The sequence below is a fragment of the Rhodococcus sp. NPDC003383 genome (genome assembly GCF_053589115.1).
This window is the reverse complement of record NZ_JBSFRG010000002.1, coordinates 1-230,105: the sequence shown is the minus strand read 5'-3', so window position 1 is coordinate 230,105 and position 230,105 is coordinate 1. Positions and strand designations below refer to the sequence as shown.

General features: G+C 68.6%; 211 protein-coding genes and 2 riboswitches (1 of these 213 running past the window's edge). Of the genes, 89 read left to right on the top strand and 122 right to left on the bottom strand.

What is annotated here, in order from left to right; translation table 11 throughout:
• The 6 genes from ACWDTS_RS02980 to ACWDTS_RS02955 all read right to left on the bottom strand — a co-directional run.
• Positions 1–587: the 5' portion of a Ppx/GppA phosphatase family protein gene (locus tag ACWDTS_RS02980; protein WP_450109689.1), read on the bottom strand. The gene continues 424 nt to the left of window position 1, outside the view; 587 of the gene's 1,011 nt are visible here — the first part of the coding sequence; the start codon lies at positions 585–587; the stop codon falls past the left edge of the window.
• Between the two features lie 52 nt (positions 588–639).
• Positions 640–2,118, bottom strand: a complete 1,479-nt coding sequence (locus tag ACWDTS_RS02975) for an aminotransferase class I/II-fold pyridoxal phosphate-dependent enzyme (protein WP_450109688.1) — start codon at positions 2,116–2,118, stop codon at positions 640–642.
• A 195-nt stretch (positions 2,119–2,313) separates the two neighbouring features.
• The gene (locus tag ACWDTS_RS02970; RefSeq protein ID WP_450117558.1) at positions 2,314–2,631 is read right to left on the bottom strand and encodes a PRC-barrel domain-containing protein; all 318 of its coding nucleotides are present in this window, start codon (positions 2,629–2,631) and stop codon (positions 2,314–2,316) included.
• Positions 2,618–3,022 (bottom strand): hypothetical protein, encoded by a 405-nt coding sequence (locus ACWDTS_RS02965; RefSeq protein ID WP_248673154.1) that lies wholly within the window; start codon positions 3,020–3,022, stop codon positions 2,618–2,620. The genes ACWDTS_RS02970 and ACWDTS_RS02965 overlap by 14 nt, the downstream gene beginning before the upstream one ends.
• Positions 3,019–4,248: an NRAMP family divalent metal transporter gene (locus ACWDTS_RS02960; RefSeq protein ID WP_450117557.1), complete on the bottom strand. Its 1,230-nt coding sequence runs from the start codon at positions 4,246–4,248 to the stop codon at positions 3,019–3,021. The genes ACWDTS_RS02965 and ACWDTS_RS02960 overlap by 4 nt, the downstream gene beginning before the upstream one ends.
• Positions 4,245–4,652 (bottom strand): hypothetical protein, encoded by a 408-nt coding sequence (locus tag ACWDTS_RS02955; RefSeq protein WP_248673153.1) that lies wholly within the window; start codon positions 4,650–4,652, stop codon positions 4,245–4,247. Before ACWDTS_RS02955 ends, ACWDTS_RS02960 begins: the two co-directional genes overlap by 4 nt.
• Before the next feature lie 226 nt (positions 4,653–4,878).
• On the opposite strand from ACWDTS_RS02955, the gene ACWDTS_RS02950 reads away from it, so the two are divergent.
• Positions 4,879–5,574: a PAS and ANTAR domain-containing protein gene (locus ACWDTS_RS02950; RefSeq protein WP_197255125.1), complete on the top strand. Its 696-nt coding sequence runs from the start codon at positions 4,879–4,881 to the stop codon at positions 5,572–5,574.
• 96 nt (positions 5,575–5,670) lie between these two features.
• Here the strand turns inward: ACWDTS_RS02950 and ACWDTS_RS02945 are convergent, their stop codons facing one another.
• Positions 5,671–6,246: a hemerythrin domain-containing protein gene (locus ACWDTS_RS02945; protein WP_248673152.1), complete on the bottom strand. Its 576-nt coding sequence runs from the start codon at positions 6,244–6,246 to the stop codon at positions 5,671–5,673.
• Between the two features lie 293 nt (positions 6,247–6,539).
• Here ACWDTS_RS02945 and ACWDTS_RS02940 point away from each other — a divergent pair, with 293 nt between their 5' ends.
• Genes ACWDTS_RS02940 through ACWDTS_RS02925 form a run of 4 tightly spaced genes read left to right on the top strand, consistent with a single transcriptional unit; the run spans position 6,540 to position 10,466 of the window.
• Positions 6,540–7,529: a glycosyltransferase family 1 protein gene (locus ACWDTS_RS02940; RefSeq protein WP_450117556.1), complete on the top strand. Its 990-nt coding sequence runs from the start codon at positions 6,540–6,542 to the stop codon at positions 7,527–7,529.
• The gene (locus tag ACWDTS_RS02935) at positions 7,526–8,629 is read left to right on the top strand and encodes a glycosyltransferase family 4 protein (protein WP_450117555.1); all 1,104 of its coding nucleotides are present in this window, start codon (positions 7,526–7,528) and stop codon (positions 8,627–8,629) included. The genes ACWDTS_RS02940 and ACWDTS_RS02935 overlap by 4 nt, the downstream gene beginning before the upstream one ends.
• Entirely contained in the window at positions 8,629–9,630 is a 1,002-nt protein-coding gene (locus ACWDTS_RS02930; RefSeq protein WP_450117554.1) for a glycosyltransferase, read from the top strand. Before ACWDTS_RS02935 ends, ACWDTS_RS02930 begins: the two co-directional genes overlap by 1 nt.
• Positions 9,627–10,466: a glycosyltransferase family 2 protein gene (locus ACWDTS_RS02925; RefSeq protein ID WP_450117553.1), complete on the top strand. Its 840-nt coding sequence runs from the start codon at positions 9,627–9,629 to the stop codon at positions 10,464–10,466. The genes ACWDTS_RS02930 and ACWDTS_RS02925 overlap by 4 nt, the downstream gene beginning before the upstream one ends.
• Positions 10,467–10,493: 27 nt before the next feature.
• On the opposite strand, the gene ACWDTS_RS02920 is transcribed toward ACWDTS_RS02925, so the two are convergent.
• Positions 10,494–11,006 carry a hypothetical protein gene (locus tag ACWDTS_RS02920; RefSeq protein WP_450109694.1) on the bottom strand — a complete coding sequence of 171 codons (513 nt, stop codon included), beginning with the start codon at positions 11,004–11,006 and terminating at the stop codon, positions 10,494–10,496.
• A gap of 81 nt (positions 11,007–11,087) precedes the next feature.
• Complete coding sequence (locus ACWDTS_RS02915) at positions 11,088–11,966, bottom strand: alpha/beta fold hydrolase (RefSeq protein WP_197255117.1); 879 nt, start codon at positions 11,964–11,966, stop codon at positions 11,088–11,090.
• 79 nt (positions 11,967–12,045) lie between these two features.
• Between ACWDTS_RS02915 and ACWDTS_RS02910 the strand changes: the two genes are divergently transcribed.
• Positions 12,046–12,525: a MarR family winged helix-turn-helix transcriptional regulator gene (locus tag ACWDTS_RS02910; RefSeq protein WP_450109680.1), complete on the top strand. Its 480-nt coding sequence runs from the start codon at positions 12,046–12,048 to the stop codon at positions 12,523–12,525.
• 20 nt (positions 12,526–12,545) lie between these two features.
• A complete protein-coding gene (locus ACWDTS_RS02905) occupies positions 12,546–12,914 on the top strand; it encodes a DUF2834 domain-containing protein (RefSeq protein WP_450117552.1) in 369 nt (122 codons plus the stop codon).
• Between the two features lie 11 nt (positions 12,915–12,925).
• Here the strand turns inward: ACWDTS_RS02905 and ACWDTS_RS02900 are convergent, their stop codons facing one another.
• Both ACWDTS_RS02900 and ACWDTS_RS02895 read right to left on the bottom strand, forming a co-directional pair.
• Positions 12,926–13,288, bottom strand: coding sequence for an STAS domain-containing protein (locus ACWDTS_RS02900; protein WP_450109678.1), 363 nt, complete (start codon positions 13,286–13,288; stop codon positions 12,926–12,928).
• Between the two features lie 210 nt (positions 13,289–13,498).
• Positions 13,499–14,221, bottom strand: coding sequence for a GAF and ANTAR domain-containing protein (locus ACWDTS_RS02895; protein ID WP_450109677.1), 723 nt, complete (start codon positions 14,219–14,221; stop codon positions 13,499–13,501).
• 127 nt (positions 14,222–14,348) lie between these two features.
• On the opposite strand from ACWDTS_RS02895, the gene ACWDTS_RS02890 reads away from it, so the two are divergent.
• Together ACWDTS_RS02890 and ACWDTS_RS02885 are read left to right on the top strand one after the other, a co-directional pair.
• Positions 14,349–14,777, top strand: a complete 429-nt coding sequence (locus ACWDTS_RS02890; RefSeq protein WP_450117551.1) for an ATP-binding protein — start codon at positions 14,349–14,351, stop codon at positions 14,775–14,777.
• On the top strand, positions 14,774–15,559 hold the full coding sequence (locus tag ACWDTS_RS02885) for a SigB/SigF/SigG family RNA polymerase sigma factor (RefSeq protein WP_308200755.1): 786 nt from the start codon (positions 14,774–14,776) through the stop codon (positions 15,557–15,559). Before ACWDTS_RS02890 ends, ACWDTS_RS02885 begins: the two co-directional genes overlap by 4 nt.
• A gap of 7 nt (positions 15,560–15,566) precedes the next feature.
• Here ACWDTS_RS02885 and ACWDTS_RS02880 read toward each other — a convergent pair whose 3' ends face one another.
• The 4 genes from ACWDTS_RS02880 to aceA all read right to left on the bottom strand — a co-directional run bounded on the left by ACWDTS_RS02880 (position 15,567) and on the right by aceA (position 21,535).
• Positions 15,567–16,607, bottom strand: a complete 1,041-nt coding sequence (locus tag ACWDTS_RS02880) for an NAD(P)-dependent alcohol dehydrogenase (RefSeq protein WP_450117550.1) — start codon at positions 16,605–16,607, stop codon at positions 15,567–15,569.
• An 82-nt stretch (positions 16,608–16,689) separates the two neighbouring features.
• Positions 16,690–18,999, bottom strand: coding sequence for a 5-methyltetrahydropteroyltriglutamate--homocysteine S-methyltransferase (gene metE / locus ACWDTS_RS02875; protein ID WP_450117549.1), 2,310 nt, complete (start codon positions 18,997–18,999; stop codon positions 16,690–16,692).
• Between the two features lie 113 nt (positions 19,000–19,112).
• Entirely contained in the window at positions 19,113–20,009 is an 897-nt protein-coding gene (locus tag ACWDTS_RS02870; protein ID WP_197255106.1) for a 3-hydroxybutyryl-CoA dehydrogenase, read from the bottom strand.
• Between the two features lie 236 nt (positions 20,010–20,245).
• Complete coding sequence (gene aceA / locus ACWDTS_RS02865) at positions 20,246–21,535, bottom strand: isocitrate lyase (protein WP_197255104.1); 1,290 nt, start codon at positions 21,533–21,535, stop codon at positions 20,246–20,248.
• A 515-nt stretch (positions 21,536–22,050) separates the two neighbouring features.
• Between aceA and ACWDTS_RS02860 the strand changes: the two genes are divergently transcribed.
• From ACWDTS_RS02860 to ACWDTS_RS02800, 13 genes are all read left to right on the top strand, one after another.
• Entirely contained in the window at positions 22,051–23,256 is a 1,206-nt protein-coding gene (locus ACWDTS_RS02860; protein WP_248673178.1) for a globin domain-containing protein, read from the top strand.
• 53 nt (positions 23,257–23,309) lie between these two features.
• Positions 23,310–24,722 carry an acetate metabolism transcriptional regulator RamB gene (ramB, locus tag ACWDTS_RS02855; RefSeq protein WP_197255102.1) on the top strand — a complete coding sequence of 471 codons (1,413 nt, stop codon included), beginning with the start codon at positions 23,310–23,312 and terminating at the stop codon, positions 24,720–24,722.
• Between the two features lie 487 nt (positions 24,723–25,209).
• Positions 25,210–26,478, top strand: coding sequence for an urea ABC transporter substrate-binding protein (gene urtA, locus ACWDTS_RS02850; RefSeq protein WP_450117548.1), 1,269 nt, complete (start codon positions 25,210–25,212; stop codon positions 26,476–26,478).
• A 38-nt stretch (positions 26,479–26,516) separates the two neighbouring features.
• A complete protein-coding gene (urtB, locus tag ACWDTS_RS02845) occupies positions 26,517–27,401 on the top strand; it encodes an urea ABC transporter permease subunit UrtB (protein WP_248673139.1) in 885 nt (294 codons plus the stop codon).
• On the top strand, positions 27,401–28,519 hold the full coding sequence (urtC, locus tag ACWDTS_RS02840; RefSeq protein ID WP_450117547.1) for an urea ABC transporter permease subunit UrtC: 1,119 nt from the start codon (positions 27,401–27,403) through the stop codon (positions 28,517–28,519). Before urtB ends, urtC begins: the two co-directional genes overlap by 1 nt.
• Complete coding sequence (urtD, locus tag ACWDTS_RS02835; RefSeq protein WP_450109670.1) at positions 28,516–29,298, top strand: urea ABC transporter ATP-binding protein UrtD; 783 nt, start codon at positions 28,516–28,518, stop codon at positions 29,296–29,298. Before urtC ends, urtD begins: the two co-directional genes overlap by 4 nt.
• On the top strand, positions 29,298–29,990 hold the full coding sequence (gene urtE, locus ACWDTS_RS02830; RefSeq protein ID WP_197255086.1) for an urea ABC transporter ATP-binding subunit UrtE: 693 nt from the start codon (positions 29,298–29,300) through the stop codon (positions 29,988–29,990). The genes urtD and urtE overlap by 1 nt, the downstream gene beginning before the upstream one ends.
• Entirely contained in the window at positions 29,990–30,676 is a 687-nt protein-coding gene (locus ACWDTS_RS02825) for a GntR family transcriptional regulator (protein ID WP_197255085.1), read from the top strand. Before urtE ends, ACWDTS_RS02825 begins: the two co-directional genes overlap by 1 nt.
• A gap of 5 nt (positions 30,677–30,681) precedes the next feature.
• A complete protein-coding gene (locus tag ACWDTS_RS02820) occupies positions 30,682–31,260 on the top strand; it encodes a carboxymuconolactone decarboxylase family protein (RefSeq protein WP_450109669.1) in 579 nt (192 codons plus the stop codon).
• Between the two features lie 127 nt (positions 31,261–31,387).
• Positions 31,388–35,755, top strand: coding sequence for an nSTAND1 domain-containing NTPase (locus ACWDTS_RS02815; protein ID WP_450117546.1), 4,368 nt, complete (start codon positions 31,388–31,390; stop codon positions 35,753–35,755).
• 15 nt (positions 35,756–35,770) lie between these two features.
• On the top strand, positions 35,771–36,706 hold the full coding sequence (locus ACWDTS_RS02810; protein WP_450117545.1) for a hypothetical protein: 936 nt from the start codon (positions 35,771–35,773) through the stop codon (positions 36,704–36,706).
• Positions 36,703–38,304, top strand: coding sequence for a trypsin-like serine peptidase (locus tag ACWDTS_RS02805; protein ID WP_450109666.1), 1,602 nt, complete (start codon positions 36,703–36,705; stop codon positions 38,302–38,304). The genes ACWDTS_RS02810 and ACWDTS_RS02805 overlap by 4 nt, the downstream gene beginning before the upstream one ends.
• The gene (locus tag ACWDTS_RS02800) at positions 38,301–39,008 is read left to right on the top strand and encodes a hypothetical protein (protein ID WP_197255079.1); all 708 of its coding nucleotides are present in this window, start codon (positions 38,301–38,303) and stop codon (positions 39,006–39,008) included. The genes ACWDTS_RS02805 and ACWDTS_RS02800 overlap by 4 nt, the downstream gene beginning before the upstream one ends.
• A gap of 60 nt (positions 39,009–39,068) precedes the next feature.
• Here ACWDTS_RS02800 and ACWDTS_RS02795 read toward each other — a convergent pair whose 3' ends face one another.
• Together ACWDTS_RS02795 and ACWDTS_RS02790 are read right to left on the bottom strand one after the other, a co-directional pair.
• Positions 39,069–39,962 carry a hypothetical protein gene (locus ACWDTS_RS02795; RefSeq protein WP_197255078.1) on the bottom strand — a complete coding sequence of 298 codons (894 nt, stop codon included), beginning with the start codon at positions 39,960–39,962 and terminating at the stop codon, positions 39,069–39,071.
• Positions 39,963–40,132: 170 nt separating this feature from the next.
• On the bottom strand, positions 40,133–40,978 hold the full coding sequence (locus ACWDTS_RS02790; protein WP_450109665.1) for an SDR family oxidoreductase: 846 nt from the start codon (positions 40,976–40,978) through the stop codon (positions 40,133–40,135).
• Positions 40,979–41,066: 88 nt separating this feature from the next.
• On the opposite strand from ACWDTS_RS02790, the gene ACWDTS_RS02785 reads away from it, so the two are divergent.
• Positions 41,067–41,441, top strand: a complete 375-nt coding sequence (locus ACWDTS_RS02785) for a winged helix-turn-helix transcriptional regulator (RefSeq protein ID WP_450117544.1) — start codon at positions 41,067–41,069, stop codon at positions 41,439–41,441.
• A 55-nt stretch (positions 41,442–41,496) separates the two neighbouring features.
• Here the strand turns inward: ACWDTS_RS02785 and ACWDTS_RS02780 are convergent, their stop codons facing one another.
• The gene (locus ACWDTS_RS02780) at positions 41,497–41,853 is read right to left on the bottom strand and encodes a cupin domain-containing protein (protein ID WP_450117543.1); all 357 of its coding nucleotides are present in this window, start codon (positions 41,851–41,853) and stop codon (positions 41,497–41,499) included.
• Between the two features lie 179 nt (positions 41,854–42,032).
• On the opposite strand from ACWDTS_RS02780, the gene ACWDTS_RS02775 reads away from it, so the two are divergent.
• On the top strand, positions 42,033–42,683 hold the full coding sequence (locus ACWDTS_RS02775) for a helix-turn-helix transcriptional regulator (protein ID WP_231611269.1): 651 nt from the start codon (positions 42,033–42,035) through the stop codon (positions 42,681–42,683).
• 119 nt (positions 42,684–42,802) lie between these two features.
• On the opposite strand, the gene lpdA is transcribed toward ACWDTS_RS02775, so the two are convergent.
• The 3 genes from lpdA to ACWDTS_RS02760 all read right to left on the bottom strand — a co-directional run bounded on the left by lpdA (position 42,803) and on the right by ACWDTS_RS02760 (position 46,069).
• A complete protein-coding gene (gene lpdA / locus ACWDTS_RS02770) occupies positions 42,803–44,203 on the bottom strand; it encodes a dihydrolipoyl dehydrogenase (protein WP_197255074.1) in 1,401 nt (466 codons plus the stop codon).
• A gap of 82 nt (positions 44,204–44,285) precedes the next feature.
• Entirely contained in the window at positions 44,286–45,113 is an 828-nt protein-coding gene (locus tag ACWDTS_RS02765) for an ABC transporter permease (protein ID WP_450109664.1), read from the bottom strand.
• Positions 45,110–46,069 carry an ABC transporter ATP-binding protein gene (locus ACWDTS_RS02760; RefSeq protein WP_450109663.1) on the bottom strand — a complete coding sequence of 320 codons (960 nt, stop codon included), beginning with the start codon at positions 46,067–46,069 and terminating at the stop codon, positions 45,110–45,112. The genes ACWDTS_RS02765 and ACWDTS_RS02760 overlap by 4 nt, the downstream gene beginning before the upstream one ends.
• 97 nt (positions 46,070–46,166) lie before the next feature.
• On the opposite strand from ACWDTS_RS02760, the gene ACWDTS_RS02755 reads away from it, so the two are divergent.
• On the top strand, positions 46,167–46,874 hold the full coding sequence (locus ACWDTS_RS02755; protein WP_450117542.1) for a TetR/AcrR family transcriptional regulator: 708 nt from the start codon (positions 46,167–46,169) through the stop codon (positions 46,872–46,874).
• Between the two features lie 63 nt (positions 46,875–46,937).
• Here ACWDTS_RS02755 and ACWDTS_RS02750 read toward each other — a convergent pair whose 3' ends face one another.
• From ACWDTS_RS02750 to ACWDTS_RS02705, 10 genes are all read right to left on the bottom strand, one after another.
• A complete protein-coding gene (locus ACWDTS_RS02750; RefSeq protein WP_450109661.1) occupies positions 46,938–47,789 on the bottom strand; it encodes an SDR family oxidoreductase in 852 nt (283 codons plus the stop codon).
• Between the two features lie 86 nt (positions 47,790–47,875).
• On the bottom strand, positions 47,876–49,411 hold the full coding sequence (locus tag ACWDTS_RS02745; RefSeq protein ID WP_450109692.1) for an acyl-CoA synthetase: 1,536 nt from the start codon (positions 49,409–49,411) through the stop codon (positions 47,876–47,878).
• Between the two features lie 88 nt (positions 49,412–49,499).
• Entirely contained in the window at positions 49,500–50,729 is a 1,230-nt protein-coding gene (locus tag ACWDTS_RS02740; RefSeq protein WP_197255059.1) for a CaiB/BaiF CoA transferase family protein, read from the bottom strand.
• Between the two features lie 51 nt (positions 50,730–50,780).
• The gene (locus tag ACWDTS_RS02735) at positions 50,781–52,448 is read right to left on the bottom strand and encodes a thiolase C-terminal domain-containing protein (protein ID WP_197255057.1); all 1,668 of its coding nucleotides are present in this window, start codon (positions 52,446–52,448) and stop codon (positions 50,781–50,783) included.
• Between the two features lie 38 nt (positions 52,449–52,486).
• Positions 52,487–52,729, bottom strand: a complete 243-nt coding sequence (locus ACWDTS_RS02730) for a hypothetical protein (protein ID WP_197255048.1) — start codon at positions 52,727–52,729, stop codon at positions 52,487–52,489.
• An 82-nt stretch (positions 52,730–52,811) separates the two neighbouring features.
• Positions 52,812–53,990 carry an amidohydrolase family protein gene (locus ACWDTS_RS02725; protein ID WP_450117541.1) on the bottom strand — a complete coding sequence of 393 codons (1,179 nt, stop codon included), beginning with the start codon at positions 53,988–53,990 and terminating at the stop codon, positions 52,812–52,814.
• 55 nt (positions 53,991–54,045) lie between these two features.
• Entirely contained in the window at positions 54,046–55,266 is a 1,221-nt protein-coding gene (locus ACWDTS_RS02720) for a cytochrome P450 (protein ID WP_450117540.1), read from the bottom strand.
• 38 nt (positions 55,267–55,304) lie between these two features.
• Complete coding sequence (locus ACWDTS_RS02715; protein WP_307846449.1) at positions 55,305–56,771, bottom strand: aldehyde dehydrogenase family protein; 1,467 nt, start codon at positions 56,769–56,771, stop codon at positions 55,305–55,307.
• Positions 56,772–56,802: 31 nt separating this feature from the next.
• The gene (locus tag ACWDTS_RS02710; RefSeq protein WP_450117539.1) at positions 56,803–57,663 is read right to left on the bottom strand and encodes a mycofactocin-coupled SDR family oxidoreductase; all 861 of its coding nucleotides are present in this window, start codon (positions 57,661–57,663) and stop codon (positions 56,803–56,805) included.
• 148 nt (positions 57,664–57,811) lie between these two features.
• Positions 57,812–58,000: a ferredoxin gene (locus tag ACWDTS_RS02705; protein WP_197255042.1), complete on the bottom strand. Its 189-nt coding sequence runs from the start codon at positions 57,998–58,000 to the stop codon at positions 57,812–57,814.
• A 287-nt stretch (positions 58,001–58,287) separates the two neighbouring features.
• Between ACWDTS_RS02705 and ACWDTS_RS02700 the strand changes: the two genes are divergently transcribed.
• On the top strand, positions 58,288–58,977 hold the full coding sequence (locus ACWDTS_RS02700) for a TetR/AcrR family transcriptional regulator (RefSeq protein ID WP_197255040.1): 690 nt from the start codon (positions 58,288–58,290) through the stop codon (positions 58,975–58,977).
• A 23-nt stretch (positions 58,978–59,000) separates the two neighbouring features.
• Here ACWDTS_RS02700 and ACWDTS_RS02695 read toward each other — a convergent pair whose 3' ends face one another.
• From ACWDTS_RS02695 to ACWDTS_RS02685, 3 genes are read right to left on the bottom strand one after another with little or no spacing between them, the layout of a single operon-like run.
• Positions 59,001–59,930 carry a DUF7065 domain-containing protein gene (locus ACWDTS_RS02695; protein WP_450117538.1) on the bottom strand — a complete coding sequence of 310 codons (930 nt, stop codon included), beginning with the start codon at positions 59,928–59,930 and terminating at the stop codon, positions 59,001–59,003.
• Positions 59,930–60,934, bottom strand: coding sequence for an NAD(P)H-dependent flavin oxidoreductase (locus ACWDTS_RS02690; RefSeq protein ID WP_450117537.1), 1,005 nt, complete (start codon positions 60,932–60,934; stop codon positions 59,930–59,932). The genes ACWDTS_RS02695 and ACWDTS_RS02690 overlap by 1 nt, the downstream gene beginning before the upstream one ends.
• Positions 60,931–62,586 carry an AMP-binding protein gene (locus ACWDTS_RS02685; RefSeq protein WP_450117536.1) on the bottom strand — a complete coding sequence of 552 codons (1,656 nt, stop codon included), beginning with the start codon at positions 62,584–62,586 and terminating at the stop codon, positions 60,931–60,933. Before ACWDTS_RS02685 ends, ACWDTS_RS02690 begins: the two co-directional genes overlap by 4 nt.
• 241 nt (positions 62,587–62,827) lie before the next feature.
• On the opposite strand from ACWDTS_RS02685, the gene ACWDTS_RS02680 reads away from it, so the two are divergent.
• Positions 62,828–63,883 (top strand): acyl-CoA dehydrogenase family protein, encoded by a 1,056-nt coding sequence (locus tag ACWDTS_RS02680; RefSeq protein ID WP_450117535.1) that lies wholly within the window; start codon positions 62,828–62,830, stop codon positions 63,881–63,883.
• 97 nt (positions 63,884–63,980) lie between these two features.
• Here the strand turns inward: ACWDTS_RS02680 and ACWDTS_RS02675 are convergent, their stop codons facing one another.
• The 8 genes from ACWDTS_RS02675 to ACWDTS_RS02640 form a co-directional block, all read right to left on the bottom strand.
• A complete protein-coding gene (locus tag ACWDTS_RS02675; protein WP_197256026.1) occupies positions 63,981–65,135 on the bottom strand; it encodes a thiolase family protein in 1,155 nt (384 codons plus the stop codon).
• Positions 65,136–65,160: 25 nt separating this feature from the next.
• On the bottom strand, positions 65,161–66,675 hold the full coding sequence (locus ACWDTS_RS02670) for a class I adenylate-forming enzyme family protein (RefSeq protein WP_197255946.1): 1,515 nt from the start codon (positions 66,673–66,675) through the stop codon (positions 65,161–65,163).
• 281 nt (positions 66,676–66,956) lie between these two features.
• Entirely contained in the window at positions 66,957–68,147 is a 1,191-nt protein-coding gene (locus ACWDTS_RS02665) for an acyl-CoA dehydrogenase family protein (protein WP_450117534.1), read from the bottom strand.
• A gap of 1 nt (position 68,148) precedes the next feature.
• Entirely contained in the window at positions 68,149–68,931 is a 783-nt protein-coding gene (locus ACWDTS_RS02660) for an enoyl-CoA hydratase/isomerase family protein (RefSeq protein ID WP_197255950.1), read from the bottom strand.
• 40 nt (positions 68,932–68,971) lie between these two features.
• A complete protein-coding gene (locus ACWDTS_RS02655) occupies positions 68,972–70,381 on the bottom strand; it encodes a phosphotransferase family protein (RefSeq protein ID WP_450117533.1) in 1,410 nt (469 codons plus the stop codon).
• Positions 70,378–71,658, bottom strand: coding sequence for an FAS1-like dehydratase domain-containing protein (locus tag ACWDTS_RS02650; protein ID WP_450117532.1), 1,281 nt, complete (start codon positions 71,656–71,658; stop codon positions 70,378–70,380). The genes ACWDTS_RS02655 and ACWDTS_RS02650 overlap by 4 nt, the downstream gene beginning before the upstream one ends.
• 124 nt (positions 71,659–71,782) lie before the next feature.
• Positions 71,783–73,297 carry a class I adenylate-forming enzyme family protein gene (locus tag ACWDTS_RS02645; RefSeq protein ID WP_450117531.1) on the bottom strand — a complete coding sequence of 505 codons (1,515 nt, stop codon included), beginning with the start codon at positions 73,295–73,297 and terminating at the stop codon, positions 71,783–71,785.
• Between the two features lie 41 nt (positions 73,298–73,338).
• Entirely contained in the window at positions 73,339–73,647 is a 309-nt protein-coding gene (locus ACWDTS_RS02640; protein ID WP_450117530.1) for a hypothetical protein, read from the bottom strand.
• Between the two features lie 220 nt (positions 73,648–73,867).
• On the opposite strand from ACWDTS_RS02640, the gene ACWDTS_RS02635 reads away from it, so the two are divergent.
• From ACWDTS_RS02635 to ACWDTS_RS02625, 3 genes are all read left to right on the top strand, one after another.
• Positions 73,868–74,626, top strand: a complete 759-nt coding sequence (locus tag ACWDTS_RS02635) for an SDR family NAD(P)-dependent oxidoreductase (protein ID WP_450117529.1) — start codon at positions 73,868–73,870, stop codon at positions 74,624–74,626.
• Positions 74,627–74,682: 56 nt separating this feature from the next.
• Complete coding sequence (locus ACWDTS_RS02630) at positions 74,683–76,833, top strand: acyl-CoA dehydrogenase (protein ID WP_450117528.1); 2,151 nt, start codon at positions 74,683–74,685, stop codon at positions 76,831–76,833.
• 121 nt (positions 76,834–76,954) lie between these two features.
• Positions 76,955–77,827, top strand: a complete 873-nt coding sequence (locus ACWDTS_RS02625; protein WP_197255965.1) for an acyl-CoA thioesterase domain-containing protein — start codon at positions 76,955–76,957, stop codon at positions 77,825–77,827.
• 88 nt (positions 77,828–77,915) lie between these two features.
• Here ACWDTS_RS02625 and ACWDTS_RS02620 read toward each other — a convergent pair whose 3' ends face one another.
• From ACWDTS_RS02620 to ACWDTS_RS02610, 3 genes are read right to left on the bottom strand one after another with little or no spacing between them, the layout of a single operon-like run.
• Entirely contained in the window at positions 77,916–80,210 is a 2,295-nt protein-coding gene (locus ACWDTS_RS02620; protein ID WP_450117527.1) for an acyl-CoA dehydrogenase family protein, read from the bottom strand.
• A 43-nt stretch (positions 80,211–80,253) separates the two neighbouring features.
• Complete coding sequence (locus ACWDTS_RS02615) at positions 80,254–81,036, bottom strand: enoyl-CoA hydratase/isomerase family protein (RefSeq protein ID WP_450117526.1); 783 nt, start codon at positions 81,034–81,036, stop codon at positions 80,254–80,256.
• 11 nt (positions 81,037–81,047) lie between these two features.
• A complete protein-coding gene (locus tag ACWDTS_RS02610) occupies positions 81,048–82,034 on the bottom strand; it encodes an NAD(P)H-dependent flavin oxidoreductase (protein WP_450117525.1) in 987 nt (328 codons plus the stop codon).
• Between the two features lie 162 nt (positions 82,035–82,196).
• Between ACWDTS_RS02610 and ACWDTS_RS02605 the strand changes: the two genes are divergently transcribed.
• Positions 82,197–82,994, top strand: coding sequence for a FadR/GntR family transcriptional regulator (locus tag ACWDTS_RS02605; protein WP_450117524.1), 798 nt, complete (start codon positions 82,197–82,199; stop codon positions 82,992–82,994).
• A 53-nt stretch (positions 82,995–83,047) separates the two neighbouring features.
• Positions 83,048–86,347: a BTAD domain-containing putative transcriptional regulator gene (locus tag ACWDTS_RS02600; RefSeq protein WP_450117523.1), complete on the top strand. Its 3,300-nt coding sequence runs from the start codon at positions 83,048–83,050 to the stop codon at positions 86,345–86,347.
• Here ACWDTS_RS02600 and ACWDTS_RS02595 read toward each other — a convergent pair.
• Complete coding sequence (locus ACWDTS_RS02595; RefSeq protein WP_450117522.1) at positions 86,265–86,957, bottom strand: hypothetical protein; 693 nt, start codon at positions 86,955–86,957, stop codon at positions 86,265–86,267. The genes ACWDTS_RS02600 and ACWDTS_RS02595 overlap by 83 nt on opposite strands.
• A 116-nt stretch (positions 86,958–87,073) precedes the next feature.
• Here ACWDTS_RS02595 and ACWDTS_RS02590 point away from each other — a divergent pair, with 116 nt between their 5' ends.
• The gene (locus tag ACWDTS_RS02590; RefSeq protein WP_450117521.1) at positions 87,074–87,742 is read left to right on the top strand and encodes a hemerythrin domain-containing protein; all 669 of its coding nucleotides are present in this window, start codon (positions 87,074–87,076) and stop codon (positions 87,740–87,742) included.
• A gap of 140 nt (positions 87,743–87,882) precedes the next feature.
• Positions 87,883–88,173, top strand: coding sequence for a hypothetical protein (locus ACWDTS_RS02585; protein ID WP_197255980.1), 291 nt, complete (start codon positions 87,883–87,885; stop codon positions 88,171–88,173).
• Positions 88,174–88,218: 45 nt separating this feature from the next.
• Here the strand turns inward: ACWDTS_RS02585 and ACWDTS_RS02580 are convergent, their stop codons facing one another.
• Positions 88,219–89,502 (bottom strand): wax ester/triacylglycerol synthase domain-containing protein, encoded by a 1,284-nt coding sequence (locus ACWDTS_RS02580; RefSeq protein ID WP_450117520.1) that lies wholly within the window; start codon positions 89,500–89,502, stop codon positions 88,219–88,221.
• Positions 89,503–89,538: 36 nt separating this feature from the next.
• Here ACWDTS_RS02580 and ACWDTS_RS02575 point away from each other — a divergent pair, with 36 nt between their 5' ends.
• Positions 89,539–91,578: a prolyl oligopeptidase family serine peptidase gene (locus ACWDTS_RS02575; protein WP_450117519.1), complete on the top strand. Its 2,040-nt coding sequence runs from the start codon at positions 89,539–89,541 to the stop codon at positions 91,576–91,578.
• A gap of 12 nt (positions 91,579–91,590) precedes the next feature.
• Here ACWDTS_RS02575 and ACWDTS_RS02570 read toward each other — a convergent pair whose 3' ends face one another.
• From ACWDTS_RS02570 to ACWDTS_RS02560, 3 genes are all read right to left on the bottom strand, one after another.
• A complete protein-coding gene (locus ACWDTS_RS02570; protein WP_450117518.1) occupies positions 91,591–92,448 on the bottom strand; it encodes an alpha/beta hydrolase family protein in 858 nt (285 codons plus the stop codon).
• A gap of 14 nt (positions 92,449–92,462) precedes the next feature.
• Complete coding sequence (locus ACWDTS_RS02565; RefSeq protein WP_248673038.1) at positions 92,463–93,344, bottom strand: phosphatidylinositol mannoside acyltransferase; 882 nt, start codon at positions 93,342–93,344, stop codon at positions 92,463–92,465.
• A gap of 88 nt (positions 93,345–93,432) precedes the next feature.
• Positions 93,433–94,566, bottom strand: coding sequence for a patatin-like phospholipase family protein (locus ACWDTS_RS02560; protein ID WP_450109368.1), 1,134 nt, complete (start codon positions 94,564–94,566; stop codon positions 93,433–93,435).
• Between the two features lie 195 nt (positions 94,567–94,761).
• Between ACWDTS_RS02560 and ACWDTS_RS02555 the strand changes: the two genes are divergently transcribed.
• Complete coding sequence (locus ACWDTS_RS02555) at positions 94,762–95,088, top strand: hypothetical protein (protein WP_197255991.1); 327 nt, start codon at positions 94,762–94,764, stop codon at positions 95,086–95,088.
• A gap of 36 nt (positions 95,089–95,124) precedes the next feature.
• Here the strand turns inward: ACWDTS_RS02555 and ACWDTS_RS02550 are convergent, their stop codons facing one another.
• Together ACWDTS_RS02550 and ACWDTS_RS02545 are read right to left on the bottom strand one after the other, a co-directional pair.
• Positions 95,125–96,084: an alpha/beta hydrolase gene (locus ACWDTS_RS02550; protein ID WP_450109435.1), complete on the bottom strand. Its 960-nt coding sequence runs from the start codon at positions 96,082–96,084 to the stop codon at positions 95,125–95,127.
• A 346-nt stretch (positions 96,085–96,430) separates the two neighbouring features.
• On the bottom strand, positions 96,431–97,276 hold the full coding sequence (locus ACWDTS_RS02545; protein WP_450109369.1) for a nitroreductase family protein: 846 nt from the start codon (positions 97,274–97,276) through the stop codon (positions 96,431–96,433).
• A 118-nt stretch (positions 97,277–97,394) separates the two neighbouring features.
• Here ACWDTS_RS02545 and ACWDTS_RS02540 point away from each other — a divergent pair, with 118 nt between their 5' ends.
• On the top strand, positions 97,395–97,778 hold the full coding sequence (locus tag ACWDTS_RS02540) for a phage holin family protein (protein WP_197255995.1): 384 nt from the start codon (positions 97,395–97,397) through the stop codon (positions 97,776–97,778).
• Positions 97,779–97,863: 85 nt separating this feature from the next.
• Entirely contained in the window at positions 97,864–98,067 is a 204-nt protein-coding gene (locus ACWDTS_RS02535; RefSeq protein ID WP_450109370.1) for a PspC domain-containing protein, read from the top strand.
• A 12-nt stretch (positions 98,068–98,079) separates the two neighbouring features.
• Here ACWDTS_RS02535 and ACWDTS_RS02530 read toward each other — a convergent pair whose 3' ends face one another.
• Positions 98,080–98,952 carry a LysR family transcriptional regulator gene (locus ACWDTS_RS02530; RefSeq protein WP_450109371.1) on the bottom strand — a complete coding sequence of 291 codons (873 nt, stop codon included), beginning with the start codon at positions 98,950–98,952 and terminating at the stop codon, positions 98,080–98,082.
• A gap of 84 nt (positions 98,953–99,036) precedes the next feature.
• Between ACWDTS_RS02530 and ACWDTS_RS02525 the strand changes: the two genes are divergently transcribed.
• Positions 99,037–100,032, top strand: a complete 996-nt coding sequence (locus ACWDTS_RS02525) for a bile acid:sodium symporter family protein (protein ID WP_450109372.1) — start codon at positions 99,037–99,039, stop codon at positions 100,030–100,032.
• 10 nt (positions 100,033–100,042) lie between these two features.
• Here ACWDTS_RS02525 and ACWDTS_RS02520 read toward each other — a convergent pair whose 3' ends face one another.
• On the bottom strand, positions 100,043–100,756 hold the full coding sequence (locus ACWDTS_RS02520; protein WP_450109436.1) for a MerR family transcriptional regulator: 714 nt from the start codon (positions 100,754–100,756) through the stop codon (positions 100,043–100,045).
• Positions 100,757–100,872: 116 nt separating this feature from the next.
• Between ACWDTS_RS02520 and ACWDTS_RS02515 the strand changes: the two genes are divergently transcribed.
• Entirely contained in the window at positions 100,873–102,090 is a 1,218-nt protein-coding gene (locus ACWDTS_RS02515) for an erythromycin esterase family protein (protein ID WP_450109373.1), read from the top strand.
• Between the two features lie 13 nt (positions 102,091–102,103).
• Here ACWDTS_RS02515 and ACWDTS_RS02510 read toward each other — a convergent pair whose 3' ends face one another.
• The 6 genes from ACWDTS_RS02510 to ACWDTS_RS02485 all read right to left on the bottom strand — a co-directional run bounded on the left by ACWDTS_RS02510 (position 102,104) and on the right by ACWDTS_RS02485 (position 109,885).
• Positions 102,104–103,135, bottom strand: coding sequence for an alpha/beta hydrolase (locus ACWDTS_RS02510; RefSeq protein WP_450109374.1), 1,032 nt, complete (start codon positions 103,133–103,135; stop codon positions 102,104–102,106).
• A 495-nt stretch (positions 103,136–103,630) separates the two neighbouring features.
• Positions 103,631–105,253, bottom strand: coding sequence for a chaperonin GroEL (gene groL / locus ACWDTS_RS02505; RefSeq protein WP_068154808.1), 1,623 nt, complete (start codon positions 105,251–105,253; stop codon positions 103,631–103,633).
• Between the two features lie 290 nt (positions 105,254–105,543).
• Entirely contained in the window at positions 105,544–106,074 is a 531-nt protein-coding gene (locus ACWDTS_RS02500; RefSeq protein WP_450117517.1) for a DUF6764 family protein, read from the bottom strand.
• A gap of 132 nt (positions 106,075–106,206) precedes the next feature.
• Positions 106,207–106,983 (bottom strand): HAD-IIA family hydrolase, encoded by a 777-nt coding sequence (locus tag ACWDTS_RS02495; protein WP_450117516.1) that lies wholly within the window; start codon positions 106,981–106,983, stop codon positions 106,207–106,209.
• A gap of 28 nt (positions 106,984–107,011) precedes the next feature.
• Complete coding sequence (gene htpG / locus ACWDTS_RS02490) at positions 107,012–108,979, bottom strand: molecular chaperone HtpG (RefSeq protein WP_450117515.1); 1,968 nt, start codon at positions 108,977–108,979, stop codon at positions 107,012–107,014.
• A 99-nt stretch (positions 108,980–109,078) separates the two neighbouring features.
• Positions 109,079–109,885, bottom strand: a complete 807-nt coding sequence (locus ACWDTS_RS02485) for an SDR family oxidoreductase (RefSeq protein WP_450117514.1) — start codon at positions 109,883–109,885, stop codon at positions 109,079–109,081.
• Between the two features lie 207 nt (positions 109,886–110,092).
• Here ACWDTS_RS02485 and ACWDTS_RS02480 point away from each other — a divergent pair, with 207 nt between their 5' ends.
• The 4 genes from ACWDTS_RS02480 to ACWDTS_RS02465 all read left to right on the top strand — a co-directional run bounded on the left by ACWDTS_RS02480 (position 110,093) and on the right by ACWDTS_RS02465 (position 115,272).
• Positions 110,093–111,781 (top strand): urocanate hydratase, encoded by a 1,689-nt coding sequence (locus ACWDTS_RS02480; RefSeq protein WP_450117513.1) that lies wholly within the window; start codon positions 110,093–110,095, stop codon positions 111,779–111,781.
• A 3-nt stretch (positions 111,782–111,784) separates the two neighbouring features.
• Positions 111,785–112,966, top strand: a complete 1,182-nt coding sequence (gene hutI / locus ACWDTS_RS02475; protein ID WP_450117512.1) for an imidazolonepropionase — start codon at positions 111,785–111,787, stop codon at positions 112,964–112,966.
• A complete protein-coding gene (gene hutG, locus ACWDTS_RS02470; RefSeq protein ID WP_450109377.1) occupies positions 112,963–113,919 on the top strand; it encodes a formimidoylglutamase in 957 nt (318 codons plus the stop codon). Before hutI ends, hutG begins: the two co-directional genes overlap by 4 nt.
• 111 nt (positions 113,920–114,030) lie before the next feature.
• Positions 114,031–115,272, top strand: a complete 1,242-nt coding sequence (locus ACWDTS_RS02465) for an NAD(P)/FAD-dependent oxidoreductase (protein ID WP_450109378.1) — start codon at positions 114,031–114,033, stop codon at positions 115,270–115,272.
• A 15-nt stretch (positions 115,273–115,287) separates the two neighbouring features.
• Here the strand turns inward: ACWDTS_RS02465 and hutH are convergent, their stop codons facing one another.
• Entirely contained in the window at positions 115,288–116,829 is a 1,542-nt protein-coding gene (hutH, locus tag ACWDTS_RS02460) for a histidine ammonia-lyase (protein ID WP_450117511.1), read from the bottom strand.
• Positions 116,830–116,831: 2 nt separating this feature from the next.
• Entirely contained in the window at positions 116,832–117,437 is a 606-nt protein-coding gene (locus ACWDTS_RS02455; RefSeq protein ID WP_450117510.1) for a PadR family transcriptional regulator, read from the bottom strand.
• 98 nt (positions 117,438–117,535) lie between these two features.
• Here ACWDTS_RS02455 and ACWDTS_RS02450 point away from each other — a divergent pair, with 98 nt between their 5' ends.
• The gene (locus ACWDTS_RS02450) at positions 117,536–118,054 is read left to right on the top strand and encodes a DUF1707 SHOCT-like domain-containing protein (protein WP_450117509.1); all 519 of its coding nucleotides are present in this window, start codon (positions 117,536–117,538) and stop codon (positions 118,052–118,054) included.
• Positions 118,055–118,110: 56 nt separating this feature from the next.
• Complete coding sequence (locus tag ACWDTS_RS02445) at positions 118,111–121,554, top strand: TM0106 family RecB-like putative nuclease (RefSeq protein WP_450117508.1); 3,444 nt, start codon at positions 118,111–118,113, stop codon at positions 121,552–121,554.
• Positions 121,555–121,569: 15 nt separating this feature from the next.
• Here ACWDTS_RS02445 and ACWDTS_RS02440 read toward each other — a convergent pair whose 3' ends face one another.
• From ACWDTS_RS02440 to ACWDTS_RS02430, 3 genes are all read right to left on the bottom strand, one after another.
• Positions 121,570–122,763: a thiolase family protein gene (locus ACWDTS_RS02440; RefSeq protein WP_450109383.1), complete on the bottom strand. Its 1,194-nt coding sequence runs from the start codon at positions 122,761–122,763 to the stop codon at positions 121,570–121,572.
• Positions 122,764–122,801: 38 nt separating this feature from the next.
• Positions 122,802–124,526 (bottom strand): class I adenylate-forming enzyme family protein, encoded by a 1,725-nt coding sequence (locus ACWDTS_RS02435; RefSeq protein WP_450117507.1) that lies wholly within the window; start codon positions 124,524–124,526, stop codon positions 122,802–122,804.
• 61 nt (positions 124,527–124,587) lie between these two features.
• Positions 124,588–126,102, bottom strand: a complete 1,515-nt coding sequence (locus tag ACWDTS_RS02430; RefSeq protein WP_450109385.1) for a carotenoid oxygenase family protein — start codon at positions 126,100–126,102, stop codon at positions 124,588–124,590.
• A gap of 214 nt (positions 126,103–126,316) precedes the next feature.
• Between ACWDTS_RS02430 and ACWDTS_RS02425 the strand changes: the two genes are divergently transcribed.
• From ACWDTS_RS02425 to ACWDTS_RS02410, 4 genes are all read left to right on the top strand, one after another.
• Positions 126,317–127,558, top strand: a complete 1,242-nt coding sequence (locus tag ACWDTS_RS02425) for an acetyl-CoA acetyltransferase (protein WP_450117506.1) — start codon at positions 126,317–126,319, stop codon at positions 127,556–127,558.
• 2 nt (positions 127,559–127,560) lie between these two features.
• Positions 127,561–128,568, top strand: a complete 1,008-nt coding sequence (locus ACWDTS_RS02420) for an NAD(P)H-dependent flavin oxidoreductase (protein WP_450117505.1) — start codon at positions 127,561–127,563, stop codon at positions 128,566–128,568.
• 23 nt (positions 128,569–128,591) lie between these two features.
• The gene (locus tag ACWDTS_RS02415; RefSeq protein WP_450117605.1) at positions 128,592–129,527 is read left to right on the top strand and encodes a winged helix-turn-helix transcriptional regulator; all 936 of its coding nucleotides are present in this window, start codon (positions 128,592–128,594) and stop codon (positions 129,525–129,527) included.
• A gap of 147 nt (positions 129,528–129,674) precedes the next feature.
• Positions 129,675–130,538, top strand: a complete 864-nt coding sequence (locus ACWDTS_RS02410; protein ID WP_450109387.1) for an endonuclease domain-containing protein — start codon at positions 129,675–129,677, stop codon at positions 130,536–130,538.
• Between the two features lie 68 nt (positions 130,539–130,606).
• Here ACWDTS_RS02410 and ACWDTS_RS02405 read toward each other — a convergent pair whose 3' ends face one another.
• The gene (locus ACWDTS_RS02405) at positions 130,607–131,677 is read right to left on the bottom strand and encodes a porin PorA family protein (protein ID WP_450117504.1); all 1,071 of its coding nucleotides are present in this window, start codon (positions 131,675–131,677) and stop codon (positions 130,607–130,609) included.
• 341 nt (positions 131,678–132,018) lie between these two features.
• On the opposite strand from ACWDTS_RS02405, the gene ACWDTS_RS02400 reads away from it, so the two are divergent.
• From ACWDTS_RS02400 to ACWDTS_RS02380, 5 genes are all read left to right on the top strand, one after another.
• Positions 132,019–132,486 carry an SRPBCC family protein gene (locus tag ACWDTS_RS02400; protein ID WP_450109389.1) on the top strand — a complete coding sequence of 156 codons (468 nt, stop codon included), beginning with the start codon at positions 132,019–132,021 and terminating at the stop codon, positions 132,484–132,486.
• Between the two features lie 78 nt (positions 132,487–132,564).
• Positions 132,565–133,278 (top strand): phosphatidylserine decarboxylase, encoded by a 714-nt coding sequence (locus ACWDTS_RS02395; protein ID WP_197252578.1) that lies wholly within the window; start codon positions 132,565–132,567, stop codon positions 133,276–133,278.
• Positions 133,275–134,189, top strand: a complete 915-nt coding sequence (locus ACWDTS_RS02390; RefSeq protein WP_248676606.1) for a CDP-alcohol phosphatidyltransferase family protein — start codon at positions 133,275–133,277, stop codon at positions 134,187–134,189. The genes ACWDTS_RS02395 and ACWDTS_RS02390 overlap by 4 nt, the downstream gene beginning before the upstream one ends.
• Before the next feature lie 20 nt (positions 134,190–134,209).
• Positions 134,210–136,390 (top strand): AAA family ATPase, encoded by a 2,181-nt coding sequence (locus ACWDTS_RS02385; protein ID WP_450117503.1) that lies wholly within the window; start codon positions 134,210–134,212, stop codon positions 136,388–136,390.
• The gene (locus ACWDTS_RS02380; RefSeq protein WP_197250276.1) at positions 136,390–137,571 is read left to right on the top strand and encodes a hypothetical protein; all 1,182 of its coding nucleotides are present in this window, start codon (positions 136,390–136,392) and stop codon (positions 137,569–137,571) included. Before ACWDTS_RS02385 ends, ACWDTS_RS02380 begins: the two co-directional genes overlap by 1 nt.
• A 43-nt stretch (positions 137,572–137,614) precedes the next feature.
• Here ACWDTS_RS02380 and ACWDTS_RS02375 read toward each other — a convergent pair whose 3' ends face one another.
• The gene (locus ACWDTS_RS02375) at positions 137,615–138,034 is read right to left on the bottom strand and encodes an NUDIX hydrolase (RefSeq protein WP_450117502.1); all 420 of its coding nucleotides are present in this window, start codon (positions 138,032–138,034) and stop codon (positions 137,615–137,617) included.
• A 236-nt stretch (positions 138,035–138,270) separates the two neighbouring features.
• Here ACWDTS_RS02375 and ACWDTS_RS02370 point away from each other — a divergent pair, with 236 nt between their 5' ends.
• Genes ACWDTS_RS02370 through mnhG form a run of 6 tightly spaced genes read left to right on the top strand, consistent with a single transcriptional unit; the run spans position 138,271 to position 144,502 of the window.
• Positions 138,271–141,108, top strand: coding sequence for a Na+/H+ antiporter subunit A (locus ACWDTS_RS02370; protein WP_450117501.1), 2,838 nt, complete (start codon positions 138,271–138,273; stop codon positions 141,106–141,108).
• The gene (locus ACWDTS_RS02365; protein WP_450117500.1) at positions 141,105–141,776 is read left to right on the top strand and encodes a Na(+)/H(+) antiporter subunit C; all 672 of its coding nucleotides are present in this window, start codon (positions 141,105–141,107) and stop codon (positions 141,774–141,776) included. Before ACWDTS_RS02370 ends, ACWDTS_RS02365 begins: the two co-directional genes overlap by 4 nt.
• The gene (locus tag ACWDTS_RS02360) at positions 141,773–143,359 is read left to right on the top strand and encodes a Na+/H+ antiporter subunit D (RefSeq protein WP_450117499.1); all 1,587 of its coding nucleotides are present in this window, start codon (positions 141,773–141,775) and stop codon (positions 143,357–143,359) included. The genes ACWDTS_RS02365 and ACWDTS_RS02360 overlap by 4 nt, the downstream gene beginning before the upstream one ends.
• A 2-nt stretch (positions 143,360–143,361) precedes the next feature.
• A complete protein-coding gene (locus ACWDTS_RS02355) occupies positions 143,362–143,910 on the top strand; it encodes a Na+/H+ antiporter subunit E (protein ID WP_450109438.1) in 549 nt (182 codons plus the stop codon).
• Positions 143,907–144,167 carry a monovalent cation/H+ antiporter complex subunit F gene (locus ACWDTS_RS02350; protein ID WP_197250281.1) on the top strand — a complete coding sequence of 87 codons (261 nt, stop codon included), beginning with the start codon at positions 143,907–143,909 and terminating at the stop codon, positions 144,165–144,167. The genes ACWDTS_RS02355 and ACWDTS_RS02350 overlap by 4 nt, the downstream gene beginning before the upstream one ends.
• Complete coding sequence (gene mnhG / locus ACWDTS_RS02345) at positions 144,164–144,502, top strand: monovalent cation/H(+) antiporter subunit G (RefSeq protein ID WP_197250282.1); 339 nt, start codon at positions 144,164–144,166, stop codon at positions 144,500–144,502. Before ACWDTS_RS02350 ends, mnhG begins: the two co-directional genes overlap by 4 nt.
• Here mnhG and ACWDTS_RS02340 read toward each other — a convergent pair.
• The 5 genes from ACWDTS_RS02340 to ACWDTS_RS02320 all read right to left on the bottom strand — a co-directional run bounded on the left by ACWDTS_RS02340 (position 144,433) and on the right by ACWDTS_RS02320 (position 148,710).
• Complete coding sequence (locus ACWDTS_RS02340) at positions 144,433–145,770, bottom strand: DUF5933 domain-containing protein (protein ID WP_450117498.1); 1,338 nt, start codon at positions 145,768–145,770, stop codon at positions 144,433–144,435. The two genes, mnhG and ACWDTS_RS02340, sit on opposite strands and share 70 nt — an antisense overlap.
• Positions 145,771–145,819: 49 nt before the next feature.
• A complete protein-coding gene (locus ACWDTS_RS02335; protein WP_450109398.1) occupies positions 145,820–146,941 on the bottom strand; it encodes a glutamate--cysteine ligase in 1,122 nt (373 codons plus the stop codon).
• A 93-nt stretch (positions 146,942–147,034) separates the two neighbouring features.
• Entirely contained in the window at positions 147,035–147,667 is a 633-nt protein-coding gene (gene sodC, locus ACWDTS_RS02330; RefSeq protein WP_450109399.1) for a superoxide dismutase[Cu-Zn], read from the bottom strand.
• A 59-nt stretch (positions 147,668–147,726) separates the two neighbouring features.
• A complete protein-coding gene (locus ACWDTS_RS02325; protein ID WP_450117497.1) occupies positions 147,727–148,317 on the bottom strand; it encodes a LytR C-terminal domain-containing protein in 591 nt (196 codons plus the stop codon).
• 27 nt (positions 148,318–148,344) lie between these two features.
• A complete protein-coding gene (locus ACWDTS_RS02320; RefSeq protein ID WP_197250286.1) occupies positions 148,345–148,710 on the bottom strand; it encodes a DUF3263 domain-containing protein in 366 nt (121 codons plus the stop codon).
• A gap of 127 nt (positions 148,711–148,837) precedes the next feature.
• Between ACWDTS_RS02320 and ACWDTS_RS02315 the strand changes: the two genes are divergently transcribed.
• From ACWDTS_RS02315 to ACWDTS_RS02305, 3 genes are read left to right on the top strand one after another with little or no spacing between them, the layout of a single operon-like run.
• Positions 148,838–149,434: a peptide deformylase gene (locus ACWDTS_RS02315; protein ID WP_450109400.1), complete on the top strand. Its 597-nt coding sequence runs from the start codon at positions 148,838–148,840 to the stop codon at positions 149,432–149,434.
• A 9-nt stretch (positions 149,435–149,443) separates the two neighbouring features.
• A complete protein-coding gene (locus ACWDTS_RS02310; protein ID WP_450117496.1) occupies positions 149,444–150,460 on the top strand; it encodes an N-acetylglutamate synthase, CG3035 family in 1,017 nt (338 codons plus the stop codon).
• Between the two features lie 9 nt (positions 150,461–150,469).
• Positions 150,470–151,273 carry an exodeoxyribonuclease III gene (locus ACWDTS_RS02305; protein WP_450117495.1) on the top strand — a complete coding sequence of 268 codons (804 nt, stop codon included), beginning with the start codon at positions 150,470–150,472 and terminating at the stop codon, positions 151,271–151,273.
• A gap of 15 nt (positions 151,274–151,288) precedes the next feature.
• On the opposite strand, the gene ACWDTS_RS02300 is transcribed toward ACWDTS_RS02305, so the two are convergent.
• Positions 151,289–151,639, bottom strand: coding sequence for a GNAT family N-acetyltransferase (locus ACWDTS_RS02300; RefSeq protein WP_450109403.1), 351 nt, complete (start codon positions 151,637–151,639; stop codon positions 151,289–151,291).
• 258 nt (positions 151,640–151,897) lie between these two features.
• Here ACWDTS_RS02300 and thiD point away from each other — a divergent pair, with 258 nt between their 5' ends.
• Entirely contained in the window at positions 151,898–152,740 is an 843-nt protein-coding gene (gene thiD / locus ACWDTS_RS02295) for a bifunctional hydroxymethylpyrimidine kinase/phosphomethylpyrimidine kinase (protein ID WP_197250291.1), read from the top strand.
• A gap of 4 nt (positions 152,741–152,744) precedes the next feature.
• Here the strand turns inward: thiD and ACWDTS_RS02290 are convergent, their stop codons facing one another.
• Positions 152,745–154,214, bottom strand: coding sequence for a M28 family metallopeptidase (locus tag ACWDTS_RS02290; RefSeq protein ID WP_450109404.1), 1,470 nt, complete (start codon positions 154,212–154,214; stop codon positions 152,745–152,747).
• Positions 154,215–154,300: 86 nt separating this feature from the next.
• Here ACWDTS_RS02290 and ACWDTS_RS02285 point away from each other — a divergent pair, with 86 nt between their 5' ends.
• Positions 154,301–154,936: a helix-turn-helix domain-containing protein gene (locus tag ACWDTS_RS02285; protein WP_197250293.1), complete on the top strand. Its 636-nt coding sequence runs from the start codon at positions 154,301–154,303 to the stop codon at positions 154,934–154,936.
• Positions 154,933–155,595 carry an enoyl-CoA hydratase-related protein gene (locus tag ACWDTS_RS02280; RefSeq protein WP_450109406.1) on the top strand — a complete coding sequence of 221 codons (663 nt, stop codon included), beginning with the start codon at positions 154,933–154,935 and terminating at the stop codon, positions 155,593–155,595. The genes ACWDTS_RS02285 and ACWDTS_RS02280 overlap by 4 nt, the downstream gene beginning before the upstream one ends.
• Before the next feature lie 54 nt (positions 155,596–155,649).
• Here ACWDTS_RS02280 and ACWDTS_RS02275 read toward each other — a convergent pair whose 3' ends face one another.
• The 5 genes from ACWDTS_RS02275 to thiO all read right to left on the bottom strand — a co-directional run bounded on the left by ACWDTS_RS02275 (position 155,650) and on the right by thiO (position 159,486).
• A complete protein-coding gene (locus ACWDTS_RS02275) occupies positions 155,650–156,426 on the bottom strand; it encodes an ABC transporter permease (protein ID WP_450109407.1) in 777 nt (258 codons plus the stop codon).
• Complete coding sequence (locus ACWDTS_RS02270) at positions 156,426–157,355, bottom strand: ABC transporter ATP-binding protein (RefSeq protein ID WP_450117494.1); 930 nt, start codon at positions 157,353–157,355, stop codon at positions 156,426–156,428. The genes ACWDTS_RS02275 and ACWDTS_RS02270 overlap by 1 nt, the downstream gene beginning before the upstream one ends.
• Before the next feature lie 76 nt (positions 157,356–157,431).
• On the bottom strand, positions 157,432–158,217 hold the full coding sequence (thiG, locus tag ACWDTS_RS02265; RefSeq protein ID WP_307845972.1) for a thiazole synthase: 786 nt from the start codon (positions 158,215–158,217) through the stop codon (positions 157,432–157,434).
• Complete coding sequence (gene thiS / locus ACWDTS_RS02260; protein WP_197250297.1) at positions 158,210–158,425, bottom strand: sulfur carrier protein ThiS; 216 nt, start codon at positions 158,423–158,425, stop codon at positions 158,210–158,212. Before thiS ends, thiG begins: the two co-directional genes overlap by 8 nt.
• A complete protein-coding gene (gene thiO, locus ACWDTS_RS02255) occupies positions 158,425–159,486 on the bottom strand; it encodes a glycine oxidase ThiO (RefSeq protein WP_248672999.1) in 1,062 nt (353 codons plus the stop codon). Before thiO ends, thiS begins: the two co-directional genes overlap by 1 nt.
• Positions 159,484–159,598, bottom strand: a riboswitch (TPP riboswitch). (Overlaps the previous gene by 3 nt.)
• A gap of 26 nt (positions 159,599–159,624) precedes the next feature.
• Here thiO and thiE point away from each other — a divergent pair.
• Complete coding sequence (thiE, locus tag ACWDTS_RS02250; RefSeq protein ID WP_248672998.1) at positions 159,625–160,314, top strand: thiamine phosphate synthase; 690 nt, start codon at positions 159,625–159,627, stop codon at positions 160,312–160,314.
• Between the two features lie 4 nt (positions 160,315–160,318).
• On the opposite strand, the gene ACWDTS_RS02245 is transcribed toward thiE, so the two are convergent.
• Positions 160,319–161,167, bottom strand: a complete 849-nt coding sequence (locus ACWDTS_RS02245; protein ID WP_248672997.1) for an NUDIX hydrolase — start codon at positions 161,165–161,167, stop codon at positions 160,319–160,321.
• 128 nt (positions 161,168–161,295) lie between these two features.
• Between ACWDTS_RS02245 and ACWDTS_RS02240 the strand changes: the two genes are divergently transcribed.
• Genes ACWDTS_RS02240 through ACWDTS_RS02230 form a run of 3 tightly spaced genes read left to right on the top strand, consistent with a single transcriptional unit; the run spans position 161,296 to position 166,000 of the window.
• A complete protein-coding gene (locus ACWDTS_RS02240; protein WP_450117493.1) occupies positions 161,296–162,672 on the top strand; it encodes a hypothetical protein in 1,377 nt (458 codons plus the stop codon).
• 17 nt (positions 162,673–162,689) lie between these two features.
• The gene (locus tag ACWDTS_RS02235; RefSeq protein ID WP_197250352.1) at positions 162,690–163,634 is read left to right on the top strand and encodes a glutamate ABC transporter substrate-binding protein; all 945 of its coding nucleotides are present in this window, start codon (positions 162,690–162,692) and stop codon (positions 163,632–163,634) included.
• 11 nt (positions 163,635–163,645) lie between these two features.
• The gene (locus ACWDTS_RS02230) at positions 163,646–166,000 is read left to right on the top strand and encodes a serine/threonine-protein kinase (RefSeq protein ID WP_197250301.1); all 2,355 of its coding nucleotides are present in this window, start codon (positions 163,646–163,648) and stop codon (positions 165,998–166,000) included.
• A gap of 99 nt (positions 166,001–166,099) precedes the next feature.
• On the opposite strand, the gene ACWDTS_RS02225 is transcribed toward ACWDTS_RS02230, so the two are convergent.
• The 14 genes from ACWDTS_RS02225 to ACWDTS_RS02160 all read right to left on the bottom strand — a co-directional run bounded on the left by ACWDTS_RS02225 (position 166,100) and on the right by ACWDTS_RS02160 (position 181,881).
• Positions 166,100–167,317, bottom strand: coding sequence for an acetate kinase (locus tag ACWDTS_RS02225; protein ID WP_248672996.1), 1,218 nt, complete (start codon positions 167,315–167,317; stop codon positions 166,100–166,102).
• 3 nt (positions 167,318–167,320) lie between these two features.
• Positions 167,321–169,399 carry a phosphate acetyltransferase gene (pta, locus tag ACWDTS_RS02220; protein WP_197250302.1) on the bottom strand — a complete coding sequence of 693 codons (2,079 nt, stop codon included), beginning with the start codon at positions 169,397–169,399 and terminating at the stop codon, positions 167,321–167,323.
• Between the two features lie 68 nt (positions 169,400–169,467).
• Positions 169,468–170,481, bottom strand: coding sequence for a glucose-6-phosphate dehydrogenase (coenzyme-F420) (gene fgd, locus ACWDTS_RS02215; protein WP_197250303.1), 1,014 nt, complete (start codon positions 170,479–170,481; stop codon positions 169,468–169,470).
• A 70-nt stretch (positions 170,482–170,551) separates the two neighbouring features.
• Positions 170,552–171,013 carry an RDD family protein gene (locus ACWDTS_RS02210; RefSeq protein WP_197250304.1) on the bottom strand — a complete coding sequence of 154 codons (462 nt, stop codon included), beginning with the start codon at positions 171,011–171,013 and terminating at the stop codon, positions 170,552–170,554.
• Positions 171,010–171,756 carry a hypothetical protein gene (locus ACWDTS_RS02205; RefSeq protein ID WP_197250305.1) on the bottom strand — a complete coding sequence of 249 codons (747 nt, stop codon included), beginning with the start codon at positions 171,754–171,756 and terminating at the stop codon, positions 171,010–171,012. Before ACWDTS_RS02205 ends, ACWDTS_RS02210 begins: the two co-directional genes overlap by 4 nt.
• A 43-nt stretch (positions 171,757–171,799) precedes the next feature.
• Positions 171,800–172,276 carry a cupin domain-containing protein gene (locus ACWDTS_RS02200; protein WP_248672994.1) on the bottom strand — a complete coding sequence of 159 codons (477 nt, stop codon included), beginning with the start codon at positions 172,274–172,276 and terminating at the stop codon, positions 171,800–171,802.
• A gap of 47 nt (positions 172,277–172,323) precedes the next feature.
• Positions 172,324–173,472 (bottom strand): LLM class flavin-dependent oxidoreductase, encoded by a 1,149-nt coding sequence (locus ACWDTS_RS02195; protein ID WP_450109412.1) that lies wholly within the window; start codon positions 173,470–173,472, stop codon positions 172,324–172,326.
• A 2-nt stretch (positions 173,473–173,474) separates the two neighbouring features.
• Positions 173,475–174,278, bottom strand: coding sequence for a DUF1684 domain-containing protein (locus ACWDTS_RS02190; RefSeq protein ID WP_197250308.1), 804 nt, complete (start codon positions 174,276–174,278; stop codon positions 173,475–173,477).
• Positions 174,275–175,645, bottom strand: a complete 1,371-nt coding sequence (locus tag ACWDTS_RS02185) for an NtaA/DmoA family FMN-dependent monooxygenase (protein WP_450109414.1) — start codon at positions 175,643–175,645, stop codon at positions 174,275–174,277. The genes ACWDTS_RS02190 and ACWDTS_RS02185 overlap by 4 nt, the downstream gene beginning before the upstream one ends.
• Before the next feature lie 13 nt (positions 175,646–175,658).
• Positions 175,659–176,765, bottom strand: a complete 1,107-nt coding sequence (locus tag ACWDTS_RS02180; RefSeq protein ID WP_450117492.1) for an LLM class flavin-dependent oxidoreductase — start codon at positions 176,763–176,765, stop codon at positions 175,659–175,661.
• Positions 176,755–178,350 (bottom strand): dipeptide ABC transporter ATP-binding protein, encoded by a 1,596-nt coding sequence (locus tag ACWDTS_RS02175; protein ID WP_450117491.1) that lies wholly within the window; start codon positions 178,348–178,350, stop codon positions 176,755–176,757. Before ACWDTS_RS02175 ends, ACWDTS_RS02180 begins: the two co-directional genes overlap by 11 nt.
• Positions 178,347–179,243, bottom strand: a complete 897-nt coding sequence (locus ACWDTS_RS02170; protein WP_450117490.1) for an ABC transporter permease — start codon at positions 179,241–179,243, stop codon at positions 178,347–178,349. The genes ACWDTS_RS02175 and ACWDTS_RS02170 overlap by 4 nt, the downstream gene beginning before the upstream one ends.
• A complete protein-coding gene (locus ACWDTS_RS02165) occupies positions 179,236–180,249 on the bottom strand; it encodes an ABC transporter permease (protein WP_450117489.1) in 1,014 nt (337 codons plus the stop codon). The genes ACWDTS_RS02170 and ACWDTS_RS02165 overlap by 8 nt, the downstream gene beginning before the upstream one ends.
• A gap of 3 nt (positions 180,250–180,252) precedes the next feature.
• Entirely contained in the window at positions 180,253–181,881 is a 1,629-nt protein-coding gene (locus tag ACWDTS_RS02160) for an ABC transporter substrate-binding protein (protein ID WP_450117488.1), read from the bottom strand.
• Between the two features lie 146 nt (positions 181,882–182,027).
• Here ACWDTS_RS02160 and ACWDTS_RS02155 point away from each other — a divergent pair, with 146 nt between their 5' ends.
• Positions 182,028–182,237 (top strand): hypothetical protein, encoded by a 210-nt coding sequence (locus ACWDTS_RS02155; RefSeq protein WP_231609818.1) that lies wholly within the window; start codon positions 182,028–182,030, stop codon positions 182,235–182,237.
• A gap of 12 nt (positions 182,238–182,249) precedes the next feature.
• Positions 182,250–182,609: a zinc ribbon domain-containing protein gene (locus tag ACWDTS_RS02150; RefSeq protein ID WP_450117604.1), complete on the top strand. Its 360-nt coding sequence runs from the start codon at positions 182,250–182,252 to the stop codon at positions 182,607–182,609.
• 179 nt (positions 182,610–182,788) lie between these two features.
• Here ACWDTS_RS02150 and ACWDTS_RS02145 read toward each other — a convergent pair whose 3' ends face one another.
• Genes ACWDTS_RS02145 through ACWDTS_RS02120 form a run of 6 tightly spaced genes read right to left on the bottom strand, consistent with a single transcriptional unit; the run spans position 182,789 to position 187,589 of the window.
• Positions 182,789–183,157, bottom strand: a complete 369-nt coding sequence (locus ACWDTS_RS02145; RefSeq protein ID WP_450117487.1) for an STAS/SEC14 domain-containing protein — start codon at positions 183,155–183,157, stop codon at positions 182,789–182,791.
• 40 nt (positions 183,158–183,197) lie between these two features.
• Positions 183,198–183,686: a GNAT family N-acetyltransferase gene (locus tag ACWDTS_RS02140; protein ID WP_197250315.1), complete on the bottom strand. Its 489-nt coding sequence runs from the start codon at positions 183,684–183,686 to the stop codon at positions 183,198–183,200.
• Positions 183,683–184,813 (bottom strand): N-methyl-L-tryptophan oxidase, encoded by a 1,131-nt coding sequence (gene solA / locus ACWDTS_RS02135; RefSeq protein ID WP_450117486.1) that lies wholly within the window; start codon positions 184,811–184,813, stop codon positions 183,683–183,685. Before solA ends, ACWDTS_RS02140 begins: the two co-directional genes overlap by 4 nt.
• Before the next feature lie 18 nt (positions 184,814–184,831).
• The gene (locus tag ACWDTS_RS02130) at positions 184,832–185,803 is read right to left on the bottom strand and encodes an ABC transporter substrate-binding protein (RefSeq protein ID WP_450117485.1); all 972 of its coding nucleotides are present in this window, start codon (positions 185,801–185,803) and stop codon (positions 184,832–184,834) included.
• 35 nt (positions 185,804–185,838) lie between these two features.
• Positions 185,839–186,621 (bottom strand): amino acid ABC transporter ATP-binding protein, encoded by a 783-nt coding sequence (locus ACWDTS_RS02125; protein WP_450117484.1) that lies wholly within the window; start codon positions 186,619–186,621, stop codon positions 185,839–185,841.
• Positions 186,618–187,589: an amino acid ABC transporter permease gene (locus tag ACWDTS_RS02120; RefSeq protein WP_197250319.1), complete on the bottom strand. Its 972-nt coding sequence runs from the start codon at positions 187,587–187,589 to the stop codon at positions 186,618–186,620. The genes ACWDTS_RS02125 and ACWDTS_RS02120 overlap by 4 nt, the downstream gene beginning before the upstream one ends.
• Positions 187,590–187,967: 378 nt before the next feature.
• Between ACWDTS_RS02120 and ACWDTS_RS02115 the strand changes: the two genes are divergently transcribed.
• Positions 187,968–188,741, top strand: a complete 774-nt coding sequence (locus tag ACWDTS_RS02115) for a sulfite exporter TauE/SafE family protein (protein WP_450117483.1) — start codon at positions 187,968–187,970, stop codon at positions 188,739–188,741.
• A 158-nt stretch (positions 188,742–188,899) separates the two neighbouring features.
• Here the strand turns inward: ACWDTS_RS02115 and ACWDTS_RS02110 are convergent, their stop codons facing one another.
• Positions 188,900–189,898 carry an AvrD family protein gene (locus tag ACWDTS_RS02110; protein WP_450117482.1) on the bottom strand — a complete coding sequence of 333 codons (999 nt, stop codon included), beginning with the start codon at positions 189,896–189,898 and terminating at the stop codon, positions 188,900–188,902.
• Between the two features lie 220 nt (positions 189,899–190,118).
• Here ACWDTS_RS02110 and ACWDTS_RS02105 point away from each other — a divergent pair, with 220 nt between their 5' ends.
• Both ACWDTS_RS02105 and ACWDTS_RS02100 read left to right on the top strand, forming a co-directional pair.
• Complete coding sequence (locus ACWDTS_RS02105) at positions 190,119–190,724, top strand: TetR/AcrR family transcriptional regulator (protein WP_450117481.1); 606 nt, start codon at positions 190,119–190,121, stop codon at positions 190,722–190,724.
• 85 nt (positions 190,725–190,809) lie between these two features.
• Positions 190,810–191,568, top strand: coding sequence for an HAD-IIA family hydrolase (locus ACWDTS_RS02100; protein ID WP_450109441.1), 759 nt, complete (start codon positions 190,810–190,812; stop codon positions 191,566–191,568).
• Between the two features lie 99 nt (positions 191,569–191,667).
• Here ACWDTS_RS02100 and ACWDTS_RS02095 read toward each other — a convergent pair whose 3' ends face one another.
• The 7 genes from ACWDTS_RS02095 to ACWDTS_RS02065 form a co-directional block, all read right to left on the bottom strand.
• Positions 191,668–192,441 carry an MspA family porin gene (locus ACWDTS_RS02095; RefSeq protein ID WP_450109428.1) on the bottom strand — a complete coding sequence of 258 codons (774 nt, stop codon included), beginning with the start codon at positions 192,439–192,441 and terminating at the stop codon, positions 191,668–191,670.
• Positions 192,442–192,504: 63 nt separating this feature from the next.
• Positions 192,505–193,269 carry an MspA family porin gene (locus tag ACWDTS_RS02090; RefSeq protein ID WP_450117480.1) on the bottom strand — a complete coding sequence of 255 codons (765 nt, stop codon included), beginning with the start codon at positions 193,267–193,269 and terminating at the stop codon, positions 192,505–192,507.
• Positions 193,270–193,788: 519 nt separating this feature from the next.
• Complete coding sequence (locus tag ACWDTS_RS02085; RefSeq protein ID WP_450117479.1) at positions 193,789–194,019, bottom strand: DUF559 domain-containing protein; 231 nt, start codon at positions 194,017–194,019, stop codon at positions 193,789–193,791.
• A gap of 327 nt (positions 194,020–194,346) precedes the next feature.
• Complete coding sequence (locus tag ACWDTS_RS02080; protein ID WP_450117478.1) at positions 194,347–195,042, bottom strand: hypothetical protein; 696 nt, start codon at positions 195,040–195,042, stop codon at positions 194,347–194,349.
• Between the two features lie 25 nt (positions 195,043–195,067).
• Positions 195,068–197,143, bottom strand: a complete 2,076-nt coding sequence (locus tag ACWDTS_RS02075) for a hypothetical protein (RefSeq protein WP_450117477.1) — start codon at positions 197,141–197,143, stop codon at positions 195,068–195,070.
• A 41-nt stretch (positions 197,144–197,184) separates the two neighbouring features.
• Entirely contained in the window at positions 197,185–197,763 is a 579-nt protein-coding gene (locus ACWDTS_RS02070) for a signal peptidase I (RefSeq protein ID WP_450109432.1), read from the bottom strand.
• Between the two features lie 65 nt (positions 197,764–197,828).
• Positions 197,829–198,191: a hypothetical protein gene (locus ACWDTS_RS02065; RefSeq protein ID WP_450117476.1), complete on the bottom strand. Its 363-nt coding sequence runs from the start codon at positions 198,189–198,191 to the stop codon at positions 197,829–197,831.
• Between ACWDTS_RS02065 and ACWDTS_RS02060 the strand changes: the two genes are divergently transcribed.
• Positions 198,175–198,447 carry a hypothetical protein gene (locus ACWDTS_RS02060; protein WP_450117475.1) on the top strand — a complete coding sequence of 91 codons (273 nt, stop codon included), beginning with the start codon at positions 198,175–198,177 and terminating at the stop codon, positions 198,445–198,447. The two genes, ACWDTS_RS02065 and ACWDTS_RS02060, sit on opposite strands and share 17 nt — an antisense overlap.
• Before the next feature lie 295 nt (positions 198,448–198,742).
• Here ACWDTS_RS02060 and cobU read toward each other — a convergent pair whose 3' ends face one another.
• The 7 genes from cobU to ACWDTS_RS02025 all read right to left on the bottom strand — a co-directional run bounded on the left by cobU (position 198,743) and on the right by ACWDTS_RS02025 (position 205,138).
• Positions 198,743–200,083 (bottom strand): bifunctional adenosylcobinamide kinase/adenosylcobinamide-phosphate guanylyltransferase, encoded by a 1,341-nt coding sequence (cobU, locus tag ACWDTS_RS02055; RefSeq protein ID WP_197250326.1) that lies wholly within the window; start codon positions 200,081–200,083, stop codon positions 198,743–198,745.
• Positions 200,083–200,862 (bottom strand): ABC transporter ATP-binding protein, encoded by a 780-nt coding sequence (locus ACWDTS_RS02050; protein ID WP_450117474.1) that lies wholly within the window; start codon positions 200,860–200,862, stop codon positions 200,083–200,085. Before ACWDTS_RS02050 ends, cobU begins: the two co-directional genes overlap by 1 nt.
• Positions 200,859–201,821: a FecCD family ABC transporter permease gene (locus ACWDTS_RS02045; RefSeq protein WP_231609838.1), complete on the bottom strand. Its 963-nt coding sequence runs from the start codon at positions 201,819–201,821 to the stop codon at positions 200,859–200,861. Before ACWDTS_RS02045 ends, ACWDTS_RS02050 begins: the two co-directional genes overlap by 4 nt.
• Before the next feature lie 62 nt (positions 201,822–201,883).
• Entirely contained in the window at positions 201,884–202,789 is a 906-nt protein-coding gene (locus ACWDTS_RS02040) for an ABC transporter substrate-binding protein (RefSeq protein WP_450117473.1), read from the bottom strand.
• Positions 202,790–202,870: 81 nt separating this feature from the next.
• Positions 202,871–203,005, bottom strand: a riboswitch (cobalamin riboswitch).
• A 21-nt stretch (positions 203,006–203,026) separates the two neighbouring features.
• Entirely contained in the window at positions 203,027–204,250 is a 1,224-nt protein-coding gene (locus ACWDTS_RS02035) for an O-succinylhomoserine sulfhydrylase (RefSeq protein WP_248672984.1), read from the bottom strand.
• Positions 204,247–204,657, bottom strand: coding sequence for a rhodanese-like domain-containing protein (locus ACWDTS_RS02030; protein ID WP_197250330.1), 411 nt, complete (start codon positions 204,655–204,657; stop codon positions 204,247–204,249). Before ACWDTS_RS02030 ends, ACWDTS_RS02035 begins: the two co-directional genes overlap by 4 nt.
• A gap of 49 nt (positions 204,658–204,706) precedes the next feature.
• On the bottom strand, positions 204,707–205,138 hold the full coding sequence (locus tag ACWDTS_RS02025; RefSeq protein WP_450117472.1) for an Rv0361 family membrane protein: 432 nt from the start codon (positions 205,136–205,138) through the stop codon (positions 204,707–204,709).
• Between the two features lie 293 nt (positions 205,139–205,431).
• Here ACWDTS_RS02025 and ACWDTS_RS02020 point away from each other — a divergent pair, with 293 nt between their 5' ends.
• On the top strand, positions 205,432–206,829 hold the full coding sequence (locus ACWDTS_RS02020) for an FAD-dependent oxidoreductase (protein ID WP_450117471.1): 1,398 nt from the start codon (positions 205,432–205,434) through the stop codon (positions 206,827–206,829).
• Between the two features lie 134 nt (positions 206,830–206,963).
• Here ACWDTS_RS02020 and ACWDTS_RS02015 read toward each other — a convergent pair whose 3' ends face one another.
• Positions 206,964–207,449 carry a DUF456 domain-containing protein gene (locus ACWDTS_RS02015; protein ID WP_450117470.1) on the bottom strand — a complete coding sequence of 162 codons (486 nt, stop codon included), beginning with the start codon at positions 207,447–207,449 and terminating at the stop codon, positions 206,964–206,966.
• Positions 207,446–208,651 (bottom strand): formate-dependent phosphoribosylglycinamide formyltransferase, encoded by a 1,206-nt coding sequence (gene purT / locus ACWDTS_RS02010; protein ID WP_450117469.1) that lies wholly within the window; start codon positions 208,649–208,651, stop codon positions 207,446–207,448. The genes ACWDTS_RS02015 and purT overlap by 4 nt, the downstream gene beginning before the upstream one ends.
• Before the next feature lie 44 nt (positions 208,652–208,695).
• Here purT and ACWDTS_RS02005 point away from each other — a divergent pair, with 44 nt between their 5' ends.
• Positions 208,696–211,485 carry a vitamin B12-dependent ribonucleotide reductase gene (locus ACWDTS_RS02005; protein ID WP_450117468.1) on the top strand — a complete coding sequence of 930 codons (2,790 nt, stop codon included), beginning with the start codon at positions 208,696–208,698 and terminating at the stop codon, positions 211,483–211,485.
• 38 nt (positions 211,486–211,523) lie between these two features.
• Positions 211,524–211,955 carry a hypothetical protein gene (locus ACWDTS_RS02000; protein ID WP_248672979.1) on the top strand — a complete coding sequence of 144 codons (432 nt, stop codon included), beginning with the start codon at positions 211,524–211,526 and terminating at the stop codon, positions 211,953–211,955.
• A gap of 19 nt (positions 211,956–211,974) precedes the next feature.
• Here the strand turns inward: ACWDTS_RS02000 and ACWDTS_RS01995 are convergent, their stop codons facing one another.
• On the bottom strand, positions 211,975–212,355 hold the full coding sequence (locus tag ACWDTS_RS01995; RefSeq protein WP_248672978.1) for a VOC family protein: 381 nt from the start codon (positions 212,353–212,355) through the stop codon (positions 211,975–211,977).
• A gap of 90 nt (positions 212,356–212,445) precedes the next feature.
• Here ACWDTS_RS01995 and ACWDTS_RS01990 point away from each other — a divergent pair, with 90 nt between their 5' ends.
• Positions 212,446–212,826 (top strand): nuclear transport factor 2 family protein, encoded by a 381-nt coding sequence (locus ACWDTS_RS01990; RefSeq protein ID WP_248672977.1) that lies wholly within the window; start codon positions 212,446–212,448, stop codon positions 212,824–212,826.
• 76 nt (positions 212,827–212,902) lie between these two features.
• Entirely contained in the window at positions 212,903–214,000 is a 1,098-nt protein-coding gene (locus tag ACWDTS_RS01985) for a CaiB/BaiF CoA transferase family protein (protein WP_197252952.1), read from the top strand.
• A 4-nt stretch (positions 214,001–214,004) separates the two neighbouring features.
• Here ACWDTS_RS01985 and ACWDTS_RS01980 read toward each other — a convergent pair whose 3' ends face one another.
• Together ACWDTS_RS01980 and yczR are read right to left on the bottom strand one after the other, a co-directional pair.
• A complete protein-coding gene (locus tag ACWDTS_RS01980) occupies positions 214,005–217,481 on the bottom strand; it encodes a serine/threonine-protein kinase (protein WP_197252951.1) in 3,477 nt (1,158 codons plus the stop codon).
• Between the two features lie 112 nt (positions 217,482–217,593).
• Positions 217,594–219,066: a MocR-like transcription factor YczR gene (gene yczR, locus ACWDTS_RS01975; RefSeq protein ID WP_248672975.1), complete on the bottom strand. Its 1,473-nt coding sequence runs from the start codon at positions 219,064–219,066 to the stop codon at positions 217,594–217,596.
• Between the two features lie 103 nt (positions 219,067–219,169).
• Here yczR and ACWDTS_RS01970 point away from each other — a divergent pair, with 103 nt between their 5' ends.
• Positions 219,170–219,706 (top strand): methylated-DNA--[protein]-cysteine S-methyltransferase, encoded by a 537-nt coding sequence (locus ACWDTS_RS01970; protein ID WP_231610829.1) that lies wholly within the window; start codon positions 219,170–219,172, stop codon positions 219,704–219,706.
• Between the two features lie 18 nt (positions 219,707–219,724).
• On the opposite strand, the gene ACWDTS_RS01965 is transcribed toward ACWDTS_RS01970, so the two are convergent.
• Positions 219,725–222,331: a LuxR C-terminal-related transcriptional regulator gene (locus ACWDTS_RS01965; protein WP_450117467.1), complete on the bottom strand. Its 2,607-nt coding sequence runs from the start codon at positions 222,329–222,331 to the stop codon at positions 219,725–219,727.
• Between the two features lie 75 nt (positions 222,332–222,406).
• Positions 222,407–223,696, bottom strand: coding sequence for an adenylosuccinate synthase (locus ACWDTS_RS01960; RefSeq protein WP_197252947.1), 1,290 nt, complete (start codon positions 223,694–223,696; stop codon positions 222,407–222,409).
• Positions 223,697–223,923: 227 nt separating this feature from the next.
• On the opposite strand from ACWDTS_RS01960, the gene ACWDTS_RS01955 reads away from it, so the two are divergent.
• From ACWDTS_RS01955 to ACWDTS_RS01930, 6 genes are all read left to right on the top strand, one after another.
• On the top strand, positions 223,924–224,574 hold the full coding sequence (locus tag ACWDTS_RS01955; RefSeq protein ID WP_197252957.1) for a hypothetical protein: 651 nt from the start codon (positions 223,924–223,926) through the stop codon (positions 224,572–224,574).
• Between the two features lie 201 nt (positions 224,575–224,775).
• Positions 224,776–225,525, top strand: a complete 750-nt coding sequence (locus ACWDTS_RS01950) for a thioesterase family protein (RefSeq protein ID WP_450111481.1) — start codon at positions 224,776–224,778, stop codon at positions 225,523–225,525.
• 154 nt (positions 225,526–225,679) lie between these two features.
• Positions 225,680–226,144: a pyridoxamine 5'-phosphate oxidase family protein gene (locus ACWDTS_RS01945; RefSeq protein WP_197254923.1), complete on the top strand. Its 465-nt coding sequence runs from the start codon at positions 225,680–225,682 to the stop codon at positions 226,142–226,144.
• Between the two features lie 137 nt (positions 226,145–226,281).
• Positions 226,282–227,337 carry an iron ABC transporter substrate-binding protein gene (locus tag ACWDTS_RS01940; protein ID WP_197254922.1) on the top strand — a complete coding sequence of 352 codons (1,056 nt, stop codon included), beginning with the start codon at positions 226,282–226,284 and terminating at the stop codon, positions 227,335–227,337.
• 10 nt (positions 227,338–227,347) lie between these two features.
• Positions 227,348–228,916, top strand: a complete 1,569-nt coding sequence (locus ACWDTS_RS01935; RefSeq protein WP_450111482.1) for an ABC transporter permease — start codon at positions 227,348–227,350, stop codon at positions 228,914–228,916.
• Positions 228,913–229,983 carry an ABC transporter ATP-binding protein gene (locus ACWDTS_RS01930; protein WP_197254920.1) on the top strand — a complete coding sequence of 357 codons (1,071 nt, stop codon included), beginning with the start codon at positions 228,913–228,915 and terminating at the stop codon, positions 229,981–229,983. The genes ACWDTS_RS01935 and ACWDTS_RS01930 overlap by 4 nt, the downstream gene beginning before the upstream one ends.
• The last annotated feature ends 122 nt before the right edge of the window (positions 229,984–230,105 follow it).

Sequence of the window (230,105 nt, the reverse complement as noted above, 5' to 3'; positions counted from 1 at the left end):
CGGTCCGATGCGTCGCCGAGGGTGTCCCGCACGTCTCGGCGCAGCCTCTTGAGTTCCTTCGCGGTGGGTGGGTCGCTCTCGAGATAGCGGCGTGTCAACCGGTTCGCACCGAGCGGCAGCGACAGCGCGATGTCCGGCTCGGTGTTGCGCCCGAGGGCCAGTTCCGTCGAGCCGCCGCCGATGTCGAGGACCAGCAGCCGGCCCGCGGACCAGCCGTACCACGCGTGCACCGCGAGGTAGGTCAGCCGCGCCTCCTGATCGCCCGAGAGGTATTCGGGGCGGATGCCGGACGCCTGCACGATCCGGTCGAGCACCGCGTCCCGGTTCTCGGCGTCACGGATCGCCGCGGTCACGAACGGGAACAGCCGATCCACTCCGTACCGGTACGCCGCGTCGACCGCCGTCGCCACCGCGTTGGCCGCGCGGTCCGCGCCTGCGACGCTGAGGGATCCGTCCGGCTGCACCTCGTCGGCGAGCCGGGTCGGCACCCGGATCGCGTGCACGGGCAGCGGGGGCGCACCGACCTCTGCCTCGACGATCTGCAGCTGGGCCGAGTTGGAACCGATGTCGAGTAGACCGAGCCTCACCCCCGGGGGGTACCCGGCCGCGGGGACGACGACACATGATCGGCGCTTCGTTCTACTGCGCGACCACCCGGAAGGTGTCGAGTTTCGGGTCGGTGGCGTCGGGGACGGCCATCCCGGCGGCGAGCCCGCTGCGCAGATAGTCGACGACCGCGTCGTCGATCAGCTCGCCGGGCACGACCACCGGAATGCCCGGTGGATAGGGCGTCAGTTGCTCGGCCGCGATGCGTCCGGGCGCCTGTGCGGCGGGCACGTCCTCGACCTTCTCCGCGAAGAACGCGTCCCGGGGCGACATCCGGGATTCGAGTTGCAGTTCGTCCGGTGACGGCAGGCGGATCGGCGGGGGCGGGTCGAAACCGTCCGCCGCGGCCGCGCAGGCTTCGAACGCCCGGATCAGCCGGTCGGCGGTCTCCGGGCCGTCCGCCATCGACATCGTCGCCATGATGCGGCGGTGGTCGGACAGCCCCATGTCGACCCGGCAGTGTTCCCGGATCCAGTCCGCGAACTGATAACCGGAGGCACCGGTCTCGCTGACGTCGACGAGGATCTGCAGTCGGTCCAGATCGTGCGAGGCTTCGTGGCCGAGCAGTTCGTCCTCGAGGACCTGCAGCCCGGGAATCTGCGAAAGACGTTCGCGCAGTTGCCTGCTCAGCTCGAGCGCGTCGCCCAGCAGCCTCTCGCCACGCTCGACCATCTGCCGGCGCCACGCGTCGATTCCGCTGTAGACGAGCACGTTCGGGCTCGTCGTCATCAGTAGGTCGGCGCACGTCGACAGGTGGGCGAAGTCGATGAGATCTCCCTGGGTGTGGAAGACCGAGCCCTGCTCGAATCCGGCACCCATCTTGTGGACGCTGACCACGCACACGTCGGCGTCGGCGTTCATCGCCCAGGTGGGCAGATCGTCGTGGAACGGCAGGTGCGCGCCCCACGCCTCGTCGACGATGAGCGGCTTGCCCCGTTCGTGGCAGACCTCGGCGATGCCCTCGATGTCCGCGCACGTCCCGTACGGGCTGGGTGAGACGATCAGGGCTCCCGCCGCGTCCGGATGCTTTTCCCAGCCTTCCCGGATCTGCTCCGGTGACGGTGGATGCGACATGTGCCGCTCGGCGTCCCACTGCGGGGTGACCCACCGCGGCTGGATGCCTCCGAAGATCAGCCCGGCGACGACGGATTTGTGGGAGTCGCGACTGAGCAACAGCCCGCCCGAACTGTGCCCGGCCACCGCCATCATCGCCGCTTTCACCGACAGCGAGCTTCCGCACGTGGAGAAGAACGCGTGCTCGGCGCCGACGGCTTCGGCCATCAGGTCCTCGGCGTCGGAGAGGTAGTGGTTGCGCGCGAGCCGGTCGTCGAGTCCGCCGGTCGCCAGCACATCGAATCGATAGGCGTCACCGAGCACGTCGAGTGCGCGCGGGTCGGCGCCGCGGCCCTGGCGATGTCCCGGCGGGCTGAATCCGTAGCGGTCCTGCCGGTGGTAGTCCGCGAGCGCGTCGAGCAGCGGCGCCCTCCCCTGATCCTTCCGATCTCCGCTCATGCCGCAGCGGGTACCCGTTCGGGACCGGTTCGATTCGGCACCACGGGGTACCCCTGCGCCATGGAACTGATTGCAATCCTCATTCTGATCGGCGTCGTCGTCTTCGTGATCGCCAAGAGATCGGGCCCGCGCCAGCAAGGATGAACCCCTCGTCAGCCAGCCGATCGACACCCAGCCGATCGACTCCGCCCGGAGTCACGGCAGGGCGGGCGCGAACCTGCGGTAACCGTCGCGCACGTCGACCCATCCGTCTCCGACACGGCGCACATCGGCCCACCGGACCAGGAACGTACCGCGGTGCCGCCACCGCAGATAGCGGGCGATCAGCGCCGGGGCGTCGACCGAACTCCGTTCGTATCCGAGGAACGAGCCCGCGGATCTCGGGCTGACCAGCAGCGCCGCCAGGGTGGGGCCCTCATTCCCCGCAAGAGCGAACCGGACGTCGACGACCGTGCCGAGACCGTTGCCGTCGCTGTCGCGGACTCGGGCCCCGACGATCTCACTCAACCGCACGACGACCTCCCGGGATCCGTCCGACGACGTGGTCGCGGACCCATCGTTCGATCCACAGGTGGTCGAGGTCGTCACCGTGCACGGTCAGGTGCACCGCCACGTCGATGCGGTCCACGTCCGCCCAGTCGATGCGGTCCAGCCGCGAGTCCGGCGGTGTGCCGCCGAAGATGCGCGTCGGCAGCGCGTTGCCGCTCAGGATCGCCTGCACCCGCGGCGGCGCCGCCCCGGCCGGGATCTCCCGTCCCGTTTCGATGCCGTCGAGCTCGAGATCGTCGACGGTGGTGACCGGGCGGCCGTCGACGTCGACGAGCAGCCGGTCCAGCAGGTGCAACCGCGCGTCGAGGACACGACCCTCGATCGGCAGCCGAGGCAGAGCGTCCGATTCGGTCACGATCCGGCTCCCGTCATGATCAGCAGGGGTACCGCAGCGGCCGAGGCGGCGACGATCACGGGCACGTAGGCCAGCGCGAAAGCGTTGACGACCCGGCCGTTGACGTGCTCGCCCATGTATTCGGGGTCGTTGGCGACGATGAGGATCGGAATGTAGGTCAACGGCAGCGCCACCGCCGAGAAGACCACAGAAACCTCGGTCACCAGAACGGGATCGACGCCGGTCGCGAGGATCGCGAGTCCCACGAGCAGCGACACGATCATCACCAGGTGGAAACGGGCGGCGTCCGCGGGAGCCCGGAACTTGCCCCACCGCCAGCCGAAGAACTGCGCGAGCGTGTAGCCGCTGGACAGCGTCGTCTCGAGGGCCGCACCGAAAGTCGCGGCGACGATCCCGACGATCGCGAACGCCAGCGCCAGGCGACCGCCGGCCTCGGCCACCGGCAGGACGATCTGGGAGAGGGATTCGACGCCGATGTTCTGCGGGAGCAGCACCACCGCGGCGCAGGCGGCCACACACACCGAGAGGACCCCGCCGAGCGGGAAACCGACGAGCACGTTGAGCCGGGCCTTGCCCAGGTCCTCGACGGTCCACTTCTCCTCGAGCGCACCCGACGAGAAGAAGAACACCTCGTACGGCGTCATCGCAGCCCCGAACAATGCGACCGCATAGAACCAGTACACCGCGGTCGACTCGGCTTCGGGGACGGCCGGGGCGAGGATCTGCTGTCCGAGTTCACCCCAGTCGGGCCCCGGCAGGAACAGCGCCACCCCGAACACGATCAGGCACAGTCCGGCCAGTCCGGTGACGTTCTCCATGACGGTGAAACGGACCCGCCAGATCACCAGCCACACCGCGAACGCCGCGACCGGCATCCACATCAGGGGCCCGACGCCGGACGCGAGTTGCAGCGCCAGCGCGACGCCGCCGACCTCGGCGGTCAGTGTCATGAGATTGATCAGGAAGGACGCTGCGAGGTCCGCCAGCGCCGCGCGGGGACCGAGACGCTCGCGGATGATCTCGAACGTCGCGCGCCCGCTGACCGCGGCGACCCGTCCGGCCATGTTCGCGTACAGGCAGATGCCCCCGACCCCAAGCACGACGACCCAGACCAGGCTCAGCCCGAAACGGGATCCGACGACCGCGTTGGTGACCAGGTCCCCGATATCGAGGAAACCGCCGATGGCGGTGAGAACGCCGAGTGCGACGGCGAACAGTTTCGTCACCGCGCGCCCTCCCCGAACGCCGACAGCGTGTCGGTGAGCCGGCGAAGTTCCTGGTCGAGGGACGCTGCGTCCGCGGACCCCGGCACGCCGGCGACGTGCCCGCGGGCCCGGCCGAGCACCGCTACCGCGTCGTCGAGGTAGCCGAGCAGCACGTCCCGGTGCGCCGCCTCCTCCGGCGACGCCGTCTCGGCGGTGGCCGTAGCGCTGTAGGAGGTGAGAACCGTCTCCAGAGCGTCGTCGAGCACCACGTCCGCGTGGTTACCGGTGGTGCGGTGCGCAGTGACCAGCGACAGTCCCAGCTGGGCGGACGCGGTCGCCGATGCCGCATCCTCCGCCGCCCGCGACAGATCCCCCTCCGTTCCCCCGGGCAGACCCGAGCAGCCGCACGACAAGGACACCGCCACGATTCCTGCGACCACGCCTCGCCGCCAACGCACCGGAACCTCCCGAGCTGCACCGCCGCATACGGTGCGCACAGGAGTACCCCGCGAACGGAATTTCAACCCGCACGGTCGGTTTCCTGCACACCCGTCACAGAAGGCGACCGTCTCCCCGCGGTCGGTGCCCCTCGGCGGTTCGGGAATCGGGACCGAGTGGTCGAGGTAACACCCTTCGCGGCATAATCGCGGAATGACCGATTCGACCACGGATACCCGCGCAGGACGGGAGCTGCGCGCCGACAGGCCCCAGCGTGTCGGCAGCTTCCGGTACATCGTCGCAACCGACGAATGGGAGTGGTCCGATGCGGTGGCTCGGATGCACGGATACGAGCCCGGTACGGTGCATCCGACAACGGAATTGGTTCTGTCCCACAAGCATCCGGAGGATCTGCAGCAGATCACCGAGGTGCTGAACGCTCAGCGCACGACCGGCAGGCCGTTCAGCAGCCGGCACCGGATCGTGGACGTCGCCGGGAACGTCAAGCAGGTCGTCGTGGTCGGTGACCAGCTGCTCGACGACACCGGCGCGGTCATCGGCACGTCCGGGTTCTACGTCGACCTCACCGAGAGCTACGCGGACGAGATCCGTGAGACCGTCGACGAAGCGATGTCCACTTTCGCCGAGTCACGCGCGATCATCGAGCAGGCCAAGGGTGTGCTGATGGTCGTGTACGGAATCTCCGCCGAGCACGCCTTCGAGATCCTCACGTGGCGGTCTCAGGAGACGAACACCAAGCTCCGGGCGCTGGCCCAGCGCATCGTCGACGTCGTCACCGGCGGATCCGGACCGAAGATTTCCGATTCCTCGCGAAACGAGTTCGACCACTTCCTGATGACCGTGCACCGGACGATCTCCCGCGAGGATCGCCCCGCGAGCCGCCCCTGAGCGACCTGCACCCCGGGCCGGCTCGCGGGTATCACCCGAACTGTCCGATTCAGCACAGTCCTCCCGAATCGGCACAATCCCCGATCGATCACGTCCTCATCGTTCGGTTCCGCGCTTGGTCACCGCGTCACGCATACGGTCGAGCAGGCCGGTGACCGGGCCGAGGATCTTGTCGCCCGGCGGTTCGTCCGGGGCGGACGGGTGCGGCCGCGTCGGCGCCAGCTTCTTCGTCGACTCCACCTTCTTCCCGAGGTCGATCAGTTCCTCCTGGGTGAAGACGCTCCGCATGTGCGGGAAGATCTCGCTCTCCTCCTCGGCGACGTGTTCGCGGACCTCCTGCATCAGCAGTGCGAGCTGGGCTTCGAACTCCGGCTCGTCCGGCTTCAACCCCTCCAGCCGCTTCATCGTTCTCTCGGCCTCCGCGTGCTCTTCCTTGGCATGCTCGGCCTCGCTTTCGCTGACCTTCTTCTTCACGGCCGGATAGACGTCGGCCTCCTCGGCGACCGAATGCCGCACCAGCTCGATGGTCACCTGGTCGGTGAGATCCTTGCGCCGCTGCCGCGCCTCGTCGGTTCCGATGCCGTGGAGTGCCTCGAGTTCGGCGAACATCCGTTCCACTTCGCGGTGATCGTGGGTGAGGACCTCGATCACGTCGCGCTCGCTCGTTGTCATCGCTACCTTCCCTTCGATTGCTCCAGTGGCGGGTAACCCGGTCCGGGTTCCCGGAAACCGTTCGGCCGCCTGCCGATTTCCGGACCGCGGGGTCGATTTCCGAACCTCTCGGGTGTGGCAGTCGACTTTGTGGGTATCCCTCGGTCGTCCCGGCCGGCCACCGTCGATACGGCCGTCACCCGATCTCGTGGGAAGTGAGCGAACTCGTGCGATCCGTTCGTGTTGCGTCGGTACCCGCCTCGCATGTCTACGTTCGGCACCTGGCGGATCCGGACGGCGACGGGGTGACGCGGATGCCGGATCCGGTGCCGGCGGACGGCCGCACGGTTCCCGGCGGCTGGTGGCCTCCGCTGATGCTCGAGCCCGGCTGGGTCACCGAGCACCACCACGAATTCGACGTCTTCCACGTGCATTTCGGATTCGACGCGATCGAGCCTGCCCAGCTCGAGGACATCGTCGCCGAGCTCGACGACCATCGAATCCCGTTGGTGTACACGGTGCACGATCTTCGTAATCCGCACCACGACACTCCGGGTGCACACGAGAAACAACTCGACGTCCTGATCCGCGGCGCCACCGAACTGATCACCCTCACCCCCGGCGCGGCGGCACGCATCCACGAGGTGTGGGGGCGCTCCGCCACGGTCGTCCCGCATCCGCACGTCGTGGAGAAGGAGTGGTTCGACCGCCCGCGCCCGGCCGAGGACCGGTTCGTGGTCGGTGTGCACGCGAAGAGCCTGCGCGCGAACATGGACGTGCTGCCCATCGTCGAAACACTGTCCGAGACAATCGGTTCGCTGCCCGGAGCGATCCTGCGCATCGACCTCCACGACGAGATCTTCGATCCGGGCAATCATTGGTACGCACCCGACACCGGAGCCGCACTGACGACCTTCGCGGACCGCCCCGGCGTCGAGGTGCTGGTCCACCCCTACTTCTCCGACGACGAGTTGTGGCGCTACCTCTCGTCGCTGACCGTCTCGGTCCTGCCCTACCGCTTCGGCACGCACTCGGGGTGGCTGGAGGCCTGCCACGACCTGGGAACCGCCGTCGCCGCGCCGAGCTGCGGCTTCTACGGGCAGCAACAACCGTGCGCGGTCTTCGAATTCGACGAGCACCGGTTCGATCCCGATTCGCTCGACCGCGGCATCCGCGATCTGTACCACCGCCCTCGGCCTCTTCCTCGGCCCGCATGGGAGAGCCGGCTCGCCCAGCGCCGGAACATCGCGCGCACCCACCGGGATCTCTACGAGCGGGCACTGCGTGAACGGGGACGGTCGTGAGCACCGGGTCGCTGCGGATCGCGCTGATCGCGTCCAACAGGTACCCCATCCGCGAGCCGTTCGCCGGTGGACTCGAGGCGCACATCTGGCACCTGGCCCACGCGCTCACCGATGCCGGGCACCGCGTCACGCTGTTCGCAGCGGAAGGATCGGATCCCGGTCTGCACGCCACGTTTCTCGACGTCCACGAGTTCGCCCCGAGCGCGGCCGCACGCACCGACGAATCGATGGTGCCGGAAACGTTTCTCGCGGACCACCACGCGTATCTGTCGTTGATGCTGCAGCTGGCCGGACCGCTCGCCGGGCGCTTCGACGTGATCCACAACCACAGCCTCCACTACCTGCCGGTGGCAATGGCGCACACGCTCGACGTTCCGGTGGTGTGCACGCTCCACACGCCCCCGACGCCGTGGATCGAATCCGCGCTGGCCACGCCCGGCGGGTGTCCCGCCACCTTCGTCGCGGTGAGCCGTCACACCGCCGCGGCGTGGCGTCATGCGCTCGGGACACCCGCGACCGTGATCCACAACGGGGTGAACCTGCAGGCCTGGCCGCCCGGCCCCGGCGGAACCGACCTGATGTGGTTCGGTCGCCTCGTTCCGGAGAAGGGTGCGCACCTGGCGATCGACGCGGCCCGGCGCTCCGGCCGAAGACTCCGGATCGCCGGACCGATCTGCGCCCCTTCCTATTTCGACGAGCACATCGCCCCGCACCTCGGTGACGACGTGATCCATCTCGGGCATCTCGATCGTGCCGATCTCGCCGAGGAGGTGGGTCGCGCCGCCGCCGTCCTGGTGACACCCTGCTGGGACGAGCCCTATGGTCTGGTCGTCGCCGAGGCGCTGGCCTGCGGAACCCCGGTGGTGGCGTTCGCGCGCGGTGCGATCCCCGAACTCCTCACACCCGACTGCGGGGTTCTCGTCCCTGACGGGGACACCGCCGCGATGGCCGAGGCCGTGCCCGTCGCAGCGACTCTCCCGCGCGAGGCGGCACGGGCGCGGGCGCAGTCGTACTGCTCCGAGCAGGTCATGGTCGCCACCTACCTCGACCTCTACCGGGACCTGCTCCGAACAGCATGTCCCCGAGTGGGTGTCACCTGATGATCGGCTACTACATCCACCATCACGGCCACGGGCACCGCTCCCGCGCCGCGGCGATCTGCGCCCACCTCGGCATCCCGGTCACCGCTCTGTGCTCCGAGCCGGTTTCCGATCCGGACGGCGTCTTCACCGAGACGGTGGTCCTCCCCCGCGACGACGCCGCGCCGACCGCGCAGGACCCGACCGCGTTCGGGACCCTGCACTGGGTTCCCCGTCTCGATCCCGGCCTGCGACGCCGTCAGGCTGCATTGGCCGCGTGGATCGAACGGGCGCGGCCCACCGCGATCGTCGTGGACGTGTCCGTCGAGATCGCGCTGACGGCACGACTGTTCGGCATTCCCGTGGTGACGGTCGCCATGCCCGGAAACCGCACGGACGCAGCGCATCAGCTGGCCTACCGATTGTCCGATCGCATCATCGCGGCCTGGCCGCGCGCGATGTACGAACCGGAATGGCTGCAGCCGTTCGCCGACCGGACCAGCTTTGTGGGAGGCATCAGCCGCTTCGACGGACGGTCCTCGTCGCAGTTCCGTCCCGACGAGGACACGGTGCTGGTTCTCGGCGGCAGCGGAGGATCCTCCCTCACTGCCGCGGACCTCGAGGCCTACTCCGAGTGCGATCCGCGCTTCGCGTGGGAGGGTCTCGGCATCGCCGGCCGGGAGTGGGTCGACGACCCGTGGCCGGCGCTGTGCCGCGCACACGTCGTCGTCGGCCACGCCGGTCAGAACACGGTCGCCGACATCGCCGCGGCACGCCGGCCCGCCGTGCTCGTCGCCGAGCCACGGCCCTTCGACGAACAACGCGCCACCGTCACCGCCCTCGATCACGCCGGCCTCGCCGTGGCTCTGACCGGCTGGCCGGAGGCGCAGGCGTGGCCCGGGTTGCTCGATCGTGCCCGCCGGTCCGATCCGGGTCGCTGGGATCTGTGGGGCACGGAGGGTGCTGCCGCGCGGGCCGCGGCAGCGATCGAGAAGGTCGCCGGCGAATCGAGCTGCGCGTGAAGACCTGCGTGGTGACCATTGCAGCACATCGGCACCGGCACCTGAGCTTGCAGTTGCGCGGGTTGTACCGCGGCGACCGACGTCCCGACCGGCACGTCGTCGTCGCGATGGGCGACCCCGGCGTGGCATCGACCGTCGCTCGTACCGGCAGCGACGCCTGCATCGTGTTCATGCCTCACGCCGAAGGCCCGCTCCCCCTCGCCGCGGCCCGCAATCTCGGGGCGGACCGTGCGCTCGATCTCGGGGCAGAGCTGCTCGTGTTCCTCGACGTGGACTGCATTCCCGCGCCCGGGATGCTGCGTCGCTACGAGGATGTCGCAGGCGACGAGCGCTATCGGGATGCGCTGCTGTGCGGGCCGGTCACATACCTCCCACCGCCGCCGGAGAACGGCTACGACCTGGACCGGCTGCCGGAAATGGTCGATCCCCATCCCGCCCGGCCTGTACCGGCCGACGATGCCGTTCTTCCGTCACGAGACCATCACCTGTTCTGGTCGCTGTCGTTCGCGACGACCGCCACCACCTGGCGGCGGCTCGGCGGTTTCTGCACCGACTACACCGGTTACGGTGGCGAGGACACCGACTTCGGTTGCACGGCAGCACGATCCGATGTGGAACTTGCGTGGGTCGGGGGTGCTCACGCGTTCCACCAATATCACCCGGTGTCCGACCCGCCCGTCGAGCACGTTCACGACATCGTCACCAACGCAACAATTTTCCAACGAAGGTGGGGATGGTGGCCGATGCGGGGGTGGCTCGACGGTTTCGCCGAACTGGGTCTGGTCCGTTACGACACCCGCCGCGGCCGTTGGATCTGCACGGCCGCGGCTCGGTGACAGCTCGGCGTCCCTCCCCGGGCGCCTCTACACGGAGTGCCGGCCCTCCCGGCTCGCGTCACCCTCGTCCGTTCGGACCTGGTCCGTTCGCACCTCGTCCGTCCGCACCCGGTCCGTTCGCAGATCCCGCCTCGGCTCCGTATCGTCCGCCGAAGCCCGGGACTCGGCGGGCGCCGAGGGCGCGGCGGCGTCGGGATCGAGCCGGTCGGCGCGCTCACGCTGCTCGTCCAGCTCGCTGCGAACCGATTCCGCCTCCTCCCGCTGTACTTTCGCGCGGCTTGCGAGGCGGGCCGCCTCGGCCTGCTTCTCGGAAGCCTCCGCGGCTGCCCGGCGGGCCTTGGCAGCGGTCTCGTCGGCGATGGCCGCGCGCTGTTCCGCGACCGGGGCACGTTCGGCGACCTGTGCCCGCAGATGCGCAGCCTCGGTGCGACGATGTTGCGTCCGGCGTCTGGTCAGCAACCAGGCGAGCAGCAGCACCACGACGACGATCACGATTGCCAGTACGATCCAGCCCAGCGCGTCCATGTCGAAACCTCCGATCGGATCGGGTTTTCCCGGGCATACCCGCCGGTCCGTCCCGGAAAACCCCGAGCCTGTCGGAATGCGCCGCCGGCGGGCCGGTCAGCGACCCCCGAACCCCTCGAGGAGCGCGGCGTTCACGGCGTCGGCGGGATGCACGGGAAGCGTGTGGTGCGTGGCGTCGTCGAGCACGATCGTCCGCGCATCGGGAAGGAGCCGCCGGACCGCTTCGTCGACGCGGCGGCTGTCGTGAACCTTGCTGCGCCGAGCGAGGATCACCGTGGTGTCGACGCCGAAGTCGCGGAATGCCTTCCCGGACGGCCTTTTCGGGACGATCGTCTTCGATGCCGGGAATGTCGCACCGAGCGCGAGAAGGTCCAGCCATCCCTCGTCCAGCGGGCGACCTCCGGTTTCCCACGCGACGAAGGTTCGTTCGCGCTGTTCGGTCGGGCGCAGCAGAAGCGGCAACGCGCGCAGCAGATACCCGGGCCGCATCCCCGAGAAGCACGAATTCGGGTCGAGCAGAACGAGTTTGTCGACGCGTTCGGGTCTGCGCAGGGCAGCGGCGAGCGCGATCATCGCACCGTACGAGTGCCCCGCGATTCCGAAGGTGTCCAGGCCGAGCCCGTCCACGACCCCGAAGAACCAGTCGAGCAGATCGTCGACGGTCCGTGGCGGGTGTGGGCCCGGGACACTACGTCCGGCATCCCCGAGGATGTCGACGGCATGGACGCGGTGCCGTGCGCCGAGTGCCGCGACGTTGGCGAACCACGCCGTCGAGGTCGCACCCCCGCCGGGTAGCAGCACGACCGGAGGCGCGTCCGGCGGCCCGTACGCGTTGATCCGGGTGCTGCCGTGTCCGGATTCGAGATCGATCGAGGTGGTGCCGTCGGGCCAGCGGGCCAGCACGGCGTCGTAGGCGCGATGGAAGGCGGTACCTGCCGGGGTGTTCGTGAATTCTTCGATCGTCGGTTGGGACATTGCAGCCTCCGCCATGGAATTATCTCGACGATCGAGATAGTAGACTGTCGAGGTAACCGCGTCGAGCGAAGGAACAGCAGTGACGGACACGGAGAACGGCCGGGCCCTGGCGATGGTGCACGGTCTACGGGAACTCGTGGTGCAGCTGAACCTGTTCGGCTCCGAGTTCGCCCGGACCCACGGACTTCACGCCACCGACGTGCGCGCCCTGATCGCTCTGCTCGACGCTGCCCGCGCCGGCACCGTCGCGACGCCGGGATGGCTGGGGCAGCAACTCGGCCTGAACTCCGCGTCGACCACCGCGCTCGTCGACCGTCTCGAGAAGGACGGCTTGGTGGCGAGGGAACGCGACGGCCAGGACCGCCGACGCGTGAGGTTGCAGGTCACCGAGTCCGCCGAACAACTCGGCTGGAGCTTCTTCGGGCCGCTCATCGGCCGGGCTGTCGGGGTTCTCGACTCGTTCTCCCCCGAGGAACTCGCCACGATCGACGAGTTCCTCTCGAAGATGCGGGCCGTGGTCGAGACTGTCCGCGAGACCGGAGCAGGAACCGAACCCTGACCGCTACCGAAGGAAACGCCGTGCAGCAGAAGCATCTCGCGTTCGTGTTCGCCGCGTCGACAGTCGCGGGTGTCGTGATTCCGTACGCCGCGCTGGTTCCGTTCCTGCTCGAACACGGCCTCGACCTCGGGCGGATCGCCGACGAGATCACCGCGACCCGGCTGAGTGCCTTCGCATGGCTCGACGTGCTGGTCTCCGCAGTCGTCCTGCTGCTGGCGGCATTCGGGACCGGTTGGATCAGCACCGGACGCGCACTGTGGGTCACGCTCGCGACGTGCCTGGTGGGGGTGTCGGCGGGACTACCCCTGTTCTTCTGGTTCCTCGTCGGGAACCGTGCATCCGGTCCGGTGGTTCATCCTTGCCGATCGGTGCCCGACCGGCAAGGATGAGCCCCCCTCTTCTATGCCGAAACCCGGAGCGCCCCCATCGCGCTCTCGAGCGAGGTGTGCAGTCGCAGACGGGTCTCACCCGCGGCGAGCAGCAGTCGTTGCACCGGCCGTTTCCCGACGAGCACCCACCGTGCGTCGCATTGGTTTGCCCTCGCTTCGAGAGCCTCGAACACAGCGAGCCCCGCGGACCCGATGAATTCGACTTCGGACAGGTCGAGCACCATTCGCGCGGACGGACGCAGCCGGTCGCTGGCGTAACGACGCAGCGCCGGAGCGTTGAGCAGGTCGATCTCGCCCTGCACGGCGACCCGCACCATGTCACCGCTTATCCGCTCGGTGACGAAACGCGCACCGGCGGATGTTTCATCGGGCACACCCGTGCTGGTAGCCCAACGTGTAGCGGCGCGAAAATTGGGAACAACAGTCATGACACTCCCATCGAAACGATGGGAAGAATCGCAGAAAGTCGGGCGGCCTGCCACGGATGCCCGCTTCCGCGATGCTTCCTGGTCCAGGCTGTGTGCTCAACCTGGACTCAGCCTACGTCAAATCGACGGCAATGCTCAACGGACGACATCGGAATCTCACGATTCGGACGCGTCGGACGTTCGTTTCAATGTCTCTACCACCTGCTTTGCGACCTCGGACAATCGCAGGTTCATCCGCTGCGACGCCTCCCGGAGCAGCGTGAACGCCTGTTCCTCGGGTATCTCGTGGATGGCCATGAGCAGTCCTATCGCCTTTCCGATCTCCCGGTTGCTCTCGAGACCGGCACGCAGCGAGACGGCCTGGTCCCGGTGGGCCCTCGCGCTCAGCGCCACCGACGCGAACGCGGCGAGCACCGCGCCCGCGTCGAGAGACTGCTCCGTCAACGCGCCCGGTGTGTCGGAGAAGATGTTGAGGGCCGCGGCGTCCGCACCTTCGACGGTCAACCGGAATCCCGCCGCTCCGCGGACGGGGGTGGATTCGAGGATCCACTTCGTCAGCGCCGGCCAGCGGGTGCGGACTGCCAGGTCGGTATCGAGTTCGGCCGTGTCGTGGTGCAGGACGTCGATGCACGGGCCTTCGCCGAGTTCCCTTTCGGCAGCGTCGATTCGGCGGGCCGTGTCGTCGCCGGCCGCGACCGTACGCATCGACGACCCGCGCCGCACCACGAGACTTGCTCGATCGCAACCGGGAACGAGCATCGGGGCCGCGACGCACAGCGCTGCGCACATCTGCGCGTAGTCCTCTGGGCCGTACACGATCTCCGCGAGCCTCGCGAAGACGGCCCCTGTCTCCTCGCGCTGTGCATCCTCGTTGCTCATACGAATTCACCTTTCGCGGTCACGATTCATACACGACCTTCTTGGGTATTCTCCGCTCGAACGGGAGGTGCCGGATCGTGTCGACCCGGCGACCGACCGAGAATCCGACTGAAAGGGCCCCGAACCCATGGCGACGACCGCTTCGATCGACTCGGACCGCGCGCACACGCATCCCATCGTGGAACTGCGCGTCCGCGCCGATCCGGGACAGCTCCCCGTGTTGCGTGCCGTCGCCGCCGCGATCGCCCTGCAGCAGGACTTCGATCTCGACACCGTCGCCGACGTGAAACTCGCCGTCGACGAAGCAGCCACGCGCCTGATCATGAGTGCCGTCGACGGAACCGACGTCACGTGCCGGTTTCAGGCGATCGCGCCGACGCTGCGCATCAGTGTCTCCGCCACGACCCGACCCTCGCCCGCGAGTTCGGCACGCACGTTCGGCTGGCACGTCCTGAACTCGCTCGCCGACTCGGTGGACGTGCGCGTCGACGACACTGCCGACGGCAGCGTCACCACCATCGACCTCTCGATCACCGAGGGGAGTGCCGCTCGGTGAGCGGGAACAAGCGCGACCCCGACGAGTATGCCGACGTCATCGAACTGTTCACCGAGTTCCGGTCGCACGGTGCGGACGCCTCGGCCCGTACGGCGGTGCGGGACAAGATCGTCGAGCGATGCCTGCCGCTCGCCGAACACATCGCGCGCCGGTTCGACGGACGCGGGGAGACGTTCGACGATCTCGTCCAGGTCGCGAGGCTCGGCCTCGTCAACGCAGTGGACCGGTTCGACCCGGACCGCGGCTCGGACTTCGTGTCGTTCGCCGTCCCCACGATCATGGGCGAGGTGCGCCGGCACTTCCGCGATACCGGATGGGCGGTGCGGGTTCCGCGCCGGATGAAGGAACTCCACATCGCGCTGAACAAGGCGACCGCCGACCTGTCGCAACAGCTCGGCCGTGCCCCCACGGTCCCCGAGCTTGCCGCCGAACTGGGCCTGGACCGCGAGGAGGTCGCCGAAGGCCTGGTCGCCGGGAACGCCTACCAGACCGTGTCGGTCGACCGCAGCGCGCAGACCGATTCCGGCGGGCACGGCGTCACCCTCGCCGACACTCTCGGCGAATACGATTCCGCACTGTCCGAGGTGGAGAACCACGAGACGCTGCGGCCGCTGCTGGCGGCACTGCCCGAACGCGAACGCACGGTGGTGCTGCTGCGATTCTTCGGAAACATGACGCAGACGCAGATCGCCGAGCGGGTCGGGGTGTCGCAGATGCACGTGTCACGGCTGCTCACCAAGACCCTCGCCCAGCTGCGCGAGCAACTCGGAGACCAGTTCTGAACGGTCCTCAGATCGTTGCCGCGTCGATGACGAAGCGGTAGCGCACGTCGCTCGCGACCACCCGTTCGTAGGCGTCGTTGATCTGCTCGGCGGAGATCAGTTCGATCTCGGCTCCGATTCCGTGCTCGGCGCAGAAGTCGAGCATCTCCTGGGTTTCCGCGATGCCACCCACATTGGATCCGGCCAGCGCGCGGTTGTTGGCACCGAGGCTGAACGCGCGCACCGTCAGGGGGTGTTCCGGCAGGCCGAGTTCGACAAGGGTGCCGTTCAGCCGCAGCAGCGACAGATACTTGTCCATGTCGAGGTTCACCGACACGGTGTTGAGGATCAGGTCGAACCGGTTACGGAGTTCCTTGAACAGATTCGGGTCGCCGGTCGCCCGGTAGTCGACGGCACCGAACCGCAGGCCGTCGTCCTTCTTCGACAGGGAGTGGCCGAGCACCGTGACCTCGGCACCGAGCGCCGCGGCGATCTTCACGCCGACGTGTCCGAGTCCGCCCATCCCGATGATCGCGACACGGGTGCCGGGTCCGACACCGTAGCGGCGCAGCGGGGAGTACAGGGTGATACCGGCACACAGCAGCGGGGTGGCGGCCGCGGGATCCAGCCCGGCCGGCACCTTCAGCACGAAGTGCTCGGTGACGACGATGTGGGTCGAGTACCCGCCCTGGGTGACCCGGCCGTCGACGTCGACGGCGTTGTAGGTGCCGGTGACACGGTTCTCGCAGTGCTGCTCGGCCCCGGCCTCGCACGCGTCGCATTCGCGGCAGGATGCGACGAAGCAGCCCACGCCCACGCGGTCCCCCACCGCGTGCTTCGTGACGTCGGAGCCGACGGCCTCGACGATGCCGACGATCTCGTGTCCCGGAACCAGCGGGTATCGGGTGCGACCCCACTCGTTGCGGACGGTGTGGATGTCGGAGTGGCAGATCCCGGCGTATTCGATCCGGATGAGCACGTCGAGCGGACCGGGTTCCCGGCGCTCGATGGTGGTCTTGGCGAGAGGTGCGTCTGCGGCGGGGGCAGCGTAGGCGGCAACGATCGTCATACGTCATGCCTACACCCGCCCAGACGACAGTGCGCACCCGCGGGGGCTGTCCGCGGGTGCGCACCGGTCGGGCGGGATGGTTCTACTGCTCCCGCTGGGCTTCGGCCTGCTGGGCTTCGGCCCGGCGCCGCAGCCGGCGCGCCGCCGCGACGAGATTGCGCAGCGACGGTTCGAGCTGCCAGTGGTGGCGGGTCTTGAGCCCGCCGTCCGGGTTCGCCCACAACCGGTCCAGGTCCACCGATTCGGCGGCCTCGGTGAGCAGTTCGTCCAGCTCGTCGATGTCCGGGATCCGCGCCGAGCGGCTCTCGTACACGCCGGGGCCGACGCCGTGGGTGAGCGCGTGGTCCTTGATCGCCTCGAGGACCCAGCGGATGGACCGGGTCGCGACGATCGCGGTGACGTCCGCATCGAGCCGTTCGATCGCCTCGACGACCGACTTCTGACCGGAGTACGTCAGGTGTGTGTGGATCTGCGTCTCCGGTTTCGCTCCACCGGTGGCGAGACGGAACGCGTCGACCGCCCAGTCCAGGTACTCGGCGCGGCCGTCCTGACGCAGCGGCAGCAGTTCCCGGATGGCCGGCTCGTCGACCTGGATGATCGCGATACCCGCCCGCTCGAGATCGGCGATCTCGTCGCGGATGGCCAGCGCGAGCTGATCGGCGGTTTCGTGCAGCGGCTGATCCTGGCGCATGTAGGACCGGGCCAGCATCGTCACCGGTCCGGTGAGCATGCCCTTGACCGGCTTGTCGGTCAGCGACTGCGCGAACGTGATCCACTCGACGGTCATCGGCTTCGGCCGCACGATGTCGCCGTAGAGGATCGGCGGACGCGTGCACCGGGAACCGTAGGCCTGCACCCAGCCGAAGTGCGTGGTGGCGAAGCCCTCCAGCAGCTCGGCGAAGTACTGGACCATGTCGTTGCGTTCGTGCTCGCCGTGCACGAGCACGTCGAGGCCGATGTCCTCCTGCAACCGGATGGTGGACTCGATCTCCTCGCGGATCCGCTTGACGTAGTCGTCGTACGAGATCCGGCCCTCACCGAGGTCGTAACGGATCTTGCGAATCTCGTCGGTCTGCGGGAACGACCCGAGGGTGGTCGCCGGGACCGGCGGCAGGTTCAGCCGCTTCTGCTGCGCAGCGCGACGCTCCTCGTACGGCGCCCGCACCCGGTGTTCGGGCTTGAGCGCGTTGATCCGCGCGCGGACGGTGTGCTTCTGCTTGAAGTGCACCGACGTCGGCGGCACGCGCCACTTGTCCTCGGCGCCGGTGGTCAACGCCTTGGCGAGCGAGACCACCTCGCCGACCTTCTGCTTCGCGAAGGCGAGGCGGTCGGCGACGTCACCGGGGATGTCGTACTCGACGAGAAGGTCGTAGGGCACGTGCAGCAACGTGCAGGAGGTCGACACGACCAGGTCGGGCGCGACCTTCGCGATCGAGTCGAGGTATTCGAGCACGCGACGACGGTCGGCGCGCCACACGTTGCGGCCGTCGACGACACCGGCGTAGATCCGCTTGCGCTTCAGACCCGGCACGGCGGCCAGTTCCTCGGCGCTGATCCGGCCGTTGATCAGGTCCAGGCCGATGGCCTCGATCTTCGAGGCCGCGAGGATCGGCAGCGCCGCGCCGAGATGACCGTAGGGACCGGTCACGAGGATGCGCGGACGCAGCGGCGCGTGGGACAGCTTCTCGTAGGCCCGCTCGAGCGCCGCGAGTTCCTCGTCGCTGCGGTCCTCGGTGAACGACGGTTCGTCGAGCTGGACGCACGTGGCGCCGGCCTTGGCGAGCTGCTCGAAGAGCTTCTCGTACTCGGGCAGCAGCGCGTCGAGCAGGTCGAGCGTGGAGAACCCCTCCTGCTGCGACGTCGGCGAGATCTTCGACAGCAGCAGCAGCGACACCGGGCCGAGCACGACCGGGCGCAGTTCGATGCCCTTGGCCTTGGCCCGCTCGAACTCGTCGAGCACGGCGGCCGAGTTCAGCTCGAACGTGGTGGTCTCGTCGAGTTCGGGCTGCCGGTAGTGGTAGTTGCTGCCGAACCAGCGGACCAGTTCCAGCGGCGGGAAGTCCTCCCGGCCGCGGCACAGGGTGAAATAGAAGTCGAGCGGGTCGAGCTCGCCGACCAAGGAACGGAACCGCTCGGGGACCGCGCCGAACAACAGGGCGTTGTCCAGGACGTGGTCGTAGTAGGAGAACGTGTTGCCGGGGACCTGTGTCAGACCGGTCGCCGCGAGCTCGCTCCAGGTGTCCTCCTGAATTTCACGGGCGACGGCGACGAGTTCGTCGCGCGTGCCGGTGCCGTGCCAGTAGGACTCGAGAGCACGCTTGAGTTCGCGGCGGGGACCGATACGCGGGTACCCGAGGATGCTGGATCCGTAGCCGGTGGCGTTGGTAGCCATCTCGGAATCGACCTTTCCCTCATGCACCTCGCGCCCGTGCACCGACGAGCAGTGCGCAGGTGGCACTGCTGTCGGGCACGGGCGCCGAAGTACGGTGTGGTGCTACCTACTGCTTAGCTGGCCTTCTTGGAGGCCCGACCGTTTTCGGCGTATTCGTAGAAGCCGGCACCCGACTTCTTGCCGACGAGGCCGGCCTCGACCATGCGCAGCAACAGCGGCGGGGCCGAGTACAGCGGCTCCTTGAACTCCTCGTACATCGAGTCGGCGATCGACTTGACGGTGTCGAGCCCGACCAGATCGGTCAGCGCGAGCGGGCCCATCGGGTGGGCGCAGCCGAGCACCATCGTCTTGTCGATGTCCTCCTTCGTCGCGAAGCCGGATTCGACCATCCGGATCGCCGACAGCAGGTAGGGCACGAGCAGCGCGTTGGCGATGAAGCCGGCACGGTCCGAGGAGCGGACGACCTGCTTGCCGAGAATGTCGGCGGCGAAGGCCTCGGCGCGCTGGGCGACCGTGGAGCTGGTCTTCAGCGTGGTGACCAGCTCGACGAGCGGGAGCACCGGCACGGGGTTGAAGAAGTGCAGGCCGATGACGCGCTCGGGGGCGCTGGTGGCGATGCCCAGCTTCATGATCGGGATCGACGAGGTGTTCGACGCGAGCACCGCGTTCGGGTCCGTGACGATCTTGTCGAGTTCGGCGAAGATCTCGCTCTTGACCTTCTCGTCCTCGACGACGGCCTCCACGACGAGCTGACGGTCCGCGAAGTCACCGAGGTCCGAGGTGAACCGGAGGCGCCACGCGGCCTGCTCCCGCTCCCGTTCGGTGATCTTTCCGCTGCTCACGCCCCGGTCGAGGGACCGGAGGATGCGGGCACGTCCGGCAGCCGCGAGTTCACGGGTCTGCTCGAACACCAGTACGTCGACATGAGCGCGCGCGCACACCTCGGCGATACCTGCGCCCATGATCCCGGCGCCGATCACGCCGACGCGCTGAATCTTCTCGCTGGTCACGTCAGCTCCTTCTCGTCATGTGGGGTTGGTCGTGGAGGGTCTTGCACAGGGGGTCCTGCACAGGTGGTCCTGCACGGAGTCTGTAGAGGGGTTCTTGCACGACGATCCGGCGGGGATCATCCACCGACCGGATCGTCGTAAGGGTCTAGCTCGGTCCAGCCGGTACGGCTGGGGTGAAGTCACCGCGGCGGGAGTCCGGGACGGATCCCGCCGCGGTGTGACTTCGAAGCCTGTTCCTAGTGGAACTGGCCCTCCTCGGTGGAGCCCTTCAGAGCAGCCGTGGAGGTGTTCGGGTCGACCGTGGTGGCGATGGTGTCGAAGTAGCCGGCACCGACCTCACGCTGGTGCTTGATGGCGGTGAAGCCGCGCTCCTTGGCCGCCTTGAACTCGCGCTCCTGCAGGTCGACGAAGGCGGTCATGCCCTCGCGGGCGTAGCCGTGGGCCAGGTCGAACATGCCGTAGTTGAGCGAGTGGAAGCCGGCGAGGGTGATGAACTGGAACTTGAAGCCCATCGCGCCGAGCTCCTTCTGGAACTTCGCGATGGTCGCGTCGTCCAGGTGAGCCTTCCAGTTGAAGGACGGCGAGCAGTTGTAGGCCAGCAGCTGGTCCGGGAACTCGCTACGGACGGCCTCGGAGAACTTCTTGGCGACCTCGAGGTCCGGAACACCGGTCTCCATCCAGATGAGGTCGGCGTACGGGGCGTAGGCCTTCGCACGGGCGATGCAGGGCTCGATGCCGTTCTTGACACCGAAGAAGCCCTCGGCCGTACGGGTGCCGTCGAGGAACTCGCGGTCGCGCTCGTCGACATCGGAGGTGATGAGGGTCGCGGCCTCGGCGTCGGTGCGGGCGATGACGACGGTCGGGACGTCCGCGACGTCGGCCGCGAGACGGGCCGAGGTCAGGGTGCGGATGTGCTGCTGGGTCGGGATGAGCACCTTGCCACCGAGGTGACCGCACTTCTTCTCCGACGCGAGCTGGTCCTCCCAGTGCGAACCGGCGACACCGGCCGCGATCATGGCCTTCTGCAGCTCGTAGACGTTGAGGGCGCCACCGAAGCCGGCCTCACCGTCGGCGACGATCGGGGCGAGCCAGTTCTCGACCGAGGTGTCACCCTCGACCTTGGCGATCTCGTCCGCGCGGAGCAGCGCGTTGTTGATGCGGCGGACGACCTGCGGAACCGAGTTCGCCGGGTACAGCGACTGGTCCGGGTAGGTGTGGCCGGAGAGGTTCGCGTCACCGGCGACCTGCCAGCCGGACAGGTAGATGGCCTTGAGGCCGGCGCGAACCTGCTGCACGGCCTGGTTGCCGGTCAGGGCGCCGAGCGAGTTGATGTAGTCCTCGTTGTTGACGAGATCCCAGAGGATCTCCGAGCCACGACGAGCGAGGGTGGCTTCCTCGACGACGGAGCCCTGCAGCTTCACGACCTGCTCGGCCGTGTAGTTACGGGTGACGCCCTTCCAGCGGGGGTTGGTGTCCCAGTCCTTCTGGATTTCTTCAGCGGTCCGCGGGGTGCCGGTGGTCGACATCAAAGCTCCACTCTCTAGATTCGAATCCGCTCCGGGTGTTCAGCAGTACGTGCGTACGACTTCACACCCTTCGCGTGCCGTTCGGATGTACTCCAAAACAATGACACAGCCGAAAAAGGCCGTCTACCTGTTGCAAATGCCAACCTTGGCTAGTTTTCGCGGGAGCTTTGCAAAGGTTGTAAATCAATGGCCGTTCCAACGACTTCACAAAATCGCCGCGTTGGTTACTGACGAGTAGCTCTACCTCGGCATTCGTGGCGCAACCCCCGGCGAGCACTCCCTGACACCGGGACCCGTGGGACCGGCCGTCCCGGGAGTCGCCTCGGCCGCGCATGTGGGGGGTTTCACACCGGCCGGGAGGTTCGAGCAGGGATTTTCCGCAGCCGTCGATCGGGAGGATTCCCGCGACCGGCCGTAACATGACTCGCGACGACCAGGTCGGGGCTGGACCCGTCGCGCACATGCCCGCGCAGCTGCTCGTGTCTCGCCCACCCCCTACGAGCAGAGGAGCGGTCATCCTTTCTCCCACGTCGTACGACGTCATCGAGGCCACGCTGCCCGCCGTGGAGGCCCACATCGGCCGGATCTCCGAACGGTTCTACGAGCGCCTGTTCACCGCGGCACCCCTGCTGTGCACGGACCTGTTCAATCGCACGAACCAGCGCAACCGCGAGCAGCAGAAGGCACTCGCGAGTTCGGTCGCCGCGTTCGCCAAGCTCCTGATCACCGAGCAGCCCCAGGACATCGACGCGATCATGTCCCGGATCGCCAACAAGCACGCGTCGATCGGCATCCAGGCCGGGCACTACGAAATGATCCGCTTCCACCTGTTCGCCGCGATCGCCGAGGTGCTCGGCGACGCGGTGACCCCGGCCGTCGCAGCGGCCTGGCACCAGGTCTACACACTCATGGCGGGTTCGCTCATCAAGCAGGAAGCCGCGCTGTACGACTCGGCCGGGGTACCCCACGGACACGTGTGGCGACTGGTGGCCGTCTCGGAGGTCGAATACGACGGAGCCGACGTCGCGACCTTCGTGATGCGATCGCTCAACGGGCGACCGCTCCCCGATTTCAGTCCGGGACAGTACATTTCGATCTGCGTGCGACTTCCCGACGGCACCCGCCAGATCCGGCAGTACACCCTCGTGCGAGGGCGGGTCCCGGGCGAGTGGGCCATCACGATCAAGCGGGTCCCGGACGGGCTGGTCTCCTCGTTCCTCTTCGACACCGTCCGCCCCGGCAACGAGCTGATCGTCTCGCACCCCTTCGGAAGCCTCCTCGTCGACGCCGGCAGCACCCCGCTGGTGCTGATCTCCGCCGGCATCGGCATCACCAGCACGCTGACCGCCCTGCAGAGCCTCGCCGAGACCGATCCGCGGCGGCCCGTCGTCGCGTTGCACGTGGACCGGTCCCCCTACGACCATGCGCGCCGTGCGGACATCACCGCCCTCGTCTCTCGGCTGGAGAATGCGCGGATGCAGGTGCGGTACAACGATTTCGAGGAGTTCGACGTGCATGGACGGTCGCCCGTCGACGATCTCGACGTCCCGGCGGGGGCCAGGGTGTACGTGTACGGGCCGGTCGCGTTCATGCGCACGGTCAGGGACGGCCTCGTCGCGCGCGGAGTACCCGTCGAGTCGATCCACTACGAGGCGTTCGCGCCCGGATCCTGGCTCGGCGTCGACCGCCCCCAGCAGGTCGTTTCCGGCCGACACGATTAACACGTTGCGAATGGCTCGTTGCAAAGCTTTACAGCTGGTCGTACGCTGGGCGAATGGCCAAGACCTTCGTGGGAGCCCGCCTTCGTCAGCTGCGTACCGAGCGGGGCCTCAGCCAAGCCGCACTCGCCAAGACCCTCGAGATCTCTGCCAGCTACCTCAACCAGATCGAGCACGACGTCCGTCCCCTCACCGTTCCCGTACTGCTGCGGATCAGTGAGGTCTTCGGCGTCGACACCACCTTCTTCTCCTCCCAGGACGACACCCGCCTGATCGCCGAGATGCGGGAGGTCGCGCTCGATCAGGAGATGGGCATCGAAGCCGACGCCCAGGAGATCGCCGAGATGGTCGCCGCGCATCCCGGGCTGGCCCGGGCGATGGTGAACATGCACCGCCGGTTCCGCAACACCACCGCCCAGCTCGCGGCCGCGACCGAGGACAGGTACAGCGACGGTAGCGGCAGCGGGGCCATCACGATGCCGCACGAGGAAGTGCGCGACTACTTCTACCAGCGACAGAACTACCTGCACGAGCTCGACACCGCAGCCGAGGAACTCGCCAATCGCATCCGGTTCCACCGCGGCGACGTCGGCGGCGAGATCGCCAAGCGGATGGCGTCCGTGCACGACGTGCAGATCGTCAAGCGCATCGATCTCGGCGAGAACGTCCTGCACCGTTACGACCCGGAGACCCGCACCCTCGAGATAGCCCCTCAGCTGTCCAGCGGGCAACAGGTCTTCAAACTCGCCACCGAGCTCGCCTACCTCGAATGCGGTGACCTCATCGACAAGATGGTCGAGGACGCCATCTTCACGTCCGACGCGTCCCGCTCCCTGGCACGCCTCGGTCTCGCGAACTACTTCGCGGCGGCGATGATCCTGCCGTACACACAGTTCCACGAGATCGCGGAGGACTTCCGCTACGACGTCGAACGGCTCTCGGCGTTCTACGGCGTCAGCTACGAGACGATCGCCCACCGGCTCTCCACCCTCCAGCGACCGAAACTGCGAGGGGTGCCGTTCTCGTTCGTCCGCGTCGACCGGGCCGGCAACATGTCCAAACGCCAGTCCGCCACGGGATTCCACTTCTCCACCAGCGGCGGCACCTGCCCGCTGTGGAACGTCTACGAGACCTTCGCGTACCCGGGCAAGATCATGACGCAGATCGCGCAGATGCCCGACGGCCGCCGCTACCTGTGGGTCGCGCGGACCGTCGAACGCCGCGCGGCCCGCTACGGGCAGCCGTCGAAGACGTTCGCGATCGGCCTCGGCTGCGAGCTGCGCCACGCGCATCGACTCGTCTACGCCGACGGCCTCGACCTCGACGAGTCCAACCCCGGCACCCCGATCGGCGCAGGCTGCCGCATCTGCGAACGCGTCAACTGTCCGCAGCGCGCGTTCCCACCGCTCGGCAAGGAGCTGGACATCAACGAACACCGCAGCTCGGTCTCGCCCTACCTCATTCGCTGACCCGCACCCACCGACCCGGCGCCACGTACTCACGCGCGGCGCCGGGTCGTCGCGTGCTGTCCGGCCCTCCCCTCCCGTCGCCTCCCCTCCCGTCGCCTCCCCTCCCGTCGCCTCCCCCTTCCCTCCCCACCCCTTCTCCCCTCCCCTTTTCCGAGCGAGCGGCACACTCGCTCGATCCAAGGAGACGAGCGGCACATTCGCTCAGCCGCCGGACGGCGGGCGCCGCCAGCTACCCACCCCCCTCTTTCTCCGAGCGAGCGGCACACTCGCTCGATCGAAGGAGACGAGCGGCACATTCGCTCGGACAGCGGGCGCCGCTCGCGGGTGAGTTCACGCGGACGAAACATCGAACATCCAATTGTCACAAGCAGATATACCTGCGCAACACGATCCCTTTACTGTTTGGCCGACGAATACAGCGCTGTATACGCGCCCGGATACACCGGGGAACCGAGGCTTCTCATCTTCCAAACAAGGGGGCATCTCCATGTCAGTTGCCAGGTCCACAATCGCCAAGCGTGCCGTCGCCGTTCCGGTGGCACTCGCGGCTGCCGGTCTGCTTCTCACCGCCTGTGGCAGCAAGGCCGGTGACACCGCGACCGGCGCGACCGGCGAATCCTGCGTCGACACCTCCGGCGACACCATCAAGGTCGGTTCGCTGAACTCCCTGTCCGGCACCATGGCAATTTCCGAAGTCACCGTTCGTGATTCGATCGCACTGGCCGTCGAGGAGATCAACGCCTCCGGTGGCGTGCTCGGCAAGCAGATCCAGATCGTCGCCGAGGACGGAGCGTCCGAGCCGACGGTGTTCGCCGAGAAGGCCGAGAAGCTCATCAGCTCCGACTGTGTCGCTGCGGTGTTCGGCGGCTGGACGTCGTCGAGCCGTAAGGCGATGCTGCCGGTGTTCGAGGACAACGACGCGCTGCTGTACTACCCGGTGCAGTACGAGGGCCTGGAATCGTCGCCGAACATCTTCTACACCGGCGCGACCACCAACCAGCAGATCGTGCCGGCGCTGGACTACCTGAAGGAGAAGGGCGTCAAGTCCCTCTACCTCGTCGGTAGCGACTACGTGTTCCCGCAGACGGCGAACCGCATCATCCGCGCCTACGCCGAGGCCAACGGCATCGAGATCAAGGGTGAGGACTACACCCCGCTCGGTTCGACCGACTTCTCGACGATCGTCAACAAGATCCGCACCGCCGACGCGGACGCGGTGTTCAACACCCTCAACGGCGACTCGAACGTCGCATTCTTCCGCGAGTACGCCAACGTGGGCCTGAAAGCCGCCGACATGCCGGTGGTTTCGGTGTCCATCGCCGAGGAGGAGGTCGTCGGTATCGGCGCCCAGAACATCGAGGGCCAGCTCACCGCGTGGAACTACTACCAGACGGTCGACAGCCCCGAGAACAAGGCGTTCGTCGACGCCTACAAGGCGAAGTACGGCGCGAACAAGCCGACCTCGGATCCGATGGAAGCCGCCTACACCTCGGTCTACCTGTGGAAGAACACCGTCGAGAAGGCGAACTCGTTCGCCGTGGCCGACATCCAGGAGGCGGCCGACGGCGTCACGTTCGACGCTCCCGAAGGCACCGTCACGATCGACGGCGACAACCACCACATCGCCAAGACCGCCCGCATCGGTGAGATCCGCGGCGACGGACTGATCTACACCGTATGGGACTCGGGCTCCCCGATCGAGCCGGACCCGTACCTGAAGAGCTACGACTGGGCTTCGAGCCTGTCCGGTAGCTGAGCCGATACGACCGGGAAGCCGACGAGAAAGGGGGCGATATGGATGTCGTGGTAGGACAGCTGTTCACGGGATTGAGCATCGGCTCGATCCTGCTGCTGGCAGCGCTGGGCCTGTCGTTGACGTTCGGCCAGATGGGCGTGATCAACATGGCCCACGGCGAATTCATCATGGCCGGTTCGTACACCGCATACGTTGTGCAGCAGGTGATCTCCGCGGCCGGGGTCTCACTGCTGATCTCCCTGCTCGTCGGCTTCCTGGTCGGCGGTGCAATGGGCGTGCTGCTCGAGGTCACGCTCATCCGCCGCATGTACCACCGTCCGCTCGACACACTGCTCGTGACGTTCGGCGTGGGCCTGCTGCTGCAGCAGGCCGCCCGTGACATCTTCGGCGCACCGGCAGTCAACGTGGTTGCCCCACAATGGCTGTCCGGCGGTGTCGAGATCCTGGGTGCGGTGGTTCCGAAGACCCGCCTGTTCATCCTGGTGCTGGCCGCCGTGTGCGTCGTCGCGCTGATCGTGGCGATGAAGTACACCCCGATGGGCCGTCGCATCCGGGCGGTCGTGCAGAACCGCGATCTCGCCGAGACCGTCGGCATCTCCAGCCGGCGCACCGACATCACCACGTTCTTCCTCGGCTCCGGACTCGCCGGCCTGGCCGGGGTGGCGCTGACCCTCATCGGCTCGACGAGCCCGACGATCGGGCAGTCGTACCTGATCGACGCGTTCCTCGTCGTCGTCATCGGCGGGCTCGGTCGCATCGAGGGTGCCGTGATCGCGGCGGTCGCGCTCGGCCTGCTCAATTCGTTCATCGAATACTCCACCACCGCGTCGATCGCGAAGGTGATCGTGTTCGTGATCATCGTGGTCTTCCTGCAGATCCGCCCGCAAGGTCTGTTCGCGGTCAAGACAAGGAGCCTGGTCTGATGTCCGTTCTCACCCGGCCCGGACCGGTCCGCACGTGGGCGGGATTCGCGATCGCCGCGCTCGTGCTGTTCGGTCTCGCCCCCGCCGTCCTGTCCGACTTCCGCCTGAATCTGCTCGCGAAGTTCCTGTGCTTCGCCATCGTCGCCGCCGGCATCGGCCTGGCCTGGGGTCGCGGCGGCATGCTGACCCTCGGCCAGGGCGTGTTCTTCGGCCTCGGCGCCTACATGATGGCGATGCACCTGAAGATCGCCGACGCCGAGGTGCGCGGCGACACCGTGCCGGACTTCATGCAGATCGCGGGTATCCGTGAACTTCCCGCGTATTGGGTGCCGTTCACGTCGCCACTCGTGACGCTGCTGGGCATCCTGCTCGTGCCCGGACTGCTGGCCCTGCTGCTCGGCCTCGGCGTGTTCAAGCGACGCGTCAAGGGCGCCTACTTCGCGATCCTGTCCCAGGCTCTGGCCGCGGCGTTCGCGATCCTGCTCGTCGGCCAGCAGAGCACCGGAGGGTCCAACGGCCTCAACCGGTTCCGCACGTTCTTCGGTTACGACCTGTCCGATCCGGTCAACAAGCGGATGCTGTTCTTCATCGTCGCGGCGATCCTGCTGCTCGTCGTCGCCGGGACCCGCCAGCTCATGCACTCACGCTACGGTGAACTGCTCGTCGCGGTCCGCGACCAGGAGGAGCGCGTCCGCTTCCTTGGCTACGACCCCGCGACCGTCAAGGTCGTCGCCTACACGGTCGCCGCGTTCTTCGCCGGCATCGCCGGTGCGATGTTCGTGCCGATCGTCGGGATCATCTCCCCGGCGGACATCGGCATCGTGCCGTCCATCGCGTTCCTCATCGGCGTCGCGATCGGTGGCCGCACCACCCTGCTCGGGCCGGTACTCGGCGCGATCGGTGTCGCGTGGGCGCAGACCGCCCTCTCGGAGGAATTCCCGTCCGCGTGGACGTATGCGCAGGGCCTGCTGTTCATCGTCGTCGTAGGATTCTTCCCCGCCGGACTCGCCGGGATCGCAGCGCTCCGGCGTCGCAAGCGCACCGGAAGCGACACCCCCGCAGAGGAACCCGATCCCGAACCGACCGCCGAGAACACCGAGATGGAGCCGGCACGATGACCGAACCCACCTTCGGCGGCAACGCCGGAATGTCCAGCCAATACCTCGAAATCCGTGATCTGCGAGTGCAGTTCGACGGATTCACCGCCGTCGACGGTGTCGACCTGACCCTGCTACAGGGCGATCTGCGATTCCTCATCGGCCCCAACGGCGCCGGGAAGACCACGCTCGTCGACGCCATCACCGGTCTCGTCCCCGCGACCGGGTCGGTCACCAAGTCCGGGGTCGAACTTCTCGGCAAGAAGGTCCACAAGATCGCCCGGCTCGGCGTCGGCCGCACGTTCCAGACGGCGTCGGTATTCGAGGAGCTGACGGTGCTGCAGAATCTCGACATCGCCGCCGGCGCCGGCCGCAACCCGTGGCAGATGCTGCGCCGCCGCAAGGACGTGCTGCCGCAGATCGAGGAGGCACTGGAAACCACCGGCCTCGCGGCCCATCGCGACATCCCCGCCGGGATCCTCGCGCACGGCCAGAAGCAGTGGCTCGAGATCGGCATGCTCCTGGTGCAGAACTCCGACGTGCTGCTGCTCGACGAACCCGTCGCCGGCATGAGCCACGACGAACGCGAGGAGACCGGGCAGCTGCTGCGCCGCATCGGCGCCGAGCGCACCGTCGTCGTCGTCGAGCACGACATGGACTTCATGCGCGCGTTCGCGACCTCGGTGACGGTGCTCGCGCGCGGCAAGATCATCGCCGAAGGCACCGTCGAAGAGGTGCAGAACGATCCGCAGGTCCAGCAGGTCTACCTGGGTACCGCGAGCCTCGAGGAGGCGATCTGATGCTCGAACTCGTCGACGTCCGTACCGGTTACGGACGCACCGAGATCATCCACGGGGCCACGATCACGGTCCCGTCCGACGGGGTCGTCGCCGTCATGGGCCACAACGGTGCCGGCAAGACCACCCTGCTGCGCGCCGCCGTCGGGCTGCTGCCGGTCGCCTCCGGCAAGATCCTGCTCGACGGTGAGGACATCACCGGGTTGCGCCCGGCGGCGCGCGTGGCCCGGGGCCTCGCGTACGTTCCGCAGGGCCAGCAGTCCTTCGGGCAGCTCACCTGCGCCGAGAACCTGCAGGTGGTCGCGGACGGCCGCAAGAACGGCAAGGCGCTGATCGCGGAGATGCTCGATCTGTTCCCTGCGCTGGTTCCGCTGCTCGATCGCCGCGCGGGCCTGTTGTCCGGCGGCCAGCGCCAGCAGCTCGCCATCGCCCGCGCGCTGATCACCCGTCCACGGATGCTCATTCTCGACGAACCGACCGAGGGTATCCAGCCGTCCGTCGTTCAGGAGATCGAGAAGACGATCGTGGACCTGAGCCGGCGCGGCGACCTCGGGGTGCTGCTCGTCGAGCAGCACATCGGATTCGCCCTCGACAACGCCCGCCACTACTACGTCCTGGAATCGGGACGCATCACCGCGACCGGCGAAGGAGGCGCCGACGCCGCTCGTACCGTTCGCAGCGCGATGGCAATCTGATGTTCTCCGGCGGCACCCGGCGGGAGCGCGTCTACCGGGCGCTGCGCGCCGATCTGACAGCGGGCACCGTCTCCCCCGACGAGCGACTCAGCGAGGAACGGCTCGCCGAGCTGTACGGGGTCTCCCGCACACCGGTGCGGGAGGCCCTGGCCCGCCTCGTGTCCGAGGGTCTCGTCGAGCGACGCGAACACGGGCTCTTCCCGTACCGTCCGCGCTTCGAGGACCTCGGCGACCTCTACGAGCTGCGTGCCACGCTGGAACTGCGCGGCATCACGCGCGCGGTGTCCGGGGTGGTCGTCCACGACCGGGACGTGCTCGGGGCCGAACTCGAACGGTGGTACCGATTCCGTAGCGATCCGCCGGCTCCCGATGCAGGGTTCGTCACGCTCGACGAAGAGTTCCACCTGACGCTGCTCGCCGCGTCGGGGAACGACGCCCTGTGCGACGCGCTCGATTCGGTCAACGCGAAGGTACGCACGGTCCGGATGTTCGACGAGCTCGTCCCGGAGCGGGTGGAGCGCGCCGTCGAGGAGCACATCGCCGTCGCGGAGGCGGTACTCGACGGAAGACTGGACGACGCGCACACCCGGCTGCGCGAGCACATCGTCGACGCGTGCGCGGCGATCGTGCAACGCACCGAGGCGGCGCGGACGATGGCCCGGCTCTCGCGGGCCGTGCGAGACTAGCGCGCATGACGCCCCGCATCACGCCCGGACGGTTCCGTCAACTCGGCCCGGTCAACTGGATTGCCTGGCGCGTCCTGTCACTGGCGGCAGGAACCTCGGACGCGCACCTGTTCAGCACACTGGGTCGCGCCGGCGGCCTGTTCCGCGGCTGGCTGCACTACTCCGGCAAGCTGATGCCCGGCGGCAAGCTCCCCCGCCACGAATCCGAACTCGTCATCCTGCGCGTCGCGCACCTGCGCGGCTGCGACTACGAGATGGACCACCACGTGCGGCTCGGTCGTCGCGCGGGTGTGACCGCCGAGATCCTGCAGCGTGTCATCGAGGGGCCGCAGGCCGAGGGGTGGAGCCCGCGTCACCGTGCGCTGCTCGCCGCAGTCGACGAACTGGTCGCGACCAAGGACCTCACCGACGAGACGTGGTCGGCGCTGGCCGAGCACCTCGACGTCCGCCGCTTGATCGAATTCTGCCTGCTGATCACGCAATACGACGGTCTGGCGACCACGATCCGCACCCTGCGCATCGAACGCGATTTCCCCGCGTCAAACTCGCCCACCGATTCGGAATCCGCTCGCACTGCAGAGTGAGCGGATTCGCAGTCACCGCGTCGATCGGCAGGCGTCGGCGAAAATCGAGTAGTCGGCTACTCGTGCCCGCGACGACGCCGCGCGGAACGCTGAGGTCATAGTTTCCCCGCAGCGAGCGGAGCGGACGATGACCCGCATATTCCTGAGCCATTCCAGCCGAGACAGCCGGCAGGCGGTCGCGCTCATGCGCTGGCTCGTCGAGAACGAACCGAGCCTGGCCGGGGAGATCTTCCTCGACATCGATCCGGACACCGGGCTGGCGCCGGGGGTGCGGTGGCGCGATGCGCTCACCCGGACCGCGGCACGCTGCGAGGCCGTCGTGTGCCTGCTCTCGACCGACTGGGAGTCGTCGCAGGAATGCACCAACGAATACCGCACTGCCGAAACTCTGAACAAACGGATCTTCTGCGCCCGACTCGACGCGACGGCCGGCCGGTACACCCACGAATGGCAACATTGCGACCTGTTCGGTGACGGGCCGACCACCGAGATCACGGTCGACGGCGAACCGATCGTGTTCCGTACCGAGGGGCTGCGAAGGCTGCTGCGCGGCCTGCGCGACGCCGGGGTGGGTGCCGAACATTTCGCGTGGCCACCGCCCGGCGACCCGGACCGGGCTCCCTACCGCGGGTGGGAACCTCTCGAAGAGCAGGACGCCGCCGTCTTCTTCGGCCGCGACGAGCAGATCATCAGTGGGCTCGACAAGCTGCGGGGCATGCGGGCGTCGGGGTCCGCGTCGCTGTTCGTCGTGCTGGGGCCGTCCGGTGCGGGCAAGTCGTCGTTTCTGCGAGCGGGCCTGCTCCCCCGGTTGCGCCGCGACGACCGGCACTTCCTTCCCCTGGGCATCGTGCGCCCGGAGCGCGCCGCATTGACCGGCGAGCACGGACTGGCCCGCGCGATTCATACGACACGCGCCGAATTGGGGTTGCCCGCACCCCCGCTCGGCGAGATCAAGGCGGCGTGCCGATCGGGCGATGCCACACGGGTCACACAGTGGCTGAGGGAGATTCGACAGAAGGCATCCGATCGGCTGCTCCACGACACCGGCAATGCACCCCTGCCGACCCTGATCCTGCCGGTCGATCAGGCCGAAGAACTGTTCGCGGCGGACGCGGGACCCCAGGCATCGCAGTTTCTGACACTCCTCGCCCGGCTCACACGCCATTCCACCGGCGACGACGAGCCCCTGTTCCTCGTCGCAGCGACGATTCGCTCCGACCGGTTCGAGACGCTGCAAACCGTCCCGGAGCTGGCGGACGTGCGATCCGAGCTGTTCAACGAGCTCAAGCCGATGCCGCGCACCGAGTTCAAGGAAGTCGTGTGCGGTCCTGCGGCCCGCGCCACCGCCGCGGGACGTCCCCTCGAGGTCGAGCCCGCCCTGCTGAACCGGCTGCTGTCCGCGTGCGGGCAAGGCGCCGACACCCTCCCGCTGCTGGCACTCACCATGGCCCGGCTCTACGAGGACTACGGCAGCTCCGGGCGGCTCACCCTCGCCGAATACACCGCGATGGGCGGCATGCACGCGGTCGTCCAGACCGAGATCGACAACCTGCTTTCCTCCGATCCCGACGAACGCAGCACACAACTCGAGCACCTGCGCGCCGCGTTCGTTCCGTGGCTGGCCAACATCGACCAGTACACCGACCAGCCGATGCGTCGCCTCGCCCGCTGGTCCGACCTACCCGCGCAGAGCCGGCCGCTGCTCGACGCGATGGTCGCGCGTCGACTCCTCGTCAAAGGTGAGCGCGACGGCGACGTCGTCGTCGAAGTCGCCCTGGAAAGCCTGCTGCGGCAATGGACCGACCTCGCCGGCTGGCTCCACGAGGAACGCGACAGCCTCCGGGAGGCCGACGCGCTCGAACGAGCTGCCGCGGCGTGGCGGAAGAACAATCGGCAAGAGGCGTGGCTACTCGAGGGCGAACGTCTGACCGACGCCGAAACCTTGTCTGCGCGAAAGGGCTTCCGGGACCGCCTCAGTCCGGTTCGACCGTACCTCCTCGCATCGCGGCAACGGGAGGACCAACGTGTTGCCGACGAAAACCGTCGCCGCGAAGCGGAGTTGGAGGCGGCGCGAGAGAAGCAAGAGGCGGCGGAAGCGCTGGCCGTTGCGGAAACGGAAGCGAGGCAGAAAGCTCAGGAATACGCCACCGTCCTGCAGAAGCAGTCGCGGAAGTTGCGGACGGTTCTCGCGGCGATGGCGGTCGTTGCCCTCGCCGCAACCGCTGCATCCGGCTGGGCGCTGCACTCCGAGCGCCTCGCCGACACTCGAAGCGACGAGGCGGTCGCGTCGCGGCTGGTGGCCGAGGCTCAGTCGATCCTTGCCGGCGATGGCACCGGGAACGAGGTCCACGCTATCAACAAGTTGCTCGCTGCCCCCCATTTCGCCCGAACGGACGCCGACGCACTGGTCAGCGCTGCTGCCGACCGCCGCGACCTATTCAAGATCATCGAGATTCCCGCAATTGTCCACAGTGCCACCTACAGTCGCGACGGCACGCGGATCGTCACCGGCGACGACGGCGGCGCAGTGCGCGTGTGGGATTCGCAGACTGGTCTTTCCGTCCTCGACCCGATGCAGCACGGCGACGCGGCCGTGTTCCGGGTGGCCATCAGTCCGGACGGAACACGAATCGCGTCGGGCGACTACAACGGCGTCGTCCGTGTATGGGATTCCACGACAGGCCAACCGATCGGCACCCCGACATACGACCAGACGGCGATGGTGTCGAGCCTGGCATTCACCGACGACGGATCCCGGATCCTTTCGACGCACTCCGATGGGGCGCTCCGCTGGTGGGATCCGAATACCGGGCAACTCGACGGCGAACCGGTGACCGCTCTCGTCGGTGGTTCGGTGCAGTCGACCGCGTTCAGCCCGGACGGACGATGGCTCGCTACCGGAAGTGCCGACAACGGAATCCGGTTGTGGGATCTGTCCACTCCTGGGTACGACCTCGTCGGTGAGACGATGACGGGCCATACTCGGGTCGTCACGGCACTCGCGTTCAGCCCGGACAGCCGGCAGATCGTATCGGGCAGCGACGACGGCACCGTGCGACTGTGGGATGTCGCAACGCACCGTGAGATCGGCGACCCCATGATTACCCCGAGTCCGGCGACAAGTGTCGCCTTCGACACCGACGGACGACGCGTCGTCTCCGGAGGATTCGACGGGACGATCCGCGCCTGGGACACCGACCTGCAGCAACCCATCGGCGTACCTCTCACCGGGCATGACGGGCCCGTGGCCGGTGTGGCATTCAGTCCGGACGGCCGGCAGTTGCTGTCGGCAGGGTGGGATGCGACGGTGCGGACATGGGACGCGACCACCGCACTGCCGGTGACCGGCAGTGCCGGAAGGATCTACGGCATCGGGACCGACACGAACAGCCACCGCATCGTCTCCGCAAGTGCGGACGACGAATCACTACGTCTGTGGGACCTCGACACCGGAAAATCGCTCGGGGCACTCAGCGGGCACGACGGCACCATCGAGGTCGTCACGGCTACCGACGACGGGCACCGCCTTGCCTCGGGCGGCGACGACGGCACCGTGCGAGTGTGGGATATCGGCACCGGCCTGCCCGTCGGAGCTCCCCTCACCGGACAACAAGGTGCCGTCCGGACCGTCGACTTCAGCCCCGACGGCCGCCGGCTCGCCTCCGCAGGCGACGACGGCACCGTTCGACTGTGGAACGCCGACACCGGCCAACCGATCGGCGATCCTGTCCAGGCCCGGCACGAGGGCACAGTCAACGCAATCGACTTCAGCCCCGACGGTCACCGCCTGGTATCCGGAGGCGACGACGGCACCGTTCGACTGTGGAACGCCGACACCGGCGCACCGGTCGGCGATCCCATCCGAGTCGGGCCCGAAGTGCAGGTGGTCGGGTTCGCCGCACACGGCCACCGGGTCTTCTCGGTTTCGTTCGTCCAGGGTCTCCAGCTGTGGGATCCGGAAACCGGACAGTCGATCGATACCGTGGAATCCGGGGACAAGGCCGCCGTGTTCCCCGTCGGAATCAGTCCGGACGGCACTCGCATCGTCGCCGGCGGAACGGACTCCGCGTTGCGGCAGTGGGACCCCGAAACCGGGCGGCTCCTCGGACCGGAGATGCCCGGACACCGCGGCGGGGCGGCCGGCGTCGAATACAGCCCGGATGGGCGCTACATCGTCTCCGGCGGCTCCGAGGGCGACATCCGTCTCTGGGACGCCGAGACCGGACGGCTGATCGCGGTACCCATGACCGGCCACGCGGGGTGGGTAGCGGCCATCGCATTCACGTCCGACGGACGGCGCCTCGTCTCGGGCGGGACAGATGGCACTCTCCGGATCTGGAATCTTCCGCCGTCGACAACGGAGGAGGCATCGAACATGTTGTGTTCCAAGCTCACCCGCAACATGACCGATGACGAATGGCACGAGTGGATCTCCCCCGACATCGAACCCCAGACGTTGTGCCCGGACCTTCCTCCCGGCACCGACACCGAATGACGAAGGAGTACCACCATGCCTCACGTGACGTTCGTCCACGGCATCGGCAACAAGCCCCCGGCCGACGAATTGCTGGACCAATGGCGCATCGCGCTGTTCGACGACGACGGCCTCGATCTCGACGCCATGGGTGTCACCTCGTCGATGGTGTACTGGGCGGACATGCTCTACGCGCAGCCCGCTGCCGCGTTCACCGCCCACGAGTCCACCCTCGGGCCGGACGATGCCGCCGAGTTCGAGGTCCAGGATCCGGGCTGGATCTGCGAACTGCCCGACGACGAGCGGGAGTTCGTCGAACGTCTGGGCCGCGAGGTCGGAGTCGCCACGGTCGAACCCGTTCCCGGCGAGTGCGAAACGCTTGTGCTGCCGGATACCGAGCTAGAGGCGATCCCGCTGCCACCCGCGATGAAGAAGCGACTGATGCAGGTGTTCCTGCGCGACGTGCATCATTTCCTGTACGACGCTTCGTTCACGCCGCGACCGGGCGAAACCTTCCGAATTCGCAGCGATATCCGTGAACGGGCTTTGAAAGCCTTGCAGGAGAGCGATTCCCAGCCCGGACCCCACGTCGTCGTCGGACACAGCCTGGGCAGCGTCATCGCCTACGACGCCCTGACCGCGATCAACGACGCCCCGCGCGTGGATGCGCTGCTCACCGTCGGTAGCCCGTTGGGGATCTCGGAGGTCCAGGACGGGCTGACGCCACCGTGGACTCGCAACGACGGCTGGCCGGCGCGGTGCCTCGGCGACGGCCGATGGACCAACGTATACGACCCGCTCGACCCGGTCTGCGGATTACTCGACCGGCAGATCGCGGGCGACTTCCTGCATGCCGGACAGCGGAAGGTCGCCGATGTCGGGGTGTCGAACACCGGCAGTTGGCGGCACAGCATCGGCAAGTATCTCGGCCAGCCCCGACTCCGCGATTTCCTGCGTCAGGTCCTCGAATGACGACCGTCGACGTCGCCTGGATCGACCGGATCGCCCGCTCTGCAGGTACTTTCGACTGGCCGGAGGTGGGCCGAATCGTCCAGGAGTACTGCCGATTCCTGCGCGGACCGGCCGAACAGCCTCCGGCAGAGGTCATGCGGATGCTCGCCGGGTTGCGCCGGTACCGCAGATTCGACGACGTGATTGCCGTCGCGGACGCCGCACTGGGTCGCGGACTCGACCTTCCTGCGGTGCGGCGGCAGTACGCCCAGGCGCTCGTCGACCGGGGTATGCCGGCGGCCGCATTGCATCTGTATTCCGAGCTGGCCGACGATCCGCAGACGCCGGCGTCGGAGCGGATCGAGGCGCGCGGTGGGATCGGCCGGTGCCACAAACAGTTGTTCCTCACCACCGGCGACCTCCCGCGTCGGGCGCACCACCTGCGAATGTCACTCGACGCGTATCTGACAGCGCGTGACGAGGCACCGGCCCGGCCGTGGCACGCGATCAACGCGGCGGCTCTGCTCGCCCGCGCCCACCGGGACGGCCTCGCCGTCCCCGGAATCACCGATCCCGCCGTGTTGTCCCGCGCACTCGCCGCCCAGGTGCTCGGTGCGATCGAGACGGCGGCAGAGCCCGACGCGTGGGCCGCCGCGACCGCCTGCGAAGCGGAGGTCGCGCTCGGCGATCCTGCAGGTGCCGATTCCTGGCTCGACGCGTTTCTCGCCGATCCGGGAGTCGATGCGTTCAAGATCGCCGCACTGCTGCGGCAACTGGTCGAGGTGTGGGGACTGACCACCGCGGCCGCGCCCGGCGACACCATGCTGCCGCTGCTGCGCTCGGCGCTTCTGCATCGCGACGGCGGCGGCGTGCTGGTCCGCGATCGCGATGTCGGCACGGCCCGGCTCGCCCACCTCGAGAAGGTGTTCGGCCACGACCGCTACCAGTCGTTGACGTGGTACCGCCACGGGCTGTCGCGGTGCCGCGCGGTCGCGCAGGTGTGCACACCGTCGGAGGACGGGGTCGGGACCGGGTTCGTCGTCGACGGCCGGGATCTGCATCCGGACCTGCCGGAGCGGGTGCTCGTCACCAACGGACATGTCGTGCCCGAGGGGGTTGCCGCCGGCGACGCGGTGGTCGTGTTCCATGCGCTGGACGCCTGCACGGACCGCTTCCGGCCGGTGCGCTGCTGGTGGTACGCCCCGTCCGACGGCGCGGGGCTGGACACCTCCGTCCTGGAACTGGACGGCTGGCCCGGCGACCTCGAACCGTTGCCCGTCGCGGCACGCCTGCCCGCACTCGAACCCCGTCCGCCCCGTGCGTATCTGATCGGGCACCCGCGCGGTCTCCAACAGCCGCAGTTCTCGCTCCAGGACAACATCGTGCTCGACTACGATGACACCCGGGTGCACTATCGTTCGCCCACCGAGGGAGGCAGCTCCGGCAGTCCGGTGTTCGACGACCAGTGGCGGCTCATCGGGTTGCACCACGCAGGCGGCGTCGACATCCCGCGACTGAACCACAAGGGCGGTACGTACTCGGCGAACGAGGCGATCACGGTCGGTGCCCTCCGCGCGGCGCTCGCACACCGCGCACCCCAGGCCAGGGAGGTGGCGTGACGGTCGGCAGCGACGTGGTCGAGGTGGGTGGACGGGAGCTGGCCCTGATCCGTGTCCCGCCGGGTACACCGCCGCGACCGGGAGACCGACTCACCGCACTGCTGCGAGCAACCGGTGTGTCCCCCGGTGCCCCCGCAGTGGTCCTCGTCGGGGGTGCGGACGGTATGGCACCGTCGGACGCCGCTCTCTGCGAGCGCCTGTTCGTCCCGCTCGTCGCGATGATCGAATCCTTCGGCGCGACCTTGATCGACGGCGGCACGGACTCCGGGGTGATCGGACTGGTCGGACGGGAACGCCGCCGGAGCGGCGCCCAGGGAGTGCATCTCGGGATCGTCGCGGAAGGAACGGTGCGCTGGCCCGGACACGACGGGACACTGCCCGATTCGGCCGCGCTGGAACCGAATCACACCCACATCGTCGCCGTCGCGGGGGATCACTGGGGCGACGAAACGCCGTGGCTCGGGGCTGTCGCCGAAACCCTTGCAGCGGGATCGCCCGTCGTCACGGTGCTCGCGAACGGCGGCGGGATCGCGCGCGACGACGTCACACAGTCGCTGGCCGAGGGGCGCCCGGTTCTCGTGCTGGCGGGCACCGGCCGCGCCGCGGATCTGCTCGCCGCGACCGCGGTGTCCCCGCTCGTCACGGTCGTCGCGCCCGAACCCGACGCAGTGCGGACGGCGCTCGAGGCCGCACTGCTGGGCTGACAGCGAAATGCGCTCACCGCTTCGGAATCCGCCCACGCTGTCGCGTGAGCGACTTCGCACTCACCGCGTGGATTGCCGGGCGACTGCCCGCTCGAATCGCTGTGCGACGACGTCGAACCGCGTCAGATCGGCCCACGTCCAGCGGACGACCTCGAGACCGAGATCGCGCAGCGCGTCCTCGCGGAGTTTCTCGGCGAACACGTCGCGACGGTCGGCGTACTTGCCGGCCCCGTCGAACTCGCCGGCCACCCCGTGCCGCTCCCAGAAGAAGTCGAGACGGACGCGTCGTCCGTCGCGCAACACGATCGGATGCTGGAGCACGGGACGAGGCAGTCCGCTCTCTGCGATCCGCACCCGCGACAGCGATTCCCCGGGACTTTCACTGCGCGCGTCGAGGAACGGCACGACTGCCGCGGCCCGCGCGATCCCGCTGCGATGGCGGGCCGACGCCAACGCCGCGGGCAGCAGATCCAGCGTGTCCGGGTAGTTCCGCAGGGCCGAGTCCCCGACGACCACTGCCTGGTCCAGAGGAAGAGCCCGGGAGAGGTCCACGACGGTGCGTGCGGGAGAGGTGACAGCGAGACCGTCCACGTCGACGACGTCATCGTCGGTCCAGGTGGTCGCGTGCACGTGCAGGTGCCGGGTGCGGCGACCGTGCGATCCGGTGCGGGAGACGTGCACCTGCGCGAGATCGATGTTCCACACGTCCAGGTTCAGGAGCGTTGCCGCCGAGACATGGCTGATCACCGCGCCGGGCGGCATCGTCGACGCGACGTGCCGCGCCCGCACCCGGTGACGTGCGGGGTCGTCCAGCCGGTCATGATCGGCGCGCCACAGGTACACACCTCGCGTGAGGGCGACGAGGTCGCCGGCCCGCACCGCGGCACGAATGTGGTCGTCCGAGAAGCCCGTCGCGAGCAGGTGCGTTCGGGTCAGTGGTCGAGGGTCGGTCATGAGGCGACCCTGCCCGATCCCATCCGGCCGAACCACCCACTCCGAGCCGAAATCAGGACTTCTGTGGATGAACGACGCGCCTGTGCACAACCGTCGGATCGGTTGATGCGCCGCATGATTCGGAATCCGCCCACCCTGTAGCGTGGGCGGATTCCGAATCACCGCGCAGATCAGCCGCGCAGCACGTCCGCGACTGGGGTCGCGTCGCGTCCGATCAGGCGCTGCAGATCGCCGCTGTCGGTGTCGAGGGCTCCGGCGGCGATGCCCGCGTCGGAGTCGGCGAGAACCGCCGCGAACTGGGACGGTACCCCTGCGCCTTCGAGGACCTGCGTGTACTCCTCACGCGACAGGTCCTTGTACACGACCGGCTTCCCGACGACGCCGGACAGCGCTTCGGCGAGTTCCGTGTAGGTGAGCCGGTCGCCACCGAGTTCGTACACCTTGCCGGCAGCGTCGTCGGCGAGCAGCACGGCGGCCGCGGCCTCGGCGAAGTCCTTGCGGGCAGCTCCCGCGACGCGGCCGGTGCCCGCGGCACCGAACAGGGCGCCGGTCTCGCGGGCGGTGCCGACGGCCGATTCGTAGTTCTCCCAGTACCAGCCGTTGCGAAGCAGCGCGTGAGCGATGCCGGATTCGGCGATGAGGTTCTCGGTGGCCTTGTGCTCGGCGGCGAGCATCAGCGGGCTGTTCTGGGCGTCGAGGATGCTGGTGTAGGCGAGGAATCCGACGCCGGTGGCCTTCGCGGCCTCGACGACGTTGGTGTGCTGCGGGACGCGGCGGCCGATCTCGCTGCCGGAGACGAGCAGCAGCTTGTCGACGCCCGCGAACGCCACGCGCAGCGCGTCCGCGTCGTCGTAGTCGGCGACGCGCACCTGCACTCCCTTTTCGGCGAGCTCGGCGGCCTTCGCAGCATCCCGGACCACGGCGACGATGTCGGCCGCGGCGACACCCCGCTCGAGGAGCGCGGCGATGGTCAGGCACCCGAGATTGCCGGTCGCTCCGGTCACTGCAATGGTCATGTCGACTCCTGTTGTTGATGCTTCAACTTCTCCACCATCACAGCACTAACTATTAGTAAGTGCAAGACGGTCGCGATATCGTCGCACCATGGCCTCGGACCCAGCGCTCGCAGCGGACGTGTTCGCGCGCTGTTGCGAATCCCGCCGGACGATGCTGGACATCACCGGCAGATGGGGAACCCTCGTCCTGGTCGCTCTCGGCGACGGCACCCACCGGTTCGGGGAACTCCGGCGCCGGATCGACGGTGTCAGCGAACGCATGCTGTCGCAGACCCTGCAGCAGCTCGAACGCGACGGCTTCGTCGCACGCGACGTCCGGGCAACGGTTCCGCCGCACGTCGAATACCGCCTCACGGAGCTGGGTTCGAGATTCGCGCAGCACCTGCGCGGCCTGATCGAACTCGTGCAGGACGCGATGCCGGAAGTGATTGCAGCCCAGGAGCGCTACGACCGCGCCCACTGAGCGAAGCTCATCAGCGCAGACAGAGCGAAGCCCATCAATGCCGACTGAGCGAAGCTCACCGCAGGACGACGAGTGTCACCACCGAGTCCTCGTGCGCGACGAGGCGATGCATGATTCCCGCCTCGACATGAACGGCGGTTCCGGGCACCAGCTCGATCGACTCCCCGCCGACCTCGAAGGTCACGTGACCCTTCGCCCCCGAGACGAGAATCGGGAAGCCCGCACGGTGCTCTTCCATGGTCTGGCCGGCGGCGAAGCTCAACCGCACGACGGTCGCGCCGGGGCCGGCCGCCATACGTTCGATGCGGGGTGTGGGCCCGTCCTGGACGTTCAGGTCGGCGAGTCCTTCGATGCGCGTCACACCGGCGGTGCTGCTGTCCTGCGCGGTGTGCACCGACGGGTTCTGCGACATGTTCGACTCTCTCCTTCGTAGTGACCGAGCGCGACCCGACCGCAATTCCGGAACCGATGACCGTCGCCGTAACGTTGACATCGTCGCGCTGTACCGGCGACGACTATAAAGGAAATTACTCATTTGAATACGGCGGGCCTCACCGGAGTCCCACCGAGCGTTCGGCAGAGGGGCAGGAATTGGCACGACAGGTCAAGCAACGGGACCGCGTTCTCGCCCTGCTCGAAACGTCGGCCGAGCCACTCGACGCCCACCTGCTGGCCGACGACCTCGACCTGCACGTCACAACCGTCCGCTTCCACCTCAACTCGCTCATCGAGGAAGGCCTGGTCCGGACCCGGCAGCTCGAGTCGACGAAGGTCGGCCGGCCGCGTCTCGGATACACCGCCGTGCCGAAACCGTCCTATACGGACCTCGTCGCACTGCTCGCGGCCCGGCTCGGCGGCACCGCCGAGGAGCGGGAGCGCACGGCCTGCGAGGTGGGACGCGACTGGGCGGGCATGCTCGGTTTCGCCCCTGCCGACACCGCCGACGCGGGCGCCTTCGTCATCGACGCCCTCTCCCGCCTGGGATTCGAAACCCGATCCGCAACAAGCGCATTCGGAAACCACGAGCTCACTTTGTGCACGTGCCCCCTGGTCGAGATCGCCCGCACCAACCCGGAGGTCGTGCGCGGCATCCAGCGCGGGCTCATCCAGCAGCTCCTCGACGACAACGCGGCCACGTTCGGCGCCCGATACACCGCCGCGGTCTTCCCGGACCCGCAGGACGGCAATTGCTCGATCCGCCTGGCACTGCGGAAGTCGGACAGGGACGCCGAGGCGTCGTAACCCCAGCCGCACCCCAACGACAGGGGCGCCACAACGACAACGGCCCGTGGTGACGGTGAAGTCTCCACGGGCCGAGGCCGGTACATCCGGGCGGGGATCTACCCGCGCGGAGGTCTGTGTCAGAAGTTGATCATGTGTCCTGCGAGGCCGTGGATGGCCTCCTGCAGCGCCTCCGACAGCGTCGGGTGCGTGTGGACGTTGCGGGCCAGCTCGTTGACGGTCAGGTCCCACTTCTGGGCCAGCGTCAGCTCGGGCAGCAGCTCGGAGACGTCGGGGCCGATGAGGTGGCCACCGATCAGCTCGCCGTGCGTCTTGTCGGCGATGAGCTTGACGAACCCATTCGGGTCGCCGAGACCGTGGGCCTTGCCGTTGGCGGTGAACGGGAAGGTCGCGACCTTCACGTCGTAGCCCTCGGCCTTGGCCTGCTCCTCGGTGAGACCGAACGACGCGACCTGCGGCTGGCAGAACGTCGCGCGCGGCATCATGCGGTAGTCGCCCAGCTCGAGCGTCTCGGCGCCCCCGATGGTCTCGGCGGCGACGACGCCCTGCGCCTCGGCGACGTGCGCGAGCTGCAGCTTGGCGGTGACGTCACCGATGGCGTAGATGCCGGGGACGTTGGTGCGCATGCGCTCGTCGATCTCGATGGCGCCGCGGTTGAGGGCGACGCCGGTGTTCTCGAGGCCGTAGCCCTCGACACGCGGGGCGAAGCCGACGGACTGCAGCACCTTGTCGACGACGACCGTCTCGACGTTGCCGCTCTTGTTGTCCTTGATCGAGACGGTCACCTTGGTGCCGTCGTCGTCGATCGTCTGCACGGCGGCACCGGTCTTGATGGTGACACCGAGCTTCTTGTACGCCTTGGTGATCTCCTTGGAGACGTCGGCGTCCTCGTTGGGCAGGGCGCGGTCGAGGAACTCGACGATGGTGACGTCCACGCCGTAGTTCTTCAGGACGTAGCCGAACTCCATGCCGATGGCGCCGGCGCCGACGATGAGGATCGAGCCGGGCAGGTCGCGCGTGAGGATCTGCTCCTCGTAGGTGACGACGTTCTCGCTGAGCGAGGTGCCGGGCAGCAGCTTCGTGACGGAACCGGTCGCGATGATGACGTTGTCGAAGGTCACCCGGTCGGTGCCGCCCTTGGTGAGCGCCACGTCGATGGTCTTGGCGTCGACGAACGAGCCCTTACCGTCGTACTCGGTGATCTTGTTCTTCTTCATGAGGAAGTGCACGCCCTTGGTGCGACCGTCTGCCACCTTGCGGCTGCGGTCGAAGGCTGCACCGAAGTCGAAGGAGACATCCCCCGAGATACCGAACGTCTTGGCCTCTTTGTTGAAGAGATGCGCCAGTTCGGCATTGCGGAGAAGTGCCTTCGAGGGGATGCAGCCCACGTTCAGGCACACACCTCCCCAGTACTTCTGCTCGATGATGGCGGTGCTCAATCCCAGCTGTGCCGCGCGGATAGCAGCGACGTACCCACCGGGACCGGCTCCGAGGACAACGACGTCATAGTGTGAGGTCACGGGTATACAGGGTAGTCCCGCCGGTTTCCGCTGTCTGTCGATGGTCCGGTTACTCGTCGGTAACGGTCGGATCGGCGCCCGATCAGCGGGTGGTGACGTACCGGCGGACCGTGAGCGGTACCAGCACAGCGACGATTCCGAGGCACCAGCCGAAGGCTGCGAACAGGGGGTGCTGCAGGGGCCACGCCGCATCCGCGGCCATCGGCACAGCCGCGTCCACGGCCGTCGGCGCGGCACCGCCCAGCAGTTCGCGCAGGGCGGCCACGACGGCACTGACCGGATTCCACTCCGCGATCGTCCGGATCACCGCGGGCATGGTCTCGGTGGGCACGAAGATGTTGGAGAACATGATCGTTCCGAAGATCATCGGCGCGCACTGCTGCAGCACCTGCTCGTCCCGGATCGAGAAGCCGAGCCAGATACCCAGCCAGGAGAGCGCGAAGCGGAACAGCAGCAGCAGCATCACTGCGAGCGCAGTCTCGCGGACGCCTGCGTCGATCCGCCAGCCGACGAGATATCCGACACCGACCATCGGCACGAGCGCGACCGCACAGGTGGCCGTTTCGGCGAGGGCGAGCCCGGCGGGCACCGACACCGGCGCGGTGGGCAGGGTCCGGAACCGGTCGGAGAGTCCGCTGCGCAGGTCGGCGTTGGCGGTGGCCGCGGTGGTCGCCAGGCCCATCGCGGCCACGAGCACCAGCACCCCCGGCATCAGATACGCGCGGTAGGCGGCGGCGTCACCGCCGGACAGTGCGCCGCCGAAGACGAATCCGAACAGCAGCACCATGCCCAGCGGCGCGGCGAGCGTGACGAGCAGCAGCGCGGGCGAGTGCCGGTACGTCAGGACGATCCGATGGAACAACGTCCGGGTGCCGGTGAGTGCCGAGCTTCCATGGGTGGCGGTGGTCATGCGGGCTCCTCCGTACGGGCGTGTCCGGTCAAGGTCAGGAACGCTTCGTCCAGCCCGACGCGACGGCGGCCGATGTCGTCGACGGGCACGCCCGCTTCGTCGAGGGCGCGTAGCACCGGCAGCAGCGGCACCGAATCGGCATCGGTGGCGAAAGACAGCCGGACGGTGCCGGTTTCGGACGCGGCGTCGGTGGCGATGTGCCGTAGACCGAATGCGGCGGTCACGCCGATCGCCTCGGTGACGTCCGCGGCGGCGGGCAGGGCGAGGTCGACTCCGGTTCCGACCGCCTCCTTGATCTGCGCCGGGGTTCCGGTCACGATCGTCACGCCGGCGTCGAGGATCGTGATGCTGTCGGCGAGGCGGTCGGCTTCGTCGAGGTACTGCGTCGTGAGCAGCACGGCGGTGCCCTCCCCCACGAGTTCGCGCACCAGCCGGTAGATCTCGTTGCGGCTGTGCGGGTCGAGGCCGGTGGTCGGTTCGTCGAGGAACAGCACTTCGGGCCGCACGACCATCCCGGCGAGCAGGTCCAGCCGCCGGCGCATACCTCCCGAATAGCTGCTCACCGGGCGGGCGGCGGCGTCGGCGAGATCGAACCGGTCGAGCAGCTCGGTCGCGCGGACCCGGGCCGAGCGGCCGTCGAGTCCGTGCAGCCGCGCGAACATCGTCAGGTTCTCCCGACCGGTCAGCCGGGGGTCCACCGCGTGGAACTGCCCGACCAACCCGATGCGTCGTTTCACGTGGGCCGCGTCGCGCACGACGTCGAAGCCGCAGACGCGGCCACGACCGGCGGTCGGCCGCAGCAGCGTGGCGAGCATGCGGACGGTGGTCGTCTTCCCCGAGCCGTTCGGGCCGAGCAGCGCGTGGATGTGCCCGGCGGGAACGCTCAGGTGCACTGCGTCGACGACGGTGCGGTCTCCGAACGCCCGGGTCAGGCCCTCGGCTTCGAGCACGTTCATGCGCCCTCCCCCTCAAACTGTGAACAATGTTCGCACTTAGAGGATAGATAAATGAGAACAGCGTTCGCAACTCTTTCCTCGAGGCATGCTGGGGGTCATGCCGACCTCACTGTGGCTGCGCACCGACGAACGCAAGCGCGGGCCCCGCCCGACGTACACCCTCGACGACATCGGCGAGGCCTGCGTCCGGCTGGTCGACAGGGAAGGCATGCGCGCACTCTCGATGCGGCGCGTCGCCGACGCGCTCGGCACCTCGGCGGCATCGCTGTACCGATACGTGGCCGGCAAGGACGATCTGCTCGCGCTGATGGCCGACCGGGTCGCCGCCGAGTTCGACTTCCCCCCGCTCACCGGTGACGTCCGCACCGATGTACTTGCCATCGCCCAGCAGTCCCGATCCCTGCATCGGCGTCATCCGTGGCTACGGGACACGCCGGCCACCGACCTCGGCCCGAACAGCATCCGCTACCTCGACCGGCTCGTCGGCGCACTGGCACCGGCCGGGCTCGGCGCGACCGCCACCATGATGGGCGTCGCCCTGATCAGCGGCTGGGTCACCAATTTCGCGGCGCAGGAATCGGCCGGGGAGACGGCCTCGGCGAGCGGCGGCGGTGCCGCACACATGTCCGAGATGCTCGCGCACGGCGACTATCCGCACCTGAGGGCCCTGTTCACCTCGGACTCCTCGGGCGCCGCCACGACCCTCGACAACGACGCCGCGTTCGTCGCGGGGCTCGACGCCATGCTGTTCGGAATCGCGCCCGCCGCGTCCCGAACCGAACCGCCTCGGCCGGAACGGAAATGACGGTCGGCGTACCGAAATATCGGTACACCGACCGTCACTCAGAGGCACTTCCGGAGACGCGGGCTACTTTTTCTTCGCGTTGTTGAACCGGCGCATCGCGAGCAGGTAGGCCGGAACCTTCCGGATCGGCACCGGACGCGGCCAGTCGCTGCCGCGGAAGAAGGGTTCGCTGCCGCCGTCGACAACGACGACCGACCCGCAGAGGAAGTCCGCGGCCGGCGACAGCATGAACTCGACCCACTCCCCGATCTGCTCCGGCTGACCGAATCCGCCGATCGGCACCGGGAAGTCCCGGACGCGGTCGGCTTCCGGGCTGTCGAGCTGGGCGGTCAACAGCGGTGTCTCGATCGCCCCGGGTGCGATCACGTTGAGGCGGATCCCCGCGCCGGCCCACTCCGGAGTCACGGCCGCGCGGCGCACCCAGTGGGTGACCGCGAGCTTCGAGGCCGCGTAGGTGAACGTCGGGCCGGCCGGCTTGATCCGGCACGCCCGCTTGACGGCCTTCTCCAGGTCCCCGGCGAGGAATGCCTTCACCGCCGACATCGGGGCGGCCGGAACCGTGGTCGTCGAGTTCGACCCGAAAACGACGACCTTGCTGTTGCCGGCTGCGGCGAGGGTCGAGCGCCAGCCCTCGAGCAGTTCGACGACACCGCGGAAGTTGACCTCGGCGATGACACGCTCCCGGCCCGGCCCGGGACCGAGCCCGGCGGCGAGGACGGCACCGTCGAGGTGCCCCTCCGCCAGTTCGAGTGTCTTCGCAATCGCGGTGGCGCGACCTTCCGACGTCGACAGGTCCGCGACGACGTCGCCTTCCTTCAGGTCGATCCCGATCACGGTGTGACCGGCGGCCCGCAGACGATCCGTGCTCGCCTTACCCATCCCGGAAGCCGCACCGGTCACCGCATAAACGCCCATTACCATCCCCTCGTCGCCTTCGGTTTCCAGGGACGGTACCGTCCGGCGGATCGTTGCCGACAGCCGGTACGCAAGGGATGACGTTCCTACTGCGCGACGCCGGTGCCCTCGTACCGGGACAGCAACGCACGCTTGAGGATCTTGCCGCTCGGCAGGCGCGGCACCTCACCGAACTCGACGGTGCGCGGCACCTTGAAATGCGCGAGCCTCTCCCGCGCGTAGCCGATCAGCTCGGCCGCGAGGTCGTCGTTCGCGACGGTCGCCTCCGCCGGAGTCACCACCGCGTGCACCCGCTGACCCATCTCGTCGTCGGGCAGCCCGATGACCGCCACGTCGAGGACCGCCGGATGCATGGTCAGCGCATCCTCGATCTCCTGCGGATAGATGTTCACCCCACCGGACAGGATCAGGTCGGTGCGCCGCGCCGACAGATAGAGGTAGCCGTCCTCGTCCACGTGCCCCAGATCGCCGAGCGTGCTCCAGCCCTTGTCGTTGTACGCGCCGGCGGTCTTCGCGGCGTCGCCGTGATATTCGAACCTCGGGGTACCGCTCATCCAGATCGTGCCGATCTCGCCCGGAGGCAGTTCGTGTCCGTCCTCGTCGCAGATGTGCACCTCACCGACGGTGGGCCGGCCCACGGATCCGCGGTGCGCGAGCCATTCCGGCGTGGAGATCATGAAGAACCCGTTTCCCTCGCTCCCCGCATAGAACTCGAGGATCTTGGGGCCGAGCCACTCGATCATGCGTTCCTTGACCTCGACCGGACACGGTGCGGCCGCGTGGATCACCACGCGCAGGCTCGACAGGTCGTACCGCGCCCTCGTCTCGTCGGAAAGCTTCAGCATGCGGACGAACATCGTCGGCACAACCTGGGTGTGGGTGACCCGGTACCGGTCGATCGCGGCGAGCGCGCCCTCGGCGTCGAAGTGTTCCATGACGATCGCGGTTCCACCGTTGCGGACGGTGCCCACGGACCATCCGAGCGGGGCCGCGTGATAGAGCGGTCCAGGACTCAGATACACGCTGTCCGAACCGAATCCGAATGCATTCCGCATCACCGCATCGATTCCCAGCCCGGTTCCGAAGGGCGCGCCGGTCAGCTCGGGCAGAATCCCCTTGGGCCGACCGGTGGTTCCGGACGAGTAGAACATGTAGTAGCCCTCGACCTCGTCGTCGATCGGCGTCACCGGCAGCGCGGCTGCCGCGTCGGCGAGCGACTCGGCTCCGGTCGCCGACCTCCGCCCCACCGTGAATCGTGTTTCCACAGCAGGGTTTCCGGAGTCGACGACCGACGCGAGCCGGTCGAGGTGTTCGGAGTGGACCAGCACGCGGGCACCGCAGTTCTCGACGACATAGGCGGCTTCGTCGTCGGCGAGGTGCCAGTTGACGGGCGTGTAGAGAAGTCCCGCTCGTTGCGCCGCCCAGACGACGGGGAACATCTCCAGGCAGTTCTCCATGAGGATCGCGATGTGATCGCCCGCCTGCAGCCCCCTCTGCCGGAAGAGGTGGGCGATACGGTTGGACGCGTCTTCGAGTGCGCGGTAACTCAGTGTCGCGCCGCTGCCGGCCATCACGATCGCGGGCTTGTTCTCCTCGGCCGCCGCCAGATCCGTCAGGTTCATCGCCGTCACGGCAATCCCTTCACGAGGGCCGCCGTCGTGACGGGCGGCCGGAACACGCACTCAGGACAGTTGGAAAGCGGGGATGTACCTAAGTGACGGCACCCGCGATCTTCAGTTCGATGAGCTGCTCGTCGTCGAGTCCCATCTCCCGCAGGATCTCGTCCGTGTGCTCGGCGAACTGCGGAGCCCGCGACATCTTCACCGGCGCGTTGTCGAACTTGACCGGACTCGCGACCAGCTTCTGCGGTTTGCCGTCCGCGTCGGTGATCTCGACGATCCGTCCGTTGGCGATCAGCGCCTCGTCGTGTCCGAGTTCCCAGCCGTCCTGGACCGGGGCCCATTGGCCGGAGATGTCGCGGAAGACCTCGAGCCACTCGTCGTAGGTCCGCTTCGCGATCGCCTCGGCGAACCAGTCGCCGATTTCCTGGGAGTGCTCGAAAATCGCTTCCATCGTGGCGAATCGGGGGTCGTCGACCAGATCCTCGCGACCGAGCGCGGCAACGAACTCGTTCCAGTAGCGAGTCGGTTGCAGCATCGAGAACTGCAGCCACCGGCCGTCGGAGGTGCGGTACGAACCGCTCAGCGGGTTGCCGGGCGCGGCCGTCGTGCGCCGCACCTTGGGCAGCGGGCCGCCGAGGAACAGCGACAGGTTGACGGAGAACTGGGTTGCCCATGCGCCGACGGCGAGCAGCGACACATCCACGACGGACGGCTCACCGGTGCGTTCGCGCCCGGCGATCGCGGCCGCGATACCTCCGGCGATCGTCATTCCCCCGATGTTGTCGCCGTAGGCGCCGGCCGGCATGAACGCCATGTGATCGGTGTCCGGCGGCATGACGCCGTCGGCACTGCCGGCGCGGGCCCAGAACGCCGTTGCGTCGTAGGCACCCTTGTCCGCGTCCGGACCCTCGGAGCCGAAGCCGTTGCCGGTGACGTAGATGATGTCGGGATTGATGGCGCGGATGTCGTCGACGGTGAGGCGGAGCTTGGCGAGCGGACCGGGCAGGTAGTTCGTCAGGAACACGTCGCTGCTGCGGACGAGGTTCTCGAGGATCGGTCGCGCCTCGGGCTTGGCGAGGTCGAGTCCGATGCTGCGCTTGCTGCGGTTCGGGCCCTCCATGATCGGCGCGAACGACGAACCGGCCTGGCTCGCGGCGAGTCCGAGCACACGGACCAGACCGCGTTGCGCGTCGCCGGTCTCGGCATGCTCCACCTTGATGATGTCGGCGCCCCAGTCCGCGAGTACCGCTCCGGCGGCCGGAACGAAGGTGAACTGGGCGACCTCGAGGATTCGGATGCCCTCCAGGGGACGGTCCATGACGACTCCTGATCGTGGATGGGTGGAATGGTGGCCGGGTGGTGAGGCGATCTAGCCGGTGCGGAGCAGGACGGCGCCCGACGGCACGCCGCCGCCGGCGGTGACGACTGCGACCTCCGGGTCGGCGACCTGCAGTCCCGGCGCCTGCCCTCGCAGTTGCAGCACGGCTTCCCGGAAGAAGCCGTAGCCGTGGGTGCGGCCGGCGGACAGCTGCCCACCGTGCGGGTTGAGCGGGAGGCGTCCGTCGATCGCGATGCCCCGCCCGCCGTCGACGAAGTCCCGGGCACCGCCGAACTCGCAGAATCCCAGTGCCTCGAGCCACGACAACGCGTTGAACGTGAATCCGTCGTACAACAGGGCGACGTCGACGTCCTCGGGACGCAGATCGGTGCGACTCCACAGGTGCGCCGACGGACCGAGGGATTGCGGCAGGTGCGTGAGCGTGCCCTGATCCCACGACAGGTTCTCGAGGATCTGGGTGCCCACCGCCTCGACGAACACCGGTGTGTGGGGCAGGTCCGGTGCGGTCTCGGCGGCGGAGACAATCACCGCGACCGCACCGTCGACCGGGACGTCGCAGTCGAACAGCCCGAACGGCGTGGAAACCGTTCGGGCGCCGAGATAATCGGTCATCGTGATCGGATCACGATAGACCGCTTCGGGATTCGAACCCGCATTGGTTCGCGCGTTGACAGCGATTGCACCGAGCGTCTCCTTCGCGTCGCCGTAGCGGTGGAAGTAGTGCGACGCCTGGCAGGCGATCCAGTTGGCCGCCGATATGGCACCGAACGGATGGCGGAACTCGAACATGCCCGCCGCCCGGCCGATTCCGGCCTCCCACTGTCCGGACCGCACCAGTTCCGAATGCGTCGACTCCCACACGGTGCGGTAGCACAGCACGTGCCGGCACAGTCCCGACGCGACCGCCAGCATCGCGGCGATGATGGACCCGTTCTGCCCGGGCAGGTCGCCGCCGCCGTTGACCCAGGTCGGGCGGATCCGCAGGGACTGCTCGACGGGCATGATTCCGCCTTCCGAGATGCCGCCGACGGCGGCACCCGGATAGGTGGACAGTCCGTCGATGTCGTCGACGGACAGGCCCGCATCCGCGATGGCCTGCAGGCACGCGTCGACCGTCAGCGTCAGCGGATCGACCATGAGCCGACGGCCGATCCTCGACTGCCCGACCCCCGAGATCACGACACGGTCCTCGAACTTGCCGGAGGTGACCGGCGGGCGCAACCGGGCCCGGTAGTTCTCCGGTTCCGGCAGCGTGCCGGGCTCACCGTCCGCGTCCGGGTCCGGTTCGAACAGCGGCAGCCAGATCTTGTCGCTCACCTGCTCGAACACGACCCGCACCTTCGTCCCCACGGACACGTCCGCGGGTTCACACCCGACGATGTTGGTCGTCAGGCGGACGCTCGAATCTTCTTCGAGCGCAACGATCGCGACGACGTACGGAGGCGGGAGATCCGGGAGCCACTGCTGCACGTTGATCGTCACACCCACGACGACCGCGCGGCCCGAGACCGCTTGCAAGGAGATGTCGCGCCCCCTGCACTGCGGGCACAGCACCGTCGTCGGGTGCATTCTCTTGCCACAGGTGCCGCACTGCGCCACTCGCAGGACCCGGTCGGCTCCCGAGGTCCAGAACTCGGACGTCGCCGGGGTCGGCTGCGGCAGGGGCCGTCCTGTGGCGACGACGGTACTTCGGCTCACGTATTCTCCATCACCCGGTTGTCGGAACTGCACGGTCGTCAGAATTCCACGGAATTCGGTGCGCTGACGCGCTTTCGAACTTCGATCATCGCCGCGAGCCGCCGCTCCATGTCGGCGCGGGACATGTGGATGTCGTCCCCACCCTCTCCCCTGTCCAGCCGTGCGAGCCGGTCGCGTTCGGCGGCGATCTCTTCGTCCAGCAACTCGCCGGCCAGGTTCCGCGTGAGCAGGTCCTGGTCGACCCAGTCGTCCTCCGGCAGCTGGTCGATCGGTTCGGCCATGTCGATCCTCCGAGAGTGCGCGGGACGCGCCGGTGTGCCTTTGTGGCGGTGGGAGCCGCCATTTCGGCACACCGGCGGAAATTCAGAGACGGGGGAAGTTCAGCAGCCGGCGGGCGTTCAGTTCGACCATCTTGTGTACGTCCTCGTCCGGAACGTCGAGCATGGCGTCGTGCACGCGCTTGCGGCTGTTCGGCCAGTTCGAATCGGAATGGGGGTAGTCGCATTCCCAGGTGATGTTGTCGATCCCGATGGCGTGCCGGTTGTCGATTCCGAACTGGTCGTCGATGAAGCAGCCGAAGATATGTTCGGCGAACAACTCCGACGGCCGCGCCGACTGGTCGATGTTCTGGTAGAACCGGTGCTTCTCCCAGGTCTGGTCCATCCGCTCCAGCAGGTAGGGCGCCCAGCCGATTCCGCCTTCGGACATCATCACCCTCAGGTTCGGGTGCTTGTGGAAGACCGGGGAGAACAGCAGATCCGCCGTCGCGTACATCGAGTTGCACCCGAACAGTGCGATCATCACGGCCATCGGGGCCTCGGGTGCCGTGATCGGCGCCTGACCGGACGTGCCGAAGTGCATGCACAGCGGCATTTCCGCCGCCTCCGCTGCCGACAGCACCGGATCCCAGTGATCGGTATGGAACGACGGCAATCCCAGCGGCACCGGATTCTCGGGGAAGGTGATCGCTTTCGCTCCCTTGGCCGCCGTCCGCTCGATCTCGCGCACGGATTCCTCCACCGACCACAGCGGGAGCATCACGATGGGGATCAGCCGGTCGGGGGCGGTCGGAGACCACTCGTCGAGCATGTAATCGTTCCATGCCTTGACGCACAGCAGGGCGAGTTCCTTGTCCTCGCCTTCGAGGAACACCGTGCCCGCGAACCGGGGGAACGAGGGGAACGCCAGTGCCGCCTGCACTCCGTCGATGTCCATGTCCAGCACGCGTGCGCTCGGGTCGTAGCATCCCGGGAGCATGTCCTCGTAGCGTGTGGGTTCCACGCCGTACTGTTCGGGCTTCTTACCCGCGACCGCGTTCAGGCCGATGTACGGGTAGATCCGGCCCTCGTACTCCCATACCTCCGCCAGCCGGGTTCCGGCGGGTGCGCCGGGGACCGGGAAAAGACCGCTCGGCATGGCCTTTTCGATGATCTTCGGGCCGGCCTCGAGGAACTTCGACGGCAAGCGGTCCGACCACAATCGCGGGTGTTCGATCAGGTGATCGTCGGTGGAAATCAAATGCATGTGATCTTGCAGTGGCATGATGCGTCTCCCGGGTTCGAAAGGTGAGCTGGTGGAAACGGCACGGCAAGTCGGACTAGCTGTCCCACAGGAGTGGGAGCGAGGTCAGACCGAGCTGACCACCGGTTTCGAAGAGCTCCGCGTCCGGAGCGAGCCGGTAGTCCGGAATCCTCTTGTGCCATTCCTCGAGTGCGATACGCAGCTCGCGCCGCGCCAGATGCGAACCGAGGCAACGGTGTGGGCCCCCACCGAAGGCGATGTGATTGTTCGGCGACCGCGTGATGTCGACCTCGGTGCCGTTCTCGAAGACGGCCTCGTCGCGATTCGCCGCGGCGAGTGCGAAATTCACCATGTCGCCGGCCTTCAACGGGCAGCCCAGCAGCTCGGTGTCCTTCATGACCTTCCGCGCCGGCACCACGATGGCGTACGCCCGCAGGATCTCTTCGACCGCATCCGGGATCATTTCGGGATCCTCGACGATGCGGGCGCGGTCCTCCGGATGCGTCGCGAGGTGGTAGAACGCCCAGCCGAGCGTCACCGACACGGTGTCGAGACCGGCCATGAACATCAGCAGGCAGAACGAGAGCAGGTCCTCGTCGCTGACGGGCTTGCCGTCGATCTCGAATTCGAGTGCCTTGCTGACGATGTCGTCCTTCGGCTCGGCGCGTCGCTCGGTGATGGTCGTGTAGAACCGTCCCATCACGGCCTGCATCGCCGCGACCTGAGCGGCCTCGCGCGCTGCGAGATCGTCGTCCGAGGCGTGGAGAATCGCGTGTTCCCACTCCATGAACTGCGGTAGTTCCTCGACCGGGAGCCCCATCAGTTCCAGGAAGATCGAAGTCGGGAACTGCTGGGCGAACTCGGCCATGAACTCGGTCGCGCCGCCGCCCTTCGCCTGGATCCCTTCGACGAGCTCGATCGCCCGCTCCCGCACCTTCGCGTCCAGCTTCTCGGTGGTCTTCGGGGAGAACAGCGGACCGAGTTGCTTCCGCCACTGCAGATGCTCGTCACCGTCGAGCATCTCCGGAATCCACTTGAACGGCGGATTGGGGTCGAGCGGGGTCACGACGCTGTTGGAGAACGTCTCCGCGTCCTGCATCACCTTGAGGATGCCCTCGTAGTTGGAGACCGTGTAGTACCCCGGTCCGAATTCGTTCCGGAAGATCGGCGACTTCTCCCGGAACTCGTCGTAGCGGGCGAACCATTCACCCACCGGCTTGTACTCGGCGTAGTTGAAGTTGTGTACGGGACACTTGCCCGCGGGTGGCGTCGTGGAGGTGGGTTCCGTCTGGGTCATGATCGTCCTTAGGTGGAAGTCGACGAGAGCGCGGGCCGTCAGCCGCGGGCTGCGCTCCAGGTGATGGCCTTGGTCTGCAGGTACTCCTCGAGGCCGGCCTCGCCCCATTCACGACCCAGGCCGGACTGCTTATATCCCCCGAACGGAATGTGCGGGGTGACTCCCCCACCACCGCCGTTGAGCGAGACGAAACCGGTACGAATCCGCCGGGCGATGGCGAGTGCCCGTACGGGGTCGGAGGCGTACACGCTGCCGCCGAGGCCGTACTCGCTGTCGTTGGCGAGGCGCACCGCGTGGTCGTCGTCGTCGAACGGGATGATGACGCCGACCGGGCCGAAGAACTCCTTCCGGGCGATGTCCATGGAGTTGTCGACGTCGACGAACAGCGTCGGTTCGACGAAGAAGCCCTTCTCGAGCGCCGGGCGACCACCACCGAACGCGATCTCGGCGCCCTGTTCCACACCGCTGGCGATGAGCGCTTCGACCTTGCTGCGCTGGGCTTCGCTGATCAGCGGCCCCATCACGGTGTCCGGTTCGGCGGGATCACCCACCTTGACCATCGACAGTCCTGCGCTGACGGCCGCGACGAGCTCGTCGTACCGGGAGCGATGCACGAGGGTGCGCGTGAACAGCGCGCAACCCTGTCCCGCATGGGTGATCATGTTGCCGATCACGGATGTGGTGACGGCGGCGAGATCGGCGTCCTCGCAGATGATGTTCGGGGACTTGCCACCGAGTTCGAGGACCACCTTCTTCAGGCTCGGCGCGGCCTGCTCGTAGACCTGGCGACCGACGGTATCGGAGCCTGTGAAGCTGACGAGATCGACCTTCGGATTCGTGGTCAGTTCCCGGCCGGCGTCGATGTCGCCCGTCACGATGTTGAGCACGCCCGCGGGAAGGCCTGCCTCGTCGGCGATCTCACCGAGGACGAAGGCCTCGAGCGGGGTGGTCGGGGCGGGCTTGAGAACCACGGTGCAGCCGGCGGCGAGGGCCGGTGCGAGCTTCATGATGTTGAGGAACAGCGGGAAGTTGTACGCCGAGATGAGCACCGCGACCCCCGCCGGTTCGCGGACCACGATGCCCTGACCGATCCCGTCACCGATGGTCGGCAGAACCCCGCGCTCGAACGAGAAAGTCGGCAGGATGCGGTCGGCCATGTCGCGGAAGTGCTGCAGCGGAATGCCCACCTGCAGGTACTCGGCGAGCATCCGGGTCGAGCCGGACTCTGAGATGTTCAGCTCCACGAGCTCGGCGCGACGCTTGTCCAGCGCGTCGGCCATTCTCAGCATCACCTGAGCCCGCTCGCGGGGCGACATCGTCGGCCACGGGCCCTCGTCGAATGCGCGCCGCGCGGCGTCGATGGCGCGACTCACCTCGCCGACGGTGGCCTGCGGAACCCGGCCGATCACTTCCTCGGTCGCCGGATTCAGGACGTCGAGGACGACATCCGACTCACTGTCGACCCACCGGCCGTCGATGTAGAGCTTCGAGATGTTCTGTGCCACGGGAGTTCTCCGGATTCTCGGTGGATGTCGTTCAGAAGGAGGGCTGCTGCGGGCGGTTGCGGACGTAGCCGCCGGCGTCCACGCGCATCTGCATGCCGGTGACGTATCGCGACGCATCGGAGAGGAGGTACAGCACCATCTCGGCGACATCCTCGGGTTCGACGTACGGCACACCCATGTTGGTCATCACGGGGAAGACGGGCTCGGCGTCCTCGCGCGTCGGCGACTCGAGATCCGGACGGAACTGCCGGTACATGATCTCGCTGTGGAGCATGGGGGTGCTGACGTTGGTAGGATGGACCGCGTTCACGCGAATTCCCTTGGGGCCGAGGACCACTGCCAGGTCGTTCACGAAGGCGGCGATCGAGCGCTTGGCGAGCGCGTATCCGAGGCCACCGGCCCCGTTCGTCGGGTTGTCGGTCGACCCGGGAAGCAGGGCGGCGAGGCTGCCGGTCGCGACGATCGAACCACCGTCGGCCAGGTGCGGGAGGGCGGCCTCGACGGCGTTGACGACGCCGACGAAGTCGATCGTGAACGCGTCGAGGAAGGCCTGCGGATCGTCGGTTCCGAGGGGGCAGATGCCGGCCTGCGCGACGACACCGTCGATACGGCCGAACTCGGCGACTCCCGCCTCGACCGCGGCGGTCAGCGCCTGACGGTCACGCACATCGGCGATCGTGGAGAGCATGCGGCCACCGGCCTCTTCGACCAGCCGCACCGTCTCGGCGAGATCCTCCGGCGTCGCCATCGAGTAGGCGTTGGTCTTGATGTCCTCGCAGAAGTCGACGCCGACGATCTTCGCGCCCTCCTGCGCGAGCCGGACGGCGTGCGCGCGGCCCTGCCCACGGGCGGCGCCGGTGATGAAGACGACCTTGTCCTGTACACGTCCCATAGTTGTTGTCCTCGTTCGGAATAGGGCGGTGGGTGGTGACGGAGCACTGTGGTTCGAAAGCACTGCGGTTGTGAAGCAATGAAGTTCGTGGGCGAGGTCGGACCGTTGTGAAGGAATCCGGTGCCGCCGCCCGGCGGTGAGATCTGGGTCAGTGAAGGTAGATGGCGTGTTCGGGGCATGCCGCGATTCCGGCGGTGATCCGCTCGTCGATCGGTTCCTCGACCTCCACGTCGAGCGGGAGGGCATAGCCGAGATCGTCGATATCGAACACTTCGGGAGCTACGGCGTAGCAGCGGGCATGTCCTGAACATTTGTTGGTGTCGACCGTGAGCTTCATTGGATCCTGCCGTTTCGACGTGGGCGGTGCGTGCGGAGAGCACGACGCACGACCGCTGGAAATCCGACTCATCGTGAGACTCAAACCGCGCAGAATCGCACGTCTTGAGACTTTCGCGTTCGATCGTAGCTAGAATCGTCCATATTGTCGAGACCTAGGTCACATAGATAGATAGGTAGTGACCCCCACACACTGTTCGCGTCGCACAGGCGCCCGGCCGCCTCCGCCGTTAGAGTGGCCGCATGCCGTCGCAGACATCCCACTCGCTCCCCGCCTGCGATGAGAGCGTGCGAACCCGACTCGTCCGTGCCGCCGACGAGGAGATGCGCATCCAGGGCACCACCGCGATCACGATGGCCGCCGTAGCGGAGCGGGCCGGGGTGTCGCGGGCGACGGCGTTCCGCCAGCTCGGCAACACGTCCCGCATGATCATCCTGGTCGGCATCCATCGAGCCCGGAACCACATCGCCCGTACCCGCGAGATCATCGCAGCGCAACCCGACATTCTCGGAAAGATCGAGGACGTCCTGGTCTACACGACGCGCGAACTGCCCGAGGACCCGGTCATCAGGGCATTGGTGGCGCAGCATTCCGCCGCCGTGCTGGACGAGGACATCCGGTCGCTGACCGACGAGATCTCCGGTCCGGTCCTGCTCGCCGGTCAGGCGGCCGGCGTCATCCGCACCGACATCCCTGTCCGGGAGATGATCGACTTCCTCCTCGAGCAGACCTATCTCGCGGCGGAGTACCCGGACCGATCCGAAAAGGCCGCGCGGCACCGGTTCCGGACGTTCGTCGCGCCGGCTCTGCGCCCCCAGCCCGCGTCGGACACCGCAGCCGGACCGCCGCTGCACCCGAATGCGGAACTCGATCGGGCCCTCTCCGCAGCCGCCGACGCGATCGCCACCGCCCGGGACGCGGCGGTACGCATTCGTTTCCGTCTCGAGGGAATCGACGAGCGGTTCGGCGACCGCTGATCGCCCGCAGCCGGCGTGTGGATTCACGTTCGGCTCGAACGCGCTCGGCGGAACTGCTCGATCGACCACACATCCTGGTCTTCCCCGTAGACGGTCCGGCCGTCGATCTCGAATTCGATCAACGTATTGATGCACACATTGGTCGCACCGGGCAGGATCATCCGGCTCCGGGCGGTCCCGGTGGCAACGACCTCACCCCCGTGCTCGTCGGTCACCGCGATCTCGAGCCGGTCCACCCAGGCACGGGCCGGATCCCGGACCACCTTCCGCTCGCCGCCGACCAGCCGCGAGACTTCGTCGCCGCGGCGCACATACCCGGTGTGCACGCTGTCGGTGGTGTCGGTGGGCACCGAATAGGTGAGCAGGCTGCACTCCGGGTCGGCCAGCCAGGTGTATCCCACGCGACCGTATCCCCGCTCGGTGCGCGGGCCCCACGATCGGTCCCGCATCGCGCAGCACTCGACGTCGATTCGTTCGCCGTCGAGAATCAGGTGCCCGGTGACCCGGCCGGTCTGGTCGTAGTGCGACGCCGCCGGATAGGGCGGGGCGCCCCGGAGAAGCGGAACGGGCCGTTCGAATCCCCGGAACGACAGTTCGACGGAGATGCGGTTCCGATCCTCGTAGCGGACGTCGTAGACCTCACCCGGCTCGAGCACCTCGATCGTCGCGCCGGTCGGGCTGATCAGCTTCGGCCCGTCGAAGGTCGGCATCTTCAGGGCCGAGAAGCCCTCGTAGAAGGGCAGATCCCAGGGGTCCACCGCGGTGTCGTCCCACAGCCACAGCCCTCCGTGCGTGATTCCCGCGTTCTGCCGCACTCCCACGTAGATCCAGGCGCCGATGTTGCGCTCCGGGACGAAGAAGGAGAACCAGAAGGTCTCGTTCTCGTAGAAGTTGTCGGAGACCGGGTGCAAGTAGTCGTCGGCTTCGACGAAACCGATTTCCTGTGTGGTCATCATGGCGCCTTTCGGGTTGCTGCTTCCGGCCGTCGTGACAGGGACTCGGCGAGCGCGGCACGCCAGTCGCCCGCTCGGCGAGCGGCATCGAACTCGTATGCCAACCGGTCGACCACACCCGCGACCGGGGGAATGTCGCGGATCAGGCCGGTCGAATGACCGCCACTGAACACCGTCTTCCACGGCTTCACGCCGGGAGGAAGGTTCGGTCTGTGTCGCGCAACGGGTTTCGGCAGATCGTCCGGGTCGAGCCCGTTCGCGGCGATCGACGGTGCGAGGAAACTCGCGGGCAGGCCCGCGATGGCGTCGGTGAACACCACGTCCTCACTGCGCGCGTCGACAAGCATGCTCTTGTGGTCGTCGACCGTCCCCGATTCGAGCGTCGCGATGAACCGGGTACCCATCACCGCGAGGTCGGCACCGAGCGCGAGTGCCGCCGCGATGCCGTTGCCGTCGGCGATACCACCGGCAACCATGATGGGGCCGTCGAACATGCGGCGTACCTGCGGCAGGAAGGCGAACGGCGACAGTGTGCCCGCGTGTCCCCCGGCCCCGGCACAGACGAGCATGAGTCCGTCGACACCGGCCGCGATCGCCTTCTCGGCGTGCCGGACGGTCGTCACGTCGTGGAACACCGTGCCGCCCCAGTCGTGGGCGGCGTCGACGATCTCCTTCGGATCGCCCATGTTGGTGAGGATCAGCGGCACCTCGTGCTTCGCGACGGTCGCGAGCGCGCGGTCGCGCCTGTCCTTGTCGAGCGCAGCCGATGCCGGCATGTTCACGCAGAACGGCGCGAACGGCTCACCGCGGTCGATACTTTCGCGCTCGGCGACGCGGATGGCGCCGAGCCAGCCGTCGAGGGTCTCGGGTGCCCGCGGGTTCGCGGACGGAAACGCCCCCACGACGCCCGCGCGGCACGCGGCGATCACCAGGTCGAGGTTCGAGACCAGAAACATCGGTGCCGCCATCACCGGCAGTCGCAGATCCTGCCAGCGCACGCTCATCTGCCGCCGGCCCTCGGGAAGTGCTCGGCGCGGAGTTCCGCCTTGCGGACCTTGCCCAGGGCCGTGCGCGGCAGGGCGTCGACGACGACGAGTCGTTCGGGCGTCTTCTGTTTCGCCAGTCCGGATTCGGCGAAGTGCTCGCGGATGCTGTCGAGATCGATGTCGGCGCCGGGGACCGGGACGACGACCGCGGCCACCACTTCTCCGTATCGCGAATCGGGCGCCGCGACGATCGCGCCCTCCGCCACGGCCGGATGGGTGACCAGCACGTCCTCCAGCTGGCCCGACGAGATCGTCTCGCCCGCGCGGATCACGACGTCCTTGATGCGATCGGTGATCGTGAGCCGCCCGTCGGCGTCGAGGTGGCCGAGATCGCCGGTGCGCATCCAGCCGTCGGCGGTGAACGCCGCAGCGTCGAGGCTTGCGTCCCGGTAGCCGACGAACTGGTCGGGTCCGCGCGTGATGATCTCACCGTCGACGCCGGTGGGCACGTCGGTGCCGGTTTCGTCGACGATGCGCACGCGCACGCCCGGCAGCGGCGAACCGTCGGTGCCGAGGCGCGCCGGTTCCGGGTCGGTGGCGGTGCCGGATGTGACCGTGGGATGTTCGGTCGATCCGTAGCAGCGGAAGGTGCCGATACCCATGTCGCCTGCGCGACGAACCAGGTCCTCGGGCACCGTGGCCGCACCGATGAGGAATTCGCGTAGCGTCGCGAGCTTTCCGGCAACTCCCTCGATGTCGAGCATGCCGGTGAGGTGGAAGGGGGTTCCGGCCGTCGCGGTGACGCGGTGACGGGAGATCAGTTCGACCGCGAGAGCGGGATCCCACATGTCCATGTAGACGGTGTTCCGGCCGTGGAGCAGGGGGCGCAGCATGCTGCCGACGCCGGCGATGTGTCCGGGCGGGAACGTCACGAGCTGAACGGCGTCGTCACCCGTTCCGAGGTACTCCGTCGCCGCCTGCTGCTCGGCGAGCAGCGAATTGTGGCTGTGCTGTACGCCCTTCGGCGCGGACGTGGTACCCGAGGTGTAGATGAGCAACGCGACGTCGTCGGCGTGGACGGCGGGTCGTGCGTATTCCGTCGTGGTGGTGAGCAGGTCGTCCCACGGGCACGCGCCCTCCGGTACGGCCTCGCCGACCACCACGATGTGTTCGAGCGTGGGGATGTCGGCGAACGCGGCGACACGGTTGCCGTAGTCGATCGAGCGCCAGCGGTCGGGCTGGAACAGGACCTTGGCGCCGGACTGTTCGAGGATGAACCGCACCTCGTTCGGTCCGTAGATGTGCACGATCGGAACGAGGACCGCACCGGCGAGCATCACCGCCGCGTATGCGATGGAGGCTTCGATCCGGTTGGGCAACTGCACCGCCACCGAATCCCCGGGGCCGATGCCCCGTTCCTGCAGAGCCGCGGCCACACGCTGGGCCCGGGCGTGGATCTCCCCGACGGTCGTGACGAGTTCTGCGCCCTCGCCTCCGGCGTAGACCAGAGTCGTCGCCGCCCCGGTCGCGCAGCTTTCGGCGAGCGCATCGGGCCACGTGCGATCGCTGTAGAAGCCCTCGCGGTACCACTGGTCTCGCAGCGCGGCGGGATCGCGGTCATCGACAGTTCCCAGCCGGCCTGTCACCCGCGCGGTGTTGCTCGTGTCCACGTCAGCTCCGCTTCCTCCCCCAGGGCTTTCGGGGCGCATGTGTTACCCGTGCCACACTCCCAGCCAAACAAGTATTACCTGTATAACTAGGTCGTTGGCAAGAGGCCGAACGGAATTCCCGGGTGCGATCCCTCGCGCCCGGCGGTCGAGAGGCCTACGCTCGAGAGACGCGGGTAGTGCTATCCAGGACGTAGATGACGTGGTTAACTAAGTCGTCGAATCCAAGCCTGGAAGGAGTGTCGTGGACTTTGCGCTGAGCGACGAACAGGAAGCCCTCGCCGGGGCTGAGCGCGCCTGGCTCACCAAGAACGATCCGATCGCAGCGCGACGGCCGGGGATCGACGACGGCCCGGCCCGCACCACGGCCGCCGGGGTGCGGCACCTCGCCGAGTCCGGACTGATCGGGCTCCTCACCCAGGACGCGGGCGGCACCCAGGTGGATCTCGCCGTGCTCGTCGAGGAGCACGGTCGCGCGGCAAGCCCGCTACCCGTCGCGGAACTCGCGCTCGCGACACGGCTGCTCGAACAGCTCGACCATCCGGCCTACGAGGCCGCCGAATCGGGCACCGAACTCGTCGTACCGGCGCTGACCTCCCTGGAGAGTCCCGCTCTGCACGCGCAGATCGACGGCACACGACTGCGACTGAGCGGCACGACGGCGCCGGTGACCGGCCTGATCGACGCGAACAGCGTCCTGCTCGTCGCCGCCACCGACAGCGGCGCCGAGGTGGGTGCCGTGGTGCCCGTCGACGCGATCTCGGTCCGCGTCCTCGAGTCGCTCGACGTGACCCGGTCGTGGTCGGTCGCCGAGGTGGACCTCGATCTCGAGGAGGGTGCGTGGTCGGTGCTGGAGCACGGCACCGTCGCCTTCGTACACGACGCACTCTCGACGTTCCGCGCCATGGATGCGCTCGGCGCGGCCGCCCGCCTCGTCGAGATGACGGTCGAGTACGCCGGGCAGCGAACCCAATTCGACCGCCCCATCGGGAGTTTCCAGGCGGTCAAGCACCACTGCGCCGACATGGCACTGTCGGTCGAGGCCTCCCGCGCGGCACTGTGGGCCGCAGCCGTCGCACTCGACGGAGACGATTCGGATGCCCGCCTCCGGGCCGTCTCCGCAGCAGCGGCGTTCACCGGGGACGGGGCGAGCACCACCGCGCAGACCGCTCTGCAGGTGCACGGCGGTATCGGCTTCACCTGGGAACACGATGTGCACCTGTTGATCCGGCGCATCAAGGTCGACGAACTCCTCGACGGCACGGTCTCGTATCACCGCCGGCGACTCGCCGCCGCGTGATTACATCCTGAATCCGCTCGGCAACAACAAGATTCATCGAAGACGCCGCAGCCCCGGTACTCATGACGAGCAACCGGGGCTCGGGGCTGTCGGGCGGTCAGTTCCCGACGAGTTCGAGGATGGTGGCGTTGGCCTGCCCACCGCCCTCACACATCGTCTGCAGGCCGTAGCGGATCTTGTTGCGGCGCATGTGATGAACCATGTCGGTGAGGATGCGTCCGCCGGATCCGCCGAGCGGATGTCCGAGGGCGATCGCGCCGCCGTTGGGGTTGAGGCGTTCGGGATCGGCACCGATCTCCTTCAGCCACGCGAGAGGTACGGGGGCGAACGCCTCGTTGACCTCGAACACTCCGATGTCGTCGACGGTCAGGCCGGATTTCTCGAGCGCCGCGACCGTCGCCGGGATCGGCGCGGTGAGCATGATGACCGGATCGGCGCCGACGACCGTCGCCGTGTGGATCCTGGCGATCGGGGTCAGCCCGTATTTCGCGGCCGCCTCCTCGCTCATGATGAGCAGGGCGGAAGCACCGTCGGAGATCTGAGAAGCGTTGCCGGCGTGGATGACACCGTCCTCCTTGAACACCGGCTTCAGCTTGGCGAGGGACTCGACCGAGGTGCCGCGGCGGATGCCTTCGTCCTTGGAGATCACCGCGCCGTCGGAGTTCGTGACGGGCACGATCTGGGCGTCGAACAGGCCGGCGTCCTGCGCGGCCGCCGCCCGTTCGTGGGAGCGAGCGGAGAACTCGTCGACCTCGGTGCGGCTCATGCCCCATTTCTCGGCGATCATCTCGGCGCCGATCCCCTGGTTGGGCACGGCACCGTCGTAGCGGTCGAGGAACGACTTGCTGAACGGCATGCCGGCGACCTGCACCGACGAACCCATCGGCACCCGCGACATCGACTCGACGCCCCCGGCGACGACAACCTCGTAGTGACCGGCCTCGACGCCGGCGACCGCGAAGTTCAGTGCCTGCTGCGACGAACCGCACTGGCGGTCGATGGTGACGCCGGGGACCGTTTCGGGCCATCCGGCCGCGAGCAGCGCGGTGCGGGCGATGTCCTGGGACTGCTCGCCCACCTGCTGGACACACCCCCAGATGACGTCGCCGACCACCACCGGGTCGATCCCCGCACGCTCGACGAGCGCGTTGAGCACGACCGCGGACAGGTCGACCGGATGGATGCCGGACAGGCCGCCGTTGCGCTTACCGACCGGTGTACGCACGGCCTCCACGATGACTGCAGACACGATGTTCCCTCTCTGCTGGTGTACGGGTTCAGACCCGCGTGGATTCGAGTTCGGCGACCATCTCGAGCAGCCGCCGCCTGTCGACCTTCAGGGACACGCTGCGCGGCAGGGCGTCCACCGTGTGGATGGTGACCGGCACTTCGTAACCGGTCAGCTGCGTGCGGACGAACTCCTTGAGTTCCGCCTCGTCCACCGGCCGGGCTCCCTCGGCCAGTTCGATCACTGCAACCGGCACCTGGCCGAGCCGTTCGTCCGCCTTGCCGAACACGGAGGCGTCGAGCACCGAGGCGTGCGCGCGCAGTGCGTTGCACACGGTCTCGGGCTGCACCTTGAATCCGCCTCGGACGATGGCGTCGTCGGCGCGACCGTCGATGTAGAGGAAACCGTCGTCGTCGAGGTGGCCGAGGTCGCTGGTGCGCACCCACTCGTTCGTGCCCGTGCCGGTCTGGCTGGAATTGACTTCGAGCCGGCCGCTCGCGCCCGTGGGCAGGACCTCGCCGTCGTCGCCGACCGCGCGGATCTTCACTCCGGGGAAGGGGCGGCCGACGCTGCCGCGCTTGCTGCTCCACCATTCTCCGATGAGCGGTTTGGTCCACCCGGCGACCGCACCGCCGAATTCGGTGGCACCGTACATGATCATGACGGGAATGCCGTAGCGCTCGGTGAATTCGTCGGCGAGGTCGGGACTGATGAAGGTGGTTCCGGCGGTGAGGGCGCGCAGGCTCGCGAGCTTCTCCTTCGGGATGCCGGCGTCGAGGACCGAACGCATTGCTGCCGGCGGCAGGCCCGCGACCGGAAGCCGGTGTTCGTACACGGCGTCGACCCATCCCTCGACGGTGAACCGCGGCAACAGGACGACGGGTCGCGCCTCGGCGAGAGACTGGATGACGCCCCAGAACCCGCCGATGTGCACCATCGGGAGCGCGATGAGACCGACGTGACCCGAGAACGGTTCGCCCTCGCCGCCGCGCTTACCGGTGTGGCCGTGGACCGCATCGAGAGCGGCTTCGAGCTGACGCCAGGTCAGCGGAACCCGCTTGGGCGGCCCGGTCGTGCCCGAGGTGAACATCTCGACCGCGACTGGGTCGGAAACATCGGTGGGAACTTCGATGGTGGCCTCCGGGCCACCCGTGCGCTGGACGACATCGACACCGTCGACCGCGAAGCCGACGATCCCGGCTTCGGCCAGCGGGACCGTGAAATCTTCCACGTCCCAATCGTTCTGCGGCGCGAGCACCACCTGGGGGAGCGCAGCCACCGCGTCGGCGGTCACGCGAGCGGTGGGCTGCATGGGGTTGAGGGTGACGATCGTGCGGCCCTTACCGAGGATCGCGATCAGGGATGCGACGGACTCCATCCGATTTCCGAGCACGACTCCGATGCGGGCGCCCTCGCCGCAGCCGACGCGCGTCAACTCGTCGTCGATCTTCTCGGCAAGCGCACGCACGCCTCCCCACGTGTGCCATGTCTTGCCCTCTTGCACCATCTTCGCGTGGTCGGATGCCGACCAGAGCAAGCCCAGCGCTTCCCTGATACCCGTCATTGATGCCTCCAGTTCTGCCGCCGGGAAGAATCCGCGTTCTTTCTGGATCGGTACCGGTCGTGATGCTCCCGCCGCTCGGCGGCGCCGGGCGAAAACGCCTCGAATCCAAAGATAGATCACATAGTTAACTAGGTCAATCGGGTATGCGGTGTCCGGCATCGCGGATCACCCTGTCACCCCGGGGCCTGTTCCCCGTCACGCCGCCGCTCGGCCTGGAACGCGAGCGCCCCGGAACGACCGAGTGGGGAGAATCCATGGACCCTCCCCACCGGCTGCTCACTTCAACGCGGCATCCCCAACCCACGCTCGGCGATGAGATTGCGCATGATTTCCGAACTTCCGCCCGCGATGGTGAACCCGCGCGCGTACAGGAATTCGTCCTGCCATCGGCCGTGATCGATCGCGTTCTCGTCACCCTCGACGAGGATCCCCGCCTCGCCGGCGAGATCGAGAGCGAAACGTGCGATGTCCACGCCGAGTTCGCTGAACATCAGCTTGGCCATCGGGGCGTCGTACGCCCGTTCGGTCCCCCGCGACCACCGGCTGATGTTCGCGTACACGAGTGCCGAGAGCGCGGCGACGCCCGCCGCCAGTTCGCCGATGCGCTCCTGCACGGCGCCGTCCTCGATCGCCGGACGGCCGTTCCGGGTGACGCGCGAGGCCAGCTCCTTCAGCGCCTCGATGTTCTGCTGCAGCCGCACCGCGCTCGTCGCCACGGCGCTACGTTCGTGCGCGAGAATCGAATTCGCGATCACCCAGCCCTGCGTGACCCCGCCGATCAGCGCGTCGGGCCCGAGTTCGACGTTGTCGAGGAAGACCTCGTTGAAGTCGGAGGTGCCGGTCATCTCCCGCAACGGCCGCACGTCGACACCCGGCAGCCGCATGTCGACGATGAACGCGCCGATGCCCTTGTGCTTCGGCGCATCCGGATCGGTCCGTGCAAGCAGGTAGCCGTAGTCGGCCCAGTGCCCGTTCGTGGTCCACACCTTCTGGCCGGTGACCCGGAATCCCCCGCCCTCGACCGGGACCGCCTTGGTGCGCAGCGACGCGAGGTCGCTGCCCGAACTCGGCTCGCTGAAGAGCTGACAGAAGACGAGTTCGCCCGAGCGGATTCCCGGCAGGTACTTCTGCCGCTGTTCCTCGGTGCCGAAATCGATCAGCGCGTGCGCCACGAGATGTGCGGCGCCCTGTATCGCGGCCGGCGCCCGCCCGCGCGCGAGCTCCTCTCCGACGACGACGTCCTTCTCCGGCGAATGCGCAGCGCCCTTGCCGCCGTACTCCTCCGGCCAGTCGGCACCGATGTATCCGGCCGCGAACAACTTCGCGGTCCATTCCTTCAGCAGAGCGAGTTCCTCGGCGTCCTCGGCGCTGCGCACACCCGCCTTGACCGGGACCGCCGGCTTGTGGGCCGCGACGAACTCGCTGACCTCGGCACGGAACTTCTCGAGTTCCGGAGTCATCCCGTAATCCATGTCAGCGCACCTCGTACTTGCGGGTCGGTACCTCCGAGCGGGCGACCTGCGCCATGCCGATCGGGTTGCCCAGGTCCGTGTAGTACATGCCGGTCGCGAGCGCCGCGGCACGACCGGTGTTCTTCGACTCCCAGATGGCCCGGATGCTGCCCTGGATCGCGGCCGGTGGCTTCGCTGCGACGCGCTCCGCGAGGTCCTGCGCTCGGTCCCACAGGTTGTCGCGGGTCACGATTTCGGTGATGAAGCCGATCTCCAGTGCACGCTTCGCCGACATGCGCTCGTCGAGCCCGAGCAGGACCATGCGCAAGACTTCCCCGATCGGGATGCGATGGGCCAGACCGATCGGCTCGAGCGCGGCGACCATGCCGTAGGACACGTGCGGGTCGAAGAACTGGGCGTCCTCGCTCGCGATGATGATGTCGGCCTCGTTGAGCCAGTACAGCGCACCACCCGCGGCCATCCCGTGCACCGCGCAGATCAGGGGCTTCCAGCACCCGTTGTGCTTGGGCGAGAGATCGGTGCCGGGATCGCGGCGCATGAAAACGTTGTCGGAGAGGAACGTTCCCTCCTTGACGTCGACACCCGTCGAGAACGCGCGTTCGCCGTTGGCCCGGAGAACCATGACGTGAACATCGTTCTCCTCACGCGCATAGGCCCACAACGCAGCGAACTCGGCCCGCATCACATCGGTGAACGAGTTGAGCTGGTCGGGCCGGTTGAGCGTGATCGTCAGAACATGGTCCTTCAACTCTGCGATCACCGTGGTCAAGCCGCTCAGATCCACAGTTCCTCCTGGAGAACACGGGCACGCGCCCTGACGAATATCACCGGTCGTCCGTCGCGCCGGTCTCGACCGCTCGCGGCAACGGATCGAAACGCCGGTCCGCGAGCACACCCATCGCGGGTCGCAGCGCCTGCGTCTCTCCCGCCACCTGCCGCAGGAGCACGTGCACCGCGGTCCCGACCGGCACCGTTCCTGCGAGACACCGCCCCACGAGTTCTGCGGTGCCCGCTGCGACGGACGACGGCCGGTGTGCGAGCACCGATTCGAGATCGTCCAGGTTCCGCTGTTCGACGGCTCCCGCCACCGAGGATGCCTCGCGCAGGTACTTCAGAATTCGGGCCAGGCCCTTGCTGCGCTGAATCACGAACGGATCCTCGCTCCGCGGAACGATGATCTGCCGGATCTGTTCGAGTGCGGCGTCGTAGAGCCAGTCCCGCTCGCCCGGCGTCGCCGGCACCGGGTCGACCTCGGGGACCTCCTCGCCGACGACGTCGGCCAGGGCCTCGAGGAGCAGTCTCCGGTGCAGCAGTCCGTACACGAGACCGTTGCCGACCTCGCCCAGCAGATCGGGTTCGACACGGTTGCGGTGCCCGAGGATCACGATGCGGAGCTCGGCGAGGACCCGGTAGTAGCGGATCCGCTCGACGTCCAGGTCGGTTCCCGAGGCGCGCGCGTACTCCCCGAACCGCTCCATGAGGTCGGTGAACGGTTCCTGCACCGCGCGCACCGAAACCCAGGCCAGATCGTCGTGCGGGTCGCCGAGATGCCCGAGTTCGAGGTCGAGGACCGCGGTCACCCTGCCGTGCTCGTAGAGGAAGTTGCCCGGTCCGGTGTCTCCCTGCACGATCACCACCGGCCCGCCCACGTCGGGCACGTTGCGGCGGACCCAGTCGAGGCCCAGATCGATCAACGGGTCACGGGTCCCCGCGTCGCGATAGATCTTTTCCCAGGTGTCGATCTCCCGGTGTACGAGCACGCGCAGATCGGCGTCGGGGTCCTGGTCGGGCAACCCCAGCCGGTGCGGATCCACCCGGTGCATCTCGGCGAGGATGCGCATGAAATCCGATGCGACCGAGACCCGTTCGTCCTCGTCGCGCAAGCGGGAGAACCATGCCTGGCCCGGCACGAGTTCGGACAGGATCGCCTGTTCGGTCGGATGCACCCCGACGACCTCGGGGACCGGCACAGCGGTGCCGCTCAACGCGCGGAAGAACGCGACCTCGCGGTGCAGGGTGAAATCGTCACCCTTCTCTTCGGGGTCGAGGCGGTCGTAGCGCAGGAACAGCGGGCGGACGGTACCGTCCGCGTCCCGCACCTCCACCACCCACGCTTCTCGCCGGCCCCCGCCGGGGCGCCGATCGGTCGAGATCACGGTGCCGTTCGCCGTCTCGCCGATCCAGTTCACGAGATCGGGGGACAGTTCGTTCGCTTCGCGCTCGTTCGTGGTCATGCCTGTGCGGCCCGCCGCTTCTGTGCGCGCAGTTCACCGCTGCGCGCGAGCATCTCGGCGGCGACACGCTCGAGCTCGACCGGCGCGGTCGGCAGGACGGCCAGACCGGTTTCACGGCTGGGCAGCGAGATCGTCGCGGTGGCCGGGCAGGTGACCTCACCGCGCTGGCTCGTACCGCGCAGCTCGACGTCGACGAGGTGCCGGTCGCCCTCGACGCGTTTATCGACGACCTCACCTGTGAAGGTGTGGGTGTCACCCATGTAGTTGAATTTGCGCATCTGGCTGGACATGGTCTCGATCCAGCCCTCGTCGCCGATCCAGTCCGTGAGGAAGTGGCTGAGCCAGCAGTCGCGCATCATACCGTAGTCGTATGCCGCGGGCAGGCCGATCGAGCGCGCGTATTCGCTGTCCCAGTGGATGCGTTGCGCCACATCCGGAATGCCCTGCTCGTTCGGGATGTAGAACGCGCCGATGCGCTGGCGGTTCTTGTACGCCAGCCGGCTCGCCGTCGGCGTGTACGGAGCGAAACCGTAACCACCCGAATGGAATACGACCATGTCGGTGGTGGTCAGCGGGCCCTTCACCATGGTGCCGAGGCTCTCCCCGACCTCGACGTCCTCGAAGTAGCGGGTCTCGGCACCGCGTCGCACCTCGGCGGCGTAGATCTCGTCGATCTTCGCGATGTCCTCGGGCGTGTAGGACGCGGGTTCGATGGCGTCGTACTTCTTGCGCTTCTTCGACTCGTGCCGCTCGGTGTGGATGCTGATCACGCGCTGCGTCTGCACGACCTCGGCACGCTGGTTGAACTGCACGTTGATGGTCGTGATGATGAGCGAACGGCCGGCGAACTCGGACTCCTTGAGCTCGACGTTCTCGAAACCCCGGAACGAGTACAGCGTGTCGCCGTCGTAGATCGGCCGGTACCAGTCGGTGGTGGTTCCGGAGACGAACACGTGGATCCCACGGAACGACGGGCGGCGCTGTTCCTTCGGCACCGGATCCGCGAGCAGTTCCTTGGTGAGCGCGATGTTGATCATCGGCGGCGCGATCTGTCCACCCCAGCGGGTGTAGGAGCCGTATTCCTCGTCGACGAACAGCGGATTGTCGTCGCCGTAGCTGCGGGCGAAGTTGCGCATGATGTCCGGGGTCGCACGGGTGTACTGCTCCCGCTGCGTCACCGCATGGTAGACGCCGACCAGGTCACGCGCGCACTGAATGTCCTCCTCGCGGAACGTGTAGATCTCGGGCTTGGCATCCGTCGTCTGCGTCGAGCTCATGGAGTACCTCCGGGGTCGATGGGGCGCCGTGACCGTGCTCGGCGCGTCGCCTGTAGGTCGAACGTGGTGATGGATGTAAAGAAACTCCTCGGGGTGTCCGGCCTTTCGGTCGAACGTAGCGAACTCACACCTTTGCGGACCGGTCCTGCCCGACGAGACGTTCCACCACGTGCCTGCGCACGAGCTTCCCGGTCTCGGTCCGCGGAAGCTCGTCCCAGTACACGACGCGGTCGGGTGTCTTGCTGCTGCGCAACGAATCCCGCACGAACGCACGCAACTCGTCCGTCTCGACCGCAGCTCCGGGCCGGAGAACCACCGCCGCTTCGATGCGCTGCCCCCACTCGTCGTCGGGAACGCCGACGACGGCGACGTCGAGCACATCCGAATGCCGCAGGATCACGTCCTCGATCTCGGCGGGCGCGATGTTCTCGGCTCCGCGGATGATGGTGTCGTCCACACGGCCTCCGACGAAGAGGAAACCGTCCTCGTCGACGTAGCCCTGGTCGCGGGTGTCGAAGAAGCCCCGCTCGTCGACCATCCGGCCGACGCCTGCGTATTCGGCCGACACCTGGTCGCCGCGGACGCAGATTCGTCCCGTCACGCCCGGTTCGAGCACGCGGTCGTCGAAGTCGCGGATCTCGAGGTCGATGCCGGGGACGACCTGCCCTACCGACCCGAGCCGCGCCCGGACCGCCTCGTCGTCGCTCGCGAGCGCCGCGCGGTGGTCGTCCGGCCCGAGAACCGCGATGGTGGAACTTGTTTCGGTGAGACCGTAGGCGTTGACGAACCCGGTCTCGGGCCACATCCGCAAGGCCCGCTCGATGATCTTCGCGGGCATGGGGGCACCGCCGTATGCCAGATTGCGCAGGCTCGGCACGCTCTTGTCCGCGTCGGATTCGACGATGCGCGCGAGCATCGTGGGCACGACGAGGGCATTGGTGATCTCCTCGCGGCGAACCGTGTCGAGCCACTGCTCCGGGGTGAACTGCTCGAGCACCATGGTGCGCCGCCCCGCATAGAGATTCGTGACGACGTTCGCGACCGCCGCGATGTGGTACGGCGGGACGCTGACGAGTGCAGCATCGGTCTCTTCGGCGGAGGCGAACTCGACCGAGCCGAAGACATACGACGTGAGATTCTCGTGCCGGAGCAGCACACCCTTCGGCGCCGACGTGGTGCCGGAGGTGTAGATCACGACGGCCGGCGCATCGGTGTCGACTGCATCGTCGTCGAAGTCCTCGTCGATGTTTGCCGACGCCGCGAGTGACCGCATCCATTCCTCGGGCGAGACGACCGACAGTCCTGCACGTTCCAGGGCCTCCGCCTGCGACGGATCGGCGATGCCGAGCGCACGCGGATGGTTCGCGAGCAGGCCGTCGAGCTGTTCGCGGCCGAGCCGGTAGTTGACCGGGACGAGCGGGACGCCCGCGCGCGCTGCCGAGAACATGGCCACGGGAAAGGCCGGTCCGTTGACCGCGAGATACACGACGGAGTCGGCTCCCGCTTCGCGGATCGCGGCGGCACCGGCGACCGAGAGTTCGCGCAGTCGCTCCGCCGAGATGCCCCCCTCCCGGCTTCCGACCACGATGCGGTCCCCGAAGCCGTCGACCGCCATGTCCAGCAACATCGCGATGCTCATTCGTCACTCCACTCGAGAAATCGATTGGCCGGCAAGGGATGTCAGTCCGAGGACGGCAGTGGCTTGGCCGTTTTCAGGGGCAGGGGGCGGCCGTCGAGGTCGAGCCGGCCGGTGCCCGGCTTGGTGCACAGGATCTCGAGTCCGGTGTCGTCGTCGGCGTACCGCTTCCCCAGCTGGGCGCCACCGACATTTGCGGGATCGATCGACGACCCGTCCCCTTCGCCCTTCTTGCCGACGACCATGGGCGCCCCACCACAGGTCAACGAGACATCCGCCTCGGGTGCGCGGACCACGACCACGGTCGTGGTGTCGACGGAACTGGCCAACGACTGACCGGCCTCGAGAATCACGATTCCTCCCGCAAGTCCTGCCGTCGGGCTGCGGTTCCGGCCCCGACGATGCCGGGTGTGACCCACCGCTACGAACATTGCCAGAGTAGCGCCCGTCACATAGTTTAGATAGTAGTCTAAGTCATCGAACTTGCGGCGAAGTAGGCACGCAAAGAGTTCCCGCGTGCCGGCCCCGCCCACGAGACGACCCGAACCGGATGTACCGAACACAGGAGGGTGCATGAACATCAGCGGAAAGAAGACCGTCGTCGTCGGCGGCGCGTCCGGAATGGGCAAGGCCACCGCGGAGGCGTTCGCCGCTCGAGGCGCCCGGGTCGCGATCCTCGATCGCGAGGGCAGCAACGGCAAGGACGTCGCCACCGCGATCGGCGGCACCTTCTACCCGGCCGACGTCACCGACTTCACCGGCCTCGAGGAAACGCTCGCAGCGGCAGTCGCCGACCTCGGCGGACTCCACGTCATCGTCACCACTGCGGGCGGCGGCACCGCGAAGAAGACCCTCGGACGCAGCGGCCCGCACGATCTCGAGACCTTCCGCCAGGTGGTCGACCTCAACCTGATCGCCACGTTCAACATCAACCGCCTCGCCGCCGCCCACATGGCGAACAACGAACCCGAGGACGACGAGCGCGGCGTCATCGTCAACACGGCCTCGATCGCCGCCTTCGAAGGCCAGATCGGCCAGGTCGCCTACACCGCCGCCAAGGCCGGCATCGCCGGGATGGCCCTGACGATGGCCCGCGACCTCGGGTCCTACGGGATCCGCGTGCTCGCGATCGCGCCCAGCCTGTTCGCCACCGGCATCACCGCCGGGATCCCGGACGACCGCGTCGAACCGCTGGTGAAGGACGCCGCTTTCCCCAAGCGCATGGGCCGGCCCGAGGAATACGCGAAACTCGCCCTCGCGATCGTCGACAACGCCATGCTGAACGGGCAGTGCCTGCGTCTCGATGCCGGACAGCGGTTCGCTCCGCGCTGATCGGGGCCGGCACCGAAGACCACTCACCCGGACAACTTCACGCAGGAAGAGTTCCCATGCCACTCGCGATCACCGACGACCACCGCGCCATCGCCGAGGCGGTCCGGTCGTTCCTCACGGGCCACGACGCCGCGGCACTCGCGCGACGTGTACTCGACGACCCGAACGCCGATACGACTTCGCTCTGGAAGCAGTTCGCCGACCTCGGCTGGCTCGGTCTGCATCTGCCGTCCCGGCGCGGTGGCGAAGACGCCGGTCTGCCCGAAGTGGCGATCGTCGCCGAGGAACTGGGCCGGCTGCTCGTTCCCGTCCCGTTCCTGGCATCCGTCGCGACGTCCGCGGCGATCGCCGCCGAAGGGGACGACGACCAGCAGTCCCGCTGGCTGCCCGGACTCGCGGACGGCTCCACCGTCGTGGGGCTCGGCATCGCGGGCTCGCTCACCGCTTCCGGGACGGCGGTTTCCGGTGACGCCGGACTGGTCGTGAGTGCTGTCGGCGCCGGCGTGCTCGCCCTGACCGTCGGCGACGACCTCGCGCTCGTCTCCCCCGACGACGCGGCCGTCACCGTCGTCCCGGCTCGCGACTTCGAGCCCTCGCTGCGCCTGGCGCACGTGCTGCTCGACAACGCACCGGCGCTGACCGTGGTGCGCGGTGCCGCCGGCCGTGCCCGTCACATCGCCCGGGCACTTGCCGCGGCGGAGGCTGCGGGCGGCGCCCGCGCGACGCTCGACGCGGCCCTCGCCTACGCGAAGGTGCGGGAGCAGTTCGGGCGGCCCATCGGCTCGTTCCAGGCGATCAAGCACCACCTCGCCAACATGCTCGCGACCTCCGAGCTCGCCGTCGCGGTCGCGTGGGACGCGGCGCGGGCCGGAACCGAGGGCGAGCAGGCGGTCCTCGCGCTCGACGTCGCTCGGGCCCTGGCGTTCGACTCGTATATCGCCAACGCGGAAAAGAGCATTCAGATTCACGGCGGCATCGGGTTCACCTGGGAGCACGACTGTCACCTGTTCCTCCGCCGCGCCCAGGCGCTGCGCGCACTGTTCGGCGAGCCGGTGGCCGCGCTCGATTCGATCGTGGCATCGGGTACCGCCGGGGTGCGGCGCCACTACGCGGTGGACCTACCTCCCGAGGCCGAGAGCTTCCGAACGCAGGCGCGGGAGTTCGTCGAGCGGTTCCGGGCAGCGCCGGAGGAGGACCGACGTGCGCTGCTCGTGGATTCCGGCTATCTCATGCCGCATTGGTCGGAGCCGTTCGGCCGTGCCGCATCGCCCGTCGAACAGCTCGTCATCGAGGAGGAATTCGCCGATCTCCACATCCCGAGCCTCGGGATCGGAGCGTGGATCCTGCTCACGCTCACCCAGCACGGCAACGCCGAGCAGACCGAGCGGTGGATCCGTCCGGGCCTGATGGGTGAGCTCGTGTGGTGTCAGCTGTTCTCCGAGCCCGGCGCAGGTTCCGATGCCGCGGCGGTGTCCACCCGCGGCGTCAAGGTCGAGGGCGGCTGGCGGATCACCGGACAGAAGGTGTGGACGTCCAACGCGCAGAACTGCAACCGTGGCCTGGCGACGATCCGCACCAATCGCGACGTCCCGAAGCACAAGGGCATCACGGCGGTGGTCGTCGATCTGCACGCACCCGGCGTGACAGTGCGACCCCTGCGCGAGATCACCGGTGCCGCCGTGTTCAACGAGGTGTTCTTCGACGACGTGTTCGTCCCCGACGAGGACGTGGTGGGGGCGGTCGACAACGGCTGGACGGTCGCGCGCGCAACGCTCGGCAACGAGCGCGTGTCCATCGGCGGCGGCGGGACGGGCGGCGAGGAATTCTCCGCCTACAGGTTGCTCGACGTCGCCGCGAAGTACGCGCACGGTGATGTCGCGGCGACTCGCGCCGTCGCCGCGCTCGTGGCGCGTGAGCAGGCGATGAAGGTGCTCAACGTCCGCAACGTCGTACGGGCCGTTGCCGGGGCCGATCGCGGCCCGGAGGGCAGCGTCACGAAGATGCTCGTGGCGGAGCATGCGCAGCACATCGGCGAACTGGCTCTGCGCCTCGCCGGTCCCGCGGTGGTGGCAGGGGACGAGCCCATGCTCGTGTACAGCTACCTGATGTCCCGGGCGATGACGATCGCGGGCGGCACATCCGAGGTCAACCGCAATGTGATCGCGGAGCGAGTGCTGGGTCTGCCCCGTGAGCACATCGCGAATTAGCAAGAACGACACGGGCTCCGGGTGCCGGACGGACAACAGGTATCCGTCCGGCACCCGGGATTCGTCGATCGACGCTCACGGAACGCCGCGATCAGCTCAGCGGACCGCAATCACCGCCGAGATGCTGGCGGCACTCGCTCGGCCTCCCGTCGGGCGCATCCTTTCTCTGCAGGACAGGGGCGGGGACGTCTTCCGCGGAGAGGCCCACGCGCACGTCCCGCGGATCTACGGTGGACAGACCCTCGGCCAGTCGTTGATGGCCGCGGGTCACACCGTCGATCCCGACCGGCACGTCCACTCGCTCCACGGGCACTTCGTCCACCCCGGCCGTTCGGATGTCCCCGTCGACTATCACGTCGAAAGACTGCGGGACGGTGGCAGTTTCGCCACCCGCCACGTGCGAGCCGTGCAGAACGACCGCACGATCTTCCTCACGACCGTGTCGTTCCAGCGCCCGGAGGACGGCCTCGAACATCAGACACCGGTGAGCGCGCCGGCCGCGCCACCGGAGGAACTCCCCCGATTCGAGGAGAGTTTGAGCACCGACGAATTGCGCGGAGCCGCATGGCTTGTCCCGCTCCTCACCGGTACCGGTGTGGACTTCCGCTTCCCCGAGGAGTATCCACGGCTCGCGAACCAGCGGGGTGAGGCCCGCCCGCCACGTCAGCGCGCCTGGGTCCGTACCGCGGAGCGACTCGGCGACGATCCCTTCGTCCACGCCGCGGGGTTCGCGTACTGCTCCGACCTGTTCCTGCTCTCGGCGTCGCTTCCGCCGCATGCCCGGCACGTCGAAACTCCCGGTCTTCAGCTCGCGAGCCTGGATCACACCATCTGGTGGCACGCACCCTTCCGCGCCGACGAATGGCACCTCTACGAGCAGCACGGGTACCGGATGAGCGGAGGTCGCGGGCTCTCGCGCGGTTACCTCTTCGATCGGGACGGCACGCTCGTCGCGAGCACGGCGCAGGAGGGGCTGCTGCGTTTCCGGGAGTGACCCGGGAGAACCCCGCGGCGACGACGAGGCCGCTGACTGTCAGGAGCAGCGGCCTCGTCGTGTCCGCGCAGTGCGTTCGATCGGCCCGTCAGGACAGCCGGTCGAACACTTCGCTCACCGCGCAGTCGCGCAGCACTTCGGGTCGACCGATCCACGCCTCGTTCGCCGTCGCGCGGCGCAGCAGAAGGTGGGCGGGATGCTCCCAGGTGAACCCGATACCGCCGTGGATCTGGATGCAGTCTTCCGTGGCCGTCACCGCGGTGCCGAGCGCGGCTGCCGTGGCGAGGTTCGCAGCGATGGACGCGTCGGGATGGTTCTCGTCGCAGTCTGCAGCCGAAAGTACCTGTCCCCGAGCCCCTTCCGCACCGACCAGCAGATACGCGCATCGGTGCGAGACGGCCTGGTACGAGCCGATCGGCTGACCGAACTGCTCGCGTTGCCCGGCCCAGTCCACCGCCATCGCAAATGCCCGGTTCGCGACACCGACCGAGTCCGCCGCGACGAGCAGCTGCGCGACACGGCGGGCGCGGGCCAGCGCGTCGTCGACCGCCTGCCCGGACGCGAGCACTGTGGCCGGCGCCCCGTCCGCGTCGACGATGCCGACGGTCGCGGTCAGGTCCACCGAGTTCTGCACCGTGACGGTGACGTCGGCCGGCTGCACCGAGACGAGCACGCGGCCGCCGGTGGTGGCATCGGTCGCGAGAACCACGAGCACACCGGCGACGGGTGCACCCGCGACGCGTTCGACCCTGCCGGTCAACCGGCCGTCGTCGAGCACGGGCAGGCCGGACTCGACAACCCAGCCCCGATCGTCGACGGGGACTACGAAGGCGGCGGTCGCACCGGACACCACGGTACGGGCGGGCTCGTCGACGCCCGCTGCGGCGAGCACCTCGAGGGCGATGGCGGTCGGCACGAGCGGCACCGGCGCCAGGTGGTACGCCGCCTCTTCGACGGCCGCGCACAGCAGCCGCAACGGCTGGCCGCCACCGCCCAGGGACTCCGGAGCGGCCAGCCCCGGCAGACCGAACTTCACGAGTTCGTCCCACAGGTCGATGTCGTAATCACCGGGTGCAGACTCGCGCGTGAGCAACTTCCCGGTGTCCACGCGGGACGAGAGCAGGTCGCCGAGTACCTCGCGCAGCGCCGCCTCGTCCTCCTCCGGAGCGGTGAGCGGTCGTCCCGGGGCGACCACCGGGTTCCGGCGGCCCTCGCCGCGATGCGAGGGTAGGCCGAGCACGTTCTCCGCGATGGTGTTGCGCTGGATCTCCGCGGTGCCCGCACCGATCGTCGCGGCGCGGGACATCAGATATCCGTAGGTCCAGCGCCCGTGTTCGACGACGCCCTCGGACCGGGTGTTCAGCACCGCCCCCGATCCGGTCAGGCGCAGCGCGAGCCGGTGCATGTGCTGCTCGAATTCCGACTTCACCAGGCGGTTGATCGACGCCACCGCGCCCGGATCTTCGTTTCGCAGAACGGCTTCCAGTGCTCGTGCACTGTTCGCGGCGATCTCCCGGACGCCGGTCTCGACCTTCGCGAGTTCCTGCCGGATCAGCGGATCGTCGGCGTAACCCTGCGCGGCGGCGAGCCGGAACACCTTGTCGACCGTGCTGCGGTAACGGAATTCGTCGGCGAGGAAGGCCGTAGCCCGCTCGTGTCCGAGCGAGGTCCGCATGATCGACCAGCCTTCGCCCTCCTCGCCGATCCGGTTGGCGACGGGTACCTCGACGTCATCGAAGAAGACTTCCGCAAAGTGGTGGCCTCCTGCGGCATCGCGCAGCGGACGCACCTCGATACCGGGAGCGTTCATCGGGATCAGCAGGTAGGTGATGCCTGCCGTGCCGCGGCCGGGAGCTCCGGTGCGGACCAGCGCGAAGATCCAGTCGGCCTTGTCGGCCATGGTGGTCCAGATCTTCCGTCCCGTAACCCGGTAGATGTCGCCCTCACGCACGGCGCGGGTGGACAGCGAGGCGAGGTCGCTGCCGGCGCCCGGTTCCGAGAAGCCCTGGCACCAGAACTCGTCGGCCCGCAGCAGCGGCTCGAGGAAGCGATCCTTCTGCTCCTGCGTGCCGTGCACGATGATCGTCGGTGCCACGATGAACGACAGGGGGCACGGATGTTTCGGCGCCCCGGCCCGGGTCGTCATCCGGTAGTAGTCGAGTTGCTCCTCCAGCGAGAGTTCCATGCCGCCGGCTTCGCGTGGCCATCCCGGCGCCGCGAGACCCGCGTCGACGAGTTCGGATTGCCAGGCCCGGGCAGCCTCGAAACGCTCGCGGGAGGTGGCCGGGCGTGGACGCTTCCGATAGTCGGCGAGCAGTGTGGTCAGCCGGTCGCGCCAGTCGCCGGTCGATGCGTCGAGTACCGCCGCGGTCTTCTGTTCCACCCCTCCACCTCTCATGATGCGAGCACTCGGATCGTTCTGTGATTCAGGATTTCTCGGCTCGCCGTTTGCCGTACCGCGCGCCGATGTCGACCCCGTCGGGGCGGTACGAGGCAGCGGCCTCGGCCTCGAGACCGAGGGCGTGGGCGAGCGAGGTGCCCGCGCCTTCCTTGAGCAGGCGCAGCATCCGCTGCACCGCCCCGGGATGGCCGTCGGCAATCTTGTGGGCGATCTCCAGTGTGCGGTCCAGCAACCTGTCGTGTTCGACGACCTCGTTGGCGAGACCGATCCGTGCCGCCGTGTGCCCGTCGACGGGTTCGCCGCTGAGAATGAACTGGATCGCGGCGGGAAGCCCGATCATGCGCGGCAACATGGCGCTGCCGCCCCATCCGTTGAGAAGCCCGATCTGCGCGTGGGTGTCGGCGAATTCGGCGCGGTCCGACGCGATGATGAACGAGCAGTTCACCGCCAGTTCGTAGCCGCCGGTGTAGCACGGCCCGTTCACGGCGGCGATCACCGGCTTCGAGATCCCTCGTAGCGCCTGGGTGGGCGTGGGGCCCTCGCTGCCGAGCGGTGGACCGGACAGCGCTTCGGGCAGGTCCACACCGGACGAGAACGCGGTGCCCGCGCCGGTGATCACCACGACGCGCACGTCGTCGTCGCCGTCGGCGCGCCACAGTTCCTTCTTCAGCGCCTTGCGCATCGCCCGGTCGATGGCGTTGCGCCGGTCCGGCCGGTTGAGTGTGAGGATCGCGACCGCGCCGTCCCGGGTAACGAGCAGCGGGGATTCTTCGGACGTCACGGTGTCGCGTGCGTCGGTCCGGGTCATGTTGCGCCCCTTCAGGAAACGGAAACGGAGTCGGTGATGTTGCGCGTCAGATCGAGCAGGATCTCCTCGGCCTCCGCCGCGATCCGGCGCACGAGCTCACCCGCCGGCGGGATGTCACGGATCAGGCCCTGCGCGACCCCGACGGTCCAGATTCCGGCCTCGGGATCGCCGTCCTCGTAGACCTTGCGGCCGCGGGTGCCTGCGACGAGATCCTTGACGTCCTTGAAGCGTCCGCCTTTGTTCAGGATGTCGACGACCTCTTCGCTCACCGAGTTCCTCGCCGCGCGCATGGTGTTGCGGAGCTGACGGAAGATCAGCTGGGTGTCGAGTTCGCAGGCACCGACGATCTGCTGCTTGATGTTCTCGTGGATCGGGCTCTCCTCGGTACACATGAACCGGGTACCCATGTTGATGCCGCCGGCACCGAGAGCAAGTGCGGCCGCGAGGCCCCGTCCGTCCGCGAAACCACCGGAGGCGATGAACGGGATGTCGAGGGCATCGGCGGACGCCGGGATCAGCACCAGCCCGGGGACGTCGTCCTCACCGGGATGACCGGCGGCCTCGAAACCGTCGATGCTCACCGCGTCGACGCCGATGCGCTGCGCCTTGAGGGCGTGACGGACGCTGGTGCACTTGTGGATGATCTTGATGTCGTGCTCTTTGAAGTGCTCGACGTGCACCGTCGGGTCGGAGCCGGCCGTCTCGACGATCTTCACGCCGGAATCGATGATCGCCTGCCGGTATTCGGCGTACGGGGGCGGGTTGATCGACAGGGTGAGGGTGAGATTGACGCCGAACGGCTTGTCGGTCAACGCGCGGCACCGCTCGATCTCCTCGACCAGATCCTCCGGGGTCGGCTGCGTGAGAGCCGTGATGATGCCGAGGCCGCCCCCGTTGGAGACCGCGGCGGCAAGTTCCGCCCGGCCGACCCACATCATGCCGCCCTGCACCACCGGATGCTCGATTCCGAATTCTTCGGTGAACCGCGTCCTCAACATTGCCGCTCCTCGGAGTTCGCCGGGACTCCGGCGCCTGATCTCACGGTGACACAACGCACAAATACATAGATAACATAGTTGACTATGTATAGTGGGCGCAAGGATCCTCGGGTACGTTACGTAGGTACGCGAAGTTGTATATGAGCAGGAAGGTGTCCCCCCGTGACCGACGAAGCATGGGCTCCGATCTTCGATGCCCCCGGCACGACGGGACGAGCGATCCGAACGCCCAAGACAGCCGAACTCGTCGCACGCAAGCTGCGCCGCATGATCGTCGACGGTGAGCTCAAGGACGGCGACCATCTGCCCCACGAAGCCGAACTCATGGAGCACTTCTCCGTCAGCCGGCCCACGCTCCGCGAGGCGGTCCGCGTGCTCGAAGCGGAACGGCTCGTCGAGGTCCGCCGCGGTTCCCGCTCCGGCGCCCGCGTGTGTGTACCGGGTCCCGAGGTGGTTGCGCGACCGGCGTCGCTGCTGCTGGAGCTGTCGGGTGCCACCGTCGCCGACGTCTACATCGCCCGCCAGGCCGTCGAACCCGCCGCCGCACGACTGCTGGCGGAGAACGGCACAGAAGAAGCCTTCGATGAACTCGAACGCATTGTGGACGAAGCCATTCCGTCGTCGTTCGAGTCCGGCACCTTCGGGCAGGCCGCGGCGCGGTTCCATCTCCGAATGGTCCAACTGGCAGGCAACTCGACCCTCGCCCTGATCGCGGGAATGCTGCACGAGATCTACGAACGGCACACCACGAACGTCACCCGCGAGAAGCGCGAAACCGATGCGGAGAAGTACGAGGAGAACTACAAGTTGTTCGTCCGTTCGCAGCGCAAGCTGATCAAGCTGCTGCGCGCGCGGGACGGCGCCGGTGCCTTCGCTCACTGGCAGAAGCACATGGTGGTGGCCCAGTCCCTGGTGCTCGCCGGCCAGGAGGACACGAAGGTCCTCGACATCCTGGACTGAATGCGACCACAGGGCTCGCGGACTGCCTGCACCGCCGCTAATCTGGGCCGATCATGACAGCGCAGACACCGTCCGCCGCGCCCGTTCGCATCAGCGTGCTGGGCTCGACCGAGGTCACGGTCGGCGACCGCACGGTGTCCCTCGGCGGTCCGGGGGCCCGTGCGGTTCTCGGTCGGCTCCTCGTCGCCGCGGGTCACGTCGTCTCGACCGACCTTCTGATCGAGGACCTCTGGTCCGGCGGGCCGCCACCGAAAGCACTGGCCGCGCTCCAGGTGCACGTGTCGAACCTGCGGCGTCTGCTCGAACCCGCACGCGCACCGCGGACACCGGCGACCGTCATCGTGAGCGCCCCACCCGGCTACGCGCTGCGGTTGCCCACCGAAGCGGTCGACGCGTGGCATTTCGATCGGCTCGCCACCGAGGGACTCACCGCCGCCGACCGCACGTCGCGGATCGAGATCCTGTCGCAGGCGCTGGACCGGTGGAAAGGCATCCCCTACCACGAACACCTCGACGCGGACTGGGCCCGGATCGAGAGCACACGTCTGACGCAGGTGTACGCCACCGCGCTCGAAGCGCGCGCCCACGCCTATCTCGACGAGGGCCGTGTCGAACTCGCGGCCGATCAGCTCGACCCTCACGTCGCCGAGCATCCCGAGCGCGAATTCGCGGTCCGGCTACTGGCGTCGGCGCAGTATCGCTGCGGTCGCCAAGCCGACGCACTGGCCACGCTGCGCCGCACCCGCGAATACCTGCTCGACGAGCTGGGAGTCGACCCCTCCCCCGAACTGCAGGAACTCGAACGCGACATCCTGCAGCAGCGGCCGTCGTTGTCACCCGAACGGGCGGACATCCCGCTGCGCGTCGAATCGTCTGTCCCCCAGCAACACCCGGATTCCGGCGACATCGTCGGCAGGGACGGCGAACTCGCGCAACTGCACGACGCGGCGCACCGATCGGAGACGAGCGGGCTGCACCTGGTGTGGATCGCGGGCGACGCGGGCGAGGGAAAGAGTGCGCTCGCCCGCGCGTTCCTGCACCGGACCACGGCCGAGGGCCGGCTCGGTGCGTGGGGTGGATGCCCCGAGGTCGACGGTGCACCGCCCGCCTGGCCGTGGACCGAGATCCTGCGCGGACTCGGTGAGCAGGAGCCGCCCGCATCACCGTTCGAACTGAGCCGCGCAGTCGAGCAACTGCTGTCCACGCCCGAGCGCAGAACCGTCCTCGTTCTCGACGACGTCCACCGGGCCGACGAACCGACCCTGCAGGTGCTTCGGCATGTCGCCGCCTCGGCCCGGAACTCGGCGACCCTCGTCGTGGCCACGTTCCGTCCCAGCGAGGTCACCGACGATCTGCGCGCGACCTGGGCTGCGACCGCCGGGATTCCGGGAGCCCGGATCACCCTGCGCGGAGTGGGCCGGGAGGAGGCTCGCACGATCGCCCGTCGCGCGGGGTCGGCCGACCTCGACGAGGACGTGCTCGTCGAGCTCGTCGACCGCACGGGCGGCAATCCGCTCTTCCTCGAGGAGTACTGCCGCCTGATCGCCTCGGAGGGTGTCGACACACTCGGGGCGCCGCCGGACGTCGATACCGTCCGAGCGACCGTTCCCGACGGGGTGCGAAACGTCCTCGCGCGCCGCATCTCACGCCTCCCCGAGCGGACGGTCGTCGCGCTGCGACGCGGTGCCGTGCTCGGTCGCGACTTCGACCTGTCCGTCCTCGGCGCCGTCAGCGACATGGACGACGAGAGCGTGATCGACGCACTCGAACCGGCGGTGGTCACCGGAATTCTCGTCGAACCCGCGCCCGAACGTCTGCGGTTCAGCCACGATCTCGTGCGCGAGACCCTCTACGACGCCCTGCCCGCCATGCGGCGCAGGCGGATTCACGCCGCAGCACTCGACATGCTCGCGCGGCGAGATCACTCCGACCCGACGGTCCTCGCACACCACGCGATCGCCGCGGCGACGCCCGCCACCGCGGAGCGGTGCGCGGAGTACGTGGTTGCGGGTGCCCGGGCCGCCGAGCGGCAGTCCTCGTTCAAGGACGCGTTCGCATTGTGGGCCGCGGCCCGGTCGTTGTCGGAGACCGCGAGCGAACCGAACAGCCGTCTCCTGCTGGAGATCCTGATCGGCCAGGTGGGATCGCAGGCCCGCACGGGCGACATCGGCGGGGCACGCGACACCCGGGTCCGCGCGGTGCGGGCGGCCCGCGCCCTCGGCGACCGCGATTCTCTCGTGCGCGCGCTCGTGTCGTGGACCGCGCCGGTGGTCTGGACGATCCGGGTCGACGCCGATCCCGACACCGAGATTCTCGACGAGATCGACACCGCACTGTCCGATCCCGCGCTCCCCGCGGCGACCCGCGCCCTGCTGCTGGTGGCGAAGGTGTTCGAACTCGAAGGCCTGGACGACGAAGGGAGCCTCGCGGCGGCCGTCGAGGCCCGCGCCCTGGCCCAGGAATCCGGCGACCCGACAACGATGATGAGGGCGCTCAACGCCGTCGGTTACGTCGCGTTCGGTCCCGATCTGGTCGACCAGCGGCTCGCGAACTCCCGGCAACTGCTCGACGTCGCGCAGAAGGTGGGCGACGAGGGGTTCGTCTCGGTCGCCCACTTCCAGCGGTTCCTCGCCGCCACGGCCGTCACCGACTTCGATCAGGCATACGGGAGCGCTTCCCTCGCAACCACATACGCGGCCGGCCATCAGCTGGTACAGATGCTCGGGGTGCTCGCCGTGTTCGATGCGATGGTGGAGTTGATGGCCGGTCGCGTCGAGTCCGGACTGCGCCGATACGACGAGATCTCGGCAATGTTGCACGCCCAGGGCATGGTTGTCGCGCAGTGGATCGGCACCATCGGCCGTATCGGTGTCGCCGTGGCACGCGGCGACCTGTCGCCACTGGTCGAAGAGCTCGAGCTGATCGAGGGGGTGCGTCCCCACTCGGTCCGGTTCCCGCTGATCCTGGCGCTTCTGGACCGGGGCGACACCGACCGCGCCCGGCAGCTGTGGGAGGGAAGCAGTCCATATCCGCGCGACTACTACTGGCTGGCGATGACGACGTTCCGTGCCCGGGTGGCCGCTCGTCTCGCCGACGTGGCGACGGCTCGCGATCTGCACGCCGAACTCCTCCCGTTCTCGGGCCGCATCGCCGGGCTCGACTCCGGTTCGTTCTACGCGGGACCCGTCGACGTCGCGCTGGCCGAGACCGCCGAGGCCGTCGGAGACGGCGATGCGGCGGCCCGGTGGCGAGCCGCCGCATCGGAACTGGTCACACGGCTAGCGGAGCGCCTGCACGATGCGAGGTCGCCGGCTCCGTCTCCACCGGCGGACGACCGTTCGCCCGCAGAATGAGAACCCCGATCGCGGCGAACGCCAGCCCCCGCGGCAACTCGATCACCAGTCCGCTCACGCCGGGCAGCTCGGGCAGCGGCAGGAGCAGAACCAGACCGCCGGCGGTCATGATCGCGCCGATCCAGCGGGGAACGGCGCCCGTGCGGAGCAGGCACACGCCGAACACGACCATGCTGAGCATGAACGTCAGCCCGCTCGCGGTCTGCAGCACGGTGAACGCCGTCGAGGGGAACAGGGAACCGTCCGCGGGGACGAGGTGGGCGGTCGCCGGGTTCGCCGCAAGTTCGTATGAGGCGAACGCCTCGATCGTCAGGTGCGTGAGCGACACGAGCATCGACGAGCCGTAGAGCAGGACGAAGCCGATCAGCCCCGCGAGCCCGGCCTTCGCAGAGAACCACGCGTAGACACCCGGCAGGGCGATCAGCTGGACGACCGTACCGAACAGCAACAGCATCTGCGCCCACGGGCTGAACCCGGAGGTCAGCGACTCGGCGGAATGCGCGTTGCCGTCGACGACCGGGTGCAGCAGGCCACCGGTCAGGTTGAGCGCGAACGCGACGATGACGCCGGCGGCGCTGAGGCGGTACAGAAGTGAAGGTGTGATGGTCATGGTCCGAGTGTGTGGACAGGCACTTGGTCGCCACTTTCATTTCCCGCAACAGTGGCGCTCGTCCCGGCCAAGCGATCACCAAGTCGCAGCCAAGCACCGGCGGGCACGCTACCGACATGACATCTCTGACCAAGGCTCCACGCCTCACCACGGATGAAGAACTGCTCGGTATGCGTCTCGCGCACCGCGTGATCGTCCACGACCTCGCCCGGCTCTCCCGTCTCGCCGACGAAATGGTCGCCGACCGGTCGCGTTTCGACCACGCCCGGTGCGCCGCGATCTCCGGCTACGTCTCCCTCTTCGCCGCGAGTCTCCACCATCACCACAACGTCGAGGACTTCTCGTTGTGGCCCCTGATCACCGAGTCGGCGGGCCCGCACGTCGATTTCACCGAACTGACGGACGATCACGACGAGCTCGACCCGCTCCTCGACGATCTCGTCCGCTCGGCGGGGGCACTGCCGCAGAAGACCGCGATCGCCGAATTCGCGCAGACCGTCCGCCGGCTCCGGGCGATGCTCGACGAACACATCGCCGACGAGGAGCGCACCGTGTTTCCGCTGATCACCGGCTACGTGTCCGCCGAGTCATGGCAGACCTTCGAGAAGGGCGCGCAACGCGGCGCTCGCATGGACTTCGACCTCACCCGGGTCTTCGCGGTCATGACCCCCGAAGAAGCCGAGCGGGCCCGCAAGGAACTGCCGTTCTTCCTGCGCGCGCTGGTCTCCGTGCTCGCGCGCAAGCAGCGTCGCCGCGAACGAGCGGTGTTCGGGGCCGCTGTGTGAGACAAGGGGCTGTGTGACACGGCGGCCGGTCCCCGTGCGGACCCTCCGGGACTCGGGCATGATGTCGCCGTGCGTCTTCCCGATCGATACCAACCCGCGCGGCGCGAGGCCGCTCGGGTGTTCGACACGGGAGGACACACATGGAATACAACGCGATGATCGAACTCGATGTGCTCGTCGATCTTCTGAGCGACGACGACTTCGACGACTTCCTCGAGCCGATCGTTCCGCATCACGGTTGCGTGGGTCGCAGCGACAACGCTCTGGTCGAGCTCGTCGTCACGATCGACGCCGTGGATGCGATCCACGCGACGCAGTTCGTGCACGCCCTGATGCGCACCTCGTATCCGGACTACCGCGTCAACTACGTGGACGTGCTGCCCACGAGCGCCTTCGACGCGATCTTCGGATTCGGCGACTACTTCCGCTGACGGGCTCCCTGGTGCTTGCACCCGGCCTACAGTGCCGCACCCGGCCTACAGTCCGGCGAGCGATCTCCGGAGCAGATCCACGTACCGGTCGAGTGCGGCGTCGTCGAGCACGTCGGGGCTCGTCGTGACCGAGACCGCGACGGCGTCGCCGATGCCGTGCACGCCGTGGGTCAGTGCCATCACCGGTGACAGGCTCGGGTATCCGGTGGTGAACCGGACCGCGCCGCCGCCGAGCACGAGGTCGGCGGCGCCGCGGTTCACGCTCGACACCACGGTGTTCCCGGTGACGGTCGGCGGTACGACGGACAGGTCGGTGCGGTCGGTTCCGAAACGCAGCAGCGGCGCGGGCACGTGATCCTCGGTCCGGGACCGCACCGCCATCGCCGGGTGCGCGGCGCGGCGACGCCGCAACTCCAGTTCGGCGGCGATCGCCGCGGCCCGTTCGCCGCTGTCGCGGAGGTCCGGGCGAAGTGCGACCCCGACACTGCGGTACGCGTTCCGTTCGCTGCCCCTCGTCGGCACCGCCACCGGAACCTCCGCTCCGAGGGCGTCCACGTCCAGGAACGCGGCCAGGGCCGGACCGATCGCGGCCAGCGCCGCGACCGTGACGGCGCCGGCGCGCCGCAGGTCGGCGGTGTCGCACACGAGGGTCCGCACCGTGCGGCGGGGACCGGGCGCGGTGTTCACCGCGACGAGCGGGCAGCCCGGCGCCGGGGGCGGCACGCCCGGTCCGGCCAGTTCCTGCTCGGCCCGGCTCGCCCTCACCCCGTCGGCGACCACCCCGACGATCTGTCCCGGCAGTTTCGCCGCCGCGCGCACGAGCATGGCCGGCGGCGCCGGGGCGCGGGGCGCCTCGGTGCGCGGCGGCGCGTCCTTCTCGAACAGGGCACGCGCCAACGCCGACGCACGCTGTCCGTCGGCGAACGCGTGCGAGATCTGCAGCACCGCGAGCAGCGCGGCCCCGTCTCCCCCGGGTGCGCCTGTCACGTCGGGGATCAGGTGCAGCCGCCACGGCGAGACGCGGATGTCGACCCGGCCCTCGACGAGCGTGCCGAGCAGGGCCGTCACCGCTGCCCAGTCGCCGCCGGGATGGGTCCTGAACTGGTCGTCTCCGATCTCGCGGTTCGTCCAGTACGGGTAGTCGAGCAGGCCCGGAACGTCGACGGCCCGGGTGCGCAGGTCCCCGATCCCCGCGGCCCGGGCGGCGAGGTCGCTGAGCACCCGTTCTGGCGGCGCGGACGGCGCGTCGAAGCAGTACACGAGGAACAGATCGCTGGGCAGACGATCGCCGAGCCAGTCGCGACGCGCGTCGGTTGGATGCAGCTGCATGCCCGCAAGTGTGCCGGTCCGGGTAGAAATAGCGACATGACCTCTGCGACGAACGCCGACGCCACGGCCTCCGACCCGACCGACCCGTACCTCTGGCTCGAGGACGTCACCGGCGAGCAGCAGCTGGACTGGGTGCGCGCCCGGAACGCACTCACCGTCGACGAGTACACCCGCACCGACGAGTTCGAGACGTTGCAGTCCCGGATCCGGGAGGTGCTCGACACCGATGCGCGGATTCCCTACGCCCGGCGACGCGCGGAGTATCTCTACAACTATTGGCGGGACGCGGAGCACGTCCGGGGGCTGTGGCGCCGCACCACGATGGACCAGTACCTGCGCGACGACCCGGAGTGGGACGTGCTCGTCGATCTGGACGCGCTCGCCGAACAGGAGGGCGAGAACTGGGTGTGGTCGAGCGCGCAGGTGCTGCGTCCCGACCACACGCGCGCGTTGATCGGATTGTCGCGCGGCGGCGCGGACGCCACCGTGATCCGCGAATTCGACCTGGTCACACGGCAGTTCGTGTCGGGTGCGGACAGTTTCGAACTGCCCGAGGCGAAGACGGACATCGGGTGGATCGACGCGGACTCCGTCTACGTCGGTACCGATTTCGGCGACGGGTCGCTCACCGATTCGGGATATCCGCGCATCGCGAAGCGGTGGCGGCGCGGCACCCCGGTCTCCGAGGCGGAGATCGTGTTCGAGGGCGAGAAGACCGACGTGGCGGTGGGCGCGTCGTACGACCGCACGCCCGGATACGAGCGGACCTTCGTCGAACGGGCCCTGGACTTCTACAACGCGCACCGGTTCGAGCTGACCGACGACGGCGAACTGGTGAAGCTCGAGGTGCCGGACGACGCCGGGGCCGGCGTCTACCGCGACCATCTGCTGGTGCGCACCCGGTCGCCGTGGCTGGGATACCCGGCCGGTGCACTGCTGGCCACGAACTATCCGGCGTTTCTGGCGGGATCACGCGAGTTCACGGTGCTGTTCACCCCGGACGAGCACACCTCGCTCGAGCAGTACGCGTGGACCCGCAACCACCTGCTGCTCGTGACGCTGCGCGACGTGCAGACCGAGGTGCGGGTGCTCACGCCGGGGCCGGACGGGTGGGAGGACCGCCCGCTCGAGGGCGTTCCGCCGGCGACGTCCACCTCGATCATCGACGTCGATCCCCTCGAGAGCGACGACTTCTTCCTCAACTCCAGCGGTTTCACCGTCCCCGCGACTCTGCTGTCCGGGACGGTCGGCGGTCCGCTGACGGCGATCAAGCAGGCACCCTCGTTCTTCGACGCCGAGAACATTTCCGTCACACAGCATTTCGCGACGTCCGACGACGGAACCCAGGTGCCGTACTTCGTGGTGGGCAGCAACACCGACACCCCGTCGCCGACCCTGCTGTACGGCTACGGTGGATTCGAGAACTCGCTGGTGCCCGCCTACGGAGGCGGTATCGGCCGGGCGTGGCTCGAACGCGGCTACACCTATGTGATCGCGAACATCCGCGGTGGCGGCGAGTACGGCCCCACCTGGCACACGCAGGCGCTGAAGGAGAACCGGCACAAGGTGTTCGAGGACTTCGCGGCGGTCGCGAAGGACCTCGTCGCGCGGGGCATCACCACCGCGGAGAAGCTCGGTATCCAGGGCGGCAGCAACGGCGGTCTGCTGATGGGCGTGATGCTCACCCGCTACCCGTCGCTGTTCGGGGCGATCGTGTGCCAGGTGCCCCTGCTGGACATGAAGCGGTACCACCTGCTGCTCGCGGGCGCGTCGTGGACGGCCGAGTACGGCGACCCCGACAACCCGGACGAGTGGGCGTTCCTGAAGGAGTACTCCCCCTATCAGAACGTCGATCCCGAGGCGACGTACCCGCCGATCCTGATCACCACCTCGACCCGCGACGACCGGGTGCATCCCGGCCACGCCCGGAAGATGGTCGCCCGCCTCGAGGAGCAGGGACATCAGGTGCGGTACTACGAGAACATCGAGGGCGGGCACGGCGGCGCGGCGGACAACGCGCAGGCCGCGTTCAAGTCGGCGCTGACGTTCACGTTCCTGGAGGACAAGCTCCGCTGACAACCGGGCGGGTCAGCGGTCGTGCAACCAGGCCGCGACCCGCTCGACGATCTCCGCGTTGTCCCGGATCCAGCCGTTGTGCCCCAGCGGACGGTCGAGGTGCCAGGTGGTGACCTCGGCCGCGGGGAGCTTCTCGAGCAGATGCCGGGCCGCGGCGACCGGGGTCATGTCGTCGTTCTCGATGGTGATCGACAGCACCAGCAGCTTCAGCCGCGCGAGGCGCTCCTCGTAGTCGATGTCGGCGCCGTAAGGCTCGAATCGTCCGCTGCGGGCCAGGCGCGCCCAGTCCGAGATGAGCACGCGGGACTGGCGTCCGAATCCCCCGATGTCGAGCCGGTCGCCGGGCCAGAATCCCGCGACGCTCGCGGTGATCGACATGGCCGCGGACCCGAGCAGCAGGCCGGGTCCGCGGGAGCCCGGGAAGTGCCGGTAGTAGGGGGTTCCGGAGGCGACGAGGATCAGTCCGCCGAGGCGGCCGCGGACCCGCGACGCGTAGAGCACCCCGAGTTGGCCGCCCATCGAATGTCCCAGCAGGTACGGGGTCGAATCGGGGAATCGTTCGCGGACGACCTCGAACATCGCGGGGAAGTCCACGGACACCAGCTCGTGGTAGCCGTAGACGCTGTCGGCGTCCGGGCGCGGCCGGCTGTCGCCCTGCCCGCGGAGCTCGCAGATCGCGACGTCGAAGCCGTGTCCGGTAAGCGCGTCGGCGAACGGTTCGTAGTAGCCGGCCGGGATTCCGAGCCCGGGGACGACGACCACCACGATCCTCGCGGCGTCCCGTCGCGTCTCGTGCTCGTGGTCCGGGCCCGGAAACAGGCGGACCGGCGCGGTGGTACCCCCCGGCAGCTGGATCGGTACGGTCTCCACCGGCTCAGAGTAGATCATCGGTGGCCGTCGAAGTCGGCGGTCCACACCCGTTGCAGCATGTGCCAGTCGGCAGGATGCGCGGCGATCGCGGCGGCGAACCGGTCGGCCAGCGCCTGCGTCGTGCCCTGCACACCGTCGACGGCCTCGATGGGCGGGCCCACCTGGAAACCCCAACCGTTCGGCGTGAACCAGCAGTTCACCGGCAGCAGCGGCGCACCGGTGTCGATCGCGAGCCGGGCGGGACCGGCCGGCATGCGGGCCGGTTCGCCGAAGAAGGTGACCGGCACACCCGTGCCGGTCATGTCGCGTTCGGCGAGCAGCCCGACCATCCGGCCCTCACGCAGCCGTGCCGCCAACTGCTCGAGCGGTGGCGTCTCGGTGCCGGTGAGCGGAATGATCTCGAATCCCAATCCCTCACGGAACCGTACGAAGCGCCGGAACAGCGAATCCGGCCGCAGTCGCTCGGCGACGACGACCGGCGAGCCCACCCGCTGCGTCACCCAGACGCCCGCCAGATCCCAGTTTCCGCTGTGCGGGAGGGCCAGCACCGCACCCTTGCCGCGCTCGACCGATTCGTGGATGTGTTCGAGTCCGGTGGCGGAGGTTTCGATGTCGTCGGCGAGCCGGACCGGATCCATCGACGGAAGCCGGAAGGCCTCGCACCAGTAGCGCGCGTACGAACGCAGGCTCGCGCGCACCAGCTCGTCGGGGATCTCCTCGGCCGGGATGGCGAGAACACGGGACAGGTTGCGCCGCAATTGATCCGGTCCGCCGTTGCGGGCTGCGCGATCGGCCGCGAGATAGAACAGGCGCAGCGCCCAGCGATCCGGCAGTGCGCGCACCAGCCGCCACGCGGCCGCGTAACCGAGGTCCCAGGTTCGATCCTTCGCGTTCACCGGCCATCACCACGCCTCATCACCCGAGTGTCCTCCCCTCGACCGCGAACACACCGGCATTGCGCCGAGTCGGGGGCACGATCCCCGGCTATTCCGGCGATCCCTCTGCGGGTCCGTGATCGCCCGGTTGCGGAGGACCGTGCTCGCCACCGGCCCGCGCCTCGAGGAACCCGGCGTTGTCGAGAGCCGCTTCGGTCAGTGTCCGGCCGAGTTCGATCATCTCGGCGGCCTTGTGGAAATCGAGGCTGCGGCATGCGCTGCGCGGTATTTCGACCAGCACATCCGGTGGGTACGCGGCGAGCTGATGCCGGGCCAGCACCGACTGCATGATGTCGATCGACCGGCTCATCACCGCGACGCGGCCGAGTTTCGGCGCGGCGACACCCCCGGACGCCACCGCGGCGGCTTCGAGCGCCGGGTCGACGGGCGGCTCGAACACCTCCTCGTCGGCAGCGGCATCGGAGTCGGCAGTGATATCGGAGTACGCGCCGTTACCGGAGTCGGCAGGGCCCGAATCCGTATGGGCCCGGGCCGAACCGAACCGGCCCACGACCGATCGCACGATGTCGCGTTCGAGCAGGAACCCGGCACTGCGGCGGAAGCGGCCGATCCATTCCTCGACCGGGCGCGGTTCGGCGCTGACGTTCACCGGGGACGCGAGGCCGCGTTCCTCACCGCTGAGACTGATCCCGATCGTCAGGTCCGACGCCAGCGCCACGGTCGGCGCGACCGGCAACGGCGCGAGCGTGCCCCCGTCGATGAGCACCCGGCCGTTGAGGACCGCCGGAGTGATGACGCCGGGAATCGCGATCGAGGCGCGGATGGCGACGTCGAGCGGACCTCGCTGGAACCACACCGGCCGTCCCGCAGCCAGATCGGTCGCGACCGCGGTGAACGGGAGCGGCAGGTCCTCGATCTGCACGTCGCCGAGGATCTCGCGGACCCGGGCGAGCACCTTCTCGGCGCGGATGGCGCCCGCTGACGTCACCGACACGTCCAGCAGCCGCACCACGTCGAGCTGGGTGAGGGTCAGCGCCCAGTCGGTGTACTCGTCGAGCTTGCCCGCCGCGTACAGTCCGCCGACCAGCGCACCCATCGACGATCCCGCGATACCGACGATCTCGAGGCCGCGGCCGGTCACAGCCTGGATCGCTCCGATGTGCGCGTATCCGCGCGCACCCCCACTGCCGAGTGCCAGAGCTACCCGTTTCGGTTCGGCCATGGCTTCGACGGTACCGCGCCCGTTCCCCGAGAAACCCCGACCCGCGAATTCAGGGTGCAGATGGGTGGCTCACCCGATGTGCCCGGTGCGGCTGTCGAGCCACGATGGGAACGGTTCGGGATCACAGCCCACATCCCGTTCGCACCAACACTTTCCTGTTCTGCACGCCTGTTCGCATCTCCGAAAGGAATCACCATGCGCACCATCGTTTCCGCCGCCGCCGTCACCGCAGCCACCGCAGCCGCCCTGCTCCTCGGGGGCCCCGCCGCGTCCGCCGCGTCGGCTCCGTACGTGGTCGGGATGAGCGAATCCGCAGCCCGCGCAACCCTCGACGCCGAAGGCGTGCCGTACACGGTGCTCAACCGCTCCGGGATCTCCTCGGATTCGTGCACGGTCACCGAGCAGCGCGACCGCGGCTACCGCACCGAGACCGACACCGTCTACGACCGCGACGACCACGAGTTCGACCGGATCGAGACCCAGGTCTGGCGGGGTCTCGGCCTCGTCGTGGTGTGCAACTGACCGTGATGGGCCACCGGCCGGAACCTACGGCGGTGGTCAGCGCAGGGCGCGGTCGAAGACCGGCCACGACCGGTGCAGGTCGTCTTGCCAGTAGGTCCACGAATGGGTCCCGGTGGGGCGGAGCTCGACGTGGGCGGGAATGCCGAGTTCGTCGAGTCTCGCGACGAACCGCCGCGTGCATTCACCGGTCGCGGCCTCGATGACCCCGCCGGTACCGGCCTGCCGGACGAGCACGAGCGGATCGCCCGCGACCTCACGGCCGTCCAGCGTGTCGTCGTACCCGGGAAGCCCCGTGCCACTGGAGATGTAGAGTTCGAGGCCGCGCAGTCGCTCGGCGTTGAGGTAGGGATCGTGCGCGGCCCACGCCGGATCCCCGACGGGACCCCACATGTTCGTCACGTCACCCCGCCCCCGTCCCTCGACGACCATTTCGACGAAGCGTCTGCTCACCGGGTCGCTCGTGGAGGGGCACCCGCTGTATGCACCGACCGCGCGATACAGTCCGGGGCTTTCCACGGCGAGATTGAGGACCGAGGTCGCCGAGGCCGACACGCCGGCGATCGCGTTGCGACCGGATGTGCCGAGAGTGGCATCGACGATCGGCGGAAGCTCACGAGTGAGGAACGTCGACCACTTGTGGCGTCCGAGCACGGGATCGTCACTGCGCCAATCGGTGTAGTAACTGGCCCGACCACCGATCGGGGTGACGACGTTGACGTTCTTGTCCGCGAAGAACGCGACGACGTCGGTGCGGTCGTGCCAGTTGCCGGGTTCTTCCCCGCCGGTGTACCCGTTGAGCAGGTACAGGGTGGGGCGCGGGCGCGACCTGTCGGACGGAAGAATCACCCGTACGGGAATCTCCCGGTCCATGGCGGCGGAGTGGACGATCAGAATCTGCTGCCGGGTATCGACGGTCTCCACCCGGACGAGATGCGCGCCGGATGTCGGCTGCGCGGTTGCCTGCGGCACGACGAACGCGACCACCGCCGCGAGCATCACCAGGGCGCCCAGCAGACTCGGAATACGATGCACCACATTCCTTTTCGTCGAAATGTATGCGGCGACCACGGCGGTTGCGCCGCGGTCGCCGCTGTGGGCCGTCAGGAGTTCGACAGCAGAAGTTGGATGATGATCTCGAGAATCTCCACGCCTCTCACCCCCTCATATCGAACGGTGGATCAGGTAACCATTCGGTCACGGGCGAGAAACTATCAGGCAAAGTCGGACAGGGAAGACATTTTGATCGAATCCGGAGAAATACCGATTCGCGACATGCGAAGGCGGGTGGAAACGACGAATGCGGGCGAGCAGCGCTCACCCGCATTCGCGTTCGTACGGTCGGTCAGTTCAGATCGAACCCCCGGCGTTCGAGCGCTTCCTTCAGCCCTTCCCGGACCCCGAGTGCCCCCGGTGTCGCGAACCGGCCCACCACCCGCTCGATCCAGCTGTCCGCCAGGCCCTGCTCGCGGTAGAACGCGGAGATGCGAGCCTCGTACTCGGCGGTGCCGGCTTCCTGCGCCTCCAGGTCGTACTGTTCGCGGTGCAGCACGACATCGACGCCCAGCCGCGGCTTGACCTCGGCGGCTGCGGTGGGATCCGGATGCCCGACGACGAGCCCGACCACCGCGAAACTGTGGGCCGGCAGGTTCAGCTCCTCGGCGAGCTCGGTGGGGTGGTTCCGGATCGCCCCGATGTACACGGTGCCGAGGCCCAACGATTCCGCGGCGAGTGCGGCGTTCTGTGCCGCGAGCGTCGCGTCGACCACTCCGAGCAGCGCCGATTCCACGAAGCCTGCATTGACGAGGTCGCGATCGTTCTGCTCGGCGATGCGGCCGGCGCGCGCGAGGTCCGCGACCCACACCAGCAGCAGAGGCGCGTTGCGGACCGCGTCCTGGTTCCCGGCGAGAGCCGCGATCCGGCCGAGCCGATCCCGGTCGGTCACCGCCACGACACTCCACAACTGCAGGTTGCTCGAGCTCGCCGCGGACGACGCCGCCGCGACGATCGCGCGCAACTGTTCTTCGGACACGCTGTCCGGCAGGAACTTCCGCACCGACCGGTGCGCGAGCTGCGTGGCGAGCACCTCGTTCCACACGAGCTCTCCGGCCAGCTCGGCGCGATCGGCCTCGGCGGTGCCGTAGCGGAGGGCGAGCGCGGCGCGGCGGCCGGCGACAACGGTGTCGGTCATCTGAGTGTCCTTTCTGCAGCGAACGCTTCCCCATCCTGCCGGGCCGGCCCGACACCGCCCAGGGTTCGCCTCACCGCGATTCCAGACGATTCGGGCTCGGCGGGTCTACTCTGACCGCATGATGCGACTCCTCGCGACTGCGGTCGTCGCCCTGATCGCCAACGCGATCGCCCTGATCGTCGGGGCATGGGTGCTCCCCGACATGTCTCTCACCCCAGTTGCGTTCCTCATCGCCGTGGTGATCTTCACGGTCGTCGCGGTCGTCATCGACCCGCTCATCCGCCAGGTTTCGGTGACGAAGGCACCCGTGCTGCTCGGCAGCAGCGCCCTCGTTTCGACGCTGGTCGCGCTGATCGTCACCGCACTCGTCAGCGACGGCCTGAAGATCAGCGGTATCACGACGTGGGTCCTCGCAACCGTGATCGTGTGGGCGGTGTCGGTGATCGCCCGCCTGCTGCTGCCGATGGTGATCTTCAGGAAGACGCTCGCCGCCCGCAAGTAGGCAGCGACCCCGAGGCGAAAGATCAGGGTCGGAATCGGGGGGTCACCGGATGTGCCCGAGTGCCTCCCGGCGGCACGCTGTAGGCATGACATTCGAAAGCAACTCCACGCCCCGCCCCTTCGTCCGTTCCCGCACGCAGCGCATGCTCGGTGGCGTGTGCGGCGGCCTCGCCGAATATTTCAACGTCGACGTCAATCTCGTCCGTGCGGGTGTCGTCGTCGCCGCCTTCGCCACCGGTGGCGGTGCCGCGCTGGTCTACCTGGCCCTGTGGATGCTGCTGCCGGAGTGACGGTTCCGGCCGTCACCGGATGCCGGTGTCGCGGCCCAGCCGGTGGGCGTTGTCCAGGATCGCCGAGCGCAGCGCCCGCGCCGGTTCACCGAGAACCGAACGCCGCGCCAGCAGGACGAACTCGAGATCGCCGGCGTCGGGTAGCCGACGCACTCCCGCTCGCACCGGTTCGAGACCGGCGGGCGGGAGACTGCGCGCGTGCAGCACGACGCCGAGCCCCGCCAGCGCCGCCGCGCGCAGACCGTTGAGACTGTCCGCGACGCACGTGATACGCGCGCCGAACCCGGCGCGTTGCAGCACATCGAGCGCGATGTCCCGGGTCAGCGACGGAGGTGGATAGGTCACGAGCGGCACCGGCCCGTCCGGCTCGATGGTGAAATCGGGGGCGGCCAGGAACGCGAGACGGTCGCGGAAGATCAGTTCCCCGTGCTGCTCCCCCGGCCGGCGTTTGCCGAACATCAGGTCGAGTTCACCGTCGTCGAGGCGCCGGTGCAGTTCCTCGCTCAGCGCGACGGTGAGTTCGAGATCCACCCGCGGGTGGCTGCGCCGGAACTCGCCGAGGATCGCCGGGAGTTCGTGCAGTACCAGGTCCTCGGACGCCCCGAACCGCAGCCGGCCGCTGACCGGGGAGTCCTGGAAGTACCGCCGTGCGGCGTCGTGCCGGTCGAGGATGTCGCGAGCGAAACCGACCATCGCACTGCCGTCGGCGGTCGGCTCGACGGAATGGGTGTCCCGCAGGAACAGCCGACGACCCACGGCCTGCTCGAGCTTGGCGACGTGCTGACTGACGGTGGATTGGCGCAGACCCAGCCGCCGCGCGGCGGCACTGAAACTGCGGTCGCGCTCGACGGCGAGGAAACTCCGCAGCTGCACCGGGTCGAACACGATCGCCTCCGATCACGATTTGTGATGACAGTAATCGTGGTGATCGGTTCTGTAAATCAGCGGTTGTTCCCCTACCGTCTAACCATGCTCTCGAAGATTCCCGTGCTGAACCGACTCGACCCGTTCCTGGTCGGCATCCTCGCGACGGTCGCCGTCGCCGCGCTGCTGCCCGCCGGCGGAGTCGTACTCACCGGGTTCACGTGGGCGTCCAAGATCGCGATCGGCCTGCTGTTCTTCCTGTACGGCGCGCGCCTGTCCACCCGCGAGGCGGTCGACGGCCTCAAGCACTGGCGGCTGCACGCCACGATCCTCGCCACCACGTTCGTGTTCTTCCCGCTGCTCGGGCTGGCCGCGAAGGCGCTGGTGCCGTGGCTGCTGACGGACCCGCTGTACATCGGGGTGCTGTACCTGTGCCTGCTGCCGTCGACGGTGCAGTCGTCGATCGCGCTGGTCTCGGTCGCGCGCGGCAACATTCCCGGGGCGATCGTCAGCGCGTCCGCGTCGAGCCTGCTCGGCATCTTCGTCACCCCGGTTCTGGTCGCGCTGACCATGGCGACGCAGGGCGTGACGTTCAGCGCCTCCGCGGTGCTGGACATCGTGCTCATGCTGCTCGTGCCGTTCGCGGCCGGCCAGGTGCTGCGCCGCTGGATCGGCACGTGGGTGAAGGAGCACGGCAAGGCCCTCAAGCTCGTCGACCGCGGCGCGATCCTGCTCGTGGTGTACGTCGCGTTCAGCCGCGGCATGAACGAGGGCATCTGGTCGAGCCTGTCGATCGCGCGACTGCTGGCCCTGGGGGCCGTGTGCATCGTCCTGCTCGCCCTCGTCCTCGCGCTCACGTGGTTCGGGTCGCGCCGTCTCGGTTTCACCTACGAGGACCGCACCGCGATCCTGTTCTGCGGGTCGACGAAGTCTCTCGCGACCGGCCTGCCGATGGCGACGGTCCTGTTCCCCGGTCAGCCGATCGGGCTGATCGTGCTGCCGCTGATGCTCTTCCATCAGATTCAGCTGCTGGTGTGTGCGGCGATCGCGGCGCGTCTCGCCAAGAACGTCGCCGAACCGGTCCCGGTGACCGTGTCCTGACGACGGGACCTCACCGCCGGGAAGCGGCCGGACCCGCCTTCTCCATCAGGGTGAGATAGGCGTCGAGCCGCGCCGCGCCGGCGAGAAGATTGCGGCTGCGCGCGCCGAGCCGGTCCTGCCAGGTCTCGAGGAAGACCCGCAGTTCCTCGGTCCCGCCCGCCTCACGCACCGAATCGACGAACCGCGCGATCCGGGTCAGCGGATATCCGCCGCGCCGCAACTGCCGCGCGATCTCGGCGTCCCGCACACAGTCCGGCCCGTAGGTGCGGTAGCCGGTGGCACGGTCGCGGCCGGGACGCAGGATGCCTTCGGCTTCCCACGCGCGCAGCGTGGCCCGGTGCACGCCGAGCCGGTGCGCGAGTTCGCCGACGGACAGCGGCCCGCCGCTCGGAGCCGGGGTCGCGGAGGACAGGGCACCGAGCGCCGACGCGACCTCGGCACGGGTTTCCCGCTCGGTCAGCAGGTCGACGTGGGCGGTGTCGATGAGACGACAGGCGGACTCGGCGTCACCGCGGTTGACGCGGCGCATGATCTCCGCCGCCTGCCCGTGGCCGTGCCCCGCGCGCAACGCGAGGAAGGCACGCAGGGCATGCGCGTGCAGCGGTGTGTATCGGCGGTATCCGGCGGCGCTGCGCTCGGCCGGCGGCAGGATGCCCGCGTCCTCGTAGTTGCGGATCGCCTGCGCCGACAGTCCGTGCTCGCGGGCGAGGTCGACGGGTCGCAGGGTGCACCTCCGTTTGAGACTTCGAACCCGAAACCGCAGATGATCTTCGTGAAAGTTTCACCCGATCCTTCAACGATACTGTCGAGGGGGTAGGTACTTCCGCCAGAGGAGTGTTCATGCCGACCACCACATCGCTGCAGGAAATCGCCCGCCCGCTCGACGACCGCGAGAGCCTCGGCCGGGTACTCGACGAACTGCTCGCCGCGCGACCCGAGCCACCGGCGGTGCTCGCACTCGGTGAGCCGACCCACGGCATCGAGGCTTTTCCGTTGCTGCGCAACGATTTTCTGAGTCACCTGGTCGACCGGGGATTCCGGTCGATCGCGCTCGAAACCGACATCTTCGCCGCGTCGATCGTCGACGACTACGTGTGCGGGGCGCCCGCGGAGCTCGAGACGGTGCTCGCGACCGGGTTCAGTCACGGTTTCGGTGCCGTACCGGGCAACCGCGAACTCGTCGACTGGCTCCGCGCGCACAACTCCGGAGTCGCCCCGGAGGATCGGGTTCGCTTCCACGGCTTCGACGCGCCGCTGGAGTTCTCCGCGGCACCGAGCCCGCGCCGCGCACTGTCCGCGGTCGTCGAATACCTGCCCGCGCCGCTGCGACCGGCGTCGATCCGGGATCTCGACGCGCTGCTCGGCGACGACGCGGACTGGACGGACGAGGCGGCGATGTTCGATCCCGCCGTCTCGATCGGCAATTCGGATCGGGCGCGGGAGCTTCGCCTCGTCGCCGACGATCTCGCCGGTGCGCTGCACCGCGCGGGACCTCGCCTGCGGCCCGCCGACCCGGACGGATACGAGGACGCCGTCACGCACGCCCGCACCGCGTCGGGCCTGCTGCGCTATCACGCGGCCATGGCGACGGCCGGACCCGACCGGATCGGGAGTCTGCTCGGGATCCGCGCCGAGATGATGGCCGCGAACCTGCTCGCGCTCGTCGCGCAGGAACAGCGGCGCGGACCGATCCTGCTGTTCGCGCACAACGCGCACCTGCAGCGGGCGGAGTCCGGGATGCAGGTCGGGCCGGAGAATGCGAGCTGGTGCAGTGCCGGTGCGCTGGCCGGGCTCGAACTCGGTGAGCGCTACGTGTTCGTGGCGACCGACGCCGCACCCCACCCGGAACCGGGCACCCTCCAGCACGCGCTCGCCGCGGCGACCGGCCGGAAAGCCCTGTTCCCGGTGCCGGAGCTACGCGCTGCGCTGCCGTCGTCCGTCGGTGCGGGCGAGCCGATCGTGCCCGGCCACATTCCGTTGACGCCGGCCGCGGTCGCCGGTGCCGACGCCGTCGTGTTCGTCGCCGACACCGACGGGACGCGGAAGCAGTACTGGTAGAAGCGGTGGCCGTCTACCGGTTCAGGGCGGCCTCGATCATCGGCCACGACTGGTGCAGGTCGTCCTGCCAGTAGCCCCACGAGTGGGTGCCGACGGGGCGGAACACGGCCTGCACCGGGATGTCGAGTTCACCGAGCCGGTTCACGAACCGGTGCGTGCACTCGTCCGTCGCGGCCTCGATGGCCCCGCCGACGAGGATCTGATTGGCGAGCGCCTCCACATCGCCGTTCACCTGGGCCTGATCGAGGCGCTCGTGCTGGCCGGGCAGTCCGGTCGCGCTCGACACGTACAGATCGGTGCCGCGCAACTTCTCCGCGTTGATGATCGCGTCGTTGGCAACCCAGTCCGGGTGGTCAGCCGGACCCCACATGTTCTCCACGTTGCCGTCGCCCCGCGATTCGACGACGGTCGTCACGTAGGCCCGGCCCAGTTCGTCGCTGGTGGACGCGCAACCGCTGTAGGAACCGACGGCGCGGTACAGCCCGGGGCTCGCGATCGCGAGGTTGAGCACCGACGTCGCCGACGACGACAGGCCGGCGATCGCGTTGGCGCCGGTGGTCGCGAACGTGGCGTCCACGACCGGCGGCAGTTCCCGGGTGAGGAAGGTCGTCCACTTGTTCCGGCCGAGGACCGGATCGTCCTTCTGCCAGTCGGTGTAGTACGAGAAGGCGCCGCCGATCGGCGTGATCACGTAGACGCCCTTGTCCGCGAAGAAGGACTCGACGTCGGTCTTCTGCGTCCAGGTGGCATTGTCCTCGCCGCCGCCGGCTCCGTTGAGCAGGTACAGGACGGGCTTCGGCGTGGTCGTGTCGGCCGGAAGCAGGATCTCGAGCGGGATCGTGCGACCCATGGACGGCGAGTAGACGTGCGCGGTGACCTTGCGATCGGTGATCCGGTCGATGTGGTCGACGTAGGCACCGGTCGAGGCCGCGTCCACGGTCCCGGCGTCGGCGGGGGGTTCGGCGGTGGCGACGGCGGTCGGGCCGGCGAGGGAGAGCAGGGCGAGTCCGGCGATGACGGTCCGGGAACGGAGGGTGGAGCGCATGTAAAGGAAAGAGCCTTTCACGCGTGACCGCAGCGGCGGAAAAATACCGCTGCGGTCACGGTTCGATGTCGGGAACGAACCCAGTCTACGAGGAGCCGAATGCCGAGAAGGCAAGCACCAGGAAGTCCAGGAATTCGAACAGCCCCATTGGTTCCACGGCGGAACTCCTTTTCTAGCCGATGGCGGCGTCTCCTAGCCGATGGCGACGTCGCTGAAGCTGTCGAGAACCTGGATGAAGTCAGGGTTGGCGGCGGCCCACTGGAGCAGCAGAAGCAGCATGGATTCTCCCCTTGTTACTGAAACGAAATTTCGGACAGAAGGGTTATATCACTGTTTCAGCCCACAGGCAGTGCATCGACATGTTGTGGAGAATTCACAGAAAAATAGGTCGAACGGAATTGTTCACGTGTTTCGGACGGGACGCGGTCCGGGAAAACGGGCGAAGCCCGACCCCACGGTGTGGGATCGGGCTTCGCGCGAGCTGGTGAGCCGGACTCAGAAGTCCATGCCGCCCATGCCGCCGGTCGGGTCCGCGACGGGCGCGGCCTTCTCCGGCTTGTCGGCGACAACGGCCTCGGTGGTCAGGAACAGGGCCGCGATGGACGCCGCGTTCTGCAGCGCCGAGCGGGTGACCTTGACCGGGTCGTTGATGCCGGCGGCGAGGAGGTCCTCGTACTCACCGGTGGCGGCGTTGAGGCCGCTGCCGGCGGGCAGGTTGCGAACCTTCTCCGCGACGACGCCGGGCTCGAGGCCGGCGTTGAACGCGATCTGCTTCAGCGGAGCCTCGAGGGCAACCTTGACGATGTTGGCACCCGTGGCCTCGTCACCCTCGAGCTTCAGGTCGTCGAGGACCGGAGCGGCCTGCAGCAGAGCCACGCCACCACCGGCGACGATGCCCTCCTCGACGGCAGCCTTCGCGTTGCGGACGGCGTCCTCGATGCGGTGCTTGCGCTCCTTGAGCTCGACCTCGGTGGCAGCGCCGGCCTTGATGACCGCGACACCGCCGGCCAGCTTGGCCAGACGCTCCTGCAGCTTCTCGCGGTCGTAGTCAGAATCCGACGCCTCGATCTCGGCACGGATCTGGTTGACGCGACCGGCGATGGCGTCGGGATCGCCCGCGCCCTCGACGATGGTGGTCTCGTCCTTGGTGACGACGACCTTGCGGGCCTGGCCGAGCAGCTCGAGACCGGCGGTCTCGAGGGACAGGCCGACCTCTTCGCTGACGACCTCGCCACCGGTGAGGATGGCGATGTCGGCGAGCTGGGCCTTGCGACGGTCACCGAAGCCCGGAGCCTTGACGGCGACGGACTTGAAGGTGCCGCGGATCTTGTTCAGGACCAGGGTGGACAGAGCCTCACCCTCGACGTCCTCGGCGATGATGACCAGCGGCTTGCCGGACTGGATGACCTTCTCGAGCAGCGGCAGCAGGTCCTTCACCGTGGAGATCTTGGAGCTGACGAGCAGGATGTAGGCGTCCTCGAGGACGGCTTCCTGGCGCTCGGCGTCGGTGGCGAAGTAGAGGGAGATGTAGCCCTTGTCGAAGCGCATGCCCTCGGTCAGCTCGAGCTGGAGGCCGAAGGTGTTGGACTCCTCGACGGTGATGACGCCTTCCTTGCCCACCTTGTCGATGGCCTCGGCGATGAGCTCACCGATCGCGGGGTCACCGGCGGAGATGCCCGCGGTGGCAGCGATCTGCTCCTTGGTCTCGACCTCCTTGGCGGTGTCGAGCAGCTTGGCGGTGACGGCCTCGACGGCCTTCTCGATGCCGCGCTTCAGACCCAGCGGGTTGGCGCCGGCAGCGACGTTGCGCAGACCTTCGCGAACGAGCGCCTGAGCGAGGACGGTGGCGGTGGTGGTGCCGTCACCCGCGACGTCGTCGGTCTTCTTGGCAACTTCCTTGACCAGCTCTGCGCCGATCTTCTCGTACGGATCCTCGAGCTCGATCTCCTTGGCGATGGACACACCATCGTTGGTGATCGTGGGGGCGCCCCACTTCTTCTCGAGCACGACGTTGCGACCCTTGGGGCCCAACGTCACCTTGACAGCGTCGGCGAGGCTGTTCAGGCCCCGCTCGAGACCGCGACGGGCCTCTTCGTCGAACGCGATGATCTTGGCCATTGCGAAGTGATCCTCCGGATATCGGGGTGACACCTAGGACGACCGCTCGTCGGGTCGGCCCATTCACGGCTCGACCCGCGTCGGGTCGGTCCGTTCACAGGACGACCGCTCGTCGGGACGCCCCGTGTTGGCTCGGTCGGAAGCAGTGCCCGCGACGGACGACCAGGGGTGTCGATATTCCCGGCCTCACCATCCCGACCTGGCACTCACTCAGCGCGAGTGCCAACTGCATTTTTAGCACTCGGGTGTGGCGAGTGCAAGGCTCGCCACACCCGGTCGATGCGTACCGATCAGCGGCGCGTGGACCCCACACCGACCGCACACCACTGACCCGACCCGGTGTTCACCGCGAACGACTGGGCACCGACGCACGTGACGCCGGTTTCGTCGGCAGTCGCACCCGATCCCCAGCCCGCGAGCGACAGGGTGATCACCGACGGACCCTGCGCCGACGAATGGCTCAGACCGCCGCCGAGCGCGAAGGCGAACGAGCGCCCGCCGTCCCGCGCGGCACTCAGCGCGGTGCCGAACCCGGTCGCCTGCGCCTCGGCCGCCCCGGCCGCGTTCGCGACCGACACCGCGGTGCCGCTGTCCACCGCCGCCGCGCGGGCCGTGCTGCCGATCTCCGCCTTGGCACCGCAGCTCGCGGTGTCCGACACGAGGATCTGATTCTCCGAGGGCGGCGACACACAGGTCACCGGCGCAGCCGTCGCGGTACCCACTCCGAGCAGGGACGCGGCCGCCACACCCAGGGCGGCGACCACACCGGCACGCGCCGCGCGACGGCCGGAACGAACGGAGCGGAAGGAACGAATGATCAAGGCAGCTCCTCGAGAACTGGTTCGAGACTGATCGGATACCGGAGGAGAGACCCCCGGGGCGCGAGCGTATCCCGTCCCGAAAGGACCCGTCCGAGTGGGATGGGTCACAGCACCCGGCGGTGCCGGCGGCCGCTACAGCCGGTCCAGCAGGGCCGGGAGATCGGCGATCGAATCGATGACGTGATCGGGCCGGTCGACGGCCAGATCGAGCACCGACTGACGGAACTTGCCCGTGCGCACGAGCACTCCGGTCATCCCGAGCCGCTGCCCGGGGATCACCTCCGCGCCGAGGTCATCGCCGACCACGACGATGCGGTCCGCGTCGGTGCCCATCAATTCGGCCGCCTCGAGGAAACCCTGCATGGACGGCTTCCCGACCGCGACGACGGTGCGCCCCGACAGCTCCTCGAGACCCGCCAGGTAGGTGCCGGTGTCGATGCGCAGACCGTCCGACGCCTGCCACGCGCCGGCCCGGTGCATCGCGACGACGGGCACCCCGTCGAGCATCAGTTCCGCGACCCGGCTCAGCGCCCGGTGCGTGAACTCGGGCCCGGCACCCCCGAGGACGACGACCTCCGGATCGTCGTCGTCGCGGACGACGCCGGCGAGATCGGCGTCGACGTTGCCGTGGTTGAGCAGCCAGCACCGGCGACCGGGATAGGTCTGCCGCAGGTATTCGGCGGTGAGCGAGGCGGCGGTGACGATCTCCGACTCGTCGACGGGCATGCCCAGTTCGGTGAGCCGGCCCGCGATCTCGGCGCGGGTGCGGGAGGTCGTGTTGGTGAGGAACGCGCGCGCGAGGCCGCGGTCGCGCAGACCCGCGAGCACGTCCGCGGCGCCGGGGACGGGGTCCCACGACAGGACGATCACGCCTTCGATGTCGAACAGAACCCCGTCCACGCCGCTCATGACGCCGAGCTTATCGGCCCGCGTCGCGCTACAGGCTGCGGGCGAGCTTGTCGGCGAGCAGCCGCGCGAAGCGAGCCGGGTCGTCGAGTTCGCCGCCCTCGGCGAGCACCGCGGTGCCGTACAGCAATTCGGCGGTCTCGGCGAGCGTCGGGTCGTCGCTGCGCTGCTCGTGTGCGGTACGCAGACCGGTCACCAACGGATGGTCGGGGTTCAGCTCGAGGATCCGCTTCATCGGAGGCAGCGCCTGTCCCGATGCCCGGTACATGCGCTCGAGGGCGGGCGACATGCTGAACGTGTCGCCGACGATGCACGCCGGGGACGTCGTCAGCCGCGACGACAGGCGCACCTCCTTGATGTGCTCGTCGAGCGTGTTCTTCAGCCATTCGAGCAGGTCCGCGAAGTCCTTCTCCTTCTCCTCGCGTTCCGCTTCGGCGGCCTTCTTCTCGTCCTCGCTGCCGAGGTCCACCTCGCCCTTGGCGATCGAGCGCAGCGCCTTGCCCTCGAACTCCGGCACGGACGACGTCCACATCTCGTCGACCGGGTCGGTGAGCAGCAGCACCTCGATGCCCTTGGCGCGGAACGCCTCCATGTGCGGGGAGTTCTCGAGCTGCTGCCGCGACTCGCCGGTCAGGTAGAAGATGTCCTCCTGGCCTTCCTTCATCCGCTCGACGTACTCGGCGAGCGTGGTCTGCGTCGCAGTCGCGTCAGGGTCGGCGCCGGCCTCCGTGCTCGCGGTGGAGTCGAACGACGACAGCGCCAGCAGGGTCTCGCGGTTGTCGGTGTCGGAGATCAGGCCTTCCTTGACGACGCGGCCGAACTCCGCCCAGAACGTGCGGTACTTGTCGCGGTCGTTGGCGAGCATGTCCTTGATCGTGGACAGCACCTTCTTGGTGAGCCGGCGCCGGATCGCCCTGATCTGGCGGTCCTGCTGCAGGATCTCGCGAGAGACGTTGAGCGAGAGGTCCTGTGCGTCGACGACACCCTTGACGAAGCGCAGGTACTCCGGCATCAGCTCTTCGCAGTCGTCCATGATGAACACCCGCTTGACGTACAGCTGGACGCCGGACTTGCGTTCGCGCATGAACAGGTCGAACGGAGCGTGCGACGGAAGGAACAGCAGCGCCTGGTATTCGAAGGTGCCCTCGGCCTTCATCGGGATGATCTCGAGCGGGTCGTCCCAGGCGTGGGAGACGTGCCGGTAGAAGTCCTTGTACTCCTCGTCGGACACCTCCTCCCGGGAACGCGCCCACAGGGCCTTGCCGGAGTTGAGGGTTTCGGTTTCGACGACCGTCTCGACGACGGGTTCGCCGCCGTCCTCGGCGGGGGTGGTCTTCGTGCGCTCGATCTCCATCCGGATCGGCCAGGCGATGAAGTCCGAGTACTTCTTGACGATCTCGCGCAGCTTGCTCGGGGAGGTGTAGTCGAAGAGGTGGTCGTCGGCGTCCTCCGGCTTGAGGTGCAGAGTGACGGAGGTGCCCTGCGGCACGTCCTCGACGGTGGCGATCGTGTAGGTCGACTCGCCGCCGGATTCCCAGCGCGTGCCGGTCTCCTCCCCTGCCCGGCGGGTGACCAGGGTGACGTTGTCGGCGACCATGAACGCCGAGTAGAAGCCGATGCCGAACTGGCCGATCAGTTCTTCCGACGCGGCGGCGTCCTTGGCTTCCTTCAGCTTGCGGCGCAGTTCCCCGGTGCCGGACTTGGCGAGTGTGCCGATGAGGTCGATCACTTCGTGGCGGGACATGCCGATGCCGTTGTCCCGGACCGTGAGAGTCCGCTTGTCCTTGTCGACCTCGAGGTCGATGTGCAGATCGGAGGTGTCGACCTCCAGGTCCTTGTTGTGGAACGACTCCAGTCGCAGCTTGTCCAGCGCGTCGGACGCGTTGGAGACGAGTTCCCGCAGGAACGTGTCCTTGTTCGAATAGATCGAATGGATCATCAGGTCCAGCAACTGCCGGGCCTCGGCCTGGAACTCACGCTGTTCGACGTTTGTGCTCATTCTCGGTCCCCTTCGAAGCAGAACTGACGACCGTCGATCCTACTGACGACGGCAGGCAGCTTCGCTGCTCGTGTGCCTTTGTGGCGGTCAGGGGCGCCACTACGGCACACGGACGGATTCCGCCTCCGCGAAACAGCGGCGGAGCGAGTCCATGCGCGCCTCGACGTGGGACAGATAGTGCGGGTGCGTGAGGATGTACGGAAGGTCGCGGGCGATGCCGTCGAGCACCCGCGCGCCGGCCTCCGCCGGATCCATCCCGAGGCTGCCGTCGCCCTTGATGTGCGCGACGTTCTCCACCTGACCGCCCAGCCGTGTCGTGGTGCCGTCGAGGTTCGACCGGACCAGCCCGGGGCACAGCACCGACACCCCCACCCCGTGGGGCGCCATCTCCTGCCGCAGCGCCTCGGACATCGCCACGACCGCGCTCTTGGCGGCACTGTAGGCCCCGCGGCCCGGCGCACCCGCGGTCAGGGCCATGACGGACGCGGTGTTGACGATGTGGCCTCGCCCGCGGGCGCGCAGGTCGGCCGCGAACGTGGAGATCCCGTTGAACACTCCCGTCAGGTCGATGTCGACGATCCGGTCGAACACCTCCGGGTCCAGGTCGGCGAAGTCCCGGCCGTTGAATCCGATTCCCGCGTTGTTGACGAGGATGTCGACGGGCCCGAACACCGCTTCCGACCGGGCCTTCGCCTCACGCCAGGCCGCGCGGTCGCGCACGTCGAGTTCGAGCCCGGCGAAGTCGTCCGGGCGGGTGGCGACGACCGCTTCCGTTGCCTCCCGGTCGATGTCGGCGATCGTGACACGCACCCCGGCGTCGGCGAGCGCCTCGGCGATACCCCTGCCGATACCACTGGCGCCGCCGGTGACGAATGCGTGGCGCGCGGAACCCAGGTCCACTTGCATCCACCTCCTGCAAAACCTCGACGAGAATTATGTTGCCGGAAAGCAGAACATCATTCTTGGTGTTGGTCAAGCAGCTGCGCTGCCGGTGTGCCGAAATGGCGGTCGGAGGCGCCACTTCGGCACACCGGCGCCGAATCGGCGCTTCGCCACCGCATCACGGCACCGAGAGGGTGTAATCGGTACAGGCCCGAACACCGCGAGGTGATCATGACGAACCTGCCCGGCGCCCGGCCCGTCCGCGCTCCCCGCGGCCGCGACCTGCACTGTCGCGGCTGGCAGCAGGAGGCCGCGCTGCGCATGCTGATGAACAATCTGGATCCGGAGGTCGCCGAACGCCCCGACGATCTCGTGGTCTACGGCGGCACCGGGCGCGCGGCCCGTAGCTGGGCGGCGTTCGACGCGATCGTCGCCGCGCTCGGGACCCTCGCCGACGACGAGACCCTGCTCGTCCAGTCCGGCAAGCCCGTCGGGGTCCTGCGCACCCACGAGTGGGCTCCGCGGGTGCTGATCGCGAACTCGAATCTGGTCGGCGACTGGGCGAACTGGGAGGAGTTCCGCCGGCTCGAGGCACTCGGTCTCATCATGTACGGGCAGATGACGGCAGGTTCGTGGATCTACATCGGCTCGCAGGGCATCCTCCAGGGCACCTACGAGACGTTCGGGGCGGTCGCGCGGAAGCTCGCCGCCTCGGGGCGCTACCCGGACAGCGGCGGCACCCTCGCGGGCACCCTCACCCTCACCGCGGGCCTCGGCGGAATGGGCGGCGCGCAACCGCTGGCGATCACGATGCACGACGGTGTCGCGCTGTGCGTCGACGTCGACCCGGCTCGCATCGAAAGACGCCTGGACCACGGCTATCTCGACGTGCGCGCCGATTCCCTCGACGCCGGACTCGAACTGGCGGTCGCCGCACGCGCGGCCCGCACCCCGTTGTCGGTCGGGGTGGTCGCCAACGCCGCCGACGCATTCCCGCGACTTCTCGAGCGCGGCGCGCCGATCGACATCGTCACGGATCAGACCTCCGCGCACGACCCGTTGTCCTACCTTCCGCTCGGGGTGGAACTCGAGGACTGGCACCGGCTGAGCGAGAAGGACCCGGCCTGGTTCACCGAGCAGGCACGCGCGTCGATGGCACGGCACGTCGAGGCCATGGTCGGATTCCTCGACCGCGGCGCCGAGGTGTTCGACTACGGCAATTCGATCCGCGACGAGGCCCGCAAGGGTGGCTACGACCGCGCGTTCGCCTTCCCCGGCTTCGTCCCCGCCTACATCCGGCCGCTGTTCGAGGAGGGTCGCGGCCCGTTCCGGTGGGTGGCACTGTCGGGCGACCCCGCCGACATCGCCGCGACCGATCGGGCGGTCGCCGAATTGTTCCCGGACAACACGCATCTGACGCGGTGGCTGCGCCTGGCCGGGGAGAAGGTGCAGTTCGAGGGTCTGCCGGCGCGGATCTGCTGGCTCGGATACGGTGAGCGGCACCGGGCGGGCCTGCGATTCAACGAGATGGTGGCCTCCGGTGAGGTGTCCGCGCCGATCGTCATCGGCCGCGACCACCTGGACGCCGGGTCGGTGGCGTCGCCCTACCGCGAGACGGAGGCGATGGCCGACGGCTCCGACGCGATCGCCGACTGGCCGCTGCTCAACGCGCTGGTCAACACCGCGTCGGGAGCGACCTGGGTGTCGATCCACCACGGCGGCGGCGTCGGCATGGGCCGGTCCATCCACGCCGGTCAGGTCTGCGTCGCCGACGGCACCGAGCTCGCCGCCCGCAAACTCGAGCGGGTGCTCACCAACGATCCCGCGACCGGCGTGCTGCGGCACGTCGACGCCGGCTACGACAAGGCCGGTGAGGTCGCCGCCCGGCACGGCCTGCGCGTCCCCATGCAGGAGCGGTGAGTCGTGACCTCGGGTCCGTGGACGCTGCTCGACGGCATCGGTGTCCTCGTCACCAACGATCCCGATATCGGTGCGGGCCGGTTGGGGCTGCTGCGCGACGCGGCGCTCCTACTCGAGGACGGTGTCGTGCAATGGGTGGGCAGCAGCGGTCGGGAACCGCACGCCGACAATGTTTTTCGTCTCGACCTGGACGGCCGCACGGTACTTCCCGGATTCGTCGACAGCCACACGCATCCGGTCTTCGCCGGCGACCGCGCCGAGGAGTTCGCGTCCCGGATGGCCGGGCAACCCTACACCGCGGGAGGTATCCGCTCGACGATCGCGGCGACCCGCGCGGCGACCGACGCGGAGCTGAACGCGACCGTGACCCGGTTGGTGACCGAGGCCCGCCGGTCGGGGACGACGACGATCGAATGCAAGTCCGGATACGGCCAGACCGTCGCCGACGAACTGCGCAGCCTGCGCCTGGCCGCGGCGCACACGCCGGAGACGACGCTGCTCGCCGCGCACGTCACTCCGCCCGAATTCGACGGCCGCACAGACGACTACGTGCGCATGGTGATCGAGGAGATGATCCCCGCGTGCGCGCCCCACGCGAAGTGGATCGACGTGTTCTGCGAGCGCGGCGCGTTCGACGCCGACCAATGCCGCGCGGTGCTCAGCGCCGGTGTCGCGGCGGGGCTGGTCCCGCGGGTGCACGGCAACCAGCTGGGTCCGGGCGACGGCGTGCGGCTCGCCGTCGAAACCGGCGCGGCGTCGGTCGATCACGTCACGCACACCAGCGCGGACGACATCGCGGCGCTGGCCGACAGCACCACGGTCGCGACCTTGCTCCCGGGAGCCGAATTCTCCACGCGGGCCACGTATCCCGATTCCCGACGACTGCTCGACGCCGGTGTGACGGTCGCGGTGGCGACCGACTGCAACCCCGGCACCTCGTACACGACGAGCATGCCCCTGTGCATCGCGCTGGCGGTACGCGAGATGCACATGAGCCCAGACGAGGCGGTGTGGTCCGCTACCGCGGGCGGAGCACACGCGCTGCGCCGCAACGATATCGGCGTGCTGAGACCCGGCTGTCGGGCGGATGTGATCGCGCTCGACGCCCCCTCGCACGTGCACCTCGCGTACCGGCCGGGCGTGCACCTCGTCTCGCACGTATGGAAGGACGGAATACGCCGATGATCCTGCGGACGGATGTGCCGGCGCAGCCGTGGACCGGCCGCGACGACGGCCCGGGCCGGGAGCACCTGCGCTGGCATGATGCCGTCACACCGTGGCCCGCCGACCCGGCACCGGGGACGCCCGTATTGATCGGGTTCCGCAGCGACGAAGGCGTGCGCCGCAACCGGGGCCGGGCCGGCGCCGCCGACGGACCGGCCGCACTGCGCGCGGGGCTCGCGTCGCTGGCGGTGCCGCCGTCCGGACCGTCGACGGTGTACGACGCGGGCGACGTGGTCGTCTCCGGTGGCGACCTCGAGGGAGCACAGCGCCGCCTCGGCGCCGCGGTGACCACACTGCTCGACCACGGACACCCCGTCACGGTCCTCGGGGGCGGGCACGAGGTCGCGTACGGCACCTATCTGGGCATCGCGGGCAGCGCGGCCGTGCGGGACGGCGCGCGCTGCGGCGTGCTGAACCTCGACGCGCACTTCGACCTGCGGGCCGATGCGACACCGAGTTCGGGTACCCCGTTCCTGCAGATGGCGCGCGAGGAGAAGTCGCGGGGGCGGGATCTGCGGTATGCGGTGGTGGGGATCGCGCAGCCGAGCAACACGACCGCGCTGTTCACGACCGCCACGGAACTCGGGGTGCGATACCTGCTCGACGACGAGTGCCGCATCGCGCATCTGCCCGATGTCGAGACGTTCGTCGGCGAGTTCCTCGCGACGGTGGATCTGGTCCACCTGACAGTCGACCTGGATGTCCTCCCGGCCGCGATCGCGCCGGGCGTCAGCGCGCCCGCCGCGTACGGGGTTCCGCTCGAGGTGGTCCAGCACGTGTGCGATCTGGTGGCGCGCAGCGGCCGGCTCGCCGTCGCCGAGGTCGCCGAGCTCAACCCGGCCTTCGACATCGACGACCGGACGGCACGCACTGCGGCACGGCTCGTGCACCGGATCGTCACCGGAACCCTCTAGAACCGGGACACACGACAAGACCCGGGTATCCGAGCCGATGTTCGCCGCCCCGGTCGCGCACACGCGTGCATGATGGAACCGGATGGGGCATTTCGGATACGGGAGTGCGTCATGACCGTTCGTCGGGTGATCGTCGTCGGTGCCGGTGTCGTCGGACTGTCCACCGCCTGGTTCCTGCAGGAGCGCGAGGTCGAGGTCACGGTGCTCGACCGCGAGGGTGTCGCCGCGGACGCCTCGTGGGGCAACGCGGGGTGGTTGGCTCCGGCGTTGACGCTGCCGCTGCCCGAGCCGTCGGTGCTGCGCTACGGACTGCGGTCGGCGCTGACTCCGTCGTCGCCGGTGTACGTGCCGCCGACCACCGACCTGCGGTTGCTCCGGTTCCTCGCCGGTTTCGCCCGCAACTGCACGCCCGGCCGCTGGCGTGCCTCGATGGCGGTGTTCGCGCAGGCCAACCGGGTCGCGCTGGACGCCTACGACGACCTGATCCGCGGCGGGCTCACCGAGCAGACCCGCACCGCCGATCCGTTCCTGGCCGCGTTCGTGTCCGAGTCGGATCGGCAGGGCCTGCTCGACGAGTTCGAGCACGTGCGGGCCGCCGGCGGCGAGGTCGACTACGAACTTCTCGATCGTGACACCGTGCGGTCGCTCGAGCCGCTGCTCGGCGAGGCCGTGCGAGTGGGGGTGCTGATCCGGGGGCAGCGGTTCATCGATCCGCCCCGCTTTCTCGCGGCCCTGGCCGACTCCGTGCGCGAACGCGGCGGTGAGATCGTCGAAGGGTTCGACACCGAGTCGATACGTGCCCGCGCGGAGTCCGTGGAGGTCACCGGCCCGGACGGGCAGGCCTACTCGGCGGACGCGGTGGTGCTCGCGACGGGCGCGCGGCTCGGGGATCTGGCGCGGCCCTTCGGGGTGCGGACGATCGTGCAGGCAGGTCGCGGCTACAGCTTCAGCGTTCGCCCCGCGGAACTGCCCAAGAATCCGATCTACTTTCCGACCCAGCGGGTCGCGTGCACACCGCTGCACGACCGCCTGCGGATCGCCGGGATGATGGAGTTCCGCAGCCCCGACGCCCCGTTCGATCCACGTCGAGTGCAGGCGATCATCGATGCCACCCGCCCGCTTCTCAGCGGAATCGATTGGTCCGCAACGAAAGAGGAGTGGGTCGGGTCGCGTCCGTGCACCGCCGACGGTCTGCCGCTGATCGGCGAAACCCTGTCGCCGCGGGTGTTCGTCGCGGGCGGGCACGGCATGTGGGGTGTCGCGCTCGGTCCGCTGACCGGCCGGCTGCTCGCGGAGCTGGTGACGACAGGTATTCCGGATCCGCTTCTGCGCCATTTCGATCCGCTGCGATGAGTGCCACCGCCTCGACTAATGCAACGGACCGACGACCGCCTCGGCCGCGGCGACGAGTTCACCCGACGCGGCCATGGCCACCGCCTCGTCGATCTCCGGCGCGAGGTGCCGGTCCGTTCCGGGTCCGGGCACGCGGCGACGCAACGCATCCCGGACCGCCGCGGTGCCCGGCGCCGGGGTCAGCGGGGAACGAAGGTCCAACGCCCGTGCAGCGGTGAGAATTTCGATCGACAACACCCGCGTCAGTCCGTCCAGGGCGCGGCGAAGTTTGCGGGCCGCGGACCACCCCATCGAAACATGGTCCTCCTGCATCGCCGACGACGGAATCGAATCGACACTCGCCGGTGCCGCAAGTCTTTTCAGCTCCGCGACGATTCCGGCCTGCGTGTACTGCGCGATCATGTGGCCGCTGTCGACCCCGGGATCGTCGGCGAGGAACGGCGGCAGGCCGTGATTGCGCGCGACGTCGAGCAACCGGTCCGTGCGACGTTCGCTCATGCTCGCGACATCGGCCACGGCGATGGCAAGGAAATCGAGGACGTAGCCGAGCGGAGCCCCGTGGAAGTTGCCGTTCGATTCGATCCGGCCATCGGCAGTGACGACGGGATTGTCTATGGCCGAGCACAATTCGCGGTTCGCGACCTGTTCGGCGTGGGCGAGGGTGTCGCGGGCCGCACCGGCGACCTGCGGGGCGCAGCGAAGCGAGTACGCGTCCTGCACGATCGGGCAGTCGTCGGTGCGGTGGCTGGCGACGATCCCGGAGTCGGCGAGCAGGCGGGCCATGTTCGCGGCCGCAGTCGCCTGGCCGGGGTGCGGACGCAGCGCGATCAGGTCGGCGGCGAAGACCCGGTCGGTCCCGAGCAGCGCTTCGACGCTCATGGCCGCGGCGATGTCGGCGAGCCGCAGCAGGTCGGCGAGATCGCGGCACGCGAGCACGAGCATGCCGAGCATTCCGTCGGTGCCGTTGATCAGCGCCAGGCCTTCCTTCTCGGCGAGAACGACCGGCATGCACCCCGCCTCGGCGAGCGCCTCCACCGCGGGCAGGGCGACGCCGGCGCGGTCGCGAACCGTGCCCTCCCCGGTCAGCGCGAGCGCGACGTGCGCGAGGGGCGCCAGGTCGCCGGAACAGCCGAGACTGCCGTGCTCCGGCACGATCGGGGTGATCCCCGCATCGAGCATGGCCGCGTACGCGACGGCGGTGTCGACGCGGACGCCGGTGCGACCCGTCGCGAGGGTGGACAGGCGCAGCAGCATCATCGCCCGCACCACCTCCCGCTCGACCTCGGGGCCCGTGCCCGCGGCATGGGAGCGCACGACGCTGCGCTGCAGCCGAGCCCGGTCCTCGGCGGGGATGTGCCGGACGGCGAGGGCACCGAACCCGGTGGAGATGCCGTACACCGGCCGGGAGCCGCGGGCCAGCGCGTCCACGAGGGCGCGGCCGTCGGCGATCGCGGTGAGCGCCTCGTCGGACAACCGGACCGACGCGTCGCCGCGCGCGACCCGCACCACCTCGTCGGGGGTGACGGGTCCGATTCCGACGACGACCTCACCGGCCACTGCTACCTCCCGGATTCGCTTTCGAGGTCGTTGTGGGCTTCGAGGTCATTGTGGACGCCGTCCTCGCTCGGGGTGTCGCCTTTCGGGTTCGGGCCGGTCAGGCGGTCCCCGACGCGGTCGAACCAGTCGAGCACTGCGCGTTCGTAGAGCACGCCGAAGTCGAGGGTCGCTCCGAAGTAGGGGTCGATTCCGTCGAGCGCGGCGAGTTCTTCGTATTCGGAGAGTCGTTGTTCGTGGGCGGTGCGGTGGGCGGCGAGCATCTCGGCGAGACGCTCGGGCGGCAGATGGCCACCGAAGGCGACGGTCAGCAGCAGCGGGTACCGGATGTTCTCGGGGCCGGGTTCCCGGACGATCCAGTCCGCGAAGGCGCGACGGCCGGCGTCGGTGAGGGAGTAGGGCTTGCGGTCGCGCGGGCCCTTCTCCCCGGCCACGATCAAGCCCGCGGTCTCCATCGCCGCGAGTTCCCGGTACACCTGGCTGGTCGTCAGGGACCAGAACTTGCCGATGCGGTCCTGCGCGGTCGCGACCAGGTCCCATCCGGTCTTCGGGCCCTCGTGCAGGAATCCGAGCAGCGACGCCGCGGTCGCGTTGAGGGGGCGGGCTGTCATCGCGGGTTCCTTCCGCCGAGGGGTTGACATTCCACTGTGGCATATCGCATGCTGAATTACGCGACATTCCACAATGGAAGATCCTGGGAGGGATCCCGATGGACGCACTCGCCCCCGAAACTCCTATCTCCGGCCTCCGCATCTCCGACGCCGACCGCGAACGGCTCGTCCAGATCCTCGGCACCCATGTCGGCGCGGGCCGCCTGACCCTGACCGAGTTCGACGACCGCGTCACGCAGGTCTACCGGGCCGTCACCGAGGACCAGGCCCGGCAGGTTCTCGCCGACCTTCCCGCCCCGACGCCCCCGGCCCCGCCCCGGCGTCCGCTGCGGGACTACGTGCGCGGGCTTCCGCTGCACCAGCGCATCGAATGGTCGGCGTGGCTCGCCGTCGGTGTTCTGAACCTCGCGATCTGGGCCGTCGTCTCGCTCGCAGTCGGCGCACTGATCTACCCGTGGCCGGTGTGGGTGATCGGCCCCTGGGCACTGGTCCTGGTGGGCCGCACCCTGCTCGGCGTCGAGGGCGGAGCGGCCCCCGGTCTCGTGCGCGCTTTCGGTAGCTGCGGCTACCAGAAACACGCACGAGCACGGGTGGCTACGGGAAGCCAGTGCATCTGAGATAGTCGACTCATGCGACCGCTGTACCCCGGAACTCAGCAGCCCGGAACTCGCTGATGTTCCTGCTCGACGACACGCTGGTGTACAGCGCCGGCGACCTCGCCCACGCCGCGACCTGCGAGTTCTCGCTGCTGCGGACGCTCGATGCGGCGCTGGGGCGGGGTGCGCAGACCGACACGGTCCCCGACCCGATGCTCGAGCGGGCCTTCGCGCTCGGCGATGCGCACGAGCAACGGACGCTGCGGGACTTCCAGGAACGATTCGGTGCCGGGGTCGCGATCATGTCGCGCCCGGAACACACCACCGACGGCTACGCGGCAGCGGCCGCCGCGACACTCGACGCCCTCCGCGCCGGAGTCGACGTCGTCTACCAGGGCACCGTCTTCGACGGCCGGTTCGTCGGCTTCTGCGACTTCCTGGTCCGCGACGGCGACACCTACGCGGTCTACGACACGAAACTGTCGCGGCACACGAAGATTCCGGCGCTGCTGCAGGTGGCGGCGTACGCGGATGCACTCGCCGCCGTGGGTGTCCCGGTGTCGTCCCACGCGCATCTGCTGCTGGGCGACGGAACCGACTCGGCACATCCGGTCGCGGACATCGTTCCGGTGTTCGCGCTGCACCGCGCCCACCTGCAAGAACTCCTCGACGACCACCACCGCGCGGGTGCACCGGTGGTCTGGGGCAGTACCGGGCACACCGCGTGCGGGCGCTGCCCGGCGTGTGAGCCGGAGGTGACGTCGAGCCGGGATCTGCTGCTCGTCGCCGGGATGCGGGCGACGCAGCGGGCCCGCCTCATCGCCGGAGGGATCACCACCGTCGACGACCTCGCCGCCCGCGAGGACCCGGTCCCGGGTATCGCTGCACGCACCTATGCGTCGCTGCGCGCGCAGGCCCTCGCCCAACTGGAGCAGGAGCGCACGGGCTCGGCCTACGTGGAGGTCTTCGCCCCGAACAGCCTCGGCGCCCTGCCGAAACCGGATGCCGGGGACATCTTCTTCGATTTCGAAGGGGATCCACTGTGGTGCAGGGACGACAGCTCGGACTGGGGACTCGAGTACCTGTTCGGCGTCGTCGAAGGGACCGCGCAGGACCCGGTGTTCCGGCCGTTCTGGGCCCACGATCGAGCCGAGGAACGACGCGCGTTCACCGAATTCCTCGACTACCTGACGGACCGGCGGCGGCAGTACCCGAACATGCACGTCTACCACTACGCGGCCTACGAGAAGTCGGCGCTGCTGCGGCTCGCCGGGAGACACGGGGTCGGCGAGGAGATCGTCGACGACCTTCTGCGCGGGGGTGTTCTCGTCGACCTCTACCCGGTGGTGCGGGCGTCGCTGCGGATCGGTGCGCCGTCGTACAGCATCAAGAAACTCGAACCGCTGTACACGACGAAGCGCGACGGCGACGTCACCGACGCGGCCACCTCCGTCGTCGCGTACGCCGACTACTGCGACCACCGGGACGCCGGCGACGACGAGGCCGCCGCGAAAGTGCTCGCGGGCATCGCCGCATACAACAAGGACGACTGCGTCTCGACGATGCTGCTGCGGGACTGGCTGCTCGCGCGCGCCGACGAACACGGTGTCGCGACCACCGACCCCGTCGCGGTGACCGAAGCCGAGGAGTCCGAACCCGACCCCCTCGAAATTGCCCTGCGCGAGTTCGCCGGTCCCGCAACACATGCGGACCGCACCGCCGAACAGCAGGCCGCGGCGCTGATGGCCGCGTCGCTCGGCTACCACCGCCGCGAGCGGAAACCGTTCTGGTGGGCGCACTTCGACCGGCTGTCCGATCCCGCCGACGAATGGTCGGACACCCGCGACACGCTGGTCGCCGCGTCGGTGACGCTCCTCGACGACTGGCACAAGGCCACACCGCGGCAGCGGAAACTGCGCCGCAACATCCGGTTCGTCGGCGAATTCGGTACCGGCAGCACCGTCGGACCGGGGACCACGGTGTACCTGCTCTACGACATGCCCGTGCCGGACGGACTACTCGACGGGGGTCCCGGGACCCGCGGCTGGAGCACCGGTACGGTCGTCACCCGCACAACGGACGACCGTTTCCACGACGTGCTGGTCGTGGAGGAGACGCTGCCCACGGATTGCGACGAGTACTCGCAGCTGCCGATGGCGATCACGCCCGGGCCGCCGATCCGGACGACGAGCATCGAAACTGCGATCGTCGCGGCCGCCGACGAGATGTGCGGAACGCTGCCGCACCCGCCGGTCACGGCGGCGGTCGACGTGCTGCGCCGGATCCCGCCGCGCACCCGGTCGAATGCCGGCCTGCCCCCGGTGGTCGACGGCGACCACGCCGCCGCGATCACCGCCGCACTGCTCGACCTCGACGAGTCGTACGTCGCGGTGCAGGGACCACCCGGCACCGGAAAGACCTACACAGGCGCTCGCGTCGTCGCCACCCTCGCGCTCCGGCACGGTTGGCGGATCGGTGTTGTCGCGCAATCACATTCGGTCATCGAGAACATGCTCGACGGGATCATCGACGCCGGTGTCCCGGGTGATGCCGTCGCGAAGGCCAAACCGAGGAAGACCGACCCGGCCTGGACCGCGTTCGCCGACGCCAAGGCAATGGCCGGGTTCCTCGACCACGCCGTCGGCGGCTGCGTCGTCGGCGGAACGGCATGGGATTTCACGAACCTGTCGTGCTTCGAGCCCGGCGGTCTCGACCTGCTCGTGATCGACGAGGCCGGGCAGTTCTGTCTCGCGAACACGGTCGCGGTCGCCCAGGCCGCGCGAAAGCTGTTGCTGCTGGGCGACCCTCAGCAACTCCCCCAGGTCAGCCAGGGCACCCATCCCGAACCGGCGGACACCTCGGCACTCGGGTGGCTCGCCGAGGGGCACGGCGCCCTACCCGCAGACCGCGGCTACTTCCTGTCCCGCACGTGGCGTATGCATCCGGCGCTGTGCGCGCGGGTGTCGGACCTGTCGTACGAGGGTCGTCTGCTCTCGCAGGAGAACGTCACGGCCGCACGGTCGCTCGACGGGGTACCGCCCGGCGTGAGCACCGTCCTGGTCGAGCATCACGGCAACTCGACCGAATCGGTGGAGGAAGCCGACGAGATCACCCGGCGCATCCTGGAACTGCTGGGAACCCCGTGGCGCGACCCGAACTCGTTCGACGGCACCCGCCCGCTCGACCAGGGCGACGTCCTCGTGGTCGCGCCGTACAACGCGCAGGTGATCGCGATCCGCGAGCGGCTGGCCGCGGCGGGTCTGGACCGGGTCGACGTGGGAACGGTCGACCGGTTCCAGGGGCGCCAGGCAGCCGTGGTGTTCGTGTCGATGACCGCATCGGCGCACGAGGACGTCCCGCGCGGAATGTCGTTCCTGTTGTCCCGCAACCGGCTCAACGTCGCGCTCTCACGCGGGAAGTGGCATGCGGTCGTCGTGCTCTCCCCCGCCCTGACCCGGTATCTGCCGAGCACGCCGGAGGGACTGGCCGAACTCGGCGCGTTCCTCCGGCTCACCCGCTGATCCGGTCCGCTCCCCTCACACCCGCTGCACGACGACCGCCGCCCCGAGTCCGAGACCACCGGGAATCACCAGCAGAGCGAACTCCCCGTCGGTACGAGCCAGCTCGTCCAGGGCGTTGACGAGCAGCATGCCGCCGCTCGCGCCCAGCGGATGTCCCGTGGCGACGGCGCCGCCGTTCGGATTGACGCGGGCGGGGTCGATGCCGAGTTCCCGGCCGACCAGCAGCGGCGACACTGCGAACGATTCGTTGGCCTCGACGACGTCGAGGTTCGCGGCCGTGATCCCGGCACGATCCAATGCGGCGCGGGCCGCGGTCATGCCCGCGGTCAGTCGTGGCGAGCGCACCGCCGTCTGGGTGACCGCGACGATCCGCCCGATCGGGTCCGACCCCGCGACCTCCCGGGAGCGCCCGGACCCGAGTACGAGGGCCGACGCCCCGTCGGCGAGTTGCGGCGCGGTCCCCAGCGTGTGCAGGCCGCCGGTGGGCCGGAGCGAATCGGGTAGTTGCCGCGCGACGCGCTCCCAGGACGGATCCTCCCCGAACAACGTTCCGAGAGCAGCGAATCCGTCGAGGGTTGCGTCGGCGCGGGCTCCTTCGTCCCGGTCCAGCACGACGGTGTCGCCGGACGTGATCGGGACGATCGACGCGGATGTCGTGGAGGCGGCGGAACGCCGATGCGACGTCACCGCGTAGCTGTCGAGATCCTCGCGGGTGAAGCCCGCGTCGGCCGCGGTAAGGTCCGCCGCGACACCGATGGTCACGTACCCGGTGACGTCCTGCAACGGACCCTCGTAGGCGAACGCAGGTTTGTCGGTCAGCATCGGCACCCGCGACATGGACTCCACCCCGCCCGCGACGACGACGTCGTGCATTCCGGACGCGACCTTCGCTGCGGCGGTGCCGATCGCGTCGAGCCCGGAGCAGCACAGCCGCGACACCACCCCACCCGGAACGGTGTCGGGCCACTGCGCCCACAGGGCCGCGGCGCGGGCGACGTCGCCGCCCTGGTCACCGGCGGCCGTGCTGGTGCCGATGACGATGTCGTCGACCCGCTCGGCGTCGAGTCCCCTCGCCTGCAGGGCGCGCAGCAGCGTCGCGAGAAGTTCGTATGCGGGCACGTCGGCCAGGGTTCCGCCGCCGCGCCGGACGCGACCCTTGGGTGTCCGGACCGCGTCGTAGACGAAGACGTCCGAGCTGAACTGGGACAAGAGATCTCCACTTCGGGAACAGAGGGATGGTGCGGGACTCAGTCGACGGACGTGGGTGTCCGCCGCAGTTCACGCTTGAGGAGCTTGCCGACGGCGTTGCGGGGAAGCACCTCGCGGACCTCGAGACGCTCGGGAAGCTTGAACGAGGCGATCTTCCGTTCCTTCAGGAACGCCACCAGTTCGTCGAGGGTCAGCGATGCGCCGGCACGGCACACGACGACCGCGGCCACCTTCTCGCCGAGCACGGTGTCGGGATCACCGACGATGGCGACCTCCGCCACCGCCGGGTGCTCGGCGATGATGCCCTCGAGTTCGACCGGCGCGATGTTCATGCCGCCGCGGATGATCAGGTCCTTGCTGCGGTCGACGTAGCGCAGATACTGGTTCCGGTCGCCGGCGATCTCGAAGATGTCGCCGGTCTTCAGGTATCCGTCGTCGTCGAACGGACTGGGGAGGTCCACTCCCCCGATGTATCCGGGGAAGACGGCGGGACCCGCGATCCGGAGTTCGCCGGGCCGGCCCGGTTCGGTGATCTCCTCACCGGTCGCGAGGTCGACGAGCCTGACGCCGACGCGTTCGGCGAACCTCGACGACCACCGGATGCCGTCGGCTCCGTAGCGGGGGAAGAACTGCGCTCGGATGTCGGGGTCGGGGAAGTCCTCGGGACTCGACAGCAGCGACACACCCTCGTTGGAGCCGAAGAAGTTGATGACGCTGAGCCCGAAGCGTTCCTGCCACCCGCGCACCATCGCCGGTTGCAGCGGCGCCGAACCCGAGCCGATCCGAGTCAGGCTGGACAGGTCGATCTTCGCGAGCAGGTCCTCGTTGTTCAGGAGCATCCACATCAGCGCCGGCGGCGCGATCGTGTAGGTCACGCGCTCGACCGCGATCTGCCGGAAGAAGGTGGGCGCGTCGAAGGGATGGTGTTGCACGAGCCTCGCCCCCATGACGAGCCACGGCAGCAACATGCCGTTGATGCCTGCCATGTTGATCATGGGGAACGGGTTGAGCAGCACGTCGTCGCCCGTCACGCGGGGTGCGTCGATCGTCGCGATCGAGAAGGCGAGCCAGTCGTAGTGGGTCCGCTGCACCCCCTTCGGTTCGCCCTCGGTGCCGGAGGTCCAGCAGATCGTGACGCAGTCGTTGGGATCGTTCGGGTCCGCGGTACGCAGCGCTTCGACCCGCCCTCTGTCGGTGTCCGACGCCGGACCCGGGACGATGTGCGCGTCGGCCGTTCCCGAATTCTCCTCCGCCGCACCGATCGTCAGGACAGACCGCAGGGACGGAATCGTGTGCCGCACCGCGACGACTTCCGCGGCGGTCGGCCGGTCGCCGAACTTCTCCACGGTCAGCAGGGTCGCGAAGCCGCCCTTGTTCGACATCGTCACGATCTCGTGTTCGCGATACTGCATCGCCAGCGGCGACACGATGGCACCGATAGACCACGCGGCGAGGTACACCTCGACCAGTTCGATGGAATTGGGCAGTTGCACTCCGACGACATCGCCGCGACGGATTCCGTGGTCGAGCAGCTGCGCCGCGAGGTGGACGACCTCGGATTCGAGTTCGTTCCACGTGAGGCGCCGGGGCTGCGATCCGACGAGGTCGGCCCGGTTGGCCGGGTCGACGATCGCGGTGGCGTCACCGCGCGCGCTCACCTGCTCGCGGAACACCCGGTCGAGCGTGTGATCCGTCCACCATCCGCGCCGGACGTAGTCCTCGACGCGGTCTTTCGGATGCAGGCCTCGGTGTGGCTGGGCCATGGGCCACCTTTCCTTCTCGACTGTGCGAACTGGGGTTACGGGGAGAACGGATCCGCGGTGCCTACAGCCCGATCGCCTGCGCCGGGTCGTCGGCGGCGCGCCAGCGCCGGAGTTCTTCGCCCGCCGCCCACGTGGAATGGGTTCCGCTCGAAATCCGTTCGGGCAGGCGCAGTTTGCAGACCGGTCCGTCTCCGACTGCCGCCGCGTCGAACACCAGACAGTAGGAGGCGTCGTCGTTCATATCGGTGGTGAGCGTGACGAGGTATCCGTCGTCCTCGGATGTGCTGCCCACCCGCGGAGCCATCGACGTCTCGCTGCCGTACACGCCGTCACCGAACGAACAGCTCTCCTCGGCGCCGGTGCGCACGTCGTGCTTGACCAGGCCGTTGAACAGGAACCGTCCCGGCACACCCGTCGCCGCGTAGACGTAGCGGTGCTCGCGTCCGCCGAGCGTGTTGTTGATCATGCCGAACTCGGTGATCGTGTCGGTGAGGGGCTCTTCCTTCACCGCTCCGGTGACGAGATTGAAACGCCAGCGGTGCAGCCGGGTCTGCAGGTAGTCCAGTGCGAGGAACCGGAATGCCCGCTGCTGCTCCGTGAGTCCTTCGGGCGAGGGTTCGGGGGCGCCCTGGTAGAAGCCGTCGAGCACGATTTCGTCGCCGTCCTCGTAGGCGTTGGCGAAGTGCAGGACGTAGGTCGGGTCGGCTTCGAACCACTTGATGTCCGACGTCTGCCCGCGACGGGGGATGACCGCGAACCGGGCGGGCATGTCGCGATGGAACTTCGGTGCGTGGACGCCGCGCTCGAGCAGCCGCGGATCCCAGAACAACGGCAGATCGTTGAGGATCGCGTAGTTCTCGGTGAAGGCCATGTCGTGCGGCAGGCGCGGACCGGGGAGCGGGATGTCGACGTAGTGCACGAGGTCGTTGTTCTCGTCGACGACGCCGTACTTCATGTACGGCGCCTCCTTGCTGTAGTTGAAGAACAGCATTTCACCGGTCGTTTCGTCGACCTTCGGATGCGCCGACACACCCCAGTGGTAGGGGAAACTCCCGTTCCAGTCCTCCTTGCCCAGGGTGCGTGCCGAGTACGGATCGAGGCGGTACAGATCGCCGCACTGCCAGAAGCTCGTCAGCGCACGCCCGCGATGGACGACGACGTCGGTGCTCGACGCGTCCTTCATCCTCCGCCGCGCGCCCCAGCCGTCCTCACGTTCGGCCCACTCGGGCATTTCCGAGGCGCCCGCCCACAGGGCACGGCCCGCTTCGTTCTCGGCGAGAAGGCCGTCCGTGCGCACGAAACGGTTGCGGTAGAACGCCTTCCCGTCCCGGAAACCCACGACGTGGATCATGCCGTCGCCGTCGAACGGGTGGTATCTCTGCACCGCCGGATGGAGCGGATTCTCGGTGTTGCGCAGGTACACACCGTCCAGGTCCGTGGGGACCTGCCCCTCGACGACCTCGAGATCGTCGGCCTTCCATTCGGTGGTCTGCGGCCGCCACGGGCCCGTGCGGTAGGGGTGATCGTCGTCCTCGGGAAGGGTCGACAGCAGTCGGCCGACGATCTCGATATCCATGATGGCCTTCACCTTTCGCATCGGGCTGGCGCGGCATCCCGGCGTGGGCTTCGGGGCGCGCCTTCGTTCTACAACTAAGAGAGTGACTAACGACACGTGCCATTGTCAAGACGCCCTCGACAATCCCCCTCGACGGAAGAGGACTTCCCATTTCCCGCAAACTCTTATAGTTGTAGTAACGATCGCAGTTCACACAGCCCGAAAGCAGAGACCCATGAGCCCTGAACCGGTGTGGATCGCCGGCGGATACCAGTCCGACTTCTCCCGAAACCTCACCAAGGAGGGTCTCGACCTCGACGCACTGACCGCCGAAGTCGCCCGCAGTGCACTCGACGCCGCGAACATCCCGATCGCCGACATCGACGTCGTCCACGTCGGAAACGCGTTCGCGCAGGTGTACACGGGTCAGGGCCACCTCGGTGCGATGCCGGCCTCGGTCCTCCCCGATCTGTGGGGAGTGCCGGCCACCCGCCACGAGGGCGCCTGCGCGTCCGGATCCCTGGCGATCCTCGCGGCGATGGCCGATCTCGAATCCGGGCGATACGACTGCGCCCTGGTCGTCGGCGTCGAACTCGAAAAGAATGTGCCCGGCGACCTCGGTGCGAAGAACATGTCCGGCGCTGCCTGGATCGGGCACGAGGGTCAGGATGCCAAATTCATGTGGCCCTACATGTTCAGCCGCATCGCCGACGAGTACGACAAGCGGTACGGTCTGGATCCCCGGCACCTGTGGAGCATCGCCGAGCTGAACACCCGCAACGCCCGCTCCAATCCGAACGCGCAGACCCGCGGATGGCAGTTCGGTCCGGCGTCCTTCACCGACGACGCCGACGCCAACCCGGTCGTCGAGGGCCGGTTGCACAAGGTCGACTGCGGTCCCCTCACCGACGGCGGCGCCGCGGTCCTCCTGATATCGGACCGGTACCGCCGCGCCCACACGGAAACAGCCGAACGGAAAGACCTTTCGCGCATCCTCGGCTGGGGCCACCGCACCGTCGGCCTGCTGCTCGAGGAGAAGCTCGCCCGCAGCGCCGACGAGCCGCTGATGTTCCCCCACGTGTCCGCCGCGATCGGGGATGCCTTCACGCGCGCCGGCATCAGCGGGGTCGACGACCTCGACCTCATCGAGACCCACGACTGCTTCAGCACCAGCGAATACATGGCGATCGACCATTTCGGCATCACGAAGCCCGGCGAGAGCTGGCGCGCAATCGAATCCGGAGAGCTCGAGATCGGCGGACGCATTCCGATGAATCCGAGCGGCGGCCTGCTCGGCGGCGGGCATCCCGTCGGCGCAACCGGTGTGCGCATGCTCCTGGACTGCCACAAGCAGGTCACCGGGACGGCAGGCGACTACCAGGTGCCCGGCGCCGCCCGCGCCGGAATGCTCAACTTCGGTGGAAGCACGACCACCACAGTCAGTTTCGTCGTCGGACGAGACCGATCGGAAAGATGACCATGACAACAGCATTCCGCCCGGTGACACGCTTCGAGAATCTGCGCCTGCCGGTCGTGGCCGCACCGATGTTCCTCGTCTCCGGTCCCGACCTGGTGGTCGCCGCCTGCGAGGCGGGCATCGTGGGATCCTTCCCCAGCCCGAACTGCCGCACCACCGCGGACCTCGACGAGTGGATGGGCACCATCCGCGACCGCCTCGCATCGTCCCGCACCGCGCCGGCGCCGTGGGCACTGAACCTCGTCACCCACCGGACCAACACACGTCTCGCCGACGACCTGCGGCTCGTCGCCGAACACCGGCCCGACATCGTGATCACGGCCCTCGGCTCCCCCGCCCCGGTGATCGACGTCGTCAAGTCGTACGGGGGAACGGTCATCGCGGACGTCGTGAACATCGCACTCGCCCGCAAGGCCGCAGAGGCAGGTGTCGACGGACTCGCGTGCGTGTCCGCCGGCGCGGGCGGTCACACCGGTCACCTGTCGCCCTTCGCGTTCATCTCCGCGGTCCGGGAGTTCTTCGACGGGATCGTGACCGTCGGTGGGGCCGTCACCGACGGGGCCGGTATCGCCGGGGCGGTCGCCGCGGGCGCCGACCTCGTCTACATGGGCACCCGTTTCCTGGCCGCCACCGAGAGCATGGCCGCGCCGGAATACAAGCAGATGGTCGTCGACCACGGTCCCGACGATCTGATCGTGAGCGCGGGCATCACCGGGACTCCCGCGTCGTGGCTGCGCCCGAGCCTGGTCGCCAACGGATTCGATCCCGACAACCTGGTTTTCGGTGCCGAGCGATCCTACGATGCGGCATCCGACGGTCCCGCCCGCTGGAAGGATGTGTGGGCGGCCGGCCAGGGGCTGCAGACGATCAAGTCGGTCGAGCCGGTCGCGGCTATCGTCGACCGGCTCGAATCCGAGTTCGCCGCGGCCACCACGCGATTCGTCGGACGCGGCTACGGTACGGCGGCCGGGGCACCGGCACCGGATCGAGCACAGGAACGGCACCACTAGAGTCAGCTGACGTGGCCGAACGAATGTTCACCGAGCTTGCCGAGGGCGGCGACAACGCGATCGCCGTCACCCTCGGTGTGCTCGGCGACGAATGGAATCTGTGGATCCTGCGTCACGCGGTCGCGGGGTGCCGGCGCTACGGCGACTGGATCGCACAAGGTTCGATCTCGAATTCCGTTCTGTCGAAACGCCTCACCCAGCTGACCGAACTCGGCCTGCTCGACAAGGTTCGCTATTCGGACCATCCCGTCCGCTTCGAGTACCCGCTCACTCCGCGCGGGCTCGCCGTCTGGCCCGTGCTGCTGAGCATGTGGGCATGGGAGCAGACGTGGTCGCCCGAGTCCGCCGACGTACTGCCGTCGATGCGGCACGCCGCCTGCGGCGCGACGTTCACACCGGTTCTGGTCTGTCGCGCGTGCGGTGAACCCTGCGACCGGCACGACGTGTCGGCGGATCTCGGCCCGAGTGCCGACTGGTCGCGCAGCGTGCCGGCGTCGATCGGCCGTCGCCGGTCCACGTCGGTGCGGCAACCGTCCCAGGTGCTGCCGCACACGATGGAGCTGCTGGGAAACCGGTGGTCGGCCGCAATGATCGGGGCGTTGTTCCTGGGCGCCCGCCGGTTCGGCGAACTGGCGGAACGCACCGGCGCGCCGCCGGCGATGGTCGCCGACCGGCTCCACAGACTCGAGGACCTCGGGGTCGTCGAGACGTCACCGAACCCGACGCGGCCGGATTGGGTGACCTACGGCCTCACCGCCAAGGGTGAGGCGTTCTTCCCCGTCGTCGCGCTGATGATCGACTGGGGTCAGCAGTGGTTCCGGGCACCCGAGGGTCCCGCGATCCTCTTCCGGCACGTGTTGTGCCGGAAGGACTTCCATCCGGTCCTTCGGTGCAGTGTCTGTTCGCAGGCGCTGCGTGGCCGGGAGGTCCTGATCGAGCCCCCGGCTTCCGGCACCTGACGAGACGGAGGTTGTGCGCGAAATCCTCGGGAATATCGCGCACAACCTCCCTCTCACCAGTCACAGACCTGTGGACAACGTCGAAGTTGTACACATGTGCGCCCAGCGGGGTTTCGCGACCGGACGCGGTCGCTCACGCTGGGCATCATGATCGACTTCGACGAGCCGTTCCGGGGTTCGGAGGCCCTCGAGGCTGGACTCGTCACCCGGTACGGCCTCGACCGGCACTTCGTACGTCTGCACCGCGACGTGTACATCCGCCCGGGGATCGCGCCGACAGCGCGACTGCGAACGAAGGCCGCGTGGATTTGGTCGAACCGCAGCGGGATCCCGGCAGGACTGTCGGCGGCCGCGATGCACGGGTCGCGGTGGATCGACCCACACGCACCCGCGGAACTGCTCAGGGACGGTCATGTGCGGTCGGTGCCCGGCATCGTGGTTCGTACCGCACGGGACGTGGAGACGTGCGCGGTCGACGGGATGACCGTGACATCACCGGCGCAGACGGGCTACGACCTGGCACGGCGCCACCGCCCCACCGTCGCGTGCATCGAGATGCTCGACGCGCTGTGCAACGCAACCGGATTGAAGGTCCGCGATATACAGGGTGTCGCGGCGACACATCGGGGTGACCGGGGCGTCGGCGGCCTGGATCGGATACTCGCCCTCGTCGACGGGGGCGCCGCGTCGCCTCCCGAGACGCACACGCGGCTGCTGTTGATCCGTGCGGGATTGCCCGCCCCGGAAACACAGATCGAGGTGTTCGACGGTGACCGCTTCGTGGCGCGGGCGGACCTGGGCTGGAAACAGTGGCGGGTGCTCGTCGAGTACGACGGCAGCCACCACTGGACCGATCCGGCCCAGCGCACGAGCGACATCGAACGCTATGCCCTGCTCCCGGAACTGGGTTGGACGGTCATCCGGGTGGGCGCGGACCTGCTCTACCGGCGATCCGGCGTCCTCGTCGAGCGGGTCCGGGAGACCCTGCGTCGTGCAGGCGCTCCCGTGTAAGACACGAGCGGGAGGTTGTGCACGAAATTCTCGAAAATCTCGCGCACAACCTCCCGCTCGGCGAAGGCTCACGAACCGGTGGACTCCAGCACGTCGCCGCTCGCGTCGTCGGCCTCGCCGGCCGACGGAGACGCCGGCTCCGGGCGGCGGCGCAGGAACGCCACGGCGATCAGCACGACACCGATCACGGTGAGCAGCAGCGGCAGCCACTTCGAGACGATGTCGAGCATGGTCTCCGACGAGGACAGCTTCGAGGCCGTGTCCGCGACCGATGCGTCGTCGGTGCCCACGACGGCGCGGGACAGGTCGAGCAGCGGGATCAGCTCTTCCCCGGCCTTCATGTTGAGGACGGTGGTCTGATCCTGGACGGAGCGCACCGTGCTTCCGAAGCGGGTGTCGATGTTCAGATCGACCATGGTGTCGGCGGTCAGCACGACAGGCACGAGATCGGGCTGGGCCGCCAGCGCCGCGGTGATCGGCTGCGCCTTCTCGGGCGGCAGGACACCGGCGAGAACCTGGAGGATCTGCTTGGGAAGGACCGATCCGTCACCCACGCCGGCCATCGCGGCGATCCCGGCCTGCGCCGGAGCGAGCACCGCGGGGTCGGCGATCGGCGCTGTGAGGTGGCCCCGCAGGTCGAAGACCTCGCGACCCTCGAGGACCGAGTCTCCGACGTGCTCGAGCGGAATGGGTTCGCGAGTAACGGTGTCGTACAGCGCGTTGCCGTCCGGCGAGGGGTTCATCGGCAGGGAGAAGACCATGGCGCCCTTCTGGTCCTCCACCTCGAAACCCTCGGGTGCCGGCTGCTGGGAGTAGTCGACCCGGCTGAGCGCGTAGGTGTGGGCCGACGTGGAATCCCCTGTGGGTCGATGGGTTTCGGCGACGCTCGTGATGACCGCGACGTCCCCGTCCACGTGGTCGACCTCCACGTGCCGCGTCACGGTGAACTCGGCGCCGTCCCCGAGGGCGAACTTGCTGGGGTCGAACGACTGCAGGCTGCCCGTGTAGGTCGACCGGCCGTCGAGTTCGGTGGGCATCTTCGTCATCGACGGGACGAGGACGAATCGGATCAGCCCTGCGGCTGCGATGAGTAACACTCCGACGACGGCGAGTACGAGCGACGAACGACGCAAAGACACGTGGTCCTCCTGAGATTGCAGACAGCACCGGTCCACGGACCACCCGTGCTGCGGGGACCGCTCGATGCTGCCGAAATACGTGATTGAATGCGCTGCAACGGATTCGGACCACCGTTGCAGGATTCCGACCCCTGCGGGCGCCCCCGCGCCCCACCCCTCCGATCGTCCCACTTCGTGACGCGCTCAGCATACGGACTGCATGTACCGAGCACATCGAATTCCCGGAGAATGGGAGACGCAGAACCAGGCAAATCGACCACTGCCCTTCCGGTGCAGGTCTGCGTACGATACGGTCGGTAACTGCCCGTAACCCTAAGTACCGCTTATATACCGGGAGTGACGTGTCCAGAACCCTCGAAGCCACGATCGACATCTCCGCGAGCCCGCAGCAGGTGTGGGCGGTTCTCGCCGACCTCCCGCGGATGAAGGAGTTCAGCCCGCAGTGCCGCGGGATGAAGGTGCTCGGCGGTCCGGTCGGTGTCGGCACCAGCACGATCAACATCAACCGCAGGGGCGCGCTCGTCTGGCCCACCACGTCCAAGATCCTCACCTTCGAGCCCGGCCGTGAACTCCGTTTCCGCGTCAACGAGAACCGCACGATCTGGTCGTTCGTCCTCGAACCCACCGAAACCGGCACCCGCGTCGTGCAGCGGCGCGAAGCGCCCACCGGCACGACCAAGATCTCGCGGACTCTGATCAACCTCGCGATGGGCGGCACCGAATCGTTCGACGACGAGATGATCGTCGGGATGAACGCCACGCTCACCCGACTGAAGCACGTGGTGGAGGCCACGCCCGTCACCGTGTAACGCTGCTCGCGTACGCTGTGGTAGCCCGCGGGCCCGTCGGTCCGCGGCTCACATCGCAACGCGACAGTAAGAGGAGCCGTGGCCCGAAAGCCCACACCCGCCGGAATGCCACCCACGAGCGGTGTCGCCCACATCGCCGATCTGGTTCGTAAGGCGGTTCCGCCGCTCCACCCCGCCGGCCTGCCGTTCGTCGCGGCCCCGCTCGCGGTGGCCGCACTCGGCCGCAACCGCAAGTGGGTGCGCCGCGCCGGTCTCGCGTCCGCCGCGGCGACCGCAACGTTCTTCCGTCATCCGCACCGGGTTCCGCCGAACCGGGTCGGGGTCGTCGTGGCCCCCGCCGACGGCGAGGTCGCGCTCGTCGACACCGCGGTACCCCCGGCCGAACTCGGACTGGGCAACGAACCGCTGCCGCGCGTGAGCATCTTCCTGTCGGTCCTCGACGTGCACGTGCAGCGCAGCCCCGTCGGCGGCACCGTCCGCAAGGTCGTGCACCAGCCGGGCAAGTTCCTGTCCGCCGATCTCGCGGACGCGAGCGAGGTGAACGAGCGCAACAGCATGCTCCTCGAGACCCGCGACGGTCACCAGGTCGCCGTCGTCCAGATCGCAGGCCTGCTCGCCCGCCGGATCGTGTGCGACGCCGGTGTCGGCGACACGCTGCCGATCGGCGACACCTACGGCCTGATCCGCTTCGGCTCCCGCGTCGACACCTACCTGCCGGCCGGAACAACCCTGCTCGTCGAGCGCGGGCAGCGCACCATCGGTGCCGAAACCGTCATCGCTCAGCTCCCGTGAACCCCCCGCTGACCACCCCCGAACCGGAACGCAAGCGCCGCGGCCGACCCCAGGCGGTACGCCTGCTGCCCAGCGTCATCACGATCCTGGCGCTGTCGGCGGGTCTGTCCGCGGTGAAGTTCGCGCTCGACGGCGAGCTCGGCACCGCGCTCGGCATGATCGGCGCCGCCGCGGTCCTGGACTCGCTCGACGGGCGCATCGCGCGGCTGCTCGACGCCACCAGCAAGATCGGCGCAGAACTCGACTCGTTGTCCGACGCGATCTCGTTCGGCGTCGCCCCCGCCCTCGTGCTGTATGCGACGTTGCTCGACGGCAGCGCGTTCGGCTGGATCATCACGCTGCTGTACGCGGTGAGCATGGTGCTGCGCCTGGCGCGGTTCAACACCCTGCTCGAGGACGACAGCATTCCCGCGTACGCCCGCGAATACTTCGTCGGCGTGCCGGCCCCCGCGGGTGCGCTCATCGTGCTCTCCCCCATCGCCGCGTACATCCAGTGGGGCGACGGCTGGTGGACCTCCTATCCCGTGGTCGCGGCCTGGACCCTCATCACCGCAGCGCTCGTCGTCAGCACGATCCCGACCCTCGCCATGAAATCGGTGTCCGTGCCGCCGCGCCTGGCCGTGGTCCTGCTGGTCCTCGTCGCGCTCGCCGCGGCCGCACTCGTGACCTACCCGTTCGTCCTGATGCTCGTGCTCGTCGCCGTGTATCTCGCGCACATCCCGTTCGCGGTCCGCTCCAAGCGGTGGGTCGCCGCGCGCCCGGAAACCTGGGACATCAAGCCGTCCGAACGTCGCGCGATCCGGGCCGAGCACCGCGCGCTGCGTCCCCGCCGCGTCGTGATCCGCCGCACCGCGGCACCCGCGGATCGTTCCTCGGCGCGCCTCGGGCTGCGTCGCCCGCGCGGACGGTGAGTACGTTCTAGGCTCGGCGGGTGACCACCGCTGAACTCGCGCTGACCGTCCGGCTCAACACCTCCGCGGCGGATGCACGCCGCGGCGTCGTCCGCCTGCACCCGGAAGCGCTGACCGCGCTCGGCCTGCGCGAATGGGATGCGATCGCACTGGTCGGCTCCCGCCGGACCGCGGCCGTCGCCGGACTGGCCCCCGCCGGCACCCCCACCGGCACGATCCTGCTCGACGACGTCACCCTGTCGAACACGGGCCTGCGGGAGAACGCCACCGTCGTCGTCGCACCCGCCACCGTGTACGGCGCCCGGTCCGTGTCCGTCACGGGGTCGTCGCTGGCCACCCACTCCATCAGCGACACGACGCTGCGCCAGGCGCTGCTCGGGAAGGTCGTCACCGTCGGTGACGCCGTATCACTGCTTCCCCGCGACCTCGGTCCCGGGACGAGCAGCGCCGACACCACACGCACCCTGTCGCGCACGTTCGGCGTCGCCTGGACCTCGGAACTGCTGACGGTGGCCGCCGTGGACCCGGCCGGACCGGTCAGCGTGCAACCGAACACCGCGGTGACGTGGGGCGGTCACCCCCGGACAGCCGCGCCGAGCGCACCCGTGCTCGCGGGTACCGACGCAGGATTCACCGAACCGGAACGCGCTGCCGCACCGCCGCCGGAAGACCTGGTCGGTGTGCAGGCCCAGGTCGCGCGGCTCACCGAATGGCTGAAACTGGCCCTCGACGAACCCGAGCTGCTGCGCACCCTCGGTGCGTCCCCGCACCTGGGAGTGCTCGTCACCGGTCCCGCCGGAGTCGGCAAGGCCACGCTGGCCCGCGCGGTCCTGGCCGACCGGAAGGTCGTGGAGGTCGACGGCCCCGGGATCGGTGCGCTCGCCGCCGACGAACGGCTCCGTCGCGTGAGTGCCGCCGCCGACGCCGTGGCCGGCGGCGGCGTGCTGCTGATCACCGACATCGACACGTTGCTCCCCGACCCCGCGGAACCGGTGTCGACGCTGATCCTCGACGTGCTGCGCCGTGTCGTCGACACTCCCGGCGTCGCGCTGATCACGACGACCGCCCACCCCGACGCGGTCGATTCGCGGCTGCGTTCCCCCGAGATCTGCGACCGCGAACTCAACCTGCCGCTGCCCGACGGCGCGACCCGCCGGGCGCTGCTCGAAGTGCTGCTGCGCACCGTGCCGTCCGAGGGGCTCAAGCTCGACGCGATCGCCGCGCGCGCCCCCGGGTTCGTCGCCGCCGACCTCGCCGCACTCTGCCGGGAGGCGGCGCTGCGGGCGGCGTCCCGGGCGAGCCGCGACGACGCGGATCCGGTGCTGCTGCACGACGACCTGCTCGGCGCGCTCGAGGTGATCCGTCCCCTCTCCCGCTCGGGTACCGAGGAACTCGCGATCGGCAGCGTGACCCTGGACGACGTCGGCGACATGGTCGAGACCAAGCAGGCCCTGACCGAAGCCGTGCTGTGGCCGCTGCAGCATCCCGATTCGTTCGCGCGGCTCGGCGTCGATCCGCCGCGCGGCGTGCTGCTGTACGGGCCGCCGGGCTGCGGAAAGACGTTCCTGGTCCGTGCGCTGGCGAGCACCGGACATCTGAGCGTGCACGCGGTCAAGGGCGCCGAACTGATGGACAAGTGGGTCGGTGCCTCCGAGAAGGCCGTACGTGAACTGTTCGCCCGGGCCCGCGATTCGGCGCCGTCGCTGATCTTCCTCGACGAGGTCGACGCGCTCGCCCCCCGGCGCGGTCAGAGTTCGGATTCGGGGGTGGGCGATCGGGTGGTCGCGGCCCTGCTCACCGAACTCGACGGCGTCGAACCGCTGCGTGACGTCGTGGTGCTCGGTGCGACGAACCGACCCGATCTCATCGATCCGGCGCTGCTGCGGCCCGGTCGGCTGGAACGCCTCGTGTTCGTGCCGCCGCCGGACGCCGAGGCCCGCGTCGACATCCTGAAGACGGCGGGCAAGTCCGTCCCGCTCGCCGACGACGTCGACCTCGAGGCGCTCGCCGAGGACCTGGACGGTTACTCGGCGGCGGACTGCGCGGCACTGCTGCGGGAGGCCGCGCTCGCCGCGATGCGCAGAAACGTCGACGCTGCGGTCGTCACCGCCGAGGATGTCGCGACCGCGCGTACCGCGGTGCGGCCGTCGCTGGATCCCGCGCAGGTCGAGCACCTGCGCGCGTACGCGGAGAACCGCTGATGGCCACGCTCACCGCGGCCCGCGTCGACGCCCCGCTCGCGGCACTGGCAGGCCTGTGCGCCACGGCTCTCGCCGGGGTCGTCCTGATCGTCGACGGTGCCGTGACGGTCGCGCCCGTCCACCACGACAGCACCCCGATCGTCGCGGCGGTACTCGCGGTGGTCGCGGTGGCGGGTCTGCAACATTCGGGGTCGCGGCGCACCGGGTGGGCGATCGCCACCGGCTGCGTGCTGGTGCTGGGCTCCATTCGCTACATCGCACCGTCCGACGCCGCCGCGGACACCCGATCCGCACTGCAGATCGTGGTCGCGGCGACCGCGGGCATCCTGCTCGGCGCGGCGGTCGCCGCGACCTGGGGGCGCGTCGGCGGGCAATGGGCGGTCGTCGCCGGTGGCTGGTCCGCGTTTCTCGCGGCGGCAGCGGCCGGGAACGGGCGACCGTTCGAGTCACTGCGCTGGACGGTGCCGCAGTGGCTGCTCGCGATCGCGCTGGTCACGGTCGTGGCCGCGGCGCTCGTCGCGCAGCCCGGCATGCGGGTGCAGCGGGCCGATCCGCGGATGTGGACGGTCGCGGTCGGTGCGGCGCTGGCTCTGTCCGTCGGATACCGCCTGCTCGCCGACCGGGTCGACGCCGAGGCTGCGTCGTCGACCGTGCGGATGTGGCTGTTCACCGGGGGCGCGCTGCTGCTCCTGGTCATCGGCGCCGAGGTCGCGGCACGGTTCCTGCCGCCCGGCGACGGTGCCTTCCCGATGGCGGTCACGGGCGCGATCGTCACCGCCTACCCGCTCGTCGTCGCGCTCGGCGGGCCGGACGTGTCGGGATGGGCTCCGGCGGTCGCGATCGTCGCGGTTGTTCTCGGGCTGCGCGCGGCACCGCGCATGCCGCGGCCCGAGCTGGGTCTGGCGGTCGCGCTCGTGACGACCGCGGTCGCGGCGCTGTGGCCGGATCTCGCCGCCGACGGCTGGCCCCTGCTGGTGCGGGTGGCGCTGATCGCGGCGGGCACGGGCCTGGCGCTCGGGTCGGCGCTGCCCGGGTCGGCGCCCGTCGCCGCACTCGGGTTGTCGTTGCCGTTCGCGGCACTACCCGTCGTCGGAGCGGTGTGGTCGATCCCGGCGGATCCGAAGCTGATCGTCGGCGCTCTGGTGGTGACCGGGGCGGTGTGCGCGTGGCAGGTGCGGTGAGCTGCACCGGGTGAGCTGCATCCGGGGGGGCAGCCCACCGGCCTCAGTCCACGAGGCCGAGCGAGTGCAGGTGCTCGAACACGAGCATCGAACCCGGCGCGACCTCCGGCTGGGCGGCGTATTCGGCGACGGTGAACCAGCCGAGCTCGGCGATCTCCCCGGCCGGACAGGGATCGCCGATCGGATCGGCGCGGAAGCACGTCATGTGCAGTCGGGTGCCGGCCGGATGGCCGTACGCGACGGTCTCGAAGACCCTGACCTCGGTGACGTCGCGCAGTCCGACGCCGAGCTCCTCCCGGATCTCCCGGTGCAGCGCCTGCTCGGCGTTCTCGCCTGGTTCCAGCTTGCCGCCCGCCATGTAGAACACCGTCGCCCCGGCCGATCGGGTCTGCAACAACCGGCGGTCGCGGACGAGAGCGAGCGCGGCCGTGCGGATGAGGGGGCGGGCGGATGCGTCGGGCATGTCCGGCACCCTACGGACCACCGCCGTGAGTGGCGGGCGGACCCTCCGGTTCGCAACGATGCGAAGTTTCCCGTTAGGATGTGAACCAATCCGATTTGCCCTTTTGGCGAACGGCATGCGGTTCGGGGCGTCCCTAGTTTCGGCGGTATGCCGCGCGCACAATGCGACCGTGTGCTTCCGCGCACACTCGCATTTCCGGTTACACGCCGCCAGGCCCGACCCCGACGGAGTGCCTTTTGCTCGCCATACTCTTCGCCCACGCGGTGGCCGCACTAGTTGCGCCGCCCCTGGTCAGAGTCATGGGGAGAAACGCCTTCATACCGTTGTCCCTGGTTCCGCTCGCCGGTCTCGGCTGGGTGATCGCGAACTGGGGAACCGAACAGACCCTGCACATCACCTGGGCCACGACGGTGTCGATGAACATCGACATGCGGTTCGACGCGCTCGCCTCGATCATGTCGGTGCTGGTCCTGGGTATCGGCGCGCTGATCCTGCTGTACTGCGCCCGCTACTTCACCGACGACGAACCCCGCCTCGGGATCTTCGCCGCCGAGATGGTGGCCTTCGCCGGCGCCATGTTCGGGCTCGTCACCAGCGACAACATGCTGGTCCTCTACACCTTCTGGGAACTGACCACGGTCCTGTCGTTCCTGCTCGTCGGGCACTACGCGGAACGCGCGTCGAGCCGGCGCGCAGCGACGCAGGCCCTGCTGGTGACGACCGCGGGTGGTCTCGCGATGCTCGTCGGCATCATCATCCTCGGGCAGCTGGCCGGCAGCTACAACCTGTCCGCGGTGATCGAGGCCGCCCCGCACGGCTGGCTCGCCGGGGTCGGTCTGGTGCTGGTTCTCATCGGTGCGCTGTCGAAGTCCGCGGTCGTCCCGCTGCACTTCTGGCTGCCCGGAGCGATGGCCGCACCGACTCCGGTGTCCGGCTATCTGCACGCCGCGGCTATGGTCAAAGCCGGTATCTACCTGGTTGCGCGTCTCGCGCCGGCGTTCGCCGATGCGGCGCCGTGGCGGTCGATCGTCATCACGCTGGGGCTGGCGTCGATGTTGCTGGCCGGGTGGCGTGCGTTCCGCGCGTTCGACCTGAAGCTGATCCTCGCGTTCGGCACCGTCAGCCAGCTCGGGTTCCTCACGATGCTCGTCGGCGTCGGCACTCGCGAGGCCGCGCTGGCCGGCATGACGATGGTCGTCGCCCACGCGATGTTCAAGGCGTGCCTGTTCATGGTGGTCGGGATCATCGACCATTCGACCGGCACCCGCGACATTCGCAAGCTTGCGCATCTGGGCAAGCGGGCTCCGTTCCTGGCGATCGTGGCGATCCTCGCCGCGATGAGCATGGCCGGACTACCGCCGTTCCTCGGCTTCGTCGGCAAGGAAACCGCATTCGAATCGGTGCTGGTCGCGGACGTGTTGCCGCAGTGGGCGCGGATCGCGACGACCACCACGATGGTGGTCGGCTCGATCCTGACGCTGGCCTACAGCATCCGGTTCATCTGGGGCGCGTTCGGCCGGAAGCAACTCAAGCGCCCCAGCCCCGCCGTCCAGAGATTCCACGCCCCGGGCCCGCTGCTGCTGTCGGCGCCGTCCGTGCTGGCCGTCGGTGGTCTGGCCGGCGGACTCGCCGCGCCGTGGATCGACTCGCTGCTCAGCCCGTACGCCGACACCCTTCCGGCGAGCCTCGCCTACCCGTATCACCTGGCCCTGTGGCACGGACTCAATCTGCCGCTGGGTCTGACCGGCATCGTCGTCGTCGGCGGTGTCGCGATGTACCTGGCTCAGCGCACAATCTCGCGGCTGCGGTTCGAGCATCCACCGCTCGGCAACGCCGACCGCATCTACGACGCGACGCTGCGCGGCATGGACACCCTGTCGATGCGCCTCACCGGTGTCACTCAGCGCGGTTCGCTGCCGTTGACGCAAGCGACGATCCTCGTCACCCTCGTGGTCCTGCCCTCGTCCCTGCTGCTGCTGTTCGGACTCGATTCCGCCCCCGGCACCCGCCTGTGGGACACCCCGTGGCAGGCGCCGGTGGTGCTGATCATCGCGGCCGGTGCCCTGGCCGCGACCGTGCTGCGCAACCGCCTCGCGGGTGTCCTGGTGGTCGGCATGACCGGATACGGCCTCGGCGTTCTGTTCGCGCTGCAGGGTGCCCCGGATCTCGCGCTCACCCAGTTCCTGGTGGAGACCGTGACCCTCGTGGTGTTCGTGCTCGTGCTCCGCAAACTCCCCGCCGAATCCGATCCGGGCGCGGACGTCGGCAAACGCCTGCCCCGGGCGCTCCTCGGCATCGCCGTCGGTGTGGCCGTCACCGCGATCGGCGCGTACGCCGTCGCAGCCCGCAGTACCGAACCGGTCTCGCTGCTGCTTCCGGATGCGGCCTACAACATCGGCAACGGCAAGAACGTCGTCAACGTGCTGCTCGTCGACATCCGCGCCTGGGACACGATGGGTGAGATCTCGGTGCTGCTGGTCGCCGCAACCGGTGTCGCGAGCCTGGTGTTCCGCACCCGCCGGTTCGGGACCGCCCCGCGCGTCGCCGACGCACCGGCGGCCCAGGTCGACGCCGCGAACGCGAGCACCGAGACGACGTGGCTGCTCGGCGGCGACTTCATCGATCCGCGGCATCGCTCGCTGATCCTGGAGGTGACCACCCGGCTGGTGTTCCCGACGATGATGATGCTGTCGGTCTACTTCTTCTTCTCCGGGCACAACGCCCCCGGCGGCGGCTTCGCGGGTGGCCTGGTCGCCGGCCTGGCCCTGGTGCTGCGGTACCTCGCCGGTGGGCGGTACGAACTCGGAGAAGCCGTACCCGTGGACGCCGGCAAGATCCTGGGTCTGGGCCTGACGTTCTCGGCGGGTACCGCGCTCGCGTCGCTGTTCCTGGGTGCGCCCGCCCTGTCCTCCGCGACGATCGAGGTGACGTTGCCGCTGCTCGGACACATCAAGCTGGTCACCGCCATGTTCTTCGACCTCGGCGTGTATCTCATCGTGGTGGGCCTGATCCTCGACGTGCTGCGCAGCCTCGGTGCACGCCTCGACGCCGAGACGATCGGAGGTCCCCGATGAACAGCGCGAATCTGGCTCTCCTCGCGGCGGTCGGCATACTCACGGCCAGCGGCGTCTACATGCTGCTCGAACGCAGCATCATCAAGATGCTGCTCGGCCTGCTGCTGGTCGGCAACGGCATCAACCTGCTGATCCTGACGCTCGGCGGCCCCGCCGGCAGCGCACCGATCGTCGGCAACAACAACGACCTGCACGAGAGCATGGCCGACCCGCTGGCGCAGGCGATGATCCTCACCGCGATCGTCATCACGATGGGCGTCGCGGCGTTCGTGCTGGCCCTGACGTACCGGTCGTACACGATCCGGGCACGCGACGAAGTCGAGAACGACCCCGAGGACACCATGGTGTCGCAGCGCCGCACCCCCGCGGACGCGCCGTTCCGCGACCGGTCCGACGACCCGCTCACCGGCGAACCCAGCAAGAGTGGCGACGCCTTCGACGCCCAGGGAAATCCGATCCCCCTCGAGGCACTCACCAACATCGAGGACCTCGAAGCCTACGAGGACCTGCACGACGGCGACTTCGACGACCCGACCGACTCGGCGTATGCGGACCAGTCGGCATACGCCGGCGAAGCGACGCACGGCGGTGTCTCGGCGCACGGCGGTGTCTCGGCGCACGGCGAGGGCTCCGGCGATGCCGATCCCGGGAAGGGAGTCCGCCGATGACGTTGTCCGCGGCCGCATTGATCCCACTGCCCGTCCTCATCCCGCTGCTCGCCGCCGCGGCCACCCTGATCCTCGGCCGCCGGCCCCGCGCACAGCGGTACGTGACCGTCACGGCGCTGACCGCGTCGCTGCTCGTGACCGGACTGCTGCTGTACCTCGCCGACCGCGACGGCATCGCGGTGCTCCAGATCGGCGGCTGGGAAGCACCGATGGGAATCTCGCTGGTGGTGGACCGCCTGGCAGCGTTGATGCTGGTGGTCTCCGGCATCGTGCTGCTGGCTGTCATGCTGTTCGCCGTCGGTCAGGGCATCCACGACGGCAACGAACAACAACCGGTGTCGATCTTCCTGCCCACCTACCTCGCGCTGACGGCGGGCGTGAACATCGCGTTCCTCGCCGGCGACCTGTTCAACCTCTTCGTCGGTTTCGAGGTGCTGCTCGCCGCCTCGTTCGTGCTGCTGACGCTGGGGGCGAGCGCGGACCGTGTTCGTGCCGGCGTCTCGTACGTCATGGTGTCGATGGTGTCGTCGCTGATCTTCCTGGTCGGCATGGCCTTCGCGTACGCCGCGACAGGCACACTGAACCTGGCGCACATGGCCCTGCGACTCGACGACGTGCCGTCCGGTACCTGCGCCGCGATCTTCGGGGTGCTGCTCGTCGCGTTCGGAATCAAGGCCGCGGTGTTCCCGCTGTCGGCGTGGCTGCCGGACTCCTACCCGACCGCGCCCGCCCCCGTCACCGCCGTGTTCGCGGGCCTGCTCACGAAGGTCGGTGTGTACGCCATCATCCGCGCCCACACGCTGCTGTTCCCCGGTGGTGAACTCGACAACGTGCTGCTGATCGCGGGTCTGCTGACGATGCTCATCGGCATCCTCGGTGCCATCGCACAGAACGACATCAAGCGTCTGCTGTCGTTCACGCTCGTCAGCCACATCGGATACATGATCTTCGGCGTGGGGCTGTCGACGGAGATGGGCATGACCGGCGCCGTGTACTACGTGGCGCACCACATCCTCGTGCAGACCACCCTGTTCCTCGTGGTCGGTCTGATCGAGCGGCAGGCCGGTTCGGCGTCGCTGCGACGGCTCGGTGGCCTGGCCCTGGCCAGCCCCCTGCTGGCCGTCCTGTTCCTGATACCGGGCCTGAATCTCGGCGGCATCCCCCCGTTCTCCGGGTTCATCGGCAAGATCGCGTTGCTGCAGGCCGGCGCCGAGGACGGGTCGGCGCTGGCGTGGCTGCTGGTGGCGGGCGGCACCGTCACCAGCCTGCTGACGCTGTACGTCATCGCCCGCGTCTGGTCGAAGGCGTTCTGGCGGGCCCGCGCCGACGCCCCCGAAGGGGACCTCGCCGATGTCGCGCCGTCGGCGCTGATCGACGAATCCTCCGAGGACATCGCGTTCGACGAACGCGCCGACGTCGGCAGGATGCCGCTCGCGATGCTCGTCCCGACCGCCGGCCTGGTCGCGGTCGGGTTGGCGCTGACGGTGTTCGCCGGACCACTGCTCGACATCAGCGAACGGGCCGCCGCAAACCTGATGGACCGCTCCGTGTACATCGAGGCCGTACTGGGAGGCCCGCGATGACGATGAAACGATCGAACGTCCTGCGCCTGTTCGTGCTGGGCTGGATGACGCTCGTCTGGGTGCTGCTGTGGGGCAACTTCAGCGTGGCGAACGTGGTCGGCGGCGCCGCCATCGCGGTCGTCGTCTCGGTGGTACTGCCGCTGCCGCGGGTGCCCGTCGAAGGCCGCGTGCACCTGGGATCGGCCGCCTACCTCGCGGCGGTGATCTTCGTCGAATCGATCCGGTCGACGATCGCGGTCGCGTGGCTCGCGATCCGGCCGTCCCCTCCCCCGGTGACGGGGGTGCTGCGCTGCCGGCTGACCATCAAGTCCGACCTGGTGCTCACGCTGTGGACGGACATCATGAACAACATTCCCGGCACCATGGTCCTCGAGATCGATCAGGCCCGCCGGATCATGTACGTGCACGTTCTGGACGTGAGTACCGACAAGGCGGTCGCCGACTTCTACCGGTCGGCGCGGCGCATCGAGCGGCTGCTCATCCACACGTTCGAGCGGGACGTCGACTGGCAGCCCAGCGCATGGAAGAGTTCCTGGGAGGGAACGTCATGACGACGATATTGACCGTCAGCGGGGTTCTGCTGCTGATCTCCGCACTGCTGACCACCCTTCGGGTGCTCGCCGGCCCGACGTCCCTGGACCGCCTGGTGGCGGTGGACGCGATCCTCGCCATCGCGATGTGCGGACTGGCCCTGTGGGCCGTGTACACCCGGGACACGACGATCGCACCGGCGATCGTGGCGCTCGCGCTGGTCGGGTTCCTCGGTTCGGTCTCGGTCGCCCGCTTCCGGGTGCGTGACGACCGATGAACACAGCTCTCGAGCTCGTCGCCCACATCCTGATCCTCATCGGTTCGGTCATCTCACTGACCGCCGCGATCGGCATCCTTCGCTTCCGCGACACCCTCTCCCGCATGCACCCGGCGACGAAACCGCAGGTGATCGGGTTGTTGTTCGTGCTGGGCGGCGCGATGCTGATCCTGCGCGGCAACATCGACATCTGGATGCTGGCACTGGCCGGCATGTTCATGGTGCTCACCGCGCCGGTCATCGCGCATCGCGTCGGCCGGGTCGCCTATCGCGAGCAGCTGGGCCGCGACGGACTGATCGATTCCGACGACGGGGTCTGGCCGAACGAGTCCTGAGCGGGGAACGTCGCACGGAAGGCGACGATCATCGCTACGAGTGAGGCGAGCAGCAACGGCCCGGCGATCAGTGCGTGCGCGGCCATGACGTCGGGCAGGTACCGGTAGGCGGCGAGTTGCGCGACGATGAGCAACGTGCCGCCGGCGACGAGCCGGATCCGGAACGATCCCCACCCGCGGTCCGGGTCGCGGAGCGCCGATTCGAGGGTCAGGCACAGCACCGCCCCGGTGACCAGGTCGACGCCGTAGTGGTAGCCGAAGCCGAGGGTCGCGGCGAGGGTGCACGCCAGCCAGGCCGCGCCCATCCACCGCAACCATCTCGGGCCGCTGCGGGAATGCAGAAACAGCGCCGTCGCCCACGCGGTGTGCAGGCTGGGCATGCAGTTGCGGGGCGTTTCGTCGTCGAACGGGATCGGCGCGGGCAGCATGTTCAGCGGTGCCCACGTCGGCCAGGCGTCGGCGACCTGCCAGCCGCTGCCGCTGTCGCCGAACGCGAAAACCGGTCCGACCACGGGAAACAGCACGTAGCACAGCGGCCCGATCAGGCCGATCAGCAGGAACGTGCGCACGAGGTGGTGCGCCGGCCACGGACGGCCGCCCCCGACGTTCCGCAATTGGTAGACGGCGACGACGATCGCGGCGACGGGCAGTTCGATGTACACCCAGTGCAGCACCGCGTAGGCGCCGCCACCGAGCTCGTTCAGGATCTGCCCGGCAAGCCACGACGGGTTGCCCAGCGCATGATCGGCGAGCTGGACGTATTCGTCGAGCACCTCGGGGCCGGCGAGCACGGTGAGTTCGAGCCACGCGTCCCCGATCTTCACCGACAGCACCAGCAGCACCCCGAGCCCGATCCCGCGCAGCGCACCGCGCCGGGTCTCACCGCTCATCGTGGCCGCCGCGTAGAGCGCCAGCAGGGCGAGCACGATCGTCGGCCCGTTGCCGACGGTGATCGGCCCGTCCGTCAGGACTCGTACGGCGAGGAATGCCCCGTCGATCAGGACCGCGGCACCGATGGCCCGCCGGCGATCGCGCACGGTCAGCCCCACCATCGCCAGGACCAGGCCCGCCCACGGCACCGACGCGGACTTCGGAACTCCGACCACGTCACCGACCAGTCCCGGCAGCGGCCCGGGGAATCCGGCCTGCCGCGCCACGACCTCGGCGATCAGGATTCCGGCGACTGCACCGGTGAGCGCGAACGGCACGAACCAGTGGGCGCGGTGACCCGGTTTCCGTTCGCCGGGTGGGGTTTCCGTGATCGACACCCGGAGAATGGTAAAGGTGAGACGAATGTGCTCCGAACCACGGTCTGCGTCACTGACGCAGCTCGTCCACGAGCAGATCGACGACCGCACAGAGGTCGCCGCCGGTGGCCTCCGCGACACGGCGTTGCCGCTGGTAGGACGCGCCCTTGACGGGAATGTCGGCGACGCGCGCCAATTCGTCGGCGCAGCCCAGCCGCACCGCGGTCGGGGTCAGTTGTTCGAGCAGATCGTGGAGGTCGTCGGTGACGAGTCGCTCGTGGCAGACCGGGTCGAGGATCACCTCGGCCTCGAGCCCGTACCGTGCGGCCCGCCACTTGTTCTCCTTGACGTGCCACGGCTGGAGCGTCGGCAGTTCCTCGCCGCGTTCGAGGCATTCGTCGAAGTACACGACGAGGGAGTGCACCAGCGCCACCAGGGCGGCCAACTCGGCGCGGTTGGTGATGCCGTCGAACACGCGAACCTCGAGGGTCCCCCACTTCGGTGAGGGCCGGATGTCCCAGTGCATGCCGCCCGGCTTGCTGATGACCCCGGACTTGAGCTGGTCCTCGATGAACGACTCGTACTGGGCCCAGTTCGCGAAGTGGTAGGGCAGCCCCGCGGTGGGCAACTGCTGGAACATGAGCGCCCGGTTGCTCGCGTATCCGGTGTCGAATCCGGCCCAGATCGGCGACGACGCGGACAACGCCAACAGGTGCGGATACTTCACGAGCATCGCGTTGAGGATCGGGACGACCTTCTCCGCCGACGAGATACCGACGTGGACGTGCACACCCCAGATGAGCATCTGACGTCCCCACCAGCGGGTGCGGTCGATCATCTCGTCGTAGTCCGGCGAGCGGGTCACCACCTGGTCGGACCACTGGGCGAACGGGTGCGTGCCCGCGCACATCAGGTCGACCCCCAGCGGGTCCGCGGCGGTCCGGAGCAGATCGAGCGATTCGGACAGATCGTCGACGGCCTCGGCGACGGTGTCGTGCACGTCCGTCACCAGCTCGACGGTGTTGCGCAGGAACTCCTTCGTCAGCCGGGGAGTCTGCCCGGCTTCGGACTCGACCGCGTCGAAGACGACCGCAGCGGTGTTCGACAGATCCCGCGTCGACTTGTCGACCAGCGCGATCTCCCATTCCACACCGAGCGTGGGACGCGGCGAACCGGGAAACTCGACAGACACACTCAAATCCAACCACAGCGCCCCCGCGACCGAGAGCCGGTCGCGGGGGCGCTGTGAGGGGTTTTGCTGTGAATCCCGTTACGCGGAGGCCGATCAGCCGATCACGCCGCACGCGAGGCGCGCGCCGCCTGCGGTTTCCTCGTGCACGACGACGGACGTGCCCTCCGGACCCTGGAGATCCTCGATCGTGAAGGCCGTGGTGGTGACGGTGGCCGCGGCGGTGCCGTCCTCGGTGACGACGAACGCGCCGAGGTCGCCGCTCTCCGGAACGGCGGTGTGGCCGGGCGCCTGCAGGTGCCCACCGGCGGAGAGGAAGTTGCCGGGCTCGCCGCCGGTCGGGGCGGTGGAGTTGGGTTCGCACTTGCCGATGGCGTGCACGTGCACACCGCGGTAGCCGGCGGGAAGACCCTCGAGCTCGAGCGTCACCTCGACACCGTCGCCGTGGCCGGCGAACTCGATGGTGCCCGCGTCCTCACCGGTGGGGGTCTTCAGCGTCGCGGTCAGCGTCTCGGTCCCGGCGGCGGCCTCACCACTGGTGGCGGTTCCGTGGGTTTCGCCGTGGGCACCGGCTTCGGGTGCCGGCGAACCGGTCCACACCGGCGGGGTGGTGCCGACGACGTCGGAGGCTTCCTGGCTGTTGGTGCAGGCGCTCAGGCCCACCGCGGCGATCGCGACGATCGGGGCGAGCGCACGCCAGGACATGCGACGGGTGGAACTCGAGGCCATCAAACCGCTCCTTCGGAATGCCGGAAAGTCACTCGATCATAACCGGGCCCGAATCGCCCTCATTGCGAGGTCACGATGACGATGACACCGGGCGAGGAGTCCGCGATTCCCTCGAATCGCGGCTGCGCGGTCACGCCGAGCGCTTCGGCGACGGCTTCGGCGGTCTCGCGTTCGCCGGCACCGGTTCCGTAGTACACGGAGGTCGTGGCGATCAGCCCGTCGCTGTAGTTGCCGGTCTCGCTGATGACGAACCCGTCGTCCTCGAGCAGGCTCGCGGTCTGCGCGGCGAGGCCCGCGATCTCACTGTTGTTGAACACCCGCACCGGGGTGGCCGACTCGGGCGCGAGCTCGATCAGCGACGACGCGCCCGTGGAGGCAGGCGTCGTGGTCGTCGCCCGCGCGGCGGTGGTCGTCGGAGCAGCGACGGTCGTGGTGGGGGCAGCAGCCGCCCTGGCCGGAGACACGGTGGTCGACGTCGCAGGGGCCGCGGCCGGTTCGGTCGCCGGCGGCGCCGCGCTCTCCGAGTCGGAACCGCCCAGGGACGCCAGGCCGATGCCTCCGAACAGGATCGCCAGCGAGATCAGCACCATCGCGAGTGCCCGCAGCGGTGGTCCCGAGGGCTCGGTGTTCGTACGCACGCCTTCGACCATAGTTGCCTCGTCGATGTCCGCCCGCCGTCAGCGGGTGATCTCGAAGCCCAGCCGCCGCGCGGCCCGGGCCTTCTGACGGCTCGCCCTCAGGCGGCGCAGCCGCTTGACCAGCATCGGATCCGCGGCGAGCGCTTCCGGCCGGTCCACCAGCGCATTGAGCACCTGGTAGTACCGGGTCGCGGACAGCCCGAACAGTTCCTTGATGGCTTCTTCCTTGGCGCCCGCGTACTTCCACCACTGGCGTTCGAACGCCAGGATGTCGTGCTCCCTGCGGGTCAGTCCGTGTTCCCCCACCTCGTTGGGGTTCGCGGGAGCTGGGACCTCGGCGGCGTCGCTGCTCTGCTGGGCATCGTCCACGGACCGGTTCACATTGTGCGCCGCTGCGCCGTCCATCTCACTCCTCGCCTGCCTCGAATCACACCGATTGCACCTGTGTGTTTCCGACGCCAATTGAACCACGGGCCGGCGACAGGTACCGGCTCGTCGATCAGGCGAGTCCGGCGCACTATTCTGTTCCTCCATGGCCATCCTTCCCATCGTGATCACCGGCGACCCGGTTCTGCACAACCCCACCGAGCCGGTGACCGAGTCGCCCGCCGAACTCGCCCAGCTGATCGCGGACATGTACGAGACGATGGACGCGGCCAACGGAGTCGGCCTCGCCGCGAACCAGGTCGGGGTGGCCAAGCGTCTGTTCGTCTACGACTGCCCGGACCGCGACGAGAACGGCAACGTCGCCCGCCGCCGCGGTGTGGTGATCAATCCGGTCCTCGAGACCTCCGAGATCCCCGAGACCATGCCCGACCCGGACGAGGACCTCGAGGGTTGCCTGTCCGTTCCCGGCGAGAACTTCCCGACCGGTCGTGCCGAGTGGGCGAAGGTCACCGGCACCGACGCCGAGGGCAACCCGGTCGAGATCGAGGGCCGCGGCTTCTTCGCGCGCATGCTCCAGCACGAGGTCGGACACCTCGACGGCTTCCTGTACATCGACGTCCTGATCGGCCGCAACGCGCGCGCGGCGAAGAAGACGATCAAGCGTGCCGGCTGGGGTGTGCCGGGACTCACGTGGCTGCCGGGATCCGTGGAGGATCCGTTCGGCCACGACGACGAGGACTGACGCAGCGGCATGCCTTCCGATCCAGGCGAGCCTTCCGGTCCTGCCGGGCCTTCGGGGCCGGCGGTGCCGGCGGGCGCGATCCCGCTGGGCACCCGGGTCGTGCTGCGCTACCGCCTGCCCGCCGGCTACAGCCACCCGATGACCGATGTGATCGGCGAGCTCGTGGCCCTGGAACCCGCGGTCGTGGTGCGCACCGAGACGCGGCAGGTCGTGCAGGTCGCGCCGGACGCCGTGGTCGCGCTCAAGGCGCTGGCCGCGCGACCGATCCGGACCCGCGAGATCCGCGCGCTCGAGGTCGCGGCCGTCGCGGCCTGGCCCGGACTCGAAATGGAATGGGTGGACGGCTGGCTGCTACGCGCGGGGGCCGGATTCACCCGCCGGGCCAACTCGGCGATTCCGCTCGGTGATCCCGGTACCGTCGCCGACCCCGCCGACCCGGACGTCCGCGCACGGCTCGCCGACTGGTTCGCCGAGCGGGGGCTTCCGCTCCGTCTGCTGGTTCCCGATCGGCTCGCCCGGGTTCCCGAGGGCTGGTCGGTGAGCGAGGACGTGCAGGTCATGGCGGCAGATCTCGAGAACGTGCCGCTGCCGGAGGGGCCGACGCCGGTCGTCGTGACCGCCCGGACGGACCCGGAGTGGCTGTCGCGGTACCGCGGCGGGGCACTGCCCGACGAGGCTCGGGGCGTGCTCGGCGCGGTCGCGCGCGGTGTGCTCGGCTTCGGCCGCATCGGGGCGCCCGGCACCGAACCGGGCGCGATCGGCCGGGCCGCGGTGACCGACGCCTCCGACGGCCGGCGTTGGGTGGGGCTGACCGCGGTCGAGGTCGCCCCCGAGCACCGCCGGAACGGCCTGGGCACCCTGCTGTGCGGATCGCTGCTGCGCTGGGGCCGCGGACGCGGCGCGACGCACGCCTACGTGCAGGTCGCCGAGGACAACACCGCGGCGCGGGCGATGTACCGGGAGCTGGCGTTCGTCGATCACCACCGCTACCGGTACGGGACCGAGCCTGTCGGTCCGCTCGCCTAGAGTGTCGGTGTGCGTCTTGCTACCTGGAATGTGAACTCCGTCCGTGCCCGGACCGACCGGATCGTCGACTGGTTGCAGCGAACCGAAACCGACGTGCTGGCCATGCAGGAAACCAAGTGCAAGGACGAGCAGTTCCCGTACGCGCGTTTCGAGGAACTCGGTTACCAGGTCGCGCACGTCGGGCTGAGTCAGTGGAACGGTGTCGCGATCGTCTCCCGCGTCGGACTCGACGACGTGCAGATCGGCTTCGACGACCAGCCCGGCTTCACGAAGGACCCCGAGGCCGCGCCCGCGCAGGAGGCACGCGCGATCGGCGCGACCTGCGGCGGTGTGCGGGTGTGGAGCCTGTACGTCCCGAACGGTCGCGAGCTGACCGATCCGCACTACACCTACAAGCTGGACTGGCTCGCGAAGCTGCGCGCCGACTCACAGGGCTGGCTCGCCGCGGACCCGCACACTCCGATCGCGCTCGTCGGCGACTGGAACATCGCGCCGACCGACGAGGACGTCTGGGATCCCGCCTTCTTCGAAGGCAAGACCCACACCTCCCAGCCGGAGCGCGACGCGTTCGCCGCGTTCCTCGACAGCGGCTTCACCGACGTGGTGCGCCCGCACGCGCCCGGCCCGGGCATCTACACGTACTGGGACTACACGCAGCTGCGTTTCCCCAAGAAGCAGGGCATGCGGATCGACTTCGTCCTCGGTTCGCCGGCGCTCGCCGCGCGCGTCAGCGGTGCGGAGATCGACCGGAACGAACGCAAGGGCAAGGGCGCCAGCGATCACGCTCCCGTCGTGGTGGATCTGACGGACTGACCTTTCCTCTACCGGTCACGCACGACGGCGCACCAGTTCGAGCGGCACGATCACGTCGCGGTATTCGGGGTTGGTTCCGAGGAATCGCTGCACGTACGTGCAGACCGGGCGGACCTTCCAGCCGCGACGGCGGGCGATGTCCAACGACCGTCCGACGAGGATGCCCGCGAGTCCCTGATGACCGAAGTCCTCGACGATCACGGTGTGCAGGAAGTCGACGACAGGATGGTTCTGCCCCGGAACACCCGACGGGCGGGCGGCGTCGAAGTAGCCGAGGATGCCCACGAGATCGCCGTTGAGCCGAAGTTCGAAGCGGTTCTGATCCGCATTGTCGGACACCTCGGCATGCGGCAAGTTGGTGACCATGAACCCTCCGTCGTACCTGGAACAAATGTGACGCACGCCACTATAGAGCACGACATGCCGTCTGTAGGTAACCCCTCCCGGTATTTCTCACCCACCTCGATCCGGATGGTCCGGTTACATGATGCTCCACATCGAGCGGTCGCCGGGATAGGCCGAACGACCCTCGCAACCAGGACATTCGCCGGAATCCGGCCGCTCTCACCGGTACGCACCGTCGCGGTCCGGTAGCGCTCGCGGGACCCCGGTAGGCTCACGCGCGTGAAGTTGCTGCCGTTGGCCCCGCGCGGCCAGACCCCGATCCGGGCCCTCACCATCGCCGGCACCGATTCCGGCGGAGGCGCGGGGATCCAGGCCGACTCCCGCACCATGGCGATGTGCGGCGTCCACGCCTGCGTCGCGGTGGCGGCCGTGACCGTCCAGAACTCGCTGGGCGTCAGCGGATTCCACGAGATTCCCCCCGAGACCGTGGCCGCGCAGGTGCGCTGCGTCGTCGACGACATCGGTGTGACGGCGGCCAAGACCGGGATGCTGGCGTCGACCGCGATCATCGAGGCGGTCGCGCAGGTGTGCACGGAGGTCGGCATCGGGCACGGACGGCAGATTCCGCTCGTGGTGGATCCGGTGTGCGCGTCGATGCACGGCGACCCACTGTTGCACGCCGAGGCCCTCGACGCGGTGCGCACCGTGCTCGTCCCCCAAGCCACCGTCGTGACACCGAATCTGGACGAGATCCGGCTCATCACGGGCATCGAGGTCGTCGACGATCCCACCGCGCGACGAGCCGCCGAAGCCCTGCACGCGCTCGGCGCCCAGTGGGCAATCGTCAAGGGCGGACACCTGCGGACCTCGCCGGACAGCACCGATCTGCTGTTCGACGGCGACCGCTTCCTCGAGTTCACCAGCCCGCGCATCGACACGGGCAACGATCACGGCGGCGGCGACACCCTTGCCGCGGCGATCGCGTCGGCACTCGCGCACGGCTGGTCGGTGCCGGATGCGGTCGCGTTCGCGAAGGAGTGGGTGACCAAGTGCCTCGAGTGGTCGTACGACCTCGGCGGCGGGCACGGACCGGTCAATCCGCTGTGGCGACTACAGGCCTGATCGGTCAGTTGCCGGATCGCTCCTGATCCCGCGCGTCCCCGGTCGGCACGCCGTCGAGCGACTGCGCGTAGACACCGACGCCGTAGCCGACCGACGCCGCCGTGACCGCGTACGCGTCGCGGTCCATGTTGGCGAGGGTGTCCTCCGGCGAGTGGTAGTTCGGGTCGAACGGCGTGTCGGCCTCACCACCCCACTTGCCCGCCTGGTCCGGCGACTTGCGTTCGTCGGCGCCGCTGAACACACCACCGGCCGGGATCCCGGCTTCGACGAACGGGCCGTAGTCCGACCGGCCGTCGAAGTCGGTGCCGTCGGCGGCGACGCCGCGGGACTCGAAGAACGACCGGAAGGTCTGCTCGATGCCGGCCGAGCCCTCCGGGCCCGGACCCGACCCCACGGCATCCGAGTCGTCGCCGTCGTAGACGAGATATCCGGGATTCGGGGAGCCCAGCATGTCGAAGTTGAGATACAGCGCGATCGCGTTGCGCTCGTCGTCGGACAGGGATTCGACGTACCGCGTCGAGCCCACGAGGCCGATCTCCTCGGCGCCCCAGAACGCGAACCGCACCGCGTTGGCGACGTTCGGGTCGGGGCCGAGTTGCAGCGCGGTCTCGAGCACCGCGGCGACACCGCTGCCGTTGTCGTTGATGCCGGGGCCTTCCGGGACGCTGTCGAGGTGCGCGCCGACGACGACCACGTTGTCGGTGTCGCCGGTTGCGGTCTGCGCGATCACGTTTCGCGAGCGGATGTCCTCGATGACGGTGTCGACGATCAGCGTCGCGCTCGTACCCGTAGCCAGCGCGGCACCGTCGTCGCCGCTGACACCGGCCGCGGGTATGAACCGGTCGCCGTCCTCCCCGAGGGTGCCGCCGGCGAGCGGTCCGGGTTCGTTGTTGACGACGAGGAGCGCCGCGGCCCCGCGCTCGGCGGCGGCCTTCTGCTTGTCCGAGAACGGGCACACACCCCGGTCGACGACGGCGATCGCCCCGGCGACGTCGAGGTTGTCGTAGTCGGTGGCCTCACAGCCCGGGGTGTCGTCGGCGGGAACCCGCACGAGGCGGGCGGTGATCCCGTCCGGACCGGTCGACGGCGACATCGCGAGGACCCGCAGTTCGACGGGTGCGCCGTCCACGGTCAGCGACGCGTTCTCGACGTCGAACGAGGTGACGTCGAATTCCGGTGTCTGCACGTCGAACCCGGCGTCGCGGAGCTTTCCGGCCACATAGTCGACGCTGGCGTCGTAGCCGGGGGTCCCCAGGGCCCGGTTGCCGTCGTTCTCGGTGGCGATGCGTTCGAGTTCCTGCAGGTGCCCGAGGACCGCGTCGAGCTCGACCGCCTCGGCGAGTGCCGGTCCGTCGAGCGGCGGCGCGGGCGGCGCGGGCGGAGCAGATGCGTTCGAGCAGGCGCCGACCCCCAGCGCCGCGGCGACGATCACGATCCCGGTCAGATTCCTCGCGTTCGCCACGGTCCACCCCATCCGGCGAGGATACCCACACGACCTTCTCCGACCCGGTGGACGACACCGTACCGATAACAGAGCACTTGCTCTGTTATGGTGTGCGCATGGCCCGCACCCGCACCTACGACCTCGACGGCCTGCTCGACGCCGCCGAGCGCATCGCGGCCGAATCCGGTGCCGCGGCCGTCACACTCAGGGCCCTGACCGACGCCACCGGCATGTCGAACGGCGCGATCTATCACGCCTTCGGATCACGTCTCGGCGTCGTCGGGCAGGCCTGGCTGCGCGCCGGGCGCCGCTTCCTCGACGTCCAGCGCGAGGCCGTCGACGCCGCCCTGGCCGACCGCGACGCCGACGCCCCGGCGGTCGAGGCCGTCGTCGCCGCCGCCGACGCACCCGCCGTCTTCGCCGAACGCCACCCGACGTCGGCGCGGCTGGTGCTGACCGTGCGCCGCCCCGACCTGCTCGGAGCCTCACTGCCCGAGGACCTGGCCCGCGACCTGTTCCGCCTCGACCACGAACTCGGCGAACTGATGGCGGAACTGGCCACGGCCCTGTGGAATCGGCGCGACGGCGCCGCCGTCGACGTCGTGCACTCCTGCATCGTCGCCCTGCCCACCGGACTTTTGTTGCACACCAACAGATATCGCGATCCGGTTGCTCGTCGCCGACTCGCCGCCGCGGTCCGCGCGGTGCTGGCACTCGGCCCCGAAACCCACACCCCGAAAGGCAGACCATGACCGTCACCACGACCCGCCACGACACCGTCACCGTCCTGAACCTCGGCGACGACGAGAACCGCTTCTCCCCCGACTGGCTCGACCGCGTCGATGCCGCACTCGACGAGATCGAAGCCGGTGAACCAACCGCGCTGGTGACCGTCGCGAACGGAAAGTTCTACTCCAACGGCCTGGACCTGCAATGGCTCTCGGCGAACGGCGAGAAGGCCCAGTGGTACGTCGACCGGGTGCACGGACTGTTCGCGCGTGTCCTCACCCTGCCGGTCCCGACGATCGCGGCGATCAACGGGCACGCGTTCGGTGCCGGCGCGATGCTCGCGCTGGCCCACGACTTCCGGGTGATGCGCACCGACCGCGGCTTCTTCTGCCTGCCCGAGGTCGACATCCGGATCCCGTTCACGCCCGGGATGGCCGCGCTGGTCCAGGCCAAGACCACCCCGCGCACCGCGACCGCGGCAATGACCACCGGGCGACGATTCGGCGGACCCGACGCGCTCGCCGCCGGCATCGTCGACGCCACCGCCGAGGAATCCGCCCTGGTTACCTCGGCCGTGGGCACGGTCGCGCCGCTGGTCGGAAAGGACCCCGGCACGCTCGGAGCCATCAAGTCGACGATGTACGCGTCGACGATCGCGGCCCTCACGACCCCGCAGTCGTAGCCGTCGGAACGGATCCGCTCGGACCCCGGGCCACCGGGGTCCGAGCGAACCGCATCAGGCGTCGCGCCGGTTCACCACCGCCACGGCGGCGCCGAACACCACCAGCACGAACACCGCGAAGTACAGGAGCGCACCCCACGGGCCCCAATGGAAATCGATGCCCTGGTCGGTGCCCAGGAAGTAGTTGATGTTCGCGAACGGCAGGAACGGCTGCACGTTCCGGCCGAACGACCCGAACAGCCCGAACAGCGATTCGATGAGCATCGGCCACAGCAGCAGGATCGCGATGGTGCCGGCGGACTGACGCAGCAGGGCGCCCACCCCCACCGCCAGGATGGACGCGAGCAGCGCGAACAGCGCGGTGCCGTAGATCGTCCGCCACGTCGCCCCCTCGAGCACGAGGTCCCGTCCGGCCTCCGACCCGGCGAGCGCCTTCGTCAGATAGACCGCGGCCAACGCCAGCACCCCGGTCAGGACCGCGCCGAGCACACCGATCAGCAGTGCCTTGACGGCGAGGACGACCGTGCGGTTCGGCAGAGCCTGGAACGTGGAGCGGATCACGCCGAACCGGTATTCGCTGGTCACCGACAGCGCCGCCAGGATCATCAACACCAGCACACCGAAACCGGTCACACCGCTGACGGCGACGTCGACGGTGGGATAGAAGCGGACCGTTTCGTCGTCCGAGGACATCGACGCCTTCGCCGCCGCACCGAGGATCGCGGCCAGGCCCAGACCGAGCGCGACGATCACCACGGTGCACCAGAACGGCGACTGCACCGACGTCAGCTTGATGCGTTCGGCTCGCAACGTGTCGATCGCCACGCTCATCACAGGCCACCCTTCATCACGGAATCGGCGCCGGTGCCGTGGAACTGCACGTCGCCACCGGTCATCTTCATGAACGCCTCTTCCAGCGAGGCCTGCTGTCCGGCGAGTTCGTGCAGCACCACCGACCGGGCGGCGGCGAGCTCTCCGACCTCCGCCGCGGTCGCGCCGGTGACCACGAGCGCACCGTCGTCGTCGTGGACGGCGTACCCGCGCTCGACGAGCGCGGCCCGCAGGACGTCGAGTTGGGGGCTGCGCACCCGCACCACCGCTTCGGAGGCCTGCGCGACGAATGCGTCGACGGAGGTGTCGGCGATGAGCCGGCCCCGCCCGATCACCAGCAGGTGGTCGGCGGTCTGCGCCATCTCCGACAGCAGGTGACTCGACACCAGAACGGTCCGGCCCTCGGCTGCGAGTGCCTGCATGAACCGCCTGATCCACACGATCCCCTCGGGATCGAGCCCGTTGACCGGCTCGTCGAACAACAGCACCTGCGGATCGCCGAGCAGGGCCCCGGCCAGACCGAGACGCTGTGACATGCCGAGCGAGAACCCACCCGCGCGTTTGTTCGCGACCTCGGTCAGGCCCACCTGACGCAGCACTTCCTCGACCCGCGACGCGGGCAGCCCGTTCGACGCGGCCATCCACCGCAGGTGCGCGCGGGCCGACCGGTTCGGATGCACCCACTTCGCGTCGAGCAGCGCCCCGACGGTGCGCAGCGGCCGCTGCAACTCCCGGTAGGGTCGCCCGCCGATCAGGGCGGTGCCGGCAGTGGGCCGGTCGAGACCGAGGATCAGCCGCATCGTCGTGGTCTTACCGGCACCGTTCGGACCGAGGAAGCCGGTGACGATGCCGGGCCGGACCGTGAACGTCACGTCGTCGACTGCCGTCGTCGATCCGAAGGTCTTGGTCAGTCCCGTCACTTCGATCATGACCCCTACCCTGCCCGATCCATCCGGAATGTGCAGGGACACGCCCGACGAGCAGCCGCCGGATCCGACACCGGCCCTAGGGTTCGAGCGGCGAGGACGCCTGCGCCCAGAACCGCTTCGGGATCCGTCCGGCGTGCCGGGCCCGGAAACCTGCCTCGACGGCGTGCCGCATCGCCGACGCCATGAGAGCCGGGTCCTTGGCCCGGGTCACCGCGGTCGCGAGCAGCACCGCGTCGCAGCCCAGTTCCATCGCGAGGGCGGCGTCGGACGCGGTGCCGATGCCCGCGTCGAGCACCACCGGGACACCGGCGGCTTCGACGATCATCTCGATGTGGTGCGGATTGGCGATGCCCAGTCCGGTGCCGATCGGCGAGCCGAGCGGCATCACCGCCGCGCATCCGACGTCCTCGAGGCGCTTCGCGAGGACCGGATCGTCCGTCGTGTACGGCAGGACCACGAACCCGTCGTCGACGAGTTGCTCTGCCGCCGAGACCAATTCGATGGCGTCGGGCAGCAGGGTGCGTTCGTCGGCGATGACCTCGAGCTTGACCCAATCGGTTTCGAGGGCCTCGCGGCCCAGTTGCGCGGTGAGCACCGCTTCCTTCGCGCCGCGGCAGCCCGCGGTGTTCGGGAGCGGGGTGATGTCGAGGCGGCGCAGCAGGTCGAGCACCCCGGTGCCGGAGGCGGCGTCGACGCGTCGCATGGCGACGGTGGTCAGTTCGGTACCCGAGGCGACGAGCGCTTCCTCGAGCACCGCGAGATTCGCGGCGCCGCCGGTGCCGGTGATCAACCGCGACGCGAAGGTGCGTCCGGCGATGGTCAGCTGCGGCAGGTCGTGTGCCGGGTCACGGAGCTCAGCCACCCTGGACCGCCGTGAGAATCTCGATCTGCCAGCCCTTTCCGACCGGTTCGGACCACCGCCCGCGCGGGAACACCGCGCCGTCGACGGCGATCGCGATGCCCTTCTCCGGCAGCCCCAGCTGCACCAGCAGTTCGGCGACCGTCGGCGCCTCGGCGAAGTAGTGGTCCTCACCGTTGACGGTGATCCCCACCGAGATCGGGTTCGTCATCACAGCCCTTCCTTCGAAAATCTTTGCGGGTCGGCGTTTTTCGCTTCGGCGAGCGGATCGTCGGCGAGTTCGGCGAGCACGGCGTCCGCGGTGATCGGGGTGAACAGGACCCCGTTGCGTCCGTGCCCGGTCGCGGCGACGACCCGTTCGGACAGCCGCCCGATCAACGGCAGGTTGTCCGGGCTCATCGGCCGCAGTCCCGCCGTCGCCTCGTACAGCTCGTACTCGCCGATCGCCGGCAGCAGCGCTTCCGCATCGGCGATGAGGTCCCGCACCCCGGCGACCGTCACCTGCGTGTCGTCGGCCTCGTACTGGGTGGCGCCGACGACGAGACCGTCGCCGCGCGGCACCAGATAGGCCGGCCGGCCGTGCACACTGCCGCGGATGGTGCGGCTCGGGGCGGGGGTGACACCGGGCCGGGCCCGCAACCGCAGGATCTCGCCCTTGACGGGCCGCACCGGAAGGCCCGGCCACAACCGGGCCGACGCCGAACCCGCCGCGAGCACCACCCGGTCCGCGGGCAGCGCGTCGAGCGAATCGACCGCGGTCGCGACGAACCGCACCCCGGCCTCGACGCAGGCGCGATGCAGGGCGTCGACGAGGATCCTGTTGTCCACGGCCAGTTCCGTCGGGGCGAGCAACCCGAGACGGATCCGCGGGCCGAGCGACGGCTCGAGCTCCCGGATCTCGGCACGGGTGAGCACCCGCATCTCGTGGCCCTGCGCCTGCACCCATTCCGCGACGGTGCGCAGGTCGGCGGCGTCGGCGGCATCCAGCGCGACAGTGAGGGACCCGTCCGAAGTGAACAGGTCACACCCGGTCGCGCGCTGCAACCGGTCCCCGAACTCCGGCCAGCGCGCGAGTGACGCCGCGCCCAGTTCCAGGACGTGTTCCTCGCCGGGCCAGCCCTCCGACAGCGGCGCGAGCATGCCACCGGCGACCCAGGATGCGCCCGCTCCGGGGGTCGGGTCGTGCACTGTCACGTCCCAGCCGGCGCTCGCCGCGCGCCACGCGATCGACAACCCGATGACACCGCCACCGACGACGGCTACCGTTCCCATCCTGCGTCCACCTCACTCCCTGCGCCGGCATGATCCGGGTCAGGTCATAACGGTCGGGGCCGGCAGGCCCCCTCTCAGCCCCGCGTTCCCCGGGACTCCCGTGTTGTCATCTCTCCCTCAGAGGTTACCGTCTGGGCTGTGACTTCCTATCGTGGCAACCATCCTTCACCTCGGGAACGACTCGCGGACGCGCGTCTGTACCTGTGCACCGACGCCCGCCGGGACACCGGCGACCTGGCTCGATTCGCGGAGGAAGCCCTCGCCGGCGGAGTCGACATCATCCAGTTGCGTGACAAGGACTCGGCGGGCGAGAAGAAGTTCGGCCGCCTCGAGGCACGCGACGAACTGGCCGCGCTCGAGATCCTCGCCGACGCGTGCCGGCGCCACGGCGCACTGCTCGCCGTCAACGACCGCGCCGACATCGCACTGGCGGCGGGCGCGGACATCCTGCATCTGGGTCAGGGGGATCTGCCGGTCGCCCACGCCCGCAACATCCTGGGTCCGGACATCGTCATCGGCCGATCCACGGGCAGCCGCGCACAGGCGTCCCTCGCCGAGATCGAGGAGGGTGTCGACTACTTCGCGTCCGGCCCGGTGTGGGACACCCCGACCAAGCCGGGCCGCACCGCGGCGGGTCTGGAGGTCATCCGGGAGGTCGCTCAGTCGCATCCGACCCGTCCGTGGTTCGCGATCGGCGGGATCGACATCGAGCGACTGCCCGAGGTGGTCGCCGCCGGCGCCACCCGTGTCGCGGTGGTTCGGGCGATCACGAAGGCCGCCGATCCGCGTGCCGCGGCCGCTGCGCTGAAGGCCGGTCTACCTGCGTAACCGTCTACAGCCAGTCGAGGACGGTCGAGGGCGACAACGCGATCACCGAATCGGGCAGGCGCTCCCGTAGCCCGCGGTCGGCGGTCACGACCACCGTCACCTCCGACGTGAGGGTGGCGGTCGCCCCGGCGAGGCGGGCCAGTTCGTCGTCCCCGCTTCCGGTGGCGGCGTGCACCGGGATGCGGGCGTCCTCGACGATCGCATCCCGGGCCTGGCCTTCGAGCACGGCCTCGATCTGCGTCACCCAGCCGAACCCGCCGTCGGGCAGTTCGAGGGTCCGGGGCAGCACCGCCGCCAGTTCGTTCAGCAGTGCCCCGGTCGCTCCCGGCCGGTCGCGCCACCAGCCGGTCGGGCGGGAGCCGAGCACGTTCGCGGTGTCGAGCAGGACCCGGACCACGCGGGTGCGCAGCGTCGGCCAGGACGCGGCGAACCCCGCGTGCAGCGCCATCGCCTCGACCTCGACCTCCGGCACCCATCGCAGTTCGGTGCTCTCGCCGTTGGGGACGGTGGCCAGCGGGATCCCGGCGTCGGCGACGACGGTCGTGTAGGTCCAGCCGCCGACGACCCCGGCGGTGACGCGCTCGGTTCGGACCGCAACCACCGACACGTCGATGCCGGTCTCCTCGTGCGCTTCGCGTACCGCGGCGTCGACGGTGCTTTCGTGGCTGTCGCGGGCGCCGCCGGGCAGCGCCCAGGTTCCGCCCTGGTGACTCCACGCGGCGCGGTGTTGCAGCAGCACCGCGGGCCGGCCGTCGGGCAGAGGCGCACGCAACAACAGCCCGGCCGCACCGTGCTTGCCCCACCGGCGATCGCCGTCGGGGCCGACGGCCCATCCGTCACCGTCACCGCGCATCGTGTCCGTCCTCCCTACCGGCCGCCGCGGGCTGTCGAACCCCTGTTCCGACGCACTCGCGCAGCGCATTCCTGTTCGTACTGCTTATATGCTCGCCAAGGACTGTGCAACACCGAAAGGGGCGATTGGTGGACCCTCGCCTACACCCCACGATCGACCCCGGCCCCGACCACGCCGAGCAGCGGGCCCCCGAGACACGGACCGCCCGGGTTTTCGAGCAGGGACGGTCGAGCGGCCCGCAGGTGCCCGACGATCTGGGTGCCGTGCTGCGCTCGACACCCGCCAAGCTCATCGTGCTCGGGACGCTCGTGTCGATCCTGGTGGCGATCTCGGGGTTCGTCGCGACCCAGACGGTGAGCAGCCGCAAGGCCACGCACGATCATCTGCTGTCGACGATCGAGCCGCTGGCGGACGCGTCCCAGGATCTCTACAGCGCGTTGTCCGTCGCCGACGCGGCGGCGGTCACCGGGTTCATCTCCGGCGGCATCGAACCGAAGGCCGTCCGCGAGCGGTACGAGCAGGCCGTGGCGGAGGCGTCGGCGCAGCTGGTCGCGGCGGCCATCGGTGCCGATGACGACCCGGACAGTGCCCGCCTCCTGTCGGGGATCTCCGGGCGGCTGACCGTGTACACGGGCCTGATCGAGACGGCCCGGGCCAACAACCGCTCGGGCAATCCGGTGGGCAGCGCGTACCTCGGCGAAGCGTCGAACCTCATGCAGACCTCGCTGTTGCCGATGGCACAGGAACTGCACATGCTCGGTGTCCGTGCCGTCATGGACACCCAGCACGCCGCGGTCCGGCCACCGTGGTTCTCGATCGGGTTGCTCATCGCCGCAGTGTCCGCGCTCGGCGGCATCCACCTGATCATCTCCCGCATCAGCCGGCGTGCCCTCAATCCCGGGTTGCTCCTGTCGATCGCCGCGACCGGCCTGCTGCTGGTGTGGCTGCTCGTCGCGGGGCTGGTGTCGTCGAGTGCGACGCAACGCGCCATCAGTGACGGCGCCGAGCCGCTCGGGACGGTCGCCGCGGCCCGCATCACCGCCCAGCAGTCCCGCACCGCCGAGACGCTGCTGTTGGCCCGGCGGGACAGCACCGGCGAATACGATGCCGCGTTCCGACAGTCCATGGCCCGGCTCGGCGAGCTACTGCAATCCCACCCGGATGGAGACGCTGTCACCGACGATGCCGTGGCCCGTGCGATCGCCGCCCGCAACGAATGGATGGAATCGCACGAACGGACGGTGGCCGCTCTGCAGCGCGGTGACTACACCGCAGCGGCGGTCCTGGCGGTCGGTCCGGGTCCGAACGAATCGGCGGCCCAGTTCGCCGTCGTCGACGACGCCCTGGCCGAAGGCATCGAGGCGGCGCGCTCCCAGCTGCGTTCCAACGAGGACCGCGCCTCCCAGCTCTTGTCCGCGCTGGCACCTGCCGCGGTGGTGCTCACCCTGGTGTCGCTGATCGGTGTCACCATCGGATTGTGGCCTCGACTTCGGGAGTACCAGTGAGGAGCCGCGTGGCGCTGATGGTGGCGGCACTGTGCAGTGTCGTCGCCGTCGCCGGGTGCGCGTCGACGCCGGTGTCCCCGCTGCCCCGGGTCGAGGTCCCCTACAGCGAGGTGCCGCTGCCCGAACGCGCCACCTTGGCGCCCTCCCCCACTGCGCAACCGGAAATGCCCGACTGCGGGGATCCGACCGCGAGCCTGCGGCCCGACGGCGCGACGACCGGACCGACACTCGACGCGATCCGTGCCCGCGGCCGGCTGGTGGTCGGTCTCGACACCGGCAGCAATCTGATGAGCTTCCGTGATCCGGCCACCGGCCGCATCGCCGGTTTCGACGTCGACATCGCCCGGGAGATCGCGCGCGATCTGCTGGGGGATCCCGACCTGATCGACTACCGGATCCTCAACTCTGCCGACCGCGAGCAGGCGCTGCAGGACTCCACCGTCGACATCGTCGCCAAGACCATGTCGATCACGTGCGCCCGCCGGGAACGCGTCGACTTCTCGTCGACATACTTCCTGGCCCAGCAGCGGGTCCTGGTAGTCAAGGGATCGGACATCCGCAATGCCGCGGATCTCGCGGGCCGGCGGGTCTGTATCGTGCGCGGAACCACCTCGCTGACCCGCATGCAGCAGGTGCAGCCGTCGGCGTCGATCCTGACCGTGCCGGCGTGGGCGGACTGTCTCGTCGTCCTGCAGCAGGGGCAGGTCGAGGCCGTGAGCACCGACGACACCATCCTCGCGGGTCTCGCATCCCAGGATCCCAATCTCGAGATCGTCGGCGCCTCGATGGGTGTGGAGCCGTACGGTGTCGGCATCACCCTGGGCAACGACGATCTCGTGCGGTTCGTGAACGGCACACTCGAACGAATCCGCCGCGACGGCACCTGGGCGGAGTTGTACGACAGGTGGCTCTCCGTCCTCGGGCCGACACCGGCACCGCCCACCGCGACGTATGTGGATTGAGGGACGATCCGATGGCCGATACCGAACTCCCCGGCGGACCGGCGACCCAGCGCAGCCCACGCCCCGACGCGGCGGAGCCCACCGAGTCGACCCAGCGCAGCCCACGCCCCGACGCGGCGGAGCCCACCGAGTCGACCCAGCGCAGCCCACGCCCCGGCGCGGCGCAGTCCACGGAGTCGACCCGGCGTGCCTCCCTCCCGCCGACCGGGCCGTCGCAGCGCGGCTCGAGCCGCCGATCGCGTCCCCGTGGACTGCTGCGCCGGCGCATCGCCGGTCTCGTCGACGTCCCGGTTCCGGCGCCGCTCGATCCGGCGAGTGTCGTCCTGCGCGATCCTCGGGTCGCCGAGGGCAAACGGTTCTGCTGGAAGTGCGGAAAACCGGTGGGGCGCAGCACCGCCTCCGGTCCCGGACCCTCCTCGGGCAACTGCCCGTCGTGTGGCACGCCGTTCGAGTTCACCCCGAATCTCGCCCCCGGAGATCTGGTCGCCGGGCAGTACGAGATCAAGGGCTGTCTCGCGCACGGCGGGCTGGGCTGGATCTACCTGGCTGTCGACCGCAACGTCAGCGATCGCTGGGTCGTGCTCAAGGGCCTGCTGCACGCCGGCGACGCCGAGGCGCAGGCGGTCGCGATGGCCGAACGGCAGTTCCTCGCGGAGGTTTCGCACCCGAGCATCGTCCGGATCTACAACTTCGTCGAGCATCCGCGGCCGGACGGTGTCCCGATGGGATACATCGTCATGGAATACGTCGGCGGGCACACCCTGCGCGAGATCCTCGACACCTACACCAAACCGGAACGGATGCCGATCGAGCAGGCCATCGCGTACATCCTCGACGTCCTGCCCGCGCTCGGCTATCTGCACGAGATCGGACTGGTCTACAACGACCTCAAACCCGAGAACATCATGGTCACCGAGGAGCAGACCAAACTGATCGATCTCGGGGCGGTCTCGGGCATCGAGGACTACGGCTACCTGTACGGCACGCCGGGTTACCAGGCACCCGAAATCGTCCGCACCGGACCGACTCCGGTCACCGACATCTACACCGCCGGCCGGACCCTGGCAGCGCTGACGCTGGACCTGCCCGTCGACAAGGGCCGCTACGTCGACGGGCTGCCCACGACCGAACAGGCACCGTTGCTCGCCGAGTACGACTCGTTCCATCGATTGCTGTTGCGCGCCACCGATCCCGACCCGGAACGGCGGTTCCGGTCCGCCGACGAGATGGCCGGGCAGCTCACCGGTGTGCTGCGCGAGGTCCTGTCCCAGCAGACGGGCACCGAGCACCCCGGGCTGTCGGCGAAGTTCAGTCGCCAGCGCACCACCTTCGGCACCGATGAGGCCGTCGCGCAGACGGACGTGTTCGTCGACGGCATCGTCCGCGACAAGAACATCTCTGCGCGGGATGTGGCCGGGGCCCTTCCGGTTCCGTTGATCGATCCGAACGACCCCAGCGCGGCGCTGCTCGCCGCTGCCGTGCACAGCGAGCCCCAGCAGACACTCGACGCACTGCGGCACGCCCGCGACAACGGGCTCGAACGGGTCGTGGGCACCGCCGACGTCTCGTTCTCCCGCGAGATCGCCCTCGCCGAGGTCCGCGCCCACCTCGACCTCGGGCACGGGGAACGGGCCGAGGAGATCCTCCGCAATCTCGAACGCGACCTGGGCATGGACTGGCGGATCGACTGGCACGCCGGGATCGCCGCGCTGCTGCTCGGTGAATTCCAGACGGCGTTCGACCGATTCGAACGGGTGCTCGAGGCGCTACCCGGCGAGACCGCCCCGAAGATCGCCCTGGCCGCGACCGCGGAACTCATTCTGCAGCAATGGGAGAGCGACGATCCGGAGGCGTGGCGGCAGTTCTGCGAGAACTACTACCGGACGGTGTGGCGCACCGACCACAACATCGTCAGTGCCGCGTTCGGACTGGCCCGTCAGCTCGCCGACCGTCACGACCTGGCCGGCGCGGTCGCGACCCTCGACCAGGTGCCCGCGACGTCTCGGCACCACAGTGTGGCCAGCATGACGAGCATCCTGATCATGTTGCACGACAGACCGATCGACGACGTGACCGAGGCCGAACTGCGCGAGGCCGCGCACCGCGTCGACGCTCTGCCCCTCGACGAGGGCCGCGCCCTGCAGATGCGCACACTGGTGCTGGGCACGGCCCTCGAGTGGGTGCGCGCCGGCCATGCCTCCCGTAAGTCCCTCGATCCGATCCTCGGGGTCCCGTTCACCGAGAAGGGTCTGCGGAGGGGCACCGAGGCGGCGCTGCGGGCGCTGGCACGCAGCGCACCGGCGCGCACGCACCGGTACACCCTCGTCGACCTGGCGAACGCGATCCGCCCTCGCAGCCTCCTCTGACCGTGGCATCTGTCAACCGAACCCGCGCAGCCGGGGGATATCCGCGCGCAGCCGACAGCGCGCTGATGTCTTGTCCGTCGGCGGACCCGACGGTCAGCCCTACGAGGTTGTTGCGAACGCGGCCGCGGCCCGGGCGATGGCCAGTTCCTCGTTGGTCGGGATCACCAGCACCTCCACCTTCGATTCCGGCGCGGAGATGCGACGTTCGTCCCCTCTCTCGGCCGCGTTCGACTCGGGGTCGACGACGATCCCGAGCCGTTCGAGTCCCGCCAGCGCGTCCAACCGGACCTCGGACCGGTGCTCCCCCACCCCGCCGGTGAAGACGATCACGTCGACGCCGCCGAGTTCGACCATGTACGCGCCGAGGTACTTCCGGATCCGGTGCACGTACACGTCGTAGGCGAGTTTCGCGTCCGCGGATCCCTCCTCGATCAGCCGGATCAACGCCCGGAAGTCGTTGACACCGCACAGCCCCTTGAGTCCCGAGCTGTGGTTCAGCATGTCGTCGATCGCTTCGACATCCATACCGGCGCTGCGCTTCAGGTGCATGAGCACACCCGGATCGACGTCGCCGCAACGGGTTCCCATGGCCAGGCCCTCGAGAGGGGTGAGCCCCATCGAGGTGTCGATCGGGTGGCCACCCGCGATCGCGGCCGCGGACGCCCCGTTCCCCAGGTGGAACACGATCTGACCGAGCTCGGAGTAGTCGCGGCCGAGAAACTCCGCTGCCCGCCGCGAGACGTATTCGTGTGAGGTGCCGTGGAATCCGTACCGACGGATGCCGTGATCGGCCGCGATCTTCCGATCGATCGCGTACGTCGCGGCCGCGGCCGGCAGGTCGTGGAAGAACGCGGTGTCGAACACACCGACGTGCGGGATGTCGGGCAGCACCGCGCGGGCGACTTCCATGCCGACGACGTTGGCCGGGTTGTGCAGGGGCGCAAGGCTGGACAGGTCGTCGACCGCGCGCACCACCGCGTCGTCGATGAGCGTCGGCTCGTAGAAGAGCCCGCCGCCGTGCACGAGCCGGTGTCCCACCGCGATGATGCCGGCCTCGTGCAGCGACCGTCCGAGCCCTTCGACCATGTCCAGCACGATGCGAAGTCCCGTGCGGTGATCGGCGATGGGTCCGATCTTCTCTTCGGTTCCGGTGGCGTGGCGGAAGACGATCCGCCCCTCCGGCTCACCGATCCGCTCGATCAGCCCGTGCACCACCGACTCCCCCGTCTCCGGGTGGATCAGCTGGAACTTGATCGACGACGAACCGCAGTTCAGCACCAGCACGGTTCCGGCGGTCACTCCGTTGGTGGCAGTCATGGATCAGTCCTCCTGTGCCTGGATCGCGGTGATCGCCACCGTGTTGACGATGTCCTGGACCAGCGCGCCTCGGGAGAGGTCGTTGACCGGCTTGTTCAGGCCCTGGAGCACCGGTCCGACGGCCACCGCGCCGGCGCTGCGCTGCACCGCCTTGTACGTGTTGTTGCCGGTGTTCAGATCGGGGAAGATGAATACCGTTGCGCGACCGGCCACTTCGGACCCGGGGAGTTTCGCGCTCGCGACCGTGGGCTCGATCGCGGCGTCGTACTGGATCGGGCCCTCGACCGGCAGATCCGGCCGTCGCTGCCGCACCAGCGCGGTGGCACTGCGCACCTTGTCGACGTCGGCGCCGATCCCGGAGTCGCCCGTCGAGTACGACAGCATCGCGACCCGCGGCTCGATGCCGAAACGGGCCGCGGTCTCCGCGGAGGAGATCGCGATGTCGGCGAGCTGCTCGGCGGACGGGTCGGGCACGACCGCGCAGTCGCCGTATACGAGAACGCGATCCGCCAGGCACATCAGGAAGACGCTCGACACGGTGGAGACGCCGGGCCGGGTGCGGATGATCTCGAAGGACGGGCGGATGGTGTGCGCGGTGGTGTGCGCCGCCCCCGACACCATGCCGTCCGCGATCCCCAGGTGGACCATCATGGTGCCGAAATAGGATATGTCACGCATGATCTCGCGGGCGCGATCGAGATTCATGCCCTTGTGCGCACGCAGCCGGGCGTATTCGGCGGCGAAACGCTCGGCGAGCTCGGAGGTCCGCGGGTCGATCGTCTCCGCCTTCCCGAGGTCGATGCCGAGTGCGGCGGCGCGCCGGCGGATCTGCGGTTCGTCACCGAGCAGCGTGATGTCGGCGATGCCGCGTTGCAGAACCCGGCCGGCGGCGCGGAGGATGCGGTCGTCGTCGCCCTCGGGCAGCACGATGTGCCGGCGTTGCGCGCGGGCCCGGTCGATGAGCTGGTATTCGAACATCTGCGGGGTCGTCACCGTCGGGCGCGGAAGACTCAGCCGGCCCAGGAGCGTCGGTGCGTCGACGTGCTGTTCCATCAACGCGACCGCGGTGTCGATCTTGCGCTGCGCACCGTGCACCATGCGCCCGCGGGTCCGGTCCGCGGCGGAGGCGGTGTCGAACGTGCCGAGATCGGTGGTGAGGATGGGCAGGGTAGGTTCGAGACCTGTGACGAGCTGCGCGATCGCGGGATGGGGCCGCAGTCCCCCGTTGAGGATGATGCCCGCCAGTGACGGGAACCCTTCTGCAGCATCGGCATTGACGAGGGCCAGCAGGGCGTCCGAACGGTCGGCGGACACGACGACCGCCGCTCCCTCGGTGAGACGTTCGAGGATGTGCTCGGCGGTCATGTCGCCCACCACGACTCGCAGCGCTTCGCGGTGCAGCAGTTCGGGATCGCCGCTGTAGAGGTCGCCGTGCAGGACGGCCTGCAGTTCGGCCATCGTCGGCGCCACCAGGATCGGGACCTCCGGCAGCGTCCATACCGGCACGGGATGCCCGGCGAACCGCGCGGCGACGGCGTCGAGTTCGTCCGGGTTGCAGCGATTGACGACGATCCCGGTCAGATGGGCATGGTGAGCGGCGAGTTCGGCGGACGAGACCGCGGCGAGCTGCGCGATCTCGGCGGGGGTTCGGCGCGACCCGCGCAGCGCGAGCAGGACCGGCGCGTCGAGGTTCGCCGCGATCCGCGCGTTGTACGACAGTTCGGTGGGATTCGCGATCTCGGTGTAGTCGCTGCCGACGACCACGACGGCGTCGCACCGGTCGGCGACCGCGTGGTATCGGGACACGATCTCGCTCAGGGCCGCATCGGGGTCCGCGTGCACCTCGTCGTAGGTGACACCGACGCAGTCGTCGTAGTCGAGGTCGACGGTGATGCGTTCGAGGAGCAGCTCGAGAATGTAGTCACGGTCGGCGTCCGAGCGTGCGATGGGCCGGAACACACCCACGCGGGCGGCGGAGGCGCACAGCATCTGCAGGATGCCGAGCGCCACCGTGGATTTCCCGGTGTCGCCTTCGGGAGACGCGATGTAGATGCTCGACACGGATCCCGCAGCGGCACTCATGGGAGCCACCATAATGCGGTGCGGGGCGACTCCGCGTGTGAGACACCCCGCACTGCAAGATCGCGGTATCAGGCGAGCGCGCGGAGGCGCGGCGCCAGATCCCGTTCGAACAGCTCGAGGAAACGCTTCTGGTCGTGACCCGGCGCGTGGAACACGAGGTGGTTCAGTCCGGCGTCGATGTACGCCTTGACCTTCTCGACCGCCTCGTCGGGATCCGACGCCACGATCCACCGCTTGGCGACCTGTTCGATGGGGAGCGCGTCCGCGGCCGCTTCCATCTCGATGGGATCCTCGATCGAGTGCTTCTGCTCCGGGGTGAGCGACAACGGAGCCCAGAACCGGGTGTTCTCGAGCGCCGCGTCCGGATCGGTGTCGTAAGAGATCTTGATCTCGATCATCTTGTCGATCGCGGCGACGTCCCGTTCGGCCTTCTCGGCGCCCTCGGCGACCGCCGGAAGCAACTTGTCGTTGTAGAGCTCCATGCCCTTGCCGGAGGTGCAGATGAAGCCGTCACCGGCGCGGCCCGCGTACCGGGCGACCACCGGCCCACCCGCGGCGATGTACACCGGGATGCCCCCTTCGGGCACGTCGTAGATCGAGGCACCCTTCGTGGTGTAGTACTCGCCGTCGAAGTCGACGCGGTCGCCGGTCCACAGCGCGCGCATCAGCCGCACCGATTCGCGCAGCCGGGCGAACCGCTCCTTGAACTCCGGCCACTCGCCCTGGTAGCCGGTGGCGATCTCGTTGAGGGCCTCACCGGTGCCGACGCCGAGCATGACGCGGCCCGGATAGAGGCAGCCCATCGTCGCGAACGCCTGCGCGATGACGGCCGGGTTGTACCGGAAGGTGGGGGTCAGCACCGAAGTGCCGAGCTGCAGGCGCTTCGTGCGCTCGCCGACCGCGGTCATCCACGACAGCGAGAAGGGAGCGTGCCCACCGTTGTGCCGCCACGGCTGGAAGTGGTCGGACACTGTCGCCGAATCCATGCCGTGTTCCTCGGCCAGCACCGCCAGCTCCACCAGTTCCCGGGGACCGAACTGCTCCGCGGACGCCTTGTATCCCAACTTCAAGCCCTGTGCCACCGAGTTCTCCTGTATGTCTTCGATCTCAATCTGCTTCGAGTATGACCGGAACGGTGTTCCGGCGGAGTTTTCACTGTCCGCCGTGCGGCTCGGCGAGGTGAGGATCGGGCTGCCAGTCGTAGACGACCGTGGTCCGCAGCACGATGTCCTGCAGCGACCGTCGTCGCCGATCGACGGCGACCACGATCAGCCCGACCGGGAACACGACGCAGAACCCGGCCCGAATCAGCGCGCGGAGCCAGCCCATGAGCTGCCGGTTGCGCCCGACGACCCGAAGGCCCATCACGACCGAGCCGACGGTGCGACCGGTCGTCGCCCAGCACGCCGCCAGGTACAGCACCGACAGTGCGCTGCAGGTCGTGATCGACATGACGACCTGCACGTCCGGGAACGAGAACTGCTGCGGCGAGAACAGCAACCGCATCAGCGCCCAGGACAGGTACAGGCCGCCCATACCCGCGAGCACGACGCCGAGATCCAGGAGCGCCGCGAGACCCCGCGTGACGATGCCCGCGGGCCGATGCTCGCTCACCCCTGCCCCTCGTGCTCGTGGTGCTCGGGGTGCCTCCCGAACATGCGGCCGACGAATCCGGAGACCGCGTCGTCGGCACGCATGCCCTGGGTCCGCACCCCCTGCACGGCCTCGGTGGACATCGTCCCGGTGGATTCCCGGATGATCTCGGGCAGATCGACGCCCTCGATGACGGTGCCGGCCAGACCGATCAGGTCCACACGCCGGATGATCGCGTCCACGTCGACCCGCGCCGCGATCGCGTCGATGTCCACCCGGTCCAGGATCGGCGTCAGATCCAGGCGCGCGGCGATCCCGTCGATGTCGACCCGGGCGATGATCTTCTCGACGTCCACGCGCGCAGCGACACCGTCGATGTCCACCCGGTCGAGGATCCGGTCGATGTCGATCCGCTCTGCGATCCCGTCGATGTCGACCCGGTCGACGATGCGGCCCACGTCGATGCCCTCGGCGATCGCGTCGAGGTCGACGTGGTCGCGGACGACGGCGGTGATGTCCACTTCGAGCAACGCCGCCTGTACGACCTTCCGCACGACGACGCGCAGGACGCGGTCCACGGCGGCATCCGCCGCGCGCAGGGCAGCGTCGCCGCGCGCCTCGAGGCCGTCGATGGCCGACGCGACGCCGGGCAACCGGCGGGCGAGGTCCATGCTCACGCCCATCGCGCTCCCGACCGCACCGGCCAGCACCGTCGCGGCTCCCGCGGCCAAGCGCAGCGGATCCGCACTCCTGTCGACACTCATACCCACATCAAAGACCCGAATCCGGCGAAATGCACGTGCCGGTTCAGCTGCCGGCCAGAGTGAAGTCGTCGAAGTCGAATCCGGGCACGACGACGCACCCGACCAGGCTCGGTTCGCTTCCCGCCGGCCGGGCTCGCTGCCAGTGGCCGGGCGGCACCACGACCTGCGGCCGGTGGCCTTCGGCGAAGTCGGGACCGACGAGATATTCGGTGATCTCACCGGGTTCCGGTCCCGGTTCCGCGATCTCGAGCAGCACCGGACTTCCCCGGTGGTACAGCCACAGCTCGGCACCGCGCACCGTGTGCCACGCGGACTGCTGCCCGGGCACGAGCAGGAACAGGATCGCGGTTCCGGCGCTGCGGGACGCGGGATAGCCGGGCAGGGCCGTGGCGGGCAGCTCGAGGTCGCTGCGCCAGGTCTCCCGGTACCAGCCGCCCTCGGGATGTGGCGCGAGCCCGAGAGCGCGTGCCCACTCCGGAAGTTCCTGGTCCTGCGCCTCGCCGTCATCGCCGAATGTCACAGCGGTTCAGCCTATCCGAACCGCCGTGACATTCGGCCCGGACACGGTCAGGCGGCGCGCAGCCCCGCAAGCCCCCATTCCCGTGCGAGCAGTTCGTAGGACCGCAACCGGTCCTCGTGCCGGTGTGTCACCGACGTGACGACGAGTTCGTCGGCGCCGGTGACCCGGCGCAACGTGTCGAGCCGTTCGGCGACCGTGCCCGGGGAACCCACGAACTGGGTGACGAGACGATCGTCGACGAGTTCCCGTTCCTCGGCGGTGAGAGGTTCCGCGGTCGCCGGGTCCGGGTAGGGCACGGCGCCCTGACCCGAGCGGATGCTGTGGGCCCAGTGCCCGTACGTCGACGCGAGCTCGCGGGCGGTCGCGTCGTCGTCGGCGACGACGGCGTCCGCCGAGACCACCACATACGGCTCTGCCAGGTACTTCGACGGACGGAACGCTGCCCGGTATGCCTCGACGGCCTCGACCGTGCTGGACGGTGCGACGTGATAGTTCGCCCCGAACGGCAGTCCGAGCCGGCCCGCGAGGGCGGCGGACGGGCCCGCACTCGACCCGAACACCCACACCTCGACGTCGGCGTTCTCCCCCGGATGGGCGTGCAGCTCGATGCCGTCGGCGGTGCGGTACGTGCCGTCGAGCAACGAGAGGATGTCGGCGACCTGCTCGTCGAAGTCCGGCGACTGCGCGCCGGGCTGCTGGAGCGCCGCGAACGAGGCCGCGAGACGCGGCGAGGCGAGGATCCGGCCGGTCGGGAACGGCGGCGGGATCACCAGGCCGTTCCGGATCTCGGTGGCGCGCGGCGCCGGGGGCTCGACACCGGATGCGGCAGCCTTCAACGCTTCCGCGCGCCGCTGGCCCGAACGGCCGAGACCGAGATCGATCCGCCCCGGATGGAACGCGTCGAGCGTGCCGAATGCTTCGACGACACCCGCGGCGGTGTTGTGGCCGAGCTGCACCGCCGCCGCCCCGACCCGGATGGTGCTCGTGGCCGCGGCGACCGCGCCGATCAGCACCGCCGGGGACGACGAGGCCACCGCGACGAAGTGGTGCTCGGCGACCCAGTAGCGCCGGTAACCCCACGCCTCGGCCTTCCGCGCGAGATCGACCGTGTTGCGCAGTGCCTGCGGCACGGTCGCTCCCTCGCTGACCGGCGACAGGTCCAGCACGGACAGCGGAACCGGATTCGTCACAGCCATGGTCACTCCGGATTCTGCGATGTGCGGGGATTGCGTTCGCCCGCCTCGACGGCGAACGGGAGCCGGTTCTCGGCCGGCGCGATCGGGCAGGTCGCGGCGTCGGTGAACGCGCAGGGCAGATTCGCCGCCCGCGTGAAATCGAGTGTGACGGTGTTGTTCTCGTCCGGGACACCGAGGTCGAGCGCGCGTGCCGCCGGGTAGGTGGTGACCCCGCTGGTCGCGTCGGTGAACAACACCCGCAATGGCCCGCCGACCTCGCCGAACGCGACGAGCGTGTGCTCGCTGCCGTCGTGGTCGAACCGGACGAGCCCGGCTGCGCTGTGATGATGTTCGAGACCGTCGACGACGGCGCCGGTGGTCACGGTGCGCGACTCGTCGAACGCTTCGAAACGGCCGTTGAGAACCCACTTCGTATCCGGCTCGTACACCGGTACTTCCGTGAAGGCGGCGACCGCGGGAGCATTCCGGTCGTGGATACGGATCCCGAAACGACCGGTGCGGCGGATGATCTCGACGTAACCGCCGTCGAACTCCACCTCGAGCCCGGGCGCACCCTCGACCGGTTCGTAGGTACCGGTCTCGTCACCGTGCACGTGCACGACCGTGTCACCGTGCACGTGCACGACCGTGTCACCGGCGGTGTGCCAGATCCCCGGGGCTTCGTCGAATTCGGTGGGGGTCTCGTCGAGCCAGTGCAGCGCGGTGAGGCTGAGCCAGCCCAGCGGCTGCCGCAGCGCGTCGTTGCGGGCGGCGTGCCACTGCTTCCAGTCCTCGAGGAATCGGGTGTGGTCGAGTGTTGTGGTCACGATGCTCGGACTCCTTCGTTCGTCTCGTGCGGGTGGCACAGGCCCAGGTGGCTGCGCAGGGTGGTGCCGTCGTACTCGGTGCGGAAACTGCCGCGTTCCTGCAGCAGCGGCACGACGGTGTCGACGAACTCGTCGAGGCCGCCGGGGGTCAGGTGCGGCACCAGGATGAAACCGTCGCTCGCGTCGGTCTGCACGTAGTGGTCGATCTCGGCGGCGACCTGTTCGGCGGTGCCCACGAACTGCTGACGCGCGGTGACCTCGATGATGAGTTCGCGGATGCTGAGGTTCTCGGCCTCGGCCTTCGCGCGCCACGCCTCGGCAACCGCGCGCGGATCCTTCGCGTGGCGGACGCGGCCGCGAGTGATGGTCACGTTGTCCTCGGGGTCGACGTCGGGCAGGGGCCCGTCCGGGTCGTAGTTCGAGAGGTCGCGGCCCCATACCTGCTCGAGGAACGCGATCGCGGTCTGCGGGCCGACCTGCTGCAGCCGGATGTGCCGGGCCCGTTCTTCCGCGTCCTCGGCGCTGTCACCGAGGACGAACGCCGCGGCGGGCAGGATCTTCAGGTCGTCGTGACTGCGGCCGTATTTCGCGAGGCGGCTCTTGACATCGGTGTAGAACGCCCGCCCCTCCTCGAGGGTGCCGTGGCGGCTGAAGATCGCATCGGCCTTCGCGGCCCCGAACTCGCGTCCCTCGTCGGAGTCGCCGGCCTGCAGGAAGACCGGATGCCCCTGGGGGCTGCGCGGCACCTCGAAGCGCCCCGCGATGTCGAACTGGGTGGTGTGGATGTCGAACGGCGCGATGTCGTTGTCGGCGGCGAAGATTCCGGCCTCACGGTCGATCACGGGCCCACGTTCGGACCAGCCGTCCCACAGTTGCCGCACCACGTCGACCACTTCGGCCGCGCGGACGTAGCGCTGGGAATGGTCGAGGAAGCCGCCGCGACGGAAGTTCTCGCCGGTGAACGCATCCGACGACGTGACCAGGTTCCACGCGGCGCGGCCGTCGGACAGGTGGTCGAGCGTCGCGAACTGCTTCGCCAGCTCGTACGGTTCGTTGAAGGTGGTGTTGATCGTGCCGGCCAGCCCGAGGTGGGTGGTGGCGCCGGCGAGCGCCTCGAGCACGGTGAGCGTGTCGGGCCGGCCGACGACGTCGAGGTCGTGGATGCGGCCGCGGTGTTCGCGCAACCGCAATCCCTCGGCGAGGAAGAAGAAGTCGAACTTGCCGCGCTCGGCGGTGCGCGCGAGGTGCACGAACGACTCGAAGTCGATCTGGCTCTTCGAGGCCGGGTCTGCCCACACGGTGGTGTTGTTGACCCCCGGGAAGTGGGCGGCGAGGTGGATCTGCTTGCGAACGATATTGCGTGACAAGGTGATCGATCCTTCAGTGAGCGGAAGCGAAACGATTGGCGGGACGGGGCAGACCGAGCCGGTCGCGGAGGGTTCCGGTTGCGGGCGCGACCACGGGACGAATGACGGGCAGGACGTTCTCGACGAGCCGCGGCAGGGTCGACGGCAGAGCGAGCGGTCGCAGCGTCACCCCGTTCACGCCCCGGATGTCTCCCAGGAGCTCGACGGCTCCGGCGGCGGTGCCCACGTGGACGATCGTGTCGGAGACGTACGGCGCTCCGGCCCACGCCTCGAGTTGCGCGAGGTCGGCGGCCGCGTCGGCGTCGGTGGCGGCGAGCAGCAGGTCGACGTCGAGCAGGACGAGGACCGGACGGTCCCCCGCAGCGGCCCGGATACGGGTGGTGAGATCGGCCGCAGCCTCGGCATCCGTTGCCCGGATGCGCACGAGATCTGCTCGCTTCGCGGCGAATTCGAACGATTCGTCGCCGGTGACCGTCACCGCGACCAACGGTTGCCCCTGCGGCGACCTCGGTACGATGGACGATCCCTTGACGGAGAAGTACTCGCCGACGAAATCGATGTAGTGAACCTTGTCCCGGTCGATGAAGCGGCCGGTGGCGACGTCGCGGATCTCGGCGTCGTCCTCCCAGCTGTCCCACAGTCGCGCCGCGACCTCGGCGGCCTCGGCGGCTTCGGCCCACAGCGACGCGGTGTCCTGCTCGTCCTTGCGGCCGAACAACGCGATCGGCCCGGCGCCCGGCGTCACCGCGACCTCCCAGCCCGCGCGACCGAGCGTAGTGTGGTCGACGGTCTGGATCGCCTTGGCGACGTGGAACGGTTCGGTGTGGGTGACGGTCGCGGTGGGGACGAGCCCGATGCGGGTGGTGGCCGCGGTGAGACGCGCGGCGAGCCCCACGGCTTCGAGCCGGCCGCGCACGGTGCTCGCGTCCGAGGTGACACCGAAGGTGTCCGGGAAGAACGCGAAGTCCACGCCCGCGCGATCTGCGGCGCCGACGAGATCGGCCCAGTAGCGGGCGGTGAACAATTCCTCGGCGCGCGAATCGTCGCGGCGCCACGACGACGGGTGGATACCGGTGCCGGCGAATTCGACGGCCAGCAACAACTCTGAATTATCGGACATGATGGACCTTCCCGGGGATGGCCTCGAGCAACGTCTGGGTGTACTCGCGCTGTGGGTTGTCGAAAATTTCTGCGGTGGAGCCGTATTCGACGACCCGGCCGGCGCGCATCACAGCGACGGTGTCGCTGATCTGCCGGACGACGGCGAGGTCGTGTGAGATGAACAGGTAGCTGAGCCCGAGTTCGGTCTGCAGCGCGGTGAGCAGGTCGAGGATCTGTGCCTGGACCGACACGTCGAGCGCCGAGACCGGTTCGTCGAGCACGAGGAGGTCGGGTTGCAGCGCGAGCGCCCGGGCGATGGCGACGCGCTGCCGTTGCCCTCCCGACAGCTCCGCGGGTTTGCGGTTCAGGTGCGCCGTCGACAGTGCCACCTGATCGAGGAGGCGTGCGACGTGTTGGGCGCGCTCGGCTCGTGTGCCGATGCCGAACGCGTCGAGCGGTTCGGCGACGATGTCGCGGATCCGCAGTTTCGGATCGAGCGACGCGTACGGGTTCTGGTGGACGATCTGCACCCGGCGGCGCAACGCCCGCAGTGCGTGTCCGCGGAGGCCGGTGATGTCGTCACCGTCGAACCGCACCTCGCCCGAGGTGGGCGTCTCGAGCCGGATCGCGATCCGCGAGACGGTGGACTTGCCGGATCCGGACTCGCCGACCAGCGACAGGGTGCCGCCGCGAGGCACCTCGAACGAGACGTCGCGCACGGCGTGCAGCGCGGACTTCCGGTCGATGCGGAACGTCTTCGACACGTTCGAGACCGTGAGGATCGGGGCGGCCTTGCGCAGCGCGGGGCGTTGCGGCGCGTCCGCAAGGCTCGGTGCCGCCGCGATGAGCGAGCGCGTGTACTCGTGCTGCGGGTCGTCGAGTACCTGTGCGGCAGGTCCGGTTTCGACGACCCTCCCGCTCTTCATCACGACGATTCGGTCGGCGCGGTCCGCTGCGACCCCCAAGTCGTGGGTGATGAGCAGAACCGCGGTCCCGGTCTCGGCGATCCGTGCGTCGAGGTGGTCGAGGATGCGGCGCTGCACCGTCACGTCGAGCGCGCTGGTCGGTTCGTCGGCGATGACCAGGTCCGGGCGGCACGCGAGGGCGATGCCGATGAGCACGCGCTGGCGCTGCCCGCCGGACAGTTCCTGCGGGTACTGCTTCGCGCGCAGCGCAGGATCGTCGAGCCCGGCCTCCTCGAGGATGCGCAGTGTTTCGATCCTCGCGGTGCGCCGGTCGGCGAGACCGTGGATGCGCAGCACCTCGGCGACCTGGTCGCCGACGCGGAGGACGGGATTGAGCGAGGTCGTGGGGTCCTGGGGAACGAACCCGATGCGAGCGCCGCGAATGCGTTCGAAGGCCCGCTCCGACAGGTCGTTCAGCCGGGTGCCGTCGAAGGTCACCGATCCTCCGGTGACGCGTCCGGTGCCGGCGAGCAACCCGATGATCGCCTGGGCGGTCGTGGACTTGCCCGAACCGGATTCGCCGACCACCGCGACCACCTCGCCGCGTGCCACGGTGAGGTCGATGCCGTCCACCGCGACCACCGGTTCGCGGGCCGATCCGTAGGCGACCTGCAGGTCGCGGACCTCGAGCAGGGTCATCGCGCGCTCCTGTCCTCGATGGCGTGACCGACGCGGTGTGCGGAGAGCACGACGGCCACGATGACCAGGCCCGGCAGCGTCGTCATCCACCACGCCGCGGCGAGATAGTTGCGTCCCTCCGAGATGAGCGACCCCCACTCGGGAGTGGGCGGGACGGCACCGAACCCGAGGAAGCTCAGCGACGAGACGGCGAGCACCGCCATGCCGAATTCCACGGCTGCGAGCGCGGTGACGGGTGCGTACGAGTTGCGCAGTACGTGCCGGCGGAGCACGGTGTGCCACCGGACGCCGCACGCGAAGGCCGCCTCGACGTACAGGGCCTTGCGGACGCGCAGCACCTCCGACCGCATGACCCGGGCGAAGTTCGCCACGAGGCTCACACCGACCGCGATCGCGACGTTCATCGTGCCGAAGCCGAGCGCCGTCACCAGCGCGAGCGACAGCAGCAGGGCCGGGATCGACAGCAGCACGTCGACGATGCGCATGAGGACCGCGTCGACGCCGCCGCCGAGGGCGCCCGAGAGCAGACCGACGAGCGAGCCGACCACCAGGGCGATCCCGACGGCGACGAGGGTCGCGGTGAGCGACAGCCCGGCGCCGTGCACGACGCGGGTGTAGACGTCGCGGCCGAGGTTGTCGGTGCCGAACCAGTGCGCGACGCTCGGTCCCTGCAGCTTCTCGGCCGGCACTCCCCGCAGCGGGTCCCCGGAGGCGAAAATCGAAGGGAACAAGGCGAAGCCGACGGCGAGGAGCAGCACGACCGCGGAGACCGCGACCACGGCATTGCGTCGCAGCCAGGTCACGACGGACGAGATACGGAACGTCCTGGGCGAGACCGGATCCGGCTTCGGCGAGGTTGTCGGTACCGTCTCGAGGATCAGCGTGTCAGACACGTGCCTCCACCTCCAGGAGGGTGTCGTCGTGGGTCGGGTCTTCCTCCGTCGGGACGGCAGCGCCACCGCGGCTGCCGCCGTGCGTGATACGCGGGTCGACGAGGGGGTAGAGCAGGTCGACGGCGAGGTTCACGAGCACGAACACCGTCGCCGAGAACACGACGATGCCCTGCACGACGGGAATGTCCTGCGCCATCACCGACATCTGGGTGAGGCGCCCGATCCCGGCGCGGGAGAACACCGTCTCGACGACCACCGATCCGGCCAGCAGATTGCCGACGATGACGCCGGCGATCGTGAAGGCCGGGATGCTCGACAGTCTCAGCGCGTGCCGTGTCTGGATGCGCAGCCGTGATGCGCCTTTCGCCCGTGCGGCTTCGATGAACGGCTGCCGCCAGGTCGACTGCAGGCTCGTCGCGAGGACCTGCGCGATCACCGCGCCGGTGGGCAACGCCAGCGTGATCGCCGGAAGGATCACGTGTTCGATGCCCTGATCTCCGAATGCGGGGAACAGCTTCAGCCGGAACGAGAACAGTTGCAGCAGAATCAGACCCACCCAGAAGGTCGGCACCGCCACACCGAGAGGGGGAAGCGAGAACAGCAGGCTCCGCACCCACCCGGCACGGGTGTAGGTGGCGAGGAACGCGACCGCCGTGCCGAACACCAGGGCCAGTACCAACGCGGTGCCGGCCAGTACGAGAGTGCTCGGCAGGGCGGCGGCGATCGCGTCGGTCACCTGCTGCCCGGTGGAGATGGAGATGCCGAAGTCACCTCGGACCGCGTGACTCAGCGCGTTCCAGTACTGCACCGCGACCGGCTGGTCGAGACCGTACCGCGCCTGGAGCTGTTCGATCGCCGCGGCGTCGACGGGGGTGCCGGCGTCGGCACCGGCCGCGATGCTCACCGGATCGGACGGCAACAGGTAGAGCACCGCGAACGACACCGTGAACGCAGCCCACAGCACACCGACCGCCTGGAGCACGCGAAACCCGAGGTAGCGCACCATGATCTACTCGCTCAGCCAGGTGTCGAAGAACTGCAGCCGGGCGGAGGCCTCGAACTTCAGGTCTGCCACGTTCGGTCCGGCGCCGATCGCCTGCGACAGTTCGACGGTCGGGATCCACAGGCCGTTGTCGAGCACGAGCTGCTGCGCCTGCCCGATGAGTTCGGCACGGGCAGCCGGATCCGTCGTGGACAGCTGACGGTTCAGCACGTCGTCGAGCGCGGGGATCGGGCCACGCTGGTTGATGTTGCGGCCTTGCAGCCCGAAGGCGGTGCGCAGGATGTCGCCGTCGGCGCGGGTGCTGTTGTAGTAGGACGCCTCGTAGTCGCCGGCGTTCTGACGGGCGGTGGTCTCCGGAGTGGAGACGAGGTCGAGCTGCAGGTCGATGCCCACGGCGCGCAGCTGCTGCTGCACCAGTTCGAGAATGGCCTGGTTGCCCGCGAACACGGAGCTGAAGAGCACCGGGAAGCTCAGGCGTTGCCCGTCTTTGACGCGGATCCCGTCGGGGCCGGGCACCCAGCCCGCGTCGTCGAGGATCTTCTCGGCCTTCTGCGGGTCGTAGGTGACGTCGGCGAGCTCGACGTAAGCGGGGGTCGCGGACGCGAGGGTGCTGGTGGCGGGGCGGAAGTCGGGACCGAGGACGGTGTCGACGAGTTCCTGCCGGTTGATCGCCGGAATCACTGCGCTCCGGACGGCCGGATCGGCGAGGAGACCGCGACTGACGTTGGGCTGGAATCCGAACGGAATGCCCGGGTTCGGCGTAGTGAGGATGCGGCCACCGGCACCTTCGATCTGCGGGGCGTCCTGCGGGAGCGCATCGGAGATCGCGTCGAGCTGCCCGGAGGCGAGCGAGCCGGTGCGGACCCCGGATTCGGGCACGACGGTGAATTCGATGCGGTCGAGGTAGGCCTCACCGTCGTGCCCGAACGCCTCGGACCCCCACGAGTATCCGGCCCGCTTGACGAGCGTCGCGGACTTGTCCTGCTGGTAGTCCTCGTACACGAACGGCCCGGTGCCGGAAAGCTCACCCGCGCAGCGCTCCTCGGCGCTCTTCGCGGTGTCCGCCTCCGAGAGCAGACCGAGCTGATGGCTGGCCGTGGCCTGCAGGAACGGCGCGTTCGGCGCCGAGAAGGTCACCTGTGCAGTGCGGTCGTCGACGACCGTGGTGCCGGTGTACCCGGAAAGATAGCCGACGGCCTGCGGTGCCTTGACCCCGCCGAGGGTGTTCACGATCGCGTCGAAGTTCTTCTTCACCGATTCCGCGGTGAGCGGGGTGCCGTCGCTGAACGTGACGCCTTCCTTGAGGCGGAAGGTGAACTGTGTGCCGTCGCCGTTCGATTCCCAGCTCTCGGCCAGCCACGGCACGATCTCACCGGTTTCGGGATCCTGGTCGGTGAGCGAGTCGACGACCTGCCGGGCGACGTAGATGGTCTGGTTCGTGCCGGCCTGGGCAGGATCCGCGCAGGTGGGTGCCTGCGACAGTCCGTACCGCAGGGTGCCGCCGGGCTGCGGATCCCCGGTGGGTTCCGAGTTCGCCGCGGCGCCGGAGCCGCACGCGGTCAGTGCTGCTCCCAGCACGGCCGTTGCGGCCGCCGTGACGACGAGCCGGGACGCAGAAGAGGACGAGATGGACAACGACGGGCTCCGTGATCTGGACATGGCTCCGGCGGCATGACGCAAACGATGCCGCCGGGCGGAAGGCAGGTGGATTCGGTGCGGATCTCAGCGGTCGATGCAGACGGTAGCGACCTCCCGATCCCCGGAATACCCTTTCCGTCACGGTGATCGAAACCTTTTCGGCGACAAAGTCAGTCACTGCCGTCGCGGCCACCACCGCGCTGGCGCAACGCCATCGGGTGATCGTGGTGGAGACGTTGAACGCGTCCGGGATGCGTTCGGCCGGTGGCAGCCGGAAGAAGGGCCTGAACCGGGCGCTCGCCGATGCGGCCCTGGCCGAAATTCGGCGGATGCTCGGCTACAAGACCGGTTGATACGGCTCGACGCTGGTGGAGGCCGGCCGCTGGTACCCATCATCGAAAACGTGTTCGGGATGTGGCAGGCGACAACCAAACCTGACGCTCGCGGACCGGACGTATGTGTGTGAGCACTGCGGCCTGACGATCGATCGTGATCGCAACGCCGCGATCAACCTCGCCCGCCTCGGCGAGACCCACCGCACGGGTGATACGGGGACCGGTACCGGGAGTAGCCCGGCCGCCACCGATTCGGGTGGGGACGGACGTGGAGCCACGCGCAAGACCCGATCCGCGGGAGCGGACAAGGCAGCAGGCGTTGAAGCGTCAACCCAGCACGACACTGTCGGTCGGACCGGGACCGTCTCACCGGAAGGTGAGGCTGCCTGATGGCGAAGCAAACAGGGCGTGCTCACGTTTGCTCACCAGAAGGCAACGGTTGCTGCGACGTCGTCGAGCCAGGTGTCTCGGTCGCTCTGGATGGTTCTTGCCCGAACCTGAACGCCCCGGCACAGCCCGAACACCCCTTTTTCTCGAGGTGGCGCGAATTGCGTGCCGTCGAACCGGGTTCAGGCGGCGGTTCCGGCCGCCCACTCGATCGCGGCGTCGCGCTCGGACAGCGGGAAACGCTTGAACTCCCCGGGCGTCAACCAGCCGAACAGGGACATGACGGTGATCATCCAGTCGAGGTCCGTGACCAGCGCGATCCGTTCCCAGCGGGTGACGTGCTCGGCACCGAGCCGGAAGTCGTCCCACATCGCTCCGGGGGACAAACCGTCGAAGCGCTCGAACACCAGGACGATCCGGATCTTCCCACCCCGGTCGCAGACCTCGCGCACCGCGGGCATCAGAATGTTCTCGTAGTCGGATGCTTCGATTCGTCCGACGGCCTCGAAGCCGAGGACGCCGTCGGGCAGGTCTCGGATCGGTTCGAGCATGTTTCGACGGTACCGCTGCCGCCGCCGGCGCCTGGGTGGATCAGCGCAGATACTTCTCGAACGGGTGCGGGCCGATCTCCTCGGCCGGAACGGACGGGTCGAACAGGGCGGTGTAGCCCGCCGCCAGATAGAGCGCGACCGCTTCCGGCTGGCGCCACCCGGTGGTCAGGTAGATGCGGGAATAGCCGCGCCGCACCGCCTCGCCCTCGAGTTCGTCGAGGACGAGACGGCCGAGCCCGCGCCGCCGGTGCCGAGCGGAGGTCCAGATGCGTTTGAGCTCGGCGGTGTGCTCGTCGTAGCGGCGGAACGCTCCCCCGGCGACGGGTTCACCGTCCTCGACGAGGACCAGCAACGCGCCGTGCGGCGGCGCGAATTCCTCACCGGGATGGGTGGTCAGGTCCTCGAACTGCTCCTCGAACGGCCGTTCGTAGCGAGTGCTGTACTCGACGGCGAGTTCGGTGAGCAATGGCAGGGCGAGCGGGTCGTCCTGCGCCACCCGAAGGACCTGCAGGCGGCGGGTTTCGCTCATCGCGCGGCCACCGCCTGCCGGGCACCGAACCGGAAGGGTTCGAGAGCTCGGCTCCTGCCGTCGACGAGATCGGCGACGAGCTCCCCGATCACCGGCGCGAACTTGAAACCGTGCCCGGAGAATCCGGCCGCCACGGTCACCTCACCGACCCGGTCGACGACGAAATTACTGTCCGGGGTCGTCGTGTAGAGGCAGGTGTCGGCGACGACGGAGCCGAGGTCGACGCCGGGCAGCCACGCGGTCGCGTAGTCGACGAGCCGCTCGACACCGGCGGGATCGGGCCTGTAGTCCCGAGTTTCGGGTTCCACCACCGGTCCCGTACCGTGCTCACCGATCTTGATGCCGTCCTCGGAACCGAGCCCGTAGATGCCTTCTCCGGTGAGTCCGGCGCCACGATGATGCACGAAGCTCGGCCAGTCCGCGACGATCGGCACGAAGTGCGCGGGTTGTTCCTGCGTGGTGCGCAGTCGCGGCAGTTCCGGCACGACGTCGAGCTGCGCATCGGCGAGCAGCGATCGGGTCCACGCGCCGGCCGCGACGATGACGTGTGCGGCCGGAATCGTCGTCCCGTCGGTGACGACCTCGACACCGGTTGCGGTGCTTCTGATTCCGTGTACCGCCACGCCGTGCCGGATATCCGCTCCCGCATCGGCCGCAGCCCGGTTCAGGGCCTGCACCGACCGGTCGGCGTGCAACCGGCCGGCGTCGGGGTGGTGCAGGACCCGGGTGTCGAATCGGATTCCGGGCCAACGCCGTCCCGCCTCGGCCGGATCCAGCAGCTCGTGCGGGATCCCGAGCGCGGCCAACGCGTTCGCCTTGGCCGCGAGCGCGGCGGGAAGACCGTGGTCGACGGCGCCGGTGAGCGTGAGAACCGACGTGCCCGTGGCGTCCTCGAGGGCACGCCACAGCGGCAGCGCCCGCGCGGCCAGACCGGTGTAGAACTCCCCGTCGTACGCCTGCCGGTAGATGCGCGAACTGCCGTGCGAAGCGCCGTGGCGGTGTCCCGGATCGAACTGTTCGAGCAGCACGACCGACCGGCCGCGTTCGCTCAGGCGCCAGGCCGCTGCCGACCCGACGACACCGCCGCCGACGATCACCACGTCGGCGCGGCCCTGAATGCGACTCATCGATTCCTCCGGGTTTCGCTACTGCGCAGGCTTCTTCGGCAGGCCGGGCGGGTTGATCCGCGAGGACTCGACCGCCTCGCTCGAAATGCCCCAGCGTTCGAGAACCTGTGCGTACGTGCCATTCTCGATGATGTGGTTCAGCGCCTCGTTGATCGGGCCGACCAGGCCGTTGTCCTTCTTCGTCAGCACCGCGATCTCCCCCTGCAGGGCGTCTCCTGCACCGGAGAACGTGCCGACGACCTCGGTCTCGCCGGATTGGATGGCATGGAACGACGACGACGGGTTGGGCCCGACGTACGCGTCGATGCGGCCGGAGCCGAGCGCGAGGTAGTAGTCGGTTGCGTTCTGGTAGTAGAGGATCTCGGCGGGTTCGAGCCCGGCCGCGACGTTCTGCTCGTTCCACTGGACGAGCAGCTCCTCCTGGTTGGTGCCGGACGAGACACCGACCTTCAGACCTGCGATGTCCTTCGGGCCGTCGAACGTGATGCCACTGCCCTTCTTCACCTCCACGGCAAGGCTGTCGAGACGGTAGGTGGCGAAGTCGTACTTCTCCTTGCGTTCCTCGGTGACGGTCACGTTGGAGATGAAGGTGTCGGCCTCACCGGAGTCGATGCGCACGAAGTTCTGCGCCCAGTCCGCCGCGGTCAGTTCGATCTCCAGACCGAGCACGTCGCCGATGAGGTACGCGAAGTCCGTCTCGGAACCGATGATCGTCTTGTCGTCGTCGGCGTAGAACCGCAGGGGCGGTGCCGTGCCTGCGGACCCGGTCACGATCAGGGTGCCGCGGTCGCGGATGGCCTGCGGGACCTTCGCGGCGATCTCGGGAACCTCGTCGGTGGTGATGCGGTTCTGGTCCGCGCTGAGGTTGTATCCGGCCGCGGTCGCGGCGTCCGACTCGGGGTCGCCCGAGCTGCACGCCGCGCCGGCGAACAGGGCGACGGCGGTCAGGGCCGAGGCGAACAGCCTCGTGGGGCGGGTGGGGGCTGACATCGTGTCCTTCCGGAAATCTTCGGTGTAAGGGGTTTTCAGAGCACCCGGGACAGGAATGCCCGGGTGCGGTCGTGGCTGGGTCGTTCGAGGACGTCGGCGGGTGGGCCCTGCTCGACGATGACGCCGCCGTCCATGAACACGACGGTGTCGGCGACCTCGCGGGCGAATCCGATCTCGTGGGTGACGATCACGAGGGTTGCACCGTCGGCGGCGAGGTCGCGGATCACGTCGAGAACCTCGCCGACGAGTTCGGGGTCGAGCGCGGAAGTCGGTTCGTCGAACAGGATCACGGCCGGGCGCAGCGCCAGCGCGCGGGCGATCGCGACGCGTTGCTGCTGCCCACCCGACAGCTGCTTCGGGTAGTCGTGGACCTTGTCCCCGACACCGACGCGGCAGAGCAGTTCCCGGGCTTCGGCCTCCACCTCGGCGCGTTCACGCTTCTGCGCCGACAACGGCGCCTCGATCACGTTCTCGAGCGCGGTCAGATGCGGGAACAGATTGAAGTTCTGGAAGACGAAGCCGATCCGGGAGCGCTGGCGCAGAATCTCGCGCGGACGCAGCTCGTACAGCTTGTTGCCGCGACGGCGGTAGCCGATGAGCTCACCGTCGATGCGGATGGTGCCGCGATCGACCTTCTCCAGGTGGTTGAGGGTACGCAACAGCGTGGACTTCCCGGACCCGGACGGCCCGAGGATCACCGTCACCTCGCCCTTGCGAACCTGCAGGTCGACGCCCTCGAGCACCTTGAGGGCGCCGAAGGACTTGTGGACGCCGCGCACGTCGACTGCGTGGACCTGCGGATCTTCGATCGTGGTCATTTGGTCGCTCCCCTCGGCGTGCCGATCCCGGCATCACGGATCTCGCGGTACTTGGCCAGCAGCTTCTGACGCGGAGTGAGCGGCAGGTCACGCGCCGAGCCGCGGGCGTAGTGACGCTCGACGTAGTACTGGATGATGGACAGCACGGTGGTGAGCAGGATGTACCAGACGGTGGCGACCATGAGCAGCGGCACCACCCGGCCGTTGCGCCCGAAGATCACCTGGACCTGGTAGAACAATTCGGCGATCGCCATCGTGGAGACGATCGAGGTGCCCTTGAACAGGCTGATGACCTCGTTGGCGGCGTTGGGCAGGATCGCGCGCATCGCCTGCGGCAGGACGATTTTGACGAACTGTCGGTACCGCGGGATGCCGAGGGCGTTGGCCGCCTCGATCTGTCCGTGATCGACGGAGATGATGCCGGCGCGGATGATCTCCGCGGAGTAGGCGGCCTGGTGCAGGGCCAGGCCGATCACCGCGGCGGTGAAGCCGGAGATCACGCCGGTCACGTTGAACTCGAAGAAGCTCGGCCCGAACGGAATACCCAGCGACAGCGTCTGATACAGGTACGCGATGTTGAACCAGAACAGCAGCTGCACGATCAGGGGAATCGAGCGGAACGCCCAGATGTAGATCCACGAAATGACCTGCAGCACCGGGTTGTTCGACAGCCGTGAGACGGCGAGCAACACGCCGAGACCGAAACCCAGAATACTGCCCCACAGGGTCAGCTTCACCGTCATCCACAGCGCCGCCAGCACGGATTCGGCGGTGAAGTAGCGGGCGAAGGTCGCCCAGTCCCAGCCGGGGTTGGTGGCGAGGCCGTGCAGGAACTGCGCGACGACGACCAGCACCGCGATGCTGATCACCCAGCGCCACGGATGCGGGGTACGTGCGACGACGAGATCGCCGTCGTCGACGTCGTCGGCCGGCGTCGGCGCGGGACGGTTGCGGGTCGGCGCGCTCACGCCGGCCTGCCGGACACTGCAGACATGGGGGTGCCTTTCGAACTGGACGGGGGAATATCCCGGAAGGTCGGATATGGGGACCGGACTGTCAGCGACAGCGACAGCGGCACAGCCCGCCGCGGCACAGATCGATGTGCCGTCGGCGCCAGGACGCGCGCTCGTTGCTGCTCATGGTCGGACCTTCCCTCGGTCCCCTCGGGAGCGGCGACCGTAGAACAAGAGATTGGGCCCGAGCGCCGTCCGGGTCACTGATTGAAATCCGGATGATTCGAACACACCCCGGATTTCACCCCCTCGTCCACGTCACCCGGGATGAGGACACCGGGTGCAGGGGTGGACGGTGAAGGTCGACGGCAGCCCATCCGTAGACTGCGGTCGGTGACTGCGTTCGAACTGTTCCTCGTCGCCCTGGCCGGTCTGGGTGCCGGCGCGATCAATGCCCTCGTCGGCTCCGGCACCCTCATCACGTTCCCGACCCTCGTCGCGTTCGGGGTACCACCGGTGACCGCGACGATGTCGAACGCGGTCGGGCTCGTCGCCGGTGGGGTGTCGAGCACATGGGGCTATCGACGCGAACTGCGCGGGCAGTGGCCGCGGTTGCGGTGGCAGATCCCCGCGTCGCTGTCGGGTGCCATGCTCGGGGCGTGGTTGCTGTTGCACCTGCCGGAGTCGGCATTCGAGACGATCGTGCCCGTGCTCATGGTGCTGGCGCTGACACTCGTGGTGCTGCAACCGAAGCTGCAGAAGTGGGTGCTGAAGCGGGCGGGCGGAACCGCCGACGAGCACATCGGCCCGGTGCGCCTGTCGATCCTCGTCGCAGGGACGTTCGCGGTCGGCGTCTACGGCGGCTACTTCACTGCGGCACAGGGCATTCTGCTCATGGGACTGTTCGGGGCGCTGCTGCACGACAACATCCAGCGGCAGAACGCGGCGAAGAACCTGCTCTCCCTGCTGGTCAACATCGTCTCGGCGACCACCTACACGCTCGTCGCGTTCGACCGGATCAACTGGGCGGTCGCCGGCGTCATCGCGGTCGGCTCACTGATCGGCGGGGCGCTGGGATCACGATACGGCCGTCGACTGTCCCCGGCCGCGCTGCGCGGCGTCATCGTCGTCGTCGGCCTCATCGGGTTGTACCGACTGCTTGCGTGAGACCGGCGGAACCTTCCGTCCTGTCGGCACTTCGGCACCCCCCAGTGCCGAAGTGCCGACGTCCGCCGGTCAGTTTCTCGGCGCGCGTGGGTGAGTCACCGGCTGAGCACCTTCCTCCGTTGCGGCCGGGTCGGATCCCAGCACGGCGATCCGCGCGGTCACGAGCGATCTCCTCGCGTCGGCAACCGGTGGGCGAGCAGACAGGAGCCGGTGACGCCACCGAAGTCGGTGATCGCAAGATCGGCACTACGCCAGATGGCTTCTCCCCGATCGATCGTCGACAGTCGCCGCACCCGCACCTGTCCGCGGAACGGCCGGCGGGCGTCGCGATCGGGTCCGGCCGCGACGAGTTCCAGATTCCGCATACACAGCGCGTTGTTCGTGGTGCGGTCGACGCCGTCGAGACCGTGGAGCAGCACCTGGGACAACTGCGCGGCACCGAGCACGGCATCGATCACCGAAATCGACCGAGGCCACGCGGTTTCGGCGCCGCCGAAGGCAGTAGTGGTGTCGATGTCGATCTCCACGGTCGCGGTGACGGAGTCGTCCTCGACGATGAGGTCCCGCGCGGTGAGAGTGTGCGACTTGTATCCACCGAGATAGAACGGCGACACCGTCGCCGCCGACGGTCCGGGTACCCGGTCCGTACCGCTGCCGTACTTCTCCCCTGCTCCGACCGGGTGGATCAGTGTCATCGTTCCCCGGAGCCGGCCGACCCGGAAGGTCGCGGTGGTCGCGACGGTGCCGTCCAGAGGCGGCGCGACGCCGGTCACGACCGCCGAGACCGGGATGCGGAGCAGGTCATCCTCCGGCCGTGTTCCGGCAGTGATCTTGGCATGCGCCACCCAGATGCGGGCCTGCTCGTCCGGTTCGAGTCTGCGCGCATGGCTCAGTCCGGCTTCGAGCAGTGACGCGGCCAGTGCCACCGTGTCGACGAACGACACGTGCGGGACGAGTTCTGTCGAACCCTTCTCCGACCAGCCTCGGGGGTAGTCGAGAACCGCGACGGCGCGGTGCTCGGTTCCCGGCCCGGTGGATCGGCCCAGATCCAGGTCGATGAGATCGTGGTTCACGTTCTTGTAGCCGCGTCCGAAATAGCGGCCGTCGGCGGCACCCAGCACCTCGTCGAGGGAAGCATGCGCGGTCGGGGCGGTCACAGTGCACCCTCCACGTGCGTGCCGGCCGTGTCGCGTGCCGATGATGGTGGCGACGTCACGACCTGACCAGCCCAGGACAGACCCCCATCGAACTCCCCCTCGAGATCGAACTGTACGTGGGTATGGAACATACCGACGTACAGTCATGTGCGCCAGTCCAGGGACACGGTCGTCCCGTCGACTCGGCGGGAACGCACACCGGGTCGGTAGGATCCGCGAGGTGGAAACGCTTCCGTCACGGCGCGAGGAGTACGCGCTGCGCACCTACGATGCGCTCGTCGAGATCGGTGCCGATCTGTTCGCGACCCAGGGATATGCGAATACGTCGATCGAACAGATCGCGAGGACGGCACGCGTAACCAAAGGTGCTGTCTACCATCATTTCTCCGACAAACAGGCGCTGTTCGCCAAGGCGTTCGAGCGGGAGTGCGCAGCATGCCTCGAGCGCACCCGCGCGACGCTGGACCCGGAACCCGAGAACGCGATCGAGGCGATCGTCCTCGGTCTCGCCCGGATCTTCGACGAGCATGCCGCCAATCCCCGACTCCGGGCTCTTTCCCAGCAGGCCACCAGCGCGATCGGCGAAGCCCGGCGACGGGAGATCCAGGCCGGCAAGTCCGTGCCCGTGGTGCGGGAACTGCTCGAGCAGGCGACCCGCTCCGGCACCGTGATCGGCATCGACGAGGACACCGCCGCGCGGATGATCCTCGAACTGGGCTTCTACGGTCTCGTCTCGTATGCCGACAACCCGACGCCGGAAACCCGCACCGTCGTCGAGAACACGCTCGGCAGCTTCATCCGGGGGCTGTCCGTTCGCCCTCGGTGACGTCCAGCGCTCCGGCGACCGTGGATGACAAGATGGGGTGGTGAGCACACCCGAGGACACCACCGCCCCTGCCTGGACCTACCTGATGGACATGGACGGCGTGCTCGTCCACGAGGACGCGCTCATCCCCGGCGCAGACGCATTCCTGAGTGAACTGCGTTCGAACGAAACACCGTTCATGGTTCTGACCAACAACTCGATACGCACTCCGCGGGACCTGCGGGCCCGGCTGCAGCGCACGGGACTCGACATCCCCGAGGAATCGATCTGGACGTCGGCGCTCGCGACCGCGACGTTCCTCGCGAACCAGCGGCCGGAGGGCACCGCGTACGTCGTCGGCGAATCGGGCCTGACGACGGCGCTGCACGACATCGGATACGTACTGACCGACCGCGACCCCGACTACGTGGTGCTCGGCGAGACCCGCACCTACTCGTTCGAGGCGATCACGACGGCCATCCGGCTCGTCGAGCGCGGCGCGCGATTCATTGCGACGAACCCCGATCCGACCGGACCGTCGCTGGAGGGCTCGCTTCCGGCGACCGGCGCCGTCGCGGCGTTGATCACGCGGGCGACCGGCCGTGAACCGTACTTCGTGGGCAAGCCGAACGCGCTGATGATGCGGTCCGCGCTGCGAGCGATCGGTGCGCATTCGGCGTCGACGGTGATGATCGGCGACCGCATGGACACCGACATCGTCGCCGGCCTCGAGGCGGGGCTTCAGACCCTGCTGGTGCTCACCGGCATCTCGACGCGCGCGTCGGTCGAGTTGTACCCCTACCGGCCCACGCGGATCGTCGAGTCGGTCGCAGATCTGGTGGGACGCACCAGGAATCCGTTCTGACGTCGCCTTCCGGACCCCACCGGACCGGAAGGCGACAGCGCCCCGCCACCGAGAGGATGAGGCTCTCGGTGGCGGGGCCGACCATCTGTCAGGCGCCTGTCAGCCGATGCTGAAGGGCTGTCCCCACAGGGTGACCTGCTGGGTGTCGGTCGCCGTGTTGACCGTGACCTTCACGAAGCTGCGGGCTTGGGCGTAGCCGGCACAGCCAGAGATACCCACGGTGGAGTCAGCCCAGGTGACACTGCCTTCGGTCGGGATAGCGCCATCCTTGGGCTTGGCTACCACCGAGAAGGGACGGAATACCCGATCACCGAAGGGGTTTTCCTGCTCAATGGAGAGCACGGAGAACTGGCTGGTCTTACCCGGGGACAAGGTGATGCCAACGTTGGCGCTCAGCCCCCCGCTGCTGGTACCGGTGTTGGATTGCGCGGTAACGACCCCATTTCCTGCAGGGGGGGTGTCGGTAGTCGTGCTGGTCGACGATGCACCGCCTGAGGCGTTTGCACCCGCGCCTGCGGTACCGGCGATGTCTACCTGGCAGCCCACGACATAGCCGGGCTGGATGCGATAGTTGCTGACCTTCTGCGCGCCTGCGCCACTCAGCTTGACCTGGGCCGAGCCGGAGACCCACACATTGCGGTGGACGGGCGTGGCGCCCATCGACGGGTTGATGTTGGCGGATTCGCCCGTACGGGACACGGTGACCACAACGTCGCCCGGCAGGGTTTCGGTGATCGAGCCGTCCGGCAGGGGAACGAAGGTGTCGGCGTTGGCCGTGCCGGCGGAGGCGAAGCCGATTGCGACGGCGACGGTAGCGCCGACCCCGGCCGCCCGGAGACCGCGACGCAGGCCCTTGGTGATGCTGGTCTTCATGTTTTCTCTCTCGAGTTCTCAGCTCGCGTGAGCGAGGATTTCAGTCAGGTCCGGTCCGGATGATCAGCCGATGCTGAACGGCTGGCCGTACAAGGTGGTCTTGACGTAGTCCTTGCCCACGACCTCGAGCACGGTGTACGCACGGGCCTGTGCGTAGCCACCGCAGCCCAGGGTGCTGAGCTCCGCGTCCTGGTACTGGATCGAGTAGGTGGTGTCCTTCTTGGTGATGTCCTTGCCTTCGATGTGCACGAAGGCGACCTGGCCTGGTTGCAGCGGGGCAGAGAGGGCAACCGACGGGCTGATCGCGCCGGAGGAAGTCCCCGCATTGAGGGCTGTGCCAGCAGGCAGCGAGGTCGTAGCCACCAAGAGATTCTGCAAAGAGGAGACAACGCTGGCATTGAAGTTGACACCCAGATTGCCCCTGAGGCCCGAGATGTCGACCTGGCAACCGACGATGTAGCCGGTGTTGATGCGCGAGACACCGTGCGTCGAGGAGTTATTGGCACCGGCGAGCGAGGAGGTGCTGCCGTCGGTCTTGCCCGGTTCGGACGGGACGTCGACGTTCACCCGAGCAGACACCTTGCCGGACACCCACGCGACGCGGTTGGTCGGGTTCGCGGCCATGGACGGCGAGACGAGTGCGCTCTCCTCGGTCCGGCTCACCGTGGCCTTGTCACCGGGAGCCGTGATCTGGCCATCGGGCAGGGGAACGAAGGTATCGGCGTTCGCCGCACCTGCGGACAGGAACCCCAGTGCGATGGCTGCGGCAGCGGCGACGCTGCCGATCCGGGCGCCGCGGCGCAGTCCGGACGCGTGCTTCTTGCTCAATTGGTACCCCTACTCAGGTGTGTGCGGTGCCCGTCCTCGCGGAGGGCACGGTCGAGCACGCCGATCTCCGGGCAGCAGAGATCGACTGGTATCTGTCACAGTTTTTCGCGTCGTGCGAATAGTCCTCTTGCGCAAAGGACCTCGACGCGCGGTCGACTGTCGCCCCACAGGGCACTGTGGCCGTCCCAGAACCCTCCGGCCTCAGTTCGTGACGAACGATAACACGGGTTGTGAATAGCACCACTAATGATTTTCGTGGTGTGAGCCAGATCACCTTTCGGTGAAAATTACGTAAAGAGACGGTCAAGTCGACTCGCCCCGGAAGCGGTGTCCGAAGTGCGAATATTACTGTCCGGTAGCTGTTTTCGTGCTCGTCGCGCACTCTCCGGAGAGCAAAGCTCTATAGAGTGACACATCACAACAAGTTAAAACCATGTTACTTGCGGTTGCACACACCTCGTGTCGTACCGGTTGTATGCAATCGTCCGCCGGATTCCGCAACCAACACCGGTCTCGGCGTCACACGGACGCACCGGCGCGACGCAGGGCGCGGCGGACCCGCTCGACGAGAACGGCCGGCCGGTGGTACAACAGGCCGGCACCGACGCGGATGACCGTCCACCCCAACTCCGGCAACAGCGCATAGCGGTCGATGTCGAGCGTCCGCTGCTTCCGGTCGGTCCAGTGATGCGCGCCGTCGTACTCGACCAGGACCTTCCACCGCTTCCAGCCCATGTCGGCACGCGCCACGAAACCGACCTCGTCGAAAATTTCGATCCGATTCTCCGACCTCGGAAGCCCTACACGCATCGGCAGCAGACGAGTGTGAGTCTTCGGGGGCGACACAGCGCCGCCACCCACGATTTCCAGTACCTTCCGCATCGACACCAGACTTCGTGAGCATTTATGTTGCGCCGCAACGAAGTCGATGGCACCGATCTTCAGGCCGATTGCGTTGCACAAGGATGTCTATCCCCCGGCCAAGGACGAATCGAGACCGGCATTGTGTTCGATTTTCGGCCCCGATATCGAAAACAACACCCGCCTCAGCGCGACACGCTTCGGCGAGACGGAGTCTCACCACCACCTCCACCAGTACGACCAGCAGTACACGTAGTGCAATCCACTACGGACGAACCAGGCCGAGTGGTGGTGATCGCCGCATCTGTCGAAGCCCGGCTTCGGCGGGCGCGGAGGGTCATCTCCTTGGACTCGGAACTCCCACGCCGCCGCGGTGTCGGCCAACCCGACGAAGTCGAGTGGGCCTGTGCCGTCCGGGATTTCCACACGGAAGCACAGGGTGCGGATGGTGTTCGGCTGCATCGTGAAGGTGCCGCTACCCGTCGCCAACGGCAGGTCGTCGACGACCGTCGCCACCCCGAAACCTGCGGCGTTGCACGAAGCAGCGGGCGCATCCGAAACGGAGTACCTGAGCACGTCCGCGACCGAGTTGGGGGTGGTCAGCGGCGGTCTCAGGGAGACCGATACCGGTGCGGTTACTGCGGGCAGGGTGCGCAACGCGATCGGCGCGTAGACCGGCTCGCCGGGTTGCAGGGCGAGCGCGTCGATCGTGAAGTCGAACCGCCCTGCGCTCTGCTGTGTGGCGTACTCACCCCACGGCCCCGACGCGCTCTGGTTCGTGCTGAAGTTCGCCTGGATACCGCCCTCGCTCGGTTGCGGGTGCAGGTGGGAGCCGTACTTGCACGCCGCGACCGTGCTGACGACGCCGAGGATCGCCATCAGGCGGCCTCCCCTACGGGCAGCTGCAAGCATGGCCCCTCCCCTCCTGCTCGGCTCGTTATCCTTCGACCGGCTCTTCGGCTGGTGCGGTTTCCTCCGTGGTTGCCGGGGTCGACGCAGCGGGCGCGGTTTCGACCGCTGTCGGGGTCTCGGTGACGACCGGTGCCGGTGCAGGCGACGGTGGTGCCGGCGGCAGGGTGATAATCCAGCCCGCCGTGCCGACCGGCCGCAGCATCACCGAGTTGCCGCCGTTTGCGACGTCGAACGCCACCCAACCCGAGTAGGTCGCGCCCGGCCCGAACGACGTCGGCATCGGCACGTCCACCGCGCACGTCCCGGTCGGAGAGCCGACGGGCGCGGTGGTGCCGTCGGCGAGAACCTCACGGAAGTCGTTGGAACGCAGACCGTTCAGTGTGGTCGTTCCGGAACCGTCGGACGTCGTGACGTCGAGCAGCACCGCGACGCAACCATCGGTGCGCGAGATGTCACGGATGGTGGCGGTGCCGAGGTCGCTGCCGTCGGTGGCGACGATCTTGAACGGCGCGGCGGTGCTCACGCGGCTCGGGGTGGTGGGGCCGCTCGGAGCCGGAGCCGGAGCCGGCGCGGGGGCGGGAGCTGGAGCTGCACTCGTCGAACTCAGCGGGGCGGCGGTTTCCGGAGTGCCTTCGGCGACGGGGGCGTCCTCGGTGTCGCCAGGTTTCGAACTCTCTCGCGTTGCGGACTTGTCGCTGTCCGCAGCTTCCTTCGCTCCGTCGGCCTTCGCGACGTCTGCGCTCTTCTCGCCGGCCTTGTCCTCGTCGGTCGCCTCGGCACTCCGTTCGGCATCGCCCTCGGAGTTGTCCGACTCCTCTACGGTGTCGCCGGAGTTCCCGTCGTCGTCAGCGAGGATGTCGGTGTCCGTGGCTCCTTCCTCCTCAGAAGCAGCGAGTTCCGGCTGGGGTTCGGCTTCGCCGATGATCCCTTCCTCGACAAGGAGATCGACCGGCGACAACACCGTCGAATCTGCGGCCTCGGGCTCGCACGACACCGGTGCCGTCGTGCTCTCGGTGAGCTCGTCGGCTGCTTCCGATTCATTCGGGACTTCTTTGCTGTCAAAAGGTTCGGCATCAACCGCTTCTGTCGGGACCGGCTCCCCACCCGCCGGAGTTGTGTCGACGTTCTCCAGGTGAACTTCCTCGACGTTCGCTTCGTCTTCAGGAACGGTCGAGTCGACGTCGGTGGGGCAGGTGGTCGCTTCGACCTGCCGGCTCATCATCATCGAAGCCAGTGGCGTATCACTCGCAAAGCCGGCCGAGGCAGTGACAGGTGTAGCGGCGCTCACGCTCGGTAGCGGCTGCGTTGCTGTTCCGATCCCGCAACCGGCGTGGAGCACCACGAGATCGAGTGTCCACTGATGAGTACCAACCACGAGTGCATAGGCCGACATTCTGAGCCGAAGAGTCGACGATGCGTAGTCGGCTTCCTGAACTCTGGTATGGGTGAGCACAACCTCGTAGCGAGCCAGGGATGTGAACGACTTGCTCGTCGATTGGGACCGAGTCCCGGTTCCGGACGGCGCGATGGGAATGTCAATCGGGTTGCTGGTGTTGTCACCCACGTACATTCGACCCGAGGTCGATTGCACCGCACCGGCAGTCGGGGCGGTGCCGGGCACGCAACTGGCCGTCGTCTTGAATTGTTCACCGGTCGTGGAGAAGAAGCGGGTGACTCCGAGTAATTCACCCGTGCTCGTCTTGAGGTTTCGCGCAACGGCAACCGAATGGACCGGCGGGGTAGTCGAACCGTAGTCCGCACAGTTATCCGACGACGAAAGGTAGGAAGCGCACACTGCGGAGTCGAGTTCCGTCGCTACGATTCCCAGTAGTCCGTCGCTGTGGTACTGGGTGAATCCCGTGGTCGGCGTTCGCGTTGTCCCTGTGTTCGTTGCGAATCTCTCCGCAGTTGCACCCGCCACGGTCTCCGAACTCACGAGACGGTTGATCTGGAACCTACCGCCCAGCGCATGCGCATAACCCTGCAACGATGCTGCATTCACCCCATACGTCGATCCCCCGAATACGCGGTCGGTCCAACTCGCGAGGGTCTGCCCGACGAATCCAACGTTGAAGACCGCCGCGCCGGCCACGCTGAGCACGCCGAGTACCGCTACGAGCAGGTGCAGCGACCTGGATTTCTTCATTGCTGCTCCTTCGAATCGGCATGCTGAGCAGATGCAGAATTCGCCTCGCTCTTGCGGGGCCAGAACGCCCACAGCACCAGAGCGGCACAGCCGAGGGTGAGGGCCGCGAGGATCATCGGATCCGAGAACCACATGATGACCGACGCGGCGCCGGGGACGGACCACAGCACCTTGCGGACCTCGGTGACGCGGTAAGGACCAGGGTCGGGGCTGGGGTTGGCGTCGCCTTGCATCTCGATGAGCGCTTCACCAGGACGTTGGGGGTACACGGCAATCACGCGGTGCGTGACGGGCAGCTCGCCTTCTTCGCGGTCGACGGTGACGATGTCGCCGACCTTGATCTCGTCCGCCGAAATGCGTTGCACCACAGACATCGAGCCCTGCGGAATGGTCGGGGACATCGAGCCCGTCTTGAACAGGATCAGCGAAATGTCGAAGAAGAACGCGGCAAGAACCAAACCGATGCACACCACCCCACCCGCAGCGAGCAGGTTGAGCAGCGCGTTCTCGACGCGCGACCAGACGGTTCTGCGCGGCTTGTGTTCGACCATGGCGTGCACGGCGGTACGGACCATCCTAGGAAGACGAAGACGACAGCTTGTGCCTCCCGGCACCCACCGGGAGGCACAAGCATTGGGGGTTAAACGCTCTGGCCGTTGAAGACCCAGGTGGCGGTGGCGGTCTGATTCTGCAGGGTCAGATCACCCGCGATGCCGCTGCTCAGCTCGGCCTTGAAGCAAACCCAGGCGTAGCCCTCCGGAGCGAGCGTGATCGCCGACGTGCCCGATGCCAGAGCCGAGGACAGGAGGCCGCTGAACAACTGTGTGCCGGTGGTCGTTCCGTCACACGTCGCCGGGGACGCAGTGGTCGCTCCGTCCACCAGGGTTGCAGTGACGGTGATCTGGCCGGCCAGGGCGGTACTTCCCGTCACGTTGCCCTTCGACAGGCCGATGGTGGCCCCGAGGTTGCCAAACTCCTCGTGCAGCGTGGGAGCGGCCGTCACCCTCGCTGCCTGGAACGACTCCGTGTGGGGCAGCTCGATCTTCGGAACCGGTGACTCCCAGTGGAACCTGCAGGGTTACACCGAGGCCGCAGGTGACTGGGACGACTTCGCAATCGAAGGCGAGGCCGCAGCGATGACCTTCGTGCCCGACAACGAGGCACTGGTGCCCGGAGTGCCGGTCTACAGCGTCTTCGGTCTTCTGAGTCTGGTCAGCTGTGGTCATATCGGGTTTCCATTCTCATGGGAGCGCGAATAGGCGCGTTTGACGGACGCTTGAATTATGCGTACAAACGCCACGTTTGTTACGCCATTCATATTTCGTGTATCGGAAATCTAGAAACAGTCGTTTGCACAATTAGATTCGTAGATACGCGCAGGTCGAATGGGGTGCAGATCCTCACCCGAAGAACAGTTATCCCAAGAAATTTCGGAAAATGACCGGGTATTGTGCACGCTCGATGTACATAACGATTTCATAGACGTCGCCGAAGGTACGGAGCAAGATCACCTCAGAGATCTCGACTCCATTGACGCATCCATGGTATTAGCGGTCAGCGCAAGGAAACAGGAATGCCCGCGACTACGAGGGTTACCGCGTCCGACACCTCGGCCACACGGGTATTGAGCCGGCCCAGCAGATCTCGGAACAGCCGGCCCGACGCCGTCGCCGGAACCACACCGCTACCCACCTCGTTGGTGACAGCCACGACCGGAACCGCACACGCCTGCCACGCGCTGAGCAATTCGTCGATATCCGCGTCGACCGCGGCGACGTCTGCTCCGTCCCACACACCGTGCAGATCCAAGCGCGCGGTGAGCCACGTACCGAGGCAGTCGATGAGCAGTGGCGTCGTCGCCGACCGCAATACGTCGGCCACGTCCACCGTCTCGATCGTCGCCCAGGTATCCGGTCGCCGGTCCCGATGCAGCGCCACCCGCTGCGCCCATTCGGCGTCACCCTCGCGGACACCGCCCGTCGCCACGTACGTGACCGACGGGAACTTGGAACACAACTCTTCCGCGTGCCGGGACTTCCCCGACCGCACACCACCGAGCACCAGCGTCCGATGTCCCCCACCCCGACTGCCGCCGCCCACGTGCACCACCTCACCGTCGCGCCCGGCTCGGGCGCCACTTCTACGCAACCGCTCCCCGAGCTCCGCCATCACGGGATTGTGGTGACCGAGATGCACCGCAACCACATCCGTCGTGTCCGTGATCGCACCGACGTCGCGCATTCCCTCGACCATCGTCGCGAACTCCGGCAACCCGAGATGCCCGTCGGACAGATCGGATCGGTCACCGAATGTTTCCTCGAGGAACACCACGTCGTACCCCGCGCCGCGCACGCCGTCGAACCACTCCGCCGGCCACACTCCCGTATCGCATGCCCACAGCAGTCGCGACCCGCGCGCATCGGCGAGATCGTAGAGCACGGCATCGCCGTCGCGGAATACCCGGTGGCGCGCTGGAAGGACCCGTATGTCGTACTCCCCCACCGCCAGACGGTCGCCCGCCGCCACCGGGACGAAGCGCACCGGATCGTCCGGCCCCACCCAGGGACGGCACACGTCCAGCGCATCGACCGGACCGATCACCTCGAGTTCGTGCCCCGCCTCGATCCACGACCGGAACAACAACACCTGGGGTCCCAGATGGTCGGCGTGCGAATGGGTGAGCAGCAGGTGCCGCACCCCGGCCAGCGTCCGGCCCGCGCGCACCGCCGCCCGCGGCGCTTCGGGCCCGCAGTCGAGCATCAGCACGTCGTCGACGAGAGCCGCTGTCTGCCCGCGGATTTCACCGCGCCGCTCCGCGTCGAGGCACGAGAGGCAACGGCAGAACGGGTTGGGCCACCCGTCGGCGGCACCCGTCCCGAGGAGTACGACCTCCATCACGCGTCCTCCCGTTCCCGCAGGGGCAGTACCGCCCGGCCGTCACGACGGTCGAGCACTTCGACCCGCGCCCCGTACACCTGCGCGATCCGGTCGGCGGTGAGCACCTCGGCGGGCGGTCCGTCGGCGACGATGCGTCCTCGGTCGAGGAGGACCAGGCGCTGGCCGTACTGGGCCGCGGACGTGAGATCGTGCATCGCGGCGATCACCGTCAGGTTCTCCTCGCACCGCATGGAATCGACGAGGTCGAGCACCTGCTGTTGGTGACCGATGTCGAGGGCACTGGTGGGTTCGTCGAGCAGGAGCACGTCGGGTTGCTGCGCCAGTGCGCGCGCCAGCACCACTCGTTGCAGTTCTCCGCCGGACAACTCGGTTGCCGAGCGGGGCGCGAAGTCTTCGAGTTCGAGCCGGGCGATGACCCGGTCGACGATCTCCACATCATGCGGCTTCTCGCTGCCGAAACGCGGAATGTGGGCGGTGCGTCCGAGCCGGATCAGTTCCCGCACCGTGACCCCTTCGGGAACGATCGGCCGCTGCGGCATCAACGCGACCGCCCGCGCCACCGCGCGTCGACCGGACTTGCGGGGCGTCACGCCGGCGACGGTGATGTCGCCGGTCGCGGCGACCAGTCCGGCGATCGAATGCAGCAGTGTCGTCTTGCCCGAACCGTTGGGGCCCACGAGCGACACCCACGTTCCGGCGGACACGACGAGGTCGATGTCGTGGAGGACCTCGACTCCTCCGCGTTTGGCCGACACAGACTTACACGTCACGGTCATGCGACACCCCGGCTGCGACGCAGGACGAACAGGAAGAACGGCGCGCCGATCGCGGCGGTGACGACACCGATGGGAAGTTCGGCCGGTGACATCGCGGTGCGAGCGACGATGTCGGCGAGAACGATGAAGGCCGCACCCACCATGAGCGACAGCGGCAGCAACAGTCGGTGGCCGGGACCCACGACGAGGCGCACCGCGTGCGGGATGACGATGCCGACGAATCCGATGAGCCCGCTGGCGGACACCACGGCGGCGGTGCCGAGGGTGGCCACGCCCACCAGAACCAGACGGACGCGGGCCGGGTCGATGCCGAGACTCGACGCTTCGACGTCGCCGACCGACATGACGTCGAGAGTCCGCCGGTGCAGCGCGATGACAGCGACCGACACGATCACGTAGGGCAGGATCGTCAGGACGTCGGACCAGCCGTCGGTGGACAGGCGACCGAGCATCCACGAATACACCTGACGCAGCGTGTCGTCGTGCAGCTGCATGAAGAACGTCTGGATGGCGTTGGCGAACGCAGCGACGGCGACACCGGCGAGGATGATGACCACTTCGGTGCGCCCGGTGCCGACGGAGCGTCCGAGCATGTACGTGGCGGCCACCGCGAGCAGACCGCCTGCGAATGCGGCCATGGGCACCCCGGCGAATCCGGCTGCGCCGCCGACGACGATGGCGAGGGTCGCCCCGAGACCCGCACCGCTCGACACTCCGAGAAGGTAGGGGTCGGCGAGCGGATTGCGGAACACGCCCTGGTAGGCGGCTCCGGCGATCGCGAGCATCGCGCCGACCACGGCACCGAGAACAACGCGCGGCATGCGGATGTTCCACAGGATCGCCTGCTGGCGCGTGGACAACCCGGAGTCGACGTCGACGAACGGCAGCGCATCGGCCATGTCGAGCAGGACGCCGCGCGCGGTGAGCCCCGCGGGACCGACGAGGATCCCGAGGAGCATCGCGGCGAGGAGAACGAGCGCCGCGCCACCCAGCACGAGGGCGCGGCGGCGCGGCGTCGAGGTCACGGTGTGGGCTGGACTGCCGGTGCTGCCGCGACGATCGCGGCGAGTTCGCGCACGAGATCCACGACGCGCGGACCCCATCGGCTGGCGATGTCCTCGTCGAGGACGTAGACGCGACCGTCGCGCACGGCGCCGAGTTCGTTCCAGCCGGCGCGCGCGGCGACGACTTCCGGCGTCACGCCGCAGCATTGCCCGTCGGCGAGGAACACGACGTCGGGGTTCTGTTCGAGGATGAACTCGTTCGACAGCTGCGGGTAGCCGTCGCCACCGGTGGCGATGGACCTGAGGCCGAGCATCCCGTAGATCTGCCCGATGTAGGTGTCGTCGGTGACGCTGTAGAAGGTGTTGTCGAGCTCGTGGTAGTAGGTGAGCGGAGTTTCCCGTTCGGGGAGGCCGGCGAGGGTCTCGTCGATGTCCGTCTTCATCTGCGCGACGAGTTCGGCCGCTTCGCCGACGTGTCCGGTGACGGCGCCGAGCTGCTCGATCTGGTCGTAGGTGTCGTCCAAGTCCTCGGCGGCCGGAAGGATCAGGGTTTCGACCCCGGCCTGTTCGAGCCCGGCGACGAGATCCGCCGTGTCGGCGTTGGAGACCACCAGGTCGGGTTCGTATCCGAGGATCGCCTCGACATTGGGGGTGAAGCCCGACAGGTCGGTGACGGGGGCCTCGGCCGGGTAGTCGGACCGGTCGTCGACGGCGATCACCTGGTCGCCCGCGCCGATGGCGAAGAGCATCTCGGTGCTGGTCGGACTCAACGACACGATGGCCTGCGGGACGTCGGCGGAAGCCGAGTCGGTCTCACCGGCGGGAGAGGTGTCGTCGCCACCGGAACACCCGGCGGCGAAGAGGGCGAATACCGTGATGCCGGCGGCGAACAACCGTCGGGTGTTGTCGAGGGGCACAGCCATCCTCCGTTGCTCGGAGGACGAAAACAGCACGGCTGCAACGGATGCGTTGCGGCACGCCACCGTCCTTCGTCCGAGGACCAGTACGTACGGCCCGCGACGCCGGCTGACCTGGCTCACCCGAGGTACGGGATTCACAGTTGCGGGACAGCGCCGGACTCGCACCGGCTTCACCGAAAACGCAGCGGGTGCCCTGTCGGCGTGACAGGACACCCGCAGCGTAGCCCACGGCTTACCAGGTCAGGACAGCGCCTGCTGGAGATCCTCGAGGAGATCCTGGGGATCCTCCAGTCCCACGGACAGGCGCACCACCCCGTCGGCCAGGCCGATCGCGGCGCGCCCTTCCGGGCCCATCGCGCGGTGCGTCGTCGTCGCCGGGTGCGTGATGAGCGACTTCGCGTCACCGAGGTTGTTGGAGATGTCGACGATCCGCAGCTTGTTGAGCAGCTCGAACGCTTTCTTCTTGCCTTCGCCCTCGGCGGCGGCGAGCTCGAAGGTGACGACGGTTCCGCCGCCGCTCATCTGCGACCGGGCGAGTTCGTACTGCGGATGCGATTCGAGGTACGGGTACTTGACCCAGTTCACCGCGTCCTGCGTCTCGAGGAACCGGGCGATTTCGAGCGCGGTGTCCACCGAGCGCTGCACGCGCAGCGGCATCGTCTCGAGGCCCTTGAGCAGCGTCCAGGCGTTGAACGGGCTCAGCGCCGGACCGGTGTGGCGGATGAGCTGCTGCACGGGCCCGTCGATGTAGTCCTTCGGGCCGAGGATGGCACCGCCGAGCACGCGGCCCTGGCCGTCGATGTGCTTGGTGCCGGAGTAGACGATGATGTCGGCACCGAGGTCGAGGCTGCGCTGCAGCAGCGGGGTGGCGAACACGTTGTCCAGCACCACTTTCGCGCCGGCAGCGTGTGCCATCTCCGAGACCTTGCGGACGTCGACGAGGGTCTGCATCGGGTTCGACGGGGTCTCGAAGAACACCGCGGTGGTCGGCACCGACAGTGCCTGCTCCCACTGGTCGAGGTCCTCGCCGTCGACGAACACGGTCTCCACACCCCACCGGGGCAGGATCTCGTTGCACACCACGAAGCACGAACCGAACAGGCTGCGGGCCGCGACGAGGCGGTCGCCCTGGCCGAGCAGCGCACCGAGTGCGGTGAACACCGCGGACATGCCGCTGGCGGTGGCGTACGCGCCTTCGGCACCGTCGAGCAGCCGCAGCCGCTCCTCGAACATCTTCACGGTCGGGTTGCCGTACCGGGAGTAGACGAAGTGGTCGACCTCACCGGTGAAGGCCTGCTCGGCGGCCTCGGCCGATTCGTACACGAAGCCGGAGTTGAGGTACAGCGCCTCGGAGGTCTCCTCGAATCCGGAGCGCAGCAGGCCGCCGCGGACACCGACCGTGGCAGGGCGCACCGAATCGGGCAGTGGCCGCTGGAACGCGCCACCCTGGGGAATTGCACTCACGACTGCCTCCACGGCAGGCCCGCCGCCCGCCAGCCCTGGGCGCCGCGATGACCCTCGGGGTCGAGGGCGCCTTCGAATCCTTCGAGAACGTTGTAGGACGGGGTCAGGCCCGCAGCGGTCGCCGCGACGGCGGCACCGATGGAACGCTGCCCCGAGCGACACAGGAAGACGACCGGCCCTTTTTCGATGCCGGCCTCGCGCAGTTCGTCGACGAACCGGGGGTTGGGCGCACCGTTCGGGTAGCCGACCCATTCGACGAAGACGGTGCGGCGACCGATGGACGAGGTCTCGGGGACCCCGACGTACTTCCACTCGGCGTCGGTACGCACATCGACGAGCACGGCATCCGGGTTTTCCTGCAGCAGCTCCCAGGCTTGCTGCGGCGTTATATCACCTGCGTAGCTCACCGCACCAGCTTTCCACAGACGTGTCGGGGCCTGCGAGGCGGGCGGGGAATCAGGCGGTGCAGATCCGCCAGTCGCCGTCGACGCGCGTCAACGACCAGACGACCGTGTCCTGCTCTCCGTCGACGGTGGTGCGGGTCTCGACGCGGCCCCGGCCTCCCTCGATGTCGACGGTGCCGAACTTGTCGATCGTGGCCTCCCCGTCGACGTCGGCGAGCGGAGCCTGATCGGCGGGCAGCTCGGCGCAGCGAAGCCGCGTCATCGCATCGTCGTCGTCGGCGTTGTGCGCTCGCACGTAGTCGTCGACCGTCCGGGACACCAGATCGGAGTCGCTCAGGGACTCGTCGGACGGTCCGAAGACCTGCCCGGCGACGACGACGAGGATGAGCACGACCACGACGGCGAGGGCCCCGAGGAACGGTCCGGCGGTGCTGCGTTCGGGCTCGTCGGGGTCCGGTTCGGGTGCGGGTCGCTTGTCTGCCATGCCCCCGATCCTAGGTGGAGGTCGATTGCCGCCGGTCGGGGCGCATTTGCCTCAATAAACCCTCTCGAGGTAGGAATTGGTTCATGGCCTACGCACACCTCGTTCGACGTCTCGCCGTCGACCTCTGTCGTGTGTCTGCCCATATGTGTTGTCGCTGAAGCGATTCCCCACCCAGCTGCGTTCTGCACGCACTCGCCGCCCGTCTGCCGCGGCACCGTGTCGGCCCATCAGAGGGCAACCTAAATTAAGCTGAATCACGTCCGTCCGTTCTCCGAAGAGGTAGTTGACCCCTGATGACCGATCAGACTCGTCCCCTTCGCGTCGCCATCGTCGGTGCCGGCCCCGCCGGTATCTACGCCGCCGATGCGCTCATGAAGTCCGACACTGCGCAGGATCCCGGGGTCAGCATCGACCTGTTCGAACGCATGCCGGCGCCGTTCGGCCTGATCCGCTACGGCGTGGCCCCGGACCACCCGCGCATCAAGGGCATCATCACCGCCCTGCACAAGGTGCTCGACAAGCCGCAGGTCCGCCTGCTCGGCAACCTCGACTACGGCACCGACTTCACCCTCGAGGACCTGAAGCGGTTCTACGACGCGGTGATCTTCTCCACCGGCGCCAACGCCGACCGGGCCCTGAACATCCCCGGCATCGACCTCGACGGCAGCTACGGCGCCGCCGACTTCGTGTCCTGGTACGACGGCCACCCGGACGTGCCGCGCGAGTGGCCGCTCGAGGCCGAGAAGGTCGCGGTGCTCGGCGTCGGCAACGTCGCCCTCGACATCGCCCGCGTGCTCGCCAAGACCGGCGACGAACTGCTGCCGACCGAGATCCCGCCGAACGTCTACGAGGGCCTGAAGAAGAACAAGGCCGTCGAGGTGCACGTCTTCGGTCGCCGCGGCCCGGCGCAGGCCAAGTTCACCCCGCTCGAGCTGCGCGAACTCGACCACTCGCCCACCATCGAGGTCATCGTCGATCCGGAGGACATCGAGTACGACGAGGGCTCCGAGCTCGCGCGCCGCAACTCCAAGCAGGTCGACATGGTCGCCAACACCCTGCAGGACTGGGCGATCCGCGACGTGGGCGACCGCCCGCACAAGCTGTTCCTGCACTTCTTCGAGTCGCCCGCCGAGGTGCTCGGCGAGAACGGCAAGGTCGTCGGTCTGCGCACCGAGCGCACCGAGCTCGACGGCACCGGCAACGTCCGCGGCACCGGCAGGTTCAACGACTGGGAGGTCCAGGCGGTCTACCGCGCCGTGGGCTACCTGTCGCAGAACATCGCGCAGCTGCCGTTCGACGACCAGGCCGGCACCGTCCCCAACGAGGCCGGCCGCGTCGTCGCCGACGAGACCGCCGAGGGCCACGACCGGTTCCTGCCGCACACCTACGTCACCGGCTGGATCAAGCGCGGCCCGGTCGGCCTGATCGGCCACACCAAGGGCGACGCGAACGAGACGGTCGCGAACCTGCTCGAGGACCACGCCAAGGGCCGGCTGAACACCCCGGCCGAGCCCGACGCGGATGCCGTCGTCGCGTTCCTCGAGGCCAGGGAGCTGCCGTACACCACGTGGCAGGGCTGGTACCGCCTCGACGCGCACGAGCGCAGCCTGGGCGAGGCCGAGGGCCGCGAGCGCGTGAAGGTCGTCGAGCGTGACGACATGTTCCGCGCGTCGGAGCCCCACAAGGCCTGACCCGCGGCCGACCCGCCGTTTTCCTGAGCGAACGGTACACTCACTCGATCAGATCGACTGGGTGTACCGTTCGTTCTGTTTCGGAGACCGGGCAGGACGACGGCAGGCCGAGCCTGAGCAAGCACGCGCGGAGCTCAGAGGACGAACAGCACGGCCCACAGCCAGGCGCCGGCGGCGACGAGGCCGCCGAGCAGTTCCACGAGCATCGACAGGCCGACCGCCTTGGTCGCCTCGACCGTCGAATCCCACGCACCGCGATGGGTGCGGTGCCGCTGCGCCTCGGACAGGTACATGCCGAGCAGGAAACCCAGCACCAGGCCGATCACCGGCACCACGAAGAATCCGACGATCCCGACGAGCCCACCGACGACGAGCGAGCGGGTCGGCACACCCGCCTGCCGGATCCGTTTGCCGGGCCACGTGTACTTCACGACGCCGGTGACGACCAGGGCGACCGTCGCGATCACGAACACGACCCACGCGGTGGTCCCGCCGGTGAGGATCGCCCACACCAGGATCGCGCCGAAGATCAGGATGGTGCCCGGCAGGATCGGCACGACGATCCCGAACAGGCCGACGAGGATCGCGAGGCCGACGAGGGCCTCCGCGCCGGCGCTCACGGTGCGACCGGCCGCACGAGGGAGGCGGCCTCGCCCGCCCGGGCCCGGGCGGTGTCGATGTCCGGGCCGGTGGCCACGGCCACCCCCATCCGCCGACGCGCGTAGGACTCGGGCTTGCCGAACAACCGCAGGTCGGACTCGGGCACGCGCAGCGCGTCGGCCACGCCCTCGAACGCGATACCGGTGGCGTCGACGCCCCCGTAGATCACGGCGGACGCACCCGGCGCGAGCAGCGAGGTGTCGACCGGGAGCCCGAGGATCGCGCGGGCGTGCAGTTCGAACTCCGACAGCCGCTGGCTGCGCAGGGTGACCAGGCCGGTGTCGTGCGGGCGGGGACTGACCTCGGAGAAGTACACCTCGTCGCCCTTGACGAACAGCTCGACACCGAACACGCCGCGGCCGCCGAGCGCGCCGGTGACCGCCGCCGCGATCTCCCGTGCCCGGGTCAGCGCCGCGTCGCTCATCGGCTGCGGCTGCCACGACTCGATGTAGTCGCCGCGGCTCTGCACGTGCCCGATCGGCTCGCAGAAGAACGTCTCGACGTCGCCGGAGTCACCGATCGCGCGGACGGTGAGCTGGGTGATCTCGTAGTCGAAGTCCACGAACCCTTCGACGATGACCCGGCCGTGGTTGATGCGCCCCCCGGCCAGCGCGTAGTCCCAGGCCGCGGGCATCTCGTCGGCGGACCGCACCGTCGACTGTCCCTTTCCCGACGACGACATCACCGGCTTCACGACGCACGGATAGCCGACCGCCTCGGCTGCGGCGAGCACCTCCGCGAGCGATTCGGCGAACCGGTAGGGCGAGGTGGGCAGGCCCAGTTCCTCGGCGGCCAGACGCCGGATTCCTTCGCGGTTCATGGTCAGCTGCGTGGCGCGTGCGGTGGGAATGACCTCGGCGAGCCCGCGTTCCTCGACGACGGCGAGCGCGTCGGTGGCGATGGCCTCGATTTCGGGGACCACCAGGTCGGGTCGTTCGGCCTCGATGATCGCGAGGAGCGCCTGGGGGTCACCCATGTCGACGGTGTGGGCGCGATGCGCGACCTGCTGCCCGGGCGCGTTCGAGTACCGGTCCACGGCGACCACCTCCACACCCAGCCGTTGCAGCGCGATGGTGACTTCTTTCCCTAGTTCGCCTGCGCCGAGCATGAGGACACGAGTGGCATTCGGCGACAGCGGAGTGCCGAGACGCGGTGAGATCATGGTGGGACTATATGTGGCACCGGCGTTCGTTCCGGGAGGATGCGATGGGCAGTAGCCAGACGGACAGCAGGACGCACGAGCACGACGGTGACGCGCCCGACATCGGCCGTGCCGACGTGCGGGATTTCACCGCCGCCGAGGTCCGGCACTTCACCACCGCCGGCCGTGATCCCGCGGACGAGGTGGACTGGCAGCGGCGCGACGCCCGCATCGTGCACCACGGCACCGGCGCGGTGGTGTTCGAGCAGAAGGATGTCGAGTTCCCGTCCGGCTGGTCGCAGAACGCGACGGACATCGTCAGCCAGAAATACTTCCGCGGCGAACTCGGCTCGCCGGGCCGGGAGACCTCGCTGCGCGACGTCGTGGCCCGCATCGTCGACACCATCACCGCGTGGGGCACCGCCGACGGCCACCTCGACGACCCGGAGGCGTTCGCGGCCGAACTGACGTACCTGCTCGTGCACCAGAAGGCGTCGTTCAACAGCCCGGTGTGGTTCAACATCGGCGTCCCGGACGTTCCGCAGCAGGCCAGCGCCTGTTTCATCCTGTCGGTCGACGACAGCATCGATTCGATCCTCGAGTGGTACCGGCAGGAGGCGGTGATCTTCAAAGGCGGTTCCGGGGCCGGGGTCAACCTGTCCCGGATCCGGTCGTCCGCCGAACCCCTGGGTGGGGGCGGTACCGCGTCGGGCCCGGTCAGTTTCATGCGCGGCGCGGACGCCTCGGCCGGGACCATCAAGTCCGGCGGCAAGACCCGGCGGGCCGCGAAGATGGTGATCCTCGACGTCGGCCATCCCGACATCGAGGAGTTCGTGGAGTGCAAGGCCATCGAGGAACGTAAGGCCCGCGTGCTCGACGCCGCGGGTTTCGACATGGGACTCGACGGCCGCGACAGCCATTCGGTGCAGTACCAGAACGCCAACAACTCGGTGCGGGTCACCGACGAGTTCATGCAGGCGGTCGTCGACGACGCGCAGTGGCCGCTGCGTGCGGTCACCACCGGCTCGACGGTGCGTACCGTGTCGGCACGAGAGTTGTTCGGGCGCATCGCATCTGCTGCGTGGGAGTGCGCGGACCCGGGCATCCAGTTCGACACCACCATCAACCGCTGGAACACCGCGGCGGTGACCGGCCGGATCAATGGGTCGAATCCGTGCTCGGAGTACATGCACCTCGACGATTCCGCATGCAACCTGGCGAGCCTGAACCTGCTGACGTTCCTGCTCGAGGACGGCACGTTCGACGTGGACGGGTTCCGGCACGCGGTGGCGGTACTCATCACCGCCCAGGAGATTCTCGTGGGCCGCGCCGACTATCCGACCGGGCGGATCGGTGAGACCTCGCGGCGGTTCCGCCAGCTCGGGTTGGGATACGCGAATCTCGGTGCGTTGCTGATGGCTTCGGGTCTGCCCTACGACAGCGATGCCGGCCGCGCGTACGCCGCGGCGATAACCGCCCTGATGACCGGGCACGCCTACGCGGTCTCGGCGCGCCTGGCCGAGCGGCTGGGGCCGTTCGACGGATTCGCCGAGAACCGGGAGCCGACCCTCGCCGTGCTCGCGCGGCATCGCGGCGCACTCGACGACGTCGACGCCGATCTCGCTCCCGGTCCGGTGCTCACCGCGGCCCGGGAGAGCTGGGACGAGGCGGTCGCGGGGGCGGCCGAGCACGGTGTGCGCAACAGCCAGGTGACGGTGCTCGCCCCGACCGGCACGATCGGTCTCGCAATGGATTGCGACACAACGGGTATCGAACCGGATCTGGCGCTGGTCAAGTCGAAGAAGCTGGTCGGCGGCGGCACGCTGTCGATCGTCAACCGCACGGTGCCGCGCGCCCTGTCGCGACTCGGTTACACCCCGGCGCAGGTCGCGGACGTGGTGACCCACCTGGACACCCGTCGCACTCTGACCGGCGCCCCGCACATCCGCGACGAGCACCGCGCGGTGTTCGCGACATCGATGGGCGACAACGTGATCGAGCCGCGCGGGCATGTGCTGATGATGGCGGCGGTGCAGCCGTTCCTGTCGGGGGCGATCTCGAAGACCGTGAACCTGCCCGAGTCCGCGACCGTGCGCGACATCGAGGATCTGTACCTCGACAGTTGGCGACTGGGGCTCAAGGCGGTCGCGGTGTACCGGGACAACTGCAAGCTCGGACAACCGTTGTCGGGCGCACCGACGCAGACGACGTCGGCGCCCCCGATCCCCGGTAGCACAATCCCCGGGACCACGGTTCCGGATGCGGCGGTGCCGGCCCCGCGACGCGAACGCCTTCCGCGGACCCGCAATTCGCGCACCTTCGAGTTCCGGGTCGCGGACTGCAAGGGCTTCTTCACGATCGGCGAGTACGACGACGGCAGGCCCGGGGAGATGTTCCTGCGCGTGTCGAAGCAGGGCTCGACCCTGGCCGGGATCATGGATGCGTTCTCGATGTCGGTCAGTTACGGCCTGCAGTACGGGGTTCCGTTGAGCACATTCGTGCGGGCGTTCACCAGTACCCGGTTCGAGCCCGCGGGCATCACGGACGATCCCGATCTGCGGCTGGCCACGTCGATCCTCGATTACATCTTCCGGCGGCTCGCGATCGACTACCTGGAACCGGACGTCCGTATGGATCTGGGTATCCGCACCACCTCGGAACGGTCGGACCGGTTGCCCGGCGGCACCGAGACCGCCGAGACCGCCGAGACGGTCACCGACACCCGCCAGGGCCATGCAGGCACCTCCGGCCGGGAGTCGGACGCCCCGTACTGCATGCAGTGCGGGGTCCGGATGCAGCGCTCCGGTTCGTGCCATGCGTGTCCGTCGTGCGGAAACACCAGCGGCTGCAGCTGAATCTGGTGCAACCCCGCACCCGCCGCCATACTTGCGCGATGGATGTAGGGATCGATACGGAGTTGACGGTGCTCGCCGCGGGGCTGATCTTCGTGCTCGCGCTCGGCCTCGGCGTATGGAAGTACCGGCAGATGGTCACGTCGGAGAACCATCTCGCGCACCCGTACGTCGACATCGCACACCGTTCGGCGTTGCTGTACTCGTTCGCGACGCTGCTCACCGCGGTGTTCGTCGAGTTGAGCGCGTGGCCGACGGCGGTGAACCTGGTCGCCGCCGGAGTGCTGGTGGCGTTCTTCGTGATTGCGATCGGCAGTTACATCGTGCACGGCGCACTGCGCGACACCACCAACCAGTTCGAGCGTCCGGACCGGACCACGACCGTCGCGATGACCGCGCTCATCGTCGGCGAGATGGGCGGGTTCTCGGTCCTGCTCGCCGGATTCGTGTGGGGCAGTTTCCTCGGCGGGTGACCCGCCGCGACGGCGCCGGTCAGGCCGGCGGCTGCGTCAACGACAGCACGTTGCCGTGCGGGTCGCGGAACCAGGCGACCCGCATGCCGTCCGGGGCCGTCCAGACATCGTGGTCGTCCTGATCCATACCTTTGTATCGGACAAGGTCGACGCCCTTGTCCCGCAACGCCTCGACGGAGGCGTTGATGTCGTCGACCTGCCAGCCCAGCACCGTGTAACCGGTGTCGGCCCGGGACTGCACCAGCGTCACCCGCACCGGCGTGCCACCGCCACCGTCGAGCACGAGGGCGAAGTGGTCGCGGGCGATCTTCCGGAATCCGAGCGTGTCGACATAGAACATTTCCGAGACATCGAGATCGGTGCTCGGCACGAAACCCACGAGTTGGCCGCTGATCGTCATACAATCCACTGTGCTCCCCCGCCTCCGGCACCGGCAACCGAATCACGACATTCACCCACCGCCCCCTGCCACTGACTAGCATCTGCGGTTATGAGCACCTCGGAGATCGCCACCGTCCTCGCCTGGCACGACGCCGTGAACGACAACGACGTCGAAACACTGCTGGAACTGTCCAGCGACGACATCGTCCTGCCGACGGACGACGACGACGAGGATCAGGGCCTGGACGAGCTCCGGGAGTGGGCGACGACGTCCGGCGTGACGCTCACCCCGGGCCGGATGTACGTGCACGGCGGCATCGTCGTCGTCGAGGAGACCGCGACGTGGGCGTCCGCACCGGACGAAGCGGTCGAGGAGGCACTGGCCTTCCGGGTGGTCGACGACCAGGTGGTCTCGGTCTACCGGCACCCGACGCTCGAGCACGCACTCGAAGCGACCCGACTCGGCGAGGCCGACCTGTACGAGGGGTGACCACCGGCACATCTAGCGATCGCTAAAGGTAACCTCACGGAGAACAGGTCCCAACGTCCCGAGTGAGGTTCGCCGAGTGTCCGCTGAAGCTGTTGAGAAGAAGGGTCCGCTCGCGGGTATCCGCGTCGTCGAGTTCGCCGGTCTCGGCCCGGGTCCGCACGCCGCGACCCTGCTCGCCGATCTCGGCGCCGACGTCGTGTGCGTCCAGCGTCCCGGACTGATCCCGCCCGCCGGTCACCGCGACCAGATCCAGCGCGGCCGTACGGTCGTCGAGGCCAACCTCAAGGATCCCGAGCAGGTCGAGAAGGTGCTCGGGCTCATCGAGCGCGCCGACGTCCTGATCGAGGGATTCCGTCCCGGCGTCACCGAGCGCATGGGTCTCGGCCCCGACGTCGCGCTGGCCCGCAACCCGCGTCTGGTCTACGGCCGCATGACCGGCTGGGGTCAGGAAGGCCCTCTGGCCAACGCCGCCGGTCACGACATCAACTACATCTCGCTCACCGGTGTGCTGCACGCGATCGGTCGCGAGGGTGAGCGTCCGGTGCCGCCGCTGAACATGGTCGGCGACTTCGGTGGCGGTTCGATGTTCCTGATCTTCGGCATCCTCTCCGCGCTCGTCGAGCGGCAGACGTCCGGCAAGGGGCAGGTCGTCGACGCGGCGATGGTCGACGGCGCGCTCGCGCTCTCGCACATGATGTGGGCGTTCCGCGGCCGCGGCGTGTGGTCGGACGAGCGGGGCACGAACCTGCTCGACACCGGCGCACCGTTCTACGACGTGTACGAGACCTCGGACGGCAAGTACATGGCGGTCGGGGCGATCGAGCCGCAGTTCTACGCGTTGCTGCTGCAGGGCCTCGGACTCGATGCGGCGAACCTGCCGCAGCAGCTCGACCGGTCGGCCTGGCCCGAGATGAAGAAGCTGTTCACCGAGACGTTCCTCACCAAGACCCGCGACGAGTGGTCGGAGATCTTCCTGGGCACCGATGCCTGTGTGTCCCCGGTCCTGACCTGGGCCGAGGCACCGAACAACGAGCACATCGCCGCCCGCGGCTCGCTCATCGAACTCGACGGGGTCACGCAGCACGCGCCGGCGCCGCGCTTCTCGCGCACGCCTGCGGGTGCGCCCATTCCGCCGGCCGGTGAGGCCACCGACATCGACACCGTCTGGACCTGAGTCGCTAGACCCGATGTACGGACCCCGCCGTGACCGCTGCCTCGAGGAACGAGGCCGGCACGGCGGGCCATCCCGGGCGTGCCCGGTCGGCACGGATGTCGTCGAGGACGCGCCGCGTCACCTCGATCACGTACGGGCCGCCGTCCGGTAGGAGGCGGGCCAGTCCCGCGCGCGCGGCGACGTCGGCCACCGTCACGAGCAGGTCGGCGGCCTCGTCGTCGCGCCCCGCCGCGGCGAGGCACGCCACCAGGAGCCGTTCGGCGAGCAGGGTTCTCCGGGGCCACGCGCCGTCCCGCCACCTCTGCACCCACTCCGAGGCCCACCGGCAGGCGAGGTCGGTGTGCTCGGCGGTGGGGTCGGACAGCAGGAGCCGGATCGCGGTCGCGTCGTCGATCTGCGCCGTCAGCAGGGCGGTTCCGCTTTCGGGTCGGTCGGACCCGTACCGCGCGACCGGTCGCGGCCGGCGCACCGGCGACAGGTCCAACCGGATGCGTTCGTTCTCGACGGCCGCGGCCAGCCGGTCGAGGTGCATGCTCGCGGCCGCGTCGGCGCCGTCGCGCAACCGTTCGGCCGCGATGTCGCGGTTGCCGCGTACCGCGGCGATGCGCGCGCCGACGACGAACCGGGCGATCTTGAAGTCGACGACGCCGCCTTCGGCACCGAGCGCGTAACCGTCGTCGAGCAGTCGCGCCGCCTCGTCGAGTTCGCCTCTCTCGTACAGGAACTCACCGCGAACCGATCCCGCGAGCAGAGCCGCCGACGAGTGCCGGCCGCCGACGCGCCGCGACAGGGCCAGGGCGTCCCGGAAGTGCTCGGCGGCGGTGTCGACGTCGAGCTGTTCGAATGCGGCGAGACCGAGCAGGGTGTGCCCGTGCATCAGGTTGTACGGTCCGGCGTTGAGTTCGTGATACGGCCGCGCGAGTTCCTGCAGGCGACGTGCTTCGTCGAATTCCCCGCGGTACACGGCGTCGAACGTGGCGGTGTTCAGTCCGGTCGAGACCACCACGGACGGGAGGGTCTCGGCCCGGGCCAGGCAGTGTTCGACGATGTCGGCGCTGCGCCCGCTCCGATCGGCGCGCACGTCGATGAGACCGCGGATCACCTCCACCTCCACGACCATGTCCGCGGCTTCCTCGCCCGTGACGGCACCGGACGCCATTCCGCTCTCGACGAGACCGAGTGCCCGCAGTCCCGGCTGCGGGCGGTGGGTGACGACGTTCGCCCACGCGATCGCCAGTTGCAGTCGGGGCCGACGCGTCACTTCCGCCATGGGCAGCTTCTCGACGAGACCGAGCAGAACCGATCCCCGGCCGTTTTCGAGAAGCCGGCGGCCGTTGCGTTCGACGAGGTCGACGGCGCGCTCGTCGTCACCCGTCGCCAGCGCATGGTCGACGGCCTCGATGAGCATGTCGTGTTTCTCGCACCACTGTGAAGCGCTGCGATGCAATTGCAGCAACTGCTCGGGATGATCCCGTTCGAGACGCTGGCGCAGGAACTCGGCGAACAACGGCTGGAACTGGAACCACCTCCCCTCCTGGTCCACGCGGTGCAGGAACAGGTCGCGTTCCTCGATCTCCTCGAGCATCGCCTGCCCGCGCTCGTGCCCGCTGAGTGCGGACGCGAGGCTTCCGCAGGTGCGTTCGGTGACGGCCGCGGTGAGCAGGAAGTCGACGAGTTCCGGTTCCAGCGAGGCCAGGACGTTCTCGGTGAGGAACTCGCCGATGTCGCGGTGACGGCCGGACAGATGGGTGATGAAGTCGTCCGGGTCGTCGAGCCCGCACAGCGACATCGAGGCCAGCTGCAGCGCCGCCGGCCAGCCGTCCGTCGCCGCGGTCAGCGCCGCCACGCGTTCGTCGTCGAGTGCCAGGCAGCACTGGTCCACGAGGAATTCGCGAGCCTCCTGGACGCTGAAACGCAGTTCGTGGAAATCGATTTCGATGAGGTCCTCACGCACCCGCATCCGGCTCATCGGAAGTCCCGCCCGGGTCCGTCCGACGACCATCACCTGCAGATGGCGGCAGCAGTTGTCCAGCAGGAACCCCATCGCCGCGACGGTCGCCCGGTCGGTGACGCGGTGCCAGTCGTCGAGGATGATCACGACTCGTTCCCCGGCCGCGTGGATCCTGTCGATCAGCGAGGTGAGCACATACCTCTCGGCCTCGTCGCCGTGTTCGGCGAGGGTCTGCGTGAGGTCCCCGACCAGTTCCGGGCGGACCTGACGGAACGCTTCGACGAGGTGCGTGAGGAACCACACGACGTTGTTGTCGTCCCGATCGACGTTCAGCCACGCGACCGGGACGCCGCTGTTGTCGAGCACGTAGCGCCACTGCAACGCCAGCATCGTCTTGCCGAAGCCCGGTGGCGCGTGCACGGCGATCAGGCGCCGACGGCGTTCACCGCCGAGCAGAGCGAGCAGTCTGCGCCGGGCCACGAGCCGGCGGGTCGGCACCGGCGGGCGGAATCGGGTGGCCGGGGCCGGCGGGGTGGTGACCCGGGAGGCCGCTCCGGTGCGCCGGACGCTGCGTCCGCTCGTCCCGGTTGTGCTCCCGGACACCAGCGGCTCGTGCGCATGGTCGGAGGCACCGGCGATCGACAACTCGTCGACGACCAGGCCCTGCTGTGCCTGGATTTCGCGCAGTTGCTCACCGAATTCCGCGGCGGTCGCGGGCCGGTCCCGCGGATCGGCCGACATGGCCTGCTCGATCGCCGCGCAGAGGGCGTCGGGCACACCCTCCTCGCGCAGATCCGGGATGGGTTCGGTGCTCACCCGCACGAACTGGGTGACGATCTTCTCGCCGCTGCGGCGTTCGAATGCGGCGTGCCCGGTGAGCGCGCAGAACAGTGTCGCGGCGAGGCTGTAGACATCCGACGCCGGTGTCGGTGTGTGCCCGGCCAGCACCTCGGGTGCGGTGAACGCCGGCGACCCGGTGATCTCGCCGGTCACCGTCTCGAATCCGCCGCGGATCCGCGCGATCCCGAAGTCGGTGAGCTGCGGTTCCCCGAACTCGGTGAGCATGATGTTCGCGGGCTTGACGTCGCGGTGCAGGATGCCGAGCCGGTGGGCGGTCTCGAGCGCCCCGGCCAGCGCGACCCCCAGGTGCAGGGTCTCCTCCCACCCGACCGGGCCGGTGCGGCGGATCCGGGCGTCCAGCGAATCCCGGCGGTGGTACTGCATCACCAGGTACGGCCGACCGGACACGGTGGTCCCGACCTGCATCACGTTGACGATGTGCGGATGCCCGGACAGGCGGCCCATGGCGCGCTGCTCGCGGAGGAAGCGTTCCAGATTGTCCGGCGCGAGGTGCGAGGTCAGAACCTTGACCGCGACCGTCCGGTCGAGCGCGACCTCGTGACAGCGATACACGATTCCGAAACCGCCACGGCCGATTTCGTACGCGTCCACGAATCCGGCAAGGGCGAGTTCCGATGCGACGTCGGCTCCGACGTCGCGCTGCGTGGACAGCGGATCCGGCCCGGACACGGTCGCCCTCGAATCTCGTTCGCAGTGCCGATGCTCAATTCTTCCCGTTGTCATCGAGGATAACGTCAGCGAACGACATGCGAGCCACGGTCCGCTCCCGAACCCGCGACGATCAGACCACCAGGCGGGGTTCGGTGAGGTCACGGCCGATCGCGAGCGCGCGGTAGGCCTCTGCGACCGCCGCGACCCCACGGCGCAGATCGTCGGACTCCCGCGTGTACGGCAGGCGCACGAACCGCTCGAACGCGCCCTGCACCCCGAATCTCGGGCCGGCGACGAGCAGCGCCCCGTGGTTCGGGGCGATCGCGGCCAATGCCGTCGACACCGGCTCGGGCATGCGCACCCACAACGACATGCCGCCTCGCCCCACCGAGCACTCCCACCCCGGCAGGCGTGCCCCGAGTTCCTCGAGCATCACCGCCCGCTGATCCCGCAGCCGGGCGCGGCGCCCGGCGAGCAGGTCGTCGACGTCGGCGAGCAGGTGCGCCGCGGCCAGTTGCTCCATGACCGGGGTACCGAGGTCCACTGCCGTTCTGGCGCCGGTGAGCCGGGTGATCAGGTCGCGGTCGGCTCGGATCCAGCCGACCCGCAGACCACCCCACAGCGACTTGCCGGTCGAGCCGATGGTCACGACCGACTCGCCGTGGCCGAGAGCCTGCGCGTAGGACGCCACCGACGGGGGTGGGGGCGCGTCGAGCCACAGATCCACCATCGTCTCGTCGACGACCACGGTCATGCGGGTCTCGCGGGCGATGCGGGCGAGTTCGGCGCGACCGTCCTCCCCCAGGCACAGCCCGGTCGGGTTGTGGAAGTCGGGGATCAGATAGGCCATGCGCGCCGCGGTCTGGCGGGCGGCGCTACGCAGTCCGTCGGGGTCCCAGCCGCCGTCGGCGCCGCCTTCCGGCCGTACCGGCACCGGGATCGGGCGGGCGCCGTGCCGCCGGATCGCCTCGAGCGCGTTCGGGTAGGTGGGGTGGTCGACGACGACGCGGTCGCCGGGATCGGTGAGCACCCCGAGCAGCAGTCGCAGCGCGTGCTGGGCCCCCGTCGTGACCATGATCTGGTCGACGGTGGTGGGGAGACCGCTCTCGGCGTAGCGCTGCGCGATGACCTCTCGCAGGCTCGGGATGCCGATCGGTTCGACCCCGTGGCCGGTCAGGTAGGCGGGCATCGCCCGCAGCGCCGCCGCGTAGGCGGTTTCGATCTCCGGTCCCGGCGCCGGCATCGACGCGTCGCTCAGGTCGACCACGTCGCCGACGGGTGCGGCGGTTCGGTCCCGGTTCCCCACCGGACGCGATGCGTCGGCCGGTTTCGCGACGACGCTGCGGGCACCCTGCCGGCTGTGGAGGTATCCCTGCTCTCGCAGGACGGTGTACGCGGAGGTGATGGTGGTCCGGCTCAGCGACAGCACGGCCGCGAGTTCCCGTTCGCTGGGCAGCGCGACGCCGAGCGGCACGCGGCCGTCGTGCACGAGCAGGCGGATGCCGTCGGCGAGCGCCCGGTACGCGGGGCGCGCGTCGTCCGTGTCCTGCCAGTTGCCCAGGTCCCGCGCCAGGGAGCCTGCGCCGATCGCGCGAATCATCACCGGTCCAGTATGTCAGTCCAGTCGTCACCAGTGGCCATCTGTCGGAGGTCCAGTTCATACTGGGGCGGTGACCGAACCCGGCACCACCGAGACCCGAGAGCCCCTGCACACGTCGTTCGCGTTGTTCGACACCGCGATCGGCACGTGCGCGATCGTCTGGTCGGCGACCGGCGTCGTCGGGATCCAACTGCCCGAACCCGCACCGGAACCGACCCGCGACGAGGTGCGGCGCCGCTTCCCCACCGCCGTCGAGAATTCCCTGCCGCCGGCGATCGCGCCGATCGTCGAGGCGGTGACGGCACATCTGGCCGGAGCCGCCGACGATCTGCGGTGGGTGCCCGTGGACTATCGCGACGTCTCCGAATTCGACTGCGCTGTCTACGAATACACGCGATCCCTCGATCCGGGTTCGACAGCGACCTACGGCGAGGTGGCCGCGGCACTCGGACGACCCGGCGGGGCCCAGGCCGTCGGCCAGGCACTGGGCCGCAATCCGGTTCCGATCGTCGTGCCGTGCCATCGGGTTCTCGCGGCCGGGGGAGCCATCGGCGGGTTCTCGGCGCCGGGCAGCATCGTCACCAAGCGCGAACTCCTCGCCCTCGAACACACACCGGGATTCGACGACCCGACCCTGTTCTGACGATCCCCCGCCTGCTGCTCAGTGCCGCTTGCGCAGCGCCTCTCCCAGTTGCGCACGGTCGGAGACGCCGAGTTTCGTGCAGGCCCGGTAGATGTGCCCTTCGACGGTGCGCACCGACAGGAACAGCCGATCGGCGATCTCCTGGTTGCTGAGCCCGGTCGCCACCATCGTCGCGATCTCCCGTTCCCGCTTGGTGAGCGGAAGCGGCTGTGCCGCATCGAGAATCGCGGGTGTGGTCACGTGGTCGCACTTCTCGGCGATGGTGTTCGCGGCGGCCGCGGCATCGAGCGCCTCGTTCCGGCGGCCCGCGGCCATCGCCGCCTGCGCCGCCTGGGCGTAGGCGTCGGCGGCATCGATCGGAATCCCGATGGACTCGTATTCGCCTGCGATCTCGACGAGTTTGCGGTGGTCCGCCGCCGCGACCGCCGCGGCCTGCGCGGCGGCGAGGGGCACCAGGCGTCCGTCGCAGATCTCGGCCAGTTCGGCGAGCCGCGGTGCGGTGGTGGTGTCGCCGAATCGCATCGCGATGTACAACGCCATGGCCTCGACACCGTACTGTCCACTGGCAGCGGCTTTTTCGGAGACCGAGCGGGCGGTGGCGAGCGCGCGGGACAGTTCGCCGCGGGCCGCGTAGAGCCAGGCGCGAGCGAGCTCGTGCTGCACCGCGTTGAGCAGCAGCGGGCTGTTGCGACGGTCCGCGATCTCGAGCATCGCCTCGGCATCGCCGGTGCGGCCCAGCAGCGAATACGCCACGACCAGTGGTGCGTATGCGGGGAACACCCACGCGATCGCGTTCGTCGGCGGGCCGACGCTCAGCGCCGCGATCGCCTGCTCGAGGCGGCGCGCCGCGTCGGCGACCTTCCCGCGCGCCAGTTCGACGAGGGCGACCACGACACTGGCCTGCCCCCACGCGAGATATTCGAGACTGCTTGCGCTGTCGAGGAACTTGCGGGCCCGGCGTTCCGCGGCCTCCAGCTCGCCCGCGAAGAGCTGGGCGTTCACCGACGCCACCGCGGGCATGTACCGGAACAGTCCGTCGACCTTGTCGGCGATGGTGTCGTTGCGCGCCGCGGCCGCGCGCGCGTCCGAGCTGCGCCCGGCCACCCCGTACCCCCAGAGTTGCGCGTAGGTAGCGAATTCGACGGCCCAGGGCAGCAGATCCGCTTCGGCCATGACCGCTTCCGCCTCGGCGAGTCCTTCCTCGAGCCGGTTCCGTGAGACCGCGCAGGTCGCCGTCAGCGCGCGCACCGCCAGTGCCAGCGCGGGATGTTCCACGCGCTCCCGGAGCATTGCGAGGACCTGCTCGGCCGTCGCGACGTCCCCCTTGCCGAAGAACAGGTTGGCGACGCGGGGCATCCCCCACCGCAACAACTGTGCCGGGTCGAGGTCGTCCGGATCGAATCCGGCCAGCAGCGTCTCGGCCTCGTCGCACCGGCCGAGCCACAGCAGCGTGCGGGCCAGCAGTTGCGCGGCATCGAAGCCGCCCCCGGCACGCACCGCGGCACGCGCGAAACGCTCACCGAGGCCGAAGTCGGCGAGCCGGATCGAGCTGCGCGCCGCCGAGGTCAGCAATTCGATATCGGGTGCGCGGTCGCTCTCGAGCGCGAGTTCGGTGAGCCGGATGTGGGCGGCCGGGGTGGACAGGTCGGAGGACTGCAGCGCCTCGACGAGCGTGCCGCGCAGGCGGCGTGCCGCGGCCCGGCCGACGCCGGCACGGATCACCTCGCTGAACAACGGATGCGCGTAGCGGACCTCGAGCTGCGGGCCGTCCTCGTGGATGCGGATCAGGCCGCGCTTCTCTGCCTCCTCGATGGCGTCCTCGCTCGCGATGGACGCCAGCGTGTCGAGATCGATGGGTTCGCAGAACGCGAGGAGCTGCAGGCAGCGCAGCACATCCTCGGGCAGCTGCTCGATGCGGCCCTCGAGCAGGGCGGCGAGTTCGGAGGTGATCGCCGCGCGCCCGCGGAGCTGCCAGACACCGCGCTTCTCGCGGAGGGTGCCGGCTTCGAGTGCGCCTTCGACGAGATGCCGCAGGAACAGGGCGTTCCCGCCGGACGCCTCCCACATGCGGTCGGCGCTGAGTTCCTCGAGGGTGCCGCCGAGCACCGATTCGATGTACTGGGTGCTCTGCTCGCGGCTGAACGGCGTCAGCTCGAGGTGCTCGAGATAGCCGTCCTTCCACAACGAGGTCACCGCGTCCGGTACCGATTCGCCGGTTCGGACGGTCGCGACGATGTGGGCGACCCCGTCGATGGCGAGCTGGTGCAGGAAGGTCGCCGAGAGCTGGTCGAGCAGGTGCGCGTCGTCGACGCCGATGACGATGCCCGTACCGTCCGCGAGCAGCGCTTCGCGGGCGGCGGCAAGGAAATTGACGGGATCGCGAGAGGTGGCCGATCCCACCAGGTGCGCGAACACACCGAGCGGAATGCTGCGCGCGGATTCGGTGCCGGCCACCCAGCGCACCCCACCCGGCAGAGACGCGGTCGCGAACCGCGCGAGAGTGGTCTTGCCGACACCGGCGGCACCGGTCAGCACCACCCCACACGTACCGGCGTCGGCAGTGAGTGCCCGAAGTATGATGTCGAACTCCCCCTGCCGCTGAATCAGCGGCCAAGTCTGACTCATGGCCAGGAGTCTAGTCCCGGCAGGGGGCGCCTACAGCAACTCCGCGAACACCACGAAACCGACTGTTTACCGACGTCAGGCCAGCACGTCGTGGCGCACGATGGTTTCGTCGCGGCCCGGTCCGACACCGATGCACGAAATGCGTGCACCGGACAGCTCTTCGAGCCGCAGCACGTAGTTCTGCGCGTTCTTCGGCAGCTCCTCGAAGGTGCGGCACTGCGAGATGTCCTCCCACCAGCCCGGCATCTCCTCGTAGATCGGCTTGGCGTGGTGGATGTCGGTCTGCGTCATCGGCATGTCGTCGACGCGCACGCCGTCCACCTCGTAGGCGACGCAGATCGGGATGGTGTCCAGGCTCGACAGCACGTCGAGCTTGGTGAGGAAGTAGTCGGTGATGCCGTTGACGCGCGTCGCGTAGCGGGCGATGACCGCGTCGAACCAGCCGGTGCGGCGGGCACGGCCGGTCGTGACACCGACCTCGCCGCCCTGCTTGGCCAGGTACGCGCCGTGGTCGTCGAACAGCTCGGTCGGGAACGGGCCCGAGCCGACGCGGGTCGTGTAGGCCTTGAGGATGCCGAGCACCGTGGTGATCTTGGTGGGGCCGATGCCCGAACCGACCGCCGCGCCACCGGAGGTGGGGTTCGAGGAGGTCACGTACGGGTAGGTGCCGTGGTCGACGTCGAGCAACGTGCCCTGCGAACCCTCGAGCAGGATCGTCTCGCCGCGTTCGAGCGCCCGGTTGAGCTCGAGCCGGGTGTCGGTGATGCGGTGCTTGAACCCTTCGGCCTGGCCGAGCACCTCGTCGACGACCTGCTGCGGGTCGAGAGCCTTGCGGTTGTAGATCTTCGCCAGCACCTGGTTCTTGAACTCGAGGGCCGCCTCGACCTTCTGGGTGAAGATCTTCTCGTCCAGGACGTCGGCGACGCGCACGCCGACGCGGGCGATCTTGTCCTGGTAGCAGGGGCCGATTCCGCGACCGGTGGTGCCGATCTTCTTGGCGCCGAGGAACCGTTCGGTGACCTTGTCGATGGCCACGTGGTACGGCATGATCAGGTGCGCGTCGGCGGACAGCAGCAGGCGGGAGGTGTCCACGCCGCGCTCTTCCAGACCGGCGAGCTCGGTGAGCAGCACGCCCGGATCGACGACGACTCCGTTGCCGATCACGTTGGTGACGCCCGGGGTGAGGATGCCCGAGGGGATCAGATGGAGCGCGAACTTGTCACCGTTCGGCAGGACGACGGTGTGGCCGGCGTTGTTGCCGCCCTGGTACCGCACCACCCACTGCAGGCGTCCGCCCAGTAGATCGGTAGCTTTGCCCTTGCCCTCGTCGCCCCACTGGGCGCCGATCAGGACGATTGCCGGCATCTCGCGGTCTCCTAAGCAGGTGTCGATGTGCGGGCGGTCTCTCGCCTGCAGGTCCTGCCGCCACGGGCAGTAGCCGGGACGTCAGTCTAATGGACGGCCGGTTCCCCTTCGTGCCCGGCGTCACCGAAACGCCGCGCACACCCCGCTGGAAGCTTCACTACAGTGGAGTCGACGCCCGGCCACCTGCCCGACCCGATCAGTTGCGAGGAGCCCTGTTGACACCGGTAGTGCTCAAATGCGGTGAAACACCCGTACCGTTGGCGCTCACGCCGGTGACCGCAGTATCCGCACCCGCTCTGCCGGAGAAGGACGACTTCGAGGACGTGTTCGCCCACCTCGAGGCGGTCGAGGATCCCCGCCTGATCGTGGTGGGCAGCGATGCCGCGTTCGCAGCTACCCTCACCCGGCTCATGCGCACCGACCGCCTCGGTGTGGAGCTGGCGTACGTGCCCGAGAAGCGCACCCCGGCGACCGAGGCCTACGGGTTGCGCACGGGTTCGAAGGCGGCCGCGGTGGCGCTGCAGGGCACGGCCAAGTCGGTCCCGCTGATCCGTGACGACGCGGGGATCGCCCTGGTGGGTCGCGCACTCGTCGAGGGGGAAGGCCCCGATCTCGTCGGGGAGGCCTACGTCGACGACACACGCCTGTTCTCCGGCGAGGTTCCCGGCCTGCGCATCGAGCCGACCGTGACCATGCCCGGGCTGCGGGCGGCCGTCGACCGGCCGCGCTGGTTCGGCGGGTACCGGTGGCTCGAGGGTCGTGCGGTGCAACTCGGCTCTCCCGGCGCCCTGCTGACACGTGACGGGGTCGCGAACCCCCGCGCGGTGAAGCGCTCCACGTTCTACCGGCACGATCAGAACTGGCTGCTGGTGCGCTGAGGACGCGAAACCCGGCGTAGCGGTCAAGACATGTTGCTGTAGCGGGTCTCACCGACCCGGCCGGGCGGCATGCGAGCACTTCCACCTCGTCCTGACTTGCAAATTCCATAGTCAGATTCTACCGTTGCTGACTATAGGGATTCATAGCTAGATGGTTCGGCCGGCTGCCGTGCCCACACCCCTCGATCAGGAGCCTGTGCGATGACGAGTTCTCCGCTGACCATCGATCTTCCGTCCTCGTTCGACGCCACGTGGCGCGGGTTCGGGGGCCTGCACGGCGGCCTGGTCGCCGGGATACTGCTCCACGCGAGCGCCGCCGAACTCGACGCCGTACCGGCCGCGATCACCGCGCATTTCTATGCGCCGGTGCCGCCCGGGCGGGTCGAGGTGCACGTCGAGTCGCTGCGATCCGGGCGCACGGCGGGCGCCCGCGCCTCGCTCGGGAACGGTGAGGTGACCGGGCTGGTGCGGCTCGTGCGGGATATCGAACCCGCCCGGTGGGCGTCCCCGTCGACCGTGCCCGACGTGGATCCGTGGACCCGGCCGGTGCTGGAGATCCCGGTCGACTTCGTGCCGTTCTCGCAGTATCTCGACATCCGCCCGATCAACGCGGCCCGCCCGTTCGGTGGCGGCACGGATCCGACGTTCGAGGTATGGATCCGGCTGCGGCCGGATGTGCTGTTGCCGCCGGCGGTTCGCGCCGCGGTGCTGCTCGATGCGCTGCCGCCGGGGCTGTTCGCGATGCGGACCGCGCCGGTGCCGATCCCCACCGCCGAGTTCACGGCGCATCTGGCGCCCGCCGCCCACGATCCGGCCGGCGAATGGTTCCATCTGCGCCAGCACACGACGTGGGCGAGCGCGGATCTGTGCGTCGACGACACCGAACTACGCAGTCCCACCGGCGAACTCGTCGCCCAGGGCCGGCAGTTGCGTCGCATCATGGGTGGTTGAGCCGCGCGAGCCGCTCCCCCGCCGCACGCAGCGCCAACCTGCCGACGAATCGCTCACCGATTCGGAATTCGCCCACGCTACAGCGTGAGCCGATTCCGACTCACCACGTGAATCCCTGACACGAGATGTCAGAGTGCGGGTGCACAGTGGTCGCATGGCAACTTGGGAACAGTTCCGTACCGAAGCACCGGATCTCGCGGACGCGATCGCCGCACGCTGGGCCGCCCACAAGCACCACGTCCTGGCCACCCTGCGCCGCGACGGCTCCCCGCGCGTCAGCGGCACCGAGGTCGAGATCGTCGACGGCCGGCTCGTGATCGGATCGATGTACGGCGCGGTGAAGGCCCGCGACCTGCAGCGGGACGGTCGGTACGCCCTGCATTCCAATCCCGGCCACCACGACATGGTGGGAGGCGACGCGAAGGTCGCGGGGCGGGCGCGCGAACTGCACGGCGCCACGAAGGACGCGATCCTCGCGGCGTATCCGTCGGAGGTGCCGGAGGGCCCGATGCACCTGTTCGAGCTCGACCTCGACGAGGCCGTGCTCGTCACCGTCGACGAGAAGTTGCACGTCGACGTGTGGCGTCCCGGCGCCGGAGTGGTCCGTCACGATCGGTGAAAATCGGGCGAAACGCCCAATTCACCTGAAGGGCACGGTCGTTGACGAGGATACTTCGGTGAGTCTTACCTTGGTCGGCGCGTAGCATTCGACTCGATCGCCGGTGCGATCGAACTGCGCTCGACACGGAGGAACACATGAGAACTACACCGTCGCGACACCGATGGACCCGCAGCGCCCTGGCAGCCGGGGCGCTGGGCGTTGCTGCACTGCTGACGTTGTCGGCATGCAGCAACGACACGTCCGGCGGAAATTCCGAAGACGCGAACGCGATCACGGTCTACAACGCGCAGCACGAATCGCTCACCCAGGAATGGGTGGACGAATTCACCGCGGAAACCGGCATCACCGTCAATCTCCGCAACGGCGGCGACACCGAGATGGCCAACCAGTTGATCGCCGAGGGCGACCGCTCCCCGGCGGATGTGTTCCTCACCGAGAACTCGCCGGCCATGGCCGCCGTCGAGAACGCCGGCCTGTTCGCCGACGTCGCCCCCGACACGCTCGCCCAGGTTCCCGAGCAGTACCGCCCGTCCACCGGCAAGTGGACCGGCATCGCCGCTCGCTCGACGGTGTTCGTCTACAACACCGAGGCCCTCACCCCCGACCGACTGCCGAAGTCCCTGCTCGATCTGCAGAACCCCGAGTGGAAGGGCCGGTGGGCGGCGTCGCCGTCGGGTGCCGACTTCCAGGCCATCGTCGCCGCGCTGCTCGAGCTGCGCGGGGAGGACGCGACGCGCGCGTGGCTCGACGCCATGAAGGCCGGCTCCGTGCCCTACAAGGGCAACACCGCGGTGCTCAAGGCCGTGAATGCCGGAGAGATCGACGGCGGCGTCATCTACCACTACTACTGGTTCGGCGACCAGGCCAAGGGCGGGGAGAACAGCAGCAACACCCAGCTCCACTACTTCCGCAACGAGGACCCGGGCGCATTCGTCAGCGTGTCCGGCGGCGGCGTGCTCGCCGCGAGCACACATCAGCAGCAGGCGCAGGCGTTCCTGAAGTTCATCACCGGGAAGAAGGGGCAGGAGATCCTGCAGACCGGGACCTCGTTCGAATACCCGGTGGGCAGCGACGTCGCCGCCAACCCCGCGCTCGTGCCGCTCGTCGAACTTCAGGCGCCCCCGGTCGACCCGTCGACGCTCGACAGTGCGAAGGTCACGCAGATGATGACCGATGCCGGCCTGATCTGAGCCGCTCCGCATGACCGTCACATCCACGCTCGTCCGGATCCCGGCGGGCGGCACCACCCGATCACGTCCACCCCTCGCCGTGGCAATCCCCGCGGCACTGATGGTCGTGGCCTCGCTGATCCCGCTCGGATTCGTCGTCACCGGTGTCGTCGAATCCGGGTGGGACAGCATCCGGACCCTCGTCTTCCGGCCCCGTGTCGGCGAGCTGCTCGTCGACACCGGCCTCCTGGTGCTGATCACCGTGCCGCTGTGCGCCGTGATCGGGGTCGCCGCCGCCTGGTTGGTTGCCCGCACGACCCTCGTGGGTGCCCGCTGGTGGGCGCCCATCCTCGTGGCGCCGCTGGCGATCCCCGCGTTCGTCGACAGCTATGCGTGGGTCACCGTCGTTCCGTCGCTGCACGGGCTGTTCGCCGGTGTCCTGATCACCACGCTGGCGTACTTCCCGCTCGTATACCTCCCGGTGCTCGCCACGCTGCGCCGCCTCGACGCCGAGATCGAGGAGTCGGCGCGGGCATTGGGCTGTGGACCGGGGGCGGTCTTCGTCCGGGTGGTGCTGCCGCAGCTGCGGCTCGCGATTCTCGGCGGGTCGCTGTTGGTGGCGCTGCATCTGCTCGCCGAGTTCGGTGCGTTCTCGATGATCCGGTTCGACACCTTCACCACCGCGATCTACGAACAGTTCCAGGCGACGTTCGACGGCACGGCCGGCACGATGCTCGCCGGGGTGCTGGTGCTGTGTTGCCTGGCGGTGCTGGTGCTCGAAGCGCTCGCGCGGGGACGGGCGCGGTACGCGCGACTCGGCTCCGGCACCGGCCGCACCGCGACCCCCACGCCGCTGGGGTGGACACAGTTCCCTGCCCTCGCGTGTCTCACCGCGCTGCTCGCCGCCGCGATCGGTGTGCCGCTGTACGTGATCGTGCGGTGGCTGGTACGCGGCGGCGCCACGGTGTGGGACGGCGCCGAGTTGCAGCGCGCCCTGCTGCAGACGCTCGGCTACGGGGTGGTGGCCGCGGTCGCGACGACGGTGCTGGCCTTCCCGGTCGCATGGATCGCGGTGCGGTTCCCCGGCCGGTTCGCGAAGGTCGCGGAAGGCTGCAACTACGTCACGAGCTCGCTGCCCGGGATCGTGGTGGCGCTCGCCCTGATCACCGTCGGCCTGACGTATCTGCCCGGGCTGTATCAGACGACGACGATGGTGATCGTCGCCTACGTGCTGATGTTCGTGCCCCGGGCACTGGTGAACGTGCGCGCCGGGCTGGCCCAGGCACCCGTCGAGCTCGAGGAAGCCGCCCGGTCCCTCGGTGTCCGTCCCGTCTCCGCGTTCCGGCGGGTCACCCTCCGGCTCACCGCCCCCGCGGTCGCTGCGGGGATGGCACTGGTGTTCATCGCGGTCTCCACCGAACTGACCGCGACGCTGATGCTCTCCCCCACCGGGACCGCGACGCTCGCGACCCGGTTCTGGTCGGCGAGCAGCGAACTCGACTATGCAGGGGCCGCGCCCTACGCGGCGATCATGGTGATCGTGTCGCTGCCGGTCACCTATCTGTTGTTCCGGCAATCACAGAAAGCTGCAGGGATATGAGCGGTCTCGTCGTCGACGCGGTACGCAAGTCGTTCGGCGCGGTCGAAGTGCTGCACGGCGTGGACCTCACCGTCGCAGCGGGAAGCACCACGGCCGTCGTCGGATCGTCCGGATGCGGAAAGACGACCCTGCTGCGAATCATCGCCGGATTCGAACATCCCGGCGGCGGCAGCGTCCGCGTCGGCGGGACGGTCGTGGTCGACGGCACCCGGTTCGTGCCCGCGCACCGGCGCGACATCGGATACGTCGCGCAGGACGGCGCGTTGTTCCCCCACCTGACCGTGGGACGCAACATCCTGTTCGGTTTGCCGTGGCGCGAGCGCCGTTCGCGGGATCGGGTGCGGGAACTGATGGAAATCGTGTCGCTGGACCCCGATTTCGCGGACCGGCGGCCCGACGAACTGTCCGGCGGGCAGCAGCAACGTGTGGCTCTGGCCCGCGCACTGGCCCGACGGCCGAAGCTGATGTTGCTCGACGAACCGTTCACCGCGCTCGACGCCTCGCTGCGCGCCGGCATGCGCCGGTCGGTCGCGAAGTTGCTCCGCGAGACCGGGGTGACGACGGTCCTGGTCACCCACGATCAGGAGGAGGCGCTGTCGTTCGCCGATCAGGTCGCGGTGATGAAGCAGGGACGGCTCACCCAGGTGGGGGCACCGCAGGACGTGTACACCCGGCCGACGGACCTGTTCACCGCGAACTTCCTCGGGGACGTGGTGATCCTGCCCGGCCGGATCAGCACGGCGGGCATCGCGGACTGCCCGCTCGGCGCGGTGCCGGTGCCTGCGGACGCGCCCGGGGGCGAGGTTCGGGTCCTGCTGCGTCCCGAGCAGATCGTGGCGACCCCCGCGAACGGCAGCGCCAACGCGGTCGTGCTGGAACGCGAGTTCCTGGGCCACGATTCGATGCTGCAGATCCGGTTGACACCGACACCGGACATCCGGTCCCGCTACGCCTCGGAGGCCCCGCACGGCGTGCTCGCGGTGCGTCAGACCAGTGTCATCGCTCCCGACATCGGCGCGCACGTGAGCCTGCACGTTCTCGGGGAGGCGGTGGTGTTGCCCCGGTAGCCCCGCCCTCGTGCGTGGTTTCGGTAGCGGCCGCCCGCCCAAAACACCCACCGGCGCGGGGGTTAACGGGGGGGGGGGCCCCCCCCACCCCCCACAACGCAAGCGCCCCCCAATTGTGGTTA

What these genes read in the sequence shown, in the direction of transcription:
- hutG (WP_450109377.1), top strand. Translation starts at nt 112,963, where the DNA reads ATGATCCTGCGGACGGATGTGCCGGCGCAGCCGTGGACCGGCCGCGAC.
- ACWDTS_RS02375 (WP_450117502.1), bottom strand. Translation starts at nt 138,034, where the DNA reads ATGCCCGACGCATCCGCCCGCCCCCTCATCCGCACGGCCGCGCTCGCT.
- ACWDTS_RS02480 (WP_450117513.1), top strand. Translation starts at nt 110,093, where the DNA reads ATGACGAACCTGCCCGGCGCCCGGCCCGTCCGCGCTCCCCGCGGCCGC.
- urtE (WP_197255086.1), top strand. Translation starts at nt 29,298, where the DNA reads ATGCTCGAACTCGTCGACGTCCGTACCGGTTACGGACGCACCGAGATC.
- ACWDTS_RS01930 (WP_197254920.1), top strand. Translation starts at nt 228,913, where the DNA reads ATGAGCGGTCTCGTCGTCGACGCGGTACGCAAGTCGTTCGGCGCGGTC.
- ACWDTS_RS02425 (WP_450117506.1), top strand. Translation starts at nt 126,317, where the DNA reads ATGAGCCCTGAACCGGTGTGGATCGCCGGCGGATACCAGTCCGACTTC.
- ACWDTS_RS02600 (WP_450117523.1), top strand. Translation starts at nt 83,048, where the DNA reads ATGACAGCGCAGACACCGTCCGCCGCGCCCGTTCGCATCAGCGTGCTG.
- ACWDTS_RS02205 (WP_197250305.1), bottom strand. Translation starts at nt 171,756, where the DNA reads ATGAGTGTCGACAGGAGTGCGGATCCGCTGCGCTTGGCCGCGGGAGCC.
- ACWDTS_RS02300 (WP_450109403.1), bottom strand. Translation starts at nt 151,639, where the DNA reads ATGGTCACCAACTTGCCGCATGCCGAGGTGTCCGACAATGCGGATCAG.
- urtA (WP_450117548.1), top strand. Translation starts at nt 25,210, where the DNA reads ATGTCAGTTGCCAGGTCCACAATCGCCAAGCGTGCCGTCGCCGTTCCG.
- ACWDTS_RS01935 (WP_450111482.1), top strand. Translation starts at nt 227,348, where the DNA reads ATGACCGTCACATCCACGCTCGTCCGGATCCCGGCGGGCGGCACCACC.
- ACWDTS_RS02895 (WP_450109677.1), bottom strand. Translation starts at nt 14,221, where the DNA reads ATGAGCAACGAGGATGCACAGCGCGAGGAGACAGGGGCCGTCTTCGCG.
- thiS (WP_197250297.1), bottom strand. Translation starts at nt 158,425, where the DNA reads ATGACGAACCCGATCTCGGTGGGGATCACCGTCAACGGTGAGGACCAC.
- ACWDTS_RS02630 (WP_450117528.1), top strand. Translation starts at nt 74,683, where the DNA reads ATGCCACTCGCGATCACCGACGACCACCGCGCCATCGCCGAGGCGGTC.
- ACWDTS_RS02485 (WP_450117514.1), bottom strand. Translation starts at nt 109,885, where the DNA reads ATGCAAGTGGACCTGGGTTCCGCGCGCCACGCATTCGTCACCGGCGGC.
- ACWDTS_RS02650 (WP_450117532.1), bottom strand. Translation starts at nt 71,658, where the DNA reads ATGAGCTCGACGCAGACGACGGATGCCAAGCCCGAGATCTACACGTTC.
- ACWDTS_RS02285 (WP_197250293.1), top strand. Translation starts at nt 154,301, where the DNA reads ATGGCCCGCACCCGCACCTACGACCTCGACGGCCTGCTCGACGCCGCC.
- ACWDTS_RS02355 (WP_450109438.1), top strand. Translation starts at nt 143,362, where the DNA reads ATGAAACGATCGAACGTCCTGCGCCTGTTCGTGCTGGGCTGGATGACG.
- ACWDTS_RS02555 (WP_197255991.1), top strand. Translation starts at nt 94,762, where the DNA reads ATGCGCACCATCGTTTCCGCCGCCGCCGTCACCGCAGCCACCGCAGCC.
- ACWDTS_RS02950 (WP_197255125.1), top strand. Translation starts at nt 4,879, where the DNA reads ATGACCGATTCGACCACGGATACCCGCGCAGGACGGGAGCTGCGCGCC.
- urtB (WP_248673139.1), top strand. Translation starts at nt 26,517, where the DNA reads ATGGATGTCGTGGTAGGACAGCTGTTCACGGGATTGAGCATCGGCTCG.
- ACWDTS_RS02695 (WP_450117538.1), bottom strand. Translation starts at nt 59,930, where the DNA reads ATGACCACACAGGAAATCGGTTTCGTCGAAGCCGACGACTACTTGCAC.
- ACWDTS_RS02655 (WP_450117533.1), bottom strand. Translation starts at nt 70,381, where the DNA reads ATGACCACGAACGAGCGCGAAGCGAACGAACTGTCCCCCGATCTCGTG.
- groL (WP_068154808.1), bottom strand. Translation starts at nt 105,253, where the DNA reads ATGGCCAAGATCATCGCGTTCGACGAAGAGGCCCGTCGCGGTCTCGAG.
- ACWDTS_RS02615 (WP_450117526.1), bottom strand. Translation starts at nt 81,036, where the DNA reads ATGACCCGGACCGACGCACGCGACACCGTGACGTCCGAAGAATCCCCG.
- ACWDTS_RS02810 (WP_450117545.1), top strand. Translation starts at nt 35,771, where the DNA reads ATGCCTCACGTGACGTTCGTCCACGGCATCGGCAACAAGCCCCCGGCC.
- ACWDTS_RS02455 (WP_450117510.1), bottom strand. Translation starts at nt 117,437, where the DNA reads ATGACAGCCCGCCCCCTCAACGCGACCGCGGCGTCGCTGCTCGGATTC.
- ACWDTS_RS02890 (WP_450117551.1), top strand. Translation starts at nt 14,349, where the DNA reads ATGGCGACGACCGCTTCGATCGACTCGGACCGCGCGCACACGCATCCC.
- ACWDTS_RS02575 (WP_450117519.1), top strand. Translation starts at nt 89,539, where the DNA reads ATGACCTCTGCGACGAACGCCGACGCCACGGCCTCCGACCCGACCGAC.
- ACWDTS_RS02610 (WP_450117525.1), bottom strand. Translation starts at nt 82,034, where the DNA reads ATGTTGAGGACGCGGTTCACCGAAGAATTCGGAATCGAGCATCCGGTG.
- ACWDTS_RS02130 (WP_450117485.1), bottom strand. Translation starts at nt 185,803, where the DNA reads ATGTCAGCCCCCACCCGCCCCACGAGGCTGTTCGCCTCGGCCCTGACC.
- ACWDTS_RS02125 (WP_450117484.1), bottom strand. Translation starts at nt 186,621, where the DNA reads ATGACCACGATCGAAGATCCGCAGGTCCACGCAGTCGACGTGCGCGGC.
- ACWDTS_RS02705 (WP_197255042.1), bottom strand. Translation starts at nt 58,000, where the DNA reads ATGAAGCTCACGGTCGACACCAACAAATGTTCAGGACATGCCCGCTGC.
- ACWDTS_RS01990 (WP_248672977.1), top strand. Translation starts at nt 212,446, where the DNA reads ATGAGCACCTCGGAGATCGCCACCGTCCTCGCCTGGCACGACGCCGTG.
- ACWDTS_RS02310 (WP_450117496.1), top strand. Translation starts at nt 149,444, where the DNA reads ATGCCTTCCGATCCAGGCGAGCCTTCCGGTCCTGCCGGGCCTTCGGGG.
- ACWDTS_RS02365 (WP_450117500.1), top strand. Translation starts at nt 141,105, where the DNA reads ATGAACAGCGCGAATCTGGCTCTCCTCGCGGCGGTCGGCATACTCACG.
- aceA (WP_197255104.1), bottom strand. Translation starts at nt 21,535, where the DNA reads ATGTCGACCACCGGCACCCCGCGGACCGCTGAAGAAATCCAGAAGGAC.
- thiO (WP_248672999.1), bottom strand. Translation starts at nt 159,486, where the DNA reads ATGGGAACGGTAGCCGTCGTCGGTGGCGGTGTCATCGGGTTGTCGATC.
- ACWDTS_RS02195 (WP_450109412.1), bottom strand. Translation starts at nt 173,472, where the DNA reads ATGGCTGTGACGAATCCGGTTCCGCTGTCCGTGCTGGACCTGTCGCCG.
- ACWDTS_RS02145 (WP_450117487.1), bottom strand. Translation starts at nt 183,157, where the DNA reads ATGCTCGAACCGATCCGAGACCTGCCCGACGGCGTCCTCGGCTTCGAG.
- ACWDTS_RS02545 (WP_450109369.1), bottom strand. Translation starts at nt 97,276, where the DNA reads ATGACCGACACCGTTGTCGCCGGCCGCCGCGCCGCGCTCGCCCTCCGC.
- ACWDTS_RS02165 (WP_450117489.1), bottom strand. Translation starts at nt 180,249, where the DNA reads ATGGTGCGCTACCTCGGGTTTCGCGTGCTCCAGGCGGTCGGTGTGCTG.
- ACWDTS_RS02915 (WP_197255117.1), bottom strand. Translation starts at nt 11,966, where the DNA reads ATGTCCCAACCGACGATCGAAGAATTCACGAACACCCCGGCAGGTACC.
- ACWDTS_RS02815 (WP_450117546.1), top strand. Translation starts at nt 31,388, where the DNA reads ATGACCCGCATATTCCTGAGCCATTCCAGCCGAGACAGCCGGCAGGCG.
- ACWDTS_RS02710 (WP_450117539.1), bottom strand. Translation starts at nt 57,663, where the DNA reads ATGGGACGTGTACAGGACAAGGTCGTCTTCATCACCGGCGCCGCCCGT.
- ACWDTS_RS02825 (WP_197255085.1), top strand. Translation starts at nt 29,990, where the DNA reads ATGTTCTCCGGCGGCACCCGGCGGGAGCGCGTCTACCGGGCGCTGCGC.
- ACWDTS_RS02275 (WP_450109407.1), bottom strand. Translation starts at nt 156,426, where the DNA reads ATGAGCGTGGCGATCGACACGTTGCGAGCCGAACGCATCAAGCTGACG.
- ACWDTS_RS02320 (WP_197250286.1), bottom strand. Translation starts at nt 148,710, where the DNA reads ATGGACGGCGCAGCGGCGCACAATGTGAACCGGTCCGTGGACGATGCC.
- ACWDTS_RS02670 (WP_197255946.1), bottom strand. Translation starts at nt 66,675, where the DNA reads ATGACGGGTATCAGGGAAGCGCTGGGCTTGCTCTGGTCGGCATCCGAC.
- ACWDTS_RS02325 (WP_450117497.1), bottom strand. Translation starts at nt 148,317, where the DNA reads ATGGTCGAAGGCGTGCGTACGAACACCGAGCCCTCGGGACCACCGCTG.
- ACWDTS_RS02290 (WP_450109404.1), bottom strand. Translation starts at nt 154,214, where the DNA reads ATGGGGTGGACCGTGGCGAACGCGAGGAATCTGACCGGGATCGTGATC.
- ACWDTS_RS02230 (WP_197250301.1), top strand. Translation starts at nt 163,646, where the DNA reads ATGGCCGATACCGAACTCCCCGGCGGACCGGCGACCCAGCGCAGCCCA.
- ACWDTS_RS01940 (WP_197254922.1), top strand. Translation starts at nt 226,282, where the DNA reads ATGAGAACTACACCGTCGCGACACCGATGGACCCGCAGCGCCCTGGCA.
- ACWDTS_RS02725 (WP_450117541.1), bottom strand. Translation starts at nt 53,990, where the DNA reads ATGCCACTGCAAGATCACATGCATTTGATTTCCACCGACGATCACCTG.
- ACWDTS_RS02080 (WP_450117478.1), bottom strand. Translation starts at nt 195,042, where the DNA reads ATGCTTGCAGCTGCCCGTAGGGGAGGCCGCCTGATGGCGATCCTCGGC.
- ACWDTS_RS02045 (WP_231609838.1), bottom strand. Translation starts at nt 201,821, where the DNA reads ATGCTCCTCGGGATCCTCGTCGGTCCCGCGGGGCTCACCGCGCGCGGC.
- htpG (WP_450117515.1), bottom strand. Translation starts at nt 108,979, where the DNA reads ATGAGCACAAACGTCGAACAGCGTGAGTTCCAGGCCGAGGCCCGGCAG.
- cobU (WP_197250326.1), bottom strand. Translation starts at nt 200,083, where the DNA reads ATGGAGGTCGTACTCCTCGGGACGGGTGCCGCCGACGGGTGGCCCAAC.
- ACWDTS_RS02755 (WP_450117542.1), top strand. Translation starts at nt 46,167, where the DNA reads ATGCCGACCTCACTGTGGCTGCGCACCGACGAACGCAAGCGCGGGCCC.
- ACWDTS_RS02750 (WP_450109661.1), bottom strand. Translation starts at nt 47,789, where the DNA reads ATGGGCGTTTATGCGGTGACCGGTGCGGCTTCCGGGATGGGTAAGGCG.
- ACWDTS_RS02140 (WP_197250315.1), bottom strand. Translation starts at nt 183,686, where the DNA reads ATGAGCGAAACCCGCCGCCTGCAGGTCCTTCGGGTGGCGCAGGACGAC.
- ACWDTS_RS01965 (WP_450117467.1), bottom strand. Translation starts at nt 222,331, where the DNA reads ATGAGTCAGACTTGGCCGCTGATTCAGCGGCAGGGGGAGTTCGACATC.
- ACWDTS_RS01945 (WP_197254923.1), top strand. Translation starts at nt 225,680, where the DNA reads ATGGCAACTTGGGAACAGTTCCGTACCGAAGCACCGGATCTCGCGGAC.
- ACWDTS_RS02525 (WP_450109372.1), top strand. Translation starts at nt 99,037, where the DNA reads ATGCTCTCGAAGATTCCCGTGCTGAACCGACTCGACCCGTTCCTGGTC.
- ACWDTS_RS02720 (WP_450117540.1), bottom strand. Translation starts at nt 55,266, where the DNA reads ATGACCCAGACGGAACCCACCTCCACGACGCCACCCGCGGGCAAGTGT.
- ACWDTS_RS02535 (WP_450109370.1), top strand. Translation starts at nt 97,864, where the DNA reads ATGACATTCGAAAGCAACTCCACGCCCCGCCCCTTCGTCCGTTCCCGC.
- ACWDTS_RS02665 (WP_450117534.1), bottom strand. Translation starts at nt 68,147, where the DNA reads ATGGATTACGGGATGACTCCGGAACTCGAGAAGTTCCGTGCCGAGGTC.
- ACWDTS_RS02095 (WP_450109428.1), bottom strand. Translation starts at nt 192,441, where the DNA reads ATGAAGACCAGCATCACCAAGGGCCTGCGTCGCGGTCTCCGGGCGGCC.
- ACWDTS_RS02100 (WP_450109441.1), top strand. Translation starts at nt 190,810, where the DNA reads ATGGACATGGACGGCGTGCTCGTCCACGAGGACGCGCTCATCCCCGGC.
- ACWDTS_RS01950 (WP_450111481.1), top strand. Translation starts at nt 224,776, where the DNA reads ATGACGAGTTCTCCGCTGACCATCGATCTTCCGTCCTCGTTCGACGCC.
- ACWDTS_RS02930 (WP_450117554.1), top strand. Translation starts at nt 8,629, where the DNA reads ATGATCGGCTACTACATCCACCATCACGGCCACGGGCACCGCTCCCGC.
- ACWDTS_RS02495 (WP_450117516.1), bottom strand. Translation starts at nt 106,983, where the DNA reads ATGAGCGGCGTGGACGGGGTTCTGTTCGACATCGAAGGCGTGATCGTC.
- ACWDTS_RS02050 (WP_450117474.1), bottom strand. Translation starts at nt 200,862, where the DNA reads ATGACCGTGACGTGTAAGTCTGTGTCGGCCAAACGCGGAGGAGTCGAG.
- ACWDTS_RS01995 (WP_248672978.1), bottom strand. Translation starts at nt 212,355, where the DNA reads ATGACGATCAGCGGCCAACTCGTGGGTTTCGTGCCGAGCACCGATCTC.
- ACWDTS_RS02765 (WP_450109664.1), bottom strand. Translation starts at nt 45,113, where the DNA reads ATGACCACCGCCACCCATGGAAGCTCGGCACTCACCGGCACCCGGACG.
- ACWDTS_RS02180 (WP_450117492.1), bottom strand. Translation starts at nt 176,765, where the DNA reads ATGTCCGATAATTCAGAGTTGTTGCTGGCCGTCGAATTCGCCGGCACC.
- ACWDTS_RS02945 (WP_248673152.1), bottom strand. Translation starts at nt 6,246, where the DNA reads ATGACAACGAGCGAGCGCGACGTGATCGAGGTCCTCACCCACGATCAC.
- ACWDTS_RS02420 (WP_450117505.1), top strand. Translation starts at nt 127,561, where the DNA reads ATGACAACAGCATTCCGCCCGGTGACACGCTTCGAGAATCTGCGCCTG.
- ACWDTS_RS02025 (WP_450117472.1), bottom strand. Translation starts at nt 205,138, where the DNA reads ATGGCAGACAAGCGACCCGCACCCGAACCGGACCCCGACGAGCCCGAA.
- ACWDTS_RS02585 (WP_197255980.1), top strand. Translation starts at nt 87,883, where the DNA reads ATGGAATACAACGCGATGATCGAACTCGATGTGCTCGTCGATCTTCTG.
- ACWDTS_RS02645 (WP_450117531.1), bottom strand. Translation starts at nt 73,297, where the DNA reads ATGAGCATCGCGATGTTGCTGGACATGGCGGTCGACGGCTTCGGGGAC.
- ACWDTS_RS02315 (WP_450109400.1), top strand. Translation starts at nt 148,838, where the DNA reads ATGGCCATCCTTCCCATCGTGATCACCGGCGACCCGGTTCTGCACAAC.
- ACWDTS_RS02360 (WP_450117499.1), top strand. Translation starts at nt 141,773, where the DNA reads ATGACGTTGTCCGCGGCCGCATTGATCCCACTGCCCGTCCTCATCCCG.
- ACWDTS_RS02560 (WP_450109368.1), bottom strand. Translation starts at nt 94,566, where the DNA reads ATGGCCGAACCGAAACGGGTAGCTCTGGCACTCGGCAGTGGGGGTGCG.
- ACWDTS_RS02005 (WP_450117468.1), top strand. Translation starts at nt 208,696, where the DNA reads ATGGGCAGTAGCCAGACGGACAGCAGGACGCACGAGCACGACGGTGAC.
- ACWDTS_RS02940 (WP_450117556.1), top strand. Translation starts at nt 6,540, where the DNA reads ATGCCGGATCCGGTGCCGGCGGACGGCCGCACGGTTCCCGGCGGCTGG.
- pta (WP_197250302.1), bottom strand. Translation starts at nt 169,399, where the DNA reads ATGAGTGCCGCTGCGGGATCCGTGTCGAGCATCTACATCGCGTCTCCC.
- ACWDTS_RS02410 (WP_450109387.1), top strand. Translation starts at nt 129,675, where the DNA reads ATGATCGACTTCGACGAGCCGTTCCGGGGTTCGGAGGCCCTCGAGGCT.
- solA (WP_450117486.1), bottom strand. Translation starts at nt 184,813, where the DNA reads ATGAGTCGCATTCAGGGCCGCGCCGACGTGGTGATCGTCGGCGGCGGT.
- ACWDTS_RS02435 (WP_450117507.1), bottom strand. Translation starts at nt 124,526, where the DNA reads ATGGCCCAGCCACACCGAGGCCTGCATCCGAAAGACCGCGTCGAGGAC.
- ACWDTS_RS02510 (WP_450109374.1), bottom strand. Translation starts at nt 103,135, where the DNA reads ATGCGCTCCACCCTCCGTTCCCGGACCGTCATCGCCGGACTCGCCCTG.
- mnhG (WP_197250282.1), top strand. Translation starts at nt 144,164, where the DNA reads ATGAACACAGCTCTCGAGCTCGTCGCCCACATCCTGATCCTCATCGGT.
- ACWDTS_RS02580 (WP_450117520.1), bottom strand. Translation starts at nt 89,502, where the DNA reads ATGCAGCTGCATCCAACCGACGCGCGTCGCGACTGGCTCGGCGATCGT.
- ACWDTS_RS02790 (WP_450109665.1), bottom strand. Translation starts at nt 40,978, where the DNA reads ATGACCATTGCAGTGACCGGAGCGACCGGCAATCTCGGGTGCCTGACC.
- ACWDTS_RS02270 (WP_450117494.1), bottom strand. Translation starts at nt 157,355, where the DNA reads ATGATCGAAGTGACGGGACTGACCAAGACCTTCGGATCGACGACGGCA.
- sodC (WP_450109399.1), bottom strand. Translation starts at nt 147,667, where the DNA reads ATGGCCTCGAGTTCCACCCGTCGCATGTCCTGGCGTGCGCTCGCCCCG.
- ACWDTS_RS02785 (WP_450117544.1), top strand. Translation starts at nt 41,067, where the DNA reads ATGGCCTCGGACCCAGCGCTCGCAGCGGACGTGTTCGCGCGCTGTTGC.
- ACWDTS_RS02245 (WP_248672997.1), bottom strand. Translation starts at nt 161,167, where the DNA reads ATGCGCGGTGACGGTGACGGATGGGCCGTCGGCCCCGACGGCGATCGC.
- ramB (WP_197255102.1), top strand. Translation starts at nt 23,310, where the DNA reads ATGGCCAAGACCTTCGTGGGAGCCCGCCTTCGTCAGCTGCGTACCGAG.
- ACWDTS_RS02280 (WP_450109406.1), top strand. Translation starts at nt 154,933, where the DNA reads ATGACCGTCACCACGACCCGCCACGACACCGTCACCGTCCTGAACCTC.
- ACWDTS_RS02415 (WP_450117605.1), top strand. Translation starts at nt 128,592, where the DNA reads ATGTTCACCGAGCTTGCCGAGGGCGGCGACAACGCGATCGCCGTCACC.
- ACWDTS_RS02780 (WP_450117543.1), bottom strand. Translation starts at nt 41,853, where the DNA reads ATGTCGCAGAACCCGTCGGTGCACACCGCGCAGGACAGCAGCACCGCC.
- ACWDTS_RS02730 (WP_197255048.1), bottom strand. Translation starts at nt 52,729, where the DNA reads ATGGCCGAACCGATCGACCAGCTGCCGGAGGACGACTGGGTCGACCAG.
- ACWDTS_RS02795 (WP_197255078.1), bottom strand. Translation starts at nt 39,962, where the DNA reads ATGACCGACCCTCGACCACTGACCCGAACGCACCTGCTCGCGACGGGC.
- urtD (WP_450109670.1), top strand. Translation starts at nt 28,516, where the DNA reads ATGACCGAACCCACCTTCGGCGGCAACGCCGGAATGTCCAGCCAATAC.
- ACWDTS_RS01960 (WP_197252947.1), bottom strand. Translation starts at nt 223,696, where the DNA reads ATGCCGGCAATCGTCCTGATCGGCGCCCAGTGGGGCGACGAGGGCAAG.
- ACWDTS_RS02760 (WP_450109663.1), bottom strand. Translation starts at nt 46,069, where the DNA reads ATGAACGTGCTCGAAGCCGAGGGCCTGACCCGGGCGTTCGGAGACCGC.
- urtC (WP_450117547.1), top strand. Translation starts at nt 27,401, where the DNA reads ATGTCCGTTCTCACCCGGCCCGGACCGGTCCGCACGTGGGCGGGATTC.
- ACWDTS_RS02445 (WP_450117508.1), top strand. Translation starts at nt 118,111, where the DNA reads ATGTTCCTGCTCGACGACACGCTGGTGTACAGCGCCGGCGACCTCGCC.
- ACWDTS_RS02450 (WP_450117509.1), top strand. Translation starts at nt 117,536, where the DNA reads ATGGACGCACTCGCCCCCGAAACTCCTATCTCCGGCCTCCGCATCTCC.
- ACWDTS_RS02430 (WP_450109385.1), bottom strand. Translation starts at nt 126,102, where the DNA reads ATGGATATCGAGATCGTCGGCCGACTGCTGTCGACCCTTCCCGAGGAC.
- ACWDTS_RS02040 (WP_450117473.1), bottom strand. Translation starts at nt 202,789, where the DNA reads ATGGCTGTGCCCCTCGACAACACCCGACGGTTGTTCGCCGCCGGCATC.
- ACWDTS_RS02690 (WP_450117537.1), bottom strand. Translation starts at nt 60,934, where the DNA reads ATGAGCGTGCGCTGGCAGGATCTGCGACTGCCGGTGATGGCGGCACCG.
- ACWDTS_RS02020 (WP_450117471.1), top strand. Translation starts at nt 205,432, where the DNA reads ATGACCGATCAGACTCGTCCCCTTCGCGTCGCCATCGTCGGTGCCGGC.
- ACWDTS_RS02975 (WP_450109688.1), bottom strand. Translation starts at nt 2,118, where the DNA reads ATGAGCGGAGATCGGAAGGATCAGGGGAGGGCGCCGCTGCTCGACGCG.
- ACWDTS_RS02805 (WP_450109666.1), top strand. Translation starts at nt 36,703, where the DNA reads ATGACGACCGTCGACGTCGCCTGGATCGACCGGATCGCCCGCTCTGCA.
- ACWDTS_RS02595 (WP_450117522.1), bottom strand. Translation starts at nt 86,957, where the DNA reads ATGACCATCACACCTTCACTTCTGTACCGCCTCAGCGCCGCCGGCGTC.
- ACWDTS_RS02820 (WP_450109669.1), top strand. Translation starts at nt 30,682, where the DNA reads ATGACGCCCCGCATCACGCCCGGACGGTTCCGTCAACTCGGCCCGGTC.
- ACWDTS_RS02350 (WP_197250281.1), top strand. Translation starts at nt 143,907, where the DNA reads ATGACGACGATATTGACCGTCAGCGGGGTTCTGCTGCTGATCTCCGCA.
- ACWDTS_RS02880 (WP_450117550.1), bottom strand. Translation starts at nt 16,607, where the DNA reads ATGACGATCGTTGCCGCCTACGCTGCCCCCGCCGCAGACGCACCTCTC.
- ACWDTS_RS02740 (WP_197255059.1), bottom strand. Translation starts at nt 50,729, where the DNA reads ATGGACCGTCCCCTGGAGGGCATCCGAATCCTCGAGGTCGCCCAGTTC.
- ACWDTS_RS02625 (WP_197255965.1), top strand. Translation starts at nt 76,955, where the DNA reads ATGCTGGCGGCACTCGCTCGGCCTCCCGTCGGGCGCATCCTTTCTCTG.
- ACWDTS_RS02380 (WP_197250276.1), top strand. Translation starts at nt 136,390, where the DNA reads ATGGCCACGCTCACCGCGGCCCGCGTCGACGCCCCGCTCGCGGCACTG.
- ACWDTS_RS02235 (WP_197250352.1), top strand. Translation starts at nt 162,690, where the DNA reads ATGGTGGCGGCACTGTGCAGTGTCGTCGCCGTCGCCGGGTGCGCGTCG.
- ACWDTS_RS02175 (WP_450117491.1), bottom strand. Translation starts at nt 178,350, where the DNA reads ATGACCCTGCTCGAGGTCCGCGACCTGCAGGTCGCCTACGGATCGGCC.
- ACWDTS_RS02465 (WP_450109378.1), top strand. Translation starts at nt 114,031, where the DNA reads ATGACCGTTCGTCGGGTGATCGTCGTCGGTGCCGGTGTCGTCGGACTG.
- purT (WP_450117469.1), bottom strand. Translation starts at nt 208,651, where the DNA reads ATGATCTCACCGCGTCTCGGCACTCCGCTGTCGCCGAATGCCACTCGT.
- ACWDTS_RS02540 (WP_197255995.1), top strand. Translation starts at nt 97,395, where the DNA reads ATGATGCGACTCCTCGCGACTGCGGTCGTCGCCCTGATCGCCAACGCG.
- ACWDTS_RS02590 (WP_450117521.1), top strand. Translation starts at nt 87,074, where the DNA reads ATGACATCTCTGACCAAGGCTCCACGCCTCACCACGGATGAAGAACTG.
- ACWDTS_RS02515 (WP_450109373.1), top strand. Translation starts at nt 100,873, where the DNA reads ATGCCGACCACCACATCGCTGCAGGAAATCGCCCGCCCGCTCGACGAC.
- ACWDTS_RS02550 (WP_450109435.1), bottom strand. Translation starts at nt 96,084, where the DNA reads ATGCTCGCGGCGGTGGTCGCGTTCGTCGTGCCGCAGGCAACCGCGCAG.
- metE (WP_450117549.1), bottom strand. Translation starts at nt 18,999, where the DNA reads ATGGCTACCAACGCCACCGGCTACGGATCCAGCATCCTCGGGTACCCG.
- ACWDTS_RS02070 (WP_450109432.1), bottom strand. Translation starts at nt 197,763, where the DNA reads ATGGTCCGTACCGCCGTGCACGCCATGGTCGAACACAAGCCGCGCAGA.
- ACWDTS_RS02745 (WP_450109692.1), bottom strand. Translation starts at nt 49,411, where the DNA reads ATGAACCTGACGGATCTGGCGGCGGCCGAGGAGAACAAGCCCGCGATC.
- ACWDTS_RS02225 (WP_248672996.1), bottom strand. Translation starts at nt 167,317, where the DNA reads ATGACTGCCACCAACGGAGTGACCGCCGGAACCGTGCTGGTGCTGAAC.
- ACWDTS_RS02000 (WP_248672979.1), top strand. Translation starts at nt 211,524, where the DNA reads ATGGATGTAGGGATCGATACGGAGTTGACGGTGCTCGCCGCGGGGCTG.
- ACWDTS_RS02635 (WP_450117529.1), top strand. Translation starts at nt 73,868, where the DNA reads ATGAACATCAGCGGAAAGAAGACCGTCGTCGTCGGCGGCGCGTCCGGA.